Annotated in this window: 173 protein-coding genes, 4 tRNA genes, 3 rRNA genes, 20 pseudogenes and 1 other annotated feature (1 of these 201 cut by a window edge); of the genes and pseudogenes, 127 read left to right on the top strand and 73 right to left on the bottom strand. The window is 59.4% G+C overall.

Going from position 1 to position 230,686, the window contains the following annotated elements:
* The 4 genes from GH665_RS36900 to GH665_RS36885 all read left to right on the top strand — a co-directional run.
* On the top strand, positions 1-2,438 hold the 3' portion of the coding sequence (locus tag GH665_RS36900) for a DUF6531 domain-containing protein (protein ID WP_246216501.1). Its footprint begins 28 nt before the window's first position; the window shows 2,438 of its 2,466 coding nt (coding positions 29-2,466); its start codon lies beyond the left edge, outside the window; its stop codon occupies positions 2,436-2,438.
* Positions 2,435-2,950 (top strand): hypothetical protein, encoded by a 516-nt coding sequence (locus GH665_RS36895; RefSeq protein ID WP_153141937.1) that lies wholly within the window; start codon positions 2,435-2,437, stop codon positions 2,948-2,950. The genes GH665_RS36900 and GH665_RS36895 overlap by 4 nt, the downstream gene beginning before the upstream one ends.
* Before the next feature lie 57 nt (positions 2,951-3,007).
* Complete coding sequence (locus GH665_RS36890; RefSeq protein WP_153141936.1) at positions 3,008-3,523, top strand: hypothetical protein; 516 nt, start codon at positions 3,008-3,010, stop codon at positions 3,521-3,523.
* Between the two features lie 169 nt (positions 3,524-3,692).
* Positions 3,693-4,271: a hypothetical protein gene (locus GH665_RS36885; protein ID WP_246216500.1), complete on the top strand. Its 579-nt coding sequence runs from the start codon at positions 3,693-3,695 to the stop codon at positions 4,269-4,271.
* A 222-nt stretch (positions 4,272-4,493) separates the two neighbouring features.
* Here GH665_RS36885 and GH665_RS36880 read toward each other — a convergent pair whose 3' ends face one another.
* Positions 4,494-5,306, bottom strand: a complete 813-nt coding sequence (locus tag GH665_RS36880) for a 2OG-Fe(II) oxygenase (RefSeq protein ID WP_153141935.1) — start codon at positions 5,304-5,306, stop codon at positions 4,494-4,496.
* 179 nt (positions 5,307-5,485) lie between these two features.
* On the opposite strand from GH665_RS36880, the gene GH665_RS36875 reads away from it, so the two are divergent.
* The 11 genes from GH665_RS36875 to GH665_RS36825 all read left to right on the top strand — a co-directional run bounded on the left by GH665_RS36875 (position 5,486) and on the right by GH665_RS36825 (position 22,044).
* Complete coding sequence (locus GH665_RS36875) at positions 5,486-6,331, top strand: HTD2 family dehydratase (RefSeq protein WP_153141934.1); 846 nt, start codon at positions 5,486-5,488, stop codon at positions 6,329-6,331.
* A 234-nt stretch (positions 6,332-6,565) separates the two neighbouring features.
* Positions 6,566-8,065: an L-piperidine-6-carboxylate dehydrogenase gene (gene amaB / locus GH665_RS36870; RefSeq protein WP_153141933.1), complete on the top strand. Its 1,500-nt coding sequence runs from the start codon at positions 6,566-6,568 to the stop codon at positions 8,063-8,065.
* A 31-nt stretch (positions 8,066-8,096) separates the two neighbouring features.
* Positions 8,097-9,269: an NAD(P)/FAD-dependent oxidoreductase gene (locus GH665_RS36865; RefSeq protein WP_153141932.1), complete on the top strand. Its 1,173-nt coding sequence runs from the start codon at positions 8,097-8,099 to the stop codon at positions 9,267-9,269.
* A gap of 133 nt (positions 9,270-9,402) precedes the next feature.
* Entirely contained in the window at positions 9,403-10,599 is a 1,197-nt protein-coding gene (locus GH665_RS36860) for an aminotransferase-like domain-containing protein (protein WP_153141931.1), read from the top strand.
* 155 nt (positions 10,600-10,754) lie between these two features.
* Positions 10,755-11,015 carry a hypothetical protein gene (locus GH665_RS36855; RefSeq protein ID WP_153141930.1) on the top strand — a complete coding sequence of 87 codons (261 nt, stop codon included), beginning with the start codon at positions 10,755-10,757 and terminating at the stop codon, positions 11,013-11,015.
* A gap of 63 nt (positions 11,016-11,078) precedes the next feature.
* The gene (locus tag GH665_RS36850; protein ID WP_153141929.1) at positions 11,079-12,869 is read left to right on the top strand and encodes a DUF2138 domain-containing protein; all 1,791 of its coding nucleotides are present in this window, start codon (positions 11,079-11,081) and stop codon (positions 12,867-12,869) included.
* Positions 12,870-13,658, top strand: coding sequence for a DUF1175 domain-containing protein (locus tag GH665_RS36845; protein ID WP_246216499.1), 789 nt, complete (start codon positions 12,870-12,872; stop codon positions 13,656-13,658).
* The gene (locus tag GH665_RS36840; protein WP_153141928.1) at positions 13,655-18,439 is read left to right on the top strand and encodes an alpha-2-macroglobulin family protein; all 4,785 of its coding nucleotides are present in this window, start codon (positions 13,655-13,657) and stop codon (positions 18,437-18,439) included. The genes GH665_RS36845 and GH665_RS36840 overlap by 4 nt, the downstream gene beginning before the upstream one ends.
* An 11-nt stretch (positions 18,440-18,450) precedes the next feature.
* Positions 18,451-20,247, top strand: a complete 1,797-nt coding sequence (locus GH665_RS36835; protein WP_153141927.1) for a DUF2300 domain-containing protein — start codon at positions 18,451-18,453, stop codon at positions 20,245-20,247.
* 197 nt (positions 20,248-20,444) lie between these two features.
* Positions 20,445-21,224, top strand: coding sequence for a YfaP family protein (locus tag GH665_RS36830; protein WP_153142485.1), 780 nt, complete (start codon positions 20,445-20,447; stop codon positions 21,222-21,224).
* Between the two features lie 22 nt (positions 21,225-21,246).
* Positions 21,247-22,044: a YfaP family protein gene (locus GH665_RS36825; RefSeq protein WP_153141926.1), complete on the top strand. Its 798-nt coding sequence runs from the start codon at positions 21,247-21,249 to the stop codon at positions 22,042-22,044.
* 68 nt (positions 22,045-22,112) lie between these two features.
* Here GH665_RS36825 and rpoD read toward each other — a convergent pair whose 3' ends face one another.
* The gene (gene rpoD / locus GH665_RS36820) at positions 22,113-24,110 is read right to left on the bottom strand and encodes an RNA polymerase sigma factor RpoD (protein WP_153141925.1); all 1,998 of its coding nucleotides are present in this window, start codon (positions 24,108-24,110) and stop codon (positions 22,113-22,115) included.
* An 808-nt stretch (positions 24,111-24,918) separates the two neighbouring features.
* Between rpoD and GH665_RS36815 the strand changes: the two genes are divergently transcribed.
* The 5 genes from GH665_RS36815 to rrf all read left to right on the top strand — a co-directional run bounded on the left by GH665_RS36815 (position 24,919) and on the right by rrf (position 30,352).
* Positions 24,919-26,449: ribosomal RNA gene (locus GH665_RS36815) — 16S ribosomal RNA — on the top strand.
* Positions 26,450-26,525: 76 nt separating this feature from the next.
* Positions 26,526-26,602, top strand: a tRNA-Ile gene (locus tag GH665_RS36810).
* A gap of 67 nt (positions 26,603-26,669) precedes the next feature.
* Positions 26,670-26,745, top strand: a tRNA-Ala gene (locus tag GH665_RS36805).
* 397 nt (positions 26,746-27,142) lie between these two features.
* A 23S ribosomal RNA gene (locus GH665_RS36800) occupies positions 27,143-30,022 on the top strand.
* Positions 30,023-30,239: 217 nt separating this feature from the next.
* Positions 30,240-30,352 (top strand): 5S ribosomal RNA (rrf, locus tag GH665_RS36795).
* The 16S, 23S and 5S rRNA genes sit together here with 2 tRNA genes alongside, the layout of an rRNA operon.
* 220 nt (positions 30,353-30,572) lie before the next feature.
* Here the strand turns inward: rrf and GH665_RS36790 are convergent.
* Both GH665_RS36790 and GH665_RS39365 read right to left on the bottom strand, forming a co-directional pair.
* On the bottom strand, positions 30,573-31,037 hold the full coding sequence (locus GH665_RS36790; protein WP_025496076.1) for a hypothetical protein: 465 nt from the start codon (positions 31,035-31,037) through the stop codon (positions 30,573-30,575).
* Between the two features lie 179 nt (positions 31,038-31,216).
* Positions 31,217-31,552: pseudogene (locus GH665_RS39365) on the bottom strand (GntR family transcriptional regulator); the annotation flags it as partial.
* A gap of 204 nt (positions 31,553-31,756) precedes the next feature.
* On the opposite strand from GH665_RS39365, the pseudogene GH665_RS36785 reads away from it, so the two are divergent.
* The 4 genes and pseudogenes from GH665_RS36785 to dhaK form a co-directional block, all read left to right on the top strand.
* Positions 31,757-32,020, top strand: a pseudogene (locus GH665_RS36785) (M20/M25/M40 family metallo-hydrolase); the annotation flags it as partial.
* Positions 32,017-33,507, top strand: a complete 1,491-nt coding sequence (locus GH665_RS36780; protein ID WP_153141924.1) for a M81 family metallopeptidase — start codon at positions 32,017-32,019, stop codon at positions 33,505-33,507. The pseudogene GH665_RS36785 and the gene GH665_RS36780, both read left to right, overlap by 4 nt.
* Before the next feature lie 111 nt (positions 33,508-33,618).
* Positions 33,619-33,695, top strand: a tRNA-Val gene (locus tag GH665_RS36775).
* A 276-nt stretch (positions 33,696-33,971) separates the two neighbouring features.
* Positions 33,972-35,681, top strand: a complete 1,710-nt coding sequence (gene dhaK, locus GH665_RS36770; protein ID WP_153141923.1) for a dihydroxyacetone kinase subunit DhaK — start codon at positions 33,972-33,974, stop codon at positions 35,679-35,681.
* A gap of 102 nt (positions 35,682-35,783) precedes the next feature.
* Here dhaK and GH665_RS36765 read toward each other — a convergent pair whose 3' ends face one another.
* From GH665_RS36765 to GH665_RS36735, 7 genes are all read right to left on the bottom strand, one after another.
* Positions 35,784-36,080: a YciI family protein gene (locus GH665_RS36765; RefSeq protein ID WP_025496071.1), complete on the bottom strand. Its 297-nt coding sequence runs from the start codon at positions 36,078-36,080 to the stop codon at positions 35,784-35,786.
* A gap of 11 nt (positions 36,081-36,091) precedes the next feature.
* Positions 36,092-36,376 carry a muconolactone Delta-isomerase gene (gene catC, locus GH665_RS36760; protein ID WP_028194375.1) on the bottom strand — a complete coding sequence of 95 codons (285 nt, stop codon included), beginning with the start codon at positions 36,374-36,376 and terminating at the stop codon, positions 36,092-36,094.
* A gap of 52 nt (positions 36,377-36,428) precedes the next feature.
* Positions 36,429-37,757, bottom strand: coding sequence for a short-chain fatty acid transporter (locus tag GH665_RS36755; protein ID WP_028194374.1), 1,329 nt, complete (start codon positions 37,755-37,757; stop codon positions 36,429-36,431).
* Between the two features lie 68 nt (positions 37,758-37,825).
* Positions 37,826-38,785 (bottom strand): 3-hydroxyacyl-CoA dehydrogenase, encoded by a 960-nt coding sequence (locus GH665_RS36750; protein ID WP_153141922.1) that lies wholly within the window; start codon positions 38,783-38,785, stop codon positions 37,826-37,828.
* Positions 38,786-38,787: 2 nt separating this feature from the next.
* Positions 38,788-39,489 carry an SDR family oxidoreductase gene (locus GH665_RS36745; RefSeq protein ID WP_153141921.1) on the bottom strand — a complete coding sequence of 234 codons (702 nt, stop codon included), beginning with the start codon at positions 39,487-39,489 and terminating at the stop codon, positions 38,788-38,790.
* A gap of 32 nt (positions 39,490-39,521) precedes the next feature.
* On the bottom strand, positions 39,522-40,574 hold the full coding sequence (locus GH665_RS36740) for a cyclase family protein (RefSeq protein WP_153141920.1): 1,053 nt from the start codon (positions 40,572-40,574) through the stop codon (positions 39,522-39,524).
* Between the two features lie 74 nt (positions 40,575-40,648).
* Entirely contained in the window at positions 40,649-41,392 is a 744-nt protein-coding gene (locus GH665_RS36735; RefSeq protein ID WP_153141919.1) for an IclR family transcriptional regulator, read from the bottom strand.
* A gap of 241 nt (positions 41,393-41,633) precedes the next feature.
* On the opposite strand from GH665_RS36735, the gene GH665_RS36730 reads away from it, so the two are divergent.
* Positions 41,634-42,956, top strand: a complete 1,323-nt coding sequence (locus GH665_RS36730) for an MFS transporter (RefSeq protein ID WP_153141918.1) — start codon at positions 41,634-41,636, stop codon at positions 42,954-42,956.
* 104 nt (positions 42,957-43,060) lie between these two features.
* Here the strand turns inward: GH665_RS36730 and GH665_RS36725 are convergent, their stop codons facing one another.
* Together GH665_RS36725 and GH665_RS36720 are read right to left on the bottom strand one after the other, a co-directional pair.
* Positions 43,061-43,948, bottom strand: coding sequence for an amidohydrolase family protein (locus GH665_RS36725; protein WP_153141917.1), 888 nt, complete (start codon positions 43,946-43,948; stop codon positions 43,061-43,063).
* Positions 43,949-43,950: 2 nt separating this feature from the next.
* Entirely contained in the window at positions 43,951-45,249 is a 1,299-nt protein-coding gene (locus tag GH665_RS36720) for an MFS transporter (protein ID WP_153141916.1), read from the bottom strand.
* A 155-nt stretch (positions 45,250-45,404) separates the two neighbouring features.
* Between GH665_RS36720 and GH665_RS36715 the strand changes: the two genes are divergently transcribed.
* Both GH665_RS36715 and GH665_RS36710 read left to right on the top strand, forming a co-directional pair.
* Positions 45,405-46,148, top strand: coding sequence for a GntR family transcriptional regulator (locus tag GH665_RS36715; protein ID WP_153142484.1), 744 nt, complete (start codon positions 45,405-45,407; stop codon positions 46,146-46,148).
* A gap of 193 nt (positions 46,149-46,341) precedes the next feature.
* The gene (locus tag GH665_RS36710) at positions 46,342-47,652 is read left to right on the top strand and encodes an MFS transporter (protein ID WP_153141915.1); all 1,311 of its coding nucleotides are present in this window, start codon (positions 46,342-46,344) and stop codon (positions 47,650-47,652) included.
* Positions 47,653-47,708: 56 nt separating this feature from the next.
* On the opposite strand, the gene GH665_RS39520 is transcribed toward GH665_RS36710, so the two are convergent.
* The 4 genes from GH665_RS39520 to selD all read right to left on the bottom strand — a co-directional run bounded on the left by GH665_RS39520 (position 47,709) and on the right by selD (position 51,190).
* The gene (locus GH665_RS39520) at positions 47,709-47,843 is read right to left on the bottom strand and encodes a hypothetical protein (protein WP_281357381.1); all 135 of its coding nucleotides are present in this window, start codon (positions 47,841-47,843) and stop codon (positions 47,709-47,711) included.
* A gap of 3 nt (positions 47,844-47,846) precedes the next feature.
* Entirely contained in the window at positions 47,847-48,902 is a 1,056-nt protein-coding gene (locus tag GH665_RS36705) for a permease (protein ID WP_153141914.1), read from the bottom strand.
* 26 nt (positions 48,903-48,928) lie between these two features.
* Positions 48,929-49,996 (bottom strand): tRNA 2-selenouridine(34) synthase MnmH, encoded by a 1,068-nt coding sequence (mnmH, locus tag GH665_RS36700; protein WP_153141913.1) that lies wholly within the window; start codon positions 49,994-49,996, stop codon positions 48,929-48,931.
* 129 nt (positions 49,997-50,125) lie between these two features.
* Complete coding sequence (gene selD, locus GH665_RS36695; RefSeq protein WP_153141912.1) at positions 50,126-51,190, bottom strand: selenide, water dikinase SelD; 1,065 nt, start codon at positions 51,188-51,190, stop codon at positions 50,126-50,128.
* 218 nt (positions 51,191-51,408) lie between these two features.
* On the opposite strand from selD, the gene fdnG reads away from it, so the two are divergent.
* The 8 genes from fdnG (at position 51,409) to GH665_RS36655 (ending at position 62,118) form a co-directional block, all read left to right on the top strand.
* Positions 51,409-54,477, top strand: coding sequence for a formate dehydrogenase-N subunit alpha (gene fdnG / locus GH665_RS36690; RefSeq protein WP_153141911.1), 3,069 nt, complete (start codon positions 51,409-51,411; stop codon positions 54,475-54,477).
* Positions 54,478-54,486: 9 nt separating this feature from the next.
* The gene (fdxH, locus tag GH665_RS36685) at positions 54,487-55,419 is read left to right on the top strand and encodes a formate dehydrogenase subunit beta (RefSeq protein WP_153141910.1); all 933 of its coding nucleotides are present in this window, start codon (positions 54,487-54,489) and stop codon (positions 55,417-55,419) included.
* Complete coding sequence (locus GH665_RS36680; protein ID WP_153141909.1) at positions 55,406-56,071, top strand: formate dehydrogenase subunit gamma; 666 nt, start codon at positions 55,406-55,408, stop codon at positions 56,069-56,071. The genes fdxH and GH665_RS36680 overlap by 14 nt, the downstream gene beginning before the upstream one ends.
* A 102-nt stretch (positions 56,072-56,173) precedes the next feature.
* Complete coding sequence (gene fdhE, locus GH665_RS36675; protein ID WP_153141908.1) at positions 56,174-57,169, top strand: formate dehydrogenase accessory protein FdhE; 996 nt, start codon at positions 56,174-56,176, stop codon at positions 57,167-57,169.
* A 39-nt stretch (positions 57,170-57,208) separates the two neighbouring features.
* Positions 57,209-58,639, top strand: coding sequence for an L-seryl-tRNA(Sec) selenium transferase (gene selA, locus GH665_RS36670; protein ID WP_153141907.1), 1,431 nt, complete (start codon positions 57,209-57,211; stop codon positions 58,637-58,639).
* A complete protein-coding gene (gene selB / locus GH665_RS36665; RefSeq protein ID WP_153141906.1) occupies positions 58,636-60,549 on the top strand; it encodes a selenocysteine-specific translation elongation factor in 1,914 nt (637 codons plus the stop codon). Before selA ends, selB begins: the two co-directional genes overlap by 4 nt.
* 48 nt (positions 60,550-60,597) lie before the next feature.
* Positions 60,598-60,693 (top strand) — tRNA-Sec (locus GH665_RS36660).
* A gap of 171 nt (positions 60,694-60,864) precedes the next feature.
* Positions 60,865-62,118, top strand: a complete 1,254-nt coding sequence (locus GH665_RS36655) for a tyrosine-type recombinase/integrase (protein ID WP_153141905.1) — start codon at positions 60,865-60,867, stop codon at positions 62,116-62,118.
* Between the two features lie 1,170 nt (positions 62,119-63,288).
* On the opposite strand, the gene GH665_RS36650 is transcribed toward GH665_RS36655, so the two are convergent.
* Entirely contained in the window at positions 63,289-64,203 is a 915-nt protein-coding gene (locus GH665_RS36650; protein ID WP_167531057.1) for a LysR family transcriptional regulator, read from the bottom strand.
* Positions 64,204-64,462: 259 nt separating this feature from the next.
* Between GH665_RS36650 and GH665_RS36645 the strand changes: the two genes are divergently transcribed.
* The 23 genes and pseudogenes from GH665_RS36645 to GH665_RS36535 all read left to right on the top strand — a co-directional run bounded on the left by GH665_RS36645 (position 64,463) and on the right by GH665_RS36535 (position 90,041).
* Positions 64,463-65,701 (top strand): MFS transporter, encoded by a 1,239-nt coding sequence (locus GH665_RS36645; protein ID WP_153141903.1) that lies wholly within the window; start codon positions 64,463-64,465, stop codon positions 65,699-65,701.
* The gene (locus GH665_RS36640) at positions 65,694-69,158 is read left to right on the top strand and encodes a molybdopterin-dependent oxidoreductase (RefSeq protein ID WP_246216498.1); all 3,465 of its coding nucleotides are present in this window, start codon (positions 65,694-65,696) and stop codon (positions 69,156-69,158) included. The genes GH665_RS36645 and GH665_RS36640 overlap by 8 nt, the downstream gene beginning before the upstream one ends.
* A 250-nt stretch (positions 69,159-69,408) precedes the next feature.
* Positions 69,409-70,501: pseudogene (locus GH665_RS36635) on the top strand (porin).
* A 522-nt stretch (positions 70,502-71,023) separates the two neighbouring features.
* Complete coding sequence (locus tag GH665_RS36630; protein WP_246216497.1) at positions 71,024-71,524, top strand: hypothetical protein; 501 nt, start codon at positions 71,024-71,026, stop codon at positions 71,522-71,524.
* A 115-nt stretch (positions 71,525-71,639) separates the two neighbouring features.
* A complete protein-coding gene (locus GH665_RS36625) occupies positions 71,640-71,873 on the top strand; it encodes a helix-turn-helix transcriptional regulator (protein WP_153141901.1) in 234 nt (77 codons plus the stop codon).
* Complete coding sequence (locus GH665_RS36620; RefSeq protein ID WP_153141900.1) at positions 71,866-72,150, top strand: hypothetical protein; 285 nt, start codon at positions 71,866-71,868, stop codon at positions 72,148-72,150. Before GH665_RS36625 ends, GH665_RS36620 begins: the two co-directional genes overlap by 8 nt.
* Positions 72,151-72,501: 351 nt before the next feature.
* Positions 72,502-73,059, top strand: coding sequence for a hypothetical protein (locus GH665_RS36615; RefSeq protein ID WP_246216542.1), 558 nt, complete (start codon positions 72,502-72,504; stop codon positions 73,057-73,059).
* Positions 73,059-73,712, top strand: a complete 654-nt coding sequence (locus GH665_RS36610) for a lytic transglycosylase domain-containing protein (protein WP_153141898.1) — start codon at positions 73,059-73,061, stop codon at positions 73,710-73,712. Before GH665_RS36615 ends, GH665_RS36610 begins: the two co-directional genes overlap by 1 nt.
* Before the next feature lie 51 nt (positions 73,713-73,763).
* On the top strand, positions 73,764-74,105 hold the full coding sequence (locus GH665_RS36605; protein ID WP_153142482.1) for a TrbC/VirB2 family protein: 342 nt from the start codon (positions 73,764-73,766) through the stop codon (positions 74,103-74,105).
* A gap of 28 nt (positions 74,106-74,133) precedes the next feature.
* Positions 74,134-74,466: a VirB3 family type IV secretion system protein gene (locus GH665_RS36600; RefSeq protein WP_246216496.1), complete on the top strand. Its 333-nt coding sequence runs from the start codon at positions 74,134-74,136 to the stop codon at positions 74,464-74,466.
* A gap of 1 nt (position 74,467) precedes the next feature.
* Entirely contained in the window at positions 74,468-76,906 is a 2,439-nt protein-coding gene (locus GH665_RS36595) for a VirB4 family type IV secretion/conjugal transfer ATPase (protein ID WP_153141897.1), read from the top strand.
* Entirely contained in the window at positions 76,903-78,063 is a 1,161-nt protein-coding gene (locus GH665_RS36590; protein WP_153141896.1) for a TrbL/VirB6 family protein, read from the top strand. The genes GH665_RS36595 and GH665_RS36590 overlap by 4 nt, the downstream gene beginning before the upstream one ends.
* Before the next feature lie 16 nt (positions 78,064-78,079).
* Positions 78,080-78,775, top strand: coding sequence for a P-type DNA transfer protein VirB5 (gene virB5 / locus GH665_RS36585; RefSeq protein ID WP_153141895.1), 696 nt, complete (start codon positions 78,080-78,082; stop codon positions 78,773-78,775).
* Between the two features lie 197 nt (positions 78,776-78,972).
* Complete coding sequence (locus GH665_RS36580; RefSeq protein WP_153141894.1) at positions 78,973-79,677, top strand: VirB8 family type IV secretion system protein; 705 nt, start codon at positions 78,973-78,975, stop codon at positions 79,675-79,677.
* Positions 79,674-80,504 (top strand): TrbG/VirB9 family P-type conjugative transfer protein, encoded by an 831-nt coding sequence (locus GH665_RS36575; RefSeq protein WP_153141893.1) that lies wholly within the window; start codon positions 79,674-79,676, stop codon positions 80,502-80,504. The genes GH665_RS36580 and GH665_RS36575 overlap by 4 nt, the downstream gene beginning before the upstream one ends.
* A complete protein-coding gene (gene virB10, locus GH665_RS36570) occupies positions 80,497-81,756 on the top strand; it encodes a type IV secretion system protein VirB10 (protein ID WP_153141892.1) in 1,260 nt (419 codons plus the stop codon). Before GH665_RS36575 ends, virB10 begins: the two co-directional genes overlap by 8 nt.
* Positions 81,753-82,871, top strand: coding sequence for a P-type DNA transfer ATPase VirB11 (gene virB11, locus GH665_RS36565; RefSeq protein ID WP_153141891.1), 1,119 nt, complete (start codon positions 81,753-81,755; stop codon positions 82,869-82,871). Before virB10 ends, virB11 begins: the two co-directional genes overlap by 4 nt.
* 67 nt (positions 82,872-82,938) lie before the next feature.
* A complete protein-coding gene (locus tag GH665_RS36560) occupies positions 82,939-83,280 on the top strand; it encodes a hypothetical protein (RefSeq protein WP_246216495.1) in 342 nt (113 codons plus the stop codon).
* Positions 83,277-85,013 (top strand): type IV secretory system conjugative DNA transfer family protein, encoded by a 1,737-nt coding sequence (locus GH665_RS36555; RefSeq protein ID WP_153141889.1) that lies wholly within the window; start codon positions 83,277-83,279, stop codon positions 85,011-85,013. The genes GH665_RS36560 and GH665_RS36555 overlap by 4 nt, the downstream gene beginning before the upstream one ends.
* Positions 85,010-86,887 (top strand): PriCT-2 domain-containing protein, encoded by a 1,878-nt coding sequence (locus GH665_RS36550; protein WP_153141888.1) that lies wholly within the window; start codon positions 85,010-85,012, stop codon positions 86,885-86,887. Before GH665_RS36555 ends, GH665_RS36550 begins: the two co-directional genes overlap by 4 nt.
* A 58-nt stretch (positions 86,888-86,945) precedes the next feature.
* On the top strand, positions 86,946-88,460 hold the full coding sequence (locus GH665_RS36545; protein WP_153141887.1) for an LPD7 domain-containing protein: 1,515 nt from the start codon (positions 86,946-86,948) through the stop codon (positions 88,458-88,460).
* Between the two features lie 59 nt (positions 88,461-88,519).
* The gene (locus tag GH665_RS36540) at positions 88,520-89,023 is read left to right on the top strand and encodes a plasmid stabilization protein (RefSeq protein ID WP_153141886.1); all 504 of its coding nucleotides are present in this window, start codon (positions 88,520-88,522) and stop codon (positions 89,021-89,023) included.
* 1 nt (position 89,024) lies between these two features.
* On the top strand, positions 89,025-90,041 hold the full coding sequence (locus GH665_RS36535) for a relaxase/mobilization nuclease domain-containing protein (RefSeq protein ID WP_153141885.1): 1,017 nt from the start codon (positions 89,025-89,027) through the stop codon (positions 90,039-90,041).
* A gap of 107 nt (positions 90,042-90,148) precedes the next feature.
* Here the strand turns inward: GH665_RS36535 and GH665_RS36530 are convergent, their stop codons facing one another.
* A complete protein-coding gene (locus GH665_RS36530) occupies positions 90,149-90,577 on the bottom strand; it encodes a hypothetical protein (RefSeq protein WP_153141884.1) in 429 nt (142 codons plus the stop codon).
* Between the two features lie 201 nt (positions 90,578-90,778).
* Complete coding sequence (locus tag GH665_RS36525; RefSeq protein WP_153141883.1) at positions 90,779-91,264, bottom strand: hypothetical protein; 486 nt, start codon at positions 91,262-91,264, stop codon at positions 90,779-90,781.
* Between the two features lie 219 nt (positions 91,265-91,483).
* Here GH665_RS36525 and GH665_RS36520 point away from each other — a divergent pair, with 219 nt between their 5' ends.
* From GH665_RS36520 to GH665_RS36495, 6 genes and pseudogenes are all read left to right on the top strand, one after another.
* Complete coding sequence (locus GH665_RS36520) at positions 91,484-91,831, top strand: helix-turn-helix domain-containing protein (protein ID WP_153141882.1); 348 nt, start codon at positions 91,484-91,486, stop codon at positions 91,829-91,831.
* Positions 91,832-92,866: 1,035 nt separating this feature from the next.
* Complete coding sequence (locus tag GH665_RS36515) at positions 92,867-94,414, top strand: Mu transposase C-terminal domain-containing protein (protein WP_246216494.1); 1,548 nt, start codon at positions 92,867-92,869, stop codon at positions 94,412-94,414.
* A 9-nt stretch (positions 94,415-94,423) separates the two neighbouring features.
* Entirely contained in the window at positions 94,424-95,242 is an 819-nt protein-coding gene (locus GH665_RS36510; protein ID WP_246216493.1) for a TniB family NTP-binding protein, read from the top strand.
* Between the two features lie 44 nt (positions 95,243-95,286).
* Positions 95,287-95,799, top strand: coding sequence for a TniQ family protein (locus GH665_RS36505; protein ID WP_153141880.1), 513 nt, complete (start codon positions 95,287-95,289; stop codon positions 95,797-95,799).
* A 151-nt stretch (positions 95,800-95,950) separates the two neighbouring features.
* The gene (locus tag GH665_RS39595) at positions 95,951-96,250 is read left to right on the top strand and encodes a group II intron maturase-specific domain-containing protein (RefSeq protein WP_217361937.1); all 300 of its coding nucleotides are present in this window, start codon (positions 95,951-95,953) and stop codon (positions 96,248-96,250) included.
* 77 nt (positions 96,251-96,327) lie between these two features.
* Positions 96,328-96,816, top strand: a pseudogene (locus GH665_RS36495) (DDE-type integrase/transposase/recombinase); the annotation flags it as partial.
* Positions 96,817-96,869: 53 nt separating this feature from the next.
* Here GH665_RS36495 and GH665_RS36490 read toward each other — a convergent pair.
* Together GH665_RS36490 and GH665_RS36485 are read right to left on the bottom strand one after the other, a co-directional pair.
* Positions 96,870-97,106, bottom strand: a pseudogene (locus GH665_RS36490) (IS6 family transposase); the annotation flags it as partial.
* A 61-nt stretch (positions 97,107-97,167) separates the two neighbouring features.
* Positions 97,168-97,329: pseudogene (locus GH665_RS36485) on the bottom strand (DDE-type integrase/transposase/recombinase); the annotation flags it as partial.
* 16 nt (positions 97,330-97,345) lie between these two features.
* On the opposite strand from GH665_RS36485, the pseudogene GH665_RS36480 reads away from it, so the two are divergent.
* Positions 97,346-97,570, top strand: a pseudogene (locus GH665_RS36480) (DDE-type integrase/transposase/recombinase); the annotation flags it as partial.
* Between the two features lie 150 nt (positions 97,571-97,720).
* Here GH665_RS36480 and GH665_RS36475 read toward each other — a convergent pair.
* Positions 97,721-99,190 (bottom strand): amidase, encoded by a 1,470-nt coding sequence (locus GH665_RS36475; protein WP_153141879.1) that lies wholly within the window; start codon positions 99,188-99,190, stop codon positions 97,721-97,723.
* A 111-nt stretch (positions 99,191-99,301) separates the two neighbouring features.
* Here GH665_RS36475 and GH665_RS36470 point away from each other — a divergent pair, with 111 nt between their 5' ends.
* Positions 99,302-99,928 carry a TetR/AcrR family transcriptional regulator gene (locus GH665_RS36470; protein ID WP_153141878.1) on the top strand — a complete coding sequence of 209 codons (627 nt, stop codon included), beginning with the start codon at positions 99,302-99,304 and terminating at the stop codon, positions 99,926-99,928.
* A 118-nt stretch (positions 99,929-100,046) separates the two neighbouring features.
* On the opposite strand, the pseudogene GH665_RS36465 reads toward GH665_RS36470, so the two are convergent.
* The 3 pseudogenes from GH665_RS36465 to GH665_RS36455 form a co-directional block, all read right to left on the bottom strand.
* Positions 100,047-100,511 (bottom strand): annotated as a pseudogene (locus GH665_RS36465) (DDE-type integrase/transposase/recombinase); the annotation flags it as partial.
* A 54-nt stretch (positions 100,512-100,565) separates the two neighbouring features.
* Positions 100,566-101,269, bottom strand: a pseudogene (locus tag GH665_RS36460) (IS6 family transposase).
* A gap of 109 nt (positions 101,270-101,378) precedes the next feature.
* Positions 101,379-101,783: pseudogene (locus GH665_RS36455) on the bottom strand (LysR substrate-binding domain-containing protein); the annotation flags it as partial.
* A gap of 134 nt (positions 101,784-101,917) precedes the next feature.
* Between GH665_RS36455 and GH665_RS36450 the strand changes: the two are divergent.
* The 3 genes from GH665_RS36450 to GH665_RS36440 all read left to right on the top strand — a co-directional run bounded on the left by GH665_RS36450 (position 101,918) and on the right by GH665_RS36440 (position 103,958).
* Entirely contained in the window at positions 101,918-102,256 is a 339-nt protein-coding gene (locus tag GH665_RS36450) for a hypothetical protein (protein WP_153141876.1), read from the top strand.
* A 258-nt stretch (positions 102,257-102,514) separates the two neighbouring features.
* Positions 102,515-103,438 (top strand): hypothetical protein, encoded by a 924-nt coding sequence (locus tag GH665_RS36445; RefSeq protein WP_153141875.1) that lies wholly within the window; start codon positions 102,515-102,517, stop codon positions 103,436-103,438.
* Positions 103,439-103,751: 313 nt separating this feature from the next.
* The gene (locus GH665_RS36440; RefSeq protein ID WP_153141874.1) at positions 103,752-103,958 is read left to right on the top strand and encodes a hypothetical protein; all 207 of its coding nucleotides are present in this window, start codon (positions 103,752-103,754) and stop codon (positions 103,956-103,958) included.
* A gap of 159 nt (positions 103,959-104,117) precedes the next feature.
* Here GH665_RS36440 and GH665_RS39360 read toward each other — a convergent pair whose 3' ends face one another.
* The 3 genes and pseudogenes from GH665_RS39360 to GH665_RS36425 form a co-directional block, all read right to left on the bottom strand.
* On the bottom strand, positions 104,118-104,366 hold the full coding sequence (locus GH665_RS39360; protein ID WP_425496075.1) for a DUF2471 family protein: 249 nt from the start codon (positions 104,364-104,366) through the stop codon (positions 104,118-104,120).
* A 70-nt stretch (positions 104,367-104,436) separates the two neighbouring features.
* A pseudogene (locus tag GH665_RS36430) lies at positions 104,437-105,225 on the bottom strand (helix-hairpin-helix domain-containing protein); the annotation flags it as partial.
* A gap of 219 nt (positions 105,226-105,444) precedes the next feature.
* Positions 105,445-106,323 (bottom strand): annotated as a pseudogene (locus tag GH665_RS36425) (error-prone DNA polymerase); the annotation flags it as partial.
* A gap of 1 nt (position 106,324) precedes the next feature.
* On the opposite strand from GH665_RS36425, the pseudogene GH665_RS36420 reads away from it, so the two are divergent.
* Positions 106,325-106,884 (top strand): annotated as a pseudogene (locus GH665_RS36420) (helix-turn-helix domain-containing protein); the annotation flags it as partial.
* A 198-nt stretch (positions 106,885-107,082) separates the two neighbouring features.
* On the opposite strand, the gene GH665_RS36415 reads toward GH665_RS36420, so the two are convergent.
* The 9 genes from GH665_RS36415 to GH665_RS36375 all read right to left on the bottom strand — a co-directional run bounded on the left by GH665_RS36415 (position 107,083) and on the right by GH665_RS36375 (position 117,227).
* Positions 107,083-108,234 (bottom strand): acyl-CoA dehydrogenase family protein, encoded by a 1,152-nt coding sequence (locus GH665_RS36415; protein WP_153141873.1) that lies wholly within the window; start codon positions 108,232-108,234, stop codon positions 107,083-107,085.
* A gap of 3 nt (positions 108,235-108,237) precedes the next feature.
* Positions 108,238-109,068, bottom strand: coding sequence for an SDR family NAD(P)-dependent oxidoreductase (locus tag GH665_RS36410; RefSeq protein ID WP_153141872.1), 831 nt, complete (start codon positions 109,066-109,068; stop codon positions 108,238-108,240).
* Positions 109,069-109,091: 23 nt separating this feature from the next.
* Positions 109,092-109,511, bottom strand: coding sequence for a MaoC family dehydratase (locus tag GH665_RS36405; RefSeq protein ID WP_153141871.1), 420 nt, complete (start codon positions 109,509-109,511; stop codon positions 109,092-109,094).
* Between the two features lie 12 nt (positions 109,512-109,523).
* Entirely contained in the window at positions 109,524-109,964 is a 441-nt protein-coding gene (locus GH665_RS36400) for a MaoC family dehydratase N-terminal domain-containing protein (protein ID WP_153141870.1), read from the bottom strand.
* Positions 109,961-111,151 (bottom strand): lipid-transfer protein, encoded by a 1,191-nt coding sequence (locus GH665_RS36395; protein ID WP_153141869.1) that lies wholly within the window; start codon positions 111,149-111,151, stop codon positions 109,961-109,963. The genes GH665_RS36400 and GH665_RS36395 overlap by 4 nt, the downstream gene beginning before the upstream one ends.
* Positions 111,152-111,764: 613 nt before the next feature.
* Positions 111,765-112,748, bottom strand: coding sequence for an AraC family transcriptional regulator (locus GH665_RS36390; protein WP_246216541.1), 984 nt, complete (start codon positions 112,746-112,748; stop codon positions 111,765-111,767).
* Positions 112,749-112,903: 155 nt separating this feature from the next.
* Complete coding sequence (locus tag GH665_RS36385; protein ID WP_246216491.1) at positions 112,904-114,535, bottom strand: AMP-binding protein; 1,632 nt, start codon at positions 114,533-114,535, stop codon at positions 112,904-112,906.
* A 205-nt stretch (positions 114,536-114,740) separates the two neighbouring features.
* On the bottom strand, positions 114,741-115,757 hold the full coding sequence (locus GH665_RS36380) for a serine hydrolase domain-containing protein (protein WP_153141866.1): 1,017 nt from the start codon (positions 115,755-115,757) through the stop codon (positions 114,741-114,743).
* A gap of 99 nt (positions 115,758-115,856) precedes the next feature.
* The gene (locus GH665_RS36375; protein WP_153141865.1) at positions 115,857-117,227 is read right to left on the bottom strand and encodes an MFS transporter; all 1,371 of its coding nucleotides are present in this window, start codon (positions 117,225-117,227) and stop codon (positions 115,857-115,859) included.
* 402 nt (positions 117,228-117,629) lie between these two features.
* Here GH665_RS36375 and GH665_RS36370 point away from each other — a divergent pair, with 402 nt between their 5' ends.
* Positions 117,630-119,003 carry an amidase gene (locus tag GH665_RS36370; protein ID WP_167531056.1) on the top strand — a complete coding sequence of 458 codons (1,374 nt, stop codon included), beginning with the start codon at positions 117,630-117,632 and terminating at the stop codon, positions 119,001-119,003.
* 213 nt (positions 119,004-119,216) lie between these two features.
* Positions 119,217-120,116 carry an alpha/beta hydrolase gene (locus GH665_RS36365; protein WP_153141863.1) on the top strand — a complete coding sequence of 300 codons (900 nt, stop codon included), beginning with the start codon at positions 119,217-119,219 and terminating at the stop codon, positions 120,114-120,116.
* Positions 120,117-120,402: 286 nt separating this feature from the next.
* Here GH665_RS36365 and GH665_RS36360 read toward each other — a convergent pair whose 3' ends face one another.
* Positions 120,403-121,071 carry a TetR/AcrR family transcriptional regulator gene (locus GH665_RS36360; protein ID WP_153141862.1) on the bottom strand — a complete coding sequence of 223 codons (669 nt, stop codon included), beginning with the start codon at positions 121,069-121,071 and terminating at the stop codon, positions 120,403-120,405.
* A gap of 630 nt (positions 121,072-121,701) precedes the next feature.
* On the opposite strand from GH665_RS36360, the gene GH665_RS36355 reads away from it, so the two are divergent.
* From GH665_RS36355 to GH665_RS39350, 11 genes and pseudogenes are all read left to right on the top strand, one after another.
* On the top strand, positions 121,702-124,017 hold the full coding sequence (locus GH665_RS36355; RefSeq protein WP_246216490.1) for a TonB-dependent receptor: 2,316 nt from the start codon (positions 121,702-121,704) through the stop codon (positions 124,015-124,017).
* A gap of 189 nt (positions 124,018-124,206) precedes the next feature.
* The gene (locus tag GH665_RS36350; protein ID WP_153141861.1) at positions 124,207-125,682 is read left to right on the top strand and encodes a M81 family metallopeptidase; all 1,476 of its coding nucleotides are present in this window, start codon (positions 124,207-124,209) and stop codon (positions 125,680-125,682) included.
* 45 nt (positions 125,683-125,727) lie between these two features.
* Entirely contained in the window at positions 125,728-126,414 is a 687-nt protein-coding gene (locus GH665_RS36345; RefSeq protein ID WP_246216489.1) for an energy transducer TonB, read from the top strand.
* A 75-nt stretch (positions 126,415-126,489) separates the two neighbouring features.
* Positions 126,490-127,407, top strand: a complete 918-nt coding sequence (locus GH665_RS36340; RefSeq protein WP_153141859.1) for a MotA/TolQ/ExbB proton channel family protein — start codon at positions 126,490-126,492, stop codon at positions 127,405-127,407.
* Positions 127,408-127,410: 3 nt separating this feature from the next.
* Positions 127,411-127,833 (top strand): ExbD/TolR family protein, encoded by a 423-nt coding sequence (locus tag GH665_RS36335; protein WP_153141858.1) that lies wholly within the window; start codon positions 127,411-127,413, stop codon positions 127,831-127,833.
* Between the two features lie 58 nt (positions 127,834-127,891).
* Complete coding sequence (locus GH665_RS36330) at positions 127,892-128,320, top strand: ExbD/TolR family protein (protein ID WP_153141857.1); 429 nt, start codon at positions 127,892-127,894, stop codon at positions 128,318-128,320.
* Positions 128,321-128,336: 16 nt separating this feature from the next.
* Positions 128,337-129,521, top strand: a complete 1,185-nt coding sequence (locus GH665_RS36325) for a tetratricopeptide repeat protein (protein ID WP_153141856.1) — start codon at positions 128,337-128,339, stop codon at positions 129,519-129,521.
* A gap of 60 nt (positions 129,522-129,581) precedes the next feature.
* A pseudogene (locus GH665_RS39355) lies at positions 129,582-129,761 on the top strand (IS6 family transposase); the annotation flags it as partial.
* A 67-nt stretch (positions 129,762-129,828) separates the two neighbouring features.
* On the top strand, positions 129,829-130,185 hold the full coding sequence (locus tag GH665_RS36320) for a transposase (RefSeq protein ID WP_281357374.1): 357 nt from the start codon (positions 129,829-129,831) through the stop codon (positions 130,183-130,185).
* Between the two features lie 115 nt (positions 130,186-130,300).
* The gene (tnpB, locus tag GH665_RS36315) at positions 130,301-130,516 is read left to right on the top strand and encodes an IS66 family insertion sequence element accessory protein TnpB (RefSeq protein WP_281357414.1); all 216 of its coding nucleotides are present in this window, start codon (positions 130,301-130,303) and stop codon (positions 130,514-130,516) included.
* A gap of 63 nt (positions 130,517-130,579) precedes the next feature.
* Positions 130,580-130,836 (top strand): annotated as a pseudogene (locus tag GH665_RS39350) (transposase domain-containing protein); the annotation flags it as partial.
* Between the two features lie 66 nt (positions 130,837-130,902).
* Here the strand turns inward: GH665_RS39350 and GH665_RS39755 are convergent.
* From GH665_RS39755 to GH665_RS36295, 3 pseudogenes are all read right to left on the bottom strand, one after another.
* Positions 130,903-131,316, bottom strand: a pseudogene (locus GH665_RS39755) (reverse transcriptase domain-containing protein); the annotation flags it as partial.
* Between the two features lie 844 nt (positions 131,317-132,160).
* Positions 132,161-132,825: pseudogene (locus GH665_RS36300) on the bottom strand (IS3 family transposase); the annotation flags it as partial.
* Positions 132,506-132,622 (bottom strand) — a sequence feature (AL1L pseudoknot). It overlaps the preceding pseudogene by 117 nt.
* Before the next feature lie 375 nt (positions 132,826-133,200).
* Positions 133,201-133,521, bottom strand: a pseudogene (locus GH665_RS36295) (helix-turn-helix domain-containing protein); the annotation flags it as partial.
* A gap of 1,428 nt (positions 133,522-134,949) precedes the next feature.
* Here GH665_RS36295 and GH665_RS36290 point away from each other — a divergent pair.
* From GH665_RS36290 to GH665_RS36280, 3 genes are read left to right on the top strand one after another with little or no spacing between them, the layout of a single operon-like run.
* A complete protein-coding gene (locus tag GH665_RS36290) occupies positions 134,950-135,411 on the top strand; it encodes a hypothetical protein (RefSeq protein WP_153141852.1) in 462 nt (153 codons plus the stop codon).
* Positions 135,412-135,420: 9 nt separating this feature from the next.
* Positions 135,421-136,113, top strand: coding sequence for a nucleotide-binding protein (locus GH665_RS36285; RefSeq protein WP_153141851.1), 693 nt, complete (start codon positions 135,421-135,423; stop codon positions 136,111-136,113).
* Positions 136,106-136,879: a hypothetical protein gene (locus GH665_RS36280; RefSeq protein ID WP_153141850.1), complete on the top strand. Its 774-nt coding sequence runs from the start codon at positions 136,106-136,108 to the stop codon at positions 136,877-136,879. The genes GH665_RS36285 and GH665_RS36280 overlap by 8 nt, the downstream gene beginning before the upstream one ends.
* Before the next feature lie 124 nt (positions 136,880-137,003).
* Here the strand turns inward: GH665_RS36280 and GH665_RS36275 are convergent, their stop codons facing one another.
* The gene (locus GH665_RS36275) at positions 137,004-139,286 is read right to left on the bottom strand and encodes a ParB/RepB/Spo0J family partition protein (protein ID WP_167531055.1); all 2,283 of its coding nucleotides are present in this window, start codon (positions 139,284-139,286) and stop codon (positions 137,004-137,006) included.
* A gap of 131 nt (positions 139,287-139,417) precedes the next feature.
* Complete coding sequence (locus GH665_RS36270) at positions 139,418-140,251, bottom strand: DUF932 domain-containing protein (RefSeq protein ID WP_153141849.1); 834 nt, start codon at positions 140,249-140,251, stop codon at positions 139,418-139,420.
* A 729-nt stretch (positions 140,252-140,980) separates the two neighbouring features.
* On the opposite strand from GH665_RS36270, the gene GH665_RS36265 reads away from it, so the two are divergent.
* The 9 genes from GH665_RS36265 (at position 140,981) to GH665_RS36225 (ending at position 159,475) form a co-directional block, all read left to right on the top strand.
* Positions 140,981-141,229: a hypothetical protein gene (locus GH665_RS36265; protein ID WP_153141848.1), complete on the top strand. Its 249-nt coding sequence runs from the start codon at positions 140,981-140,983 to the stop codon at positions 141,227-141,229.
* Between the two features lie 1,679 nt (positions 141,230-142,908).
* Positions 142,909-144,474 (top strand): HsdM family class I SAM-dependent methyltransferase, encoded by a 1,566-nt coding sequence (locus GH665_RS36260; RefSeq protein WP_246216487.1) that lies wholly within the window; start codon positions 142,909-142,911, stop codon positions 144,472-144,474.
* 276 nt (positions 144,475-144,750) lie between these two features.
* Positions 144,751-147,306, top strand: a complete 2,556-nt coding sequence (locus tag GH665_RS36255; RefSeq protein WP_153141846.1) for a hypothetical protein — start codon at positions 144,751-144,753, stop codon at positions 147,304-147,306.
* Positions 147,293-151,459, top strand: coding sequence for a DEAD/DEAH box helicase family protein (locus GH665_RS36250; RefSeq protein ID WP_153141845.1), 4,167 nt, complete (start codon positions 147,293-147,295; stop codon positions 151,457-151,459). Before GH665_RS36255 ends, GH665_RS36250 begins: the two co-directional genes overlap by 14 nt.
* 1 nt (position 151,460) lies before the next feature.
* Complete coding sequence (locus GH665_RS36245; RefSeq protein WP_153141844.1) at positions 151,461-153,683, top strand: hypothetical protein; 2,223 nt, start codon at positions 151,461-151,463, stop codon at positions 153,681-153,683.
* Positions 153,664-154,530 carry a phospholipase D-like domain-containing protein gene (locus GH665_RS36240; protein WP_153141843.1) on the top strand — a complete coding sequence of 289 codons (867 nt, stop codon included), beginning with the start codon at positions 153,664-153,666 and terminating at the stop codon, positions 154,528-154,530. Before GH665_RS36245 ends, GH665_RS36240 begins: the two co-directional genes overlap by 20 nt.
* A gap of 1,535 nt (positions 154,531-156,065) precedes the next feature.
* On the top strand, positions 156,066-157,133 hold the full coding sequence (gene ltrA / locus GH665_RS36235; RefSeq protein WP_153141842.1) for a group II intron reverse transcriptase/maturase: 1,068 nt from the start codon (positions 156,066-156,068) through the stop codon (positions 157,131-157,133).
* A 615-nt stretch (positions 157,134-157,748) separates the two neighbouring features.
* Entirely contained in the window at positions 157,749-158,798 is a 1,050-nt protein-coding gene (locus GH665_RS36230) for a helix-turn-helix domain-containing protein (protein WP_153141841.1), read from the top strand.
* Positions 158,799-158,845: 47 nt separating this feature from the next.
* Positions 158,846-159,475 (top strand): helix-turn-helix domain-containing protein, encoded by a 630-nt coding sequence (locus GH665_RS36225; RefSeq protein ID WP_153141840.1) that lies wholly within the window; start codon positions 158,846-158,848, stop codon positions 159,473-159,475.
* A 127-nt stretch (positions 159,476-159,602) separates the two neighbouring features.
* Here GH665_RS36225 and GH665_RS39750 read toward each other — a convergent pair.
* Both GH665_RS39750 and GH665_RS36215 read right to left on the bottom strand, forming a co-directional pair.
* A pseudogene (locus GH665_RS39750) lies at positions 159,603-159,680 on the bottom strand (BrnA antitoxin family protein); the annotation flags it as partial.
* 165 nt (positions 159,681-159,845) lie between these two features.
* Complete coding sequence (locus tag GH665_RS36215) at positions 159,846-160,199, bottom strand: hypothetical protein (protein WP_153141839.1); 354 nt, start codon at positions 160,197-160,199, stop codon at positions 159,846-159,848.
* A gap of 178 nt (positions 160,200-160,377) precedes the next feature.
* On the opposite strand from GH665_RS36215, the gene GH665_RS36210 reads away from it, so the two are divergent.
* Genes GH665_RS36210 through GH665_RS36200 form a run of 3 tightly spaced genes read left to right on the top strand, consistent with a single transcriptional unit; the run spans position 160,378 to position 162,922 of the window.
* Positions 160,378-162,027, top strand: a complete 1,650-nt coding sequence (locus GH665_RS36210; protein WP_246216486.1) for a recombinase family protein — start codon at positions 160,378-160,380, stop codon at positions 162,025-162,027.
* Complete coding sequence (locus GH665_RS36205) at positions 162,024-162,341, top strand: hypothetical protein (RefSeq protein ID WP_153141838.1); 318 nt, start codon at positions 162,024-162,026, stop codon at positions 162,339-162,341. Before GH665_RS36210 ends, GH665_RS36205 begins: the two co-directional genes overlap by 4 nt.
* Entirely contained in the window at positions 162,338-162,922 is a 585-nt protein-coding gene (locus GH665_RS36200) for a plasmid partitioning protein RepB C-terminal domain-containing protein (protein WP_153141837.1), read from the top strand. The genes GH665_RS36205 and GH665_RS36200 overlap by 4 nt, the downstream gene beginning before the upstream one ends.
* Positions 162,923-163,169: 247 nt before the next feature.
* On the opposite strand, the gene GH665_RS36195 is transcribed toward GH665_RS36200, so the two are convergent.
* A complete protein-coding gene (locus GH665_RS36195; protein ID WP_153141836.1) occupies positions 163,170-164,129 on the bottom strand; it encodes a LysR family transcriptional regulator in 960 nt (319 codons plus the stop codon).
* A 130-nt stretch (positions 164,130-164,259) separates the two neighbouring features.
* Here GH665_RS36195 and GH665_RS36190 point away from each other — a divergent pair, with 130 nt between their 5' ends.
* A complete protein-coding gene (locus tag GH665_RS36190) occupies positions 164,260-165,426 on the top strand; it encodes a mandelate racemase/muconate lactonizing enzyme family protein (protein WP_153141835.1) in 1,167 nt (388 codons plus the stop codon).
* 203 nt (positions 165,427-165,629) lie between these two features.
* On the opposite strand, the gene GH665_RS36185 is transcribed toward GH665_RS36190, so the two are convergent.
* The 7 genes from GH665_RS36185 to gabT all read right to left on the bottom strand — a co-directional run bounded on the left by GH665_RS36185 (position 165,630) and on the right by gabT (position 174,091).
* The gene (locus GH665_RS36185; protein WP_153142477.1) at positions 165,630-166,349 is read right to left on the bottom strand and encodes an IS6 family transposase; all 720 of its coding nucleotides are present in this window, start codon (positions 166,347-166,349) and stop codon (positions 165,630-165,632) included.
* Between the two features lie 333 nt (positions 166,350-166,682).
* Entirely contained in the window at positions 166,683-168,293 is a 1,611-nt protein-coding gene (locus GH665_RS36180) for a methyl-accepting chemotaxis protein (RefSeq protein ID WP_167531054.1), read from the bottom strand.
* 10 nt (positions 168,294-168,303) lie between these two features.
* The gene (locus GH665_RS36175; protein WP_153141833.1) at positions 168,304-169,296 is read right to left on the bottom strand and encodes a GTP-binding protein; all 993 of its coding nucleotides are present in this window, start codon (positions 169,294-169,296) and stop codon (positions 168,304-168,306) included.
* The gene (locus GH665_RS36170; RefSeq protein ID WP_153141832.1) at positions 169,296-170,909 is read right to left on the bottom strand and encodes an amidohydrolase family protein; all 1,614 of its coding nucleotides are present in this window, start codon (positions 170,907-170,909) and stop codon (positions 169,296-169,298) included. The genes GH665_RS36175 and GH665_RS36170 overlap by 1 nt, the downstream gene beginning before the upstream one ends.
* Positions 170,910-170,979: 70 nt before the next feature.
* Positions 170,980-171,318 carry a tRNA-binding protein gene (locus GH665_RS36165; protein WP_153141831.1) on the bottom strand — a complete coding sequence of 113 codons (339 nt, stop codon included), beginning with the start codon at positions 171,316-171,318 and terminating at the stop codon, positions 170,980-170,982.
* A gap of 12 nt (positions 171,319-171,330) precedes the next feature.
* A complete protein-coding gene (locus GH665_RS36160) occupies positions 171,331-172,791 on the bottom strand; it encodes an aldehyde dehydrogenase family protein (RefSeq protein WP_153141830.1) in 1,461 nt (486 codons plus the stop codon).
* Position 172,792: 1 nt separating this feature from the next.
* Positions 172,793-174,091 (bottom strand): 4-aminobutyrate--2-oxoglutarate transaminase, encoded by a 1,299-nt coding sequence (gene gabT, locus GH665_RS36155; protein ID WP_153141829.1) that lies wholly within the window; start codon positions 174,089-174,091, stop codon positions 172,793-172,795.
* A 258-nt stretch (positions 174,092-174,349) separates the two neighbouring features.
* Between gabT and GH665_RS36150 the strand changes: the two genes are divergently transcribed.
* From GH665_RS36150 to GH665_RS36125, 6 genes are all read left to right on the top strand, one after another.
* A complete protein-coding gene (locus tag GH665_RS36150; RefSeq protein ID WP_153141828.1) occupies positions 174,350-175,636 on the top strand; it encodes an MFS transporter in 1,287 nt (428 codons plus the stop codon).
* Between the two features lie 48 nt (positions 175,637-175,684).
* Positions 175,685-177,247 (top strand): PucR family transcriptional regulator, encoded by a 1,563-nt coding sequence (locus tag GH665_RS36145; RefSeq protein ID WP_153141827.1) that lies wholly within the window; start codon positions 175,685-175,687, stop codon positions 177,245-177,247.
* A 138-nt stretch (positions 177,248-177,385) separates the two neighbouring features.
* A complete protein-coding gene (locus GH665_RS36140) occupies positions 177,386-180,358 on the top strand; it encodes an FAD-binding and (Fe-S)-binding domain-containing protein (protein ID WP_153141826.1) in 2,973 nt (990 codons plus the stop codon).
* On the top strand, positions 180,355-180,960 hold the full coding sequence (locus GH665_RS36135; protein ID WP_153141825.1) for a hypothetical protein: 606 nt from the start codon (positions 180,355-180,357) through the stop codon (positions 180,958-180,960). The genes GH665_RS36140 and GH665_RS36135 overlap by 4 nt, the downstream gene beginning before the upstream one ends.
* Positions 180,961-181,093: 133 nt before the next feature.
* Positions 181,094-182,476 (top strand): aspartate aminotransferase family protein, encoded by a 1,383-nt coding sequence (locus GH665_RS36130; RefSeq protein ID WP_153141824.1) that lies wholly within the window; start codon positions 181,094-181,096, stop codon positions 182,474-182,476.
* A gap of 58 nt (positions 182,477-182,534) precedes the next feature.
* Positions 182,535-184,007, top strand: coding sequence for an NAD-dependent succinate-semialdehyde dehydrogenase (locus GH665_RS36125; protein ID WP_153141823.1), 1,473 nt, complete (start codon positions 182,535-182,537; stop codon positions 184,005-184,007).
* 61 nt (positions 184,008-184,068) lie between these two features.
* On the opposite strand, the gene GH665_RS36120 is transcribed toward GH665_RS36125, so the two are convergent.
* From GH665_RS36120 to GH665_RS36105, 4 genes are all read right to left on the bottom strand, one after another.
* Positions 184,069-185,205 (bottom strand): porin, encoded by a 1,137-nt coding sequence (locus GH665_RS36120; RefSeq protein ID WP_153141822.1) that lies wholly within the window; start codon positions 185,203-185,205, stop codon positions 184,069-184,071.
* A gap of 603 nt (positions 185,206-185,808) precedes the next feature.
* Positions 185,809-186,297 carry an Lrp/AsnC family transcriptional regulator gene (locus tag GH665_RS36115; RefSeq protein ID WP_153141821.1) on the bottom strand — a complete coding sequence of 163 codons (489 nt, stop codon included), beginning with the start codon at positions 186,295-186,297 and terminating at the stop codon, positions 185,809-185,811.
* Between the two features lie 47 nt (positions 186,298-186,344).
* Positions 186,345-187,070: a haloacid dehalogenase type II gene (locus GH665_RS36110; protein ID WP_153141820.1), complete on the bottom strand. Its 726-nt coding sequence runs from the start codon at positions 187,068-187,070 to the stop codon at positions 186,345-186,347.
* A 115-nt stretch (positions 187,071-187,185) separates the two neighbouring features.
* Positions 187,186-187,911, bottom strand: coding sequence for a haloacid dehalogenase type II (locus GH665_RS36105; RefSeq protein WP_153141819.1), 726 nt, complete (start codon positions 187,909-187,911; stop codon positions 187,186-187,188).
* Between the two features lie 946 nt (positions 187,912-188,857).
* Between GH665_RS36105 and GH665_RS36100 the strand changes: the two genes are divergently transcribed.
* Both GH665_RS36100 and GH665_RS36095 read left to right on the top strand, forming a co-directional pair.
* On the top strand, positions 188,858-189,781 hold the full coding sequence (locus tag GH665_RS36100) for a dihydrodipicolinate synthase family protein (protein ID WP_153141818.1): 924 nt from the start codon (positions 188,858-188,860) through the stop codon (positions 189,779-189,781).
* A gap of 291 nt (positions 189,782-190,072) precedes the next feature.
* The gene (locus tag GH665_RS36095; RefSeq protein ID WP_425496074.1) at positions 190,073-191,467 is read left to right on the top strand and encodes an MFS transporter; all 1,395 of its coding nucleotides are present in this window, start codon (positions 190,073-190,075) and stop codon (positions 191,465-191,467) included.
* Positions 191,468-191,704: 237 nt separating this feature from the next.
* Here the strand turns inward: GH665_RS36095 and GH665_RS36090 are convergent, their stop codons facing one another.
* Positions 191,705-192,772, bottom strand: coding sequence for a porin (locus tag GH665_RS36090; protein ID WP_153141816.1), 1,068 nt, complete (start codon positions 192,770-192,772; stop codon positions 191,705-191,707).
* Between the two features lie 370 nt (positions 192,773-193,142).
* Here GH665_RS36090 and GH665_RS36085 point away from each other — a divergent pair, with 370 nt between their 5' ends.
* Positions 193,143-194,165, top strand: coding sequence for a LysR family transcriptional regulator (locus tag GH665_RS36085; protein ID WP_153141815.1), 1,023 nt, complete (start codon positions 193,143-193,145; stop codon positions 194,163-194,165).
* Between the two features lie 505 nt (positions 194,166-194,670).
* Here the strand turns inward: GH665_RS36085 and GH665_RS36080 are convergent.
* Complete coding sequence (locus GH665_RS36080; protein ID WP_153141814.1) at positions 194,671-195,237, bottom strand: helix-turn-helix domain-containing protein; 567 nt, start codon at positions 195,235-195,237, stop codon at positions 194,671-194,673.
* A 77-nt stretch (positions 195,238-195,314) separates the two neighbouring features.
* A complete protein-coding gene (locus GH665_RS36075; protein ID WP_153141813.1) occupies positions 195,315-195,830 on the bottom strand; it encodes a lipocalin-like domain-containing protein in 516 nt (171 codons plus the stop codon).
* A gap of 187 nt (positions 195,831-196,017) precedes the next feature.
* Here GH665_RS36075 and GH665_RS36070 point away from each other — a divergent pair, with 187 nt between their 5' ends.
* Entirely contained in the window at positions 196,018-196,908 is an 891-nt protein-coding gene (locus GH665_RS36070) for a LysR substrate-binding domain-containing protein (protein WP_246216485.1), read from the top strand.
* Between the two features lie 46 nt (positions 196,909-196,954).
* Here the strand turns inward: GH665_RS36070 and GH665_RS39745 are convergent, their stop codons facing one another.
* From GH665_RS39745 to GH665_RS36060, 3 genes are all read right to left on the bottom strand, one after another.
* Positions 196,955-197,227, bottom strand: coding sequence for a hypothetical protein (locus tag GH665_RS39745; RefSeq protein WP_279228449.1), 273 nt, complete (start codon positions 197,225-197,227; stop codon positions 196,955-196,957).
* 10 nt (positions 197,228-197,237) lie between these two features.
* A complete protein-coding gene (locus tag GH665_RS39740) occupies positions 197,238-197,513 on the bottom strand; it encodes an IncC plasmid conjugative DNA transfer DtrJ family protein (RefSeq protein ID WP_281357373.1) in 276 nt (91 codons plus the stop codon).
* Positions 197,514-197,665: 152 nt separating this feature from the next.
* Positions 197,666-198,685, bottom strand: a complete 1,020-nt coding sequence (locus GH665_RS36060) for a helix-turn-helix domain-containing protein (RefSeq protein WP_153141812.1) — start codon at positions 198,683-198,685, stop codon at positions 197,666-197,668.
* A gap of 798 nt (positions 198,686-199,483) precedes the next feature.
* Between GH665_RS36060 and GH665_RS36055 the strand changes: the two genes are divergently transcribed.
* A complete protein-coding gene (locus GH665_RS36055; RefSeq protein WP_153141811.1) occupies positions 199,484-200,995 on the top strand; it encodes a hypothetical protein in 1,512 nt (503 codons plus the stop codon).
* 101 nt (positions 200,996-201,096) lie between these two features.
* Positions 201,097-201,414 (top strand): hypothetical protein, encoded by a 318-nt coding sequence (locus GH665_RS36050; protein ID WP_153141810.1) that lies wholly within the window; start codon positions 201,097-201,099, stop codon positions 201,412-201,414.
* Between the two features lie 508 nt (positions 201,415-201,922).
* On the opposite strand, the gene GH665_RS36045 is transcribed toward GH665_RS36050, so the two are convergent.
* Both GH665_RS36045 and GH665_RS36040 read right to left on the bottom strand, forming a co-directional pair.
* A complete protein-coding gene (locus GH665_RS36045; protein ID WP_153141809.1) occupies positions 201,923-202,279 on the bottom strand; it encodes a hypothetical protein in 357 nt (118 codons plus the stop codon).
* Between the two features lie 210 nt (positions 202,280-202,489).
* A complete protein-coding gene (locus GH665_RS36040) occupies positions 202,490-203,467 on the bottom strand; it encodes a helix-turn-helix domain-containing protein (RefSeq protein WP_153141808.1) in 978 nt (325 codons plus the stop codon).
* A 1,334-nt stretch (positions 203,468-204,801) separates the two neighbouring features.
* On the opposite strand from GH665_RS36040, the gene GH665_RS36035 reads away from it, so the two are divergent.
* The 5 genes from GH665_RS36035 to GH665_RS36015 all read left to right on the top strand — a co-directional run bounded on the left by GH665_RS36035 (position 204,802) and on the right by GH665_RS36015 (position 209,355).
* Positions 204,802-206,304 (top strand): hypothetical protein, encoded by a 1,503-nt coding sequence (locus tag GH665_RS36035; protein ID WP_153141807.1) that lies wholly within the window; start codon positions 204,802-204,804, stop codon positions 206,302-206,304.
* A 139-nt stretch (positions 206,305-206,443) separates the two neighbouring features.
* Entirely contained in the window at positions 206,444-206,683 is a 240-nt protein-coding gene (locus tag GH665_RS36030) for a hypothetical protein (protein ID WP_246216484.1), read from the top strand.
* Positions 206,684-206,899: 216 nt separating this feature from the next.
* Positions 206,900-207,928, top strand: a complete 1,029-nt coding sequence (locus tag GH665_RS36025; protein WP_167531053.1) for a helix-turn-helix domain-containing protein — start codon at positions 206,900-206,902, stop codon at positions 207,926-207,928.
* Positions 207,929-208,000: 72 nt separating this feature from the next.
* Positions 208,001-208,504, top strand: a complete 504-nt coding sequence (locus GH665_RS36020) for a hypothetical protein (RefSeq protein WP_153141804.1) — start codon at positions 208,001-208,003, stop codon at positions 208,502-208,504.
* Between the two features lie 224 nt (positions 208,505-208,728).
* On the top strand, positions 208,729-209,355 hold the full coding sequence (locus GH665_RS36015; RefSeq protein ID WP_153141803.1) for a hypothetical protein: 627 nt from the start codon (positions 208,729-208,731) through the stop codon (positions 209,353-209,355).
* 372 nt (positions 209,356-209,727) lie between these two features.
* Here the strand turns inward: GH665_RS36015 and GH665_RS36010 are convergent.
* From GH665_RS36010 to GH665_RS35995, 4 genes and pseudogenes are all read right to left on the bottom strand, one after another.
* Positions 209,728-210,003 (bottom strand): annotated as a pseudogene (locus GH665_RS36010) (transposase); the annotation flags it as partial.
* A gap of 176 nt (positions 210,004-210,179) precedes the next feature.
* On the bottom strand, positions 210,180-210,911 hold the full coding sequence (locus tag GH665_RS36005; protein WP_246216483.1) for a hypothetical protein: 732 nt from the start codon (positions 210,909-210,911) through the stop codon (positions 210,180-210,182).
* 231 nt (positions 210,912-211,142) lie between these two features.
* On the bottom strand, positions 211,143-212,009 hold the full coding sequence (locus tag GH665_RS36000) for a DMT family transporter (protein WP_153141802.1): 867 nt from the start codon (positions 212,007-212,009) through the stop codon (positions 211,143-211,145).
* A 126-nt stretch (positions 212,010-212,135) separates the two neighbouring features.
* Positions 212,136-212,474, bottom strand: coding sequence for a DMT family transporter (locus tag GH665_RS35995; protein WP_153141801.1), 339 nt, complete (start codon positions 212,472-212,474; stop codon positions 212,136-212,138).
* A gap of 268 nt (positions 212,475-212,742) precedes the next feature.
* Here GH665_RS35995 and GH665_RS35990 point away from each other — a divergent pair, with 268 nt between their 5' ends.
* Positions 212,743-213,258 (top strand): hypothetical protein, encoded by a 516-nt coding sequence (locus tag GH665_RS35990; protein ID WP_153141800.1) that lies wholly within the window; start codon positions 212,743-212,745, stop codon positions 213,256-213,258.
* Between the two features lie 1,064 nt (positions 213,259-214,322).
* Here GH665_RS35990 and GH665_RS35985 read toward each other — a convergent pair.
* Positions 214,323-214,478, bottom strand: coding sequence for a hypothetical protein (locus GH665_RS35985; protein ID WP_153141799.1), 156 nt, complete (start codon positions 214,476-214,478; stop codon positions 214,323-214,325).
* Between the two features lie 465 nt (positions 214,479-214,943).
* Between GH665_RS35985 and GH665_RS35980 the strand changes: the two genes are divergently transcribed.
* From GH665_RS35980 to GH665_RS35965, 4 genes are all read left to right on the top strand, one after another.
* Positions 214,944-215,372 (top strand): antitoxin Xre/MbcA/ParS toxin-binding domain-containing protein, encoded by a 429-nt coding sequence (locus tag GH665_RS35980; protein ID WP_046565320.1) that lies wholly within the window; start codon positions 214,944-214,946, stop codon positions 215,370-215,372.
* Positions 215,369-215,842 carry an RES family NAD+ phosphorylase gene (locus tag GH665_RS35975; RefSeq protein WP_153141798.1) on the top strand — a complete coding sequence of 158 codons (474 nt, stop codon included), beginning with the start codon at positions 215,369-215,371 and terminating at the stop codon, positions 215,840-215,842. Before GH665_RS35980 ends, GH665_RS35975 begins: the two co-directional genes overlap by 4 nt.
* 1,236 nt (positions 215,843-217,078) lie before the next feature.
* A complete protein-coding gene (locus tag GH665_RS35970) occupies positions 217,079-217,828 on the top strand; it encodes an electron transfer flavoprotein subunit beta/FixA family protein (protein WP_153141797.1) in 750 nt (249 codons plus the stop codon).
* A gap of 13 nt (positions 217,829-217,841) precedes the next feature.
* Entirely contained in the window at positions 217,842-218,777 is a 936-nt protein-coding gene (locus tag GH665_RS35965) for an electron transfer flavoprotein subunit alpha/FixB family protein (RefSeq protein WP_153141796.1), read from the top strand.
* Between the two features lie 111 nt (positions 218,778-218,888).
* Here the strand turns inward: GH665_RS35965 and GH665_RS35960 are convergent, their stop codons facing one another.
* Positions 218,889-220,232, bottom strand: a complete 1,344-nt coding sequence (locus GH665_RS35960; protein ID WP_153141795.1) for an APC family permease — start codon at positions 220,230-220,232, stop codon at positions 218,889-218,891.
* 327 nt (positions 220,233-220,559) lie between these two features.
* Between GH665_RS35960 and GH665_RS35955 the strand changes: the two genes are divergently transcribed.
* The 6 genes from GH665_RS35955 (at position 220,560) to pruA (ending at position 229,520) form a co-directional block, all read left to right on the top strand.
* A complete protein-coding gene (locus GH665_RS35955; protein ID WP_167531052.1) occupies positions 220,560-221,423 on the top strand; it encodes an N-formylglutamate amidohydrolase in 864 nt (287 codons plus the stop codon).
* Positions 221,424-221,446: 23 nt separating this feature from the next.
* Entirely contained in the window at positions 221,447-223,507 is a 2,061-nt protein-coding gene (locus GH665_RS35950; RefSeq protein WP_153141793.1) for an oxidoreductase, read from the top strand.
* 140 nt (positions 223,508-223,647) lie between these two features.
* Entirely contained in the window at positions 223,648-224,958 is a 1,311-nt protein-coding gene (locus GH665_RS35945) for a type I glutamate--ammonia ligase (protein ID WP_153141792.1), read from the top strand.
* Positions 224,959-224,967: 9 nt separating this feature from the next.
* On the top strand, positions 224,968-226,137 hold the full coding sequence (locus tag GH665_RS35940; RefSeq protein ID WP_153141791.1) for an amidohydrolase family protein: 1,170 nt from the start codon (positions 224,968-224,970) through the stop codon (positions 226,135-226,137).
* Positions 226,138-226,161: 24 nt separating this feature from the next.
* Complete coding sequence (locus GH665_RS35935) at positions 226,162-227,853, top strand: electron transfer flavoprotein-ubiquinone oxidoreductase (protein ID WP_217361935.1); 1,692 nt, start codon at positions 226,162-226,164, stop codon at positions 227,851-227,853.
* 47 nt (positions 227,854-227,900) lie between these two features.
* Positions 227,901-229,520 (top strand): L-glutamate gamma-semialdehyde dehydrogenase, encoded by a 1,620-nt coding sequence (gene pruA, locus GH665_RS35930; protein ID WP_153141790.1) that lies wholly within the window; start codon positions 227,901-227,903, stop codon positions 229,518-229,520.
* Between the two features lie 33 nt (positions 229,521-229,553).
* On the opposite strand, the gene GH665_RS35925 is transcribed toward pruA, so the two are convergent.
* Positions 229,554-230,429 (bottom strand): MurR/RpiR family transcriptional regulator, encoded by an 876-nt coding sequence (locus GH665_RS35925; RefSeq protein ID WP_153141789.1) that lies wholly within the window; start codon positions 230,427-230,429, stop codon positions 229,554-229,556.
* Positions 230,430-230,686: the final 257 nt, after the last annotated feature.

Genomic DNA, 230,686 nt, shown 5'->3' with positions numbered 1-230,686 from the left:
ATAGCCCGTTGGGCGTGGCGGCTCGCCTGATGGCGGCCTTTATGTTGCTTATGGTCGCGTTTGGTGCCAACGCGGCTGATTGCAACGCGGTGTGGGCCGCAACCGGCGCAAAACCGGGCTCGCCCACCTGCCGGTGGGATGCATACGCCGGCGTGCCTGGCGGCATGCAGTACTACAACTGCATCAGTTTGCCGCTTATCGACGCGTGGTGCGCGACACCCACTGCCGAAGAGCCGGAAGCGAGCTGTCCCGTCGCTGACCCTGTATACCCGGGCAATGGCGCTGTCACCTTGACTGAAGCGGACTTTGTCAGTGGCGACGACATTCCGATGCTGTTCACGCGGACCTACCGATCCAGGTCACTGGGCAATTCCGCCACAGCTATGGGCCCGGTCTGGTTCCATAGCTGGCAACGCAACCTGGGACTCGCGAACGCCAACAACGGCAGCGCGTCCAAGGTGCTTGCGTATCGCGAGAACGGTGAACCCGTCACGTTCAACTGGTCAGCCGGCACGTGGCGCACAGCGGGTTTTACCGGCCTTGCGCTGGCACAGAATGGCCCCGGATGGACACTTACTGATCTCAAGACTGACACCGTCGAATCGTATTCGGCTCAAGGCGTATTGCTTTCGGAGAGTACGAAGACAGGGTTTGTCCGAACGCTGACCTACGGCAGCTCAGGGTTGCTGACCACGATCACGCAGCACGCTGCAGGCACGGACGCGAACAATGACGTCACGCTTCGCCTTGACTACGACGACAGGAACCGTCTTTCACGCCTGAACGACCCGTTGGGCCGCATGACGCAGTACGGGTATGACGCGAATGGCAATCTCGTTTCGGTCACCTGGCCTGATGGTTATGCGCACCGGTATGTCTACGACGACGCACGCTTCAAGAATTCGTTGACGGGCGAGGTTGACGAAGCGGGTAATCGCATTGCGACGTGGAGCTATGACGCGCAGGGTCGCGCGGTGGCAGTCAGCCACCCCAACGCCGCGCAAAACGCGCAGTTCGCCTACAACACGGGCTCCACCGTCATCACCGGCAGAAAAGGTGCGACCACGCTGAGCATGTCGTCGATTGGTGGGGTGCTGCGACCAACCGGGACCACATCCGCTGCGGGCAATAGCAACTCCGCATGGGATGCGTCGGGCAATCTGCTGAAGGATGTCGACGCGAATGGCGGCTCTACGGAGTACAGCTACGACGACACCGGACGGCCCGTTCGGGCGACGGTGAAAAACGCGTCGGGCACGTCGATCTCCACGATCCGCTACGCCGACACAACGAGTCTGCGCCCGTCGATGATTGCCTCGCCGAAGCTGATGCAATCCTTCGTATACGACGCGAACGGCAATACGACCGGGGTTAGTGAGACACCGACCGACGACCCGACGGGCGCCCGCGCCTTCGATGCAGGCAAGGCGGACGGCGTGACGACGGCATACGGGATGACCTACGACGCAATGAACCGGCTCGCGTTCGTTCAGCAGACGGCGAATGGGAAAGTCACAGGGCAGTGGAGAGTCACGCGCGACGCAACGGGAAATGCGTTTGCAATTATCACTTTGGGAAGTGACCAGGACGTGACGGAGATTCTCTCGCGAGATGCCGCTCATCGTGTTCTGTACGGCTATAACCCGACCGGTGACTTCTATCTTCGTTACGACCAACGCGCTCGCATTGAGCGCTTCAAATTCAATGAGTATGAGAGCCCGGCGAACGGTGGCATCCGGCGCGTGTTCAAGGTCAGGTTCGGCTATTCACCGGACGGCCGTGTCGTGTCACGAACCGGCACCGTTGCAAAGAACGGCAACGTTCTTGATCTCAATGACGGAACGGATATTCCGATCAGCAGCGATGAAATCAACCAGTGGATCGATAACTACAACTACGGCGACTCCCCGGTAGGGCCACCCGCCAATCTGCAAGGCGCGAGTCGGCTGCTGGGGGACAACTTTCTCGGAACGTCGACCGTGTGCAGTGGCTGCCATTTCTCGGCAGGGCTGATTGACGGTGGTCTACGCGTTCTTGTCTATCGGCTTCTGCAGAACCCGGTCGTTAGATATGGCATTGGCCAGGGGGCGAGGAAGGTCGCTGAAAACTGGGAGCGCATCAAGGAGATGTGCAAGCCCGCTGCGGAGACGGAGGTTGATGGGATTCCGCCGGGACGGATCACATCCGAATACACTGATATCACAACGGGGGGGAGTGTTCGAAACATCCGAACCGACGTTGGCAAAGCGGAGTTTGAGGCAAATCTAGTAGAGAGCGGCTATGTGCAGTCTCTTAGCAAGGATGGCAGAGCGGATATCTTTTCAAAGGACGGAGCGCGTTACACCGTCAGAGAAGATTCAAACGCAGGGTATCCTACCGCCGAGTATGTACCCGCTGGCGCACCACGCGGCACAATTAAGATACGGCTTCCAAAATGAGTGAAATAGATTTTATTCGTGATTCCATGACCTTCTTGCCGCTTTGGGAGCGTGCGAGTGCAGGTGTGAAAGAACTGGCCAATATTCCGTCTGCGGATCTGCTTTATTTTGATTCGATTGATATATCGACTCAAAAATTCTTCGATCTCATTCGAGCCATGCTGGCGTTCAAGGGAGCAAGGGACTTTGCCTCGCTAGTTCTCAAGCCGGACCCGTTCAGTTATTTTCATTTTCATTTCGGAAAGTATCCTGGGTTTGTACATCGTGCTGAACACAGCGATGACGACTTCTTTGAGTCTTGGCAAAAGGACCCGGGAGACAGTCCAGCGGACTGCCTTTGGGCTAACTCAGAACGATATGCAGTCTTGCCGATCCCAGGAGATTGGTTCGTATATGCCGACAGAAAATGGGAGATGGGAGTGTTATCGGGCCCTCCGGATATTATTTCATTTGCCTCCAGCTTCTATCCATTTTTTCTCGATCCTGGAGAAAATTTCAAGATTGTTAGCTAAATTGAGCTGGCCACTGGTGCCCTGACAGATCCGCCTGACAGTAAACTTCCGAAAACCATGAGCATGATCGACTTCATACACGAACGGCGCGAGTTCATGCCGCTTTGGGAACGTGCCACCGCAGGCGTCCGGATGCTTCGTGACAGATTGCCAACGGAGCTGCTCTATTTCGATACCATCGATCTCCAGACTCAAAAGTTCTTTGAACTTATTCAAACGCTGCTAGTTTTCAAGGATGCGACTGACTTCGCTACTTTGGTCTTGAAGCCTGATCCGTTCAATTATTTTAATTTTCATTTTGGAAAATATCCGGGCTTCATCCATCAGGCAGGGAATACGGACGACGAATTCTTCGAATTTTTGTTGAAGGACCCAGGTGGTAGCCTTGCCGATTCCCTAGGAACCAACTCTGAACACTATGTTGTGATGCCGGTGCCGGGTGAGTGGATCGTCTTTGGTGACAGGTCATGGGGCACGGGGGTGCTGTACGGACCGCCGGATATCATGGAATGCGCAAGGAGCTTTTACCCATTCTTCCTCACACCTCCGAATGGCTTCCGGATTGAGCCTTAGTGTCAGGTTTATTGGCCATGCAAAGTTGAAACACGTTTTCGAGCGATACGGAAAGAGCGCAACTGACAGCGTCCTTTCCGTCTATCCGACAAGTGCTCTGTTTCAGCGTGTGGATCGTCGCAGCCGCACCGTGAGCAGCAATCAACGCAGTTGATTCACGATGGGCACAGTGCGAACCACTTCCTTGCCTGATCGCATCGGCACGTCTCCAGATTTTGTTAGCTTCACGATGAGTAACATTGACTTTATCCACGACCGCGAAACTTTCACGTTGTTTTGGCAGCGGGCGCGTGAGTGCGCGGAAAAACTCGCGGTGATTCCAGCCTCGGACTTGCTCCACTTTGATTCGTCAAACATTGGCACGCAGATTTTTCGTGACCTTATCCGAGGTATCGCGAATTTCAAGGGAACGGGTGAATTCGCTGTAATCGTTTTGAATCCTGATCCGTTCAGCTACTTCTATTTTCATTTTGGAAAATATCCCGGATTCATCGTTAAGGCGCACCACAGCGACAATGACTTCTTTGAAATACTCATGATGGACCCAGCAGACAGTCCAGCCGATGCGATCGGTTTCTATTCGGAGCAGTATGTTGTCTTGCCGGTTTCGGGTGAATGGTTCATATACGCAGATCGGGCATGGGGTGGAGGTACGGGTTTCCTGACAGGTCCGCCTGATGTGATGACATTTGCCAGGGAGTCTTTCGCGTTCTACGAAAATCCAGACCAGCGCTCCGGGCCGGCCTGAACGCGGTTCAGGTCGCTTTACAACTTCGGCTGGCGCCGGGTGCCATGCGAGCTGACAAGAGCACCTTGCAGAAAGGTATTCATATCAATACCTTGGCGCCTTTGTGGAGGCGTTATCCACAGCCTTGCGAACATTTTCTGTGGACAAGTGCACAACAGCAACAGTCAATCCTCCAGCACCGCAGACAAACGCAACCCAAACCCATCGTCACATTCAATCCAATCAAGTCGCGTCATGAAAAATCACTCCAAGCGTATGGCGATGACCTGAGCGCAAACGGCTCACGCCGTGCCGCAGATTCACGCGGTAGACGCCACGCGTGCCCTGCACCGGCCGGTGATGAACCGCAAACACCACCGCGTCGCCCTTGCCGAGCGGCACGACTTCCGTGCGCGACTGCATCCGCGGACGCTGCTCCGTCATCACGAATTCCCCGCCCGTGAAATCCTTGCCTGGCTCGGACAGCAGAATCGCGACCTGAAGCGGAAAGACATGTTCGCCGTAGAGATCCTGATGCAGGCAGTTATAGTCGTCGGTAGCGTATTGAAGGATCAGCGGCGTCGGGCGCATCTGGCCGGCCGCGTGGCAACGCTCGATGAATTCGTCGTGCGCGGCCGGATAGCGCACATCGATACCCATCACCTCATTCCAACGATTCGCAACCGGCGCGAGGTGCGGATAGAGCGCGGCGCGCAGCTCCGCCACCGGATGCGGCAGCGGGTAAGCAAAGTACTTGTATTCACCACGACCGAAGCCATGCTGCGCCATCACAACGCGGCTGCGATACAGGTCGTCGCGTGGATAGAGCGCGACCAGCGCGTCGCATTCCTGCGCACTGAGCAGCCTGGGCAGCATCGCGCAGCCATGACCATTTAATTCTTCTTCGAGATCGAACCAGTCGAGCGCGCCGACGCGCTGTGCAAGCGGGCCGGTGGCGATGCCTGACTCCAGCGCGTCCGCGTGTTTCAGTTTCGGCTCGAATCCAAAATCGAGTTCTAACGCTGGCGAGCGCGGGTTCTTCGCGATCGTATTCATGGGCATTCTCCGTAAGACGATCCATCAGCGATAACCGAGTGTAAGCGCATGCCCAAGGCAACGCCCCCCGACTCTTGCTCTTCAATTCCCGTATCGTTATGAGAGTGCCTCGCGAACTTGCCGCAAGGTTCGTAGTAAAACCCTATCTAACCTCACCCGCGTATCCGGAGACTTTGCCCATGTCTGCCTCCCCAGAGAAGCTCGACGACTGGCTCGACAAAGAGTCGGTGACTGAAGACGACATCACCGCTTTTCCGCTGACGGCAATGGCCGCGACCCTGGAGCGCGAAGAACGTGGCGGTACGGTGCCACCGCTCTGGCACTGGCTGTACTTCTTGCCGATCTCGCCACTGTCCGAGGGCAGTCCTGACGGTCATCCGAAACGCGGTGGTTTTCTGCCGCCGGTGCCGTTGCCACGCCGTATGTGGGCCGGCGGACGCGTAACGTTCCACGCGCCGCTCAAAGTCGGTGAGCATGCGAAACGCACGTCGACCATCGCCAATATCGAAGACAAGACCGGCCGCTCGGGCCGTCTCGTGTTCGTGACGGCGCAGCATACGATTGAAGTCGATGGTGAACTGATGCTCGAGGAAGAGCACGACATCGTCTACCGCGACGCGCCGCAAGAGGGCGCCCGCCCGCCGCAAGCGGCGCTGGCGCCGGAAGGCGAAACGTGGCGCCGCACCGTCGACGCGGACGCCGTGATGCTGTTCCGCTACTCCGCGCTGACCTTCAACAGCCATCGCATCCACTACGACTATCCGTATGTAACGGAGGTGGAGGGCTATCCCGGCCTGATCGTGCACGGTCCGTTGATCGCGACACTCCTCGTCGATCTGGTGCGCCGTGAACTACCGGACGCTACGTTGCAAAGCTTCGCGTACAAGGCGGTGCGGCCTATCTTCGCGGGTCAGCCTTTCACGGTGTGCGGCCGACCTTATGCCGACGGCAAGACGGTCGACTTGTGGGCCAAAGACCACGAAGGCTATCTGAGCATGCGTGCTACGGCGGCGGTGGATGTGTAGAAAATATTTCCAATAAGAAACGAATCGCTGGCTGCCGGCACGCCACCGGCCGACCAGTGGCCACGCGCCATCCGGCCTGCGCCACTCAGCCTTCATAGGCCAAGATCAGCCATTGCAGGCCCGTTCAGACGCCCGGACAAGCCGCTCCGGGCAAATCCGCTTGCCGCCATAAAATCCCGCGTGTATAGTTTCCGAACTTACTCTTGTTTCGCATCGGAAATTAAAGGGATCCTCATGAACGCTTCCACCATCCTCGCCGACCTCGGCATCGCCCACGCGGCGCAAGCTGGCGACATCGCGGTTCACTCGCCGATTACCGGCGAACTCATCGGTCGTGTGGCCAGCAATACGGTGGCGGAAGTCGACGCGGCTCTCGCCCAGGCGAAAGAGGCATACGCGGCCTGGCGCAACGTCCCGGCGCCGCGCCGCGGCGAACTGGTACGTTTGCTCGGCAACCGTCTGCGTGAAAAGAAGCAGGCGCTCGGCAGCATCATCACGCTCGAAACCGGCAAGATCCTGCAGGAAGGCTTGGGCGAGGTGCAGGAAATGATCGACATCTGTGACTTCGCGGTCGGTCTGTCGCGCCAGTTGTACGGTCTGACGATCGCCTCGGAACGCCCGGGCCATCGCATGGCTGAGACGTGGCATCCAATGGGCACCTGCGTCGTTATCTCGGCGTTCAACTTCCCGGCGGCGGTGTGGTCGTGGAATGCCGCGCTGGCGCTGGTGTGCGGCAACGCTGTGATCTGGAAGCCGTCGGAAAAGACACCGTTGACCGCACTCGCCGTCAACCAGATTCTCAGCGAAGCATTGAAGGAATTCGGCGACGCGCCGGCCGGCCTGACCGCGCTGATCAACGGCGGCCGCGACGTGGGCGCGAAGCTGGTGGCCGACCCGCGCGCATCGATTGTCAGCGCGACGGGCAGCACGGAAATGGGCCGCACGGTCGGTGTTGAAGTGGCGAAGCGCTTTGGCCGCTCGCTGCTCGAACTCGGCGGCAACAACGCGGGTATCGTCGCGCAAACGGCGGATCACGAGCTCGCCATGCGCGGCATCCTGTTCTCGGCAGTCGGTACGGCGGGGCAGCGTTGCACGTCGCTGCGGCGCCTGTTCGTGCACGAGAGCGTGTACGACAAGACCATCGAGCGCCTGAAGCAGTTGTACAGCAAGGTGCCGATCGGCAATCCGCTCGAAAAGGGCACGCTGATGGGGCCGCTGATCGACAAGCAATCGTACGCCCGCATGCAGGAAGCGTTGCAGCAGGCCACGGCCGAAGGCGGCAAGGTGTTCGGCGGCGAGCGCGTCGAGGTGAAGGGCCATGAAGGCGGTTACTACGTGCGTCCGGCCATCGTCGAAATGCCGTCGCAAACGGCGGTCGTGCTGAAGGAAACCTTCGCCCCGATTCTCTACGTGCTGCGCTATTCGGATTTCGCCGACGCGGTGGAGGCGAACAATGCGGCGGTGCACGGTTTGTCGTCGTGCGTGTTCACAACCGATTTGCGCGAAGCCGAACGCTTCCTGTCCGACTCGGGCAGCGACTGCGGTATCGCTAACGTGAACATCGGACCGAGCGGCGCGGAAATCGGCGGCGCGTTCGGCGGCGAAAAGGAAACGGGCGGTGGTCGCGAGTCGGGTTCGGATGCGTGGAAGGCGTACATGCGCCGCGCGACCAACACGGTCAACTATTCGTCGGCGTTGCCGCTCGCACAGGGCATCGATTTCAATATCGGCTGATAACGCGGCTGCGCTACTCGTGGAGTAAGACGTGAGTTCCAAAGTCGTGATCGTCGGCGGTGGGGTGATCGGCAGCTCGATTGCGTATTTTCTGCGGCTAGCCGATCCGTCGGTCAGTGTCACGGTGATCGAACGCGATCCGACGTATGCGCGTTCGTCGTCGGCATTGTCGGCGGCATCCATTCGCCAGCAGTTCTCTACGCCGCTTTCCATCCAGATGTCGCTGTTCGGCATCGAGTTTCTGCGCTCGATCGGCGAGCGGCTCCAGATCGACGGTGCGAAACCGTCGATCGATCTGCATGAAGGCGGCTATCTGTTTCTCGCCACGGCCGCCGGCGAGGCGACGCTGCGTGAGAATCACGCGCTGCAAACGAGTTTCGGCGCCGATATCAGCCTGCTCGCTAAAGACGCGTTGCAAGCGCGCTTTCCCTGGCTCAATACCGAAGACCTCGTTGCCGGCTGTTACGGCGAAAGCGGTGAGGGCTGGTTCGACGGTTATGGCCTCGTACAGGGGCTGCGCAAGAAAGCGCAGGCGCTCGGCGCACGCTATATCGCCGCCGACGTCGTTGCGCTGCATCGCGACGGCCAGCATGTCACACGAGTTCAAACCACCAATGGCGAGGCCTACCCCTGCGACTTCGTCGTGAATGCCGCGGGCGCATGGTCGCGCAAAGTGGCGCAGATGGCGGGCATCGACCTTCCGGTGTTCGCGCGGCGCCGCAGTATTTTCAATGTCAAATCGCCCGCGCGGCTCGACCATTGTCCTTTGCTGATCGATCCGAGCGGGGTGTATTTCCGGCCCGAGGGCACTTCGTTTATTTGCGGCACGTCGCCGTCGGCAGATAACGATCCCGACGATTTGCCGCTCGATGAGGTCGACCACGCACTCTTCGACGACGTGATCTGGCCGACGCTCGCGCATCGCGTGCCGCAATTCGAAGCGCTGCGGGTGCAGAACTGCTGGTCGGGCTACTACGAATACAACGTACTCGATCAGAACGCGATCATCGGCTTCCACCCGGATGTCGATAACTGCATTTTTGCCAATGGTTTTAGCGGGCACGGCTTGCAGCAGGGCCCGGCAACCGGCCGCGGCATTAGCGAATTGATTCTGCACGGCCGCTACACGACGCTCGATCTGAGCTCGCTGAGCTTCACCCGCGTGCTCGAAAACCGCCCGATCGTGGAGAAGAACGTGGTTTAAAGGGCAGCGCCGAGAGTGTTCGAGGTGATGCGAAAAACGCAATAGGTAGTGCGTAGATATCGTTTGCCGCCCACCCGGACGATGCCCACAATCGACGCCGATCTTCCTTCAAAAAGATAAACGGCCCGTCACCATGTTCACCTTCAATCCCGCATTCGAAGCGCCAACCGGGTCGCCGATCCGCGAGTTGTTCAAGTATCTGGCACAGCCCGGCATGATTTCGTTTGCCGGCGGTTATCCGGCGAGCGATCTGTTCGATCGCGAAGGTCTCGATGCGGCCGCGGCGCGTGCGTCGCAGCAGCCTACGCTGTGCCTGCAATACGGTCCGACGGATGGCCTCGCCGTCCTCAAGGAGCAACTCGCCCATTTGATGACGCGGCGCGGTACGTCTTGCACCCCGCAGGAATTGCTCGTCACGACCGGTTCGCAGCAAGGCTTTGATCTGTTGCTGCGCGTGATGGTGGCGCCGGGCGACGTGGTGCTGGTCGAACAGCCCGCGTATCCGGCGACCTTGCAGGCGTTGAAGCTGCAAGCGGCCGACGTGGTGACCGTGCCGGTCGATCGGGACGGGCTCGATGTCGCCGCGCTCGCCGCAGTGCTCGAGGCGGGCACATTGGCGCGGCCGCCGAAGCTGCTCTACACCGTTCCGACCTTTGCGAATCCAACCGGCGCGACTTTGTCGCTCGAGCGTCGCATGGCGTTGTTGAAGCTGGCGGCGCGTCACCATTTTCTGATCGTCGAAGACGATCCCTATGGCGACCTGCGTTTCAGCGGCACGGCTTTGCCGTCGCTGCTGGCGTTGAGCGATCAGGTACCGGGTTCACGCGACTGGGTTGTGCATTTTTCGAGTCTGTCGAAAATCGTCGCACCGGGTTTGCGGGTCGGCTGGATGGTCGCGCATGCGGAAATCTTGCGCCGCTGTCTGGTCGCCAAGCAGACCGTCGATCTATGCAGCTCGCCGTGGACCCAGGCGATTGCCGCCGAATACCTTGCCAGCGGAGCGTTGGAGCGCCATTTGCCACGGATCGTCGACGCCTACGCCATGAAGTGCCGCACGCTGTGCGATGCGCTCGACCAGCATCTAGGTGGCGCCATCGCGTTTCATCGTCCTGCCGGCGGCATGTTCGTGTGGGCACGATTGACGGGTGGCCAGAATGCGTCCGACACGCTGCGGGCGTGTATCGAGCGCAACGTCATGTTCGTGCCGGGTGTTGCCTTCTATAAAGACAATATCGATCTGGCGGCACTGCGCCTGTCATTTGCAGCGCCCGGCATCGCCGAAATCGAAACCGGCGTGCAGAGAATGAAGCAGGCGCTCACACTCGTTTGATGACGGCTAAGGCGACTAACGCGGTATTGGTGGAAAAGCAGTAAGCGCAATGCCTGAAATAACCCGGTGGGCACGCGGTGCTCAGCCGGTTTTTTTATGTCAACGCTAAATCCTCGCGATTTAGCATAGACCGGTCGATCCGGTAAAGCGGCGTTATGTCACGCGCGACCGGACTCCTCCCGCTGCTCCGCTCAAGGCCGCAGGTAGATGTGCTGCGTCCTTTGTACGCCGTCAGCTTCTTTGCGTGCCGTTTTAACTCAAACGGCCGTTTCGATTGCGATGCGTCTTCTAATGGTTTAATCCCGCCGGCTCCGTATTTCCGTCAAACTCCTGAAACATGGCTGATTGTTAAATGGAGCGTGGCGCTGGTTTTTAACTATAAATATCGGTTATCATCGCTGGCCTTCGGCGAATGATTTCGATGAATTAATTCATCGGCATCCACGTTAATACCGTCGCATCGAACCAGAAAAAATCAGATGAAGATGTCGCGTAAAAAGATTGCAATCCTGGTAGCCGGTCTTCTGGTCGTGGCCGGCGTGGTCATTCAGGCGGTGTGGCGTCCATTTGCGCATCGCAAAGTCGCCGAGAACAGCGAAATCGTGCTCGATATTCATCACCCGGATGCGGTGATCGACAGCGAAGCGCTCTCGCGTTTGCCGCGCGACATTTTGCGTGTGCCGCTGTTGCACGACGTGCTGACCCAGGACTTCGTCGACTATTACGAATCGAATGACACGCGGCTGTCCACGGAAGGCGCACTGCGGCGGCTTGCATTCGAACATCAACTGGACTGGCGTGATGAACTGATCCGCCGCGTATTCGACGAACCGGCGCACGTGCTGCTATGGCGCTCGCCGGACGGCCGCCTCGGTTACTGGGTGATGTCGATACACCGCAACGGCCTGGCGAAGCTGCTGCAAGGCTTCGGCAATGTTGCCGCGAGCGATTCGCAGTTGAGCCAGGTGGCCAGGCTTTCCGGCGACGTGCCGGTCTACGCGTTGAAGCTGGCGGTGGGCCGCACGATTCTGTTCGCAACGAAAGACGACCGCCTCGTGGTGATATCCGCCCCCGGCGTGCTGCTCGACCCGAAAGGCGGCTTGCTGGGCGAGCGGGCCGACGCTGTGTCAGAGATGCTGTCGTCCGGCCGCGACGATGCGGCGAGCGCCTATCGACTCGACGCCCCCGGCGACGCGCCGAAGGGGCACCGGCTAGTGGTGTCGGCGAATTATTTGTCGTTTGGCTATCAGGCGTTTTTCTCCGGCATCGACGCGCTGCGATTCGATTTTTCGACCAACGGCAATGCCGCGGCGAACTGGCAGACTTCCGCGCTGATCGAGCCGGGCAAGTTGCCCCAGGAGTGGAATAGCGCCGACTTGTGGCGCGCGTTGCCGGCTAATCCGGCGGCGTGCACGAGCTTGCCGGCCGACTGGAAAGAGGCGTCGGGCCTGTTGGGCAAGGTGGCCGATGTCGGCGCGGAGGGGGCTGCCGCGATCGGCGATCAGCTCACCGGTCCCGCGGCCGTCTGCTGGTACGCGAAGTCCGCGCTGGTCGCACCGGTGTTCGTCGCGCGCGTGAAGACACAGGACGCGGCGAGCATCGCTGCGCTGAAGGCGTCGCTCGGCAAGACCTTTGGCGACGTGATCGGCGCATACGAGGCAAAGGCTGCCCAATCCGGTGACGCCGGTTCGGGCTATCGCCGCCTGCCGGTCACGCAGCACGACCAGGGCGCGGGCGTCACGGTGTGGCAACGGCCGGTCAGTGCGCGCTCGGGTACGGCTTTGTCCAGCAAGGCGTCGTTCGCATCGCAGTTGTCGGCGGAGCGTTATTTCCCGGTGACACTCGCTTTGGCGCACGGTTACCTGATCTTCTCCCCCGATTCACGTCTGGTCGACGACACGCTCGCCGTGCTCGACAAGCGCTATCCGGCGCTCGCGGACACGCTCGCGCCGCAACGTCTGCCGCGCACGATTCTGACGCTGACGCCTTCGTCCGCGGCTGCGTTGATCGAACGCGAAGCGGGCGCGGCGCTGCCGGCGGATCAGGAGGCGGTGTTCCGCAATGCATCGCGCACGCATCTCGTGCCGAAGCTGCATGCGCTCGCCCACTACCCGCCGGTTTCGTTGACGCTGCCGCAGAACCTGCCGGGTTCGACGGGCTGGGTTCCGGTTGAGTGGTGGTTCGATCGCGCACAGGCGGGTGCAAGTAGTGCTGCGGACGCCGGTGCGGCTGATGCGCCTGCTGATCAACCCGGCACTGAGGGCGATTGAATGCGCCGCCTTCACGTCGGTGACGTGGCATCCGCGACGGATGCATGCGTAGCGGCGCAAGCGCCCGCAGCGCATGCAATCGCGTACGTGCACGGCTCGCGGGCCGCCGCGCGCCGCACGTGGCTCGCGCGCGCTGCGTCGGCGCTCGTCATGGCGAGTCTTTCGCCCTATGCAACCGCCCTCACCACCAGCACCGCATCGCCCGACCCCGACGCGCTCTCGCCGCAGCAATCCGCCGCGTTTCGCGCCTGGTTTGCGCGTATCGTCGACCAGCAAATGCGTCGCGGCCCCACGCCGCGCTGGACTCAACGCGATTGCGCGGGGCTTGTGCGGTTTGCCGTCGGCGAAACACTCAAGCCGCATGACAGTAAATGGCTGCGCGCCAACGGCATGACCAGTCTCGCGGACGCCAGCAGCATGCCGCCCGAACTGCAACTGTCCGCATCGCAACGCGCAATCGCCAATCGCTGGACCCGGATCGACGGTTCCACCGGCGCGTACGCGTCGGCGATCGCGCTGATTCAACGCAACAGCCGGTTTGTTTCGAAGGACGTGAATCAGGCGCTGCCCGGCGACCTGCTGTTCTTCGACCAGGGCGACGACCAGCATCTGATGATCTGGCTGGATCGCTATATCGCTTATCACACAGGCACCGTTACGCCGACCGATACCGGTTTGCGCGCCGTGGCCGTCTCCGACCTGATGCAATGGAAAGATTCCCGCTGGCAGCCGCTCGACGGCAATCCGAATTTCGTTGGCGTGTTTCGTTTGGACTTTCTGACACCATGACCCGAATGCAATCCGTCACTGCGTCGCGCGCCTGGCTCGGCAACTTGCAACGTCGCGCGGGCGTTGCGCTGGTCGCGCTTTTTGCGGCCATGACACTCGTCATCGCACCGCCGGCCCATGCCGACGACGATGCTTCGAACACCGCCGCCGATACCAATATCGCCGCGAATCCGACGCTGCAATCCGCACCGTCGAGCAACTTCGCTTCGCAGAAAGTCGACGGACAACCGTTCTTCCTGCTCTCGGATGCGAGCTTCGGCAGCGATCAGTTGGCACAGGTGCGGCTTGAGGCGCCCGGCCGCGAGTTTAAGGACGCGTTGCAGGCGTACGGCGGCGCGGACATCGTCGTATATCGCGTACCGAAGCCGTTGGACTTTTTGAAGGCGCAGAAGAATCTGCATCGTCTGAACGTCGCGCCGAATTATCAGGGCGAAGGTCTGGCGAATACGCTGGCTTATCTGTGGGACCGCTGGTTCACCGAAGCACGCCGCGCCTGGCAGCGCGTGCTCTCGTTCGCGACACGCAGCAAAGTGACCCAGGCCGAGCCGCAATTCAAGCTCGGTGAGGAGACCGGCAAGCAGACACAATTCCATCAGAACTCGCAGTTCGCGCCGCTGAAAGGCTATGACATGGTCGCGCGCTTTCGCTATCCGATCTGGGACGCGAAGGTGATCGAGCCGCCGAAGGGCGTGAATCTCGAGGGCAGCAGCAGTAATTTTATTGAAGCAAGTTCGGGCAACGTAATGATTCCGGTCGGCAAGCTGCCGCCGGGGCTGTACATCGTCGAGGCGGTGATCGGCAACTATCGCGCGCATACCTTGCTGTTCGTGTCGGACACGGTCGCGGTCGTGAAAGCGGCGTCGAGCGGCATGCTGGTGTGGACCGCACGGCGCGACAACGGCAAGCCGGTGCCGAATACCGACGTGAGCTGGACCGATGGCGTCGGCGTGCTGCAAAGCGGCGCGACCGGTAACGACGGCGCGCTGGTGCTGCAACACGTGAGCCCTGAGCGCAGCTACGTGCTTGGCACCGATCCGCAAGGCGGCGTGTTCGTCTCGGAGAATTTCTATTACGACAGCGAGATCTACAACACCAAGATCTACGCGGTGACCGACCGCCCGATGTACCGGCCGGGCGACGCGGTGCATGTGAAGTTCATCGGCCGCACGTTCCAGAACGCAACGCAATCCACCGCGCCTGCCGAGGCCGATATCAAGCTCGACGTGCTCGATCCGAACGGTTCGCCGGTGGCCAGCAGCAAGACGCATTTTGCTTCCGACACGGGCGCGGACGTGTCCTTCACGCTGCCCGCCGATGCCACTGCGGGCGGCTATACGCTGCGCTTCGACTACAACGGCGATGTCTACGGCAGCGCATTTCGCGTCGCCGAATATGTGAAGCCGCATTTCGACGTCAACCTGTCGATGGATAAAGCCGACTATGCGACGGGCGAGCAACTGAAGGGCAAGATCCAGTTGCGCTATCCGGACGGCAAACCCGTGCGCGACAGCAAGGTGTCGGTCACGCTGCGGGCTCAGAAAGTGACGATCGTCGACGGTGAACTGCGCTATGCCGGATTGTTCCCGGTCAAGCTGGAACAGCAGGAACTCACAACCGATAGCGACGGCAACGCGAGCCTCACGCTGCCCGCCGCCAAAGAACCAAGCCGTTATGCGTTGACGCTGTTCGCACAGGACGGCGCGGCCTATAAGGTGCGTGTCACGCGTGAAGTGCTGATCGCGCGCGGCGCGACGCCTTATCGTCTGTCGACGGCCAAGTCGTTCTCGCAGCCGAAGGAAGCGGTCAATTTCGATCTGCAAGCGCTGGGTACGATCGATCCGTCGTCGCATGCGCCGGCCAAATGGGAATGGACGCGCCTCGAATCGCAGACACATGGCGAAGGCGCACTCAAGGGCGCAACGGCAGGCGGCAAGTTGTCGTTCCCGGTGCAATTCGATGAGCCGGGCTCGTACATGCTGTCCGTCAAGGACGACACGGGCAATCTGCTCGCGGCCACGAGCCATTGGGTGGCGGGTGATGGTCTGAAGGCGATTCCGGGCAGCGTCGAGATCGTGTTCGATCGCGACAAGTACAAGATCGGCGATACCGCCGAAGCACTGATTACCTTCCCGATGCCGGTCGACGATGCACTCCTGACGCTCGAGCGCGACAACGTCGAACACCGTGCGTTGCTGACAGCGGGCGGCGACTGGTTGCAACTGCAACGCGTGGCGCCCTCGCAATGGAAGGCGCGTATCAAGGTCGGCGAAGAATTCGCGCCGAATATGACGTTCTCGGTGTTGTACGTGCATGCCGGCGAATACGTGTTCCAGAACGCGGGCATCGTGGTCGCGCAACCGCAGATCGAACTGAACGTGAAGAGCGACAAGCCGGTGTACGGTCCGGGCGATACGGTCACGCTGAATTTCGACAGCACGCTGAACGGCAAACCGGAAGCAGCGAACCTGACGGTGAGCGTGGTCGATGAAATGGTCTACGTATTGCAGCCGGAAATCGCGCCGAATATCGTCGACTTTTTCTATCATCCGCGGCGTAACAACGTGCGGACCTCGTCGAGCCTGTCGTTCATTACGTACGACCTTGCACGCTCGCCGTTGAAGGGCGCGCCGGGTGGCCCGCAACGCGCGAACTACAACGAGCGCGGCGTGAAGGTGCTCGAACGGCCGCGTCGTGACGATCAGGACACGGCAGCGTGGGAAGGCACGCTGAAGACCGACGCGAACGGTCATGCCAGCATGACGTTCAAGATGCCGGACTCGCTGGCCCGCTGGCGCGTTACCGTGCGCGCGGCGGCGCCGGACGGCATGGTCGGCCAACGCACCGCTTACGTGCGTTCGGATAAGGCGCTGTATCTCAAGTGGAGCGGACCGTCGCATTTCCGCGTCAACGATCAGCCGGCCATCGACATGATCGCCTTCAATCAGACCGACGCGGATGTGGACGCCGAGTGGGTGGTCAACGGCGGCGGACTCTCGTTGAACCAGAAGGTCACGCTTAAGCGCGGCGCCAACTATCTGCGTCTGCCTACAGGGGCGTTGAAGGCCGGTTTGGTTGACGCGAGCTTGCGCCGTGCCGGTAAAGATGTAGATCGCTTGCAGACCACTATCGTGCTCGATGCGAGCGGCTGGCTCGATCTGCATCAGAACACGGTGGCGCTCGACGGTTCGAACAAGCCGCTCAATTTGCCGCCGGATGCACAGGACGTCAGCGTGCGTTTCATCGGCAGTGCAGCGAGCCAGTTCGCGCGCGTCGCCGACGATCTGATCAACTATCCGTACGGTTGCGCCGAGCAGACCTCGAGCCGCCTGATTCCTTTGGCGCTTGCTCACGATGCGATTGGCCGTGGCGACAATGCAAGTTCGACGCAGGGGCTCGAAGCGCTATTGCGCAATCAGCGTCAACGTCTGGCGATGCTGGCGGGTGTCGGCGGCACGTTCGGCTGGTGGGGCGATACGACCGGCGGCAGTTCGCTGATTACCGCTTACGCGTACTACGCGGACTGGCTCGCGAGCCGCAGCCTCGGCATTACGCTGCCTGCCGACAACTGGCAGCACGCGATGGACGTCTATCGCGACGCCGGCGCCAAAGAGCCGCTGTTGCATCGCGCGCTGGCGCTGTGGTTCATGCAGCAGATGGGCCTGCCGGTCGCCACGCCGGTTTCGGGCGTCGCGGCGGATTTGACGAGCGATGCAGCGGCCACCGGCAAAGCTCCGTTGGCTAACGTCGCCTATGGCGCGTCGGACAGCATCGTGTTCGCCCAGGCCGATTCGCCGCGCGGCAAGCAGATGGCGACGCTGCTGATCGCCAACCTGGCGCGCAGTTCGAATGCTCAACTGCCCGATGGCTTCGATGCCGCGGCGAGTGCTGCGCGTACGGCTCTCGCTAACGATCCTGCGCCGCTCGTGCAGAGCCTGCTTTACATGACCGGCGGCGACGGCGGCGCGGCGATCGATGCATCGGCCTTGCTCGCGAAGAGCAGCGCCGATTACCCGACGCTCGATCGCGCGTTGACCTTGCTGTGGGTGCGTAAAGCGCTCGGCGGCGACACGGCGCCGGCTTCACTGTCGTCGCTGCAAGGCGCGGGCTGGACACGCGCTGTGACGTCGACCGGCACGCCCCTCTGGAAGTGGAATGGCGCGGCACTGCCTACCGCGCTCGATGCGGGCGGCGCGCGCACCGATGTGAACGCACTGGTTTCGTTCCGCAGCCATGCGAGCGAGGACAGTCGCCTGAACATCACGGTCGAACGCCGTTTCTACAAGCTCGAACCGCTCGAAGTGAAGGTCGATCCGAAGAAGGGAGACGCCGGGAGTCAAATGGGCCGCTCGGCATTTACCGCGCGTCTGGTGAAGTCAGGCGATGCGATCGACAGCAATGCGCTGTACGTCGACGAAGTCACGCTCACGCCGCGTTCGGGCAACGCTTACCACTACGGTCTGCTCGACGTGCCGCTGCCGCCGGGTGGCGATGTCGAGGCGACAAGCTGGGGCGTGTCGATCGACGGATTGCCGGGCGCAAAGGACGGCGCAAGCGGTCCACAGCCGTTCGCGCGTGCTGCGTCGTACGAGATGGGTGAGCTCGCGTATCACCAGCCGGTGCCCTTGCTCGATCGTCCGGTGACGCTGCGGCAACTGGTTCGCTTCGCCTTGCCGGGCACGTTCGCGTTGCCGCCGGCTCGCTACTTCCGCATGTATCAGCCGGACGCCAAGGCGTTCGAAGGCGGCAAGAGCGATCGCGTGACAAGCCTGCGTATTCAGTAAGCGAAACCGCCATGTTCTCCGCTCTTTGGCATTCGCGCGATCGTCTGGCAGTTACGCTGCGGGTTGCGTTCGTGGTGGGAGCGGGGTGCGTTTTTAGTGGTGCGAGTGCGAGTGCGGCTGCGGCGAGTACATTGCCGAGCGCATCGCCGACCGTCTCCGCTGAGCAAATGCTGCGCTTTGCCTGGTTGCGCGACGGTCAATCGCAGCTTTGGCAATTCAACGCCGCTGCCGCCACGACTGCCGCCGCGGACGGTCTCACGCCGCAGTCCGCACGTCCGTTGCCGGCGACGCTGGAAACGCCGCTTGGCAGCGTGTGGAAGCTGTTCGTCTATGGTTATCTGGTCGATCGCAATATCGCCACGCCGGACTACGTCTGCAACGGCGGCGATCCTGAAGAAGTGTACTGCTGCATGACAGGCGGTCACGTCGACCGTGAACATGCACTGGTGCAATCGTGCGGACGTTTTTTCGAACCCGCGCGCCTGCAACTCGATTCGGCCGATTGGCGCAAGTACTGGACGGCCGCGCATGCACCCGTCTGGCTGCGCGACCTCCACGCGATGACCCCCACCCGTCGCGTGCCGGTGACCGAGCTGCTCGCCGCATTGCAGGCGATGCCGGCAAGGTCACGCGAAGCGGCGTCGAGCACGCTGGTGTCGGTGCTGACGAGTGGGCGCGGTGAGGGCACCGTGTCGCTCTACGGCAGCGTGTTGCGCGCCAAGACCTGGACCATGCCGGACCCGGCGCGGCCCGGTGCTTCGATCGGCGGTGCGGCAGGCTGGCTCGCCGATGGCACGCCGGTGTGGCTGGGCGGCGCCGGCGGTAGCGCACGGGTGCTGGCGGCCGCTGCGCCGCGCATCGCGCCGTTGTTCACGCAAATCACCGTGCCCGACGACAACGCGTGCGTGCTGGTCGACTTCTTCAGCCGTTATCCGATTCGTGAGGTGCTCGGCGATAAAGGGCCGGCGGCGGTGCCCGAGGGTCCGTTGCGCGGCGATTTCCGGGTCGGCTTCGTCAACGGCAACTGGGCGCGGGTGGAAAGCCAGGGCGAACTGCGGCTGGATCGCGACGCTGCCGGTGCGCCGCAGATAGTGGGCCGCTTCGGCATGAACGACTACGTCGCGCGGGTGGTCGAGCGGGAAGGCGACACGAGCCAGCCGGAAGCGGCGAAGGCTTTGGCGGTGGCGGCGCGCTCCTACGTCGTGCAACATGGCAATCACGACCACGGCTGCTTTCGTATCGACGACAGCAGTAGCACGCAGCGCGTCCTGCCGCGCGTGCCGACCGCTGCGGCGCGCCGTGCAGCCGATCTGACCGACGCGCTGGTGCTCACCGGCGTGCCGGTTCAGTATCACCACGACAAGGCCGCCCCCGGTCAGATGAGCTGGCTTGCCGCGAAGGCGTCCGCGCAAACCGGTCTCACTTTCGACGCGATTTTGTCGCGCACCTGGCCGCAAGCAACCTTGACGTCGTTCGAGAGTCCGCTGTCCGGTGATTGCATCCAGGTGGCGGGGGCCCAGCAATGGTTGCAGCGCAACGCGCCGTTGTGGGCACGGCGCATGGACGGCGCAGCCGGTTACGAGACCCCCGATCTGCCCGCGGTGTGCGAGGTGCGCGAAGGACGGCCCTATGCGGACGCGCAGCGCAATCGCGTGTACGTATATCGTCTGCAGACCGAAGAGGACCGTATCGCGCTGACGCATGAATATATTCACCTCGCGTTCCAGCATCATCCGCGCGGCCTCGATGAAGCGTTTGTCGAACGTACCGCTCGCACGCTGATCCGTACGGACAATCCCATCCAATGAATACCCTCTCGCGCTCGCTTTCCGCTATGTTCCGCGCGCTTCCTGTGACGCGCCACGTTCGAATTCCCGCGACCGTTGCCTTGGCGTTTCTCACGCGGGGCGTTCGAGTTCGCGTGGCTGTCACCTCATCACATCTTGTGCGCGGTGTTCGAGTTCACATGGCAGTTGCGGTGGCCTCGGCTGTGCTGGCGGCGAGTATGACGACGAATGTGCAAGCCGCCGGCGCGGACGGTAATGGCGGTGCGCTCGCCGATCTGACCGGCGCATTCGGTGGTTGGCGCCACAGCGGGTTGACGAACGAAGGCGAGCACTTCGTGGCGGCCTATCCCCGTCCGCCGGTCGACCGTGGTGCGCAACGCTATCGCACGCTGATCGAAGGGCGCCTGAAGCACATCGACAAACACGCGCGTAAGCCGCCCACATTGGTCGTCAACGGCAATCCGACGCCGCTCTATACCGACGACGAAGGCGCGTTCGCGCGCCCGTGGGCATTCGGGGCGGGTTCGAACAGCATCGAATTGATTTCCGCCGACGGCAAACAGCACCAGCGCATGCAGTTCTACGAAGCCGATCACAGCAAGCCGCAGGCGAAATTGCGCGCGATCGTCACGTGGGATGACCCGAAAGCGCAGGTGGATTTGCACGTGATCACACCCGGCGGCCTGCATGCGTTCTTCGCCAATCCCACGCTCGAAGACGGCAGCGGCTTCGACGTCGATTCGGTGGACGGTGCGGGGCCGGGCATATTTTCATCGGCGGCGCCCGAGCATGGTACGTGGCTGTTCTTTCTGAACTACTGGGGCAATTTCGATTCGACCGGCTACAACTTCGACGCCGCCGCGCACGAGCGCGACGTGATTACCGCGACGTTGACGCTGGTTTTCAATGAAAACACGCCGAACGAGCGGCGTGAAACAATGGTCGTGCCGCTGCGCAAGATCGGCGACCTGCTGCTCGTGAAAAGCGAGCGACTCTGAGGGTGGGATGGGAGCAGTGACGATGAAGGTCAAGACAACGGGTTGGGCGATGGCTGGCCGGATGATGCTTGTCGTCGCCTGTTTGCAGGTTGCGACGGTAGCGCACGCGAGCGATATCGACTTCGGCGCGCCGTTGAACGGCTGGCGCAACACGAGCGGCGACACCCAGCGCTATACGCAGGACGTGCACTATCCGGCAGTGACGGTGACGACGCCGGAAGGCCAGTCGAAGTTCGCACTGATCGAAGGGCAGATCCGTAACACGCCGAAGAAGAAAGGCACCACGGTGGGCACGTTGGTGGTCGACGGTACGCCGTTGCCGCAGCGTATCGAGGAAGACGGCAAGTTCTCGCGGCCTTACGCGTTTCCGTCCGGCAGCAATGGCGTTGAACTGCGGGCACCGGATGGTTCACGCAAGCGCGTGCAGTTTTACGACGCGTACAGCGGTAAAACCCAACCGAAATTGCGCGTGGTGCTCGCATGGGACACCGATGGCACCGATCTTGACTTGCATGTGGTCTCGCCGGACGGCGTGCACACCTGGTACGGCGACCGTGTCGCGCCGAATGGCGGCTCGCTCGACGTGGACGTGACGACCGGCTATGGGCCGGAGATCTACTCGTCGGCGGCGCCGTTGAAGGGGACCTATCTGGTCTACGTGAATTACTTCGGCAATGGGAATAGCGGCAGCGATATGACCGTCGCGCAGGTGACGATCATCACGAACGAGAATACGCCAAATGAGAAGAGCGAAACGATTCGGGTGCCGATGCGCAAGCCAGGCGAGCTGACGCTGGTGAAGACGTTTGTGATGCCCTAGGAGAATGCTGGGCGATGTGCACGGCATGCGCTTGCCGTGCATGACGCACGACAAGCGCAACTGCTTGCTTAACGGTCGAGGAACGACTTCAGGCGATCTGCGCGGCTCGGATGCATCAGCTTACGCATGGCCTTGCTTTCGATCTGACGAATCCGCTCACGCGTGACGTCGAACTGCTTGCCGACTTCTTCGAGCGTGTGGTCCGACTTCGTGTTAATGCCGTAGCGCATGCGCAGCACCTTCGCTTCGCGCGGCGACAGCGAGTCGAGCGCGTCGTCGATGGCGGCGCGCAAGTCGGCCTGCATCGCTGCATCAGCCGGCGAGGACGCTGCCGAATCTTCGATCATGTCGCCGAGCGTGGCGTCGCCGTCGTCACCCACCGGCGTTTCCATCGACACCGGCTGCTTGGCGATCTTCAGAATGCCGCGCACTTTCTCTTCCGACAGTTCCATGCGTTCTGCCAGCACCGACGGATGGGCTTCCTGACCGGTCTGTTGCAGGATCTCGCGCGAAATGCGGTTGAGCTTGTTGATCGTTTCGATCATGTGCACCGGCACGCGGATCGTGCGAGCCTGATCGGCGAGCGAACGCGTCACAGCCTGACGAACCCACCAGGTGGCATACGTCGAGAACTTCCAGCCACGGCGGTATTCGAACTTGTCCACGGCCTTCATCAAACCGATGTTGCCTTCCTGGATCAGATCGAGGAACAGCATGCCGCGGTTGACGTACTTCTTTGCGATCGAGATCACCAGGCGCAGATTCGCCTCGATCATCTCGCTCTTGGCCTTGCGCATCTTCGACTCGGCCGCAACCATCTGACGGTTGATCTCTTTCAGATGCTTGAGCGGCAGCGAAACGGTTGCCTCGATGTCGATCAGCTTCTGCTGTTCCGACTGGATTGCCGGCAGATGACGCTCCAGCGCCGCGCCGAACGACGACGATCCGCGTGCGGCACGCTCGGTCCAGCCGAGATCGGCTTCGTGACCCTTGAACGATTCGATGAACTGCTCGCGCGGCATGCCGCTCTTCGTCACGACGATTTGCAGAATGTTGCGTTCGATCGCGCGAACCTGGGCGACCTGGCTTTGCACGTCGCCGCACAGGCGGTCGATCGTGCGGGCCGTAAAGCGAATCTTCGCGAGGTGCTGCTGGATCTCTTCGCGGGCACGCAGGTAAGCCTTCGAGCTGACGTCGCCGCGCGTGTGCGAGGCGTTCATCTGATCGGACAGGATGCCGACCTGGGCGAAGATTTCGAGGCAATCGCTCGTGAGTTGCTTCAGACGTGCTTCGTCTGCTGCCGAGGAGTCGGCCGGGCCGGCGTCGTCTTCTTCTTCTTCATCGCTGTCGACATCGTCGGTCGCGTCGGCGTCGACGTCCGCTGCGGCGTCTGCAGTGGTGTCTTCCGCGGCGGCGGTGTCTTCATTCAGGCCGTCGACCAGTTCGTCGATCCGCAGTTCGCCGTCCGCGACCTGTTGGGCGCTCGCCAGAATGGCGGAGATCGCGAGCGGGCAAGCGGCGATCGCCTGCACCATTTCGTGCAGACCGTCTTCAATGCGCTTCGCAATCGCGATTTCGCCCGCGCGGGTCAGCAGCTCGGTTGCGCCCATTTCGCGCATATACATGCGCACGGGGTCGGTCGTACGGCCGAACTCGGAATCGACGGTCGACAACGCGACTTCGGTTTCCTCATCTGCCTGATCGTCCGACACCACGGCGGGGGCGTTCGAGTTGAGCAGCAGGGTTTCCGCATCCGGAGCCTGCTCGTAGACCTGCACGCCCATGTCGTTGAAGGCGCTGACGATGCTGTCGATCGCCGCGGTTTGCGCGAAGTTGTCGGGCAGGTGGTCGTTGATCTGCGCGTGGGTCAGGTAGCCTTGCTCCTTGCCCAGCTGGATCAGCGCGCGCATCTGGCGCTGACGCTCTTCAGCCTGTTGCGGCGGCAGTTCGGCCGCTACGGGGATCGCTTTGCCAGCGCCTTTGCCCTTGGCTGTACGGCCAGCGGGCGCTTTGGCGGTGTATCCGGCAGTTTCGTGTTGCGAATCTTCGCGATCAAAAGGGTTCACGTATTCTCCTCTAGAGGCTTCGCTATGAGACGCAAGACGCTACCGTCAGGCGTTTCGAGCATGGCTCAACATCACCTGAGTGACTCAACGCGGTTGTTTGGCTGTGCTCTGGGGAGCAAAAAAGATGAGCCCGCACTAAGCGGGCCGATAGAAATGTGCGAAATTCGCGCGGCTCGCATTATATACGACCTTGCGCCTTCGCGCTCATTGTGCGTACACCTTTTGTCATGCGCTCTTGCCACAGGCCTGTTCGCGTGCCGTTGGTCGTTGGGCGGATGCTCGTCATGGGCGGCGCGCCGACAGGTCGTCGCGCTTAAGAACAGCCTTCCTACTATAGATGAAGTCGCACGCCCTCACACGGTGTCCCCACATTTTGTGGCCTCGCTATATATAGGGGCGCCATGGAAGGATGCAAGTTCTGGTGTTGATTCGTGCTTACTCAAAAGAAAATTCGCAGAAGGGGGTTGACGACGGGGCAGTCGATCTCCATAATCTCGTTTCTCTGCTGCTGATGCAGCGACGCAGAACGAAGCGGTACCGGTGGTTGCGCAGGTGGGCGACACGGTGCGGATTCGGTGGTGAATGCGTATTTGATCTTTAAAAATTAACAGCCGATAAGTGTGGGCGCTTGATGCGCGACGCGCGGTGGACTCTTCGGGGTCTGCCGGAAGCGAAAGTATCAAGTCTCACACGAGTATTAAAGGAAGGTTTTCCTGTCGGGGTGGATTCACGCCGGCAGGTTAATCATTCGTCAGTACGTTGAGTGAGCGACCGGTTTCGAAAGAGACCGAAAAACAGTAACAGGTTTGAACTGAAGAGTTTGATCCTGGCTCAGATTGAACGCTGGCGGCATGCCTTACACATGCAAGTCGAACGGCAGCACGGGGGCAACCCTGGTGGCGAGTGGCGAACGGGTGAGTAATACATCGGAACGTGTCCTGTAGTGGGGGATAGCCCGGCGAAAGCCGGATTAATACCGCATACGCTCTACGGAGGAAAGGGGGGGATCTTAGGACCTCTCGCTACAGGGGCGGCCGATGGCAGATTAGCTAGTTGGTGGGGTAAAGGCCTACCAAGGCGACGATCTGTAGCTGGTCTGAGAGGACGACCAGCCACACTGGGACTGAGACACGGCCCAGACTCCTACGGGAGGCAGCAGTGGGGAATTTTGGACAATGGGGGCAACCCTGATCCAGCAATGCCGCGTGTGTGAAGAAGGCCTTCGGGTTGTAAAGCACTTTTGTCCGGAAAGAAAACGCTCTGGTTAATACCCGGGGCGGATGACGGTACCGGAAGAATAAGCACCGGCTAACTACGTGCCAGCAGCCGCGGTAATACGTAGGGTGCAAGCGTTAATCGGAATTACTGGGCGTAAAGCGTGCGCAGGCGGTCCGCTAAGACAGATGTGAAATCCCCGGGCTTAACCTGGGAACTGCATTTGTGACTGGCGGGCTAGAGTATGGCAGAGGGGGGTAGAATTCCACGTGTAGCAGTGAAATGCGTAGAGATGTGGAGGAATACCGATGGCGAAGGCAGCCCCCTGGGCCAATACTGACGCTCATGCACGAAAGCGTGGGGAGCAAACAGGATTAGATACCCTGGTAGTCCACGCCCTAAACGATGTCAACTAGTTGTCGGGTCTTCATTGACTTGGTAACGTAGCTAACGCGTGAAGTTGACCGCCTGGGGAGTACGGTCGCAAGATTAAAACTCAAAGGAATTGACGGGGACCCGCACAAGCGGTGGATGATGTGGATTAATTCGATGCAACGCGAAAAACCTTACCTACCCTTGACATGTATGGAATCCTGCTGAGAGGTGGGAGTGCCCGAAAGGGAGCCATAACACAGGTGCTGCATGGCTGTCGTCAGCTCGTGTCGTGAGATGTTGGGTTAAGTCCCGCAACGAGCGCAACCCTTGTCCCTAGTTGCTACGCAAGAGCACTCTAGGGAGACTGCCGGTGACAAACCGGAGGAAGGTGGGGATGACGTCAAGTCCTCATGGCCCTTATGGGTAGGGCTTCACACGTCATACAATGGTCGGAACAGAGGGTCGCCAACCCGCGAGGGGGAGCCAATCCCAGAAAACCGATCGTAGTCCGGATCGCACTCTGCAACTCGAGTGCGTGAAGCTGGAATCGCTAGTAATCGCGGATCAGCATGCCGCGGTGAATACGTTCCCGGGTCTTGTACACACCGCCCGTCACACCATGGGAGTGGGTTTTACCAGAAGTGGCTAGTCTAACCGCAAGGAGGACGGTCACCACGGTAGGATTCATGACTGGGGTGAAGTCGTAACAAGGTAGCCGTATCGGAAGGTGCGGCTGGATCACCTCCTTTCTCGAGCTAACGTGTCGAACGTTGAGCGCTCACGCTTATCGGCTGTGAAATTAGACAGTAAGTCAGACAGACTGAGGGGTCTGTAGCTCAGTCGGTTAGAGCACCGTCTTGATAAGGCGGGGGTCGATGGTTCGAATCCATCCAGACCCACCATTGTCTTGTCTGCGATGGCTGCGCTAGTCGATGAACCCCGAGGTGTGATGATGGTCTGTGCATGACTGGGGGATTAGCTCAGCTGGGAGAGCACCTGCTTTGCAAGCAGGGGGTCGTCGGTTCGATCCCGTCATCCTCCACCAATCTTCAATGCCGGTTTTACTGCGGCAAACCTTGAAAGGGGTTTGCGGTGTAGTGAAACAGGCATTGGCGATTGAGCCAGTCAGAGTGATACGCGGTTATAGCAACTGCGATATCGGCTGTCGTTCTTTAACAATCAGGAAGAAGTAGTAAAGAGATTCACGAAAGCGTGTCTAGAGATGGGCATGTGAGTAGGTGAATCAGGGTTGTGATTGTATCAATGTATGAAAAGGTGATCGAAAGATTGCTTTGGAATACGGCGCAACACGAATACTCAACCTGTAACGATGTGACTGAGGTCCAGGCATTCCCTGTGAATGTCCCTGTCCCCTTCGGGGATGGGACCAGAGTAAGCGCTAAAGCGCTAACTCTGGGTCGACAGAGACACACCCGTTATAGGGTCAAGCGAACAAGTGCATGTGGTGGATGCCTTGGCGATCACAGGCGATGAAGGACGCGGTAGCCTGCGAAAAGCTACGGGGAGCTGGCAAACGAGCTTTGATCCGTAGATGTCCGAATGGGGAAACCCGGCCCGTATGGGTCATCCGTAACTGAATACATAGGTTACGAGAAGCGAACGCGGTGAACTGAAACATCTAAGTAACCGCAGGAAAAGAAATCAACCGAGATTCCCAGAGTAGTGGCGAGCGAAATGGGACCAGCCTGTACTCTTTATCTTCATTGTTAGTCGAAGGCTCTGGAAAGTGCTGCCATAGCAGGTGATAGCCCTGTAGACGAAAACAGCGAGGAAGAACTAGGTGTACGGAAAGTAGGGCGGGACACGTGAAATCCTGTCTGAAGATGGGGGGACCATCCTCCAAGGCTAAATACTCGTGATCGACCGATAGTGAACCAGTACCGTGAGGGAAAGGCGAAAAGAACCCCGGGAGGGGAGTGAAATAGATCCTGAAACCGCATGCATACAAACAGTCGGAGCCTCGCGAGGGGTGACGGCGTACCTTTTGTATAATGGGTCAGCGACTTACATTCAGTGGCAAGCTTAACCGATTAGGGCAGGCGTAGCGAAAGCGAGTCCGAACAGGGCGATTCAGTCGCTGGGTGTAGACCCGAAACCAGGTGATCTATCCATGGCCAGGATGAAGGTGCGGTAACACGTACTGGAGGTCCGAACCCACTAACGTTGAAAAGTTAGGGGATGAGCTGTGGATAGGGGTGAAAGGCTAAACAAACCTGGAAATAGCTGGTTCTCTCCGAAAACTATTTAGGTAGTGCCTCGTGTATCACCTTCGGGGGTAGAGCACTGTCATGGTTGTGGGGTCCATTGCGGATTACTACGCCATAGCAAACTCCGAATACCGAAGAGTGCAATCACGGGAGACAGACATCGGGTGCTAACGTCCGGTGTCAAGAGGGAAACAACCCAGACCGCCAGCTAAGGTCCCCAAATATTGCTAAGTGGGAAACGAAGTGGGAAGGCTAAAACAGTCAGGAGGTTGGCTTAGAAGCAGCCATCCTTTAAAGAAAGCGTAATAGCTCACTGATCGAGTCGTCCTGCGCGGAAGATGTAACGGGGCTAAGCAATATACCGAAGCTGCGGATGCACATTTATGTGCATGGTAGGAGAGCGTTCCGTAAGCCTGCGAAGGTGCATTGAAAAGTGCGCTGGAGGTATCGGAAGTGCGAATGCTGACATGAGTAGCGATAAAGGGGGTGAAAGGCCCCCTCGCCGTAAGCCCAAGGTTTCCTACGCAACGTTCATCGGCGTAGGGTGAGTCGGCCCCTAAGGCGAGGCAGAAATGCGTAGCTGATGGGAAGCAGGTTAATATTCCTGCACCATTGTTAAATGCGATGGGGGGACGGATCGCGGAAGGTTGTCCGGGTGTTGGAAGTCCCGGTCCTTGCATTGGAGAAGGCGCTTAGGCAAATCCGGGCGCGGAATTCAAGGGTGCGAGGCCATTCACCTAGGTGAAGAAGCAATCGGAAGTGGTTCCAAGAAAAGCCTCTAAGCTTCAGTTTAACAAGACCGTACCGCAAACCGACACAGGTGGGCGAGATGAGTATTCTAAGGCGCTTGAGAGAACTCGGGAGAAGGAACTCGGCAAATTGGTACCGTAACTTCGGGATAAGGTACGCCCCTGTAGCCTGACTGGCCTGCGCCAGGAGGGTGAAGGGGTTGCAATAAACTGGTGGCTGCGACTGTTTAATAAAAACACAGCACTCTGCAAACACGAAAGTGGACGTATAGGGTGTGACGCCTGCCCGGTGCCGGAAGATTAAATGATGGGGTGCAAGCTCTTGATTGAAGTCCCGGTAAACGGCGGCCGTAACTATAACGGTCCTAAGGTAGCGAAATTCCTTGTCGGGTAAGTTCCGACCTGCACGAATGGCGTAACGATGGCCACACTGTCTCCTCCCGAGACTCAGCGAAGTTGAAGTGTTTGTGATGATGCAATCTCCCCGCGGCTAGACGGAAAGACCCCATGAACCTTTACTGTAGCTTTGCATTGGACTTTGAACCGATCTGTGTAGGATAGGTGGGAGGCTATGAAGCGTGGACGCCAGTCTGCGTGGAGCCGTCCTTGAAATACCACCCTGGTTTGTTTGAGGTTCTAACCTTGGTCCGTTATCCGGACTGGGGACAGTGCATGGTAGGCAGTTTGACTGGGGCGGTCTCCTCCCAAAGTGTAACGGAGGAGTACGAAGGTACGCTAGGTACGGTCGGAAATCGTGCTGATAGTGCAATGGCATAAGCGTGCTTAACTGCGAGACCGACAAGTCGAGCAGGTGCGAAAGCAGGTCATAGTGATCCGGTGGTTCTGTATGGAAGGGCCATCGCTCAACGGATAAAAGGTACTCTGGGGATAACAGGCTGATACCGCCCAAGAGTTCATATCGACGGCGGTGTTTGGCACCTCGATGTCGGCTCATCTCATCCTGGGGCTGTAGCCGGTCCCAAGGGTATGGCTGTTCGCCATTTAAAGAGGTACGTGAGCTGGGTTTAAAACGTCGTGAGACAGTTTGGTCCCTATCTGCCGTGGGCGCTGGATATTTGAAGGGGGCTGCTCCTAGTACGAGAGGACCGGAGTGGACGAACCTCTGGTGTACCGGTTGTCACGCCAGTGGCATCGCCGGGTAGCTATGTTCGGAAGAGATAACCGCTGAAAGCATCTAAGCGGGAAACTCGCCTTAAGATGAGATATCCCCGGGGCTTCGAGCCCCTTGAAGGGTCGTTCAAGACCAGGACGTTGATAGGTCAGGTGTGGAAGCGCAGTAATGCGTTAAGCTAACTGATACTAATTGCCCGTAAGGCTTGATCCTATAACAGGTGTGTGTCGGCAGCCGTGAGTGCTTCAGCACTTATGGATGCCCCACCCTGCGCCACGCGCAGGGTCTTATGCAGACCACACACAGGTTGAGATCAGTGTTGTGCCAGAAACAACACAACCCCCGAATCTCCCTCTGGTGAGCATCACCAGAAACTACTTCTTCCAGATTGGTTGTGCCGCCCCCCAGGGCGACACGACAACAAGTCATGCCTGATGACCATAGCGAGTCGGTCCCACCCCTTCCCATCCCGAACAGGACCGTGAAACGACTCCACGCCGATGATAGTGCGGATTCCCGTGTGAAAGTAGGTAATCGTCAGGCTCCCCAGCAGCAACAGAAACCCCGCCCCATAAAGGTGGGGTTTCTGCGTTTACGCACCCCGGAAATCCCCTCAGTACGGCCTCAACACCCTCTCTCCAGGGAATGCGCGTCCGTTTCTACCGCGTCGATTAGGACTGTGCTCGCGCAACCCTTCTAGTTCCCCGCAGCCATACCCGGTGATTTACGCTGTCATTTGACAGCCCCAAATCACCATGGCCCACTAAGCCCGTTTCCGCACTGGCGCCTGATACGACACCCCTGCGGTAAAACGGTCCAGCCGTTCGCTGGCATCGGTGATCGCCCAAAGGGGCGCGCTGTGCAGTTGCCGATCGTAATTCGTTGCGATTTCGGAGAAAAGCGCGAAACCTGTGCTGTCCAATTTCCACTCGCCGGTTTCACGGCCGATATCGAAAACCGCCGATACCGCGCGCTCAGCGGCACCGAGTTGCGCGCTGTTCATCGAACCGAAACCGGACTCCGCCAGGAAACCCGTCAACAGCATGACCTGCGTGAGCGTTTGCGCATCGCTCGTGCCGCCAGCGCCGCGGCGCAAGGCGTCGAGGGCCAGATGTACGCGCAAGGCAAGGTCGTCGGCGATCTTCCGGGCGATCGGCAACAGCATCGCTTTGTCGTGCCGGGCACGTGCAGCGCCGGTGTTGCGGGAAAACGGGATAGGTTGTGCCATGACGGTCCAGTGTTATGCCTGTGCAGATGCAATAACGGCGCGGGCCGTAAAAGGTTGAGCCCTCACGGGGTCACTGAAACCTAATTGACAGTTTGAGGTAGTTGAGACGGCGGGGCGCAAACTAACCGCAACCGATCGGCGGCTACGTCGGTGCTTTCATCCTCCCGTCGAGGTCATTCCTAACCAGGCTCATCAGCCGGTGCGACGCTAAGCGGCCTCACGCGCCAGCGAATCTCTGAATCGAGAATCGGCGCGACCGCGCTGCCTGCTTTTCATGCGCTTCACATAACGTGGCGCTTCCGTCATTTGAACGACCATCCACTCAGGCACTTTCTCCACGTCGTGTTCGCGTACCGCTTCTGTGATCGCTTCGTGGTTCTCGCGTTGGCCTGACTGAAACGCTCTTGTGTTCTGCTTGCGGTGTATCGTTACAAAACTCGATCAGTTGCCGGATCATTTACTTGATCAGTTTGCAATTGAAGTCGCAGAAACGGATTCGGATTCGTCGTCCACAACTCGAGTTGATTCGTGAAACGGGCGTCGTCGTCTGACGCGCACTCTGTCTTCACTATGAGGACCCATCGATGCAAGCTCATAAATCAACAACCGGCGGGACGCTCGCTGATCTGCGTATCGACGGTGCGCGGCGCTGGGACAGTTTCACGCAACTTGCGCAAATCGACGCGACGGACAAAGGCGCTTGCGCCGGCTCGTGTTGGTTTGCCGCTGACTTGCTCGCCGAGGTTCAGCGGGGCGCGGGCACGCCCGGTTTTTCGTCAATGGACGTGATCAGCGGTGCTGGGCACGACACCGTCTATCGCGCGCGCGTGGTGCCGGCAGCCATGATCTTTACGCCGTGTAAGGGCGGCATCAGCCACAACGAAATCGAGGACGCGCGCGCGGATCACCTGGAAGCCGGTTGCAACGTCCTGTTGCAGGCCATGCTGAACGCCGCGCAAACGGCGGGGAGCGCCGAAGCATGAAGATCCTGATTGCAAGGATGAATCACGAGACCAACACGTTCTCGCCGGTGGCCACGCCGCTGGCAGCGTTCGGCCGTAACGGCCCGAGCTACGGCGAGGACGCGTTCAACGAAAACAAGGGCATGCAGACGGCCATGGCCGCGTTCATCGACGCAGCCGAGCGCGAGCACGCCGGAATCGTGACGCCTATTTCCGCGTCGGCGAATCCGAGCGGCCGGGTCGAGGCCGCCGCTTACGACGCGATCTGCGATGCGATCGTTACGGCAGCAGCAGGTTGCGACGCGGTGATGCTCGACCTGCACGGCGCGATGGTCGCCGAGAATTCGAATGATGGCGAAGGCGATCTGCTCGAACGCGTACGCGCCGCATTGCCCCACGCGCCGATTGCGGTTGCACTCGATCTGCATGGCAACGTGACGCAGAAGATGGTCGATAACGCCGACGTGATTGTCAGCTTCAAAACCTATCCGCACGTCGATATGTATGAGACGGGTGCGCATGCGGCGCGTCTCATGTTCGATCTTATCCATGGCAACGCGAAGCCGGTGATTGCATGGCGCAAGCCGCCGTTGCTCACGCATACGCTGCGCAGCGCGACGGCCGAAGGCGCGATGAAACGCGCCGTGGATGCCGCGCGTGCAGCAGAGGCCGATGGCATGCTGGCGGTGTCGGTCCTGTCAGGCTTCTCGCTCTCCGATATCGAGGCGCCATGTATCAGCGTCGTGGTGGTGGCGAACGGCGAGCGCGAACAGGCGGAAGCGGTGGCGGAGCGCATCGCGCGGCAGATATGGAACGAGCGTGAGGATTTCGTTTATCGCAGCGCGCCGCTGACGGAGTCGGTGGCGCAGGCCGCAGCGCTCGCGCAGGGCGCGGACAAACCGGTGTTGTTGCTCGATCACGGTGACAACTGCATGTCGGGCGGCACGTGCGACACGATGGATCTGCTTGAAGAGGCGCTCAAACAGAATCTCGGCGGGATCGTAAGCGGGCCGTTGTGCGATCCGCAAGCCGTCGCGGCGCTGATGGCAGTGGGCGTCGGCAGCACGGTGACGGTGACGATCGGCAACAAGATCGCAAGCGATGCTGTGACGCCACGGCCGCCGGTTGCGGTGACCGGCGTAGTGCGTGCGCTGACTGATGGCGAATACGTAATCAGTGGCCCAACCTATACCGGTCAGCGTGCGTTCATGGGCCGCGCGGCAGTGCTCGACACCGGCACGGTCAAGCTCGTGATGACCGAGCGCACGCACGAACCATGGGACCTCGGCGTATTCGAGAGCGTCGGCATCGATCCGCGACGCGCGCGTTTCCTGTTGCTTAAATCCCGCATGTACTGCCGCCCGGTCTTTGTGCCGATCGCCGCGGCGCTGGTGGAGTGCGATAGCCGCGGTGTGACGAGTTCGGACTACGGGTTGTTCAGGTTCAAACACCTGAAGCGGCCGGTTTTTCCGCTGGATACGCAGACCGGGTGGGCGTCGGCGAACTGAGGCAGGTTCAACAGCGAACCGCACGACGAACCGATGGACACATGCTCGTGCAGATACTTGCCGTGCGGACTTGTGCGACGCGCCCGGACTCTCTATAATTCGCGCCTCTAAAGGCTCGTAGCTCAGTTGGTTAGAGCACCACCTTGACATGGTGGGGGTCGTTGGTTCGAATCCAATCGAGCCTACCAACGCACAGGTGACGTAGACGAAAGCGGCTCCGCTTTCGTCTACTGTCATTTTCCAGTATTACATCGGCGCGCATCGTCATCGTGCGGCGGTCCTGTCAGTTTCTCCCTTCCGCATTGCCTCTATCTCGCCACAGCCTGGCTCGTTCACCGATGCGTTTACCGTTCCACATCGCATTGTCCTGATGCGCGGTACAGTTGAGTCTTCAGGTCTCGCAACTACATAGACTGCCGTGAGCTCGCGACACAGGGCCGGCGGCTCGAAAGGAAGCTGACGAAATGAAGAAGCTCATCAACGACGTCTCCGCGGTCGTGCCGGACATGCTCGACGGACTCGCAGCGCTCAATCCTAATCTCTCGTTATTGCAGGGCGGCACGATCGTCGTGCGCGCCGACGCCGAGGCTGTTGCCGCGCGCGGAGAAGTCGCGCTGATCTCGGGTGGTGGCTCAGGCCACGAACCGGCTCATGGCGGCTACGTCGGTCATGGCATGCTGAGCGCCGCGGTAGCGGGCGAGGTATTCACTTCGCCCTCCACGGATGCCGTGCTCGACGCGATCCGCGCCGTAGCCGGCACCGCAGGTGTCCTGCTGATCGTGAAGAACTATACGGGCGATCGCTTCAATTTCGGCCTCGCCGCCGAGATTGCGCGTGCCGAAGGTATCCCCACGGAAATGGTCATCGTCGCCGACGACGTCGCACTGGCAGCGAGCGGCGATCATGCGGGCCGTCGCGGGCTCGCAGGGACGGTGCTGGTGCATAAGATTGCCGGCGCGGCTGCCGCAGTGGGCCGACCGTTGGCCGAGGTTGCGCGGATTGCGCGTGAGGTTGCCGCTTCGCTCGGCACGATGGGCGTCGCGCTCACGCCATGCACGGTGCCGGCCGCAGGCAAGCCGGGATTCGAACTGGCCGATGGCGAAATCGAATGGGGCCTCGGCATTCACGGCGAACCCGGGGTTGAACGCGGTGCGATAGAGCCGGCCGACGCGATTGTCGAAAGGCTGCTTGCGAAGATTGTCGGCGACCTGTCGTTGCAACCGGGCGCGCGGGTGGCTTTGCTGGTGAACAACCTCGGCGGCACGCCTGCGAGCGAACTGAGCATCGTAGCCGGGTCCGCGCTTCGTTATCTGGCAACAAACAGCATCCATGTGGAACGCGCGTGGGCCGGCACGTTTCTGAGCGCGCTCGAGATGGCGGGCGTCTCGCTGACACTGCTGCGCGTGGACGACGAGCGGCTCGGCTGGCTCGACGCTGCCGCGCATACCAGCGCATGGCCCGCGTTGAGCGGTCGCGTTGCGCAGGTTTCCGTGCGGCCCGCACCCGCTACGCCAGATCGAACAACCGGCGCAACGCTCACACGCGAGGCGACGCTGCGCCGCGTGATCGAGGCCGTTTGTGCGTGCCTGCTTGAAGCCGAGCCGATCTTGACCGATATGGATCAACGCGTCGGCGATGGCGACCTCGGTATCAGCCTGTCGCGTGGCGCGCGCGGCATTCTCGCCGAACTCGATTCCTATCCTGCGGAAACGACGCCGGGCGCCGTCTTGCGTAGCCTGTCTGCAACGATTCGGCGTGTGGTGGGCGGTACCTCCGGCCCGCTCTACGCGGTGATGTTGTTGCGCAGTGCGGTTACGCTCGAACAGACCGGGGGCTCGTCGGCGAAGGCGTGGTCGGCGGCGTTCAGTGAGGGTGTTGCCGGATTGATGGCGTTGGGCGGTGCGCATCCGGGCGATCGCACCATGGTCGACGCGCTGAAACCTGCCGCCGATGCGTTGCATGCCGCGCTCGCCAAGTCAGAGGACGGACTCGACGCGGCTTTGAAAGCCGCGGCCGATGCAGCAACCGAAGGCGCGGCGCAAACTGCGTCGATGCATCCGCGGCGCGGGCGCTCGAGTTATGTCGGCGATCGCGCGCTCGGTTATGCGGACCCCGGCGCACATGCCGTGGCGTTGTGGCTCGCCGCGATTCGCGGGGCGCTGGCTACCGGCTGATTGAGTGGGTTAGCTTGTGAACCGGGAACAGCAGGGGACGAGCATCGCCCGAGCCCGTACGACTGACAGCGAGTCCGGGCTCGTGCGCATACCTTATTTAGCTCAAAGACAGCACTCGCCATCAAAATACGCCTTGCGCCAGCGCGTGATCGTCACGCGCTCGAACAAGTCGACCTGAGAAAATGGATCGGCCGCAATAAACTTTTCGGCTTCCTCGCGTGTTTCCAGATCGACAACATACACGCCGCCGCCGGCACCGCTGCCGTCGTCGTTCAACTTCGCGCCGCAGGCAAGCAGCAACGCCTTGTTCTCTTCCAGAAACGCGAGGTGCGTCTCGCGCTCGCGGATGCGGACGTCGGCGTGACCGGGCTTGTCGAACGTTTCGATGATATAGGGCATGCGTGCTCCTTTCAGTTCGGCGCGATAGCGGACGGATGCTGCGCGAGCGGCGTTACGTCGATAACCAGATACGGAAACAGCGGCAACGAACTGAGCAGCGTATGCAGCTCGTCGTTCGACTCGACATCGAATACGCTGTAATTCGCGTACTGACCGGCCACTCGCCACAGATGGCGCCACTTGCCCTCGTGCTGCAGCTTCTGCGAAAACGCTTTCTCCTCGGCCTTCAGGCGATCGACGAGTGCCTTGTCGGCATCGGCAGGAATCTGAACCTGCATATGAACCAGATACAACATTCGAACTTCTCCATCGAATGAACAGGCCGCTTTGTAGCGGCCGGACGTTTGCTCAACCCCAAGCGAGAATCGCCACCGTGTACACGATGCCGATCCAGAACATCATGATGACCGTATAGCCCATGATGTCCTTCAGTTTCAGCTTCGACAACGCGAGCGCCGGCAGAATCCAGAACGGCTGTACCAGATCGTTCCATGCGTTGCCGAGCATCACGGCGGTCGCGGTGTGCCCTACCGATGCGCCAATCGACTTGGCCGCCTCGATCATGAACGGCCCCTGAATCACCCAGTGACCGCCGCCCGACGGGGCGAAAAAGTTGATGAAGAACGAACTGATCAAACCCCAGAACGGCAGCGTGGCAGGCGTCGCGATCTTGACGAAGAAATGCGAGAACGTGTTGACCAGCCCCGACGACGCCATGATCGCCATAATCCCCGCATAGAACGGGTACTGCAGAATGATGCCGCTGATCGTGCGAATACCTTCGTTCAGCTTCTCGACATAGCGAATCGGCGTACCGAGCAGAATGATGCCGAGGAATAGAATAATGAAGTTGATCAGGTTCAAGTCCATCGAGCCGCCGCCGTGGAAGTACAGCGCCACGTAAACCACGCCAATTGCGCCGATCAGATAGCTCAGCAGGCGGCTATTGTTCAGGCGATGGGCAATGGTGTTGCTTTCGTCGATATCCAATACGGGCGCCGCGGCTTTGGGTGCGTCGTTCAGCGCGCGGTCGATCTCCGTAACCGGCTGGCCCGGCTTCGGATGCAGCCAGGCATTCAACAGCGGCAAAGTGATGATGACAACTAGACTCGTGATCAGCATTGCCGGCGAAAAAATCGTTTCCGACAGCGGAATCACGCCCATCTGCGCTTCCATCGGGTGACCCTTGGTGGAGATCAGCACCGGAATACTGGCCGACAGACCGAGACCGTACATCGTAAAGCCGCTATAGGCCGACGCGATGATCAACGGGTAATGCACACCCTTGATGCTCAGCGCCAGCTTGCGCGCCACGATCCCGCCGATCACCAGGCCGAAGCCCCAGTTCAGATAGCTGCCAATCCCGCCGACCAGCGTCGCGACGATCACCGCCATGCGCGGATCGTGCACTCGCGCGACGAGCCGATCGAGAAAGCGCTCGGTGAGGGGGGCGGTCGCGAGCACATAGCCCGCCGCGAGAATCACCGCCATTTGAGTCGTGAACGCGAGCAGCGCCCAGAAGCCTTTCCCCCAACTCAGGGTGAGCGCGCTCACCGCCTGGCCTTGAACCAGCACGGCGAGAATCATCGTGAGCAGGGTGAGGCCGATGGCGAAGACGAATGGATCGGGCAGATACTTGCGCATCAGCTCCGTAAAGAAAGCGGTGATTTTCTGCATGTGACTGTCTCTGGCGGTGGTCGAATAATATTTATCGGGTCATGCTAGGCGAGTACGGCGTGTGCTGCTTACGAATCGTTTTGCGCGGAATCCTTGCGGTAGCGGGTCAGTCGCATCAATGCGCGGTCGCGCCACGCCACGCGTTCTTCCCACTGTTCGAGCGGCAAAGTGCTGCGGCGCGCTGCTTCAACATCGGCGACGAGTTCAGGTGTCCATGGATCGTTCTGACCGCGTTCCGCGCCCATGCGCGCATACGACGGTCCCATCTTCTGCGCATGCGAAGCGATGCCGCCACGCGTATTCAGATCGACGGTCTCGAACGGTCCGATTACCGACCAGCGCAATCCGAGCCCTTCGCGTACGACGGTATCGACATCGTCCACAGAAGCCACACCGTCGCGCACGAGGCAATACGCTTCGCGCAATAGCGCGCCCTGCAGCCGGTTGAAGATGAACCCTTCTACTTCTTTTGCGACGCGCACCGGTTTCAGACCAGCCTCGGTGAAGAGCGTGATTGCACGTGCCACGGCGTCATCCGCGGTAAAGGGGGCGGGCACGATTTCGACGACCGGGATCAGATACGGCGGATTGCCTGGATGCGCGACAAGGCACCGGCCGCGTCCCGGCAGCGTTTCATCGACAAAGCGCGACGCTGCGAGAAACGACGACGCGCTTGCCAGAATCGCGTGCGGTGGCGCCGCGCGATCGAGTGCGATGAACAGTTCGCGTTTGATCTCTTCACGCTCCGGTGCACATTCCTGCACGAGATCGGCGTCGGCCGCGGCCGTTTCCAGCGCCGCTACAATTTCGACGCGTGCGGCCACGTCGTCAGGGGATTCGTCGAGCAGGCCGAAGCGGGTCAATTCTTCGAGACGCTGCATGATTTCCGTTGGCGCAAGCGCGCGCCGTTCAGCAGCCGGATCGAACAGGCGCACGCGCCAACCGGCTCGCGCGAACACCACGGCGAAGGCAATGCCGATACTTCCGCCGCCGACAATCCCCGCACGCCGTATCGCCTGTGCGTTCATGTTCACACTCCCGCGACGCCGACGGTCATGCCGCCGCACACGTACAACACCTGGCCGGTCACGAAACCGCTGCGCGCGTCGAGCAGATACGACGCGGCGTGTGCGACGTCATCCGGCGTGCCCACACGCTTGACCGGCACGCTCTCAATGATTGCGCGCGTGCGCGGCGCATCCGGCGGATTTGCGCGATCGAACAACTCCGTGCGGATCGGGCCCGGACCGATCGCATTGGCGGTTACGCCAAACGCGCCGAGTTCGAGCGCCCATACGCGTGTCATGCCGATCAGCGCGGCCTTGGTTGCCGAATAGGCGGTGCGCAATTCCTTGCCGAGCGCCGCGCGCGACGACATGTTCACGATCCGGCCGAAACCGGCCGCCTTCATACCGGGCAGCAACGCTTGCATGCATTGAAGCGAACAGCGCACGTTGAGCGCCCAGGCGCGTTCGAGTTCTTCGAGCGATTGCGCTTCCGCGCTCGCCGGCACAACCACGCCGACGTTGTTGACGAGACGTGTGATCGGACCGTCTTCGAGTGCACGTTCGAGCGCCGCCGCGGTTGCCTGCGGGTCCGACAGATCGGCGATCAGTCCATTGCCGACGCGATCGATCACGACCACGTCGTAACCGTCCGCCTTGCAACGCTCAGCACACGCGGCGCCGATGCCGGCAGCGCCGCCGGTAATCAAAACTCGTTCTTTAGTCATGCTTCGGATTCGGTGTAGTAAAAGAGGAAGACTTAGACAGTGGCGATCGGTGTGACCGGCGAACCCATCGCGCCGGGCAACCGGAGCGGCGGCGCCGTCAGCATGAAATGCGAGCGGCCGTTCGCACGCAGCCACGCGGCGAGGTCGTGCAGGTACCAGAGTTCGCCTAGCGGTAAGCCGAGCTTGAACAGGCAATGGTGATGCAGCGGCAACAACGGATGCTCGCCCGGCGTGGTTGGCGCGCGCGCCGGAAAGCGTTCCACCGCGTAGTTGTCCGCAGCGAGCGCGGCGATGCCGGAGTCGGTGATCCATTGCAGCAGACGTTCGTCGCGCCCATCGAGTGCGCAGCAATGAGCGTTGAGCACTGACTCGTCGGGCTGGCGGTTCATCTCCAGCACCATCTCGGCGAAACCGGTACGCAGCACCAGCATGTCGCCAGGCTCGATCTCGACACGATCGGCTTCGATCGCGAACATCAGATCGTCGTAGCCGACCGTTCGATATTCGCGTGCATAGTGCGCCACCAGATCGACCAGTACGCCACGCCCCTGCATGCCCTTCACGGCAAGATTCTCGATGCCGAGCACGTCGGCGTGGCTGTGTTCGCCGCCGCAGGCATGCGGCGCGAAGCCTTCATCCGCCCGATACTCGATCGGACCGACGATATCCGCATTGGCACGGTAGCCGTTGTAGTAGACGCTCTCGGGTACACCGTCGCCGTTTGCGTCGAAACGAGCGCCCACGTGCGCGAGCGAATCCCATTGTGTCGAGTACTGCAGGCTCAGCAGCACCTGATCGTCGCTGAGCACGTCGGTGGCGCCCGCTTCGTTGCGCGCAAGCGGGAAGTTGACGTAGGGCAGATCGTCCCTGAAGGTCGGGCGCAGCACGGGCGGATGACGGCGCACGTTCAGCTTGTTGTCGCCGGGAAAGTCGAGTGGCAGCGAAAGGCAGAAGCTCAACCCCGCGCGGATTTCACGCGCGCCTTTGAGCACCTGTTCCGTGCCGATCAGATTCGGCCGGCCGAGTTGGTCGTCGGGGCCGAAGTCGCCCCAGTTGGATCCTTCGGGTTTGTTCTTCCAGCGCATTTCAGCTTCCTCTACCGATCTGGCCTAAGCGCTGCACTGCCCGCACACGCGGCGCCGAGCCGTGCAGCACATCCTCACGCCAGCAGGGCAGGCGGGATCTGGCCGTAAATTTCAAGCAGCGCTTCGATCGCGCGGGGTTCGTTCTTCAGGAGCCGGGCTTTCGGGCCGCCGATCACAAGTGCGAACGCCTCGCCGTGAATCAGGAAGCCACGCGCCAACCCGGCCACGTCTTCGACGTTTTCACCCGTCGAGCGATGCCAGCCGTTTTTCACGCCTTGCTCGACTTCGATCTCCAGTGTTTTGCGATCGATCACCGTGCCATCGGTCGACGCGCTCCACGGCTCGCAACTGTCGAGCAGCTTGCGGCGCGCATCCGCCGAGAGGGCACCGAGCAACGCCTTGCCCGCCGCGCTGGCATGCACGTACATGAAGCCGCCGGGTTCGTCGCTATAGCGGATCTTCTGGCGCGACTCCATCACGTCGAGGTAGACGACGCGGTTGCCGGCCAGCGTGGCGAGCGCCGCGGTCTCACCAGTGGCGTCGCGCAGGGACGTGAGCAGCGGCTGGAACAACAGCGTCAGCGGGTCTTCGCTGCAAATGTCGCGCGCCACGTGCAGTAGCCGTTGCGTGGGGTAATAGCCGGCCTTCACGCCCGGCGCGTAGAGGTAGCCCTTGGCGACCATGGTTTGCAAAAGCGCGTGGCAACTCGACAGCGGGATCTCGGTTCGACGCGCGATTTCGCTGTAGATCATGGGTTGCCGCACTTCGGCAAAGAGGTTTATCACGTCGAAGACGCGCACTGCAGTTTTCACATCCATGAGAATATTATCGACATTTCGATAACTGGATGGCAATAGGGAAGGGGTATACACCTAGTTCGCCCGAGGTCTTATCCTGAGGTGACTGCGGGTAATCCCTTAATTGACGCCCGTTGCGAGCGATCCCTATAGTCGCGCTTCTTGTTCGCTAATGGAAAGTAAGTTCATTAATCGAACAAATGCGGTGAATGGAGATTGAATCCACCCCGTGCATTCGCGACACAAACGGAGACGTATCACGATGGCGCTCACGCTCGAAACGCAACACCGGAATGCCCGCAAAGCGGGTATCGCATCATTCGTTGGGACAACGATCGAATGGTATGACTTCTATGCGTACAGCACGGCGGCGGCGCTAGTGCTCGGCAAGATCTTCTTCCCGACCACCTCCGCGCTGGCCGGTACGCTGGCGGCGTTCGCGACTTTCTGGGTAGGTTTTCTGGCGCGGCCGATCGGCGGGATCATCTTTGGGCACCTGGGCGACAAGGTCGGCCGCAAGAAAACGCTGATCATCACGCTAATGCTGATGGGGTGCTGCACGACCGGCATGGGTTTGTTGCCCACCTACAACCAGGTCGGGCTGCTGGCTCCCGCGCTGCTGATTCTGTTCCGCCTGATGCAGGGTGTGGCGATGGGGGGTGAATGGGGTGGCGCTGTGGTGCTGTCGTCGGAACATGCGCCGAAGGGCAAGGAAATTCTCTATTCCGCTTTCGCGCAACAAGGCTCGCCCGCCGGCAATTTGCTGGCAACGGTGGCCTTTCTGCTGACCTCGATGCTGCCGGATCATCAGTTCATGACATGGGGTTGGCGCATTCCGTTCCTGTTCTCGGCGTTGCTGGTGGTGGTCGGCATGTTTATCCGCATGAGCGTCGAAGAGTCGCCGGCCATGCAGGAGTTGAAGGACAAGAACAAGGTCGCGAAACTGCCGATCGGCGAAGTGTTGCGCAACCATAAAGGTCTGGTGGCAATGGGCGTGGGCGCTTGTGTGATCGGCCTGTCGGCGACTTACTTCAAGACGACGTTTGCATTGTCGTGGGCCGTTACGAGCATCGGTTTCGATCGCACGCAGTTTCTCACGGTGATTACCGGTGCGATCATCGTGCAACTCATCGTGCAGCCGTTCGGCGCGGTGCTCGCCACAAAAATGGACCTGAAAAAAGCGGTCATTTACATGCTGGTGCCGGAGATCGTCGCGTTGCCGCTGATGTTCTCACTGATCGCCACCGGCTCGACCAAGCTCGCGATGCTGGGCATGGCGCTCGCCTCGATTCCGCACTCGCTGTATTACGCGGCGATGGCCGGCATTCTGGCGAAGTCGTTTCCGGTTCAGGTGCGCTACACCGGTATTTCGCTTTCCTATCAGATTTGCGGCATGGTGTTCGCCGGCACCACGCCGATTCTCGGACAGTACCTGCTGGGCGCAACCGGTTCGATTCTTTCCGTCGTCGCATTGGGGATCCTGCACGTGCTGATTACGCTGTTCTGCGCGCTGGGATTGATCACGCGCATGCATCAGGAGGGCGCGCGCGACGCTGCACGTTCGGCCGCGATGGCGCAGAGCTGATCGCTATTGAGCAGAACGGGCGTTGCCACTAGCGCCTGAAGAAGCCGTCCGCCGTTGCCGATGAGGCTCGGCGGACTTTGGCGTCTTTGGCGTGGCGGCTTCGCTCAGGAAGCGCGTTGAAGTAGCGTTGTTGTCGACGCGTCGCCTTTCCCGGCCTTCTGTTCGAAGCCGTAGAACGACGCGGGGGTTGTACATAGAATCGCGTTGATCGCCGTTGCATCCAGGCCGGGTTCCAGCAGCGTCGATAACGACTTGCCGTAGTTCATCACCTGTTCGTGCTGAGTGTGAGGCCAGTCGCTGCCCCACATCAGCCGCGCGGCGCCGAAGTGTTCGACGAGCTGACCGGTAGCCTCACGCACAAAATCGGAACCCGGCGCCGCGCATCGGTAGGCGCCCGAAACCTTGATCCACACGCGCCCCGTTTTGCCATACCCGAGCAAGGTTCTGAAGCCGGGGTCGCGAATGCCTTTCTGAGGGTCGGGACGTCCAAAATGATCGACGACCACAGGTACTCCGGCCTCCAGCAGCCGGTCGAGCATTGGTGCCAGGTCTTGCGAATTGCGGTGTAATTCGACGTGCCAGCCCAGTTCCGACAATCGTTCGAGCAATGGGGGCCATGAACTCGCTGCCAGATCGGGTAACGCCTGCCCGATCAGATTGAGCCGTATGCCGGTTACGCCTTGCGCGTGCAGCGCGGCCAACTCTTTTTCGGACACGTCGGGCGTGACCACCGCTACGCCCCTCAAGCAACGCCTGTCTCGCGAGAGTGCTTGCAGCAGGTAGCGATTGTCCGTCCCGAGAAAGCTCGGCTGCACCAGAACCGCACGCTCGATGCCGTGCGCGTTCAGTAGCTGCAAATAGGTGTCGAGCGTCGCGTCGTAGTCCGGCGCGTAGCGCCGGCCATCCGTGAGCGGTAAGCCTTTTTCGAAGACGTGCGCGTGAGTGTCGACTCGACAACCGCGGGACTGGGTGAGCAATGCAGGGTCACTCATGATCAGTTCCGCGGCGTGTCCAGGTTCAGGCGCGCAGAGTCGACGGCATCGGCTGCCGATTCAGCGACCGCGCCACGCAGACGCTTACCGCGGGTCTCGGGAAGCAGCAACACCGCGACCATCGCGAGGCCGTAAGCAATGGCAGCATCGATGCCGATTGCCATGCCCAGAGACATCGAATGACTCATATAGCCGACGAGGACAGGGAAGCCCGCTGAGGCGATCCGTCCGAAGTTGTAGCAGAATCCGACGCCCGTGCCACGCATGTCGGCCGGATACAGTTCGTTGAAAAGCGGACCGAGGCTGGCAGGAATGCCGGCGGCGAACAAGCCGAGCGGGAAGCCGAGCACGAGCATTTGCGTGTTGGTCAGCGGCAGCATTACGTAAGCGAGAACCGTGACGATGCAGCAGAACGCGAAGAGGGCGATATTGCGCCGGCGCCCAATGCGATCCAGCAGATAGGCGCTCGCCATGCAGCCGCACCAGAACGCTACGATGACCACCGCCAGATAGCCGCCGGTGTTCAGAACCGACAGGTGCCGCTCTTTGGCAAGGAAGGTGGGCAGCCAGCTCATGATCGCGTAGTACCCGCCATGCGCGCCGGTGCCGAGCACGGCGCCGATCACGGTGGTTTTGAGCACACGCGGCTGAAAAACCTGGGTGATCTGCCCGAGCACGGAGGTGCTAGGTGCAGTGCTTACCGGCGCGACGCGCGCCGGCTCCTTCAGATTGCGCCGTACGAATAGAACCAGGCCGGCCGGCACCAGGCCGACGGCGAACATCACGCGCCATGCGGTGTCCGACGGTAACCACGAGAACGCCACGGCATACACCAGCACGGCTGCCCCCCAGCCAACCGCCCAGGCGCTTTGCACGGCGCCCATGGCCTTGCCGCGATGTTCGGTACGAATGGTTTCCGCCATCAATACCGCGCCTGCTGCCCACTCGCCGCCGAACCCGAATCCTTGGAGCGCTTTGAGAACCAGCAGCTGGGGGAAGTTTTGCGCGAACGCGCAGAGGAACGTGAAGCCGGCAAACCAGAGGATCGTTATTTGCAAGGTCCGGACGCGGCCAAGGCGGTCCGACAATGCCCCCGCGATCCAACCGCCAAGCGCTGAAGATATCAGCGTCACGCTGCTGATCGCGCCGGCCTGCGTGTGATCGATGCCATACGCGGCAATGATCGCAGGAATGGCCAGGGTGAACATCTGCACGTCGAGCGCGTCGAGTCCCCAACCCGCAAAGCATCCCCAAAATGTGTTGCGTTCCAGGGGCGTGCCCTGCTTGTACCACGTGAACATAGCCGTCTCCGTTATGCCATTCATGTAGTCATATATATGACTACATGAATGATGGCCGTAACGCCGTGGAAAGTCATTGAGTATTAACCCTTGCTCACGTCGTTGTCGCGCGATGTTGTACAGTAGTTACTCCTCTGAACAACTATATGAGCACCATGCAAGCGGCCTCTTTTGTGACCAAGCCGGACGATCGGCTGCCCCGTTATCAGCAATTGCGTGACGATCTGGTTGGCCGCATTGCTGCAGGCGAATGGGCGCTCGAGGAAGCCATTGCCACAGAGGCGGAGTTGGGGCAGTTCTATAACGTCTCCACTGGAACGGTTCGCAAGGCGATTGATCTGCTTGTTGCCGACGGCGTGCTCACGCGCAGCCAGGGCAAGGGCACCTTCATCCGGCGGCCGCGTTTCGATTCGTCGCTGTTTCGCTTCTTTCGCTTTAAGTCGCGCGACGGCAAACCGGTGCGGCCGACAGCGCGCGTGCTCAAGCGCGAAATCGTGAAGCCTCGCGAAGAAATTCGCGCTGCTCTGGGAATGAAAGCCGCCGAGAAAGCGATCCATTTGTCGCGTGTGCGCCTGATCGAAGGTCAGGCGGTTCTGTCGGAAGAAATCTGGTTGCCGCGTGCGCGTTTCGAACCCTTGGCCACGCTACCGCTCGGCGATTTCGAAGACCTGCTGTACCCGTTGTACGAACGTCTGTGCCGGCAGATCGTGGCGTCCGCCACGGAAATTCTAAATGTAGAACAGGCCACGGCCGAAGATGCTTTGCTTCTCGATGTAGCGTCCGGCAGTCCCGTCATTCAGGTTCAGCGTGTCGCGTCGGACTTCGCCGGCACGCCGTTCGAATGGCGCAGCACTCGCGGCGCTGCCGCGACGTTTCAGTACCAGGTGGAAATCCGCTAAGCCAGCGACCCGCTGGAATCTCGCAGACCGTATGCGCCTATTGGGGTATCACCCCATGGCGCTCGAGGCCGGTTCATATAAACATATATATGACTACATCATATCTGGCCGTTCCCTCACTTTCCCTAGACGTAGCGGCTGACCTGCCGCCTGACGAGCGTCGACGGCGGCCGGCGAGAAAATCGGAGCGGACATGTCTACGCAGGCAGGATTTGAGCAGCAGGTAATGAAGAAGATGGCGTGGCGGCTGATGCCGCTGCTGATCGTCATGTTTCTGATTTCGTTTATCGACCGCCAGAACGTCGGTTTCGCCAAGCTGGAGATGGTGCATGCCCTTGGCATGACGGAAGCTTCATACGGGCTGGGGGCTTCGCTTTTCTTCATCGGCTACCTCATTTTCGAGGTGCCCAGCACGCTGGCGCTGCATCGTTTCGGCGCGCGGACCTGGCTCGCCCGCATCATGATGACCTGGGGCGTGGTCACGGTACTGATGGCATTCGCGCGTTCGCTGCCCGTCTTCTATTCGTTTCGCTTCGCACTGGGTGTGGCCGAAGCCGGTTTTTATCCCGGCGTCATCTACTACCTGACGCAGTGGTTCCCACAAAGCTATCGCACCAAAGTGCTGGGCTTCTTCACGCTGGGCAGTTCGCTCGCCAACATGCTGGGCTCGCTGGTGGGCGGTCTTCTGCTGACGTTGGGCGGTACATGGGGCTTTGCGGGTTGGCAGTGGGTGTTTATCGCCACCGGTATTCCCGCCATTCTGATTGCGTTTGTCGCGCTCAAGTTCTTGCCGAATTCAGTGCAGGACGCGCCGTTTCTCTCGCAGCAGGAGAAGGATGTCGTCGTCGCCGCGCTGAAGCGGGAAGCGTCGGAGGACGCCAAATCGAGCCGGCCTTGGGGTGCGCTGCTCGATCCGAAGGTTCTCATGTTCGCGCTGACATACATGTTGATGTCGACGTCGTTGTACGGCGTGACTTACTGGATGCCGACGCTGCTGAAAAGCGATGGCGTATCGTCGTCGCTTAACGGTGTGTTGAACATGATTCCGTGGGCGCTCGCGACACTGCTTCTGCTGTGGCTGCCCGGTAAGCTCAAACGTGAGCGCGTCGTGCTGAAGGCGATGAGCGGGGTGGCCGGCATCGGCGTTGTTTGCTTCGCGTCGAGCCTCGTGTTGCCGACCGCGTCGTTGCGCTTTGCCGCGCTATGTCTGGGCGGGGCGTGCATTCCGTTGCTCTATCCATGTTTCTGGTCGTTGCCCCCGCGCTTCTTTTCTGGCGCAAGAGCCGCGGCGAGCGTGGCGGCGATCAACGCGATCGGCAATCTGGGCGGCTTTGCCGGACAGAATCTGATGCCTTACGTCGGCAAGGTGGCGCACAGTCAGGTCGCGCCGATGCTGGTGCCTACGGCGTGCCTGTTCGCGTTGGGGATTGGCACCGCGCTCGCCGCGCTGATCGGTGCGCGGCGCAGGATGGTGCTCGAGTCGGCGGCGATTCGTTCAACGTAGGTTGCGTGTCGGCGCGGCGCCGAAGAATCCGGCTGGCCACACGAACGTATCGCGCTTTACGGCCGGAACAGATCGAAGCCGGCCAGCGCGACCACCCCGCTGACCACGATCAGCGCTACCGAATGCTGTCCGAAGTAAAGAAGGGCCGCGGCTGACCAGCTCGTCGCGGCGAATGCTGCAATGCGTTTCATGCCTTAAAACCCCAATGCGATAGCCAGCAAGCCGCTGACCACTCCGCAAACCACAACCGCGAGTGCGACCACCGTCAGCACGCGCTTCGGAAATGAGCGGCCGAGCATCGCCATGGACGGCACGCTGATCAGCGGCAACGTCATCAGCAACGCGCCGGCCGGGCCGGCGGCCATGCCGAACGACAGCATGGCCTGGATGATCGGCACTTCGCCCGCGGTCGGGATCACGAACAAGGTGCCGGCAATCGACAAAGCGACGATCCACAGCAGGCTGTTGTCGATGCCAGGTCCAATGTGCGGAAACAGCCATGCCCGCGCCGCGCCGAGAATCAGCACCAGCACGATGTATTCAGGAATCAGCCGCAGCGTCATGGTGCCGAGGATTTTCACCCAGCGTGTGAACGCGGTGCCCGGATTGTCGGTGGTGACGAGTTGCGCCATCGCTTCGCGCGAGGCTTCGGCTTCTTTCGGCGTCACCATCCGGTTCACCAGATAGCCGAGCCCGAACACCGTCACGAGGCCCAGGGCGAGCCGCAAGCCCATCCATTGCCAGCCGAGCACGAAACCCATGAAGATCAGCGTGGCCGGGTTGAGAGCGGTGTTACCGAGCCAGAACGCGATCGCCGCGCCCGGCGCCGCCTGGCGGGCGCGCAAACCGGCCACGACCGGCGCCGCGCAGCACGTGCACATCATGCCCGGCAACGACATCAGGCCACCCTTCACCACGCTGCTGAAGTCGGTCCGGCCGAGCGCACGCGCGACCCACTGCGGCGGAATCAGCGCCTGCACCGCCGAGCCCAGCAGAAGGCCAAGCACCATGGCTTGCCAGATCGCCTTACCGTAGGCCAGCGCGTAATCGATGGCCGCCTGCCACGATGCCGCCGGGGCGCTCGAGGACGTGCCCATCAGGATCGACTTGCCGATGGAGTGCTGGCTCGCGGCAACGAAGGCGCGGTTGTAGTACGGGAACCACTTCACGTAGAAGAGGCCGACGACGGCGATCAGCAGAAACACGATCCAGCCAAGGGCGACGCGGGGCTGTCGAAGGGTTGATTGCATGATGGTCTTAGCGTTAGTTTTTTTGATCAGCTCACAGCGAGCGCGCTGTGATCGAGTTGCGCAAGCAGTGCTTTGGCCTGTTCAACGACATCGGCATCATTGGGCCGGAAATGAATTGGCAGCGCGTCCGGCAGGCAGACGAAATGTTGATGGCTGCTGCGCGCGTAGGCCGGATCGTAGTGCCGTTCGATCAACTCGCGAGCAAGCTCCACGCGGCCATTTTCGTCGACGAGCCGTTGCCAGCCCATGACACGTTCGCGGCTATGCAAACCGATCATCTTCTGCAGTTGCGCTTTCAATGCTTCGGGGTCGTCGAACAGATGCGCATAGTCGTGCAGCAGGAACGCCGCGCGGTCTTCGTGGCTCGACAGCACGTCGACGCAGGCGGCCTGGTGAAACGTGTCGAGCAGCGCGAGCGGCAGCATAATCGAACCGATCCGCCGGCTCTCCGCTTCGACGAAAACCGGCCGCTTGGGATCGAAGCCGCGCAGGGCGCACACCAGCAACGTGTCGAAGCGCTTTTGCGACGGCTGTGCGACACCCGCCCATGCGCCCAGCAGCGAGCCGCGATGCGCCGCCAATGCTTCGAGGTCCAGCGTTTGCGCGCCCGCCTGATGCAGCGCTTCGAGCAGACGCGTCTTGCCGCTGCCCGTCGGGCCGACCAGTGCGATATACCTGAACTGTTTCGGCAACGCGTCGAGCGTGTCCAGCGTCGCGCGCCGGTAGGTTTTATAACCGCCGTCCAGTTGGCGAGCCGGCCAGCCGATCATATTGAAGAGCGTCGTGACCGAACCCGAGCGCTTTCCGCCGCGCCAGCAGTAGATCAGCGGCCGCCAGTTGCGCGGCCGGTCGGCAAACGTCGTTTCCAGATGGTGCGCGATGTTGCGCGCCACCAGCGCCGCGCCGATCCGCGTGCCTTCGAACGGCGAAACCTGCTTGTAGGTCGTGCCGACCAGGACACGCTCTTCGTTGCTCAGCACAGGCGCATTCAGCGCGCCGGGAATGTGATCTTCGGCGAATTCGAGAGGCGTGCGCACGTCGATGATTTCATCGAAATCACCGGCTTGATCGAGGCTGACGAGTAGGTTTTTCAAGGGGTTACGGGCGAAACAGACCGGCTGGAGAAGCGAAATTATCGCATGCGCCGTGAATGCGGGCTGGCGGGCCGCCCAGCCGGGCCTTCGGGCGCTGAGGTTCAGCTCGTCCGTTAGCCGGCCTGCTCCTTAGAGCACTTCGACTCGCCCTTCTCCGCTGACCATGTCGCCGATCACGCGCGCGTCGGCGAAACCGTCGGCGCGGAACAGGGCGAGCACCTCGTCGACCGCGTCCGGTGCGCACGAAACCAGCAAGCCGCCCGAGGTTTGCGGATCGGTGAGCAGGGTGCGGGCCGTCGACGGCAGTGAGGCCGGCAACACGATGTCTTTACCGTATGCGTCCCAGTTGCGTCCCGAAGCGCCGGTAAAAATGCCGGCTTCAGCAAAGTCGACCACGTCCGGCAACCAAGGCAAATCCGCATAGCGCACGCGGGCAGTCAGATTCGAACCGCGGGCCAATTCCAGCGTATGGCCCAGCAAGCCAAAACCGGTGATGTCCGTGAGTGCATGCACGCCGTCGAGCGCGGATAGTGCCGCGCCCGGCCGGTTGAGTTTGGTTGTGGCCGCGATCATCGCGGCATAACCGTTTGAATCGAGCCGGTCTTTTTTCAATGCCGCCGACAGCACACCCACGCCCAGCGGCTTGCCGAGGATCAGCACGTCGCCTGGCCGCGCGCCGACATTGCGTTTGACACGCCGCGGATCGACCACGCCGATCGCGACCAGGCCATAAATCGGCTCCACCGAGTCAATCGAATGGCCGCCGGCGAGGGGAATGCCGGCTTCCGCGCAGACCGACTCGCCGCCCTTCAGCACCGCCGCGATCACCTCGTGCGGCAGCACGTTGATCGGCATGCCGACGATCGCCAGCGCCATGATCGGCTTGCCGCCCATCGCGTAGACGTCCGACAGCGCATTGGTGGCGGCGATCCGGCCGAAGTCGAACGGATCGTCGACGATCGGCATGAAGAAGTCGGTGGTGGCGACGATCGCCTGCTCGTCGTTGAGCCGGTAGACGGCGGCGTCGTCGGCGGTATCGTTGCCGACCAGCAGGTCGGGAAAGAACGGCAGCGGCGCGCTGCGCTTGAGCAGATCGGCGAGCAGGCCAGGGGCGATCTTGCAACCGCAGCCGCCGCCGTGCGACAGGCTGGTCAGGCGGGGCGAAGGGTTGGCGGTGGGGGCGGTGTCGGTCATATGCGGTGCGGATTTCGGGCTTCGGATGATCGCATTATGGCGGTTGTTCGTACGAGGCGCAGAACAATGGGCAGGACCGAGGCGTTGCATGGCTCGGCGAAAACCGGCTGTCACACTTCATATTTAACAATGCTAATTAGATGTGCGGTCTGGCTGCAGGACTTCATATCGGCCTCTATAATCGTTATTAGTATCCTAAAAAGAGCCGAGGCCATTACATGACCCACATGTCCCGGCGACAGTTTCTGAAGGTCTCCGCTACCACGCTCGCCGGATCAAGTTTGGCCCTCATGGGCTTTTCTCCGGCACCGGCGCTAGCCGAAGTCCGTCAGTACAAACTGTTGCGCACAACTGAAACCCGCAACACCTGCCCGTACTGCTCGGTGGGCTGCGGCATCCTGATGTACGGACTGGGCGACAACGCCAAGAATGCAAAGTCCAGCATCATCCACATCGAAGGCGATCCCGATCATCCGGTTAATCGCGGCACCTTGTGCCCGAAGGGCGCGAGCCTGATCGACTTCATTCACAGTCCGAGCCGCCTGAAGTATCCGGAGTACCGTGCGGCGGGATCGAATGAATGGAAGCGGATTTCGTGGGACGACGCGCTCGATCGCATTGCCGCGTTGATGAAGGAAGACCGTGATGCCAACTTCGTCGAGACGACGGAAGACGGCAAGAAGGTCAACCGCTGGCTGACCACCGGCATGCTCGCTGCATCGGCCGGCAGCAATGAAGTAGGGTATTTGACGCACAAGACTGTCCGCAGTCTTGGCATGCTCGCATTCGATAATCAGGCGCGTGTCTGACATGGCCCGACGGTGGCAGGTCTTGCCCCGACGTTTGGCCGTGGAGCGATGACGAACCATTGGGTCGACATCAAGAACGCGGACGTGATTCTGGTAATGGGCGGTAATGCAGCCGAGGCGCACCCGTGCGGTTTCAAGTGGGTCACGGAGGCGAAGGCGCACCGCAAGGCGAGATTGATCGTGGTCGATCCGCGCTTTACGCGGACGGCATCGGTTGCGGATTATTACGCGCAGATCCGGACCGGCTCGGACATCGTGTTCCTGGGCGGGGTGATCAACTATTTGCTCACCAACGACAAGATTCAGCACGAGTACGTCAAGAACTACACGGACATGCCGTTCATCGTTCGTGAGGACTTTTCGTTTACCGACGGTCTGTATTCCGGCTACGACGCGGACAAGCGCAACTACGACAAGAGTTCGTGGGACTACGAGCGCGGCGCCGACGGCTTCGCCAAGGTCGATCCGACGCTGCAGGACCCGCGCTGCGTCTATCAGCTGATGAAGCAGCACTACTCGCGCTATACGCCCGAGCAGGTCGAAAAAATCTGCGGCACGCCGAAGGAGAAATTCCTTAAGGTATGCGAGATGCTGGCGTCGACGGCCGTCCCTGGGCGCGCCGGCACGATCCTGTATGCGCTCGGCTGGACCCATCATTCGGTCGGCTCGCAGATCATCCGCACCGGTGCGATGGTGCAATTGCTGCTGGGCAACATCGGCATTGCCGGCGGCGGCATGAATGCGCTGCGCGGCCACTCGAACATCCAGGGCTTGACCGACCTCGGCCTGATGTCGAACCTGCTGCCGGGCTATATGACCTTGCCGATGGAAGCCGAACAGGACTTCGACGCCTACATCGCCAAGCGTGCAACCCAGCCGTTGCGGCCGAACCAGCTCAGCTACTGGCGCAACTATCGCGCCTTCCACGTCAGCTTCATGAAGTCGTGGTGGGGCGATAACGCGACCGCCGCGAACAACTTCGGCTACGAGTATCTGCCGAAGCTCGATAAGTCATACGACATGCTGCAGGTCTTCGAGCTGATGAATCAAGGCAAGATGACCGGCTACATCGCGCAGGGCTTCAACCCGCTTGCCGCGGCGCCGAACAAGGCGAAGATCGGCGCGAGTCTGGCCAGGCTGAAGTGGCTCGTCATCATGGATCCGCTCGCCACTGAAACCTCCGAGTTCTGGAAGAACTTCGGCGAGTTCAACGACGTCGATCCTGCTTCGATTCAAACGGAAGTTTTCCGCTTGCCGACCACGTGTTTCGCGGAAGAGCGTGGTTCGCTGGTCAGCTCCAGCCGCGTGTTGCAGTGGCACTGGCAGGGCGCGGATGGCCCCGGTGAAGCGAAGAGCGATCTGGAGATCATGTCCGGGCTCTGGCTGCGCATGCGTAAGGCTTATCAGGAGAAGGGCGGCAAATATCCCGATCCGATTCTCAACATGAGTTGGCCGTATGCAAATCCTGAAAGCCCGACGCCTGAAGAAATCGCCATGGAATTCAATGGCAAGGCACTGGCCGACGTGACCGATCCCGCCGACAAAACCAAGGTGCTCGCAAGAAAGGGCGAGCAGCTGGCGGGCTTCGCGCAGCTTCGGGACGACGGCAGCACGGCCAGCGGTTGCTGGATTTTCTGCGGCGCGTGGACCCAGGCGGGCAACCAGATGGGCCGCCGCGACAACTCCGACCCAACCGGTATCGGCAATACGCTGAACTGGGCGTGGGCGTGGCCCGCGAACCGGCGGATTCTGTACAACCGCGCCTCGTGCGACGTCAGCGGCAAGCCGTTCGACCCCACGCGCAAGCTGATTGCGTGGAACGGCAAGACGTGGAGCGGTGCGGATATCCCTGACTTCAAGGTCGACGAACCGCCTGAAAACGGCATGAATCCGTTCATCATGAATCCGGAGGGCGTGGCGCGCTTCTTCGCGCGTGATGGACTGGTGGAAGGCCCATTCCCCGAGCACTACGAACCGTTTGAAACGCCGCTTGGTTACAACCCGCTGCATCCGGACAACAAGGCGGTTGTCAGCAATCCGGCGGCGCGCGTGTTCCCGGACGATCGGGCCGCATTCGGCACACATGAGAATTTCCCGCATACGGCGACCACCTATCGGCTGACCGAACATTTCCACTACTGGACCAAGCACGCGCGTTTGAACGCGATCGTGCAGCCGCAACAGTTCGTGGAGATCGGCGAGGATCTGGCGAAAGAAGTGGGCGTGGTCGCGGGGGACCGCGTGAAGGTGTCGTCCAATCGCGGATACATGATTGCCGTGGCGCTCGTCACCAAGCGGATCAAACCGCTGATGATCGAAGGGAAAAAAGTCCAGACGGTCGGGTTGCCGCTGCATTGGGGTTTCAAGGGGCTCGCGAAACCGGGCTATCTCGTCAATACGCTGACGCCCTCCGTGGGCGACGGGAATTCGCAAACACCGGAATTCAAGTCGTTCCTCGTCAAGGTCGAAAAGGCATAAGGAAAAGAGATGGCACTGCAATCACTGGATATCAAACGCCTCTCGGCCACGACCTTGCCCGAACCGCAAGTGCGCGAGCCGGTGACGGGCACGGTCGCCAAGCTTATCGATGTGTCGAAATGCATCGGCTGCAAGGCGTGCCAGACCGCCTGTATGGAGTGGAACGATCTGCGCGACGAGATCGGCACGACAACCGGCATCTACGACAACCCGCGCGATCTGACGGAGCATTCGTGGACCGTCATGCGGTTTTCGGAGTACGAGAACACCGAGGGCGATCTCGAGTGGCTGATCCGTAAGGACGGCTGCATGCACTGCGAGGATCCGGGCTGCCTGAAGGCATGTCCTTCGCCGGGCGCGATCGTGCAGTACACGAACGGCATCGTGGACTTTCACGAGGAGAACTGCATTGGCTGCGGCTACTGCATCACCGGTTGCCCGTTCAACGTGCCGCGCATTTCGAAGAAGGACAACCGCGCCTACAAGTGCACGCTATGTTCGGACCGCGTGGCCGTGGGGCAGGAGCCTGCGTGCGTGAAGACCTGTCCGACCGGCGCGATCATGTTCGGCACCAAGGAGGACATGAAGCAGCAGGCGGCGGACCGGATCGAAGATCTGAAGGATCGCGGCTTCCAGAACGCTGGTTTGTATGATCCTGCCGGCGTGGGCGGCACGCATGTGATGTACGTGCTGCATCATGCCGACAAGCCCACGCTGTACCATGGCTTGCCGCAGAATCCAAAGATCAGCGCGATGGTTTATCTGTGGAAGGGGTTGGCGAAACCGTTGGCGCTGGCAGGTATCGCGTTCGCGGCCGTGGCCGGTTTCTTTCACTACACGCGGGTTGGTCCGAACGAGGTGACGGAGGCGGACGAAGCCGAAGCACAGCATGAAGCCGACGAAGCACGCCGTTCGCGGGAGGCATCCGATGAAGCACGCTGACAACCATCGGCACGTTGTGCTGAAAGACGCGAGGGGCAACAGTCTGATCGAGCGCTACACGCCGAACGAGCGGACGAATCACTGGATCACGGCGATCACGTTCGTGCTGCTGGCGCTGTCCGGACTCGCCATGTTCCATCCGGCGATGTCGTGGCTGTACGCAATCTTCGGCGGGGGGCAATGGACGCGGATTCTGCATCCGTTTGTTGGCTGCGTGATGTTCCTGTCGTTTCTGATTCTTGCGTTGCGCTTCTGGCATCACAACCTTCTCGACCGCGCCGACATTCAGTGGATGAGGCAGATCGACGACGTACTGAACAATCGCGAGGACAAGCTCCCCGCGATTGGGAAGTACAACGCCGGTCAAAAGCTGCTATTTTTCACTATGGTAGTTTGCCTGCTCCTGTTGCTGGCGAGCGGCATCGTGATCTGGCGGCGCTATTTCTCGTTCTACTTCCCGATCGAGATTGTCCGCCTCGCGGCATTGGTTCATGCCGCGGCAGCGTTCGTGCTGATTGTCGGTATCGTCGTGCATATTTACGCGGCCTTGTGGGTCAAGGGTTCGATCGGTGCGATGACACGCGGTACCGTGACCTACGGGTGGGCGAGAAAGCATCATCGGAACTGGTTCAAGGAAATAGTCGACAAGTAGGATCGGCAAGACGCGCGGCGCGACTTGCCGCGCACCGTACCCCGAGCCGCCGCCTTTGTTCGACGAACTGCGGCGGCTCTTCAGTTTTCAGAGGTCGATACTTTGGTTCAACGCATTCTTGAAGCCGGCGACATCGAGTCGCTCGATCACACGGCGATTCCCCGCATCCGTACGCCGGAACGGCTGGCGGTCTTTTCGGCACGTGCCGCGCGGCTGCGTCAACTGGCGGCGCTCAGCAATCCGATTGCCGGTTATTTGCGCCTGATGGCCGTGCTGGCGGACGCGCAGCAAGCCGTGATCGCCGGCTTCAAGGCTCAGCCGCCGGGCGCAGAGCTGATCGCGAGCGCGCAACAGCATTCCATGCCACTGATTCCGGCGCTCTCCGGTGTGCGCGATCCGGCGTGGCACGATGTTTTGCTGCAACTGGTCGACAAGGTGCAAGCCGCCGGCCCGCTCACGCCGCCGCTCGAAGCGCTCTTCGCCAGACTGCGGACACTCGGTCAAGCCGCGCTCGAAGCGCAGGCCGACGCGATCTTCGCGCAGCGTTTCGACGAAGTCGATCCGGCCTGCGCGCCCTTCATCATGGCTGCGCTGCAAGTAGTCTGGACCGATCTTGCCGCCGACGTCGACAGACGCGACGTGCCGTACCTCGAGACACCCGGCCTGTGTCCGGTATGCGGATCGCATCCGGTAGCGAGCCTGGTGCGCGTGGGCGGCGCGTATGACAATTACCGTTACCTGCAATGCGGTTTGTGTGCCACGGAGTGGCATATGGTCCGTGCGAAATGTTCGAACTGCGATTCGACCAAAGGCATTGCCTATCACGCTGTCGGCTCACAGGGCGCGGACGAAGCCGCCCGGGAAGCCGATTCCAGGAATGCTGCCTTGAAGGCGGAGTCGTGTGACGAATGCCATACTTACCGGAAGATCGGCACTCAGTCGAAGGATTACGATTTCGAGCCGTTCGCGGACGATCTCGCCAGTCTCACGCTGGATCTGCTGATGGGCGCGGAAGGTTATCGGCGTGCGTCGCCGCATCCGTGGCTGTGGCCGGAGCAGGGTAGCACCGCCGCTGAGTCTTCCGGCGCATCGGACTGAAGTGCCACTGAAACTCGACCGAAGAAAGAGGATTGCCTTGTGAGCGATGTAACCGGCTCTGAATTGCGCGCGCTGATGGCGCGTGTGCCTTCGGTGGAAAAGGTGCTGGCGTCGGCGGAGTTTGCGGCTTTGCTGACTGAGTTCGGCCGCACGCAGGTGTTGAATGCCTTGCGTCACGCGCTCGACACCTGGCGCGCCAGTGCGCAGTCTGGCGATGCGCCGGTGAGCGCGCTCGATGTCGTGCAACTGCGGGGTTCGGTCGAGGCCGCGCTGCGCCGGCGTAACGCGGCTCGCTTGCGCAGTGTCTTCAATCTGACCGGCACCGTGCTGCATACCAATCTTGGCCGCGCTTTGCTGCCGGACGAGGCGGTACAAGCCGTCATGAAGGCGCTCACACAGCCGGCCAATCTCGAGTTCGATCTTGGCACGGGCAAGCGCGGTGATCGCGACGACCTGATCGACGAACTCATTTGCGAACTGACCGGCGCCGAAGCCGCGACCGTGGTCAATAACAACGCCGCCGCCGTATTGCTTACGTTGTCCGCATTGGCGTCGAAGAAGGAAGTGATCGTGTCGCGTGGCGAGCTGGTTGAGATCGGCGGCGCGTTTCGCATTCCCGACATCATGAACCGCGCGGGCGCGAAGCTGCGCGAAGTCGGCACCACCAATCGCACGCATCTAAAGGACTACGACGAAGCCATTGGACCGCAAACGGCGCTGCTGATGAAAGTCCACGCGAGCAACTATGCGATCAGTGGCTTCACCAAGGAGGTTGGCGTCGATGCCATCGCGCCGCTCGCCCACGCGCGCGGTATCGCCGTTGCCGTTGACCTCGGCAGCGGCACGCTGGTTGATCTGACGCAATGGGGCTTGCCACGCGAGACGACGGTGCGCGAAACCATCGAAGCCGGCGCCGATCTTGTTACGTTCAGCGGTGACAAGTTGCTGGGCGGCCCGCAGGCCGGATTGATCGTCGGCCGGCGCGATCTGATCGCCAGGATCAAGAAGCATCCCCTCAAGCGCGCGCTGCGAGTCGGCAAGCTGACGCTCGCAGCACTGGAACCCGTGCTGCAGATGTACCGCGCGCCGGAGAAGCTCACGGAACGGCTGACCACGCTGCGTTTGCTCACGCGGCCGAGCGACGATATCCGGCTCGCCGCGCAGCGGGTACAACCCGAGTTGCAGCGCGCGGTTGGCGAACGCTACGCGGTAGTGGCCGAGCCAATGTTCAGCCAGATCGGCAGCGGCGCGTTGCCGGTCGACGTGCTGCCGAGCTACGGACTCGTCGTCAGGACGGCCGATGGCAAGCGCGGCGGCCGTCAATTGCTGGCGCTCGAGAAGCGCTTGCGCGAGATGGCGCGCCCGATCATCGGCCGTATCGCGGACGACGCTTTGCGTCTCGATCTGCGCTGTCTTGAAGCCGCCGATGAAGCGCAGTTGATCGAGCAACTGAAGGGCGTGCACGCATGATCGTAGGTACGGCCGGTCATATCGACCACGGCAAAACGAGCCTGGTGAGAGCGCTGTCGGGCGTCGACACGGATCGTCTCAAGGAAGAAAAGGCACGCGGCATTTCGATCGAACTGGGCTATGCATACGTGCCGCTCGACAACGGCGACGTGCTCGGTCTGATCGACGTGCCGGGCCACGAAAAGCTAGTCCATACGATGACCGCGGGCGCAAGCGGGATCGATTTCGCCTTGCTCGTGATCGCTGCCGACGACGGCGTGATGCCGCAAACGCGGGAACATCTGGCGATTGTGGAACTGCTCGGCATCAAGCGCGGTGCGGTAGCGCTGACCAAGATAGATCGCGTTGACGCTGTGCGGCTGAAGGAAGTCCATGACGAGGTCACAGCGTTCCTGAGCGGCAGCGTGCTGCAGGATGCGCCGGTGTTTGAGACTAACGCCCTGCATAACGATGACCCTGGCGTAGCCGCGTTGAAGGCGCATCTGCACGCAGCGGCAGCGGAGTGGCGCATGAAGCGCGACGACGGCCTGTTCCGTCTCGCGGTCGACCGGGTCTTTACGCTCACGGGCCAGGGCACGATCGTGACAGGGACGGTGGCGTCGGGACGTGTGACGGTGGGCGACACGATGCTGCTCGCGCCGAAGAATCAACCTGTACGCGTGCGCAGCATCCATGCGCAGAATCGTCCGGCCGGGAGCGGGCGGGCAGGCGAGCGCTGCGCGTTGAACCTTGCGGGTATCGAGAAGAGCGCAATCGACCGCGGTGACTGGATTGTCGATCCGCGTCTGTCGCAAGCCTCGGAACGTATCGACGTCATGCTCACGTTGCTTGCCGATGCTCCGTTGACGCTGGAGCATTGGGCGCCGTTGCACGTTCATCTGGGTACGCAGCATCAGGTGGCGCACGTCGCGTTGCTCGACGGCGAGACACTTGGCGCGGGTCAGTCGGCACGCGCGCAACTCGTCTTTGAGCGGCCGGTGTGCGCGCTGCCGGGCGACCGCTTTGTGGTGCGCAATGCGCAGGCTGATCGCACGGTTGGCGGCGGTCATGTGCTTGATCCGTTTGCGCCTTCTCGCAAGCGTCGCTCGGCTGAACGACTGGCGTGGCTCGATGCGATCCAGGCCATGCTCGATACCGGCGAACTGGATTCGCTTCTGGCAAAGGCTCCGTTCGGCTTGTCCCGTTCACTGCTGGAACGGTTGACCGGCATGCCGGTGGCCGTGCTTGCGTTGCCGTCTGATACGCGGGTTGTGGAGCTTGCGGGCCATGACGCGTTGTTGATTGCCGATGCGTCGTGGCGGGCGTTGAATGCGCGGCTGACGACGATGCTAAAGCAGTACCACGAGCGTTCACCGGACGAACTCGGCCCGGATGGTTCGCGCTTGCGGCGGATGGCTGCGCCTCTCGTCGACGACGCGTTATGGCGTGCGCTGGTCGACGAAGCGGCGGCACGCGGTGAGATTGTCAGACGCGGGCCGTGGTTGCATCTGCCGGACCACGCTGTGACGCTCGACGAAGCCGATCGTGCGCTCGCGGTGACGTTACTGCGGGCGCTGAAAGAAGGACGTTTCGATCCACCCTGGGTGCGTGATCTGGCAAACGCACATGGCGTGCCCGAAGATCGCGTGCGGCAGTTGCTGCGCAAACTCGCGCGGCAAGGCGAGCTTTTTCAGATCGTGCGTGACCTGTTTTATCACCATGAGGTGATTCGCGAATTGGCCTCGATTGCAAGTTCCGAAGCGCAAAAGAATGCGGGTACGGTAGCGGCGGCGCCGTTTCGTGATGTCACCGGTCTTGGTCGAAAACGCGCGATTCAGCTTTTGGAATTCTTCGATCGTGTTGGGTATACTCGTTTCCACCGTGGCCTACATTTGATGCGTACGGATACGCGGTGGCTCGATCTGCCTTGATCGAGCGTTCGAGTTGCAAGGCATCGTTTGAGTAGTTCAATCACCGTAGGAAGGCATTCGTATCCGGTGGTGCGGCTGGATTTCAAATCCAGTTGAGGGCGTCAGACGCTCTCAGGTCGGTTCGACTCCGGCTGCCTTCCGCCAGTCAATGCTTCCCGGGCATTCCGGCAAGTTCCGAAAACGTCCTCTAGATCGCTGATTTCAAAGTGGTTTATGGGTAACGACGTGCTTGCTGCTTCCATCAAGGTCCCGCACAATTTCCGCACGAAGTATGGGTAGCGGCATGGGTTTTGTGGGTAGGAAGGAGAGGGCAACATGGCAGGACGACAGTTGCATCGGTTGACCGCGTTGCGGGTCGCGAAGGAGGTGACTCCGGGTCATTATGCTGACGGCGGTGGCCTCTATATGCAGATCGCTGACAGCGGTGCGCGTTCATGGGTGTTTCGGTTCAGGCTTGGTGGGCGCGTGCGGGAGATGGGTCTCGGACCGCTTTCGCGCGTCTCGCTTGGCGAGGCGCGGAAACTGGCCGCCGGATACCGTGACATGGTCAGAGACCTGATTGATCCCATCCTTGCGCGGCGTGAGCAGCAGCGTAGACAGTTGCTTGATATCTCTTCGGATACCAACGTAACTTTCCATGAGGCAGCCGAAGCGTTTATCCGCGTACAGGAACCTCAGTGGCGCAATCGTAAGCATGTCCAGCAGTGGGGCAACACGCTCAGGACGTACGCGTATCCGGTGATCGGCGAAGTCCGGGTGCGCGACATCGATACTGCGATGATCGTGCGGATTCTCCAGCCGATCTGGACGAAAAAGGCGGAGACCGCGCGCCGCGTGCGCGGCCGTATCAAGGCCATCCTCGACGCCGAGACTGTGCTGGGCCATCGCACCGGCAGCAACCCGGCACGGTACGTTGATCATTTGCAACTCGTCTTACCGCGGTCGAGGAAGCGGTCACAAGTGAGACATCATCCGGCGTTGCCTTGGGAAGATATCCCGGGTTTCGTGCGCGAACTGGAGCAACGTCCCCGGCGCGCAGCACGGATCCTCCACCTGCTTATCCTCACGGCAACCCGCACGAACGAGGTGCGCTTTGCGCGACCAGAGGAATTCGACTTGGACAACCGTGTGTGGTCAATTCCCGGCGACCGCACGAAAAGTGGTCGGCCGCTTCGCGTGCCGCTTTGTCAGCGAGCCCTCGAAATCGTGCGTAGTGCGCTTCCCAAGGCGAAATACGGGTACCTGTTTCCCGGCTGCAGGGAAGGGCACCCATTGTCGAACATGGCGATGCTGATTCTGCTGAGACGTATGTCGCGGCACGGGATCACCGTGCATGGTTTCCGGTCAACGTTCCGAGACTGGGTAGCCGAATGCACAGAATATCCGGATTCGCTAGCGGAAGAAGCGCTGGCCCACATCATCACTTCGCAGACGGTAGTGGCCTACCGGCGTCGCGACCAGTTGGAGCGACGGCGCGTGATGATGGAAGACTGGGGTGTGTACTGTGCCAGTCAGCAAATGCATACGGCGTCAGTGATATCGGCCGTGCCGCAGCCGTTTGCCGCGTAAGCTGATACCGCCGCTGTGTCGGCAACGGCGTGTAACACGACCTTGTTGAAAGGCCGGTCCGCTTTCTAGAAGCGTATCCGCCCAGTAGTTGTCTCGTCCACTCGTCGTCGGTGTCGCACGACGTTGGGTTAAGGAGAGGACTCGAATCGCTAGTGTAAATATATGAATAAAAATGAAAAAATTTAAATTTCCGCACGAAATATACGCATCTGTATACGCAAAACTCCGAATGTTCATATCCGTCAGAGATTGAACGGAAGTGACCCCAGCTCTATCCCCGTCGCTCCGGAAAGTTGGCTTTTCATACTTTCTATTTAAAAAAACGGGGTTATTGTCCGTTGCGATTTCCTGTGGCTCGGCTAGTCACGCCCCGACGTCTGTACCGCTGACGCGGCCGAGATCTTTCACTCGCCGACTGGAACATTGCGGGCCGTCGAGGAGATTAATTTGATGGGCGCTCGATTCGACGTTGGCCACGTTATTTGCACAGACGGAATTGACGCCACCGCGGCTTTGCTAGCTGCCCCGATCGCCGCATGACACAGAGCGCATCGTTACCCACTTGCCCGACTTCTTCAATTGGCTGGGTGAGATCCGTCCCGAAGCGTCGAAGGTCAATTCGCGATATGCCGGCGGCGCCCTCGATCGGTAGACCGATGAAGCCGCTTATGGTGCGTTTAAGACAGGGATGTCGTTCACTAGAGTCCGCTCTGGAGCGAGCCAACGTGGATTGGCTGCGGGAGCGCCAACAGCTCATTGCCATCCTTTCATTGAAGTGCAGGACGATGATCCACACAGAGGGCCTCGTGCTGACGCCGAACATGCACCGGGCCTTGGATCACGATCGCATAGTGCCCGGCCCGGATTTCAAATTGCACGTCGCATCACGACTAGACAGTCGCATAGCCTATCACAGGCCCTTACCCGAACTGGAAGGGAAGCAATGATCAAGCAGAGGGAGGCACGCAGCTGAGGGAAGACACTCACCCGCGGCGCAGAGGCCTATCGCCGGTCGAAGTTTCATGTTCTGGCTTCGTCATGAGCGCCTCGATCAGCATGATCCGCATCGCGCGGGTCTCTCCGATCGCTTTTTCGACCTCTCTCGCGAAGCGTTCCACTCGTCGTCCCAGGCCGCAACGGGGCCCATCAGGTGATGGCCTCAAGGTGCACTCAAGCCCGTCGGAGTCCACCTTCAGCACGTCTTCGAAGCTCAGCACTCGCAAAATTCAGAAAGACCTCAACCGCATGGGGAAGAACCCGCTGAGCCCTCGTGTATATACCGAGATTGGTTGCGGCGTTTGTCAAAGGAACGTGTACCAACTTCCCATCTTGTAGCTCCCTCTCAATTCCGAAGCTGTTGACCAACGCAATCCCTTGTCCTTGCACTGCCAGGCGACGGATGAGCTCGAGCGACCCAGTTCTAAGAGCTACCTTCAGGCTGTCGGGACTGACGCTGAGGAGTGGTGCAATCTCCTCAAATATCGATAGTTCCTCAGTGGGAAGAATCATTGGGTACGCCAAGCACTCTTCAAAGCTTACCGCTTTCCTATTTGAGAGTGGATGACCGGAGACTGCGGCGATTCCGAGGTCGAACCGTCCGACTACTAGCTGCTTCAGATCTTGTGTTCTGTGGCGTAAGAAACATATGGCGAGATCAGCAATTCCTTCGGCAACCATTGCTGCCGCCCTTGAGGACGTCGCCGTTCGCACCGTCAGTTCAACCGCCGGATATTGCAGCCTCATTTGCTGCAGAACGTACGGCATGAAGTCGGAAGTCAAAGACTCCACTGTTGCGATCTCAACCGATCCTTGGCTCACGCTGCGAAGCGAACCCAGTTCCCCCTCCATACGTTGGGCATCCTGGATCATCGTTATCACGTGTCGGGAAAGGACCTCCCCTTCAGGGGTTACCTTTAAACCGCCAGATAGACGTTCAAAAAGCGGCCGTCCGAACTCGGCCTCCAGTTCGAGCAACTGTCGATTCAGGGCCGATGACGAGAGGTGGAGGCGGCGGGCAGCCGCGCGAATGGATCCAGCACGACGAATTTCCTCGAAATTCCAGAGCGCGCGCGAGTGTAGGTGCATAGGATGTCCTTGTGCGTAGCGTAGAACACTGTTACGAGCTAGATCCGTCCTGTCAAGTGGCTCGCAATGTGCTGCAGGAATGGACTCGCTCCGAGCGAAATTTTGAGCTACCTCAAGCGAGCCCTGCAACATAGACTGGCCGGATCGGGCCTTTGATCCTTCGCGGACGAAGCCGTGGCCGTGCAGTTAAGCCGTTCGAGGATTGCGTTGCCACTGCCTGCTTATCGTAGCCCATCGGGGGCCATTGGAGACAAGTCGTATGAATAGATTGGTAGCTCAAGGAGCATTGGCCGAGAGAACTCAGATCAAGCCCTCAATCTTAATGATGTTCGGTGTGATCCTTCTGTCCTATGCAGTAAATGCCATGGATCGAATGGTTTTCCCGCTTCTCGCGTCGGACATTAGACAGGCGCACGGCTTCAGCGTCGCAGGCACCGGGCTTATAGCCACCATCTTTACCTTGGGCATGGCCTTGGCGGGCTGGCCAACCGGAATCCTGCTTTCCCGCTACTCGCGAAAGACGGTACTTCAGATCGGGGCGCTGATCTTCTCGGCCGGTACCGTGTCGATTGCGCTCGCACACGGATTTCTTGACATGCTCGTCTACCGCACGGCCACCGGCGTCGGCGAAGTCATGCAACAGATGGCCATAGCAACGATTGCAACGACGTACTTTGTGAGGGCGAGAGCACTCGCTGTCTCTATCACGCAAGTGGCCTTCGGACTCGGAAACTTCTCAGGGCCTCTGCTTGCCGCTGCAGCTGTATCGCTCTACGGGGGATGGCAGGGAGCGTTCTTTGTCTTTGGAGCCGCCGGTTTCGCGATGATGGCATTGATCGCAATTTTCGTCCGGCCCCACTTTACGGAGGTGAAGGCAGAGATAACTTCGTCCTTACGAATTGTCGGCGGAGCGGATCGACTATGGAATCGAAATACAGTCGTCTTGTCGATCATCGCCCTCCTGACCGGCCTGATTCTTTACGGCTACCTAGGCCTTTACTCGACGTTTCTTCGCGAGCACCTGCGTTTCGCGCCTAAAGAAGTCGCGGTGATCATGTGCATGTTTGGGCTTGGTGGCCTGCTCGCTCCGATCGGTGGCTGGCTCGGTGATCGATTGCCCCAACGTAACCTGTTGGCTATGGGATACATCGGTCTTTCGATCTTCGGCTATCTACTGTTCAACCAGGTCCACACGGTTGCTGCGCACTGCGTCCTCTCGCTCTGCTGGGGCTTTACCCACAGCGGCGTTGTCTACGTGAACCTCTGGGGAGCGCAGATAAAGGCCGTAAAGGCCTCGCTGAATGCGCGCGCGACGGGCCTGTTCATAACTTGTCTCTATACCACCTCCGCCTTCGGAGGCTATCTCATGGGATTTCTCGTGACCAAGGCAAGTTGGGGCATGGCGGCAATTTTGCAGCTCTCCTCTCTTGCGGCGTTATGCGCGGTGCTATGTCTTTTCATTCGTTCAGAACTCATGTCGAGGCCTCAGCATGACTAGCCAAAACTCTGCCGAGGGAAGCGAGATGGTGACAAAGAACGCTCAGGATCACCGCGGCTTCTGTTCTATATGTGTCTCGCGGTGCGGAGCAATCTATACAGTCGCGGATGACACCCTTTTGAAAGTGCGTGCTGATCCTGCGCACCCGAACGGCAAGGCCGTATGCATGAAAGGGAAAGCGGTTCCCGAGATCGCTCATCACCCAGATCGTCTTCAGTTTCCTATGCGAAGGACGACACCCAAGGGGGCAAGTTCACCGGGGTGGGAAAGGATCACATGGGACGAAGCTCTTTCCGAGATCGCAGAAAAGTTGCAGCGCTTCCGGAGCGAGAGTGGTGCGGAATCACTAGTCGTGGGATCTACAACCCCAAGCGGATCGATGTGCGACAGCTTTGAGTGGGTGAAGCGGCTGGCACAGAAGTTTGGTACCCCAAACTTCCTAGGCACCACGGAAGTGTGCAACTGGCACAAAGACGACGCCAATGTCTTCACTTTCGGTTGCCCGACTCCACCTGGAGATCATCGGAATGCTGAGGTGATACTTCTCTGGGGTAACAATCCAACCAGCACATGGCTCGCCCAAGCAGATGCCATCGGTCAGGGACGTAGAGACGGAGCCAAGCTAATCGTGGTCGACCCGCGACCAACGCAACTGGCTCTGCAAGCGGATGTCTGGCTTCGCGTACGACCAGGCACCGACGCAGCGCTGGCTATGGGTATCGCCAGAGAGATGCTGAGTGTCGGCAACTTCGATGTCGAGTTTGTCCGTCGGTGGACGAACGCCCCTCTACTGGTTCGATCAGACAACGGGAGATTCTTGCGCGAACAAGACTTCTCTCCTGCAGCGACCGAAAACCGACACGTTGTGTGGAACCTGGAGACAGGGGAGGCCGACTTTGCTAGTGCGGGACCTGGAATAGACGGGATTCAATCAGCGGTGGAGGGTACTTACACTTTCCTGCTCAGTAGTGCTGGCGGCGATGAAGTTGAATGCAAACCAGCCCTCATGCACTTCAAGGATGCGATTGCTGAGTATTCACCTGAGAAGGTCGAAGAAATCACTGGCGTTCCCGCCAGCGATTTGATCCGCGCCGCAGCGTTGTTGATGCCAGGTAAACGCATCTCTCACTACGCATGGTCGGGTGTGGGGCAGCATGCGGACGCGACCATGACAGCCCGTGCAATTGGAACGATGTACGCCTTAACTGGCGCTTTCGATAAAAGGGGGGCTAACTGGATCCTCGAGACACATCCCGTCAACCGGGTCGAAGATTACCGCGCGTACGTATCGGCGGAGCAGCGTAGCAAGGCTTTGGGACTTTCGACACGGCCATTGGGCCCGGCGTCCAAAGGTGTTGTTAGCATACCCAGTCTTTGTGACTCGCTACTTGGACATAGCGAGTACAAGGTGCGATGCCTTTTGAGCTTTGGCCTCACCGCTCATACTTCCAACGTAGATCCCCAGCGACTTAGTGCCGCTCTGCGTGAACTTGAGCTTTATGTTCATTGTGATCTGTTTGAAACCCCGGCGTCACGGTACGCCGATATGCTCCTCCCAGCATGCAGCCTTGCTGAGCGCGAGGCACTACGAGTTGGCTTCGAGATTAGTGAAGATGCGGTGGAACACATTCAGGTACGCCCAAGACTGATTTCGCCGCGGGGCGAAAGCAGGCCCGACTATCAGATCGCCTTGGACTTGGCTAGAGAGCTCGGACTAGGCAGTGAGTTCTTCGAGGGTGACATTGTCTCTGGCTGGAACTACATGCTCGAGCCTCTGGGGCTTGACGTCGCCGGACTGAGGCGTCACCCAGGAGGCCTCCGCATTCCAATTCAACAACGCGAGAAAAAATATGCCTTCCCCAAATCTGACGGTGGCCATCGAGGGTTTTCTACGCAGACCGGTCGAGTAGAGCTTTATTCCGAAAAGCTACTTCTTGCAGGGCAAAGTCCTCTTCCAAGCTATGCTGATGCGAGCCCTCGAACGCCTCTCGGTCGTGAGTATCGCGATCTCTTTCCCTATATTCTGACTTCTGCCAAAAGTGGCTACTACTGCCACAGCCAGCATCGCAACATTGCATCATTGCGCAAGCGCGCTCCCTACCCGATGGTTGAAATGGGTAGCGCACTCGCAGAAGCAAAGGGCGTGGAGGACGGAGACTGGGTGCGGCTCAGTACCGCAGAGGGTACCGCGCGATTTCGAGCCAAGGTGGTTGCTGAGATGGCTGCTGATGTTCTGGTGGCAGAGTTTGGCTGGTGGCAGGCATGCAACGATCTCGGTATGGCTGAGATTCCGATCGACGGCCCCCGCAGCTCGAACTTCAGCAACCTCGTGAGTGCTAGAAGGCTTGACCCGATTAGCGGCTCTTCACCATTGCGCTCTACTCGCTGCAATGTCGAGATCGATCAAACTGCGGGGCCGAGGGGATGGAAGGGATTCCGAGAGTTTCGTGTCCTCTCGCTGGATGAAGAGGCTGAGGGAGTTCGAACTGTCTGCATGCAGAGCTTGGATGGAGGCGCGGTCCCCGATTTTCTACCTGGGCAACACATAACGGTGCAATTCCCGAGCCTTGGAGAAGCAACAAGATCTTATTCGTTGGTGGGCTCAGCTCGGGTGTCCGAGAGGACAAGCTATGCAATCTCTGTTCGGCATGTGCGCGGCACCTCTAAGGCGGGGGAAGCGTTCGAAGGGAAGGTCTCGGCACATATTCATCGAGCGCTGGAGGTCGGGCATTCTGTATTCGTGAAAGCGCCGGGTGGAGTGTTTGTGATTCCGGAGCACACCCGGCAGCCAGTTGTTCTATTTGCCGGCGGTATCGGTATCACCCCATTTATCTCGTACCTTGAAACTCTTGTCGATGCGGATCAACCTCCAAGCGTCTATCTTTTTTACGCGAATCGAAGCCGGCATTCTCATGCGTACGCCGAGCGGATCGAGCAGCTGTCGGCGGTCCTCCCGACTCTTACCGTCTGCAACTTCTATGATGAAGCGCCTCAGGTGGGATCGCATGAGTTTCGCACTGGACGAATGACTGCCGATGTCGTGAGCGACGAACTCATCCGAGCCAGGGCGCGCTTCTACTTTTGTGGGCCGGAGCCGATGATGGCAAGTATCACCGATCAACTTGTATCAAGGGGGGTACCCCCGTTTGACATCTTCAAGGAGGCTTTCAGGTCTCCGTCTACCCCGAACTTGACGGACGATCGAAAGTTCTTAGTTCACTTCAAACGCTCTGGGAAAGTGGCGGAGTGGTCTGCTGCAAGTGGGAGCCTTCTCGCTCTCGGCGAGAGCAATCAAGTCCAGTTGGCTAGCGGTTGTCGAGTAGGGCAGTGCGAGAGTTGCGCAGTGCGAGTGATATCGGGCAGCGTGGCTCACATGGCAGGCGATGGACCCGAGGAGCCCGGAATGTGCTTCGCTTGCCAAGCCGTTCCGACGAGTGAAGTTGAGCTTGATGCATAGATGCTGCCCTGAAGGTCTGCTTTACGGCGGCCAATCTTCAGTTCTCAATGTTTCTTCCGTGACGACAAGGTAAGTTCGTGATGAGGCGGGCATTGCAAGTGGTGAGGAGCCGCCCATCTTCCGGACCTGGCAGCCGACTCGAGCCAATCACCGGCGCATTGACTACCTTCGTTGGTTACCGGTGCGAGACTGGGATGTTTTCGCTGCGTGTATTGTGATATCGCGACATCTGCAGCGGCGAGTGGCATAGATGCGATTGTCCGGCGGGGTGTATTTTCATTGCAGCACTACGCTATACGGCATTCTGGACACGGGGATTACGTATGTGAACAATGCCGGCGGCGCACATCAACACAAATTCGACTATGGCATCTCTTACGGTAACAGAATCGGCTTCAAAGGCGTCGAGGATTTCGGCGGCGGATTGCAGGCGGTGTTCGTGCTCGAATCGAGTTTCCGCTTGGGTAACGGCTAATATGCATTCGGCGGTGCGGAATTTGGACGGCCGAATTATGTCGGGGTGAAAAGCAGCCAATTGGGTACGGTCACGCTGGGGAACCAGCTCGACATGAAAAATGAATTCGTCTCGGTCTGCAACATCTTTGCCTCGGCAAGCGGATATACGATCCATCGGGGGGGCGACTGGATGAATGGTGACCGGCCGCCGAACTCGATCAAGCACATGTCGAACGATTTTTCGGGTTTTTCGTTCGGCGGTATGCATTCGTTCGGTAACACCGTGGGCGACTTCCATCAGAAGAGCGCGTGGGATGTGGGCGCGCGCTATGAACAAGTGGCATTCAAAATGGGGGCGGCTTATACCAAATTGAACAATCCCTACGTTGTCAATGCGTTCGATCCTTACGCGATGATCGGCATCACAACATTCCTCGGACAGCCGACCGATGCCGTCGATCCGGCAGCCAGCGCGGTGACCGACCTGTACAAAGAGTCGTCTTTTCCCGTCGACAAGCAAGGTACTTTCGCGATGGACGCGGCTTATACGATTTGCAACCTCTTGCGAAGCGGCGACTTCACCTACACGACCATCAAGGGCCTCGAGCAGACGGTCGCATATGCACGTCTATGAAGCAGAGGCGTCGTAAGGTCGCGCCCGCAGGCATGCTGTAAGGCAGCTACCAACATACGAGCTTCGAAGGAAATCGCTGGAATCAGGGTTCGCTTGGTTTACATTACCTGTCATTCAAACGCTCCGACCTTGATATCTCAGGCGACTATCTACGGGCGGCGAATGGTGTGAATGCGGTGATCGGTTATGGCTTCACGCCGTCGACTTCGAATACGCAATCGAACTTACGGGTCGGATGAGGCATTCGTTCTGAGCAGTCAATCAATCGACGCGCATTATTTTCCGCTCTCTCTGGTTATTGAAAAAGTACTCAGAGTTAGTTATCAGGACTCCACCTAATTTCGGCATTGCTTTCGCTTGGGTTGGGGAATAGTGTCTACTGCGACGGCCAGTTGTCTGATCGGATCGAATGGGAGTGCGCAACCCCGCCAACAGTCGTTGCGTTTTGCTTGCCCGTTGGAGACAGTGGATTTGTCACGAGGATACCCTGATATGAACAGTGCAGGAAGATGCGTGTAAGCGTTGCATTAGACAGATAAATTCTCTGTGCTTCGGTGAATCTTTATGGAACTGGGGGGTGAACCTTCCTTCGGGGCTAAGTGTCGGATGGATTAGGAAAAATTAGCTAGGTCGAGATATGTCATGAGGATAACAAACTAAGACCATCCGACCGACCTGTATCGAGGGCTAACTCCGCGTCGACATCGGGGGTCACACGCGGAGATGATGGGTAAGCTACATGTGCGAATCGACTGACGACAATTCGGACCAACCATTGTACGAAACTGATGCGCAGCAGGAGCTGGAACACTGGCGACGACGAACCGAAGAATCACAGGCGTTGATTGCTCGCCTGACGGCACGGCTGAGAGGACGCGATCGACGTATCCAGTTGCTGGAACTCGCGATTGCCAGAACAGCGGTCATGCATCATGTGTGGTCTTCACACCTTGAGCGAAAACTGGAGAGGTCGCCTATGACCGATACCACGAGTTCGGCCGGGGAACCAGTGCTTGCCTCCGCGCACGAGAGCGGCGCAACCGTCCGTCTTCCTCACCTGACGCGGACACTCGAGGCTTTATTCGACGTGATGCGGGAGCATTGGTCGGTATGGGATCCGGAGCGTCCGCCAAAGTCTTCTACAGTTGCACGCGCCATCGACGAGAAGCTTGGCCTTAAAGGGCAGGCTAACGGTGAAGCCTCTCGAAGCGGCCAGACCTTTGCGGCCGCACTGCGGCCGGATTCGGTAAACGAGACAGACGGTCGTCATCGCTGAGTTCATCTCCCGACGGGACATTCCGACGACATGACGGAATTGTCCGTCAGTTCAATCTGCTGATTAGATGGGACCTGTGCAGCAAATCATTCAGGCAGAGCGGCGGGAGGTTGGTGTGACAGTTCAATTGCGAGGGACCGGGGCGATATTGCGACGCAGCCAGGTCGAACGGGAAGTCGGCCTGAAGCGCTCGACCATCTATCAACGGATGCAGGAAGGAACCTTCCCGCGCCCGATCCGTCTCGGTGAGCGCGCTGTTGGCTGGCGCGCGTCGGATATCGAACTATTTCTCCAGAACCCCGCTGGCTATCGCGTTCCGTGTCTTGATGACGAGGCACGCGATGCCTGAGCAGCGGACACAGCCTTCGCTCGACGCCAGGCTCGACAACTGGGCGAATGCGACGCGGGGCTCCTATGACGCGATTGATGCCGGTCGCATCGAACGGGCGTGGCAGAGACTTGCGGCGCATCAACGGGACCTGCTGCGCATGGTGTATCTATGGCGCGCGGGGCGTGAAGTCGTCTGTCGTCGGCTCAAGATTCCAAGGAATCCTTGGTGCAGGTACGAGGTTGAACTTGCCTCGGCCAAGCAGGCATTGGCGAGTGTGCTGGCGAAGATGCCGTAAGGTATAGCAATGGAATGAGTCGCTGGAAAGCGGGCCGATCACGCGTGCAATTCACCGCGCGTGTCGACGTTGATGCTTCGCCCGTTAGTTTGACAATCTGTTCCGGTCAACGTGCCGATTTACGAATGGGCACGACCGAGTACGCGTAAGCGGCCCCGACGTATTGATGGATGCGTGCATGGAGCCCGTGTCACTACCTTAGGCTGCGTTGGCAGCCTTTGTATTTTCGACTGATCCCCCTTGAGCCCGCGGTCAGCCTCCCGGCGCCGCGGGTTCCTTTTTCGCACGTCCTCTTCCATACGTCGGTGTGGCATGGATAAAAGGAAGCGAATCATGAAGCGGTTTTGGTTGATGGCAGACGCGTGGTGGCCGCGAACGACGGATGGCTGCGTGCGCCGGTGGTCGTTAGCTTTGGCGCTGTTCGCCGGTACCTCGATTCTCGCGCCCGGTATGGCCCATGCAGATGACTGGGGCTGCAAGGTGCTTCTGTGTCTCTCCAATCCGGGAGGCCCCGAACAGTACAGCGCGTGTGTGCCGCCGATCGAGAAGTTATGGAGCGCACTGCGTCACGGCGATCCTTTCCCGACCTGTGATTTCGGTGCGGGCGGCTCGCAAGGGACGTTTGGATCCAACACATTTGCGAGCAGCGGTTACTGTCGGGAGGATCTGCTGTACTGGGGTGGTCCCGAGCAGAGCGAGCTGCTATGCCGCTCCGCCGGGGCAATCAGTCTTGATATCGACAACCAGCTCTATACGCGTGTCTGGTGGGACGTAGGCGGAGCAGGGCCGACGATCACCGAATTCTATGCTGCTGGCAGTACACAGGTGCCTTACGATCCGTCGCAATCTGCCACGCTGTTTCTGCAGAAGGCCGGACAGCAAAACAGTTTCGGCGGCGGAGGGCAGTGATGATGCCACTGGACTTCATTGCGCTGGCGCAGCAGTGCGCACCTCATGTCTCACCGGTCACGATGGCGGCGATCGTACGGACAGAGTCTGGCTTCAATCCGTACGCGATCGGCGTTATGAATGGTCGGCTCGTGCGGCAGCCGGCGAGCCTGAACGAAGCGGTGGCGACAGCGCATGCACTCTCTTCCGCTGGCTGGAACTTTAGCGTCGGGCTCGCACAGGTGAACCTTGAGAACTGGTACGCGTACGGGCTGAACGAGCGGAGTGCGTTCGATCCTTGCCGAAACCTGGCCGCGGGCGCCGCGATTCTGCAGGGGTGTTTCGAGTCAGCGCGACGCGCGCAGACCGATACCGGGGCCAACTCACAGTCTGCGCTGCACGCGAGCCTGTCCTGCTATGCGAGCGGAAATTTCTCTAGGGGGTATCGAACCGGCTATGTGCAGCGCGTGGTGAATAACGCCCGGATTTCTGCGCTGCCGTCAGCACCTGTCGTCGTGCCGCCCATTACGCCAATTGCTGTCGTTCCAATAGATTCTAAGGAATCGTCATCGCCGGTTCGACCGCGAACGACCGGAGATCCGATAGCACAACCGGGGGAGATCTTGCCTGGTAGACGGGACACCGATTCAGCCGGTAGTGCGGTGGTGTTCTAGCCCGTCGCGACAGGCAAAGCAGAGTCTTCCAAATAGGAAATGGAGTTTTTCATGAAATCAGGACTACAGATAAAAGTTCGGCGTCGATCGAATCCTCCAGATTGGGATTGTGTCTGCGAGCGGGCGGCACGGCGGGCGGTTGTCACATGCGTGGCATTGCTGGTTACGTCTCCCGCCTGGGCGCAGCTCTCGCAGGTCAACACGCTCCTGAGCACGATCCAGACGACCCTGCTCGGCGTAGGTGGCGTGATCTGCTCGATCTCCATCATCTGGGCAGGCTTCCGGATGATGTTCCAGCACGCCCGGTTTGGTGACATCGCAAATGTGTTCATCGGCGGGTTATTCGTTGGATGTGCGACGGTGATTGCCGGCATGCTTATTCCGACTGCCTGAGCCGGCGCAAGCAAGCATGAACCCGGTCATGAATCCGCTTATTAACCCACTCAGGGATCCCGTCTTCAAGGGGTGCACGCGTCCTGCGATGCTGTGGGGCGTGCCTCTGGTGCCGTTCGTTATGGTTGGTGGTGCCATGCTGATCCCGGGCATCTGGACGCTGCTCGCGAGTCCACCGCTTGGCGTCGGACTGCTGTTTCTGATGATTCCGGTGTTCGTTGCGATGCGCGTCATCACGCGCCGTGACGATCAGCGCCTTGCGCAATACGCGCTCCGCCTGCGTCTGGTGGTCCGCCAGGGCAATCGCCGCTTCTGGGGAGTCCATGCCTATGTGCCTGTCCGCCTCAAGAGGAGGGCGTGACATGCAGATCAACCCGAAACATGGTGTCGTTGCAAACCGTGAAGTCGCACTGGCAGACACCATTCCCTACTCGACGCATATGACGGATCACGTGATAAAGACACACGAAGGCGACTACCTGCGGATATGGAAACTCGCGGGCATTGCCTTCGAGGCTGCCGATCCGGTCGACATCCTTGTACGCCACGACGGATTCAACCAGCTGGTACGCGGTCTGCCCGGAGGGCACACGGCGCTCTGGTCGCATCGTCTTCGCCGGCAGATGTCTGATCACTTTGCCACGCCCTACGGTAACCGCTTCTGCCAGGAGCTGGCCACTCGCTACTACGCGAGCTTCGCCGGTTACCGGATGATGGCCAATGAACTCTACCTGACGCTTGTCTACCGGCCCAATCGCACGAGAATCGGGCGAGTCTTCGGCCGCGCCGCGCGTCGTACGAGAGACGATATCAGGCGCGCCCAGCAGGAGGCCCTCAAGGTCATGGACGAACTCGCCGCTCAGGTCGAGTCGAGCCTGAAACCCTATGATCCCGTCGCGCTCGGGGTCTATCGAAAGGCGAGCCCGCACACGAAGCGGTCTCGCCGGTATTCGTCGACGCTGGAACTGCTCGGCTATCTCGTCAACGGCGTCTGGGAGCCGGAGCCGGTTCCCTCAGGAGCTATCCGTGAAGCGCTGCCGACGTCACGCCTGTTTGTGGGTGTCGAAAAGGTTGAGATCCGTATGCCAGCCGTCACTCGGCACGCGGCGCTGCTCGACCTGAAGGATTATCCCGAGCAGACCGAACCGGGCATGTTGAACGGCCTGCTGTACGGCGACTTCGAATATATTGAAACGCAAAGCTTCACGATTCTCGACAAGCCTGACGCGAAGGAAGCGCTCGAGCGGCAGCGCAACCAGCTCATTGCCGGCGAGGATGTGGCGGTCTCGCAGGTCGAGGCCATGGATCAGGCGCTCAACGACCTGATTAACGGCGATTTCGTGCTTGGCGAATATCACTATTCGCTCGCGCTCCTTGGCGATACACCGGAGAAAGTGTCGAAGGCTGTCGCGAAGGCGCGGACGCAACTCTCGGATGCCGGGTTCCAGACGGCACTGATCGATTTGGTGGCAGACGCGGCGTGGTTCGCCCAGCTGCCCGGCAACTGGCGCTACCGGCCACGCGAGACCAGGCTCACGTCCCGTAATTTCTGCGGGCTATCCAGTCTGCACAATTTCGCGACGGGCAAGCGCGACGGCAATCCATGGGGCGAGGCAATCACGATCGTCAAGACGCCGAGCGGCCAGCCGTTGTATCTGAACTTCCACGTGACGCCGGAGAAGCAGGATTCGGCCGACGAGAAGGCGCTGGCCAACACCCAGATCATCGGCCAGGCGGGGGCGGGCAAGACGGTGCTGGAGCTGTTCCTGCTCGCGATGGCGATGAAGTTCGGTCTGACCGCCGTGCTGTACGACAAGGATCGTGGTACCGAGATCGCGATCCGGGCTATGGGCGGGATCTATACGGTGTTTCGCCGCGGTGAGCCCACCGGGCTCAATCCGTTCCAGATGACGCCCAATGAATCCGTACTCGACTTCTGGGAGCGACTCGTGCGCAAGCTCGTTGATACGGGTATGCCACTTTCCGCCAGGGATGAGCTCGACATCTCGCGCGCAGTGCGCGAGGTAGCCCGTATGGATAAATCGCTGCGGCGTCTCTCGATGGTGCGGCAACTGCTGCCGAATGTGGGCGAGAACAGCCTGCATGCGCGGCTGGCCAAATGGTGCGCGGGCGGTCGTCTCGGATGGGTGCTCGACAATCCCGCGGATTGCGTCGATCTCACGCGCGCGAGTCTGTTTGGCTTCGACGACACCGAACTGCTCGACGACGCAGAAGTTTCAACGCCCGTCACCATGTACCTGCTGCATCTGACGGAAAGTCTGATTGACGGGCGACGCTTCATCTACGTGATGACGGAGTTCTGGAAGCGTCTTGCTGACCCCGTCTTCACCGATTTCGCAAAGAACAAGCAGAAGACGATCCGCAAGCAGAACGGCCTGGGGATATTCGACACCCAGTCGCCGGCCGACGTGCTGCACAGCGATATCGCGCGGGCACTGATCGAGCAGAGCGCAACGTTCTTCTTCCTGCCGAACCCACGGGCCGACTACGACGATTACGTGCACGGATTCAAGCTCACCGAGGCCGAGTTCAATATCGTTCGCAATCTCGGCGAAAGCAGTCGCATGTTTCTCGTGAAGCAGGGCCATCGCTCGGCCATCGGCGAGCTCGATCTCGCGGGGCTGGGTGACGTACTCGACGTGCTGTCCGGCACGACCGACAACGTGGAACTGCTCGACTCGATCCGCGTTCAGGTTGGAGACGATCCCGACGTGTGGCTGCCGCTTTTCCACGCCGAGCTTGCGAAGCGCCGCGCAGCGCAGAAGGGAGGTACGCGATGAGTGGCCTCTTTACCGCGATCGGCGGCACGCTCGAGAACGGCATGTCGACCTACGTCACGAGCGTCTCGTCGGCACTCTCCAGTGCACTCGTTCCTGTCGTGACCACGGGCATCACGGTCTGGGTCATTGCCTATGGTCTGGCTATCGTGCGGGGAGAGGCGCACGAAGCGGTACCGGCCTTTGCATGGCGTGGGCTCAAGGTTGCCGCGATCCTGGCGTTTGCTCTCGGCTCAGGTATCTATCAGCAGCAGGTTGTGGCGGCGATCAGCGGGGCCACGTCGGGTCTCGCCCAGACGATCCAGAACGCAGCGAACACGACAGGGGGCGGCAATCCCGGATGCGGCACGGTCAGCGGCAGCACCGTGACGACGGCGAGCGATACCAGTATTTACCAGACGCTCGACTGTTACGACCAGCAGATCGATCTTGTGCTGGACGCCTATTCCGAGAAGGCGACGCATGAGGGGTTCAGCCCCAGCGGGATCGCCGCTGCGATTGGCGACACTGTGTGCGGTTTTGTCGCTGCCATTGGCGGCTCGATTTTCCTGATTGTGCTCGCGTTCGAGGTCGTGATGGGTCGCATGCTGCTCGACCTTGTGCTCGGTCTCGGTCCGATCTTCATTGCCTGCGCCGCGTTCGCGCCGACCGCCCGTTTCTTCGAGGCGTGGACTGCGAAGGTCGCGAACTATGCGCTTCTGCAGGTGCTGGTGGCGGCCTTTCTGGGCATGGCCCTGACGGCTTTTTCGACTGAGCTCGCGCCGTTCCAGGTGACGACGTCATCGCCTGGTGCCAATGCCTCTTCACTTGTCGCGGCCGGGCAGGCGGCACTGGAAGCGTCCGCAGCGTGGGGCGCGGCACTCGGCATGTTTGCGACCGCGATTTTCCTGGCGATGGTCGGCTGGCAATTGCCGTCCGTCGCCTCCGGACTGTCGGGCGGTGCCACCGTATCCGGGGTTGGCGCGTTCGTGGCGGGTGTTGCATCGCGCCGCATCGCCGCAGCGATTGGACAGGCACTGACCCGTGGCGCAAGCGCTCCGCGTTCCGGCGGCAGGATTCGCGGCGGGACCGGCTCGGGAGGCGGTGGGACAGTTTCAGGGAATGGCGCGTTACCCGCTTACCAACGGGCCGCACGCGCCAATCTGGGACAGGATAGTTGAGTGTGAGGTAACGATCATGACGGGACGATTCAAGACAACCGGTACGGCAATCGTGTGGGCGGCGCTGTCCTCCGTGGGTTACGCGCAGGGCATTCCGGTATTCGACGCGCAGAACGTCGCTCAGGCGATTGCGCAGGTGATCCAGCTTGAGCAGCAGGTTCAGCAGGAGGTCCAGATTTATCAGTCCACGGTCGGCACGCGCGGGTTCGGTGCGCTGCTGGGCAATCCAGTGGTCGCCAATTCCCTGCCGTCGAACTGGCAGAGCGTCTACACGGCGGTCCAGAACGGAGGCTACGCCGGGCTCACGGGCAGTGCGCAGGCGCTACGCTCGGCGAGCGAGATCTACAACTGTGCGGATCAGTCCGGCATCGACCAGCAGGTGTGCCAGCGAGCGCTGAACAAGCCATTCCAGGACAAGGCGTTCGGTCTGCAGGCGTATCAGACCGAATTGCAGGAGCTTAACCAGATCCAGAGCCTGATGCAGCAGATCGACGTCACGCAGGACCCGAAAGGCGTGGCGGAACTGCAGGCGCGCATCCAGAGCGAGTCGGCAACGGTCGGTAACGAGATGACGAAACTGCAGCTTTTCCGGATGCTGGCCGAGACGGAAGACAAGCTCGTCGCGGAGCAGCAGAGCGAACTGGTGCTGAGCCGGGCGGGAAATACCACCCGTTTGCAGGACCAGATGGTACCGGCCTCGTTCGGTAACTGAGAGACGATCATGCGCAAATTTCTGGCTGGATTCCTCGTCATTAAATTAGTAATACTTATTAATGGGTGTTCTTCTGAACGGCCGAGACCCGTGCTGCCGGATGGATCGCATCGCGTGCCCGTCAACCGCGTACCCCCGGATGCAGCATCGTCTGTTCCGTCAGTACCGCCTGCATCCTCGGTCGAAGGAGGTGGGCGATGACCGGCCCCGAGGATTACGGGCGCGTGCTCGATATTGAAGCGTCGCTTACGCTCCTTCAGGAACGCTCCGAACAGCGTGCCTGGATCGTTGCCTATGGCGCGCTCGCCGTGGCGGTGCTCAGCGTGGTGGCGCTAGCGGTGATGGTCCCGTTCTACCGGGTCGTGCCGCTTCCGATCGAGGTTGACCGGCTGACGGGCGAATCCCAGGTGATCGATGTGCTCGACGCACGTCACGTCGATACGAAGGAGATCCAGGACAAGCACTGGGTCGAGGCGTATGTGCGTGCCCGTGAACGGTACGACTGGGGCCTTCTGCAGATGGACTACGACAGTGTGCTGACCATGAGCGATGACGTCGTGGCCCGGGATTTTCGCGGCGTCTACAGCGGTCCGGACGCGCTGGACCGGCAGCTCGGCCCGAACACCGAGCGGCGCGTGCGGATTCTCTCGACGACGTTGCCGCCCGACGAGCCGGGCCATGCTGTGGTCCATATCGAGCGTACGACATTCAAAAACGGCCTCGCGAATTCGGAGCCCCCGCAGCGCTTCGTGATCACGCTCGCCTATACCTATCGCCCACCGGTCTTTACCCGCGAAAGCATTGCCGTTGCAAACCCGTTCGGCTTCAAGGTCACGGCCTATAGTCGCGATTCCGAATATACGCCGCCCGCTTCGTCCGCGGCTGCGGGAGGCACGCCATGAAGCCGATTGCTCTCATGGTGCCCTGGCTCGTCGGGCTGATGGTTCTGAGCCAGGTCGCCCGGGCCTATGACCTGCCAGGCTGGTCCGACGATTCGCGGGTTCGCCAGATCGTGTATGCGCCCGATGCGGTGGTGCGTATCCAGGCGCAGCGTGGCTTTGCTACCCATATTGCGCTCGATCCGCACGAGCAGATCCAGGTCGTGGCGCCAGGAGACCGCGACGGCTGGCAGGTCGTCGCGAACCGGGGCGACCACGACGTTTACCTGAAGCCACAACTGGCCGCCCACGATTCGAATCTCGAAATACGGACCGACAAACGCAGCTACAGCTTTGATCTCCTGGTGCTGCCCCTCAAGGCGAAGTTTGGCAACGATGACGAGATGTATCGAGTCACCTTCGTCTACCCGGAGGAGGCGAAAGCGCAAGCGCACACCGAAACGGACGCGGAGCTCGTCGCGCAGCGCCTGGGCCAGCGACCCGTGGTGCGCAACACCCGATATTCGATGCAGGTGATGCCGCATTCCGACGACATCGCGCCGACGGCGGCGTGGGACGACGGGCGATTTACCTATATCCGCATCCCTAACAACCGGCGCATTCCCGCGATCTTCAGGGTGGCGGATGACGGCACCGAAAGCGTGGTTGACCGGCACATGGAGAATGACACGATCGTGGTCCACGAGGTGGCGAAGCGCTTCGTGCTGCGTCTGGGTGACGAGGTGGTCGGTATCTGGAACGACGCGTATGACATGGACGGCATGCCGCCCCATGACGGTACGACGGTTCCGGGCGTGAAGCGTGCCCTGCGGAGTCGCGGCGATGAATGACGAAACGCGAAACTCTATCGAGCCCGATGAATCCGACGGTCGTAGTCAGGCAGGCCACGACCGGGATTCCGCTGGTACCTCTGAAGTGTCCACCGATCGTGGCATGCCGGCACTTGGACAGTACCGGAGGGCACGCCCGCGGGCCTGGTGGCTGACGCCTCTGATCGTTGTCCTGGTAGCGGGCGGCGGTGCGGTCTGGACGATTCATGCGTTCCTCGCCCGTCACGATGCGCAAGCCAAAGCGCGTCGCGATGCGATAGCGGAGACATCGGCACAGGGCCGGGTGTTCAGGGACGGCCCGGTCGCTGCGAGTGCCGCATCCGCACCGGTTGCCGCGAGCGTACCCGTCCCGCCGTTGGAGCCAGGGCAGATGCACGTCGCGGCCCGACCACCTGCAGCGGCTGCCCATCCAGTGTCTGCGCGCAGCTATTATGACGCGCCGCTGCTTGTGACGGCTAACACGTCCGGAGCGGTTGGCCAGACGGGAGGCGTTCCAATCGGGCCCGGCGCACTGGCAGCGGAAGGGGCTCTGGATGGTGTCGCCGGAGCAGCCTCGTCCGTGGCGGAAGTCGCACCCGGCCGGACCGTCAGCGCACCCAGGCAAGGTGGGACGGGAGCACTCGCCCAGGCGCTGACGCCGACTGCCACGCCGCGCGTTCTGGCGAACACGCTTGGTAATCGCAGTCTGGTCCTGGCGCAGGGCGCCAAGATTGACTGCGCGGGAGACACCGCTTTCGATTCGACCGAGGCGGGACTGTCTACCTGCACCGTGACGAAGAATGTCTATTCCGACGACGGCCGGGTGGTGCTGATCGAACGGGGCTCGCAGATCAACAGCCAGTACCGGTCGAACCTGTCACCGGGGCAGAAGCGGGCCTTCATTCTTGCGGCCCGTATCGAAACGCCGCACGGCGTGACCGTCGAGATCGATTCACCGGCGGCCGACGCGCTCGGCCGCATGGGAATCGAAGGCTATGTCAACAATCACTGGGGCGAGCGTATCGGTGCGGCGATGCTGCTCGGTCTGACGCAGGACGCCATCGGGTATCTGGCCACACGTGGCGGCAACGGCTCCGTCGTCTACGAGAACACCCAGCAGCAGGGCAACGATATGGCCACACGGGTACTCGACAGTACGATCAACATCCCACCGACGCTGACGCAGAACCAGGGCGCGGAGTTCACGATCGTGGTTGCCCGGGATCTGGATTTCGGATCGGTCTATGCGCTGCAGCCGGAGGGCACACGATGATCGCCCGTACTGACATGCAGGATCATTCCGCGGACACAGTGATGGCGCGGCTTCCCGACGATGCATCCGTGCGGGAACTGATGCGGCCGTTCGCGCGGTTGCTGGATGACGTCAGCGTTACGGAACTGGTCATCAACCGGCCACAGCGCGTGCTGACGGAATCGCATCGTGGGTGGCACGGTTACGACTATGCCGATCTCGATTACGAGCGCCTGATGTCCTTCGCGGTGGCGGTCGCCACGCTCACGAACCAGGAGGTCTCGGCACAGCATCCGGTCCTGTCCGCATTGCTGCCGGGCGATGCCCGCATCCAGATCGTGGTACCACCGGCCGTGCCGCCGCGCACCGTTTCGGTCACGATCCGCCGACCGTCCGCGCGCGAGAAATCGCTCGACGCATACCGGGAGGAAGGACTCTTCGACGATACGGTCTGGCACCGTCCGGACGGCCTCGACACGGCATTGCCCATGCTTCGGCCCGCTGAACGGAGGCTTGTCCAGTGCCTGGAGGTGCGGGATTGGGGCGCGTTCTTCGAACTGGCTGTCACCGGGTGCCTGAACATCGTGATCGTCGGCAATACGGGTTCAGGCAAGACCAGTTTCATGAAGACCCTGTGCCGCTCGATCCCATCGACCGAGCGGATCGTGACGATCGAGGATGTGCGTGAACTGTTTATCCGCCACATCGAGAACTGTGTTCATCTGCTGTACAGCAAGGGTGGTCACGGCCAGGCACGTGTGACGCCGGCCGACCTCATCGCGAGCACGATGCGTATGCGGCCTGACCGGGTACTGCTTGCCGAACTGCGTGGCGCTGAAGCCTACGACTTCCTGAAACTCCTGACAACGGGACACTCGGGTTCGATCACGAGCTATCACGCGTCGAGTGCCGCGGTCGCGATCGAACGCTTTGCACTGATGGCGAAAGAACACCCCGAAGCCGCGGCCTACGACGATGCGGCGTTAAAGCGTCTGCTGTTCCTGACCATCGACGTGGTGGCGCACATGGAAGCGCATGCCCTCTACAACGAAGCGGGTGAACAGACGGCCAGGCGCTGGAGCATGACGGAAGTCTGGTTCAATCCGGTGCGCAAGGCGCGCACCACACTCGCGTGAGGCCGGTGTGGACAAAAACCGTCGATCCCGGATTGATCCCGCCGCCGCTAACGTCTTGGCGCGTCACGTGCGGCCGACCGCCATTACGGTTGCTGCGCTGGTGCTTCTCACCGGCGCCCTGCTAGCGTCGCTGTGGCTTGCGTCCTTCTTCCTGTATGCCAGCCTGCGGGTCAATCCCTTGCATGCCGGACTGTGGGGCTGGCCAGATGCGTTGCTCGCCTGGCACGATGGCCGGATGCCGAACGGTGGCCGACGTCTGGCGGCTGCGGCACTACTTGGTGTCCTCTTCGCCGCCGGCGGCCCCGTAATGGGGCTGTACGCGGTATGGGAGCGCACCGGGCGGCGCCGCCTCTACGGTAGTGCCCGGTTTGCCAGCGAAGCGGAAATCCGCGCAGCGGGGTTGCTATGAACGCGCGACTGAACATGGACGCCCCATCCATTGTCGTGGGTGTCTGGCGAGGTCGTTATCTACGTTTCGCCGGACAGCAGTTCGTGCTGCTCGCGGCACCCGCGCGATCCGGCAAGGGCGTTGGCATCGTGATACCGAACCTGTTGAGCTATCCCGACTCCGTTGTGGTGCTCGACATCAAGCGCGAAAACTATGCGCTCACCGCAGGATTCCGGCGCACACACGGGCAGGACGTGTATCTGTTCGATCCGTTTGCGGAGGACGGTCGCACGCATCGTTACAACCCGTTGTCGGCAATCTCGGATGGACTGTTCCGTGTGGGGGATATTCTCGCGATTGGTTATGCCCTGTATCCGCTGGGCGGCCACGATGACTTCTGGAAGGACCAGGCGCGCAACCTGTTTCTCGGCATCGTACTGTTGCTCTGTGAGTGGCGTGATGCAAAGCGGGCAGGCAGTAGCGCATCCATTCCTGACTATCCGGTTACGATGGGCGAGGTACTGCGGCAGTCGTCCGGCAACGGCATGCCGGTCAAGGCGTACCTGCAGCGTGCGCTCGTCCAGCATCGCGATCTATTGACCGGGCCGTGTATCGACGCCCTGAACCGTTTCCTGTCGAACGATGACAAGGTGCTCGCGAGCATCCTTGCGACATTCCATGCGCCGCTGACGATCTGGGCCAACCCAATTGTCGATGCAGCAACGAGTGGCAACGACTTCGATCTGCGCGATGTGCGTCGGCGCCGCATGTCGGTCTATATCGGGATCACACCGGATCATCTGTCCGAGGCAGCGCTGCTCGTGAATCTGGTGTTCTCACAACTCGTCAATCTCAACACAAAGCAGTTGCCCGAGGCGGATCCCACGCTCCGCTTCCAGTGCCTGCTACTGCTCGATGAAATGACAGCGATCGGCAAGATCCACATCATCGCTCGCGCAGTCGCGTACATGGCGGGCTACAACCTGCGGCTACTGTCGGTTGTCCAGTCGGTGGCGCAGCTCGAATCCGTGTACGGCCGGGCGGACGCCCGAACGTTCCTCACGAACCACGCGATGCAGATTCTCTATGCGCCACGCGAGCAGAAAGACGCGAACGAGTATTCCGAGATGCTTGGTACCTTCACCGATCATTCGCGTAGCGTAAGCCGGTCGAGCGCAATCTTCGGCGGCCGGGGTGGATCGAGCGAAAGCACGTCGGAGCAACGCCGGGCTTTGCTGTTGCCGCAGGAGCTGAAGGAGCTCGGTCGCGACAAGGAAATCATCCTGCTGGAGAACACAAAGCCCATTCTGGCTGACCGGATCTGCTACTGGCGCGATCCCGTGTTTGCTTCGCGTGTATCGGCGGCACCTCCAGTACCGGCGATGAATCTCGCACGCTTCCGTGCCCAGGCCGAACGACGATTGCGGGAGGTACAGCCAGAGGAGATTGACCCTGAAGGCGAGGGCCCCATCCAGGTACCGGCTGATTATCTGGAAGTCTTGCAGGCCTGGGATCCACGCGATCTCCCGCAACGGCTTTCTGACCTGAGCGAGGACGAGGCTGTGGCGTATGTCGAGCGGCATTTCATGTTGCTGGGTGTCCCCGCCGCGCGCGTCGCGTGTGCGACACGTCGGCTGACCGTGGCGGATCTTGATGTGGCCGACCTCGCGCCGGCAAAACCTGTGCGCGCGAGGCGTGGAGGCGTACCCGCCGACAGATCGAATGTCCCGGCGAGCCAGGGAGCACGGCAATGAGCACGGCCTGGGTGGATGAGACCACGCGTGTGCGGGCCGCACTGGCCGTCATTCCTGCGGATGACTACGGCACATGGGTCGACATGGCATTTGCGCTCAAGCACGGCTTCGGCGATGCCGGCTTCGACATCTGGGACGAATGGAGCCGTACGGCCACCAATTACAACGAGCGTTCGGCACGCACCACGTGGCGTTCGGCAAGGGAGTCCGGTGGCAAGACGCTCGCATCCCTTTTCTGGCTCGCGCGGCAGCACGGCTTCGATCTGAAGCGAACTCACTATCCCGACCGGATGGCAACAGCGCTCGCGCCACAACCGGATGTGCTTGAGCGCAGGGCTCGCGATGAGGCCCGGCAGCAGGCCCGGCACGCGGCGGTGGCTCGCGAGGCACAGGAAATCTGGCAATGGGCGCGACCCGTGGGCCCGCAACACCCCTATCTCGTTCGCAAACAACTCGAACCGACGCGCTCACTGCGCGAACTGGAGGCGCCCGAACTGCATGCATTGCTGGGGTACGTCGCGGCGAGCGACGAGCAACTGCTCAAGGGACGTGTGCTGGTGGTGCCGTTCTGGATCGGAAAGGCGATCTCGACACTTGAGCTGATTGATGAACAGGGCCGCAAGTCATCGCTGGCCGGAGGCGTCAAGCGAGGTGGGTACTGGATCGCCGGACCCGCACCGGCAGAGCGTGAACTCACCACACCGATCCTGATTGGCGAAGGCATGGCAACGGTGCTATCCGCGCACAGGGCGACGGGCTGGGTGGCACTTGCGACCTTGTCGAGCGGCACGCTACCTGAGGTCGCCGGCGCGTTGCGCGAACGATATCCCGATGCTGATCTGGTTGTACTCGGAGAGATCGGGCCCGGAGAAACCAAGGCCCGGCAGGCAGCCGGGGAGTCGCGGGCACGTCTGGCACTGCCTGCATTCGCTGACGACGCACAGCTGGATGGCAAACCCCCGACTGATTTCAATGACATGGCAGTGCTGTTTGGGGAGGCGCGCGTCGGGGACCGTTTGCGCGAAATCGCATTCAGAAGCGTTGGACTGGCAGTCGATGGCATGGAACCGGATGTGGCTAGCGTAACCGACGCGGCCGACGCAAAGACGGACGAACCAAAGGAGGAAGTGATGAGCCGTGTGAAAGCAACCCTGGTGAACGACGCAGAGGGAAGTTCGCGTCGCTGGCCGTCTAAACGCGGTGCCCAGAGAAAGTCCGATGCGCCGGAGGCTCACGTTCAGGCGAGCGCAGCGGCCGAGGTGAATGGGGCTGGGAAGGGGACGGCGGTCGAGCAGCCCGCATTGCCGCTGGCGGCTGATTCTCAGGCAGCCGGGACGACGCGTTTTGTGCCGGCCCGCCCGCCTGTTGGTGAACCGCTGTTCGGTGTGGGGGACGTGCCCAACGAGGTCCGGGCGCTTGCCGAGCACCGCTTCGGCACACCGCTCCGCATGGGCACACCGCGCGAGAACGGAGGTCCCTACCGAGGAGAGGTGTTCAACACTGAGCAATACCTGATTCAGGAGGTCGCAACGCGCAGCGTCGTGTTCCATCCGAAAGGTCAGATGGAGTTTGCGTCGGATCGGCTCCGGTGGATGGATGAGAACGCCCGCCTGAACGGGTCGGAGCTTCAGATCGGATACGACGGGGAGAGGCCGAAAGTCTATCCGTGGGATCGCGCGCGGGATCTGCTCGAGCGCACGGTCGGCTCGCTGAAGAAGTCGGCACGCGAACTGAACTTCAGTCCGAATCTGGAAGGGATGCTGGACCAGTTGCAGGCTCGGTCGTGGGCGCGCGTGCGTGAGGCTCGCGCGGCGGCGCTGGAGCAGTCGAAGGAGCGGGCGGCATCGCAGGACCCTTCAGGACCTGACCGGTGAACCATCTCATGCGTCGCCGGCTGCGACGAGTCATACCCGATCTGTAAGAGGTTCCTCCATGACTGAAACATCATTGCCTGCCGAGCCGGTCATCAACGTGATCGAGCAGGATATTCATGGCTTACCTGGCGCCGTAGAACAATCCGGCAGCGCAGGTCGTACCCAACAGCTGGACGCGGCGGCTATGGATGCTGTGTCAGCCCGGCGCCGACGTGAGTTCGATGCGGCCCGCTCGCGCCTGCGCGATCAGGTGGCCCGCGACAATGCCGAAGTGATCCGGCAGTCAGATGCGAGTCCTGGTATCAGTGCGCCGTCGCGGGGCAATGCTTCTGCGCGTGCACCGCTCGATCAGCCACCCGAGCGTGTGCGCAAGCGTTACCTGCGTGCGGGCAATCAGTACTTCCTCAAGGATGCACCGTATCAGCTCGCGTTTGAGGATCTGGGGCCGTACCTCGTCACCGAGCATAACCGGCCGGACGTGGTCGAGTCGATGGTTGAAATTGCCTCGGCCAAATCGTGGACGCGGATTCGCGTATCTGGGCATGAGGCATTCCGCAGCGAAGTGTGGCTGCAAGGGACACTGCTTGGCATCGAGGTGAGTGGGTATGAGCCGAAGGCCGCTGATCTCGCGCGTCTGGCGGATGCCCGGCAGGCACGTCCGCAGAACCGGATGGAGGCTGACGCATCGATGCCTCCTGCCGGAACGCAATCGCCGCCGGACGACAACAGTGCACTGGCGAAGGCGTCCACATCCGCGACGGAAACACCCAACCCCGCAGGCGGCATGGCTCGGCCGGTGCCTGCACGCTCCGAAGATCAGCACCGACTCAACCGGGCGGAACCACAGGTGGTTAGTGACGAACCCGAGACCCCACGGCAGTATGCCGGCGAACTGCTCGAGCACGGCCGTGCGCCGTACCTGCATAACCCGGCACGAAGCGACTCCTACTACGTGGCATTCCGCGACGCGAGGGGTACCGGGCGCGTTGTCTGGGGAATAGATCTGGAACGCGCCATGCTCGCATCACGCGCTGAACTAGGGGACCACATCACACTGGAAAACCTGGGTCGACGCATCGTCCCCGTCAAGATGCCGATTCTTGATGACAACGGCGCGGTGGTCGGCGAGAAAGAGAGGGACGTTCACCGGAATTCCTGGCAGGTCGATGTGACGCGCCGTGAAAGATCGATTGCCGGGTTCGTAGATCGATCCGAAGGCGCATCCGGTGTGTCGACGGCCTCTGTGGACGCGTCAGCGCGCGAGGGCCGGCAGGCGCATCGACCATTCACGGTAACTGATGAGGACAAGGTTCTGAACCTGGCGGTACTGGCCGGAGCCATGCGGGAACAGGGATTCAGCGCGCGTTCGATCGCACGCGTGCGGCAACGCGCGGAGGAGATGCTGGATGCGTTTGGCCGGGAGGGGATTCCGGTGCCGCGACCGAGAGTCTTCGATCCGAAAGCCCAGTCGGAACGGGATCGATGGGCACGGCCCGCGGCCGGGTGTATACCTGCACGGGAAATCGAGCGCGAGTTTGTGCGCACGCCAGTCGACCCTTCGCCAGCACGCTAGGCGGAAACATGCGCGTGGCTACACGTTTGCGAGAGCGCCTGTGCGTCGAGCTCAGGGGGATGCGACCGGACTGGGATCGCTGGTGTACGCGCCGCGGCCTGACATCTGCTGAGGGCGCCCGGCAAGTCATTGCGGTGGCGTTGGGAGCAGATGCCAACCCGGACGCCGACGAGACTGGGGTCGAAGCGGGAGTGCAATGGATCAGTATCGACGAGCCTCGGACACGGATCGAGATCAGGCTGACGCACACAGAACTGGAATCGGTGGAACAGCGGGCCGCAGCGTTCGGTATGACCAGCAACCGCTGGATTGTGGCGCTGATTCGCGCGCAACTGAAACGGGAACCACAGTTCGGAGCGCAGGAAATGCGACTATTGTCAGATTCGAACCAGCAGCTTGCCGCGATTAGCCGATGGTTGGGGCAGCTTGCGCGGGAAGGCCCTGCGTTCGATACGGAACCCAACGGGAACAACCAGGTTGGAGTCATTCGGAACCAGATCGACGTGCATCTGCGTGCAGTGACTGCGCTCGTTCGAGCGAACCTTGATCGATGGAGCCGGTGACATGGCTTACCCGAAGGCATACATCGACGCGATGCTCCTGAACTGGGGTGACCGCCTGTTTCAGGAGCCGTTCAGGCATGTCGGCGCACCGCGGCTTTCGCGTGCGACCATGCGAGATGCAGCCACTCGTATGCGGGACCAGTTGGTCCGGACGCTCAGACGTACGCCGGAGGTGATGGTCAAGATCACCAACAAGGCATCGAGTGCCCAGGGTATGGGTGCAGTACGCCGACATCTCCGTTATATCTCGCGTAACGGGCAGGTCGAACTGGAAGACCAGAACGGCGACAGGATTTCGGGACCTGAAGCCGTGCGTGACCTTGCAAGAACCTGGCAGCTCGGAGGCTGGGGAATACCGGAGGCGAGTCATCGTCGAGAGGTATTCAATGTGCTGCTTTCCATGCCACCGGGTACGAACCGGCAGGCAGTGCGCGATGCCGCACGAGACTTTGCGGCGATCGAGTTTGGTGATGGGCGCGCATATGTTTTTGCAGCACATGACGACGAAGCTCACCCACACGTCCACCTGAGCGTACAGGTACGGGGACCCGATGGTCGACGTCTCAATCCGCGCAGGCAGGATCTTCGGCAGTGGCGCGAGCGATTCGCCGAGCAGCTACGCGTGCATGGCGTCGAGGCCAATGCAACACCCCGGAGGGCGCGGGGTGTCACACGACGTTATCCGAAACAGGGCGTCGCGCATATGCTGGCTCGGGGCGAGGTGCCGATGTACTGGCAGGCCGTAGCAAACGCGGAGCAGCGCCGGGCTGGATCGCAGTCTTATGACGGCGTGCTCTCCGCGTGGTGGGAGTTGGCACGGGTAATCGCAGCGTCGCCTGCGAGGCAGGATCGTGCGATGGCGGTCGGTATTGCGGACTTCGTGCGGACGATGCCAGTGCTACGGGACGTGCCAACGGCCGCTAATAGTCTTCAGCAGAAAGGCCCGCCGCAACTGGAACGCACGCCACCAAAGCGGGACAATCGGCCGAACGATCCAGGTCTGTATATCGATCGCTGACACGGGGGATCGGGCCGTGTCGGTAGCAACCGGAGACCGGGAGATCAGAATCCTGGGGCGTTGATCGGGCGTATGGCGTGACGCCCGATGTCTTCATGTCGATGTCGTTATGGATCGACAAACCATGCGGGCGCGCCCTTGTATGACGCAAAGAGCAGGAAGAGCATCGCGATCAAGAGAAGCGGAAAACCGTAGACGGCTACCGGGGAAAACAGCACGAGCTGCAGAGACGATCCGCCGATGCCATGCAGGAGGTCGGTATCCCGAACATTCTCGTATATCAGCCAGGCAGCAGCACCAATGCCCATTGCCATGAGGAGAAGTCCACCAGATGGCGGCGCGTGGCGCAACTGAGCGGTCGTCCAGAAATAGTATCCCCACCAGAGGAAATTGATAGCGATTGCCGACAGCCAGAAACCGCGCGCCGTGAAGAAGCTGCGACCAAACCGGTGCCGACAATGGCGACTGAATAACTGGATTCCCCTGGCAACCCCGCACAGGATCGCTAAGTTGATAGCGAGGTTCAGGATGCTCATGCTCCGTTCTCCTTCGATGCGAGATGTGTGGTGTAGATGTCGGATCAGCGGACAAAACCAGTTTAATTTCTTTTACAAAAATATAGTCGGTCATCCGGCGAATGCAACGAGTCCTTGGCAGCGCGATCAAGGACGGCACCGTCGGTTGGCGGACCGGTACATCACTACATCACTCACCGCATTTTTACGCAGAGATAACGTTCACCAGGAGCGTAATTGTTGTTCGATGAGCGCCACGTCGATGCACAGTGCTCCGATGCTCAACAGTTTGGCTGTATCCCGTTGCAGAACCCGTTCGTACAGGTGCAGCAGGAGTGCGTTCCAGTCGCTGTGGCGTTGAGCGAGGTCGGACCCAGTACGCGGGGCTGGATGGCTTGAGTTTTTTTCGACACTGGTCGCGGGCAGGATAGGGATATCAATTCGCGCGAGGATATTATCGTGCTCCGGAAGAAAGGCGGGATGGTCATCCCGTATCAGAAACAACACAGTACCGATCAGACTCACATCTTCATCCAGTTTCCCGTTGTTGTTACGGCGTGATTGCGCGGCAGCAAGACTGTATGCCGTCACCATGTCACGACTACGTCGATATATCCATTGTTCTGCCCGTTCGATCTGTTCATTGAGAGCGGCCAGGCCGTCGTATTCCTGCTTGCTCAGGTTCGCGAACGCGTGCACTGATGTCATTGCAATTGTCCTAGATCAGGCCAAGTCTCGTCCAGACGACTCGTAAGTTCGCGAACCCGCTCGGATCACATCGCTCGCTGGCCCGCTCGGTAGAGAACGAAACTCGTCAGTTGGTGAAAAAGTTCAGATGAAATCAACTTTATAAGGTGAATATCAACTGAAAAAGCCCTTCATGTCAATGAGTTGGTCATCAACCATTCGGGGTGACAGGGAGGGGGTATGACGAGTGCGGACCTGAGCCGATTGGCAGGGATGGTGGGACGGGCGATAGCGAGAAACCGCATTGCGGCGGATCTGACGCAGGAGCAGGTTGCTGAACAACTGGGAATAGGTAATGAGGCGGTGTCGCGCATCGAGCGAGGACTCGTCATGCCCAATGTTGCGCGGCTGATGCAACTGGCCGACGTCTTTGACTGCGATATTGCTGACCTGCTGACCGAAGCAAGTAGTCGCCCGAGCGATCAGGCTAAGCACCTTGCACGCGTACTTACTGGGGTTTCCAGCAAGGATCGGGAGATGATCGTAGAGATCGTCGAGCGGTTGACTGCGAGATTTGCCCGACGCTGAGGAACGGCGGTACATTTGCTGGCGGCCTCTTCGCGATTACCACCGTCGGCGATGGGGATCGTCTTAGTAGAGTGGTCGGCGCTGGTGGCGATCCGTACTGAACATCCTATCGAAAATCCGGAGCACGGGAAGACACGCATATCGAGCAGTAAGGCGAGTTTTGATTAATCTGCTGCTCGAAATGACCGCGCAAATCATCTTTGTGTCTTGCACTGCTGCTGACGACACAGCGCCCTAAGGCGCCGAGATTGGTCGAGGCGTACCGTCGCGGTCTATCAGACATGGTCGCTCGCACTGAGGCCGCTCCAGGGATGTCGTGAGGAGGGCAGATCCGCGCAGAGACTATTTGAATCGCGCTTGGGCCCACGGCCGCAAAATACAGACTCGCGGCATTGCCGTATTGCAAGGCATTAAGGGCATTTTAGATGGGAGTCTGGTCCGGCCGTCTAACACCGCTCGTTGTATGGGGCTGCATCTCGTTTGTAGGTTGCGGCTTCACTGCGACGCGGGTTATTGCCGCGCAGATACAGCATTAAACGCAATGCTGATACTACGACTTATCAGCATTGAAACGACCGGAAAGCGCCGGAATGAATGACGCGCAGCCGTTCTCACAGCCGGCAGTGAACTGAGAGGGGTAGATAATCCGGGCTATCTCCCCCTTCATTTGCCGACACCGGCCCTTACAGGAACCGGATGACGTCGCCGGATCGCCCCTGGCGTGCCTGCGCGGTGCACCGGCTGTTGGTGCTCACAATTGCCGCTAGCCGTGTCAACGAAACTGCTAGCGCCGAATTTGTCGAAAAACGTCATACATACCGACCGAAAAGTGGAAAATCCAACGATTTTGCGTTGTTGTAGCGATACAACGACTGAGTGACACGTTGTCCACTAACGTTGCTAGCGTCGATTTCATGTTCTTTAATGCGGCTAGCGCGTCCTTCCTACCTATTGGGGGTAGACATGGCTTCCTCAGAAGAGACTGAAGCTCGGGCAGCGAAGATAGCGTCAGTGCTTAGACCGCTTGGAAACGGCGTGCTTTCCCGGGAGCAGGCGAAACGAGCGGCGCAATTGCTCAACGTTCACTGGGCGACTGTCTATCGCTTGCGTCGCCGCTTTCTCGCGAATCCTGTGACGAGCACTTTGCAGCCGTCGCCTTGCGGTCGCATACCAGGCGGCCGACTGGATGCCGCGGTTGAGACTGTCATCGACGATGTCGTGCATGAGTGGTTACCCGCGCAACGGCAACTAGCCCATCCAGCAACCGATCTGGTGCTTGAAATAAAACGTCGATGTGCGGTTGTGGGCCTGGATTCTCCCAGTCGGTCTACGGTGGCTCGCCGATGGACAGCATATCGCCAGCAGGACGCATTGGCACGAGCTGCACTTCCCGAATCGATGGTTGCACCCGGTACGTTCGGGGTCCGGTATCCGCTTGACATCGTCCAGATCGATCATACGCAAGCCGACATACTGCTGGTGAGCGAGTTGGACGGGCAGGTCATTGGCCGACCTTGGCTGTCCCTCGCACTTGACGTTGCGTCGAGGTGCGTGCTGGGTTTCTACTTAGGAATGGAGCGGCCCGGTGCGGCCACGGTTGGCTTGCTTCTCACGCGGGTGGCGTTGCCGAAAGCGTCATGGCTTGCCAAGATAGGCGTAGAAGCAGACTGGCCCATGCGAGGCATTCCGCGTGTCCTGCATCTCGATAACGCAGCTGAGTTCAAGAGCAGGGCGCTCCGCAGCGGGTGCCGTGAATATGGCATTGACCTCATGTATCGTCCAGTCGGTAAGCCTCATTTTGGTGGCCATATTGAACGGTTGAACCGGACGTTGATGGAGCGCGTGCGTGGGTTGCCAGGGGCGACGGGATCGTCCGCAAAAGGACACAAGGCTCGCCAAGCGGAGAAAACCGCCAGCCTGACATTAAGGGACTTCGAACAATGGATGACGATCGAAATCGGAAGACGATATCACCAAAGCCCTCATCGCGGCTTGTCTGAGCTTCCTCCTGCCGAAAAGTGGCGCGAGCTTTCCAGTTCGGCCGAGGCCCGATATCTGCCGAATGCACCGGATGCAGAACTTCAATTTTTGATAAGGTTTCTGCCAGTCGAGCTACGAACAATTCAGGCGGACGGCCTCAACTTATTTCGGATCCGGTACTGGCATCCGTTGTTCGCCGCGTGGCGGGAGACACGCCGAGCTGTGACTGTTCGTTACCATCCCGAAGACCTGTCGCGGGTATTCGTAAGTGCGGGAAAGAAGAGCTACATAGAGGTGCGCTACGCGGACTTGCGACGGCCTCCCATCTCGCTCTTCGAACAGCGGGCAGCCTTGAAAGCGATCAGGGCGAGAGGACAGCGAACGATCTCGGAAAGGGAAATTTTTGAGACGGTCATGCAGCAGCGAAGCGTGATCGTGAATGCGACGCGTGCCACACGGAGGCGTCGGCGTTCGAGACTACAAAGCATTCCTTCTGTAGGGATGCTCGACCGTCAAGGCACCCAGCAGCAACTCGAACAACGGGACGCGGAACAGGTGAACTATGACTCGCCTGTGACGGCGTACGATGTCGAACAGTGGTAGGGAGCCAACATGAAGCACGATGAGCTGGCGCACTTACTTCCAGCTGCCAGAGAGCAGGCGCAGTTGGGAAACGAAGAGCGTGTAAAAAGTCTCCTTCGTGATCGCTGGATCGATTATCCACGAGCGACGGAAGCATTACAGGTGCTTCAAAGGCTCTATGAAACACCTCCACGCGACCGGATGCCATGCCTTTTACTCCACGGCGATTCGAACATTGGGAAAACCAAGATTACTGCGAAGTTCAGGCGCGCCCATCCCAACGAATTTGATGAGAGACGAGGTGTAGAGCGGTGTCCCGTTGTTACCGTCCAGATGCCTCCGACTCCGGATCAGCATAGGTTTTATTCTGGGTTGCTATTTGAGCTCGGTGCTCCCCATAACGCTGCCGCTGGTTTGGCTTCTCTCGAACGGCTGGCGCGGGACATCCTGAAAACAATGTCGCCGCAGATGCTGATCGTGGACGAGGTCCATCACCTGCTCGCGGGAACGTATCGCGAGCAGCGTGCTTCTCTGAATCTGCTGAAATACCTCGCAAATGACCTGAAGATCAGCATGGTCCTTGTGGGCACCCGCGACGCAGTGCTCGCGCTTCAAACCGATCCGCAGATGGTGAGCCGTTACAGGCCGTTCGAGATACCCCGGTGGAGGGAAAGCGATAACCTCCGTCGACTTCTCGCCGCGTTCGAAAAGGTTCTGCCGCTCAGGAAACCATCGGATCTCTCACGACGCGAGATCGTCCAGTACGTGCTGGAATTGAGCGGTGGTCTGACGGGCGCCATTTCGACGATCCTGAACGACGCAGCCGAACTGTCGATCAGAAAACGGTGACGAGTTCATCGGTATCTCACACCTCGAACGGGTCGCTCGCGAACATGCGTGATCCTGTCACGCCATGGCCAGTTGCTCCTCGGCCGTTTTTCGAAGAGGCGTTTGGCAGCTGGCTGGGTCGAGTCGCGACGCGTTACCAGATCAGCGTGGGCATGCTTTGGGAGACAAGCACAGGGCTGGACCTGCCGAACCTTGGCAAAGCGGGGTGGATATTGTTTCCTCCAGTCGCCGCATCGCCGCTAGATCGACTCTCGAAGTTGGCCCGTGTGAGCGACGGGAGATTGGCAGCAATCCAGACGCCGCCTGAATGGATGGTCGACCAGCGTAACCTTGTATATTGCTTCAGATGCCTCGTGGTCAACGAAGTCGACGTTTCGGCACCGCGGTGGAAGAGGGAATGGCTCGATCCGGCAGCTGAATATTGCGGAACGCACCATAGTCTGCTGGAAACGGTCCCCGCATCGGTTTTTCGAAAAGCTGCCAACTTCGGCGCAGCGCTTCGGGCAATATCGCGCTATCGAACCCCCCGGTTTCCACGAAGCAGACGGCTACGCTAGCGGCGTTACTGAACTTGCTAGCGCTCCTGTGAACACGGCTAGCATCAATTGTGAACGCCAACACCTGTTTCGTCCGCGAAGGGTGATAACCAGGTCTGGGCAGCTCTCAACGAGCTTTCTGCCCGGCGTAAGTCGTGATGCCCTGAAACGGATGAGACAGGCAGTGCGGGGGTGGCGGCTACCTCGTCAGACGTTCAGGTCACTGGTCGAACTGGCCGATCAATGCAATCCCACGATACGTGGCTGGTGGAACTATTACGGGGCTTTCTATCGGACGGCCATGCAGGGGCTCGGTCGGTATCTTGACCGCAAGCTGGCACGCTGGGCCAGGTGCAAGTACAAGACACTACGACGGCATAAACGGCGTAGCGACGAGTGGTTGCACAAGATGAGGAAGGCGTACCCGCGACAGTTTGTATACTGGCTGTTTCTGGGAGTAAAGGTTGGATAACGGGAGCCGTGTAAATCGAGAGGTTTACGCACGGTTCTGCGAGAGGCTCGGGGGTGAAATCCCCCGGGCCTACTTACCTGTTCGTGACGCTGCGCGGTGAGCCGTACCTGTTGTGGCGGGCGGTCGACGAGCACGGCGCCGAACTCGATGTGCTGGTGCAAAAGCGTCGCGACAAGGCCGCGGCAAAGCGCTTCTTTCGGCGGGTGCTGCGTTCAAACCCGGTGCCGCGCAAAATCGTTACCGACCAACTACGCAGTTATCCGGCGGCGAAGGCTGATATTCCTGAGCTCGCTCAGGTAAAGCACGTTTTCGTCAAAGCGGTCGCACGCGTAAACAACCGCGCTGAGAACAGTCACCAGCCAACCCGTAGGCGGGAACGCCAGATGTACGGCTTTCGCGACGCGCGTCGCACGCAGGCGTTTCTCTCATGCTTCGGCCCGATCCGTCAGCACTTCGCGCTTCCCAGACATCAGATGAACGCCGCACGTCATCGCGCCATACTAAAAGAACGCCTCGGCACATGGCATAGTTGGAGTGTCTCAGCCGCAATCGAGAAAGTTATCTGATAAGGATAACTACTATTGTGCTGCGCAGTTGGCCTACAGCCGCCAACTTGACAACGCCCAACAGGGCGCTTGTGATGCCGGAACGCCTTCTCCAGCACCGGAAGCAGTTTGATGGCCCAACGATGCACGGTCGAATGATCGACCTGGATGCCACGCTCGGTCATCATCTCTTCCAGATTTCGCACACTCAGCCCGTACGCCACGTACCAGCGCACGCACATCAACATGACATCAAGGGGATAGTGCAGGCGTTTGAGCACGCGGGCGACGGCTGGATTCAGCAATTTCATCAAACTCTCAGGCCTTCAGGTTGTCCCGAACATCATAGCGCATGCTTATTGCGACACAACCAACGATTTTGCGCGGCACCGGGTTTGATCGCAGCACCCGCCCGAAGAAGCGCTTGGCCGCGGTTTTGTCGCGCCGCTTTTGCACCAGCACGTCCAGTTCAGCACCATGCTCGTCGACCGCGCGCCACAACAGATAAGGCTCACCGCGCAGCGTCACGAACATACCCCCACGAACGAAATTGCGATCCTCGAAGTACCTGAACAATCTGATTGAGCAGGATCACCGCCACATCAAATCGCGGGTGAACGTCATGCTCGGGTTCAAGCGGTTCCGCAGCGCCGCCATTATCCTCTCCGGCATCGAGCTGATCCATCGCATTCGCAAAGGCCAGTTCGATCTCACCAGCATGCACCTCAAAGATACCACTTCGCCTTCGATCTGGATGGCGGTTCTTTCAGCTTGATGAGGTATGCGAAACATGGGCAATTTCTCGCCCGCCTACCGAGTTTGCACCACAACCGTTTGGCGCGGCCTTTGATGTGCGGTTGTCAGATGCTTATAAGCTCGCGAATGCATGAGGCGCATCGCGCGCCTCGTCAAGTTTCGCCGCGCTTCAATTGTTTATATCTCGCAGAGAGCCCGCCCACTCTTTCGGGGTGCGTTTTGCCCACGGCAATTCTCGTTCCAACTGACCCGCAATCCGGAAAAGCAGATCTTCCCTGCCTGCTGGCGCCACGAACTGCATTCCAACCGGCAAATTACTGTTAGGTTCGTTGTAAAGCGGGACCGACATGGCAGGCATCCCAGCAGCATTAAAAACCGGTGTAAACGGCGATCGATTAAACACGCAGTTGGTCCAATCATGGCCGTCAAAACCTTCAGCGGCTAGCCCATACGTCCCGATGACTGGTGCAACATCGGGCAAGCTTGGCGTCAGCAGCAGATCATAGTGGGAGAAAAATTCTGCGACGCTGCGAGTTACGGCGTTACGCACATCAAGCGCGCGAATGAGTTCGGCGCCAGTTACGCCTAGACCAGTTCTGTGAACCGCTAGCGTTTGCGGTTCTAGGGTCGTCAAGTCAATATTGCGCCCCGTCACTGCAGCCATGTCTTCAATCCAAGCTGCGATGTTCACAGACCAAAGTACAGAACTTGCATGCACGAAGGCCTCCCAGCTCATACCCAAGGAGATGTTTGCTTCTTCAACTTCGTGGCCTAGCGTGCAGCAAAGTCGAGCAGTTGCGGTCAAGCTTTGAAGTATGCCGTCGCTCGTGCGCTGCCCACCCCAAGCCTGCGACATCATACCGATTCGCAACTTTCCAGGTGCCATATTGACCTGATCAAGATAGCGCCCGGACGGTGGCGCAATGGAGAAAGGCTCTCCTAGTGACGCGCCGTGGACCGCGTCGAGAAGCGCGGCGCTGTCACGCACCGAGCGACTGACGCCTAACTGCGCCGCTAAGCCGTTGATTGCCTCATCAAGCGCGGGCCCGTTCGAAACTCGGCCGCGCGTCGGCTTTAGGCCAAAGACGCCGGACGCGGATGCTGGGATTCTTATTGAGCCAGCTGCATCTGTAGCATGAGCCAGCGGCACAACGCCCGCCGCAACCGCTGCCGCTGCGCCTCCACTTGACCCGCCCGCTCCGTGCGCAATATTCCACGGATTGCGGGTCGCACCACACAGCACCGACTCCGTCGTCCCGCTCCACGCGAACTCTGGCGTTGTCGTGCGTCCGAGAGTGACAAGTCCTGCGGAGCGAAACCGCTGCATCAGGATCGAGTCGGCTGCGGGCGTAAAACCTTGCGACAAACGGCTACCGAACTCCAGCTTCCTGCCGGCCATCGTCACTCCGACATCCTTGATCAGGAACGGTACGCCAGCGAGAGGAGAGTTGCCCTTCAATGCAGCCGCAACGTTTTCCAGTTCAGGCTGCCAGCTTTCGATCAGCGCGTTGACGCGCGGGTTAAGCCGCTCACACGCCCGAAGAGCCGTATCGGCGAGTTCTCGCGCGCTGACGTCGCCGCGCGCGACCAGTTCACCGAGGCCCACGGCGTCGTAGCTTGCATACTCGGACAGTTTCATTCTGATGGTTCTCCGCTCGCGATGGGGGTTGACGACAACCACTTACATGATACCGAACGGTATCATCGATAGCGGTATAATGATACCGTTTGGTCTCACTGTCAAGGCATCGTGAAAAAACTTCAGACTCTTCAGGCGAATGCAGGGCGTCCGCTCCCGCCGCGCGAGCGTGTGTTAGCTGCAGCAGCGGATCTGTTTTACAACGGAGGCATCCGAGCGACCGGCGTCGAAGCGATCGCTGCTCATGCGGGCACCACGAAGATGGCCCTGTATCGACACTACCAATCCAAAGACGCTCTCGTGGTGGAGTGGCTACGCCAAGTGACAGGCGAATACTGGGCGGCATTTGACGCCATCGAGTCCGCCCATACCGACAATCCTCGTGCGCAAATTCTCGGCTGGGCGGATTTAGTCGCCGTGCAGGTGGCCGCGTGGTCGCACCGCGGCTGTCCTTTCATTAACTCAATAGCGGAGCTGCCGAATCGGGATCATCCTGCGCGTCGCCTGATCGAGGAACACAAAGCGCGCCAGTGGAAACGCCTCGTAGGCTTGAGCAAGGCCGCAGGCCTCGTGGCGCCCGAGGACACTGCGAGCGAAATCATGTTTGTTTTAGAAGGTGCGCAGATCGCCGCGCAGAACATGTCGATTGGTCACATCGGCTCCCGGTTGCGGCGTGTTGTTGAGGGTATTGTTGTCCGTCAGTCCACCCGATCAAGCACGCGAATCGAAAGCCAATGAAGAAGTACGCATGCCTATCGGTGAGATGACAGCTCTCATATGACTGTACGGCTCTGTCAGGTTGGCCGATGCAGTCGGTCTTTGTGGCATACGAGTGGTTATCCTTGGCGCCGGCTGCAGTGACAGTCCAGCCATGCCACGTCGCGAAACGTTTCTGGAGCGCGGTACGATGACATGCCGCGTTCATGTGGTGTCTGGGCAACGCGAAGTGCTGCCGGATCGGGCCGAAGCATGAGAGAAACGCCTGCGTGCGACGCGCTTCGCGAAATCCGCACATCTGGCGCTCCCGCCTGCGGGTCGGCTGGTGGCTGTTCTCGGCACGGTTGTTCATGCGTGCAGCCGCTTTGACGAAGATGTGCTTCACATGCACGAGCTAGGGAATGTCAGCCTTCGCCGCCGCATAGCTGCGCAGCCGGTCGGTGACGATCTTGCGGGGCACCAGGTTTGAACGCAGCACCCTGAGAAAGAAGCACTTTGCCGCTGCCTTGTCGCGCCGCTTTTGCACCAGCACGTCCAGTTCGGGAGCATGCTCATCGACGGCTCGCCACAACAGATACGGCTCGCTGCGTAGCGTCACGAACAGGTTCTGTCGCGGTAAGGCGATTTGGGCGAACGATAGCGATATGACGAGGATTGCTTACATCGCCAGCGAGTAGAACTGCCGGGCGGCCGATGGCTTGAGTTTGCCTGCGTCTTCCATCTGCCCCTTGGCGATCATATGCATGAGTTTAATGCCGCTCAACAAGATGCGAGCACAATGAAATTCCTTGAATCCCAAGATGGGTCGGGTACGGCGCTTGATCGCCCGATGGTTTTGTTCCACGATATTGTTGAGATACTTGGCCTGGCGGATCTTGATGGGCGTCTCACGCTCGGCGTTCACGGCGCGCAGCCCGGACAGATTGGCACCACTCTTGACGATGGTTACCGTTTCGGGCACGCCATTCTGGTCGATGGCCTTCTCGAAGTACCGTCGGGCCGCCTCCTTGTCCCGCTTGGCGCGCAGCAGGAAGTCAACCGTGTTGCCGCCCTTGTCGACGGCGAGGTAGATATACTTCCATGTAACCCCGGACCTTCACATAGGTTTCGTCCATCCGCCAGCTCTCGCCGACCGGGCGTTTGCAGCGGCGGAACGCTTTTTCAAGCACCGGCAGAAGCTTGATGGCCCACCGGTGCACGGCCGAATGATCGACCGCGATCCAGCGTTCGGACATCATCTCCCTCGAGATTGCGCAAGCTCAGCGGGTAGGCCACGTACCAACGCACGCACACCAACATTGTCTCGAACGGATAGTGCAACCGTTTCAGCACTTTGGCTACCGCCGGACTCAGCGCTTTCATTGTCGTTCACATCATTCTGTAAGGTCCCGCAGCATACCCGCCTCCGCTATTGCAACAGAACCCTTCGAATCTGTGCTACGCGTTTCCACACAACCTCGACCCGCAGCGGTCAGTCGGCCTCCTCGACAACGGACACTCCCGAGCGGGACTCCTCGGTTTCCTTGAGCACATCTATGAACGCCCGCAGGCCAGCGGGTACGTGGCGATGCCCTGGATAGTACAGGCACAGTCCTGGGATGAACGGGCACCAGTCTTCCAGCACCATTTGCATTTGACCATCATCCAGCCATTCGCGGGCCGCGGACTCCGGTACGTATGCAAAGCCCAACCCATCGGACGCGGCCTCAACCATGAGTCCGATGCGATCCAGCGTGAGTGCGCCGGGAACGTCGAGCACGATTTCCTGCCCGTGCTTACGGAACTCCCAACGATAGCGCTTGTCGCTCGGTAACCGTTGGCGAATGCAGTCGTGGCCACGAAGATCGTCGGGCACTTGGGGAGATACTCGCCCCGCAAGATAAGACGGTCACGGGGTGCAGCAAGCCACTCGGACCGCCGTTGCCGCCGAACTCGCGGCGTCTATTGTGGATCGGGCGCGTCGCCTTCGTTGAATCGGAAAAGCGCACGCGTAGATCGCAAGGCCATACCGTGAACTCTATCCGCGATGTAACTCATGCGCTGCGTGGGTTCCGTTCGGCGCGGTCACCGCATGTGGAAGGCGAGAAAATTGGAGAAAATCCGATGAATAAAAAGCAGCAGACAGAACTGATGGCAACGCATCGCGCGCTGATCGAGATTCGCCAGCTGGCGGCCACGATGATGAGGTCAAATGTCGCCGACGAAGAAGTCAAACGCATTTATGCAATCGCGGACGCTTTTCACGCCGTGCCCGGTGAGATCGCGCGGGGAGCGGACTTGGACCCGTCTTTGTTTGTTCAGTGTTCGGCGTCTGCGGGCATCTTCGTGCCGCCTGATTACCCTGCGTAATGAGATAGGCAAAGCGCGCGCATCGCCTGTGGTGAGCAGGCAAACAGCGGAGGAGTGGCTGTGTGCGGAAGGTTGATGGTCGCGCTGCACCTCGCCGATTTTTGTCGGGTACTCGGTGCCATTTTTACGCTGGGCGCACAGCTTCGGTGGTAACGCGTAGACGGAAACGTAAGCTATGGAAGAATTTCCTTTGGTCGCGCTAGCGCAGACACTTCTCCCTCCGAGCCCCTCGGTACAGTACCCTTTCGCTGAGAAGAGATGAGTAACGTAACGTCGCCGAACAACTTTTGGCGGAAGCTGATTGGCTTTATGCGCCCCAAGGCCGCCGCCGCGAAAGCAGGCATCGAGCGCAATCCTGTTGCTACGGTGCCTGAAACTGGCGCCCGCCAGATCATCCCCATCGCCGCAGCTGACGCGCCGGCTGTCAGTGGCTTCGCTTGCCCGCCGTCCTGCTGGGGAACGTGTTGCGACGACGCAGTGTTCCTCGAGGCGAGAGATGTCGCGGCGATCCATCAGTTCGCCGATCGTCACTTCGACCGGTTCGCGAACCATTTCGCCATGAGGTTCGTGCTGGCGGGAGTTGACGAAGAAAAACTGGTCGTGACGCCGGCGCTTGTCACCTGTGACGGCGTTTCGCGCTTTCACTTCTTCAGGAATGCGGCGACGAGCGAGTTTCTTGGCAAGAAGCCGCAGAGCACGCGCTGGTCGGTGGCCACGGGCCAGCCGCTCTATCACACGACGCTCCAGTTCGACCGGCAGGCCGAGGAAGTAGGCGGCTGCGTTTTCCTTACGGAACGCCGCACGTGTTTTCTCGAGGAAGTTGCCGTCGACGCTAGCGAGCACCGATGGACCGCCAAACCTCAAGGCTGTGTGCTGTTCCCTCTTGTGCCAATGTCCGACGGGACAGTGAAAACCCTCGCTTCACCCGAGAATGAGCAGCCAGACGCTCCGAATCATGGCCTGCTGAAGAAGTTCCGCGAGCGGGCGTGCTGTACGCGCGTAACCCCGCAAAACGCTGCCCATGAGATGTCTGCTGCGCTGGCCTTCGTAGAGCAGTCGCAGAAGTTGCGCGAGCGCGCTTTCGAGCACCTGCTCAGGACAAAGGCTGTGCAGATCCGGAGCGGTTTCCTGCAGATCTTTGACAGGCCTGCCACAGGTTCATCCGGCGCCGGGCGTCAGTAGCTCGCGGCTAATATTATGATGCAGTGGCGAGCACAGTTGCCGCGGCCGTATTATTGGCAATCGCAGCGAACCCGCGTGCATAGTCATTTTTGGTGCGGATGCGTCGTCGCGAGGACCGTCTCGAGTCGCTGCGTGCCGACACAGCGTTCTAGAAGCGCGTGGCGACCAAGGCACACGTTGATCGCTCGCGTGAGCGATTGAGGATCGCATCGACCCGCCGATCTTCGGAGACTTCGACCAGGCTGAACGCTTGCTCAGGAAGCACGAGTATTGAATCGAAAAAGCGGTTCCGGCCGCACAAGGAAAATCCCGCATGAAGCAACTCGTATACAGGCTATGCAAGGACCGGCACGGTGCGCCGCTCGTCACGCTCGACTCTGCTACGGGGAACGGGCAAGACATTTATCCTGCGAATCTCCGGGCGCTGGCGAACGCTTTGTTGCGGGTCGCGGACGCGGCGGAGCAGACGCAGCTCGGCAAGCACGAGCACTGGAAGTCGGGCGTTATCGAGCTGGAATAGCAAGAACATGCGAAAACTTTTCATCGCTGTGAGCGCGCCCATCACAAGTTCAAGCAGCCTGTCTGGTTCTCCATAGCACACGACGTCCTCCCGGCGATGGCATGTGTGCCGCAGCAAGACGGATTCCCGCAGGCTCCTGGCAGTCGCCGGAAGATCGCCCTAGTGAACCTGCCGCCATGCACGTTCCAGTGCGCCGAACACGATCGGGACGAAGTCATGCCCCTCGAACGACGCAGGCCGATCGTCATTCGGATATTCCAGCACCGCCGGCGCGCAGATCATCTGCAGCAATCGGTCGCTGAACCTGCCACCAGCCGTTACCTCGGCCAGCACTTCCTCTTCCATCTGATGAAGCAGCTTCCACGTCAGAATGCCCTTCGAGCGATGACGCTCGACAACGCGCGGTATGACTTCCTCAGCGGCCGCCTACGCGTCAAACAGGACGTTGTAGTTCGCCATCGTGTCTTTCCTCGTTGTTTCAGTGAAAATTGCGGCTCGCCGTCGGCAGTTCGCCAAGGAGATGCGACACGTCGACGAGCCGTTGTGCGACAAGGTGCGTCACGTCGCCTTCGCGCTGCCACACGCCATACACAGCGAGCAGCGATGCTCCGAGCGCCTCGCGCCGTTGCCGCTCGAGCACCGACTGCCAGACGATGACGTTGACCGACCCCGTCTCGTCCTCAAGCGTCATGAACACCACGCCGTTCGCGGTGCCGGGGCGCTGCCGCACGGTCACAATCCCGCATCCCCGCGCGAGCTGTCCACTGCGGTAGCGCATCAGCGCTTCGGCGGGCATCAGCCGCATGGACAGCAGCTTTTCGCGCAGCAGTGCAAGCGGATGACGGCCGAGAGTGAGCCCAGTCGAGCGGTAGTCCGCTATCAGGTCCTGTCCTTCCGTCGGAGCCGTGAGTGCCGGCGCCTCTTCCTCGCGTGTCGTTGCGCGCAACAGATCCTTGTCGGGCACCGCGGCGACTGCCGCCCACAGTGCCTGCCTGCGGTCCCCGGAAAGCGGCTTGAGCGCGTTCGCTGCCGCCAGCACCTGCAGGTCGTGGCGGTCGAGTTGCGCGCGGTTGGCAAGATCGGCGACGTAGCGAAACGGCCTGACTGCGCGTGCCGCCTCAATGCGCCTGGCAGTTTCCTCGCGCATGCCGCGAACAACGGACATGCCGAGCCGCACGGGCGCCATACTGTTATCGCCTTCCATGGCCGGATCCCAACCGCTGATGGCCACGTCAACCGGCAGCACGCCAACGCCGTGGCGCTTCGCGTGTTGTCGGCGGCGTAAAAGCGACACTAAACGGCGGCGAAAATCCGCTCCCATGTCCCAGCATATCGCCCCTTCGCGACGTCAAGGGTTCGCTTCGCCAAGCTCCGCTTGCCCTTGACCCCGCTACGAGGCTTGCCGCCAAACAGCGCTAAGCAACAAGCGTGCTCAAAAAACACGCGCCGCCGTTTAGTGTCGGATTTCGACCGCCGTTCACATCGCGTCCTGTACAAGCTGCGAAGGCGAGTAAAAGCCCATCGGCTGGCTGTTCAGCATCGCGCAGAGGAACGCTGCGGGTTCATGGCGCTTGAGCCAGCAGCTTGCGTAGACGAGAAGGGCGAAGCTTGCCGCGTGACTTTCGGGAAAGCCGTACTCGCCGAAGCCCTGGATCTGGGCAAAGATGGACTCGGCGAATTCACGGTCGTAGCCGCGCTGACGCATGCCTTCGACGATCCGGTCATGATAGTGCTGCAGGCCACCCTTGCGCTTCCATGCCGCCACAGCGCGGCGCAGCTGATCAGCTTCGCCGGCGCTGAAACCTGCCGCGAGCATCGCAACCTGCATAACCTGCTCCTGAAAGATCGGCACGCCGAGCGTGCGTTTCAGTGCCTGCTCGACTTCGGGGCTCGGGTAGGAGACGGGCTCGATGCCCTGACGCCGCCGCAGATACGGATGCACCATGCCGCCCTGAACCGGGCCCGGCCGCACGATCGCGACTTCGATCACGAGATCGTAAAACTCGCGCGGTTTCAATCGCGGCAGCATGCTCATCTGGGCACGCGACTCGATCTGGAATACGCCAACCGTGTCGGCCGCGCAGATCATGTCGTAAGTCGCTCCGTCCTCGGGCGGGATGTCCTGCATTTCGAACGGCTCGCCGCGCTGCTGCGCTACGAGCTCGAGGGCGCGGCGGATCGCCGACAGCATGCCAAGTGCGAGGACATCGATCTTCAGCAGGCCGAGCGCTTCCAGATCGTCCTTGTCCCACTGGATCACGGTGCGACCCGGCATTGACGCATTCTCAACCGGCACGAGACGGGACAACTTGCCGCGCGCGATCACGAAGCCGCCTGTGTGCTGCGACAGATGACGTGGAAAGCCACCCGAGACTCCACGAGGAATCTATTCCACCCAACTAAACGATCGGCTGTCGAAGACCATGCTTCGTCTTTTAGAGGCGCTTGGCTCTCCGTTGGAGGCCCGGATCGCCGCGCCGTTGGTGGTGCGCGAAATATTCTTCCTGGTGCTTACCGGCGAGCAAGGCGATGCAATGCGTGCGTCGCTCACGGCCACCGGTCATTTCTCCCAGATCGCGCGGGCGCTCCGCCGCATCCACACCGATTACGACAAGCGTATCGACGTGGATACCTTGTGCAGCGAAAGCGGCATGAGTGTCCCGACATTTCACCGCCATTTCAAAGCTGTGACCCACACGACGCCGATTCAATATCTTAAGTCGACGCGGCTGCACCAGGCGCGCCTGCTGATGATCCGCACGGGCTGACGGCAGCCGCTGCCTCGGCAACGGTCGGCTATGAATGCCCGTCGCAATTCAGTCGAGAATTCAAGCGCGTGTTCGGCCGGTCGCCGACGGAAGAGGCCGAGCAGATGACGGCGGCGTTCGCTTGGTCCGAGTCAACGCTCAAAACTGGACCTCAATAACAGCATCTGCGTTTGCACAAACTAACCGCAGCGGGATACGGGGCGATTGATCGCATAGGACCATGCCGGAATCGATCAACCAAATTATTGCGGTCGGCCAGCACAACGATTCGGCCGAAGGAGCCGCTGGGGCCTGTTTCCGTGCAGTCGAACGGCTCCTGTCGGAACTTGGCAATGCGAATAGGATTTACGGTGGTTTCATGGTGATAATCCGCGCGCAATGAGTTCTTTCACGATCTCATTCGCCCCGCCGTAAATACGCTGGACTCTGGAGTCAGCGTAAAGTCTTGCGATAGGGTACTCGACCATATAGCCGTATCCTCCGAATAACTGCAGACATTCGTCGGTCACCTTGCACTGTTGTTCGGTGCACCACCATTTGGCCATGTATGCCGCCGTATCGTCGAGTGTGCCGTCGAGCAGGCGTTGGATGCAGTCGTTGACGAAGGTGCGTACGACATGCGCGAGCGTAGCGCACTCCGCAAGCTTGAAACGCGTGTTCTGGAATCCATACAAGGGTTGTCCGAACGCGTTGCGCTGCTGAGTATATTCAAGCGTGAGCTCTAACGCGTACTCGATCACGGCGGCGGCGGACACGGCGAGTAGCAGACGCTCATACGGAAGTTGGCTCATCAACTGGGCGAAGCCACCACCTTCGGCTCCGCCCAGAAGATGATCAACCGGGATACGCACGTTTTCGAAGGACAGCTCCACGGTATCGGAGGCATGTTGTCCCAGCTTCTTCAGCCGACGTCCAACGTGGAATCCCGTCAGGTTCTCCGTTTCCAGCACGACTAGCGAGACGCCGCGACTGCCTGCGTCGCTGGTACGGACCGCTACCACAAGCAGATTCGCCGTAAATCCGTTGGTGATGAAGGTTTTGGCACCGTCAATCAGATACTCATCACCTTCACGCCGCGCCCGCGTTCGCAGGGCCTTAAGATCCGAGCCGCAACCGGGCTCAGTTAACGCGATGCCCGCCAGCATTTCACCGCTGGCAAGCTTCGGTAACCATCGCTGTTTCTGCGCTTCAGTGCCGTAGTCGATGATGTAGTGCGCGGCGATCGAGTGCACAGCACTGTTTGCGGGAATCTCTGCCTTGGCCAATTCGTCCTGAACGACGAGCTGATAGGCCAGCGTGGCGCCGGCACCTCCATACTTCTCGTCCAGTTCCGGCAGCAGAAAGCCCATTTCCCCGAACGGCCTCCACACCTCGCGTGGAATGTATCCCTGACGGCGCCAGCATTCAAGATGAGGGACCAGTTCGCCAGCGATGTAGCGGCGAGCTTGCTCCCGGAAAGCGTCAATCTCGTCGTCCATCCATCGATGGCGGTACAGTGGCGGCAACATGGTCTAGATCCCTGTGAGGCCGCCGCTACACATTAGCGTCTGGCCACTTACATAGTCCGACTCCGGAACACAGAGCACGTATACCGCGCCCGCTGCTTCCTCCGGTGTTCCGGCACGGCCTAAGGGGATACCTTTTTCCAGCATAGCCAGTAGATCCGGGTTCACTCCGACCTTAATTTCCCGTCCATCGATGTTTGCTGTAGCGCCACTGCCTGCCACGGTAGTAAGGCGCGTGTTGATCATCCCGTACGCGACGCAATTAACAGTCACCTTTATGCGGCCCCATTCCTTTGCGAGCGTCTGCGTCATGCCGACAATGCCGGCTTTGGCGGCCGCGTAATTCATCTGCCCCGCGTTGCCGAACAGGCCCGCGACTGACGAGATGTTTACTACCTTGCGCACCACGGATGTACCCGCTTCGGTTTCTGATTTGTTGAGTGCCCGGATCACCGGTTGCGCTGCGCGCAGAATCCGGAATGGCGCTGTCATATGGCAGTCGATCATCGCGTACCACTGTTCGTCAGTCATCTTCTGGATGACGTTGTCCCAGGTGTATCCGGCGTTATTGACGATGATATCCAACCCCTTATAGTTGCTGAGCGCTGTACCGACAAAACGCTCGGCAAAATCCGGCGCGGCGACGCTGCCGATGCAAGCCACAGCCTGACCACCGGCATCACGGATCACCTGCACAACTTCCCGTGCCGGTTCATCGTCAAGATCGTTGACAACAATACGTGCGCCTTCACTGGCAAGTTTTAGCGCAATCGATCGACCGATGCCTCGACCTGATCCGGTTATCAGTGCAACTTTTCCGTCGAGTTTCTGAGTCATAAAATAAATAATCCTAAATATATTTAAGGGAGCGCTACCAGCGCTTCCCCAGCGAGTTTTAATTGGCCAAACTGGTTCACGCTTTGCACTTCGACACGCACACGGCGCTCACCGTTGACATCCAGTTTCTCGACGACCCGGCCGCTGCATTGGATGACGTTGCCGATGTGCGTAATGCCTTGAAACCTTACGTCGAAGCGGCGCAATTGCATTTGCGGCGTCCAATCGGTCAGCAGCTTGCCGAGCCAGGCCATACCTAGCATGCCATGTGCGAAAACGTCCGGCATGCCGGCCCGTCGCGCGAAGTCAAGGTCGATGTGGATGGGGTTGTGATCTCCTGATGCACCGGCGAAAAGAGCGAGCGTACGTCGATCCAGGGGAGGCAACTGCAACACGGGCAGTTCGTCGCCGAGCTGAACAGTATCAAAATTCAGCGTAGTCATATCGGTAATCTCTCAGTTGCGGATGATGGTCACCGAGCGCATCCGGGCCACGAGGTCGCCGCGATCGCTGACAACATTTGATGCGACTTCGATGAATTCGAGCGCGCCTCCCTTCTTTTCGTAGATGTCCTTGATCTGAGACGTGACCGTTACCGTGTCGCTGGCGACGACTGGCCCAAAAAACTCGAAATTTTGCTCGCCGTGCAGCAGTCGTTCGAGCGGCACCCCCATCAGATCAAAAAGATGGAACGTGGCGCCAGAATCGAGTTCTGCAGCAAACAGGAATGTGGGCGGGGCCGGAATATCGGTATAACCCGCAGCGCGGGCCACGGTTTCGTCGGTGTAGATAGGATTGGTCTCGCCTATTGATTTCGCAAAGAATTTCAGCCGCCCCGCTTCGATGTGGAATGTGGAACTGCCGATCTCGTAGCCGATCCATTTTTTGTCGATCATGCTGTGACCCGTTCGTACAGGGTAACGACACAAGCGCCGCCGAGGCCGAGGTTGTGCTGCAGCGCCAGTCGCGCGCCTTCGACCTGCCGTGCTTCAGCACGACCACGCAGTTGGGCGACCAGTTCAGCGCATTGCGCCAATCCTGTGGCGCCCAAGGGATGTCCCTTTGAGAGCAGGCCGCCAGACGGATTGGTGACGACTTTGCCGCCATATGTGTTGTTCCCGTCGACTACGAACTTCTCTGCACCGCCCAACGGGCAAAGACCGAGTCCTTCATAGGTAATCAGTTCGTTGTGAGCAAAGCAGTCATGCAGTTCAACCACGCTGAGATCCTCGGGACCGATGCCTGCTGCTTCATACACCTGTTGGGCCGCATTGCGCGTCATGCTGAAACCCACCACTTCGCGCATGTCCCGCGCGTCAAAGGCAACTGGCGTGTCGGTTGTCATGCTCTGGGCCCGGATTCGCACTGATGCATCGAGACCATGCTTCTTCGCGAATGCCTCCGACACCACGATCGCTGCAGCCGCGCCACATGTCGGCGGACAGGCCATCAACCGCGTCATCACGCCAGGCCAGATCATCGGCGAGTCCATCACCTCTTCCTCGGTCAATACCTGCCGGAAAACGGCCATTGGATTTCTGGCTGCGTGACGACTTGCCTTCGCACGAATCTTTGCGAACGTTTCGACTTTTGTGCCGAATTCCTTCATGTGAGCGAGACCCGCGCCACCAAAGTAGCGCAGCGCGAATGGTATATCGGCGATGTCGACGAGTTCGGCTGTCAAAGCATCGAAACGCTCGAAGGGGCTAGGACGATCGGCAAACTTCACGCCCAGTGCGCCGGGCGTCATCTGTTCGAAACCGAATGCGAGCGCACACTCAATCGTCCCGCTCGCCACTGCTTGACGCGCAAGGTACAGGGCAGTCGAGCCGGTCGAGCAATTGTTGTTAACGTTGACAACCGGGATTCCGGTCATACCGACCTCATACAGTGCGCGTTGGCCGGCAGTCGAATCGCCGTACACATAACCTGCGTAGGCTTGCTGCACCTTGGTATAGTCGATTCCGGCGTCGGCCAGTGCGGCGAGGACCGCTGTTGCCACCATCGCCGGATATGGCTCATTGGCTCCGGGTTTTGTGAAAGGGATCATGCCGACACCGGCAACAACCACAGACGAAGTCATAGCACCTCTTAATTATCAATTAGTGATCAAGGTTCTCACCGCGTCTTCCACCAGGGCTTTTCCCTAGTGCCGGAGAGGGGCGAGATGTTGCGAAGTTCGACACCACTTGGGGATTTATACCTGGTAATCAACATTCTGCAGTGTGGGAAACGGTGTCCACTCTTAACTAATGCGGCTGGCCTGCGCACAACGATTGCGCGCGAGCGCTGCGTCCCTGTATGTTTGAAATACGTATCGTAGAAGCCCCCAGTCCGGGGGCAATTGCAAGTCGGATCAATCGAATTGCAAAAGACCTAGATTCACAAACCCCCATGGAAGAACGCTGGAGCGTACAAACCGAGCCTCGGCGGTCATAGGTTGGAAAGTGGTTGAAGTCGGTGCTCGATGGCCCTCGACGCGGACGATCAGTCTCATCGGACTGGGCCGTGGAGTGAGCTCCGAAAGCTGGATAGCGAAAGAGCGGTCTTGAACAGACCATTGGTCCGTGGCAGGCGCCTAAGGAGACGCACCCTGCGGTATTGAAGCAAGATTCGCATAGGCGGACACCGGTAGCGGGAGTCTGCCAGAAGGCCTGCGGGTATGCGCCCTTCGTGCGTCGATGGCAACGCGCCTTTCAATCGTCTGGCTGGACCGTCGGAATAGCGGACTGCAGCCTATTTTTCCAATAGGTTCCGGGCGCGATTCCCGTCCATCCCTTGAAGGCTCGCTGAAAAACAGCGCTATCTGAAAACCCCAATTCGTTTGCTATCTTCGACATTGGAACGGTCGGAGAAACCAGCCGTATTATGGCAAGATCGCGCCGCAGTGTGTCTTTGACCGTCCGGAATGACGTGCCTTCGTCGGCCAGCTGCCTCTGAAGCGTGCTTGCCGGCCTTTTCAGCGCGTCGGCCGTTCGCCGCAGATCTGGCCATAGCGGATTTGTACGCAGGAGGTGGTCACGGACCTGTTCTTCCACGAGGTAGTCGCTACGTTTCGGTATCACGATGTATCGGTAAAACCCCTCAAGAAAGCGGCTCGTTGCCGCATCGTCGCGATATATCGGAGTGAGAAGATCGAGGGAATTCATCCACATCGCAGTAACGTGCTGATTGAAGCGTATTTCACCGGGAAATAGCTTGATGTATTCGCCGCCGTGGTCTGGAAACGGGTGGGCGAAATCAAACCGCACGATCGTGAGTCGTCTGCCTTTTAACCAGTCAAACAGGCGAAAAAGCGCTCGAGTCAGATACTCTGGCAAGAAGAGGCGGTCAGGATAGAACTCGGGTGGCACGTCAATGCATATGCCAGTGAGACTCCCATCCCTGACAACGCGCATTCGAATGTCCTGCTGCAGTACTTCGAATCCGCGACACAGTCGTCGCATCGCGACTTCTAGCGTCGGCGACGTAAGAATGCTGCGCAGCAACAACGCAATACTCCCGTTAGGTAATTGACGGGAGAAGAACCCAAGTCCGTCGTCGTTTCGGTCTTCCGCTACGCGCTGAAAAAGCATGACGTACTGCTCCGCTGTCACGCGTGCACCTTTCTGATTCAGGAGCTCGGGGGGTATCCCCACTCGCCACAACCAGTCATCGCAGGGTATGCGCAGTACCTTCATGCCCGAGAGCATGCCCCGCACAAATGCGGCGGAAACGGTAATAGGTTGTGGAAGCATACGATGCATTGGCTTCGGTTAATGAAATCGAGACTGTATGCGGGCAAAGCTGGTGCGTACGTATTTACCCCTTCTGGTGAAACCAGACCCTGCGCGACCTACCTATGCCGGAGCTCGCGACGCAGCATCTTGCCCACCGTCGATTTCGGAAGTGTCTCGACGAACGTGACGGTCCTCGGTACCTTGTAAGCGGCGAGCCCATGCCGGCAGTGTTCGACGATCTGATTCTCCGTCAGGGCAGAACTGGGGACTCGGACGACAAAGAGTCGTACCGCTTCTCCCGTTTTCTCATCCGGCTCGCCGATGCATGCACATTCAGCCACGCCTGCACAGGCGGCTGCTACGGCCTCGACCTCGTTCGGATAGACGTTGAATCCGGAGACGATGATCATGTCCTTAACGCGGTCGACGATCCTGAGGAATCCCTTTTCGTCGAAGACGCCGATGTCTCCAGTGAGAAAATAGCCGTCGGCAGTAAAGGCCGCGTGGTTCGCCTCCGGCTGATTCCAGTAGCCGCGCATTATCTGTGGCCCCTTCGCGCAGATTTCCCCCGATTGGCCCTGCGCCGCCCGTTGGCCGTCGGCGGTCAGCAACTGGATATCGGTGGAAGGCAGTGGCAGGCCCGCGGTCCCGTTGAACGTCTCGATATAGTGCGGATTGAACGTCAGGACTGGGCCAGTCTCTGACAATCCGTAGCCCTCACGAATGAAGGTGCCTGTGACCTGCTGCCAGCGGGTCGATGTCGCCGGGATGATCGCAGCGCCGCCACCGCCAGCGAGACGCAGATTGGAGAAATCCACGTCCTTAAGGCCGGGGTGAGTCGCAAGTGCTGTGTACAGCGTATTGACACCCATGAAGCTGGTCGGCTTCGATGCGCGCAGGATATCGATGAGCGCATCCGTATCGCGCGGATCGGTAACCAGCCAGTTGTCCGCGCCGATCGAGAAATAGGTGATGAAATTCACCATCAGCGCGAAGATGTGATAGAGCGGTAATGCCGTGACGATCACTTCCTGCCCGGGGCGAGTGGCGGTCGGTGTGAATGCCTTGAACTGCTCGGTATTCGCCACCAGATTGCGATGGGTGAGCGCTGCCCCCTTGGATAGCCCGGTCGTTCCCCCTGTGTATTGCAGGAGCAGCAGATCATCTCCTGTCAGGTCGACCTGCTCGAACTGCAGCTTGGCACCCATGGCGAGTGCTTCGCGAAAAGAAACGGTGGCGTGCAGCCGTGGATCGATTGGGGCTGCGGGCAGATCGACCGAGGTACCATCGCCAGGGCAGATCGTGATGACGTGCGTGAGCGCGACTTTCTGCGCGACCTCGGCCACAACGCCCGTGCTTCCGCTGTACGCGAGGATGACACCTACGTTCGAGTCTCTGAGCTGATGCTCCAGTTCGCGCGGCGTATAGAAGGGATTGACGCTCACCTGTACCGCGCCCGCGCGGATGATGCCGAGAAAGGCAATCGGAAACGCGAGTAGATTCGGGCTCATCACGGCGACCCGGTCACCTTTCGCAATCCCAAGCGTCTGCTGCAGATATGCCGCGAAGTCGCGCGACAGGCGATCGATATCCGCATAGGTCAACGTTTGACCGAAGGAGCGGAAGGCCGGCCGATCTGCGAACGTGCGCATGGCATGTTCGAGCATGTGCGTGACAGAGCGATGCGCGTCGGCATCGATCTCCAGCGGAATGTCACCATAGCTGGGTGCCCAGAGTCTTGCGTCCAAACGTCTCTCCTAATGTTGTCGATTCCGATTCATGCCTGTGCGGCATACATCGGTTTTCCCGGTGCCTCAGCGCAGTAATAGATGATGCGCACAGATTGCTGGCTTTCGCGCCTCGATTGACTTACCGGCGATTGCTGTGGCCGATATGCGTTCCTCCGTTGGCGCATGTAAATTCATGCATGCCGATTGAGAAATGACCGGACGCTCAGCTAGCCAGCTTGCGCTTGAACGTGAGACCTCGTGTGCGCATCGAGTTGAGCTGGAACTCAGTTATTTGCCCGTCCTGCCCGGAAAAACTCAACGAGGTATAACCGCCCCACAGAGGGTATGCGCCACGCGCAACTGTCTCACCTAGGCAAATCAGCTCACTCTCGATCTGCCCATATGGGTCGTCGCATCGGAGCATGAGATTTTTGCCGTCCTTTATGATTACGGCCGTGCACTCTGCATCGCCACTGTAGTACTGGCCGGCGGATGCAGTCGCGAAGACCTCAACGTCGGCAGTATCCTTCGACACCTTGCCGTAGACCGTCGATTGGCCGCCGAACCTGACCGTTAATCCCTTACCCTGCACAGCTTCGTCCAGCCCGATCGCGATTTCACCGAGGATCGTGCCCGGCACGATGATGCTGTCGCTCGGAATGGGCGCGGTGTCGACCATGCCAACAGGACCGAATAGCCGCTGCTTTAACTGCTCTTCAAACGGCGCGCGGTTTGCCCGTTCGATGGCGATCGACACCAGGTGATAGCCGCTGTTGTTGTATATCATCGCCCGACCTGGTGCGAAGTTGCGGCTCGTCTGGCGCACCTGCATGGCCAGCGCGTTTCCCCTGGATGCTATAGCGAGACCGTGAGCGAGGAAGCCGACATCGACATGGCAACGCGAGCCGCCACGGTGCTGGAGGAGTTGCCTGAGCGTAGGCTCACCGCTGGGTCCGGTGAGTTCGGGAATATAGCGGCGAGTCGGAGCGTCAAGATCGAGTTTGCCGTCCTCGGCCAGCAGCAGGGCCAGCAGGCTGGTGAAGTGCTTGCTGGTCGAGCCGATTCGAAATCGGGTGGTCGGCATATTTGCTTCCGCGTGCTCCAGACTCGCGAGCCCGAAGCCCCGCCGGTACAACAGCTTACCGTGCTGGGCAATGCCAACCGTCAGACCGGGCGCATCGCTGCGATTGAAGGGCAAAAATAATTCGTCGAATGCACTGACTAGTTCTGAAACCGCCATTACTCGTCTCCACCGGAAACTGAACGCACCGCCATTCTGTTGAAAACCTATATCTGCCTCTTCACCCCCCAGCTCGCTGGTTGTGGCAGTCCGGGGTGTTTACATGATCTTGACGTGGGGCTCCGCCTGAGCGGCGGTTGCTTGCTTGCGGGGTGCATAGGCCCCGTGTAACAGCATGGCAAGACAAGCGATGAGTAGGGGCGTCAGAGGGCCGACCAGGCCTGCCAGGGCGATGCCTTGCCGTAGCGCGGGATCGGCCGGAGCATCCGGGTGATAGCCGATGAGCGATAACAGGCCGCCTGAGAACACGCCTCCGAGCGACATGCCAAGTTTCTGCGCCGACAGGAACATGCCGAGATACAGGCCGACAGAGGGACCGCCCTGAAACGATTTGGCCGTATCGAGCGCGGCGGCAGGCAGGGCTACAGAGATGACCGAATTGAACACACCGAACAGTGCTCCACAGCCAACGATCATGGGTATCGACGCGTAAAGGAGGCCGGACCAGTAAAAGACGAACACCGACGCGAGCGCAAGGAGGCCGAAACTCAGCGTGCTGATGTTACCGAAGCGGCGTAATAGGGGAGCGGCAAGCGGCAGACCCGCCAGGCCGCCGACGAATATCGGCCCTATGAGCAGGAACAGGGCCTCGGGAGGGCGTCCAAGCAGATACCGGTTTTCATAGGCAAGCAGTGCACTCAGGCAGCCACTGGCTGTGCCAATCCCGATGACCACGACAACGATTGCAACGAAGGTCCGGTTGCGCAAGATTGCGCCGACGCCTTCACGCAACGACATTTCCGCGCGGGTTTCTGATAACGCGGTGGGGTGTGCGGGGACACCGCGAACGGCACCGTAAAAACAGGCGAACATAAAGGTCATGACCAGCGCGACCATGACGGTCATATTGAAGTAGCCCTGTTCTCCGCCGCCACCAATTCTGATCATGAATGGCACGCAAACGATTAGGGCAATCGTCGCGAGGTTGCCGCCGAGCATGGATGAGGTGAGCAGCCTGTTACGCTGGACCTCATCTGCCACGAGATCACCGGTGAGCGCCAGATAAGTGACCCCGAAAACGGTATAGGCGGTGGCCTGCAGGATCTGGATTGCCACGTAGAACGCGGCAAGCAGTGGCTTCGAGGTGAGCGCGGGATGAAAGAAGGTCAGGGGTAGAAGCACGGCGAGCGCTAGCGCGCTCCACATACCGACGCGCATGCGGCCGTGCGCGCGCAGGGCGAGCTGATCCGAATAGCGTCCGATCGGCATGTCGACCAACACGTCCCATAGCTTGGGCAGCGCCAGTACCAACCCCGCCATCCACGGCTCGAGGTGGATGAATTCAGTGAGGAAATACAGCAGCAGCATGGAAGCGGGGATCGCGGCGAGCAAGTTGCCGAAGTTCCCCGCGCCAAACCCACAAAGACGCAGGGGACCGATACCGCTGCGGGTATTCAAAGGAGATGACATGTCGCCTCTCTTGGAGGTATGCGGATGGATGTTCTATGTTTTCTATTTTCCATCTAACATATAATAAAGTCAACCTGCTTTTATATCGTAAGATGAGGGACTTCTTTCGCCACAACAAATAGAGCGGTGTCATGACTCTTCTATTTGACAATAAAGTCAACTTACTTGTATATTTCGCGGCGGCCACGGTTCAGTTGCCCGAAGTGCCATCCGGAATATTAGTGACGGGGCCCGGGCGGCAACACCGTGGCAAAGCTTAGTCGATGGCTCCGGAGGCCAACGAACGACCGGGGCCGGTCAAAAAAAATGGCTAAGGACCCGAGCAACAAAGCATCCACTCTCCAGACGAGGCTCATGAGGATGACCCTAGCAACTGAAGGAATGCCTGCCGATGCAACGAGCATGCGTGAAGCGCTCGCCAAAGGTGTCACCACCCCTGAGGCACTCGTGGACCGCGCCATTGAGCGCGCCACGGTCGTCAATTCCCAACTCAACTTCATGGCCTGGCCAGCTTTCGAGCGCGCGCGCAAACAGGCGCTCGAGCCACACCCGGGGCCACTCGCCGGGATTCCGACGCTGATCAAGGACATGATCAACGAAAAAGGGCTGCCATCAAGCTGGGGCGCGGCTGCGCTACGGCATTACATTCCGACCGAGGATGCTCCCTACACTCGGGCGATCGCCAATGCGGGGCTGATTTCAATCGCCCGCTCGACGATGCCCGAACTGGGACTCAATGTGGTGACCGAATCGCCGCTTGTCGGAGTGACGCGCAATCCATGGAGCCTCGATCACGCGCCCGGCGGCTCATCGGGCGGCGCATCGGCTGCGGTGGCCGCAGGTGTGACGCCGATCGCACATGCGAGTGACGGCTTGGGCTCGATCCGTCACGGCGCCGCGCCGTGCGGACTAGTCGGCCTGAAGCCGTCCCGTGGGCGCAATTTCGGCGATGAGGAGATGCGCGCCATTTCCGACCTGGCCGTGAATGGTTGCGTCAGCCGCACTGTACGCGATACGGCCGCTTGGCTGGAAGCAACCCAGATACGCGCCCCGGGCGCCGCCTTCGCGCCCGTTTCGCTCGTCACAGCGCCGATCGACCGCACGCTTCGCATTCAGGCCTACAGCACAGTCATGCGTACTGGCGAAGCGCCGGACGCCAGCGTCGGGCGAGTCTTCGCGGGCACGATCGATCTGCTTGGGCGCCTCGGCCATTGCGTCACGGATGGCCGTCTGCCGTTCGACGGTCCCACCGCGATCGAGATGCTGCTCGATATCACCGAGGGTTCGTTTGTCCGCCGGCTGGGCGCGCTTTCAGAGCAAATCGGCATCCACATTGCACCGACTGATCTTGAACATCGCTCGGCGACCCTGGTGGATGTCGGCAAGCGGATTGACGACGAGCGCTTCGCCTCGGCGTGGCGGTGGATGGAGGGCGCGGTGGGGAGCTATCTCGAGCGGCTGAACGAAGTCGACGTCTGGATGACACCGACATTCAGCACCGAGATCGTCCGTATCGGAGTCATGGGCCCCGACTTGGCGTGGCTCGACCAGAGAGAACACCTTGTCGACTATGCCGGCTATTGCTGGATCGACAATTTCGCCGGTACACCCTCCATCAGCCTTCCCATGGGCTTCAGCGATAACGGGTTGCCGGTCGGTATCCAGTTCGCCACCCACCCGGGCGGCGAGGCCGTTCTGCTCGCGCTTGCCTATCAGCTCGAAGGCGCCACGGAGTGGTGGCGGCACACGCCGCCGATCTGGGTCGGCGACGACTGAGTTCCACCGAGGAACATCTGATCAACCCGAGCTAGAATTCCGGTTGCCTGTTTCCAACCTTGTTCCGAAACCATTAAAGGCCCTCTCGGGGATAAGCGACTGAGTCATCATCGCAACCCTTCCGTGACACTTTCACGGCGTCCGAACTCAGAATTAGCGTAATAGGAGTGCTCTCATATGGCACGCGTATGCTAAGTAACGGAGAAAGCGCAGATGAGCAATAACAACGTTTACATGTCCGATACCCCTATATCCGCCATTCCCGGAGTCGAGAGCTTCGTCGTCGCGCCGGACGGTCTGGGGGCCAGTTTGCGCATCTCGATCGCGCGGCCGTCAACTCACGCGATGGGTGCGACTGTTGGTGCGGCTTCGGTAATCTACGTGACCGACGCTGACTACAGCTTCGGCACCGTCGTCGAAGCGGCGCGCATGGGGTGTTATGCGGGCGAGCTCGGTCCGGCGGTGGTCGTCGGTATCGGCTACGCGGAGGAGCGCGGCGACTATGCGTTCGTTGGGCGTCGGCGCGGCCTCGATTTCTATCGAGGACCGCGGCGCTCGCTGGACATTCCAGGTTTCGGGGCGCTCGAACTGGGCGGCGCGGATACTTTTCTGACGGCACTGCTCGATGTGGTCGTACCGGAGGTCAATCGTCGGCTGCCCGAGACGGCGGGCGCGCGGCGCATACTGTTCGGAATGTCGGCCGGCGGCCATTTCGCCGCGCATGTACTGACGCAACGCCCGGACGCCTTCCAGGGCTACGCTATGCTAAGCCCGGCACTGGTCGATTTCCCGCCGGCACCGGGCGATGAACACATGGTCGACGTGGTGCGCGCTTTGCCGGCCGGCGCCATCCCAACCGGCACAGCCGTGTTCCTGTCGGCTGGTGCGCGGGAGGAGGAGCCGGGCGAGGCGCTCGCCGCCGCCTCGATCATCAGTAATGCCTATCGAATGCGCGCAGCACTCGCCGCGCATGGCGTATCGACTGAACTCGCGCTGTTCGACGACGAAACGCACACATCGGTGCTCGGCGTGGCCGTCACACGGGCGCTACGTTTCCTTGTGCCATCACAAGGCGCGCCGGCTTCGCAAGTTGCCGGGGCCCCAAGGGATTGAGGCAGAGAAGGGATGCCTCGGACATCGTTGCGGGCGAGCCTGCAGCGATGCTCTTGAACATTCAGGTCTCGACCGTGGAGTAGGGACGATGACCTACCGTTCCCTTGATGTCTCCGCGAGAGCAAACCCGATCGACAGCGAAAGGGCGTGGGGCGATGTGATAGCAGCAAATGGTCGGTCGGCTCGCTCCGCAATGGGCGCCGAAGGGAATCGGTGTACCGCAGCGAGATCCTTTTCGGCAAACGTTGGCTGTCGTGGCTTCCCACGACAACGCGATGACGGTCCCTTAGGACAACTTTTCGTCCAGGCGATCCGTGCCGCCGAAACACATGTCCAGTATTTGTGCTTTCCAGATTCGCACACAACGCTCGATCACAGGATTGTCGGGATTCTGAATGAACTCCACCGTCAGTCCGCGCGTCATGGAATTATTGAGCATCTGGAGGCATTGCTGCTGGGTCTCGTCGAAATCTACCCCGGCCGCACGGAGAATTCGATATATCCACGAGCGCACGCGTCGGTCAAAACGCCGCACGCTCGGTGTCACTTCCCGGTCCAGTTCGGGGTCGTTCCGTCGGGCCAGGCTAATTTCTAGCAAGGCGGCCATCTCTGGACGGTTGAGCCTATCGAAATTGGCGTCGAGCAGATTTTCCATCGATTCCTTTGGCGTTCTTCCTCGTCGGATGGCTTCGGCGAACGTCCTGGCTACAGAGGCAGATATCTCAGCCGTAAGGGCCGCCATGACATTCGCCTTGGTAGGAAACTGATGCTGAATGGCCCCGAGACTCATTCCCGCGGCGTCGCGGATCGTATACATCGTGGCGCCCGAGTAACCCTGCGCGCACAAGACATCGCGGGCGGCCGCAATAATCCTGGCGCGACTCTCCGCGCTGCGATCAGCCTGGCTGCGGCGATGCTTCGTTTGCTTCGTGGTTACGTCGAGAGTGTCGGACATGGGCACGGATCTAATCGATTCGATGATGATTTCACTATGGATTTCCGTCTGAGATTGCAGCGTTCGCTCTGCGTCAGGCCTCGCCGGAGGTAGCGGCCAACGGTGGCGCTCCGCTAAATTGCAACTGTATCAAAAACGTACGCCGGACCATACGCGGACGGCTTTCGTCTGCCCGATCATGCCTCACGGCGGCGGTGTGGTTGTACTCGTGCCGCAGCTATCCGTCACGACAGTGCACTTCCCGATGCCTGACGGCCATCTCCCCCGTTTTCCAACGATGATCGGCAAAACTTCCCCAAGTACGCCTCATTATTTTCCCGATGTTCCTCTTTAATTGCAATAAAGTCAACTTGCTTTTTTATTTTGTTGATGCGAAGCTTGTATCACTGCGCCTTACAGAAGCGCAGCGAAGAGCAAGGAAATCGACTGGAGTTTCCACGGAAAGGCCCGCTGGCAGTTCGACAGATGAGCGCGCTCTGAGAAGAGGAAAGTGACAGGGGAAGAGGGAAGTCAACCACTCGGATTTAGCACAACTACATTAGCCAGTCGAGCGATGTGTCCCACAACGCAAGAAAAAAAGGAGGCCCTATCGTGGGTGTCAAGAGCAATTGGAGGAGTTCCCGTCGGGGAATGCATCGCAACGGTGCCGATATGGTGCGGCCGGCGAGCGGGCGCTATGTATCGCTGATCGTCGGGTCCGCGTTTGGACTCACGGTGCCGTGCGCGCACGCGCAAACGGAACCCGCCACCCCGCCAGTTGCGGCGAGCGCTGCCGACATGCCCGTTCCCGCCACAACGAAGGTTGGCGGCAGGAGCAAAGCGGTTTCGGATACCACCACACTGAACACGGTGGAAATCACTGCGAACCGGCGGCGAGAGCCGGCGCGTGAAGTGCCGATGCAGGTAAATGCAATCAGCGCGCAGGAGCTGCAACGCAAGGGAAATCAGTCGGTGCGTGACTACCTGAAAGAGGAGCCCGGCGTGTCGCTCGTCACAGGAGCCGCCGGTGCCGGTAGTGACCAGATCAGCATCCGCGGGGTCACAACTGGCAACCTGGACATCGGACCGACAGTCGGCGTCTATGTGGACGACGTGCCGTTTGGTTCCAGTACGAACTATGGGGGCGGTGCAAACTACGCCCTGGACATGGGCCTGCTGGACCTGAACCACATTGAGTTGTTACGGGGGCCACAGGGCACGCTGTATGGCGCGGGTGCAATGGGTGGCCTGATGAAATACATCACCAATGAGCCGGACACCCAGGGTGGGCTATTTGGACATGCGGGGGTCGTCTTCTCCGGCACCGAGCATGGCGGCCTCAATCACACACAAGACGCGGTGGTGAATGTGCCGATCAAGGAGGGCGTCGCCGCCTTTCGAGTGAGCGCTTTCAATCAGCAGAACGGCGGATACGTCAATCGAGTTGGCAACGATCCGGAGAACGGGGTTGACGGCGCTACCACGCGCGGTGGCCGGGCATCCTTGATCGTAACGCCGACCAAGGACCTGACGATACGTCTGACGGCGACCACGCAGCAGATCAAGAGTGATGGCACGGGGCAGGTCGACTACAACTTCACGACCCGACAACCCCTCTACGGTGACCTTACGCAGGGGCGCCAGCTCAACGAACCGTATGACCAGCTGATCGAACTGTACTCGGCGAACATTGAATATGATTTCGGATGGGCACGCCTGAACGCGATCTCGGCCTATCAGACCATACGCACCTCTCTGATGGCCGATTATTCACTAGGCTATGTCCCTGCGCTGAACGCCCAGTTTGGCCCATCGACCTTTACGTCGGCCGGCTATCAGCAGGCCCTTTCCACGGATAAATTTACGCAGGAATTGCGCCTGACCTCTGCCGCCAATCGCCAGATCGAGTGGATTGCTGGACTTTTTTATACACAGGAACGGACTACTAACAATCAATTCGCTACTGCCTCGGGACCTGGCGCTTCTCTCATTCTGCTCAATGCACAGCTTCCCTCGACCTACCAGGAATATGCAGCCTATGGCGATCTGACCTATCACGTCACAAGCCGCCTCGCCGCAACCGCAGGTTTGCGAATCGCTCACAACAATCAGACCTATAGCCAGGATGTGACGGGTGCACTTTCCGGAGGAGCAACCAACAAAACGGCCCAGTCCAATGATACGAGCAAGACCTATCTCTTCACGCTAAATTATCTGCTGACCGGCAACAGCAGTGTCTATGCGCGCGTTGCCACCGGCTACCGCCCTGGCGGCCCGGAAATCAGCGTGCTTGATTCTGCCACCGGGAAAATGACACAGTCAAAATTCGATCCCGACACGCTCACTAGCTATGAAGTGGGTTATAAGGCTGACTTCCTTGAGAAGCACGCCTCAGTGTCACTGTCCTTATTCGATATCCAGTGGAAAGACGTTCAACTACTGACTCAGATTGACGGCCTTGGTCTCATATCCAACGGAGGCACCGCTCGGTCGAGGGGTGTTGAGTTCTTTGGCTCTCTGAACCCAACTCCCCATTGGCGACTGAGCACCGGTCTTACCTATACCGATGCACGGCTGACCGAAAACGTGCCCGGCATCGGGGCGATGTCCGGCGACCGCCTGCCGAATACGGCACCGTTCTCGGCTACTGCGAATCTCGACTACCTCTTCAACGTCGGCTCGTATCGAGCATACGCGGGGGCAACCGAGACCTACGTCGGACCGCGAAATTCAGGCTATGGCGGTAGCGTGTCTACGCCGAACTTCAGGCTGCCGGGGTACTTCGCGACAGACCTGCGTGCGGGTATCGACCTGCGCGTGGCGAACGTATCCCTCTTTGTTCACAATCTGTTCAACAGGCGTGGCATGCAAAGCGCGAGCAATATGTTAGTCCCGCTCGGCGGCCCTACCGAGGTCTCGTTCATTCAGCCGTTGACAGTCGGCATGCAAGTCGATGTGCCGTTCTAACTGAGTGCTGGAGGACGTGGCCACTGTGCCATCTGCGCGATCCGCTTAGCCTGATGATCGGCATCGCGCAGCGCGGCAGGTTACCAATAATCAGCGCGAAGCCTGTTCGTTGCAAGACCTCTGGTGAACCCACTGCGTCTGGGGTCTGCACTTCGTACGAATTGACGCAATGCAAATCAGGAGCATGTAGTGAAGATTTTTACGGCAACACTGGTCACCGAAACGAATACGTTTGCGCCGAGCCCGACCGGGTTTGGCGGCTATGCCTCGTTTGGCATCTTTCACGGAGATGCCAGCAAGGTCGATCCTGACGGCCCGCTTGGAGACGGAGCGGTGGAGTTGCACCGGCTCGCCGTCGCACAAGGCCATGAAGTGGTGGAAAGTCTGTCGGCCATGGCGCAACCATCGGGCCGAACGGTGCAGGCGGTGTACGAAGGTTTTCGCGACGAAATTCTCGCGGACCTACGCGCAGCGCTTCCGGTCGGTGCCGTGGTCCTGATACTGCATGGCGCAATGGTCGCGGAGCGATGCGACGATTGTGAAGGAGAGCTGATTGAGGAAATTAGAAGAATTGTTGGCGAGACTGTGCCCATTGGTGTGGAGCTCGATCTGCATTGCCACTTCACCGAGCAGATGAAGCGCAATGCGGACGTCATTGTCTGTTTCAAGGAATATCCTCACACGGACGCGATCGATCGCCTGCGGGAGGTTTACGCGCTGACTGTGGCGACTGCGGAAGGTCGTATCCGTCCCGTGACCGCGATGCACGATTGCCGTATGGTGGGAATATGGCATACCACCCGCGAACCGATGATCGGATTCGTCAAGCGCATGCAGTCACTGGAAGGGAAAGACGGTGTGTTGTCGGTATCGTTTGGTCATGGGTTTCCATGGGGCGACGTAGCCGAAACGGGTGCGAGGATCTGGGTGATTACGGACAACGACGAAGTTAAAGCTCAGCGTATCGCCGCGCAACTGGCTAGCGAGCTGTGGGACATGCGTGAAGCGGCCCGGCCGACAGCATTGCTGATCGACGCGGCGCTCGATCGTGCGCTGGCGGTCGACGGCGGACTCGTGGTGCTTGCCGACGTTGCAGACAATCCGGGCGGTGGGGCGCCATGCGACAGTACTTTCATTTTGTCGCGGATCGTCGAGCGTGGCATCTCCAATGTGGCGCTTGGCTGCATTTACGACATTGGCGCAGTGCAGGCTTGCAAGGAAGCGGGGGTTGGCACGCGGCTAACGCTTCGGATCGGTGGCAAATCCGGGGTGAGTTCCGGTACGCCGCTGGATTTGAAGGTAACCGTACGCGCGCTTGCGGACGACCACCGTCAAACCATGGGCGGCACGATTTCCCGGCTGGGATCGGCGGCGTGGGTGTCGACGGACGACGATGTCGATATCGTATTGATGACGCTGCGAGAACAAACGTTTTCGCCAAGTGCTTTTACCGGTCTCGGAATCGATCTTGCGGGAAAACGCATCGTCGTGGTCAAGTCCACACAACATTTCCACGCGGAATTTGCGCCGATTGCGGAAGAAGTGCTTTATGTATCGGCGCCGGGTGCTCTAACAGCGGATTTCGTCAATATCCCGTACCGCGTTCGCCCGCCCAACTTCTGGCCGCGTGTCGACAATCCGTTTCAGGACATAAGCCATGCTTAACCGCATGCAAGATCAAATGTTCCGTAGGTTTTAAGGATGACTAATATGTTAACCGATGGAGTGTTTCGGTCAAATGACGCGAGAGGCCCGCGCGAGTTCGGGAAAAAGCAGCAGAACCCTGTACGCCGCTTTGGCGGTATTGTCGCCGTTCTTCTTCTGCATGTGGTGCTGATCTATGCCTTGCTCAATGGTCTTGCCACCAAGGTGGTGGAGGTCATTCAACACCCGATCGAAACAAAGATCATTGAGCAGGTGAAACCCCCACCACCGTTGCCGTTGCCGACCGTGCAGTTGCCGCCGCCGAAGTTCGCACCGCCTCCGCCGCCGTTCGTGCCGCCGCCGGAAGTGCCGGTGCAGGCTCCGCCTCAGGCAACGATCATGCACCAGACCGCCCCGGTCGTGGCCCAGCCTGCACCGCCGCCGGCACCTCCCGCAGCGCCGACGCCGACCAAGGCGCCGAGCACTGAAGTGGGCGTGGTTTGCCCGAACTCCGATCAGGTCCGCTCATCTGTGGTCTATCCGAGAGAGGCACGGGAAAACAACGTCACGGGCAATGCGCTCATTGAATTCGTAGTCGATCCGCAGGGCCATATTACGAATGAACACGTCGCGAAGTCATCCGAGGATTCATCACTGGATCGCGCGGCGTTCAACGCGGTAAAACAGTTTAGTTGCGTTTCCCAAGGCCAACCTGTGCGTGTCCAGGTCCCGTTCACGTTTAACCTGAACTGAACCCACGAACCGAGCGGTACAGGTAGCGATTTATTAGTCACGTTGTACAAGTTCAATGGATGGACTGGAGCAGACATGAAGACGCATTCTCTCGCCGCGCTGTCGGCCAGCATGGTGTTCGCCGTAGCCACGGCGACGACCCTCGTTGCACCGCAAACTGCCTGCGCGCAGGCTAGTGGGGTAACCGTAGCCGTATCGGCCGCCACGGCGCCGACGGCAGCACCTGCAGCAGCACCTGCGGATCAGGCCGTGCCGCCACCGGCACCTGCGACATCTGAAATGGTCAGCAACCCGTATGGTCTCGGTGCGCTGTGGAAAGGTGGTGACTTTGTTGCCCGTTTCGTGCTGATCCTGCTGGTGATCATGTCGATGGGCAGCTGGTACATCATGATCACCAAGTTCTTCGAACAGTATCGTGCGAACCGCCGTGCGAAGAGTGCTGACGAACAGCTGTGGAGCGCGCCGTCGCTCGCAGAAGGCGCGAAGCTGCTGGACGAGTCGTCGCCGTTCCGCTTTATCGCCGAAACGGCAATCGAAGCCGGCGAGCACCACGATGAAGCCCTGCTCGAAGCGGTCGATCGCAACACCTGGATCGACGTGTCGGTCGAGCGCGCCATCACCAATGTGTCGAACCGTCTGCAGGACGGCCTGGCCTTCCTGGGTACGGTTGGCTCCACGGCGCCGTTCGTTGGTCTGTTTGGTACGGTGTGGGGTATCTATCACGCACTAACGGCCATTGGTATCGCCGGCCAGGCATCGATCGACAAGGTCGCAGGCCCGGTCGGTGAAGCGCTGATCATGACGGCAATCGGTCTGGCCGTGGCAGTTCCGGCGGTGCTCGGCTACAACTTCCTGGTTCGCCGCAACAAGTCGGTGATGGAACGGGTGCGCGGCTTCGGTGCACAACTGCACACGGTGCTGCTGGCTGGCGGCCGTCGCTCGAAGCGCGGCATGGCCGGTCAGACGGCGACGCTGGTCGAGCGGGCGGGGTAAGCCATGGCCATGAGCGTTGGGCAGGATGGGGACGACGAAGTCATCTCCGCCATCAACACCACGCCGCTGGTCGATGTGATGCTGGTGCTGCTGATAATCTTCCTGATCACGATTCCGGTTGTTACGCACACGGTGCCGGTGAAGTTGCCGAATGAGACGATCCAACCGTTGCAGACCACGCCCAAAAGCATCGTGATCGCGGTGAATCGCGAAGGCGACTTCTTCTGGAACGAGAAGCACGTGGATGCAGCGACGCTGCTGACGGAACTCAAGGCCTTGTCGGTGATGACGCCGCAACCTGAAGTCGACGTGCGCGGTGACCAGAACACGCGTTATGAGTTTATCGGTCGGGTGATTACGGCGTGCGAGCGGGCAGGTATCGCGAAGGTGTCGTTCATTACGGAACCGCCGCCGCGCGGAGGCTAGCTTTGCATGGGATCGGAGTAAGCGCTAAAGCGCTAACTCCGGTCGACAGGAGACGATAATGGGAATGAACGTAGCTTCGGGCGGTGGCAGCGAACCAGACGTGATGGTGGACATCAACACCACGCCTCTGATCGACGTGATGCTGGTGTTGCTGATCATGCTGATCATCACGATTCCGATCCAGACGCACGCCATCAAGATGAATCTGCCGGTGGGCAACCCGCCGCCTCAGGCGGTCCAGCCGGAAGTCGTGCAGATCGATATCGACTTCGACGGCACGATGATGTGGAATGGCCAGGTGTTACCCGACCGCGCGGCGCTCGAATCGCATCTGCGGCAGGTGGCGGGCGAGCCCGTGCAGGCGGAGATTCATCTGCTGCCGAACAAGTTGGTGCCGTATAAGGATGTTGCCGCCGTGCTGGCTTCGGCGCAACGCATCGGCGCGACGAAGATTGGACTGATCGGCAACGAGCAGTACATGCAATAGGGAAGTGGGAGTGCTCATGATCCATCAACGATTCAGGCGCATTGTGCTGCTGCTCGCGCTCGCCGTGCTGCCCGGCGCGTCAGATGCTGTCGACACGCTGCGCCCGGAAATCGCCCGGCCGCTGAACGTGGCGCAGGATGCTTACCGGGCGCACAAATATCAGGACGCGCTGGCGAAGATCGCCCAGGCGACGGCCGTGCCGAACAAGACACCATATGAAAGCTATATGGTCGAAGAGATGCGCGGCGCCGCGGCGGCCGCCGCAGGGGATAATGCGCTTGCCGCGCAGGCGTACGAAACCCTGCTGGCCTCCGGCCGGCTGACGGGCGCTGACGAGCAACGCACTGCCGCCGCGCTCGCGGGGATCTACTTCCAGGTGAAGAATTACCCGCTGACAATCAGGACGGCACAGCGCTACATCAAGGCCGGGGGCACCAACCTGGACATGCGGATACTGCTGATCCAGTCTTACTACCTGTCGAATGACTGTGCCAGCGTGGTGAGTCTGCTCAAACCCACGGTGGATGCCCAAGCGCGTGCCGGCCGTGTGCCGGATGAGTCGCAGCTGCAGTTGCTGGGCACGTGTGCGCAACGCGCCAACGATCCGGGCACCTATCGTAGTGCGCTGGAGAAGCTGGTGGCGTTTCACCCGAAGCAGGCGTACTGGGACAATCTGCTCGCAGCGATCCGGGGCAAGGCGGGTTACTCGTCCAGTCTGGATATCGACACCTATCGCCTGCGCCGTGCTACCGGTGCGCTGTCGACGGCTGACGACTATATGCAGATGACGCAACTGGCGATCATTGCGGGCACGCCGATAGAAGGCCGACAGGTGATCGATCAGGGCTTTTCCTCTGGCGTGCTCGGTCACGACGCCGGGGCGGATCGCGAGAAGCGCCTGCAGGCACTGGCGGCAAAGCGTGCGCAGAGCACGGTCGACAGTAACGGTGTGCCGATTCCAGCGTTCGACGCGGCCTTCAATCAGGTGTTCGCGGGGCAGGCGCAGCAGGGTCTGGCGACGATGGAAGCGCTGATTGCGAAAGGCGGCATGACGCACCCGGATCAGGCGCAACTGCGTCTTGGTGAAGCGTATTTCATCGCCGGGCAGAAGGCTAGGGCAGTTCAGGCGTTTCGTGCGGTCAGGGGCGACGATGGTTCGGCGGACCTTGCACGCCTGTGGTTACTGATCGCTGCCAGCTAGCTCTATTTAACTGGCGACAAGGCGAGAATCGGGCTGGCACAATTTCAGGCGATAGCTTTCGGCTTTCGCTATCCCAAACGCACACAGAAATTCCTCTCGTGCTTCGGTCCGATCCGGCCACATTTCGCGCTCAAGCGCCATCTGCTGCGAGCTTCACTTTATCGCAAGCAACTCGCGGCACGGTTCGGTGCCTGGCTTGAATTCACCGAACTCGCCCGAAATCCGTTCTACTCATTCTGAGGCATGCGCTTCCTGCCGCTTTTTTGTGACCCAGTCTCGATAAGTTGACAATGCCATTCCGAAGGCTGTGCCACCGATTCGTCGGCGGCGGCATAGCAAAGAGTTCAAGGAACAGGCGATCCGGGCGGCGATGCAGCAGAACGTATCGATTACGGCGGTCGCGCTGCGCCACCGCCTGAATGCCAATATGTTGCGAAGCTGGGTGGCAGCGCAGGAAGAGCGGGATGCAGCCGAAATGGCCTGCAAATCGATGAGCGCGCCGTCCGCAGAGTTTGTGCCGTTGCAGCTCGAAGCATCCGCGGTCCCAGCCGGCACAGGCGATATCCAGATTGAGGTGTTGCGGGGCGCAGCAACTGTGACAGTACGCTGGCCGTTGTCAGCGGCAAGTGATTGTGCAGCGTGGCTACAGGGATGGCTGCGTTGATCCGCGTCGACGCGATCTGGCTGGCGACTGAGCCGGTCGATATGCGTGCCGGCGCTGAACTCTCCTGGCACGGGTAGTGAAGGTGTTCGGTGCGGCTTGACCGCATCACGCATATCTGTTTGCCAATCGGCATTCGACTCGCATGACGGTACTGGTCCACGATGGATTGGGGATCTGGCTGGCCATGCGGCGCTTGAACAAGGGGCGATTCATCTGGACGGATGGCGAGCATGCGGTCGCGGTTTCGCTCAAGGCGGAGCAGCTTCGCGCGCTGGTCACTGGTTTGCCGTGGCGAACGCTGACGCCCGATCATGCGATCACGGTGATATGAGACGAGCCGGGACGTAAACGGTTGTGACACCGTGGAGGCGCGGGTTCTGGCAGACTGAACTGCATGGACCTGCCCACAGATCTCGATGCACTGAGCCGGGGACAGCTGCGCGCGTTGGCCGCGCAACTGATCGTGCAGGTCACCGAGCAGGACCGTGAGGCTGGCGAGAAGTGCAGTATCGGCAAACGCGTATTGACCCGCTGACGCACGAACTGTCGGTGCTCAGCTCAAGTGCCTGCAGTTCGGCAAGCGCAGCGAACAACTTGATACCTGAACAGATGAGCCTGCTCGACGAGGCGATCGATGCGGATCTGGCTGCTGAGAACGCCTTCACTCGCGGCACGGAATAGATCGCGATCGACGCACCCGGCCTTGATGAACTTCCACAGCAGGGCAAGGAAGCGCTGATCGGCAATCCGCTTGCGGATTCCCTTCAGAAGAAGACGATGATGAACGGTGTCGAAGTAACTGGCGAGGTCGCCCTCGATAACCCAGCGACCTGAGACACTGTGTTCGCCACCGTCTTGTAGCTGAAGCTTCACCGTGCGAATCGCGTGATGAACACTACGAGCCGGTCTGAAGCCATACGAAGCCGGATGGAAATCGCTCTCCCATATAGGCTCCATCGCCATCAGCATGGCCCGTTGCACGATCCGATCCCGCAGGCTCGGAATGCCGAGAGGCCTGAGCTTGCCATTCGCTTTGGGTATATACACGCGTCGCGCGGGCAGCGGACTATACGAGCCCGCCAACAGTTCGTCGCGTATCGTCGCCAGTTCATGCTGGAGATTCGCCTCCATCATGCGCCTGTCAACACCGTCCACTCCTGGTGTGCGGGCTCCGCTGGATGCCAGCGTAATGCGAGCCGCTTCGCTCAGCCAATCCCTGTCAGCAATCAGTCTCAGGAGTCGATCAAACTTGCGTTCTTTGTTCTCCGTCGACCATATCGCCAGTTTGCTTTGCATTTCACTGATTATCAAAGGTCTTCACCTCACTATGGTCAGCTAATCAACCAAGCAAACCACTTCAACTGCCTCCCTTCGCCATGTAGCCGGCTTTCCCGACCTCGGACTACTACGGAGGCTCCGCCAGCCTGCACGTCATCGGGGGCTCACTCCCTTGGCATCCGTGCAGACCTTCCCCAGTTCACATGCTGGACTCAACGCATGAGCGAGGTTGCCTGTCGCAGTCTTTATCCTTGCTTGCCGCAAGTCGTCGCGAACACCACGGTCTAGCTGCGCGCTCCCCGTGATTCCTTGCAGACGGGCTACATATCCAGTCAGCAATCGTGCTGCCGGGCCATACGTGTAACCGGCAACAGCTCGCGTCCTGCCCATAAAGCGGTGTGGGCAGGGGTGACACTTCAACCCTCAGATGCGGTTTAACAGGTTCGTGTTCCTCAACCGTCCCATGCTCAGCCTGGAGGCTCATCTTGGCGTAACCGCTTCGCCGCAAGCCCCGTTTCCCACGGACTACGTCACCTTGCCAGTGTCGGCAAGTCACCGCCGCTTCGGCTCACTTCCTCTCGCAGCAGAGAAAGGGCATGCCCCGGAACTGCAACGTCAACTTCTCCGGGTACTGCATTCCAGACATGCTCAAGCAGCTTCACCCCCATGCGGGCGGGCTACGCTGGCTGGGCGTACCGTACGTGAAATCCGACACCCAGAGCTGGTTTGGCCGGTCTGCCCTGAACTGCCGGTTGACCCGATCCAGCGGGCGCGCGGCCACCACATCGGCAATGGTCGTGCGAACACGTTTGCCTCGCATCACGCCACGCAAACCCAGTTGCTTCATCAGCCGTTCGACAGTGCAGCGAGCCACCGCGATACGCTCCCGGTTCATCTGCTTCCAGACTTTATCCGCTCCGTAGACCCGCATGTTGGCTTGCCAGACACGCTGGATCTCCGGCCGCAGGCGTTCATCGCGTATCGCACGAGCGCAGCGGCGCGACGGATCGCGAAGCTGTGCAGCATGGCGCCGGTAGCCCGACGGGGCAATCCGCAAGACCTTGCAGATCGGCTCGACCCCGAAGGTGTCGCGATGCTGATCGATGAAGGCCTTCAGGACTTCAGGCGGCGGTCGAGCTCCGCCTGGGCGAAAAACGCACTCGCCAGTTTCAGAATCTCGTTGGCGCGGCGTAGTTCCTTGACTTCGCGCTCCAGCGCCTTAAGACGTTCGCGTTCCGCCGTGCTCACGCCTTCACGCTCACCGCTATCGACTTCCTCTCGCTTGACCCATCCCAGCAGCGTCTGGCTCGTGCAGCCGATCTTGGGGGCGATGGATTCGATCGCCGCCCACTGTGACGGATACCTTCAAAGCAGATACCCGGAGTCGGTGTTTCCTGCTCCGAACATCTCGTGCTCGAAATGGCATCGCGGATCGGTGTGTCGACGGTCGGTTCGGTCATCCATCAGAGTTCACTGTCGGCTGCCGGCCGGGGCGGGCGTGCTGCGGCGGCCGCATGGTTGGGGGGAATTCTGCCACACCGCGAACGTATCTTTCTGTCCTTATTCGCCGGTTCCTTGAGTCATGCAAACGAACATCAACCAGTGAGTGCCTCCCGGAAGAGCTCACCGTTACACGTCTTTCTCAATTCCATCAATGCAACTAACCGTCTTGCACGAAACCGTAACCCCACAAACGTCAAACCCGGTCTGCAGAGGGCCGGGGCGATGGCCTGCCGTCCGGATGCCGTGGCATTCCCAAAGCTTCTCGCAGGCCAGCGTCGGTCCAAAATCGGCGTAGCGTTCACGAATGATCGCCAGCGCCTGCTGAGCCAGTCCTTCGTCCAGCTTCCGGTTGCCGGAACGGCCACGTCTGCGCGAGGCCAGTCCCGCCGCATCGGATTCCTGATAGCGGATCACCAGGCGCTCAACCTGACGTACGGTCAAGCCCAAGCGTTCGGCCGCGCGACCAGGCTTGAGGCCCATGTCGACAATGGCCTGGATGACCTTCAGACGGTCGAGTTCGCGCATGTTCAATGTCACCAGTGCAGCTGCATGCATGGCCGGCTCCATAGTCCCGCAGGGAACCGGCAAGCATACCGAGGCCAAAACACGACATTTCTAAATGGCTAGAACACGACATTTCTATAAAGCTACTCCAGTTCAAATGTTGATCATTTCTTTTATGCAAAATCCCAAAATTGCGGGATAGTGCCCACTCCCCGGTGCCACCGCGGCGCTCGGGGCAAGTGAATCTGCAGGTCGGGACGGCGAAAGCACACGTTGAAGGAAACCGCTGACACGGAAACTATGTGTCGCGAACGCATCGGCTGGCGATTGTCGGGCTTGCGGTCCTATCGTTCTTTGCAGTTCTTTGAGGCCCGACCGACGCAGCGAGAGGGGCGCTTTTCGGTACGGCGACCGCTTCACGACGAGCTAACAATGATCGCAATGGCCGGGCCGCCGATCGCGACGACGCCTCTGACAGCTCGCTGGTTTTTGCAAGTAGCCCCTTGGCGCGACATCGTTGCCGACCGGCTGAAGTAGCGCGCGTTCAGACTCTTAACGCCGCTGCAGAAGGCAAGCTATTTCGGCGGCTACGAATACAGTTTTCGACGTTCGCGCTGAGCTGATCAAGCAGATTCCCGAAATGGGCAGCAGGATACTGGTCGACGCGAGAGCGCTTGCTTCTTAACAAGCGCAGGTTTACTGAGGCCGCGACCATGCTTATCTACTGGATAGTGTGTCGTACATGGTGCCAAAAACCGGCGGTAGCCTATCCTGCCATCCCTTGCTTTTCCGTTGTTCATGTTGTCGTCCGCGGATCCCGTGAGCGGGGTAGCCGCTGCCGCGCAAGAAGAACGATTGTCTAGCGCAAGAAGAGCGATCTTCTGCCGCAGAAAAACCATCTAGAGCACACAACAAATTGAGCGACTCGCGAGGGAAGGCGCGTGGCATCGTACGGGTAGATTCTCTACTCGCGCAAATTGACTGACGAGGTTGGCGAAAGAAATCGTAGGTGCTGGCGCAATATGGAGAACGCAGGGCTCAGTGCTTCGCGCAGCAAAGTTCAAATGACCTGTTGGATTCCTACGCGAGAAGGCAGCCCCTTCTGCAACTTGAAGATGCCGGGTGTTGACGAGCAGCGCAGGAAAGACCTGTATAGCGAAGCGGATTAAATCGAATCCTGCGATTGCTCGGCGCAACGTGCGCGACCGGGATTTCCTACGGTGAGCAATGTCCTGTCAGTCAAACCTGTATCGACGCGTACCATTGATTGCTACCACGGGTTGGCCTGGACGGTTTTGCCTTCTCGCGCGAATCCCTGCGCGTTGCCCGTGCACAACGACGCAAAAAAATTTCCTGTTCCGGTCAGTTCCTCTGTATTCCGCCGTGTACCCGCGCCTTGCTTCAGGCCCGATTCGGGGTATTGACGATCACCGGGGATCGTTTGCAAGATGGCATGCAGGCCGTACACCGGAGCGAATCATGCCGATGGTGAAGAGCTTTACCCAGGCGCAATGGGACGCTGCCTCGCGCCGTCTCGATACGCTGCCTGCAAAGCCTGCGCATGAGCATCGCGTCAATGTCCGGGATGCAATCAGGTCGATGCAGGCCCAGATCAGCAGCGCCCAGAAAAAGGGGTACACGCTGGAGGAAATCGTGCAGCAGCTTGCCCAGGATGGCGTCGAGATCAGCGCAAGCACGTTGAGATACGCCATGCAGCGCGCGGCGAAAGAGAATCGACCTGTGCAGACAGAAGCGACCGCAGTGCGGGGAACGACAACGGCAACGCGCGCGAAGAAGGGTAGTCAGGAACGGTTATCAGATGTGGGCAGCAAGCCTGCCGGGAAAATGCAGGATGGGGGAAGGGCAGTCAGTCAGCAGGGGTCAATGGTGATTCGGGACGCGTTCTCGTTCGAGATCACGCCCGATGTTGAAAACTTGTAGAGGGCTCAAATGGACACGACGATTCCCCCCATTTATCTGGTTGGTGGCAGCAAGGGCGGTGTGGGTAAGAGCTTTGTATCGCTTGCGCTGGCCGATTATCTCCAGCGTCAGGATATCCATGCCGCGCTGGTGGAAACCGATACCTCAAATCCGGACGTCATGAAGGCGGTTCAGGACGAGATACATTGCGTGGCCTATAGTCTGGACGATGCAGACGGCTGGATTGGCCTCGTCAATTTCTGCGACGGACACCGGGACGCGGCAGTAATCGTCAATACGGCGGCGCGTAATCAGACGGGTGTTGCGCGATTTGGTGCGATGCTGGCCGGTACCTTGGGCGAGCTTCAGCGCCGACTAGTCATCCTGTGGGTGATTAACCGGCAGCGCGACAGTCTGGAACTGCTGCATGGTTTCAGCCGGACCTTCCCCGATGCGCTATCACACGTTGTACGCAACGGGTACTTCGGCACGCCGGACAAGTTCACGCTGTATCAGACGTCGGAGCTTCGCAAAATCATCGAGAAGAAGGGCAAGTCGCTTGATTTTCCCGAACTCGCGGATCGGGTTGCCGACGAACTTCGTGGTCAGCGTCTGTCGATACGCAAGGCTGTGGAGACGATGCATATCGGCGAACGGGCGGAGCTGCTGCGATGGCGCGCGCTGTGCGGAACGATGTTTGACAGGGTGACGGTCGATGGGTAACAGGCGGGGCAGGCCGCCGGATGAACTTGCCCGCCTGTTTCTCGACGTCACGGGCGAATTACCCGACGACGCCAGTATCTTGCGGATGCGGCGGGTGTCGGGGGCACTGAACCTGCGCGATAACGATGCGCTGTGGTCTGTGCTGGTCATGCTCGAATACTACGGGCAGCTCTATGAGGCGATGCCGGAACGCATCCGGCAGGCGGGCGCAGGGAGTCTCGATGCGGTACGGGCCGAGACGGGCACGGCGGTGGATGCGCTGATGGCGCAGCATCGCGACGCGCTCGCGCGCTGCAAGGCGACGATTGAACTGGCGGAGCAGATGATCAGCGAGCACGAAACGCGCTATCGGGCCGCGCTCGCGGAACTGAACAGCGAGGCGTTGACGTTGCTGTCGGAACGGGCCGCGAACCGGATTGCCCATGCAGCAGGCAACCGGCTCGTGGGTGCGATGGCTGTCGCGGCACGCGATCAGCGGCAACGGCTCGATGCAGCAGTGGCGTCTTATGAACGGGTTGCCGCACGGCGGTTCGTGAGGGTGTGTTACGGGCTGGCAATCGGCGGGCTGGTTGTGATGATGCTGGCGGGTGGCTTTGGAGGGCTGGCAGGTTGGTGGGCGAGCGGCCATTCTGTGCGGGCGGACGATTCACCGTCCGCCCGCACAGCCTACGCTCCATCGGTCTCGCCTTCCATGAACGCGGTGGCGTGGCGGAGCATGTCTGCTGCCGCGTCGTTCTGGTCGAAGGTAATCATCGGTGGACGGTAGCCTTCATCTTCGGCGCGGGCGAGCGCCATGTCGTAGTGCTGCCCCTCGTTGTATTGCAGGTCGGTCACCTCGACGAACGTCAGGTAGAGGTCGGACGATCCTTCGGCATTGGTGGCGAGCACGGTCAGGCCGCGCGCGGGCCAGATTGCGTGCCGTTCATGCCATCCGCAGTGGGGAAGGGCCACGGCGTCAGCGGACTGCTGGCGCCGAGAGCGGCTTCCGCGTCGGCAGGTGTGTTGTTGATGCGTTCCGTGCCGGTCCCGGCATCCGGTTCCGTGTCGCCGTCCTCAGCTTCCGGCGTGTCGTTCCCTCCGTCCCCGGTATTGGCATCGTCGCTGTCGTCCTCATCCTCGTCGTCGTGGCTTTCCCACGAAGGCGTGGCCGGGACTTCGCGATCGGTGAGGATTTCCGGGAGCCATGAGGCTTTCACGAGCCGCAGTTCAGCGGCGGCTGCCGCGTCGGCCTTCTTCATCTTGCCGAGGTCGGCGGCCACCTTCGGCGACACGGCGCTGGCGACGACCTCCGTGATGCGCGCCTTGCTGACGTGATCGAAATACGAGGCGCGCGTGGGCGTCCAGTACCGCGTCATATCGAGGTTCAGTGCACTCGCGAGCGCATTGATGGAATGAGGCATTTCGTCGCCCGCGATACCGTCAAGCAACGCGCCGGTGCAGAAGGCGAGCAGGTCGAGCAGGGTCGTGCCGGGGTCCTGTTCGATCAGCCACGGCAGCAGGTCCGCACGCCGCGCCGGGAGTTCTCGGCCCCACCGCTCGCGCTGCGCCTCGATGAGGTTCCACGCGGTGCTGGTGGCTAGGTCATCCGCCGCGCCGAGCAGACTGTCGTGGTTGCTGTTGCAGGACAGTTTAAGCGCGTGTGAGACGAACGAGACGCCGTACCGTTCCGGAAAGACTTCCGGAATCAGGCGTTGCAGGACGGCGGCGAGGGCGATGGTTGGCTGCGCGATCAGTTCCGCGTGAACAGCGGCGGCGCGGTGCGCAGTGAGGCGCTGGCACAGCTTCGCGCTGTGAACGGGCTTCTCTGTCGCTTCGGGTTTCTCTTTCTCGCCGGATGCGCGTTCAGTTTCCGGCGTGCCGGTCACGGTCGCGCCCACCGCATCCAGTGCAGCGCTGTTCTCACGGCGCACCAGACCCCGCTCGATGATCAGTTCGCCCTGCGGGCCGACCATCACAAATGCGCCCGCTTCGGCCATCTGCTGCACGTCCCATGTTTCCGCGCGGCTTTCCAGCGCGAAAATGGCCGCGTTCACCCTGTCGATTTCGGTTTCGAGCCGTTCGGTTTCCTCGTACGCGTTTTCATCGTCCTCAGACAATGATTCGAACTTTTCGGCCAGTTCATCCTGCTGCGCGGTGAGCGCGTCCATTTCCCGCTGTTCGTCGTCGGTGAAGGGGTGCTGCACCGGTTGCAGCCTGCCGCAGCGGTTCAGTTCGAACACGTCGCGCTCGATGCGCTGTTCGGTCCAGCCCCAACCTTCGACGCGGACTTCTTCGGCGGCGGCGTCGAGCTTCGCGGCGGCGAGACGTTGCAGCAGTTCGGGGTCGGCAATGTAGCCCGCGTTCTCGTCGTCGCTGAAGAGGTCACGTCTCACGTAACCGCCCGCTGCTTCATAGGCATCCAGCCCCACAAAGCGCACCAGACGGCTGCGTCTCGCGTCAATCTCGGTGCGCGTGATCGACTGCCGCAGATAGTTGGGCTGACGTTGCCACTCGTTTGCTTCGAACCAGATGTGCTCCTGCGTTTCGTGGTCATCGGTGAGCACGAGCGCCGAAAGCTGGTCGAGCGTGATGGCGTCCTCGCGCAGCAGGGCAAGCAGCTTTGGGGAGGCGTTGGCGAGCTTCATGCGTCGTTTGATCGTGATCGGTGCGGCCGAGAAAAGCGCGGCCACGTAATCGATGCTGCGACCTTCCTCAGCGAGCATCCGGTAGGCGCGCAGCACGTCGAACGGATCAAGTCCCTCGCGTTCGCTGTTCTCGATCAGCGAAATGGCAAGGGCTTCGCCCTCGCTGACGATGCGCACCGGCACCGGATAATCGGCGGCGATGTGTTTCTGCTCGAACAGCAGGTCGAGTGCGGCCTGTCTGCGCTGACCGGCACAGACGCCAAGCTTGCGATGTTTGCCGCGCGAGCCCTTCATTTCGTGAACAATCAAGTTTTGCAACAGCCCTTTTGCCCTGATGTTCGTGGCGAGCGAGTCAATGCCAGATAGCGGTTTGGTACGGGCATTGAGCGGCGAGCGCCGCAGGGCGGAATACGGCACGGACACGACCGGCTGCTCGTTGCCGAAACTGGTTTCGAGCAGCGGCTCAGCGTTGGCCGTCGCGTCTGTGAGGGTATGGGCTTCGGCGGCGTTTGCGATATCGTTCATTTGCGTGTTGACTTCGGCTTGCATGATTTGCTCCAGATAGAGAAAGGAAGGTTCCGGGTCACGGTGCTGCGGCTTGCCATCAGGATTGACCCGGATAGGACTCCTGATGGTATGAGCCGGAGTTGGGCGGCAATGGGCCGCCGCCCGTGCCGTGCTTATGCCTTCATCTGGCGCATCGCGTCCGCGAGCATCCACAGCGCGCGGTTCAGTTTCACGTTCTGGTCGATGCCGGTGACGGGGCGGGTGGACATGGAGCGTCCGCTACGCGAGCGCCCGTGCAGGCCGCCCTTGGTCAACGACTCCTGAATGCGGTTAAAAACCGTCCATAGGTCATCACGGCGGTCTTCGAAGCGGCGCACGTTCAGAAGCTGACTTTCAGTGATCGGCGCGGGCGCTTCCGCAGCGGTCGGGTCGTACCGCAGGGCGAGGGCCGAGCGGGCGAACGCGTGCTGTTCGTCATGGGTGAGCGTGACGGCGCGCATGCCGTCCTTCTGTTCGCGGATCAGATCAAAGCCGTCGAGCACGTCGAACGCGCCGTTGATGACGTTCTGCACGATGTTGCCCCTGTGAGGGACGCGGACCTCGCCCACGGTTTCGCCCGCAACCATGCCGTTCTGGCAGACGAAGCGATAGACGCCACCGAGTAGCTGGAATCCGCTGCTTCCGTCGTGCGAATTGAGGAGGATGATTTCGTTGACGTCCTCGCCGGTAATGTCGCTTGCAGGGCGCATGCGGATCAGATGCTTGGTGAATTCGCGCTTGTCCTGATCGCGTACGCGGGTCTGGCAGACCATGAAGGGCTGGAAACCTTCATTGCGCAGACCGCGCAGCACGTCGATGGTCGGGATGTAGGTGTAACGCTCCGAGCGGCTTTCATGCTTGTCGTCCGCGAAGATGGACGGGGCAACGCGGCGGATCTGGTCATCCGGCAGGGGCGAGTCGGAGCGGAGCATCGGGGAGCCGTAACGGAAGGAGGAAGCGAGTTGCATGACAGTCTCCAGAGCAAAGGGTTGAGGACCTGAACCGGGCGGCGGGATGTGTCTTGCTGTTAGCGCTGGACACCTCCCGGTGGAACCCGGGGTTGGCTTTGCTGCCGCCAGGCTCCCGGGTTTCCGCCCGTGCGACTCAAGTAGCCGATAGCGGGTGGGGGTCAAGGAAAAAGGCGAGGGAGGGGTGCGGGCAACACGGTCCCTCGCCCCTTGATGCCCACCCGCTATCGGCTACGGTCGCGGGGTCTGGGCGGGAACTTCGGAGCCGGGTGCATGCCATGCCTCGGGGTTGACCGGACAGGGACGCCGCGCGGTAGGCGCGGCTGCGTGGCCGTCGGCCACGCCTGGATAGACTGTGAAAGGGTTATCTGCTGCGCCAGGGATTGACGCCCGAAGGGGCGAGACGCGGGATGCGGCTCGATGCGCAGCGCGAAAGCCCGGTCCCGGCGCGTAAGCGTCGGGAGGCGTCCGGATGGCACAGGGGCAGGTTGCGCAACTCCTGCGTCACAGGGCAGAACGGCGGCGGGGATGCACGTCTCACCGAAACGTGGTGCCTCCGGGTTTGCTCACGGCAGGTGCATTTGAGTAGGTAACCTTTCAGCGGATCAACCGATAAAATGCGGGAAATCGTCGAATGGAGTCGAGACTGATGGACGAGTATCTGCGGTCACTCGCGCTGCTTGCACAACTACCGAATGTCGATGTCGCGTCATCTGCGCTGGACGCGTCATGAACGGGCACGATCTGTTCACGCCAGACAAGGTTGCCGGACCGACGGTGCGCAGACGGACGAGCACGCGGGTCGGTTCGCGCATCGTATGCCATGACGCGGAGCTTGAGGTGATTGCAATCGGTCCGTTTGCTCGCGAAGGTGCCTCAGCCCGTGTCGTCTTTCTGGCGAAGCGAATCGACGGTGCGAGGTTTGCAATCGGAGCGATTCTCGATACGCCATGGGGTATCTGCGAGATCGTTGGCTGACCACTGTCGACAAGCTTCATAAAAAAGTCAATTTATCGACGTCACGAAAGTCGAAACGCATGGCTTGAGCATCGAAGGGTGTTCATCGCAGCGGCTCTGTTCGACTTAAAGGCTTTTAGGCTTTACTGCCAAAAGGAAAGGTTCACAGAGGACAGCCTCCCGGCATTGAAGAGTCGCTACTGCTCCGCCTGAATATTTTCATATTCGTCGAGGAGGATGACATGATTGCAAATCACCGTATCAACGTTACCCTACGGAGGAGAGCACTGCGACGATTGAGCGACGGCATTCGCCCCAATAGAAAGAAGTGCGATCAACGACAATATGAATGTAACGCCGGCACACGCTTGCATGATTTGTTCTTGATCCTTGAGGCTACGCAAATCATAGTGTTGAAAGATTTTCCTTATTGCCCGATCTGTGGGCATGACGTGCTTCATTTCAGCCATTTGCTTGACTGTATGTCGAGCTATCGTGATGGGTGATTGCGGACATAGCCCTCCGGCCGTCTCGAAGACTGGTCCGTAGCGGCGGCCCGTTCGACAACGTTCAGTCGGCGACGCCACGACTGTCTGATTGGGCGATCCCTTGCCGGCCAACGTGACCCGGTGGATGGTCGTCGTACCTTGAAATTTGCCCTCGAGGCGGGGTTCGTTCGAGTGGCGGCATTGAGTGACGCTGATCGCAATCTTGCGAGGTTCAGCTCGCGAATGCCTGACGCGCAAGGCGGTGCCTGGTCAAGCGTCCTTTGGCTGCGGCAAGACGAAGGACTGCTCGTAGGTTTAATGCGGCCGTTTAGGTACGGAGTCTGACAGCGTCATCGGAAGCAAAAGAATTTGTAATAATGTAGTAATGTTTGCGTCGGTACCAGCTCGTCACGGTGGCGTCGACCAAGAACGTCGAATCCGGACTTCTTATGCGCGATGCTAGCGCTGAGTTGTGACGTGGGCCGTGCAAACTATTTCAGAAGATGTCAGTGGGTTGGACGGAACTCTGTGCCATAGTGCCGCACAACCGCGACGAATTTGTCGCGATGCTGCCCAAAAGCACTGAACTTCGGTGATACAAACGCGAATAGCGCGCGAATATTAAAAAGCTAGCTCGAGAGGCCACCAATTGCAAAGCCGCAGAACGAAGGCAACTGCCGCCTATAGCGCGCAGCCCATTAGTGATACTCAAGGAGTGTCGGCAGACCCCACGCCGTGTTGCGCGATCGCGAACGTCCAAGAGCTGTCCCAGACGACATGGATTCGTCAGTCCGCTATGTTGAACGTCATGGGTCTGGGGGCAGGATTGAGCCGCGTCTATCTGACAAGCGTGCGCCTCCGAGAGTTCGGCACCGTAATCGTGAGCTACGGTCGTGCCATCGCAATTCCCAAAGCTCGGCACGCCATTGATTATATGCGTTGCTCGATCGGGCATATCGACACCAGTAACACTCAGAAGCTCGGTCCGAGTCCGAGACGACAGACTAAAGCTCTCGCCTAAGACCTATGAAGCCGAAGTCCAAACTCAGCATCTTCCGCAGCATTAATGATCTGCGGAGGCTGCTGCTCAGGTTGAAAATACCGTCTAATCAGTTTGTCGGCACCGTACTTTCGCTTTGGTGCAGCCACGACTATCCGGGTTTGGGCTCACACGGACTTCCATCGTCGAAGAGTCTACGTGAGGAGCCTCAAGTGGTTCGCTTCGTCGAATTTTTGCGTGATGCAGATTTCTTGGAGTCGACCTATTGGCTGAGCTCCGCATACGCCATGCTCGCTGACGAAAAACAGCGCAAGCAGTTGGCGATGTTCTTTACGCCGCCCTCGCTCGTTCGAGGCCTGCTCGATGACCTTGCTACGCAAGGGGCTGACTTCGCGGTCCATACGTTCTTTGATCCGGCCTGCGGCGGCGCCGCGTTTCTGGCACCCATTGCCCTCCGAATGCGAGAGGCTTTACTTGCACAGGGAAAGACCACTAGGCAGGTGCTTCTCCACATCGAAGAACACCTCAATGGCATCGACCTTGAGCCGACCCTATGCAGTCTGTCGAGACACTTCCTGCGGATGGCGCTGCATCCCGAGATTCGCGAGGGGGGGTACAAGCCACGGTTTAACGTGCGCGTGGGTGATTCCCTTCTCGACCCAATTGACTCGTCGGCGGCACATCGGGTTGTGGTTTGCAACCCCCCGTACAGAAAAATGACCGCCGAAGAGCTTGGGCCACTGCGCGAGTCATTTGACCACATCATTGAAGCGCAGCCAAACATCTATGCACTCTTCATCGCACGGTGCGTTGAGCTTGCTGGTGACAGTGGCCTGGTTGGGCTCGTTACCCCGACCAGTTTTCTTTCGGGACAGTATTTCCGCAAGCTGCGGACGTACCTCATGGCGAATACGTTTCTTGCCCACATCGGCATGGTCAGTTCCAGACTTGGCGTGTTCATCGACGTGGAGCAAGAGACAGCGCTCTGCATACTGCGGAAGCATGCCGCGGTGCATCCGCTCCCGACCAACGTCAAGGTCTCCGTTGTATCGGGCGAAGGCATTTATACGGGCGTTGGGGAGTGCGCGCTTCCGAACTCTGGAGCAGCTTGGCCAATTCCGCGCGCCCCAGAAGATATTCAACTCTTGACTCTGGCCAGCCGTCTGAAGTTCCGACTCGCTGACTATGGCTATCGTGTGCGTATTGGACTCTTCGTCTGGAACCGCGACGAACGACCTTCTTATCCTTCAAAGAAAAAAGCAAACAAGGCCAGGGCACGAAGCGCACTGCCGCTGATTTGGTCGAAGGACATCGTCCTGACTCAGCGCGGAGCGAGGGTGGATTTCCAGCCCGATGAGAGCAATCCGGACAAGCATTCGTTCGTAGACTTAGGAAGCACAAGGCAACCTGGCGTCATCACCCGCCCAAGTGTTGTTCTGCAACGGGTTACGTCGAACGATCAACCACTGCGGCTGGTGGCAGCCCCTGTGCCAGTCACGTTAATGACTAAGTACAGGGGCTTCGTCGGCGAGAATCATATTGTGATTCTTGAGCAGAATGTTGACCGTCCTGCCGTGACGCCGAAGCAACTAGCAGCGCTCCTGAGGAGTCGACCAGTCGACAGGTACTTTCGGTGCATATCCGGTGCGACCAACGTTTCGGCGTTCGAGTTGAACCAACTGGTTCTGCCAGACCCCGAAGTGCTGAAGCAAGAGTTAAGTAAAGGCGGACTCGTTGACGACATTGTCATGCGGGCATTCGGTATAACCACCTCCTGATTTCCGTGCAGAGGCTGAATTTCGATTTGATCTATGGCGCAATTCAAAACACTTGCAGACAGACAGGCTGATCGAGCTAAAGCAATCGAGAAGAAGGCGGCCCAGGCACGCTTGCTCATAAGTCGTCCAGCACGGACTGCACCTGCGTCCCCGACATTCTCCACGCCGATAGCGCCGGCGCCAAAGCCGGTGAGCAAACCACAGACCCTGCAAGTGCAAAGCCGGTTCGGGCGCGCTTGCGTAGGCCTCTTTAGAGAGGACGAGGAGCTTCCAAGCGTGCCCGCTGCCGCGCTAAAGAAACTGGTTGACCTGTACTTGCATGCAGCAGCGCACCGCAGCCGCCACATTGCAATGTTGTGGCCCGCTAGCCCACGAACTCTTGTCCTGGTGCATGCACTGGCGACGCTGGAGCGCTGGGCCGAAGGAGATAAGCAGGGAATCCGGGGGTTGACTTTTCCGGTCAAGACCAATGTTTTTTTCCCGCTCAATCACTTGCACTTGGAGCGCGTCGCCGTGCTCAGACACGCGATTTCCTTGGAGGAGACCTCGAAGAACGAGAAGGTCAAACGCACGTACCCAGCGAAGGATGCGTACTTGACTTCGCTCGCAAACAACTCAATCAAGACGCTGAATCTTCAACCAACGGTTGGAGAGATTCTTCCGCACTTCCTCGCGACTCCGGGCTTCCGAATGTGGGAAAGTTGTGAGGACCAACTTTTGTCGCACATCGGCGCCAAGCTTTCGCGACGAGCTCATGCGAAGGCCTTACGGAACAACTGTGCCGAGATTGGAAATCCAGCAACGGCCCCGGACGCGCTGTTTGCGCTGGACGGTCGAGTCTCCGACATCGAACGGATGCGTGCGCTTGAACTTCTGAAGAAGAATGGTGCCCCGGAAGTTGTCATCGTGAACGCCACGCGCGAGATACGCCTCAAGACAAAAGGCTGGAAGGGCCTTCTAGCCAAGTTCTGCGTGCTGCTTGAACGGATCTTCGGTGACCAGACTCCTGGTGTTATCGTGGTCACCGACGAGCCACACGCCGCCTATCGGATCAAGAAAGAGCTCTGGGACCTCAATGAAAAGCGTCCACCTTCGGCGCGCTGGCAGCCTGGTACTGGCTACGACATTGTTGGAATTCCGAGCTCGACTCGATATGACGGCTTGCTCCCTCCTGGAGCGTCAGAACCTGCACTTCCTGTTCCTCGTGAACTAGACACTCAAATCGTTGACGCGGAGGCCGCCAAGGTCATCAACAAGCTGTATCGCATCGCGGCAGACGCTCCAGGTGGTCGAGAGGCTGCCAAGCCGGTGGTTGATGCTGCAGTCTATTTAACTCAACTTGCGTCCCTGCCGTGCGGCGTGGACACCCTTATGGAGTGGCTAGTGGCGGCAGAGACCGCCGAGCGCACACGAGCAGCTTTCAGCTGGTCGACGCAGTACGCAGCACTCGCGCAGTTCGAACGGTCGGGTGGCGCTGGAGGAAACCGAGAGGCACTTAGTGAGTGCATGCGGGTCGGCGAAAAGCTGTACAACAACTACTCGACATCAACCCCATTTGCTCTGCTGCTTGCCAAGTACGTTTACGCTATTGCCGGCCATAAGAAGCAGCGACTGCTCGTCGTATTCACAAGCGCGCTTTACCGACGGCTTGCTCAGCGCTTCCTTGAAGGATTCAAAGACTTTGAAAATGGCGTCACCTTCGACCAATTCAAGGAGCGAGTCCGCCTGGTCCCTTCTGCGCGGCTCGAGGACAACCTGATCGACTTGGAACACACCCAAGTCGTCTTCGCGGGACTCGACGATGAGGGCTTGCGGGTGTTGATGAGCGACAATCGCATCCCGGGCCATACGGCGCTCCTGATGACCCAAAGAGGCGGACAGTACCTGCGCGCGGTTCTGCGGCCTCTTGTGGACGAGCGGTTTCCCGACTTCAAGGCTTACAAGCCAAGGATGGAATCCATCCTGCGCAAGCTTGCGCATCTTCCCGAGGACTCCGGCATTCTGACGACAAGTGACTTGGTCCTTCCGACGTTTCGTACTGAACTCCACAGCCAAGTCACAGACGTAGAAGCGAGCGACGCCCCAGATGCCTGGATTATTAGGTTGGATACGGGCGCATTGCTCTACCGGCGTCCAACCCATCGTGTATACGTTTATGACCCGTCCAGCGCGGAGGCCTCTGAGCGCGGCTTCCGCAGTTGTGAGGTGAAGTCGCTGCAGGCCGGCGACCAGCTCTTTGTCATGGCCGCAGAGCTGCGGGAAATGGTTGAAGCAGTCCTTGAGGATGCAGGCATCCCCATCGAGCACGACAAGACTTTCGAGAGCGCACTGCGGGATTATCACAAGCACGTTCTTGCCAAGCTCAGCGAGACGTGGCCAAGCGGTGCACTCTCAGACAAAGTGCGTTCACTTCGAGCTGCAATCCTTACGGCACATCCCAGTTGGAGAGAGGACTTTCCCGCTGAGCAGGCCGTTCGGCAGTGGGTAAACCTCGGTCAGTCTGAAGGAACGTCCTTCGACAAGCTCAAGCCGCAGGCTCCCATGAAAGAGGCCAATTTCGCAGCCTTTGCCGAAGCTCTCGGCCTGTCCAAGCTTGAGGCGGCCTACTATTGGCAGCGAGTCATCATGCCAATCAGAAATGCACGGCGCTTGGACGGGCGGCAGGTGTCTGACATATATACCCACATGCTGCTGCAACCCGAGTCAGTGATGGTGCACTCGGGCGTCAAGAGGCAGACCATGAAGATGTTATTTGACAAGGCCAGAGAGAACCTCGCAGCCGTCGAGGAAGTCGTCCCTACCGCCGGAGGGCAAGCAAATGCCGAAAAGTGAGGTCAATCGCGTTGACCCTGTCACGCTGCCTACTTCCATGAAGGAGGCGGTGGTCGACTCAATAGTCAATCTCGTCTATGCGCACGTCTCGGGTGCTGGGTCAGTCGGCAAGTTCCTCTTCGGCGCTCGCCCCAGGACCGTGCTCAACTCCGGGTTCATATTGCCTCAGCAGTCTCCTGGTGGTGATGACGAGGTGACGTCCCCTATTTGGATTTCCTCGCACGGAGTCCAACTTCAGATTGAACGAGGCGTCGCCGGTGTCATCCAGGCACAGCCACGGCTGAGCGTCTACGTGCGAGTCCTACCGACGGCAGATGACCTCAAGCGGCCCAATTGCACGGCCGCGTTCCGGCTTCGGAGTGCCGTCGCGGGTGAGGTCAAGGCGGAACGCGACGCTCGCCTCGATGAAGAATGGGCGAAGGTCAAGGGTGCCTTCACGTCACGAGCGCGCCACCCGGGCTGGAAGGAAATACGTGAGCGTATCGTTGCAGAAGTGTATGCCTCCAAGGGCATCCCAACTAGCCTGACAACACTCGATTTTGAGGAGCCGGCTGTCGAAGATGGCGAATCCGGCGACTCCGCAGCCTCTCCGCTTACCGGCATCACGACAACCGGTGATGCTATCCCACCTGTTCAGGACGTGCACTTTGAGCCCATGACGGTCCCTCACAAGTGGCTACGGTTGGACATAGAAGTGCCTTCGCTGTTACTGGACACGGGCAAGTCTCATGCCGACATGCAGGCTGCCGTTCGAGAACACGCGGTCCAGGTGAAAACTGCGATCGACGGCACGCTCAAGGCATGGCGCGAAAGCAGCGACCCGGAGACCGGGGGGCAGCTCTGGGGCTATCGCCGAGGTCTGCGAATTCCTGCGAGCAAGTACCGCAAGTGGTCGGATTATTTGGAAGAGGTCAGGAATTCAAATCTGGTGATTGCATCGCCGAATATCGACGTTAAGTGGAATTTACACATCGCAGATGATTGGCTCGACAGCACGAAGACTAGCCTGCTCCTGGCACTCGAGAACCGGAGTGCGTCGCCTCACCAGCACAAGGACGAGACTGACGAGGCCGTCTTTCAAGTCTCAATCACAGCTCAAGTACCTACTGTGCTCCACCGCCCACTGCATCTGGAACGAATTGATCCATCGTACAGATATAACCAGTACCTAAGCTACGCAGCAATGGGTCACAATTGTGGCGTCAATTCTTCACAGGGGGAGGACCACGTCGAACTCCGGACGACTTGGATACCGCGCTACGTTCAACCACGCATCGTGCCGACGGCGGTCAAGGGTGTTGTGAGCAGCATACAAGCGCTAAGCGAGCCGAACAGCCTCGATGGCCTTTTCCCCTTGCTGCCCGCGTTGGAGGCTTGGCTTGCGGATTTACCAAAGCACATCGACCCTTCGAAAGGGTTGAGAGCTGACGATGTTGAAGGTAGGGAACGTGAGGAGAATGCATTCGCGCGAGACAAACAAAAGTGGACTGGCGAGTACTTAGCTATCAAGGCAGGGCTCGACATTCTCAGCGAGTCGAAGCAGGCTTGGAAGGCGCGTGGCCCTCAGGGCGACCCGAAGGCAACAGTCTTTGAAGCCTGGCTCGCTATGAATGAAGCGATGGCTAGCTTTATGAAGGTTCGCTTCAAACGGGACGACAGCGCCTGGCGCCTTTTCCAGCTTGCATTCATCGTAGCCAACGTGCCAACGCTAGCCTCACGCATCCCGGAATTCAAACACCACTACCAGGAGCTCCGGGACGATTGTGTCACGCTGCTCTATTTCGCGACGGGAGGCGGAAAGTCAGAGGCGTTCTTCGGCCTGCTGCTATTCAACTTGATGCTGGACCGGCTACGCGGCAAGGGTTTTGGGGTCACTGCGATGCTGCGGTATCCACTGCGTCTACTGACTATTCAGCAAGCGCAGCGCTGTTCCCGAGTCCTGGCGCATGCTGAGCTCGTCAGGCGAGACCGCGGCTACGGCGGCCAACCGTTTTCGCTCGGATTTTGGGTAGGTAGCACTGGCTCACCTAACCACCATCGAGCCCCTGGGGTTAAAAGCATCCCCGACATTGCCGACGCGCCGGCGGACCCGTCCTCCGAGAAGAAGCTTCAGGACGACGACCAGCGGTACATGGCAGCCTGGCGTGCTTGGAACAAGATTCCCAAATGCCCGTTCTGCGGAGCGGGGACGGCGCTGCGGCTGTTCAGTGCCTTGGGGGGCACCATCGCCCACGTGTGTACGGACATCAAGTGCCGCTCCAATGTTGATACTTGGACCCCGTTGCCTTTCTTCATTTGCGATGCCGACATCTATGATCTTGCGCCCTCCGTGCTCCTAGGCACGGTCGACAAGCTTGCCTTGATAGGTCACTCCCCGAACACCATCAGACGCATCTACGGCATGTTCGGCTGTGCCCCCTGGCTGGACAAGTCCACGGGGCGCCTCGTAGTGCCCATACCACCAGACATGAAGGATGGGCCGGCGGTCAAGGGTATGGACGGACTCTTTCCGGCATATCCGAAGGGAAAAAAACTCTTCCATGACCCGTTCCCGAGCCTGCTCATCCAGGACGAGGCGCACTTGCTCGACGAGTCGCTCGGGGCATTCGCCGGACTATTCGAGTCCACGCTTGACGCTGTTTTCGAGCACCTGTCGAAGTCGTTGGGCACGGTGGTTGCCCGTGACCTCGAAGGGAAGCGGCGGCGTGCCAAGGTGATTGCGGCTTCGGCTACGGTGTCAGAACCGGAGCGACAACTCGAGCATCTCTATCAACGTGCAATCCCGGCGGTGCAGTTTCCGCACCCCGGTCCAACCCTCTATGAGTCCTTCTATGCGGAGCCAAGGCTTGCCGACGAGGCCGCCCGAAAGGAATGGCAAGATATTGAACTCGCCGCTGAGCAAGCACGCCTTTACTGCGCGTTTATGACGAACGGCAAGCCTCACACCGCGACCAGCGTGGCAGTCCTCTCGAACTTCCATCTGTGCATCTCTCGGCTGTTCCAAGACCTCATAAGCCAGGATGCCGCCCGCATTGCCAAGTCGCGAGGTTTGCTGGAGGAGTTTGTAGGTGCTGGGCCCCTCTCCGACATCCACCGTCAAGCATTGATTTCAGCTAGCGAGGCGGATCTCGCCACAGCGATAGACCTCCACAGGATTGCCCTGACTTACGTCACCAACAAGAAGGGTGGCGACCAAATCATGGCAGCGGAGTCCGAGGAGACCCGTAAACGGCACATCAACGCGTTTGTGGACCTAGAGAGCTTGGACACGCGTTTGATTACTGGTTCAGTTGAGCAAGGGGAGATTCAAGCCGTGGTTCAGTCAGCACAAACCCGCGACGAACCCGGCAAGCCCTTTACGCCTCTTTCGAAGGTCCTGCGCTCGGTCATCGCGACGTCGGCCATCTCCCACGGAGTGGACGTTGAAGAGCTGAATTCGATGTTCTTCGCCGGCATGCCCTCTGACATCGCAGAGTATATCCAGGCCTCGTCACGCGTGGGTCGCACGCACGTCGGATTTGTCATCCTCGTGCCAACACCTCAGCGGCGCCGAGACAGGCACATCATCGAGATATTCGACATCTTCCATCGTTTCTTAGAGCGCATGTTGTCACCCGCTGCAATCGACCGATGGGCAGAGCGTGCGGTTGAGCGGGTCTATCCTAGCCTCTTCCAAGCGTTCCTCACGGGCGTCGTGCCGACCCGTAAGGTCATGGACCTAGACGAGACCGAGAAGCATCATGCCGTGGCGTATTCCTACATCCCGGACATCCGCAGGGAGTACCGCGACAGAGGAGGCGCGCTCATCAATGAAATCAACGCATTCGTTGAACTCGCAATTGGCTTGAAAGATGGTTTTGCACCTGAAGGAGCCGACCATTACCGAAAGATGATTGACGCCAAGACACATTGGTTTCTCGACACTTGGGCGTCCAGCAAGATGTGGGGTGACGGCCCTCTCCGCGACTACTTCGACGGCCAGTCCGACCCCATGAAGAAGCCAATGACCTCGCTACGTGACGTCGACCAAGGAGGGCTCATACACATGTCGTATCGGGACCCGTTCGGACACAAGCAGAGCAGCGCCGACATCCTGCAGGTGATGGACATCGTTCGCGACGGCGTAGCCGACAACTCGGACTCAGGGGCCTGACATGGCGAAAAAAACTTATCAGCGCAACGATGATGACGAGAAGAGCCTCAGTTCGCCCACCATGAGCCGGTCTCGCAACCAACTTGCGGCGGCCTATGCCCCTGGTGCATTCTTCACTTTCGAGGGTGGACTGGGCTCATGCATCGCCGTACCTGACCAGTCCGATGTCGTTGACCAAGCTGCGATCCAAGAACCTACAAAGGAGCAAATCGTTCTCCGCCTGCGAGAAGTCTGGCAGAGTTGGTTTACAAGGGCCTACAGTCTGAACGGAGGCGGGCGCGAAATTGACCCGAGACAGTGCATTGATGAGATGCTGCTGCGTGGCTCCGTCGTGCACCCGCTGTCTGGCAGTGGCCTAGAGTTTGTGAATCCAGTCAAGATGGGGTATGCGCCGGCTCCGCTAACGTTCGTCTGTAACTCTTGCGGTCTCTTCAAAGCGTTTGACTCTGCGCACGATGCTGCCAAGGCCTCTGACTTCTTCCGTTCGTCAAAGTGCCAGAGCCCGAAGGGAAAAGGCAAGTGTCAGTGGAGGCAACTCGATGTCGTCTTCGTTCACTGGTCTGGTGAGTGGCAGGCTGCGACACCCGGCATGTGGGAGTGGTCAAGCCGCGACAAGAAGATGCGGCTCTTTGGTGAGGTCTGCACGCTTTGCCACGGTGACAAGTTCCTCCTAAAGACAGAGTCGCCTCGAATAGGCGAGTGGTACTTTCAGTGCGCAAATCCCACGTGCAATGATCGGCGGCGTACCTGGCTCCAAAACGATCCCTTCACTACGGAGGTCTTCCAGGACAAAGGTAGCAAACGAGTGGGCGAGCGACGTATGGAGCCTGTGTCGTATCGGGCTTCGTCTGCCTTCTATGCCCATCACGAGCAGTTCGTGATGTTCTCAGAGAAGGATCAGGGATTGCTCAAATACCTGGAAGAAGGTCAAGAGAAGGAACTAGGCAACTTCATCGCGGGGCTATTTGGCTTTGCCGGAGCGGCGCCCACCATTGAAGAGATGAAAGCGGTGCTTCTCAATGGCGGCCACGACGCCGAATGGGAGTCCTACGAGAGGCAACAAAAGATGCTTGCCATGGCGCAGAAGTTCAAAGACGCCGGATTGGCTACCGAAGTTGAAGCTGAGCTGAAGAAACTGACGAATCGCTGGCTCTACTCGGAAGCGCCTCTGATACCCGTTTCTGCGGACCTCCCCGCGTCCATAAAAGCACAGATTCTCCGGCGCCCCGAGTTCTCTAGCCGGTACGATCCGTTCGGCCTGGCGGTTGAGCATGAGGCGCTCAAACGTAGCAAGCTCTCAAAGACCAGCCAGAGCGGCGAGCGAGCGCCATTCGTTAGGTTCCGTCGCCTAGACAAGGACCTGGCACCGCAGGACGAAACTGCACAGGCGAAGCAAGAGGCAAAGACAGCCGACTTGATGCGGCGCCTTGGATTCGCTGAGTTCGGCCTTATTCGTGATTTTGAACTGTGCCGCTTTACCCATGGTTACACCCGTGTCTTCTCGGCCCCGTTCGAGGAGAAGCGCAACCAGAATATCCCGGTCCGACTGAGGCTCTTCGAGCCGCTCAAGAACGGACGACGCCCCATTTACGTCGTCACTCAAGCGAACGAGGCCCTCTACATCCAGCTTGACCCGACCAAGGTGTTCGCATGGCTGAGTGCAGTTGGCGTCCGAGATCTGCCGAGCTGGTCCGTGGAGAGTCCGGTTCGATTCGGAGGCAATCTGCTGGAACGCGCCGAGCCATTCGGTCGGTACTTCTCGCTGCTTCAGCGTGCGGACGCCTCCACCTATCGGTACGTCTACACCCTGCTGCACACCTACTCGCATCTCTTCATGAAAGCGATTGCCGAGTTTTCGGGTCTGGACGTCGGGTCGCTTGGTGAATACCTGTTCCCGGCAGACCTTGCCTTCGTCGTCTACCGCAACGGCACCACTATGGACTTGGGCAACTTGTCATCTCTATGGCGAAACGAGAACAACCGCTTCTTGACGCACCTGCTACGGCCGGCGACGCATAGTTGCAATTCTGGAAGCCTCTGCGATCTGAACGGCGGCGCATGCCCTGACTGCATCATGGTGCCCGAGACATCCTGCGTGGCCCAGAACCGCCTACTCTCCAGAGCGGTGCTTCAGGGTGGACCAGCGCCACGCGAAGACTTGACGCACGAGGACAAGCGCATCCCCGGATTCCTCGAGATAACGAATGCGAACGATCCCGTTTGAGGTCAGAGAGGCATTCAAGCTTCTCGCGCCTCACGGCGAGGTGGCCGCGGCCGTGTGCGCTGCCGTAGTTGAAGGACGAATCTCGGGGGCTACTAACCTCAGAGCAATCTGCACGGCCTCGGGAATTGCGCAGGCACGGGGCGCAGAGTTGGAGGCGTTCCTGTTGGCTGCTGAACCACTCCGCATGTTCGAGCGTAGCAACTCGGATTGGCGCCCCGACCGTCATAGTCTACACGACCAGCTTACCCCGCTGCTCGTGGGTGCAGCCCTGTACCGTGCGGAGGTTCACCAGGACGCAGATCTCGTTCAGGTGGTCATGACACTACCACCTTTCCCAAGCGCGGTTGCACAGGAGCTCAAGAGTCTGGCGTCGGGTCTGTGGGGCTTGGTCGACACAAAGGAAGTGCTGCCGGTGCTCGCCGAGCGCGCGAGGCATCGCTTCTGCGTAATGACACCCTTCATTGATGAAGTCGGCATGCCCGTTGTGATGAACTTGTTCGAGCGCAGCCGGAAGTGCTCGTTGAAGTCGCTCATTATCAGGGCATCCTCTGACGGAGGATTGCCATCCGCGGTACAGGGCGTTCTGGGTGAACTCGACGCCATGAGCGTGCAAATTCGAAGTTTGCGAATCGACCGGACCGCGGTCCCTGGCTATGAGACCTTCCATGCGAAGGTCTTGCTCGCGGACGACGATGAGGCCTATGTTGGCTCGGCCAACATGACTAGGTGGTCATTTGAGCAGTCGCTTGAGCTCGGGGTGCTAGTCAAGGGCCGTGCAGCGAGGGCGATTGCAAGGGTTGTTGACGCGGTCGAATCGGTCTCGACTGACGCGCGGGAGCGAGGCTGACAACCGCCTTCCTGAAGCGAAGGCGAGCTGGTTAGGTCGATCGATGTTAGCGGGTCGCGTCCACCTAGGACTGGCAGCAGTCGCTACGGAGTTGCCGTGCAGGACGTGTGAAGTGTAGACCTAGTGTAGACCGGATTCCGGTGAACACGAAAAGGGGTTACGCCAGAAGACGTGACCCCTTGATTCTTTGGTAGGCCGTACGGGATTCGAACCTGTGACCAACGGATTAAAAGTCCGTGGCTGTGAAAGCGGACGCCCAGATCGCTCGTACTAGCACTTTGCGGATCAACCACGCCGCGATCGAGTCGGGCCACGCGAACGGCCATTGCACGTCGGAACTTCCATGAAGGTGATGGCGAGTCGACCGGCAGAATTGGGTCGGCTGCGGCAGTCCGCCCATCAGGATGATGCCTTGTGTATATCTTTCGATGGATTTCCGCATTCGGCCATGAAGGATAGCTTGGGGTTGACGCGAGAATCGTCAGCAATCGAAAGAAAAGCAACTTGAGCGTAGCTTTTTCGGCACACGAGAAATTCGAAGATAACTTGATTATGGCGGGGGGCGCCCGCAACCGCAGTTCATCTTCGCGATATCGTTAGCAGATTTATGCGTATGCGAATTCGCACGGGTAGAAGATCGAGAATCCGGCAGACGAGGGTGGCGTCGCGTCGATCACCACGTTTGTGCCTAAGGGCTGGGTGCACGTTGGAAATACGCGACTTCGAAATTTGCGGCATCTGGTGGCTTTGAGCGGGTCGCGTCGGAACTGGCCTGACGGTGCTCGTGACGGTATCACCTTTGCCCACTGCTCTGACGTGCCCTTTCCCCAAGGGCGATGGGAGAAAAAGAGGCGTTGTTTCCCATTGCATTCGACTGGAAGCCGGGAAGTGCTAGCTGGATTTTTCGGTACCGCTGGCGGTATCGTTGCCATGCCAACCTGCGGAAAGGCCGTCTACGCAAGGCTCCAGCCCGATGGTTGACAATCGAGTGGGGTGTGCCAAGAACGCGAGCGTCAGATGACCGATGCATGCGGTGCTTTACCAGAGATGAAGGAAGGCCCTTCGGAGCCGGCCTGCAGGGGCAGGCTCCAAACCACCACGAGCTGCGCGGGTAAAGAGTCCGCGTGGTGAGCGTCGATGGAAAAGGCAGAGTTCGACTCTGTCAGGTAAGGATCGAAGAGACGAACGCGAGTGAACCGCTGAAGACGTGTCGAAACTGTCCCAGAAGATGTCGAAACCGGAGAGCCCACTTGCTCCGGGACAAGATCGGGCGATGCCTGCTGACGGCCCGATCGGCATCCGGCACATAGACGGCGTGACTTCGATTCAGGCCTTGGTAAGGAACTTGGGAACTTGTCGTCCCGATGTGAAGGGAGAAATTCAAGTGGAAGGACTCCACAAGGATGAGAGTACCGATGCGGGGCGCAGGGGCGGAGATGCTTGTAGTAGGGTTGAAGGTCCTGTAATTGGACTGGACCGAAGGGGCGTCATCGTCTGGCTTTATGCTGCGGGCAACCCGCAAGGGGAGGACCTGCGTGGATAAAGCAAAGCCGTTTAGTATTTCCAAACGTGAGGTATGGGAAGCATATAAACAGGTGAAGGCCAACCGTGGGGCGGCGGGCGTGGATGAACAGTCGATGCAGGAATTCGAGGCGGATCTGAAGAATAGGCTGTACCGAATCTGGAATCGGATGTCGTCCGGCAGTTACATGCCGCCACCGGTACTGCGGGTTGACATACCGAAAGCTGGAGGTACGGGGACGAGGCCGTTGGGTATACCCACGATCTCTGATCGCATCGCACAGACGGTGGTCAAGCGATATCTGGAACCGCTTGTGGAGCCTGTGTTCCACGACGATTCATATGGGTATCGTCCTGGGCGGTCTGCGCATCGGGCGCTCGACTTGGCCCGGCAGCGATGCTGGAACTACGCTTGGGCGCTAGACCTCGACATCAAGAATTTCTTCGGTAGCATCGACTGGGAACTCATGATGCGAGCGGTGCGCCGCCACACGGATTGCGCATGGGTGCTGCTGTACGTCGAGCGCTGGCTCAAGGCACCCGTGCAAATGCCGGATGGGACCGTGATGCAACCGGACAAGGGCACCCCGCAAGGCGGTGTCGTTAGTCCAGTGCTGGCCAATCTGTTTCTCCATTATGCTCTCGACCGATGGATGCAAAAGCATCACCCCGATGTTCCATTCGAGCGTTACGCGGACGATGCCATCTATCATTGCCAGAGCGAAGCGCAGGCTCGGCTGCTCCGGCAGGAACTGGAGGCGCGTCTCGCGGAGTGCAAGTTGGCTCTGCATCCAGACAAAACCAAAATCGTGTACTGCAAGCAGGCCAATCGGCCTGTGGACTATCCAACCTGCCAGTTCGACTTTCTGGGCTATACGTTCCGGCCGCGGAGCGTTATGAATCGGATGGGCAAACTGTCTGTCGGCTTTACTCCGGCGGTGCCCCGCCATCATGAGCCTTTGGTAACCCGGCGAAAATGGCTGCAGCCCAGTAGACGACGGTCACGCTTACCGAGTTTGTCGAACATCACTAATTCATCCTGGCAAAAGACGGGAACAGGCGTTGGCACGATGGTTAACTGAAAAGACCATCGACGATTTTGTGCAGCGCTATATCCGCCCATCAGGGCGCAGGCCTCTGGCGTCATGGCACACGGACAGCGTACCCTTGCGAGTTTTTATTCAGCCGGTATCCGTCATGAATGGCTCGGAGGGAATCGCCCGGAGTTTGCGTGGTCCTATTACTGGCGTGGCGGCCCTGTTCCTGCGTTCGTATGTCTGAGGCATAGGCGGTCTGATTCGCGCGGCGTGCGTCGAACGGGGAAATCGCAGGGCAAGGGGCCGGATATTCCGTCGGAGCACCAGCCAAGTGGTGATAATGAATAGACGTGGCGCGCAAAAAAACCGGCACGAGGCCAGCTTGAAACATCTAGCGTCCGAGTGAGCTTGAACCTGTGAGGAAGTGAAACACTGCCACGAGCATCGGAGCGGAGCTGAGCGCGTCTTGACGATCGGGTGCGAATCGAAGTGCGCACGCTATCTGAAAATTGGCAGAACAGGCTTAAGGAAAACTGAAGGACCAATTGCACAGCGCCTGGCGAAGTAGGGGGGGCATGGCACGAAAGACGTCGAAAATCGTGTATAAATAATGCCATTGCCAGAGCAAAATAACCGTCAAGTTCCCGCTGAAAAATTACGATGAGTACACACCTGGACGATGCTCCGCTCGCGCGCCGTCGGGCTCTCGCTGCCGAACTTCTGTCAAATGGTGAAGGTATCAGTGAAGTATCGAGGAAGGCCGGGCTGAGTCTTCCGACCGTGAGCAAATACAAGCAACTGATAGAGCGGGGTGGACCGGAGGCGCTGGCGAAGCTCCGTTTCAATGGAAACGTTCCACGCCTGGATGATGCTTCGGAAAGCTGGCTTGTCAGTGCAATCAAGCACTCACCTGGCCTCCACGGCTATCCAGGACCGTGCTGGACCATCGGGCAGCTGCGCGAACTGATCTTTCAACGCCTCGGTGTCCAGTTTTCGACTTCGCATGTCGGCCACCTTGTTCGGGGCTACGGCCTGGCTTACCGACTGACCTATTCAACGCTGGAAAAGGCGTTGCCCATAACTGCTGAACAATCGCAGCGTGACGCCTACGCAGCGCGTCGAAAAATTGCGGCGAAGATGCTGTTAAATGGAGAGAGCGTCAAACACGTTTCGGAAACGCTCAACATCAGCGTGCGAACCATTGAAAAATATAGGGCAATGGTAAGGGCTGACGGCGTTGAGGCTGTCGAACAGATCAAGTCATCCGGGCGCAAAGCCACACTTGGCCCCGAAGCCCTTAAATGGTTACAGGTGGCATTGGAAAGAAGCCCTTCGGCCTATGGCTATGAAACTGAACTCTGGAGAAACGGAGATATTCAGGCGCTGATCAAGGAGCGGTTCGGTATTTACCACTCCAATGGCCACGTAAGGACTCTGGTCAGCAAGCTCGGGCTGGAGCACCGGATGCACCCCGCCAAAGCGCGCACGGAGAAAAAGCGCGTGACGATGAACGATCGAACGCTGGCATGGGTCGCCGCTACGCTCAAGGAGTCGCCACGAGCACACGGCATCGACGCCGATCACTGGACGAATGCGCGCTTGCGTATCGTGCTTCATCGTCGGCTGGGCGTTGAGTATTCTCGACGTTATGCCTGGGAAATTGCCACTCGGGCCGGCGTGGCAGACCTACTGACAAGGCTCCGTAGCTGAGCAACGGTTCTGTGCAAAAATATGCCATCAAAACTTCCGCAGACCTCATGAGTTCGACCTCCGGGCTGAAGCCAATCGCTGCAAAGCGCCTTCAGGCAGCAAAACTACTCGAGAGAGGCTGGCCTGTTGAGAGCGTCGCCGAGACCGTGGGGATGAACGTTCGAACGGTCAAGGACTACAAAGCCATGCTGGATGCAGGAGGCATCGAAAAAATAGAAAGCATCAGCATGGGCGGACGAAAATCATCGCTGGACGACAAGGCTAGAGCCTGGATCGTCAGGACGGTAAAGGGGTCGCCCCGATTGCACGGTTTTGAAACGGATCGCTGGTCAAATCCAAAATTGCTGACTGTTATCGAGCGCGAATTTGGCCTCCGGTTTTCCGACGTGTACATCCGGAAACTCACCATTGATCTCGGGTTGCTTGACCGGATGCAACCGCGCAAGGCGCCGATCCGACGAGTACCTGGAACCATCGACGCGGCGGCGCTTGCCTGGATCGCGTCAGCGTTACGGCAGTCTCCCCGGGAGCAGGGCATTGATGCTGACCATTGGTCGAATGGGCGCCTTAGAGCGGCCGTCGAGACGAAGTTCGGTGTGCGCTACTCGCGTATCTATATCTGGCATCTCGCAACAGGATTGGGCTTGTCGCATGTGCTGATCAATATGCGAAAGTAATCTTCGGGCAACACGCGAAATAAGTTGCCGCGCAACGATCCGGCTCGATCCGGTGCCGCGTTTCCGGGAGCAACAACCGTCCCAACCGGAGACTACGAAACAAAAAACCCGGCGAAGCGGGCCTACATTACATCATGCCGTGCGACTTGGTGTGGTCGCCTAGGGCGTCGTTCATCCGCGTCTGCCAGCCCTCGCCAGCCGACCGCCCAGAAGATTATCGCCGCCGGACATGCACCGCTCACGGAGCAAACAGCTGCACACCGGTTCGATCCCGGTCGATTCCGGTACTGTGCTATGGGCGGCTGTTCGATTCAACGGGTGCGACAGCTTCGTCGTAGTTAAAGAGCTGAAAGGAACCGCGACCCGCAGGTCATGCTTGCCCGTTCAGTTCGGCCACACAGGTTGCGTGGATCGCGCGTACAACAGACGATCGATAGTCCGGTCTCCAGCCGTCGGTGAACAGCCTGGCGAGGTACTGCGCATCGTTGAAATCCGGCAGACCCGCGAGGCCGAGTGCGATCCTTTCTGAGAGCGCGCCAAGCCGTACCCGCTCCCGCCAGCCCGCGTTCGCGCCGTTTGCCGCAAGCCAGATGCGCGTCGACTCCACAAGGTGATCGGTGCGTAGCCAGTCACCGCCGCGCGCCCTCGCAACAAGCTGGGCTATTGCAAGGTAGCAAAGCAGCTCCGCGCGTGCTTCGTCGTCAAGTCCATCAGGTTCGATCATCGGCTCTATCGCATACGGTGAGCATGGTGCCGCGGGTTCGCGCGTTCGTAACCTTGCGAATTGCTGGTCCGGGGGGATGGCAGGTATCGCGTTGCAGTGAATACCGCCGATCCCGGACTGGGACGGGGCGCGGGGGAGTGATTCTGGTCCGCTTTCCCGGCAGACACTGACGCCGAGCTTGACTTCACAGCGACAAACACTAGCACTGAAGCTTACCGTCAGTCGAGCGTCCATGCCCTCCGCCCCGACGCGTTCCACCCGCCTGGCTGCGCCGCCCCGGGCCGCGCAGTACATTCGCATGTCTACCGACCATCAGGAATATTCTCCGCTCTTCCAGCGCGAAGCGATTGCCCGCTATGCCGCCGCACACAACATACGGATCGTGCGCGATTACGAAGACGCAGGCATCAGCGGTCTCACGTTGCGCGATCGCCCGGCGCTGATCCAGCTGCTGCTCGATGTGGAAAATCCTGCCCGGAGGTTTTCCAGCGTTCTTGTGTACGACGTCAGCCGCTGGGGCCGTTTCCAGGATGTCGATGAGAGCGCCTTCTATGAATACACCTGCCGTCGGGCTGGCGTGAGCGTGGTCTATATCGCCGAGCCCTTCGAGAACGACGGCAGTCCACTCTCATCGGTAATGAAAGCGATGAAGCGGGCAATGGCCGGTGAATTCAGCCGGGAGATGTCGCGCAAGGTATTTCTTGGCCACTGTCTGAACGTGCAGCGTGGGTACCACACTGCGGGGCCTGTGGGATACGGCCTGCGGCGTGTGCTCGTCAATGCCCGCGCGGAGGCTCGACAGCCGCTTGCCCGTCATGAATACAAGAGTGTGCAGACCGACCGTGTCATCGTGGTCCCGGACACCACGGGCGAAGCAGCGATCGTGCGCAGGATGTTCGAGTGGTATGCGACGCAAGCGGTGACGGCGGCCGGGATTGCACGGCGTCTGAATGACTTCGGGATCGTCAATGGCGACGGGCGTCCGTGGCAGGGGCAGAACGTATTGCAGATTCTGCGCAACGAAAAATATATCGGCACCAATGTCTACAGCCGCACGACCTCAAAACTCGATGGTCCATGGCAGCAACTGCCACCTGATGAATGGATCAGGGTGACCGGTGCATTTGCCCCCGTAGTCGACAGACAGCTCTTTGCGACTGTTCAGGCGAAGCTTGCGGAAAGCAGGCGCCGACCGACGCGCGACGAAATCGTCGAGGGCATGCGCAAGGTAATAAGCCGAACAGGCAGGCTCAACCAGAAGTTGCTGAAGCGCTACCGGAGCGCCCCGTCAGCGGAGCAGGTGGCGCACGAGTTTGGCAGTCTCAACGAGGCGTACAAGGTCATCGGCTATGCACCGAACCTCGATCCCGCGCGCTCCGAAAACCGCAGTGTCGAGCGGCGTATGGAACAGCGCGTCGCCGATGGCGTCACTACAATGTTGCGTGAACTCGGACATGACGTCCGGTATGAAAAGCACACCGGCACGCTGTGCATTGACGGCGCGCTGCGCATGCAACTGGTCGTGCGTCGTCCATGGATGATCCAGGGGCATCTGCCGTACTGGGTCGCCCGCTGGCCAGACTGCTTCGCGATCGACTTTCTGGTGTACGGACGCATTGAGCGCGACGGCACCGAACTGTCTGATTTCCACATCCTGCCGCGTGGCAGTCTTCGCGCAGGTGAATACACCGTGGTGTTCCGTCATGGCCAGTCCCATTTCGAAGCGTACCGGCACGCTGATCTGAAAGCGCTGCTCGCGCTGGCGGAGACGGTTCCGCTTGACGTGCTGCCAGCGGCTCCTAATTCGGGGACGAGGTCAATGCCATGAAACGCGCGAATCCGGTTAGCCCTGATCTGGCTGTCCCTGCGGACGAAGCTCGGGCCTCGTTGCGAGACGATCGGTGCCCCGCGAACCGGAAATCAACGCCCGAAGCGAAAGCGCGAAAGGTTTTAAGGCTCGAACGCGCCCGGCAGCAGACGCTTCTCCGACGGATCGAATCGGTTCGGGCGGAGATGACCATTCTGGAAAACGTACTGCGCGAACTGTTGTCCGATCCCGCGTTTGTCGCGCTGCTCAGAGGCCAGGGGTTTGTGACGATGCCACGTCTGCTTCGGGACCGGCTGGACGGAGGGGATTCATGACAACCTGCCGACCCGCCAGATTCGTCGCCCGCGCCGCAGACTCCGCGGACGGGCAGGCCGCTCCGGCAGGCATCTGTCCGGAGGCGCTCGCCGTGCTGGCCGGGTACCGGCTACCGGAGCGCACCACGTCAGCGCTCAGGCGCATGAAAGGTCCCCGTCAACTGGCCGCAGCGCGCGTGATGGCTGGCGCGGACAACTGTTCGGGCGATCTTGCGCGTGCGTTGCTTGCGGCCACGCCCGCATCACAACGCGCCGACGATCCGCGCGGTAGGCAGTCTGACCGCCATGGCGTAAAACTGCTCTCCGGGTTGGAAAAGGGTCTTACGCATATGCAGGAGACAGTGCAGTTCCTGACTCCCGGTTATCACGATGACCTTTACTGTCTCGCTCTGGCCGCGAGCTTCGTCAGGGGCTGGATGCAGGATGATGTCGTCACGGCGTGGCTACTGGCACACGCTCCGGGCGCTGCCGCGGCACTTGGCGATCTTGTATCGGTGTCGGAGAAGGCGAGCGCGCCACGGCGAACGATGAAATTGCCTTATGCGCGTGCAGTTCAGGCAACGCCGACGAGGCGGAACTGAACGGAATCCGGTGTGAGACTTCGGGGAATTTGCTTGTTGCTGTGAACCAGCCGGCAGCGTTCCAAAAACAACGGGGGCCCATATTTGATGGCACTTCTTTTGCACTTCAGCCGCAAAGGGCAGTTCAAGTTAATCGGGGAAGATATCTGAACTGCCGCAGTCGGCCAACAAGAGTCAGTTGATAATTTGACGCGAATAGGCGCTGACGTGCGTAAAACGGACGGTCAATATAGAGGCCTTCAATTGCTCAGGCCTTCTGTGACGCCCGCTTTTTTTGGGCGTAAATCAAAGCTCCTGTTTCAACCGGGACGAACGGCGCCTTGAAATGGTCAACCAGGAAATCAATGAACGCTCTGGCGCGTGCAGTCTGATTTCGTTGACTCGGGTAATACACGAACAAGTCGGCAGACGGCAGCGTGGTGTCGGGCAACAGCAGGTTTAGCCGACCGCTCTGAACATATTTCGCGAGATCCCATTCGGAACGGATCAATATTCCGTGCCCGTCCAGTGCCCACCGTAAGACGATATCGCCGTCATTACTCGAAAGCGCTCCTTTGACTTTCAGCGCTTCCAGGTGATCGTCCCGTATGTACCTCCACACACCATATGCGTCGTCATTCTGGCGATGGATGATGCAACGATGTTCAACCAGATCCTCCACGCGCTCCGGCGTCCCAAAACGCTCCAGATACTTCGGCGAAGCGCAAAGGAAGCGACGATTGCTCATGATGCGCCGGGCGCTGAGGCGGCTGTCAGGGAGTTCGCCAAAGCGAATTGCCATATCAAACGCATCCGCCACCAGATCAATGGGCCGGTCGGTCACCTCGAACTGGATTTCCACTTTGGGAAAGCGCTTCGCGAAATCAGACACCAACGGCGCGATCGTTGTGCGCCCGAAACCAAGTGTCGCGTTGACCCGCAGAAGACCGTGGGGATCGGATCGAGTGCCAGTTATCTCCTCCTCCATCTGCCGAACTTGCCCAACGATCTGCGTCGCGTAGCGCAGGTAAGTCTGGCCTTCAGGTGTCAGGCTCACGTTCCGGGTTGTCCTGTTGACCAGTCGAACTCCCAGTTTCTGCTCAATTAACCCCAGTCGTTTTGTTGCGGCTGGCGGGGTCAGATCGAGGGCCCGCGCGGCTCCCGACATGCTTTTCAGTCGGGCGAGAAGGATAAAAAAATCGAAATCGGATGCGATGTCGGTTGCCATTTCCGTAATTCACCTACGGTAAACAATGAAATGAAATTAGGCGAAGTATAGCGCGTGTTTTCGCGGATAAGCTACGTTCCATTGCAGCTCGAAGCGTGCAATACGTGCCGAAAACTCAGGAGACAGTGCCATGAAAATCGTTGAAATCCGCGAAAAGACCATTCCGATCAGCTCCCCCATCCGGAATGCCTACATTGACTTCAGCAAGATGACGCTGAGCCTCGTCGCCGTGGTGACGGATGTCATCCGGGACGGGAAACCGGTTGTAGGCTACGGCTTCAATTCCAACGGCCGCTACGGGCAGGGCAAGTTGATGCGTGAGCGCTTCATTCCGCGCATTCTCGAAGCTGATCCTGCCACGCTCGTCAACGATGCAGGCGACAACCTCGATCCACACAAGATCTGGGCGACGATGTTCACGAACGAAAAACCGGGCGGCCACGGCGAGCGGTCGGTCGCGATCGGCACGATCGACATGGCAGTCTGGGATGCTGTTGCAAAGATCGAAGGGAAGCCACTGTTCCAGTTGCTGGCAGACCGTTACGGCAATGGCCAGCCCAACCGCCAGATTTTCGTGTACGCAGCGGGCGGCTACTACTACCCGGGGCAGGATCACGAGAAGCTGAAAGACGAGATGCGCAGCTACATCGACCGGGGCTATACGGTGGTGAAGAAAAAGATCGGCGGCGCTTCGCTCAATGAGGATCTGCGCCGCATCGACTCAATCCTGAGAGTGCTGGGCGACGGCCAGAAACTTGCCGTCGACGCCAACGGCCGCTTCGACCTCGACACAGCGATCCAGTACGCGAAGGCGCTCTCGCAATACGACCTGTTCTGGTACGAAGAACCGGGCGACCCGCTCGACTACGAATTGCAGGCAACGCTTCGCAACTATTACGACAAACCGATGGCGACGGGCGAAGACCTGTTCTCGATGCAGGATGCCCGCAACCTGATCCGTTACGGCGGCATGCGTCCGGATCGCGACTGGTTGCAGTTCGACTGCGCCTTGAGTTACGGCCTCGTCGAGTATCTCCGTACGCTTGACATGCTGCACCAACACGGCTGGTTGCCCAGTCGCTGCATTCCGCACGGTGGCCACCAGATGTCGCTGAATATCGCAGCCGGCCTTGGTCTGGGCGGCAACGAATCCTATCCGGACCTGTTCCAGCCGTTCGGCGGATTCCCCGACGGCGTAAAGGTAGAAAACGGCTACATCACCATGCCCGATCTGCCCGGCATCGGCTTCGAAGGAAAAGCCGATCTCTTCGCCGAGATGCAAAAGCTGTCCGCATAAGCCGTCAACCGGCGAAACGCGCCGACAAAAGCGTCGGCGCAGCGTTCATAAAAATAGACAAAGGGAACGCAGGAGAAATCGGGCCGTGCTCACCGCAGCGGTTGACCCCGTTGCGGGTGCTCGACCTGACTTTCATTAAAAGATGCGGTTGTGTCGCGTTAACGACGATGCAACGATCAGTCCCCTGATATGAAGAGGATTGCTTATATCACGAGAGAATAGAATTGTTCGGCAGCAGTCGATGCAACACCATCGTCACACATCTGTCCCTTACGGATCATGTGCGCGATCACTATGCCAGACAGGATGATGCGCGCACACCGGAAATCCTTGAACCCCATCATCGGGTTGATGATACGTTTGATGGCCCGGTGATCCTGCTCGACGACGTTGTTCAGGTATTTGTTTTGCCGGACCTTGATCGGCGTTAAACGCTCGGCATTGAGCACTTCAAGTGCAGCCAGATTCGCGCCGCTCTTGTCCACGGTAATTGTCTCGGGCTCACCGTTCTGTTCAATCGCCTTCTCGAAGTAGCGGCGAGCAGCGGCCTTATCACGATGGGCGCGCAGCAGGAAATCCACCGTGTTGCCCGCCTTGTCGACGGCACGGTACAAGTATTTCCATTGGCCTTTGACCTTGACGTAGGTCTCATCAACGCGCCAGCTCTTGCCGACAGGCCGTTTGCGTTTGCGGAATGCTTTTTCAAACACCGGCAGCAGCTTGATAACCCACCGGTGCACGCTCGAATGATCCACCTCGATACCCCGCTCGGCCATCATTTCCTCGAGGTTACGTAGGCTCAGCGAGTACGCCACGTACCACCGGACGCACAGGAGAATCACGTCCAGCGGGTAGTGCAGCCGCTTCAGTACCTTGCCAATGCCAGCGGGCAGCGTCTTGCGCGGCGACTTCGTCTTTGCCATCATGCTTGTCATGCGTTGCGGTAGACGAATTTTACTTGACCACGTTAATGCGACAAAACCTTCGAGAGCTGCCCCTCGAAGGCGGCCGCTATGCAGAGAGCGGTACTGTCACCATGGGCGGCAAGTATATCGAAGCGTCAGGCATTCTAGGCGTTGTGGACTCCCAGTCGGCAGCAGAGCAAATTGGCCTGCAATGGGCACGCGCTTGGGTCGATAACCACGTTTGACGCAGCGAAACCATACAGCGCTGACGCCGAGGCGTGTCAATAAGTCACCCCGGAACGGTCGCGGAACACCCAAATCCGTGCTCCGGACCGTAGGACTGCACGGCCACTATGCCGTCAGGAAGTGCGACACCTCAGCATATAGGCGTGACGCCTGCTCGTGCAACGCGCCCGCCGCGGCGGCCGCTTCCTCCACCAGCGCAGCATTGTGCTGGGTCACCGCGTCAATTTGTGAAACTGCGCGGTTCACCTCGTCGATACCCGAGCTCTGCTCGCTTGCTGCACTCGCGATTTCATGAACGATGCGGACGACCCCAGCGATTGACGCTTCCACTTCTTTCATCGTGTGTCCAGCTTGCTCCACCGTATTCGAGCCTGCAGAAATCCGAGCCGATATATCGCTGATGAGGTCTCGAATTTCATTCGCAGCCGTAGCGCTCCGCTGCGCGAGCGTTCTCACTTCACCGGCGACAACAGCGAAACCACGTCCACTCCCGCCCGCTCGTGCGGCCTCGACTGCTGCGTTGAGCGCAAGGATGTTCGTCTGAAAAGCAATTCCTTCAATCGTGCCGATAATCTCTACCATCTCGGATGACCGGCTAGAGATATTCGCCATGCCAGTCACAACCTCCGTTACCAACGTGCCACCCGTGTGTGTGATAGCAGATGCGTATTCGGCCATTTTCGTTGCTTTGGCGACGTTGTCCGCGGTTTGCCGGACCATCGTCGTCATCTCCTCCATACTTGAGGCCGTCTCCTGAACCGACGCAGCCTGGTTCTCGGTGCGGGCCGACAAATCCAGATTGCCAGCCGAAATTTGTTGCGCGGCTGACGACACCCCTTGAGCTGTGTCCTTAATTGCGACGATGGTTGTTACCAGTCTTGACCTCATGCTCTCAAGAGCGAACATGAGGCTCTCATTATCTCCATGTCTTACACCTATCGTCCCCGACAGTTCACCGCGAGACATCCGCTGAACTGCCTTTGCCGCGTCTTCTGGGTCGCCCCCGAGCGTGTTCCGGATACTCCGGTTGCACATTGCCATGAGAAGAATCAGAACGCTGCCAATCGTCGCCACAACCAATGCAGAATGAAGGAGTGACGCCTTGAATTCAGCGTTGATGTAGTCGATGTAGGCACCAGTAGTGACAATCCAGTCCCAGGGTTCGAAGCGTCGCACAAAGGCCACCTTCGGGACTGGCACCGACTGTCCCGTATGCGGCCACACATAATTGATGAAACTCCCATTCTGGAATTGACCTGCACTCACAATCTTCTCGTATATCAGAACGCCATTCGAGTCCTTTACCCCGGCCATGCTCTTGCCGTTAGACTCAGGCTTGGTTGGGTTCATCACGCCAACCTGGTTCGAATCGGTGATTGTGAAGTACCCGTCGCCGCCATAGCGCAGAGCCTGGAGGCGTTCGAGCGCCTGACGCCTTGCTGTGGCTTCGTCCAGCATTCCACGCTGTGAAAGTGAGTAATAGTCCTTGACGATGCTCATCGCGACGTCCGTCACGCGCTCCAACTGCTCCTGTCGTAATGCAAGCTGAAGCTGGCGAACGTGGTAGGCATCAAACGCGGATAGTGCAAACAGCGCGACGAGACTGGCAATAAGCGGAAGTGCCAGTTTCTGCGAAAAGTTAAGCCTACGCATAAGTATCCCCGATATGCGTGTCCGCGGGTCGCTCATCGCGCGCCTCGCGGATTCGATTTTCATCTGTTTAATTTTACAAAGACGTCCAGCGCACATCACATTCTGTTGGGATGGCCTCCAGCTCTTCCATGCTGCAATCCCGAACAATAAAGACCGCGGACATGTCCGGCAGGTCCGATCCCGTTATTCGCCGTGGCGCGGCGAAGGTACTGCCGACACTCTGCAGCAGCACCCGGTCCTTTAGCCATGGGTCAGCAATAATGGACTTCATGCGCAGCAGCCGGTCGCCCATCGCGCCAGCAATATTCTCGAACCAGTCGAGTGCATGCTCCCAATCGGGCGTCTCAAGAAAGCGGGCTCGAAATACGCCAACGCGTGGGTGGAACAGAGCGCGTGCTGTTCCTTGGCGGCTCTCCGAAGCAGGAACAGTTACGTCTCGAAGGTTTTCAGTGGGCCGAAACGCAGCCCGCGCCCGAATCGTCAACGTGGTTTCGTTGACTATGTTCGCGAGCGGATTTAGCCCCCTTGCGCGCTCAACCGACATGACCCGCATCTCTGCACTCACGAGGTCCACTTTGGTAAGCACCACGCTGTGGGCCGCGGTTAGCTGCGCGACGGCGTCGTCGAAGTCGTCGTCGCTGAGCGGTGGGCGGCTGCAATCGTAGGTCGCCACAATCTGCACCCGTAGACCCAGCTGCGATAGCTGGGCGAGCGAGCCCATCACCTGACCTGGACGTGAAAGTCCACTGCACTCCAATATGATTCGTTCGAACGGTGGAGCGCTTTGCTCTTCGCGTGAGGCGACAAGGTCCTCTACCGTCGTGACAAGGTCATTCGTCAACGAGCAGCAGACACAGCCATTGCTCAGCGTAGCTATTGAAATGCCACGAGCGGATTGCGAAAGCACGGCACCATCGATATTCACGGCGCCGACTTCGTTGACGATGATGCCAGTTGTCGAGGTAGCGTCGCTGGATTCCAAGAGCGCTTCAAGTAACGATGTTTTGCCGCTGCCCAGTTTCCCGGCAAGGATGACGAACTGTGTGGGCGACCGTTGCGTCGACATTATCTGGCCTCATTTCTGAACGGAGATTGTCCCTCTGGCCAGGTCTCGGCGACCATCGAACGCACATCGTTGAGCAGTTCCGAAACATCGAACACAACCCCTGCTTTTACGGTAAGTTCGAGCGAACGTTGCTGTTCCAAACTCCGAATCTCGTCATTCAGGCGCAAAGCCCCTGTTCCGTAGAGCAGTTTGAAATCGGAAAGAGGGTTCTGATTGTGGACCAGCAAATCTGCGCGAAGACCAACCTCCAGCAGGCCCGCTTCGCCTTCGATGCCCAAAAGCTCTGCTCCGTGCAGCGTCGCAGCACGGAGAACCTCCATTGGCAGAAAACCGGCTTCCTGAAAGAGTTCGAGTTCCCGCACAAAGCCAAATCCGTAGATTTGAAACATGAATCCAGAATCGCTTCCAGGGCACACACGTCCGCCGCGGTTCTTGTAGTCGTTGATGAACTGCATCCATATGCGAAAACTATCTCGCCACTCGACCTCGTTCTTCACGGACCACCGATAGAAATACGCACCATGTCCCCCGCGCTGAGGCTGAAAATACTTCCACGTGGTGTTGTCCGTGTACGACTCATGCCACTCGGCGCGGCGCGCACGCATTAGGTCCCGATTGCTGTCGTAGACGTTCATCGTCGGGACAAACGTGTGCCCAGACTCAAGAAAAGCATCGAGTACATCGTTCCACGTCTGCGACCCTGGCCGCGCAGCCTGAAGGAAGGTCTGGCCTGCAGTTGCAAACCGCAGATATTCGTCGTTGTAGTTGTAGCTGTCGTCGATGCGCTGCAACGTTGGGCCGTCGAAAAGAGCCTCTGGCAGCCCATACGAATGTTCGGTGCTTGTGAGGCCCCACCGTGCCGTTTTCAGTGCGTTCATCCGACCGACGGAGAGTTGTGCGTGATGACAGCAGGTACGAAGTCCAAGCTGCTTACACTCATCGAGCGCAGCCTCCATGATTGCAGGCGGTGCGCCGAAGAACTTCACCCCCTCGGCACCCTTGTCCCGCACCTTCCGGAGCCATTCACGGCCTTCAGCCGGCGTATAAATCGTTTTGAGGTAGTCGTTGACTGCGGGAAAGTAAACGTAGGGGTAGAGATGCGGCGCAGCAATGCGGTTCGAGTCGGCCGCCGCTTTCTGTTCACACGTCCATGCGAGACCGTTCATGCAGCCGGCCTCGCGCACGGAAGTCACGCCGTGAGCAAGCCAAAGCTTGTAGATGTAATCGGCTGGCAACATCTCGCCGTTTTCCGCGTGAAAGGGCGTTCCGATGTGAGCATGACTGTCGACAAAGCCGGGAGTTATGAACTTGCCGGTGCAGTCGATTTCGCGGTCGCCCGCAGAGGGGCGACGGGCTGAATCGATTGGAAGACCAGGCACTCCGACCGCGGCGATTTCGACGATGCGGTCGCCTTCGATAGCAACGTCCGCAGGGCCCCACGGCGGCGCACCGGTCCCATCAATGACCATCGCGCTCCGGAGTACGAGGCGGCGGAAAGGGCCGTCCCCCCGGTCGCGATTATCTGCCGGCCGAATCTGTCCGAGGCCTTTCTTGGCAAAGCCGGCCACCATTTCTTCACCGACTTCGATTGCAGGTTTGGTTGTTTCAGCCATGTTCCCTCCCGGGGTTCTATCCTGAAGGCAGGAGGAAGTTCCATCTTCCCCTGCGGAATCTCGTCGTCCGTTAGAAAACCTTTGTCCCGGGTGATACTGGGCGCTCGGGCTTCAAATAGACTACAGCTCCATCTTTCCGCGCAACCCCAAGCATCAGAACCTCCGATTTGAACCCGGCAATGCGCCGAGCCCCGAGATTTGTCGCGCAAACTACGGTTTCGCCAATCAACTGGTCGAGTTGGTAGAGCGTGGTGTATTGCGCGCTGGTGCCCAATACTCCGAGCTCGCCGAAGTCAATCCAGATTTTGTATGCGGGCTTCTTCGCCTCCGCGTTTATTTCGACACGCTCAATCCTTCCGGCCCGGATATCAATGAGGTTGAATGCTTCGTACGGCGATACTTCATTCATCTTTGCGTCCCGTTAGTTCAATCGACCCAGATAACCGAATGTGTGGTGGGTCGCCTTCAGGTAGGGTGAATTCTCGAATGCTTGCAGCCACGGGGACCCTCGACCAAACATCAGGCCGGTGTGGTCGAGCATCGCGTGTCCCACGTCGTTTATCCAGACGCGGTCATAGCTGAGCTCCTCTGCCACCTCTGCTGCTTGTGCGAGGTCGGCACTCCATACCCAGGCCGTCGTTCCTTTGGTCGCAGCAATCGGGGAGACAAGGAACCTCTCCCGGTCAGCGAAACGAATCGTCGGCAGAACGGGGCCGCGGTGCTCACCCGTCGCGACGGCCATTTCCGGGCGCACCCTGTCCAAGATTGCTGGGACGATGCGGAGCCCTTCGCCCTTGCCTCCACCGACGACGAGTTGCGCACCACTGTCGACGGCATCTTCAATTTGCTCTCGCAGCAACGTCAGCGCGACGCTGTCGACAAGGGGCCCCATCTGGACCTCAGGGTCCCGTGGGTCGCCTTGGCGCAGTCTTTGAACCTTGGCCCTAAGCATGCCCAGAAGTCGTTCGGCGACGTCCTCATGGACGAACAACGTATTCGCACTCGTGCAATCTTGCCCCGAATTCCGCAAGAAGCTGCAAGAGATAATTGCGTCCGCCGCTCTCGTCAAATCGGCGTCCGGCAAAACGACGATTGGCCGAAGTCCGTCGACGTCCCTGATAATTGCCGTCCCGGTTTCGATGCACTGCCTGGCGAGATGTTGGCCGACTTCATTGCTACCAGTGAACGCCAGCAGCCTGATTCGCGGGTCTCGCAAGCACGTTCCAACGACCGTGAGCGGGTCCTCGGATGGCAACACCTGGAACGTCCCCATGGGGCCGCCCGCTTCCGACCACAAATCTGCGAGCATCAACGCAGCCAGAGGCGCGCGCGATGAAGGTTTGACGATTAGTTGGCAGCCGGAGGCCAGCGCTAGGGCTGCTCGACGAACAATGTTGAGTACGGGCTGGCACCATGTCGTGACCGCGAGGACGGTACCAATACCCTCAACGCGACTGAAAGTCTGCGGGCCGCCAAGCTGTCCGGTGCATGTCACAGTGTCGGCGAAGCGCGATACTTCTGAGCAGCGCCCTGCGTATGCAATGGCTTCCGAGACTTCAGCCCGAGCCTCCCTCAGAGGCTTTCCCGTTTCAAGGGTCACGGTTGAACTCAGCAACTCCGCGTCACGAGAAATCAGGTCGCCCCAGCGTTGCAGAATGGACGTCCTGCGACCCGAGTCGATACGCCGCCAATGGTGCGAAGCCAAACAGGCTCCCTCGATAGCGAGAAGGACCTGCTCACGTCCACACGAGACAACATTGGCGACGACGTGCCCGGTCACAGGACTGGAAACAGAGAAAGACCGCTTGCTGCTATGCAGCGCTCCAGCGACACGAGCATCCCACAGCTTCACGGTTTCTGTTCCCTGTTGGCTAGTCTCCATCCTAGCCGGCCCGCTTCGCAGACTCCACAGCGCGACCGAACATTTGGAGTGCGTCGGATACGTCTTGGTCAGACACGGTTAGCGGCGCGAGGAAACGAACGACGTTACGCTCGACCCCGCACTTGATGATGAGCAAGCCTTCTTCGCGCGCCGCATCAAGGATGCGCTGAACGAGAGCGCCGTCCGGCGTCTTGGCTTGAGCGTCGGAGACGAACTCTACTGCCACCATCGCGCCGGTCTGACGGATTTCGCCCATCTCCGAATGCGTGGACTTGAGTTCCTCGAGGCCGACTCGGAGTTGCTCACCAATCATGACACTCCGCTCCAGCAAATTTTCTTGCTCGAAGATGTCGAGCACGGCGTTGGCCGCTGCACAGCCAAGGGGGTTGCCGCCATACGTGCCACCGAGTCCACCCGGCTGCGGTGCATCGACGATTTCGGGGCGACCGACCACGCCAGAGATGGGCAAACCGCCCGCGAGGCTCTTCGCGACCGTGACGAGGTCAGGCTGGATGCGCGAGTGCTGGAAGCCGAACATCTTGCCGGTCCGCCCGAAGCCGGTCTGGATTTCGTCACAAATCAGGACGATGCCGTGCTTGGAAGTCAACTCGCGCAGTGCCTGCATAAACTCGGCCGGTGCCGCGAGGAACCCGCCGTCGCCCTGGACGGGCTCGAGAATGATTGCGGCCACGCGGTCAGCCTGAATTTGCGTGCTGAAGATGGTCTGCAATGCTTTCAGCGCGTCGTCAGCGTTGATGCCATGGTATGCGTTCGGATACGGTGCATGGTAGACATCGGGAGCGAACGGTCCGAAGTTTTGCTTGTAGGGAGCGCTCATGCCCGTCAGCGACATGCCCAACAGCGTGCGGCCATGAAAACCGCCGCGGAAGGCAATCACACCGGGGCGGTTAGTGTAGCCGCGGGCAATCTTGATTGCATTCTCAACCGCCTCGGCGCCGGTGGTCAGAAAGACCGACTTATAACCTTTGCCGGGAGCAACCAGTTCGGACAAGCGAGAGGCAAGTCGAATGTAGGGCTCGTATCCGACGACCTGAAAGCAAACGTGCGAGAACGATTCAAGCTGTTGCTGAACGGCTGCGACGACAGCCGGATGATTGTGGCCGACATTCAGAACACCAATACCGCCGACAAAGTCGAGGTACTTACGGCCGCTGTCATCCCACAGATACGCCCCTGCAGCGCGGGTCGCGACGATGGGATGTGCAGTCGCCACTCCACGTGCAACGTAGGTCTGCCGAAGCGCAGCGGCGCTCTGGTTCTTGTCGAGTTCCTTGTTCATCAAAACACCTCCTGAAGGATGGAGGCAATAGTAGGAATCCAGAAAATCCGCGAATACCTACTAAACATAGTAATTTGGCGGGATAAATTCATTTTTTATAGCGCAATTTGTACTTTGTGTACTAATCTGAAGGCTGTCGTTCCTACAAAACGTGGGTAGTTATGCGATTTCTGGCTGAGTTCAATGGGATACGGCTGGTTCCTGAGCGGGGCCAAACCGACCATTGAAAGGGCCATAAGGCACGTATCGGGAGCGGAGATGAACACAGTGAATCTGGCAGGAAATTACATAGACGATAAAGCAGTACGCCGGCGCGCCATCGTGGCAACCGTCCTGGGCAACGGCTTTGAGTGGTTCGACTTCATGGTGTATGGGTTCTTCGCCATCACCATCGGAAAGCTGTTCTTCCCGACGGGAAATGACCTGACATCGTTGATGCTCTCGGTTGCGACATTCGGTGTAGGTTTCCTGGTACGCCCCTTCGGCGGCATTCTCATCGGCATCTATTCCGACCGCGCTGGCCGCAAGGCGGCGTTGTCACTGACCATTCTGTTGATGTGCGCTGGTACGGCACTCATCGGGCTCGCTCCGACCTATTCTCAGATTGGCATGGCTGCACCCTGTCTGATTGTTCTTGCCCGCCTGTTGCAGGGCTTCTCCGCTGGCGGCGAAATGGGAACGGCGACGGCGTTCCTGACTGAACACGCTCCCAAAGGTAAGAAGGCGTATTACTCGAGCTGGATTCAAACCAGCATCGGTTTCGCCGTGCTGCTCGGTGCTTGCTTCGGTACCGGCATTACGCTGGGTCTGTCGACTGCGGACATGGAAAGTTGGGGCTGGCGTATTCCTTTCCTGTCGGGATTGCTCATCGGACCCATTGGCTTCTTCATTCGTCGCAACCTGGACGAAACGCCGGTGTTCCTCCATTCCGAAAAGTCGAAGACCCCGCTGACTGACGTTCTTCGTCACTATCCCTGGCAAGCGTTCGCAAGTTTTGCGATGGTCGTCCTCTGGACGGTATGTATCTATGTGATTCTGTTCTATATGCCGACTTTCTCGGTGAAAGTCTTGAAGCTGCCCCAGTCCGCGTCGTTCATTGCAGCGATGGTAGGTGGTGGCGTCATCACCGTCTGCTCCCCATTCACTGGCTGGTATTCGGACAAGGTTGGCCGTAAGTGGCTCTTGGGTGGTGCGTCGGCCGCAATGCTTGTTCTGGCCTGGCCGCTGTTTGCAATGATTGTTAAGTCGCCGTCAGTCGCGACGCTGTGCGTGTTTCAAGGCGTGTTTGGCGTGCTTATCGCAATCTACACCGGTCCCATCCTCGCCGCGCTTTCGGAGACGTTTCCCACGAAGGTGCTTTCGACGGGTCTGTCAGTTGCCTACAATCTCGCGGTCATGACGTTCGGCGGCTTCGCATCGCTCATCCTGACGTGGCTCATCAGCACGACTGGAACACCCATGGCACCGGCGCTTTACGTCATCTTCGCCGCAGCGTTCAGCTTGCTCGGCGTCCTGTTCGGCTATCGCCAGCCCAAAGAGGTTTAATCGCAGCCGCGGTGTCTAGCAGATGCCGCGGCGAAACTATTCGCCGCTATGAAGCTTGACACCGCCATTCGAGAAACTGTTTTACGCCAAGCAGCAGTAGTTGCTGGAGAAGAAAACCTGCGGCGCGATATCACGTGGGTTCATATGGTGGACCACCCGGATATCGTCAACTGGGTCAAGCCAGGTGAACTGTTGCTCACGACCGGCTATAACTGGCCCAATGACGCGGAAGAGTCACGGCGGTTAGTCCGCGACCTGAATAAAGTGGGCCTCGCCGGCGTCGTGTTGGCCGTTCCTCACTTTCGAGACCACTTTCCAGCAGAAGCAATCGAGGAGGCGCGCAGTGTTGGCTTTCCTCTTCTCGAGTTGCCCTGGGATGTGCAATTCAGTGAGGTTACTCACGAGATACTCGCAAAGATTATCTATCTTCAGGCAGAGATTATTGAGCGCTCGGAGCAATTGCATCGTGCGTTGACCAATGCTGTCGTCACCGCGACAAGCTTGAACGACATCGCAAGCACGCTACGCAAGCTCGTTGGTCGCGAGGTAACGTTCACGAATCTTTCCGGTGAGATTCTAGGCACCTCCGCCGACGAAGCAGTCGTTCAATCTCTGGAAAACCAGTTCGTCGGCTCGCTGTCGGGTTCGCCCGTCGACGCCGCTGCTTCCCAGCGACCGACGCGCATAAGATTTGTTTACCCGGGCCAAGACGGCTATCGCCTCCGTATATCCGTCCGTCTCCACGATTCTTTGGTTGCTGTCCTTTGGCTTGACCTTGAGGGGGCAGAGGTTGATGAACTCGACGTTCGAGCCATGGAGCATGCAAGCGTCGTCGCGGCTCTTCACCTTATGCATCAGCAGCAGTTAGCTCAGCAAGAAGACCGCTTGGGCTATGCACTTGTGGCCGGCTTACTGGATGGTGAATTCTCGGCCACGCCAAGCGCTCTGGAGCGCGCACGGGTGTGTGGGTGGAGTCAGACCAATCAGTATCACATCTGTCTGGTGCTTCTCGATGAGCCAATACCACTCACGCCTGAGGGGCTGGACCGTCGCGAACGCTGGGTCCAGTCGCTGAAGCATCAGCTGCGAAGCACTGGGCACCCCGAATTGCTCGCGATATGGTTAAACCAAATCAGAATCATCCTCCCTGCGGAAGCGTCGCCTGAGGCACTGTGGGAAAAAGTCACTGACCAGCGCGCAGCGATGGCAATCAGTCGCATCCACTCCGGCATTGAAGGTATGGCGACCGGCTCGAAGGATGTCGACGCGTTGCTCCCAACCCTACGACCAGGAAGACTGCACAGATTCGACGAGATTCTGTTTCCTCGCGCTCTTCTTGGTGACGCGAACGCGCGTGACATGCTCATTGAGCGTTTGGTTACGCCGCTAGTGTCACGACCACGCGGCGAGTCGCTACTGGAGACGCTCTGCGCTCTCGCCGACGAGGGATTTCAGTTAGTCAATGCGGCTCGCTCACTGGGCATACATATCAGCACGATGCGTTATCGCCTCGAGCGAATCGAGCAATTCCTGAACGTCAACCTAGAAGACCCGAAAATCCGGTTCCAGGTTCAGGTCGCGATGGCACTGTACCGGCTTCGCGAAGATTGACCCGCTTCTTCCTACTTTAAGTAGGAAGACTTCAGCATTCTGTCGCGTTGTAATTTGGAATGACCCGAGGCTTCTTGGCAACCGCGCGGGTCCGCGCGGACCTGCCGCCTCGTCGCTTTTTCCAGTTTTCGCGACCCCATGACTTCGAACTCGTCCCCCGCACGCCCAGACCTCAACTTACTTCTCGCTCTGCAGCGCCAGCTCGCTGATACGACAGATGCAGAGGTCCGGTTCGATGCGGGCTCTCGAGCGGCTTACGCTTCCGAAGCGTCCAATTATCGGCAGGTTCCGATTGGCGTCGTCCTTCCGCGAACAGTCGAAGACATCGTCAACATCATGCGTGCATGTCATGAGGCGGATGTACCGGTGTTGACGCGTGGCGCAGGTACGTCGATGTGCGGACAGTCCGTAAATGTCGCGGTGATTATCGATACTTCTCGCCATCTGACTCGAATCGAGCAGCTCGACGCCGAGAAGCGCACGGCCCTGGTTCAGCCGGGTGTCATCTGTGACCAGCTGAAGAGCACCGCGGCTTTACAAGGGCTCACGTTTGGTCCGGACCCTGCCACGCATAGCCGATGCACGATTGGTGGTATGGTAGGCAACAACTCGTGCGGCGCACACTCGGTGATGGCTGGAAAGACAGCCGAAAACATCGAGGCAATGGAAATCCTGACGTACGATGGGGAACGGTTCTGGGTTGGGCCGACCGACGAAGAAACGTATCTCGCTCATCTGGCCGCAGGCGGTAGACGCGCCGAGATTGTTCAAGCGCTCCGCGACTTGGTGGACCGCCACGCTGACGATATTCGAGCTGGTTTTCCCAAGCTCAAACGGCGCGTCTCGGGCTATAGCCTCGACCAACTATTGCCAGAAAACGGCTTCAACATTGCACGCGCGCTCGTTGGTTCCGAGGGCACCTGCGTCTCCGTCTTGAGAGCAACGACGACCCTCGTTCGTAACCCTACTGCACGAGTCGTCACCGTCTTCGGCTTTCCAACCATCTTTGATGCGGCCGACTGCGTTCCGCAGCTACTTCCCCTTGAGCCCATCGCAATGGAAGGGCTCGACACCGGCATCGTCGGGGGTTTGCGCGAGCGCGGGCTGGCGCTTGATGACATCGCCGAATTGCCGGATGGCAATGCGTGGCTCATGGTTGAGTTCGGCACCGACAATCTCGAATCGTCATTGAAGCGGGCGCAAGCGGCTGCAGACCTGGCCGACTCGTTGCCCGGTCGCCCGAATGCACGAGTGGTTTCGGATGCGGCAATGATGAAGCGTCTATGGTCCATTCGGGAAACCGGTGCGTCAGCTACCTCCATCGGCGACGACCCATCGAAGCCGGACCCCGTTGTCGGCTGGGAAGACGCGGCCGTCGAACCTCGCCTACTAGGCGCATATTTGCGTGAGTTCTCCGCGCTGGTCGAGCGCTATGGGTACACGACCAACATGTACGGTCACTTCGGAGATGGCTGCATTCACTCGCGCATCAACTTCGACCTTCGCAATAGCCAAGGCATTCACACATGGCGCAACTTCCTTGAGGAAGCTGCAAAGCTCGTCGTCAAGTATGAAGGCTCGCTCTCGGGTGAGCACGGCGATGGACAGGCCAAGGGCGAAATGCTCTCGTTGATGTACTCGCCGGAACTCATGAACGCGTTTCGTGAGTTCAAGACCATCTGGGACTCAAAGAACCGCATGAATCCCGGCAAGCTCATCGACGCGATGCCTGTCGATGAGAATCTCCGCCTTGGACCGACGTACCGGCGAGTAGAGGTGCCCAGCCATTTCTCGTTCGGCAACCTGCAGAGTCCCGATACGTTTTCTCGTGCCACTGAACGATGCATCGGCATGGGCAAGTGCCGGTCTTTGGAGGGTGGAACAATGTGCCCGAGCTATCGCGCGACGCGCGAAGAGAAGTATTCGACGCGCGGACGCAGTCGCCTGCTCTTCGAAATGCTCAAGGGCGAGGTCATCACTGACGGTTGGGACAATAAGGACGTCAAGGATTCACTCGACAACTGTTTGGCATGCAAGGGCTGCCGCAGCGACTGCCCAACCCACGTTGACCTGGCCAAGTACAAAAGTCAGTTCTTGTACGAGCACTATCAGAAGGCGAACCGCCCGCTGATGGACACAATGATTGGTCACATTGGGACATGGCTGCCAATCGCCACTCGAGTCAGCGGATTGGTCAACACCGCGATGAAAATGCGGCCGTTCCGAGCGGTTGCCGAGAAGTTCGGACTGGCGTCGCACGTGAAGTTTCCAGCTGTTGCCGCAACAGCGTTTCGCAACGGTGAAACCTGCAAGGGCCTGTTGAGCGCAAGCAAGCTGGATGCTAACTATGCTCAATCAAAAACCGTCCTGCTCTGGACCGACACCTTCAACAGTGGGTTCTCACCTGACGTTCTCGAAGCCTCCGTCCGTGTCCTGCAGTCTTACGGCGTCGAAGTAAGTCTCATGAGCAAGCAGATTTGCTGCGGACGCCCTTACTACGACGCCGGGATGCTTGACCACGCCAAGCGCAACCTTGTGGACATCATGGCGCAGCTTAAGGACGTCATCGCCTTGGGACTACCCGTGGTTGTGCTCGAGCCGAGTTGTCTCTCCGTATTCCGGGACGAACTCCGCTCACTGTTCCCGAGCGACGACAAGGCGGCGGCACTAGCCGCGTCGGTAAAGACACTAGCCGAATACCTAGAATCTGAAGGCTTTGACGTACCGAAGCTGGATGAAAGCGTCTACGTCCACGGGCACTGTCATCAAAAAGCCTGCGGGGGAATTCAAGCAGAGTCACGACTGGTAGGCAAGGCAGCTCAATCGGGAGCGGTACTGCAAACAGGCTGTTGCGGTATGGCCGGAGCCTTCGGCTATCACACGAAAACTGCGGGAGTTGCACGCTCGGTCGCTGAGTCTGAGCTTGTCCCCAAGATTCAGCCGCTCGATGAGAACGCAGTGCTGGTGAGCGACGGGTTCAGTTGTCGCTCACAGATTCGGAACACCACGGGACGCTCTGCGATTCACCTCGCGCAGTGGCTCGATGGCAGAGCAAAGAGAAATCCGGCATCTCGCCGGACCAAAACATCCAAACAGGAGGAAACCGTATGAATCGTAGAGATTTCGCCAGTCTTGCCGCTGTCGGCGCTTCCACATTGTTCCTTTCTCGAACCAGCAATGCTGCAACGAGTGCGAATGTCAGTGACTCGGCGCCAACGCTTGTCCGAGGTCAGACCGCGATTCGTCAGGGCACCTCCCGAGACGAAGCGATTCGGGCATGGCTCGAGGTCATCAAGCCGAAACTCCCATTTGTGCAAGCGACTGCGCTGGTCTCCCGTCCGAAGCCGGAGGCCCCGAAGGAGCTCGGTGCCGTTCGGCGCATTTACTCGACGGTGCCAAGCTCGTACCCGGTTGGCGGCTGGAAGCAGCTGTCAGGCTCGGATTGGGCACGAAAAGTACTTGAACGTGGTGAAGTCCTCGTTGCGAACAGTGACGCCGACCTCGAGCACTACTTCCCGGACCAAAAGCTGCTCAAATCTCTCGGTACGACAACACTCGTCAATATCCCCGTTGTTGTCTGCAAGCGCACCGTCGGCGCTTTTGCATTCATGTGCGCGGAAGTCGTTCCCGAAAGCGCCATCACCGAGGAAATTCGACTGTTGACCGCGCTGACCGCACCGCTGTTCTCCGACGACCTGGTCCCGACGGCCTAGCGTCACAGCAGAAAATGCCGCGCTGAGTTCCAACTCGGTCGGATAAGCCATCACCGGAGCATGCTGAGCAAAACCATATGCCGCATGCTCCGGATACTCTAAGGATAGGCAAAACCCTATCGAGGATTGTGAAATGTCTCTAGCATCGCTTATTGATTCCGACCGCAAACATCTCATCCACCCTGTCGCCAACTACCGTGCACACGAAAAGCGCGGGGCAACGGTACTGGAGCGCGGCAAGGGAGCATGGCTTTACGACGCGCAGGGCAACGAACTGCTGGATGCGTTCGCGGGGCTCTGGTGCGTGAATACCGGCTACGGGCACGAAAGCATCGTAAAGGTCGCGGCAGAGCAGATGGCAAAGTTGCCTTATGCAACCGGCTACTTCCACTTCGGCTCCCAACCTGCTATTGAACTCGCGGAACGGCTTGTTGAACTCTCGCCGAAAAACCTGCAGCACGTCTACTTCTCGTTGGGCGGTTCGGACGCTGTCGATTCCGCACTGCGCTTCATCACGCATTACTACAACGCCATTGGTCGGCCGAGCAAGAAGCACTTCATTGCTCTGGAACGTGGCTATCACGGCTCGTCATCTGTTGGCTCTGGCCTGACTGCTATCGCGAGCTTTCACCGCAATTTCGATGTGCCGCTTCCGACACAGCATCACATCCCTTCGCCGTATCCCTATCGGAGCGAGACGCCCAACGATGCGCAGGCCATCATTGCGAATTCGGTGAAAGCACTTGAGGACAAGGTCGCCACGCTTGGTGCCGACAACGTCGCTGCATTCTTCTGCGAGCCTGTTCAAGGTTCGGGCGGCGTCATCGTGCCGCCGAAGGGATGGCTGAGGGCGATGCGTGACGCGTGCCGACGTCTCGATATTTTGTTCGTCGCCGACGAGGTGATTACTGCCTTTGGCCGAACGGGCCCCATGTTCGCATGCGAAGCCGAGGCGGTAGAGCCGGACCTCATGACCATTGCGAAAGGATTGACTGCAGGCTACGCCCCCATGGGTGCCGTGCTGATGTCTGACGCTGTCTATCAAGGCATCGCTGATGGCAGCAAGGCTGGAGAAGCGGTTGGCCACGGCCAAACATACTCCGCGCACCCGGTAAGCGCAGCTGTCGGTCTCGAAGTGCTGCGCCTTTACACGGAGGGCGGCCTTCTGGCGAATGGCCAAGCTCAGGCACCAAAGTTCGCACAAGGTCTGGACAGCTTGCTCGACCATCCGCTAGTCGGCGACTCAAGACACGTTGGCCTTTTAGGCGCAGTGGAACTGGTGGCAGATAAATCCACGCGAGCTCGCTTCGACCCGGCACTGCATCTCGCAGACAGAATCTTCGACGCGGCCGCTCGCAATAAAATTATTTTCCGCGCATTTGGCGACAACATCCTCGGCTTTGCTCCGGCGCTCTGCTACACAAGCGAGGAGGTCAGCATGATGGTGGAGCGTGTTCGTAAAACGCTCGATGACGTACTCGAAAGCGCTGATGTGCGCGGCGCGATTAAAGGTTAAGGCCGTCCCGGTCAGATTGGACAGGGAACGACAAACGCATCTTTCGAAGGTATTAAGCATGGAACTGAAACTGAAACGTGAAGAGCTTCTGCGCCGGCAGAATCTGATTGGTGGCGAATGGGCCGAAGCCGTGAACGGAGCGCACTACTCAGTCGCTAACCCCGCCACCGGCGGCATCATCGCTGAAGTCGCGAACAGCAGCAAAGCGGACGCGCGCGCTGCAACCGATGCGGCAGCGAGAGCGGCGGATGCATGGCGTGACCGTCTGCCTCGCGAGCGCGCGGAAATACTTAAACGCTGGCATGCACTGATTCTCGCGAATACTGATGACCTCGCGACAATCATGTCGATGGAGCAAGGTAAGCCTTTGGCTGAAGCCAAAGGCGAAGTCGCTTACGGGGCGTCATACGTCGCATGGTTCGCCGATGAGGCGACTCGCATCTACGGCGACCTGATTCCGCAGCAGCAACGGGGCAAGCAGATGCGTGCCATCAAAGAGCCGGTGGGCATCGTTGCAGCAATCACCCCATGGAACTTCCCGCTCGCGATGATTGCGCGAAAAATAGCTCCGGCATTGGCCGCCGGATGCACGGTGGTCGGCAAGCCGGCGGAAGACACGCCGCTGACGGCGCTCGCGCTCGCGGCGCTTGCCCAGGAGGCCGGCGTTCCCCCCGGCGTACTTAATATGCTAAGTGCCTCCCGTGAGCAAGGTATCGAAGCCGTCGGCGACTGGCTTGCTGACGACCGGGTCCGCAAAATTACTTTCACCGGCTCCACGGCTGTCGGCAAATATTTGGCCCGCGAGTCGGCCGGTACATTGAAGAAGCTCTCGCTCGAGTTGGGCGGCAACGCTCCATTCATCGTCTTCGACGATGCCGACCTGGACGCCGCAGTGGTCGGTCTCATGGCCGCGAAATTCCGCAATGGCGGCCAGACCTGTGTTTGTCCGAACCGCGTTTACGTGCAGGCCGGCGTGTTCGACAAGTTCGCGGAACTGCTTGCTGCACGAGTGGGCGCATTGAAAGTTGCTCCCGCCACCGACCCGCAAGCGCAAATCGGGCCAATGATTAACGCGAAGGCCATCGACAAGATTGACCGCCATGTCAATGATGCGGTGTCGAAAGGGGCGAAGGTCCTGACCGGCGGCAAGCGCCTGACGGAAATGGGCCCAAATTACTATGCTCCGACTGTGCTCGCGCATGCGACTAACGAGATGCTCGTCACATGCGAAGAGACCTTCGGCCCTGTAGCGCCGTTGTATCGCTTCGAGTCTGAAGACGACGCTATTCGCCTGTCCAACGACACGCCGTTCGGCCTTGCAGCGTATTTCTACACGCAGAATATGCGACGCGCCGAACGTGTGTCACGCGCCCTGCAAGCCGGCGTGGTCGGGTTGAACGAAGGAGCGGTTGCAAGTGAAGCCGCACCGTTCGGGGGTGTGAAGGAATCGGGCTACGGCCGAGAAGGTTCGAAGTATGGCCTCGAGGACTACCTTTCCATCAAATACATCTGCCAGGGTGGTCTCGACTAAGTCTTAATGTCAATGCAGAGAGGCCATCGTCCTCACCGGATGATGGCCTCTTTTCTTCGGCTTAGAACGAGTGGCGGATGCCGACCCGTACAACAACCTGATTGTCGGTGCTCGATGGCGTCACAAATGCTAGCGCAGCAACTGCGGGCTTCCCGGTCGAGTCCGTTCCGATGGCGTGTTCCCACGCCGCGATGGTATAGAGCACGGTCCGCTTTGACAGGTCATACTCCGCACCGAGGTTCACCTGACTATATTTCGCCGACTCTGCCTTCGTATAGTTGTAGGCTGCGCCGACCATAACCGCGGGTGTGATTCTGTAGGTAGCATTGGCCTCGATGCTGTTGAATGTGGCTGTACCGGAGAAGGGCGTGGAACTGGTAGGCACCACATCCTCGAAGCGTGTGTTCGTGTAGAGCACGCCTAAGACTGCGTTACCAACTGAAACGTTCGCACCGCCGCCCGCAATCTGTAGAGTGTGTGCCGACACGTAACCGCTGAAAGTCGGGTTCGTAATCGGATTCGTGAACGTCGTGCCCGCAACCGGGGTCGCCGTCGTGTCGTAGAGCGAGGTCGCCGGATTATTCAGTCGAAGCAAAGCCGCTGCCGCCGTAACTGGACCGCCTGTGTAGGTCAGGCTCAACCCCTCGCCGCGGCCCTGCGAGAAGTTTCCGGCCACACCCCCAAGGCTCAAAAGAGCGCCGAATTTTAAGCCTGCGAATACAGGCGTGTAGTACTTGATGGTGTTACTGACCGAGTAATCCCCCCAAACGTTGTCTACGTCTCCCGCCCGAGTCGTGAGGACGCCGCCGAACTGCAGGGAGGAAGCAAGCGGCATAAGGGAGTCGGCGATGAGGTCATACTGGCGCCCCAGCCGGATGCTGCCGAATGGACCGTTTAACGCTACGTAAGATTGACGTCCAAACAGGCGTCCGCCATTTCCAAACTTTCCCGTGTTGATATCAAACCCGTTTTCGAGCACCGCTACCGCGCTCAATCCGCCGCCCAGGTCCTCAACTGTTCGAAAGCCCCATTTACTGCTTCCTCGTCCGCCATTAACCATCTGGTAGTTGTGCGTTCCTGCCTGGTTGTTCGTGAATGAAAAGCTATCATCGACCACGCCATAAAGTGTCGTTGAGCTTTGAGCCATACTATTCGCAGTACAAAACAGTACTGCTAAACCAAAAACTTCCTTTTTCATTTGTCCCCTCTGACCGGCTGAAGAATGTGCGCGCCGCGATGGAATGTATCGTCGAAAGCTGCAAGCAACCTGGGCTGTCGCAAGGGACCGATACGAATTCCTTCTGCATTGGCAGAGGTCAGTATTCACCCAAGTATTTTTGGCACCAATCGACGAAACGTAGGAAAGCACGTTCCATCGATTGGAGGTTTCGTACGGAGGGGAAAAGAAGCAAGCGCCTCAGGTGGCAATTCCAAATACGCGCGGTTGTGGCAACTGGGCGTGAAACCTGGCTCAGTGACGCAACCCGTCTAGGGATGAGGCGCACCAGTTCCTGAAAGCCGTTGTCCGCCCAAAGTCTACGTGGTAACCCAAGGACATCACGGCCCTGTGATTCAACAGGCACCGGTCATCGCCGGACCATCGTAAGTCTTTGTCAGCGTTGATATCGCGGGTAACACCAACTTGCCACAAGAGCTTTGCCGCTCGCTCGGACTTGATGCCAAACAGATGAGCAACATGATTCACGTCGAACCAGACCGCATCTTCGTCGAGCTTACCGACAAGCGTGCGACCGGTCGTCGTGCATACATACCGTACGGTCGTCATTCGTCGTCTGCTCCGTTAGTCGTCTTCGGATAACAGCTTGTCGAGCGGCACCGATTGCTTGACGAAGGGTGAACGGATGACGATGTAGCTGAAGTACTTCTCGATTCCGATATTCCGGTCAACGAGTTTTTCGATGACTTCCTGGTAATGCCCTATGTTTCTGACAATCGATTTCAGCAAGTAATCATATCCACCGCTGACCAGATGGCACTCCGTGATTTCTTCAAAGTCGCGCAGATTTGCTTCGAAGCGCGTGAAGTCCTCGCGACGGTGGTCATGGAGCATGATTTCGGTAAAAACCGTCACCGTGCTAGTCAGCTTTGCTAGATTCAGATGGGCTCCGTAGCCCGAAATGATGCCGGCCGCTTCGAGGCGCTTCACGCGCTGCAAGCATGGACTCGCAGACAAACCGACAGAAGTTGCGAGATTTGCGTTCGTCATGTTGCCGTTCTTCTGCAGTTCGGCAAGGATTTTGATGTCGGTCCGGTCAAGCTTTTGTCGCATATCGTGCGTCTTCGAATTGGCTGGAATGTCAATCGAAAGCGGCTGTACTAGCCGCGAGCCAGGTCTTCGTGGTGCGCCTTTACCAGCTGCGCCATGCTAGTAAACTTGTAGTCAACCGGTGGCTCGACAGAGTATTTCATGTTCGCACCAGACCCGCGCTGTTCATAACGTCGTTGAATCCAGCATGAGCGGAGATGCATTTCACTTGCTGGTTCATGGTCGTGATAAACGCTATCCGCAACATGCAGTGTATCGTCCTTCGCGATGCCCATCGCCGACAGCGTCGCAAACAGATACTCGAAGTTGTTCCGCGACGGCTTGTATGAGCCAACATCTTCCGCTGTCACGATGGCGTCGAAGTCGACAGCGAGCTTTTCGTTGGTCGCTCGAAAGCTGCGGTTGTCCACATTCGACACGACAATCAGTCTGAAATATTTCTTCAGATATTGCAGCGTGCTGGCAGAGTCCGGGAAAGCGGGCCAGTCGCCGATTGATGCACCGTACGCCACTGCTTCGTCCCACTTGTAAGACGCGTTCCACTCTTCGGCAAGCCGCTTGAAGACGACTTGAAGCAGCCGGTCGTACGGCATAGATGGCGTAACCATCTGCTGATGCGCTTCATGGCGAGCGTGGGCCTCAAGGATTTCATCCCGTGCGAGCGGTACTGTCGCTCGAGAAGCCAGCTCCGACAAACCCGATGCTATGCCGGACTCCCAGTCAATGAGAGTTCCGTAGCAATCGAACGTGAATGCCTTGAAATCCGTCAAAGCCACAGCGCCCCCTATGTTCCAGTCACTTGATACTCAAATTCCACCGAGACCAATGGTCTCGCCCGCACTGCCGGTTCGGTATTGACGAAGCGGCCACCACCGACGAGACGACATTGTCTTACTTTTCCGCCAGCGCTTCTTGATGCGCCTTGGCGAGGTCCATCATGCTGTTGAAGCGGAAGTCGATGTTGGGTTGCGAGCCCGGATTCATCGTCGCGCCGAAGCCCGGTTGTGAGTGTCGACGATAAATCCAGCACGATGCCAAGCCGTGTTCGTTCGCCGGCTTGTGGTCGTGGAAGAGGCTTTCGGCAGTGTGAAGGATGTTTTCCTTCTTGATGCCGCGGTCGCCAAGCTTTTCGAGCATGTATTCGAAGTTACGCGCCGACGGTTTGTAGGAGCCCACGTCTTCCGCGGTGATGATAGCGTCGAACTCAACCTTCAGCTTTGCGTTGCTGTAGGTGAAGCTGTCGTTGTCGATGTTCGACAGGATGACAAGCTTGAAATGCTTCTTCAAATATTGCAGGGCTTCGGCGCTGTCTTCGAATGCCGGCCAGTTCTGCACCGAGCGGCCGTACGCCACGCACTCTTCGTGGGTGAAGGACAGGCCCCATTCTTCCGCCAGACGCTTGTAGACGATGGGCAGCAGTTCCTGATAACGCTTCGCCGGCGTGTACTTCTGTTGCGACGACTCGTGGCGAGCGTGCGCCTCGAGTACCTGGTCACGCGTAATCGGCGTCTTTGCGCGGTCGAGCAAAGGCTTCAGCCCTTGGAAGATGCCAGTTTCCCAGTCAATCAAGGTGCCGTAGCAGTCAAAGGTGAGGGTATTAAAGTCAGTCAGTTTCACGGTAGCTCCTCTGAGATGGTGTAGATGAAGAACACAGTGTAGTGAGCATGTGCGGCACCCAGAACTTTTCCCGGGCTGCTAGACAGCAGCTTTTACCGTGCCATCAAGCCGTCGCAGCAGGTTCTGCCGCCCGCGCCCGCCGCCTCCCTTTTCCTAGGGGTTTCTCCGGATTTCGCAAGGCATCTATCGCTAGTGGACCTTTACTCCAAATAGCGGGCGAGCCGGCCATCCGGCAAATTTGTCTCGTCGTGTTACTCGTTACGAAAGTGCGAACTGTTAGCCATGTACTTCTATCTCTCGCAGGAAGACAGTCAATGGTCGGTTCCGGAACATCTAAGGATTTGGGGGACATCGGATGGCCGTGCTTGGCGTTGCACTGACGGTTCTAATGTGGAGCACTCTCGCAACGAGCTTAAACCTTCTGCACGGGACACCAACCTTGTTTGTTAATGGAGTAGCGTTGACGCTGGGAGGCTTGCTCGGCCTGCCTTGGGCAAAAAATTGGAAGTTGCCAATGAGTCTCTTGCTAGTGGGCAGCGGTCTGCTGTTCATTTACCACGTCATTTACTTCTTCGCGCTTCATCTCGGGGACCCGCGCAAACGAGGTTCTGAGAACAAAACCATCGGAGACCGGCCCTTGACATCACCGCCCAATTAAAGAAGCGGTCGTCTGCCTCGAACGCTCCACGGTCGTTCGAGGGGCTGCTTTCACGAGCTTGCAGGACAGTATGTGCTGGAAATCTGCGCCGATTTACATCTCAAATTAGAGATATCTGAAATGCAGTTCCATGCCTTTCTCGATATTACGTTGATGTCTACACTGGCCTCCATACCCGCTGCGTGACGCGCAGGCAAGACAGCCAAGCCCCGTGGCGAGTTGACCGTGGTATGGGCCCCGAACAGGGGTACGTCCTGACACGTAACTTTTTTGCACCTCGGAGACAGCATGAAAAGCATCGACCTCAAGGGGCTGGTTCCCGCTCCCGTTACTCCCTTCACTCGCGACGGCGCCGTGGACCATGCCGCCATCCAGCGACTGGGTTCGTGGCTCGGGAGTATAGAAGGCGTCAAAGGCCTGACCGTTCTGGGTCACGCTGGCGAAGGTACGTTCATGACGCCGGACGAACAGCAGAAGGTCATCGAAAGCTTCGTCAAGTCGGTCGACAACAAGATCCCGGTCATCGCCGGCATCACCCTGGAGGGGACGCAAGTCGCAGCGCTCGAAGCGAAGCGTGCAGTCGAGGCCGGCGCGTCAGCCGGCCTCGTGTATCCGTCGCACGGCTGGCTGCGCTTTGGATACCAGAATGGCGCGCCGCAGGACCGTTATCGTGCAATCCACGAAGAAAGCGGCCTGCCGCTGATTCTGTTCCAGTACCCCGACGCGACGAAGGCGACGTACAACCTCGAAACACAGCTTGAGATTGCAGCACAGCCGGGCGTGTTCGCGATGAAGAATGGCGTGCGGAACATGCGCCGCTGGGACACGGAAATCCCCGTCATCCGCCGCGAGCGTCCGGAACTGCAAATCCTGACGTGCCACGATGAATATCTGCTGCATACGATGTTTGACGTCGACGGCGCCTTGGTCGGTTACGGTAGCCTCGCACCGGAGCCGCTCGTCGACCTCATCAAAGCAGGGAAGGCGAGGGACTACAAGGCGGCGCGCGCGATCCACGACCGCCTGCTGCCCATCACGCGCTCGGTATACCACCGCGGCTCGCACATGGAAGGTACGGTCGCGCTAAAGCATGGTCTGGTCGCCCGCGGCATTCTCGAGCATGCAACGGTTCGTTCGCCGCTGCTGCCGCTGCCGGAAGGTGCTGATGTCGAAATCTCGCAGGCACTGCGTTTCGCCGGCCTCGTCGACTAATTGACGATTCTGACTCAACACGTACGGGAGTACGTGTTTCGCGGTGTGGGCTGAGTCCGTCACGACTCAGCCCGCACTGCGAGGCATAAAGGTTCGCCTGCTGTTTCATGTGATAACAACAAAACTATAGTCCCATGATGGGAACTGTCTCGACGTACAGTACCGGAATGCAGTACTGGGAGCGTCGTGACAGTCGCTAAGAAGCGGGCCGGAGCAGACGCCGCCTTCGATGGACTGGATGGAGACACAATGAGCAAGATACTGGCAAGCGCCGCGGTCAATTTTGACCATATGGCGAGTCATAAGTCTGAACCTGTAATACGCGCTGAACAACTGCTTTTCCGCATCGAGAACGTTCCATTTAGCCGGTGGCACACGAAGGCCCGTATCACTATGGGCAGTGCCACATTCTTCGATGCGTTCGATGCACTCTCGCTTGCATTCGCGTTGCCCGTTCTAGTCGGGCTGTGGCATCTCTCGCCGCTGCAGATCGGCGTTCTCATCGCTGCTGGGTATTTGGGGCAGTTTGTCGGAGCGCTAACCTTTGGCTGGATTGCAGAGCGATTCGGTCGCGTGCCGAGTGCGACGATAACGGTCGGCGTTATGTCGATCATGGGCGTTGCCTGTGCGTTCACTGGGAATTTCCAGCTTCTCTTTCTTGCTCGTTTTCTCCAGGGTATCGGCGTTGGCGGCGAGGTGCCTGTCGCAGCCACCTATATCAGCGAGCTGTCTCAGGCGCAGGGGCGCGGCCGTTTTTTTCTTCTCTACGAGCTAATTTTCCCGTTAGGGCTACTAGGCGCAGCGCAGGTTGGCGCATTCGTCGTCCCGCGCTACGGTTGGGAATGTATGTTCCTGGTTGGCGCAATTCCGGGTCTTATCGTCACGTTTTTCATTGCCCGGCTGTCAGAGTCGCCTCGCTGGCTCATCTCGAAGGGTCGGTACGATGAGGCCGAGCGCGTCATTGAAAAGATTGAGGCCAGCACAACGCGCCGTAACCTGGACGTTGAGCGCGACTGGGTCGAAGTAGAGCGGCGGCTTTCACGGATTCGCAACGCGAGCCAGTCGCGGAACAGGGCATCATGGAGAGAATTGTTCTCGGAGGCCTATCGCGGCCGCACGTTGATTGTGTGGGTGCTGTGGGCCAGTTCTTACTTCGTGGCCAATGGCATCAACAACTGGCTACCGAGTCTTTATCACACCGTGTATCACCTGCCTCTGCAAGAATCTTTGCGTATGGCTTCGCTATCGAACGTGCTCAGTGCTTGCGCGGTATTACTCTGTGCCTTCCTGGTCGACCGTACGGGACGCCGCCGTTGGGCGATGGCCACGTTTGTGATCAGCGGCGTGTTGCTTCTGGTACTCGCCACGGTCGCAAAGGGCAGTCCCTGGTCAGTGATGTTGCTGGGCTCATCAGCGTACGCGGTGATGGGAACGACGACGGTCATGCTCTACCTGTACACGCCTGAAATCTATCCCACCCGGATGCGCGCAATCGGAACCGGACTTGCGACGTCATGGCTGCGGGTCGCCTCAGCCGCCGCGCCAGCGATCGTCGGAGTCGTGCTTTCGGGTTACGGGATTTCGGCGGTATTCCTGGTGTTCGCTGCTACAACGATTATAGGGTTGCTGGCGTCGCGGGCAATGATTGAGACGACCAACCGCGCACTCGAAGAAATCTCGCCTTGATGGTCCCTTGCGGAATCGTGGCACCGAATGAAGTTCGTCTCGCAACATGAGTTCCTGAGCCATCGCCGCGCGTTGTTAAGACGTGCGGCGATGTTCTTTTGTTGGGACCAGAAGAAGAATCAGGGCGCAGCGTGAGACCAGTGGCTCGCTTGTAAGGCGAAGTTTGAAGGGGCCGAAAGCAGGCCGACACGAACCTCTCAGTTCATGCCGGCACGGTGAAGGAATTTGGGGCAAGTTTTAGAAAGTGTGTCTCATGCCCACGCCGTACGAGCTTCCGGAAGGCTTTGCGCTTAGCTTGTCGTAGGAATAGACGGCGTAGACGTCGGTGCGTTTCGAGAGGTAATAGTCGTAGCCGATCGATGCCGTGTTTCGAATCGAGTCCTGGTCTTTTGGTGCAGACCGTCTCGTCATCGCCCACTCGACGAGCACGGCGGAGGTGGGCGTAGCCGGAATCGAGAGGCCAAGCTCGTACGTATGAGAGCCGACCTCCGTCGTCGTTGTATTGGTGGTCTGCACGGCCGCGTAGAACTTGGCAAAGTTGGCGTTGTACGTGGCGCCAGCGAGGTAGAGATACTGCTGCACGTTCGGCATGTTGACCGCGACGCGGACTCGCTGTGCGGACAGGGCAACCTGCAGCGGGCCATTCTCATAGTTGAGGTTCAAGCCGAGGTTGTCTTTCCCCTGTTGTCCGGCTGTTCCGCTGACGCCATACTGCACGGTGCCGGTGAGGCCCATATACGCAGCGGACTCGTAACTTGCGACGTTAGACCAGACCGTGTCGCCCACAACGGTGTTGTTGTACGCCGTGGTGTACGACTGGACGACCAGAGGGGAGAACACAACCGAAGAGCCGAACGGGTTTAGCAAAATCTGATTGAGGTAGGTGCGCGTTGTCTGCTCGCCAAACCGGAAGATGCCGTACGGTGTCGTGAAACCCACGTAGGCATTGCGTGAGAATAATCCGTCCGTAGAGTTTCTTCCCATCTGGCCGGTGTTTGGCCGGAAGAAGCTTTCGAGGGTGAAGATAGCCGCGTATCCACCGCCCAGATCTTCTCTACCGCGCAGCCCCCAGAATGACGTCGTCAGACCGCCACCGCCGAGCACGACGCTACCCTGAGGCGCGCCACTTACTTTTGATTGGGCGACATATGTGCCCACCAGACCATAAAGCTGAATCGGCGCAGCCAGGTCCGGTGAGGATGCCTGAGCATGCACGACGCCAGTCCAAATGGAAAGGGATGCAACTGCGAGGTAACCTGGCACTAATCTGCGGCCAATAACGTGCACGCTCCGTTCGATTCTCATCTGTGGTGTCTCCTTTAAGTATCTGTGTGGCACAACATTGCCCGCCGGGAGCGTTGGGAGAACTCTCGGGACGGGGAATTCGGTTTGGTATTCGCGGCCTGAAGGTCGAACTGACCCACGATGAGGACGCGTACGGGATCACGCTGACGTGCTTACCTGACGTTCGAGTTGATGGAGGTGTTGCGTACCGCTCATCTCGTTCTGGCGGATGTCCGCATATGGCTGTCTCCTGCGCTGGCCAGTTGTGCAAGTCACGCTGGGGCCAGCAATTTCGTCATCGTTTCAGGCAGTCTATGCAATGAAAATTCATGCCGATAGGCGCATCGGTGTGATTTCAGATATGCTTTAAAAGAGATGGCCGGAGATAGCAATGGAACGGGAAGCCTTCAAGTTATTTATCGAGGTGGCGGAGCTGGGAAGCATCAGTCGGGTAGCCGCGCTCCGACAGACCGTCCAGTCCAACGTCAGCCGGCAGATTGCCGAGTTTGAACGCGAATGCGGGGGCCGTCTGTTCGAGCGGACTGGACGCGGGGTGAAGTTGACCGGGTTCGGGGAGCGGATTATCCCGCGGGTCCGCGCCTGGATTGCGGACACAGACCAGTTCTTCAACGACATACGCACCTCGTCGGGTGCACCGTTCGGGGAGGTGCGAATCGGTATCTTGCCGTCGACTGCCCATCCGCTGATGACCGCGCTATGCGAGCGCATCAATTCGTCCTATCCGGACATTCGTCTAAATGTTCGCGAGAGTCAGTTGGGTGAAGTTGAGACGTGGCTGGATAGCGGACGCGTGGACCTCGCTATCCTTTTCCATGCAGAGCGTTCCATGACGACGGAGCGGCTCGCGACGCTCGCGACAATCGAAACCTATCTTGTAGGCGCGCCAGACTCGCCTGTGCTGCAGCGGGAAACCGTCGAATTCCGGCGTCTTGAGGGTTTGCCACTGATACTGCCGGGACGTCCCAACCGTCTGCGAAATTTGATGGATGACGAGGCTCGACGGGCCGGCATTGAGCTTCGGACTGTACTGGAAGCAGACTCGCTTGCCGTCCAGCGAGAGGTTGCGGCCAGTGGCCGAGGATATGCTGTCCTCGGACCATGGGCCATCGCCCCCGACGTGCGCTCCGGGCGCCTGCGCGCGGCAAAAATCATCAAGCCCAACATCACTCGCTTCGTGACGCTCGCCAGTGCAAGCCAGGGCGCGATGACACCGGCAATCCGGATTGTGATTGCGACGTTGAAGGAAATCGCTTCAGCCTTATCCGAGTCCGGGGTGTATGACGGACTCGCTACCCAGTATGTCGAAAGGCATGAGCGCACTGCGCCGACGCCGGTCGCTGTAGCAAAGCCGACCTCTTCTGAGCGCTTAGCTGCCAAGGGCAGAAAGAAGTAGCGCGGTCGACGTGCTAGCAGATTGCACCTACTTTACGTTCAGGGTTGGCCACGCATGGTTCCAAGGCAGTTTTCCCTCCCGTATTGGCAGGCATACTGTGTGAGAGTGGTGCAATCGGTTTCCGGAAGCACTTCCCATACATAACCTGAACGTCCAATGAGCTTTGGCGGACGTGAGAGGCTCAGGACGAATATCTGACGGACGGGGGGCGGAGCATCGTGTCCGTCGCCGAGGCGATTGCCGCGGGACTGGATGTGGGACTGATTCCTTTATTCCTCGCCAAGGGGTGGAGTAACCTCATCCAGTTGTCCGACCCGCTGGATGAGTGCGAGACCCAGCTATGGCTGCTCTGGCATCCGGAGCGGGGCATATCTGCCGAATCTCAATGGTCTACTCGTATCTGGCCGAACAGCCTGCGCTGGCCTGGCGGCGCGCGAAGCCAAGCATCACTGCGCTATGGAACAACGCTGCGCGGGAATGGCAGTCGCATGCGTGTCCTGTCGCGCTACAGGAGCCGCGGGCTGCCCGCCCAGACGACCGTGGTTTCCACAGCGCTGCTGTTTGTCCAGTGATGCGCCTGGTTCGAAGGGTAATACGCTGCATCCCCGGCGCGCAGGACGAGGGTTCCGCTTTCCAGCGCAAGCGTGAGTTCACCGGCGGTCACGAACAGGGACTCTTCGATGGCATGGGTCGTGACGGCTGGCTGTTGCGACCCGACAGGCATCCGCACGAGGATGCTTTGCAACTGACCGTGTGGCAGAGGTGCCGTGAGGTGCGCAAACGAACAGGGCGAACCGGCAAGCCCGAAGAACTGTCGCTGCTCCGAACGCGATACCGATGCATCTGCGGTGTCGACGAAGTACTGCACCGGCATATTCAGCGCGTGGGCGATTTTGGCGAGTGACCGGACCGAAGGCGTGGCCAGATCCCGTTCGACCTGTGACAGGAACGAGGTTGAAAGACCGGCGGCCGTCGCGATCTGGTCCAGCGTAAGGTCGATGACACGTCGGCGCGTGCGAATCCGAGTGCCGAGGCCGGGTGTCAGCGACGCGGGGGAGAGCGGTGCATTCATACGGATGGCGATGCGTGGATGGCTTGGGGAGTACCGCCCGGACCGTGCCCGGTGGCGCGATATGCGATTGGGCTGCGTCAGTTGACGTGACGCCAGACCGACATCGGGACATCACCGTTGGGTCGTGCGGGAACGGTATAGCTCAGGGTGCCGTCCTTCAGCTCGTATATGCGTACCTGATCGGTGCCTTCCCAGTTCGGGTAGGACGCCTTGAGGATATGGAACGTCAACGCCTTGCGAAGCAGATCGGCACTGAGCGTGCCGAAATGCGTGCTGAGGCCAAGCGCGGCCGCCCGGTATTCCTCCGGTGTCGCTGTCTCCTTGTCGCCGGAAGCGAACGGCCTCCGTTCGCTGTTGAAGATCTGCAGTGAATAATGCCCTTGCGAATCAATGAAAAGCAAGCCTTTGGGCGCCGGACCGTAGTCGTGCGTGCGCGTACCGTCCCTGTGCTGCACATCAGCGCTCACTAATGTCCATGTGCCGACGAGGGGCGGGGCGATGGCATCCATCTCTGCGCGGGCCGGCAACGTTGCGATCGCTAGCAACGCGAGCGCGGTAGCGCCACCGATCTTGGAAAATCCCTGGATTTTCATGATAAGGATTGCTTTTTAATGTTGTGAGGATTGCTTCACTGAATAACGAATCCAAAGAGGCCTTGAATATTTGGGGGCAGTTTGGGTCCGGCATCGGAATAATGTTGTCCGCGCTCAGAAAATTACTCCAAGCAGACAAAGAATAAAATACAATAATTCCGTTCGCATATATCGGAATAACTGAACGATGGCAACCAATCTGGACATGGATGTCCTGAGGACCGTCGTCATCGCCCATCGGCTTGGTAGCTTTAACAAGGCCGCGGCACACATCGGGCGGTCACAATCGGCGGTTAGCCAGCAGATTCACAAGCTGGAAGAGCAGGTGGGGGTGCCGCTGTTCGTCAAGCAGGGACGCGCGCTGGCGTTGACCGAAGCTGGCGACGTCATGCTGGCGTACGCGCAGCGCATGCTCGATCTGAATGACGAGGTGGTGGCGACGATCCGCGGGCGAGCCGTTGCCGGCCGTGTACGCTTCGGCTTGCCGGCGGATTTTGCAGAAGCCTGGCTGCCGGCGGCGCTTGGACGTTTCAAGAGGGCACATCCGTCGGTCCTGATCGACGTCGTGGTGGATGCCAACCGACGGCTCCTTGAGCGTCTCGACAACGAGGAACTCGACCTGGTCCTCGCGCTCGGAAGCGACAGCCGCAAGGACGCGGAAGTCGTTGCGGCGTTGCCGTTTGTCTGGGTTGGTCCTGCAGCGTCCACACCGATCTGGGAACCGGGGGAGCCCATTCCACTCGTCGCGTTCGAGGCACCCTGCTTCTTCCGCAAACGGGCACTCGATACGCTGGATCAGGCCGGATTTTCATGGCGCATCGCGTTCACCAGCCCGAGTCTTCACGGTTTATGGGCGGCTATCGAAGCTGGTTTGGGCGTCACGGTGCGTACGCCTTTGGGCCTGCCAGATCGACTTCGGATATGGGGTGAGGCGGGCGGTCTGCCGCAAATTGTGAGTGGACCACTCAGGGCGTGTCTGCATACACGACACCGGGCGATGGAACCGGCGTTGGCTCAGTTCAAAGCGGTCGTGCTGGAAACGATTACCGATCAGCGGGGCGACGCTCTGGCGGCCTGACGTACTGACCCAGTCACGGGCGGGCCGTTCCTGGCATGCCTTGAAACTACATCCCTTTGCCCTTGCGATTCAGCGAAGGATAAATGTCGAACCTTTGAAAGTCTGCAAACCGTGACCGAATGTCGTCGATTGTTGGCCTGTACGATGCCCGTCCGTAAGGCGGGCAGGTGGCGGCGCCTTTGAGATACTTCTTGAAGCTACCCGCGGCGATATCCATGGCCAGGCTCAGGGCCGCGGCGGTGGGGAGTAGTACAAGCAACGGAGTGATGCTGACCAGGAGCGCGAGATCGGTCGCCCCTGGCAGGATCGCCAGCGGCATCACACTGGCTCTAGCCCGGTGTTAGACAAAACCGGACTCGCCCCCGGCGCACTAGATCGTCAACCAGTCCGACGAACGCCGCCATCGCGAACAGCGACAAGGTCAGGCAGAGCAGCGCCAGCCGAACCAGGAGCACCAGAACGGCATAGGCGGCCGCGAACAGATCGGCCTGCAGATGCATAGCCGCCCTGCCGAGGTAGTAGCGAACATCCTTCTCATGGCGCTGACTGTCGGGCTGCGCACACGCCGGCGATTCCTGCAGGGGATACCGGCCTATCGGGGTCATGACCCGCCGCGGCAAGATTTGCCCTATCCGCCGGATGGGCGGCGGCACGGATGGAAGGGGAAATGTGCGTCGTGTTGAGTGGGCTATGTCCAGGGTCCGCTATCGCGTGGCTTGCTGGTTTGCTGACCAATGTCAGGCGGTGCGGACAGGACTCAACCATCCCTCATGCTGTTGTCTTCTGCGACCGAAGGATCGACGGCCCCGCTCAGGCACCGCCGACGCTCGAGCGTTTCCCCTGGCGTGTAACCGAAATGCGCCTTGAAAATCCGGATGAAGTATTTCTCGTCGGTGAAGCCGTGGCGCAATGCCACGTCGCGAATACGTTCCCAAGGACGGCCAGGCGTCGCCAGAATCTGGTGGACCCGATAAAGACGTCGTTGACGGATCTCCCGCATGATGCCGCCGGTGTGGTCGAACAATCGATAAAGCGTTGCGCGCGATATCCCGACGTCCCTGCATATCCGGTCGGCGGACAGATCGGGCCGCAGCAGATGGGTATCGATATAGCGCTGTACCCGATCCATGAGCGCATTCTGGATAGGCACCTCGGCGGCGATCAGGGCGTCGCGCCCAGGCCGCAGGGTCGCGGTCAACAGGTGGAGCGTTGCCTGGACCACGTGCGGTACGTCGTGCGCCGTGAGCCGGGGCAGGGTGTGGTACAGATGCGAAAGGTGGTGGCCGAAGAGCGAGGCCATCCCGCGCGTCAGGGAGCGGCCATGCCATGGAGCGGCATCGGCTGGGAGCAGGTCGCGAGGAACGGAGAGCGAGAGTTCGCTACCCGGTGTGATCGCACGCTCGAACACGCTCGCGAAATCCAGCACGTACAGCTCCCCCGGCGGCTTGATGCTGGCGATCGCATCGGAGCGCAGCGCGACCGATCCATTCAACTGCAGACTGAAGCTCAGGAAGTCGCGCTGATCGGCGCGGATGCGCGCCGCCGTGCGTTTCGCGTCGTAGGCGACCGACGGGTCCGGGTGTTGCCAGGTGCGACGTGCGAGGACAACGGGTCCCAGCAGAACATGTTCGCGGTGGGCGTCGAACGGGATGTCGGACGGATACGCGGTGACGAAATCGCAAAGAGTGCTGCTGGCGGCCCATGCGTCGAATCGTTCGTCGACAGGGGCATTGCGGGTCGAAAAACGGTGAACGGCCGGGGCAGAAAGTTCGTGCACGTCGCGGTTCCTTGCAGACGGGTATGCGTTATTAAAAGCGGGCGCGCGTGGTACGGCAGAAGAAACGTATTGATATTGTCACGGGATGGACGCCATTAAATAACCCGGGTTTATACGAATGGGGTGGCGCCATCTTGAATGGCGCGATTTAAAAAATTGAAGGGGATATTAAAAAAATTCAGCGATTCATCGCAGTCGTAAGAAGTGTCTGTTCATTTCGGTTATCTAAATATTCTAGTAATGAGTCGTCGCGCGCATTAATGCGGGTTGAAACAAAAGTCCACCCAATTTGAGACATCTCTATACCCACAATGCATTCGGATCAACTTAGAATTCGTCAACGATTAATCTGATAGCGATCCAAGGTCTTAAAGTCAACGCTTCCCAATATGCCCGTGTCGGGTGTATGCGTTCCGCAAACGGACGACTGCACCTATTCTTGGCACGGTATCGGCGTTGCCGATTGAGTGATTTTCATGGGTGCGACGACGATTATCGCGAGGCGTCCACTAAAAATCGGACATGACGGCGAATGCTTTGTTCGCGTATTCCGGTTCGGCATAAGTCTAGTTGCAGGATGCTGTGCCAGTTCTACCGGATCACCGTTTTATTCATCTCGTGCCAACCACGGCGCCGTCGCGCACCGGCATTGGTGCGTGTGGGCTTCCTTCACGCCGAAATGAATTCACGGTGCCCCGATGTAAACCGGATGCAAATGAATCCGATGGTGGGGAGGGAATGCGCTGCCATTCCCGTTTTTGTCAGCACAAGGACGTGACTTTTCTTCTGGGGATATGCATGAAATCTATCGCAGCGGTTGCGGCAGTTGCCCTCGCAACCAGTCTCGTGTTGTCGGCCTGTGGCGGCGACGATGTGTCGAAAACTTCCGGCAACGCATCGACAGGGTCGGGGGGCACGACCTCTAATCCCGGTAACCCGTCGAATCCGGGCGGCGGCACCAGCACCAAGGCGGGTTGGTCGACCGCAGGGACGATCGACGGCAAGGGACCTGAATTTTCTCCGTCAGTGACCATCGATGCGCAGGGCAATGCGCTCGCGTTGTGGATGACGAACGGCCCCAGCGGCAGCCTCGGCAACGAAATGTGGTCAAGCTGCTATGTTCCGGGCACCGGCTGGGTAAGCCCGACGCGCGTTGACACGTCCGACGGCACGAACGCCATGAATGCGCCCGGCACCAGCGCGCCGTTGCTGGTCGGCAGCGCCGATGGTCATGCGGTGGCGCTGTGGCAGCAGTTCCTTGCGGGTGCAGGGTACGGGCTGTGGGCGCGGCCCTACGATCCGGCGACCGGATGGGGTTCGGCCGTGGAGTTGTCCCCGAACGAGACCAGCTATGCATGGGACGCGGGGATCGACGCGAAGGGCAACGCAATCGTGGCCTGGCAGCAGAAGACCGATGTAGCCGATACGCGCGTTTTCACGAGTCGGTATACCGTCGGCGGCACGTGGTCGTCTCCCGAACAGATCCAACAACCTGCGCAGACGGGACCAGGCGCGGTCACCGGCATCGGCGGTCAGGGCATCAACAATGTCGAGGTGAATCTCGCGGTGACGCCGTCGGGCAATGCGGTACTCGCATGGCGGCAGACGGACAGCACGCATTCGGCGTTGTGGGCATCAACCTACGACCCGGCCCAGGGCTGGGCCAGTGCGAACCCGGTGGTGCTCGAGCCGAACGGCGCGGCAAGCAAGTCGATCTTTGCGCCGGCCGTCGGCATGGATGCGAAAGGCAACCTCATGCTGGTATGGGGCGAGGTCGACATTGACAGTAACGGGGCGCACACCACGACGATGTCCCAGCGCTACCTCGCCGGCTCGGGCTGGCAGGTGGAGCAACCGGTGGCCCCGTTCATCGACACGACAGACACCGGCTATTATCCGCAACTGGCCGTGAATGACCAGGGCATCGCGGCAGTGACATGGATCCGGCCGGACGGCACGCTGCAGGCCAGCGTGGCCAACGCCAGTGGTACCTGGGGGCCAACGCAACAGCTGACAGCGCATGTCGATGAGACGAACGGGCGTCAGCCACAGATTGCCGTCGACGCCGCGGGCGATGTGACAGTGGCATGGCAGGATGCGGGCACCTCGGGATCGCTCGATGTCGTCGCCAATCGCTATACGAACGGTGCTTGGGGCACGGGCGCGCTGTTCGGTCAGCATCCGCAGGATTCGAGTTGGCCCGCACTGGCTGTCAACGCATCGGGCATCACGGCGCTTGTCTGGCAGCTTTACAAGGACAACACCGTGGGCAACGTCTTGCAGTCGAGCTTCTATACCCCGGCTTCGTAACTGTTGTATCGCGACGCGGCGTGAGGCCGATCGTCGACGTGTCGGGTCTCTGTCGCTGGAGTGCGGCGGAGACCCAATGGATAAGAAAAGGGAAAGAAAAAATGGAAATTCACAAAGCAATAAGGACCGCTACAGGGTTCGCCGCCACTGGTCTGATCCTGTCGGCCTGCGGGACGACACAGCTGAACATGATCGATATCCAGAACTCCACCGCGAAGACGCTGGGACTCGGGTCATCGGACGAGATCACGATCGCCAATATCCAGTACGGGCAAAAGAATGCGCTTGGTGGCCAAACGGTCAGGTACGACGCAACGACTGGCAAAGGGCGGCGCTTTACGTGCACGTTTTTCATGATCCCCGGGCTAACGCCGATCAATCCGCCGACCTACAACGACTGGGAATGTCATCCCAAGTGATGACAGGGCAGGGAGATCACGGCAAACGTCCGATCAAGGTGGTTGGGTGAACGTCCGTCCCACCACCGGCTTTTCACTAACCGACGATTTCCCGCTCACCTGTTCAGCTAACTCGCGCCATCTCTTCGGAACGAACTATGAAAACGACAGCAAGCAAATGTATCTCGGCGATGTTCATCACGACCGTTTTGGCTGGGTGTACAGTTCCTGCGTAAAACCGGGGCGCGGTTGGGGCTGGATCCGATGCTTCGCTTTCCAGTGCTGACTGGGCCAAGGTCATCGACAATGACCGTGCGTCAGTGTCGAAGGAAGTGATCCAATACGATCTTCAAAAGAAAAATCCGATTCCTGAAGGTCAGGACATTCTGGCCTCTCACGACTAGGCAAGGGCACGCATCTGGTCGAAAAAAATGAATGCCATTGTGGAGGTGAGAAGCAAAGCCACGGAGAAGTTCGCGCCAGTCCTTGCCCTTCAGGGCCCGCCCGAGAAACCATGCCTCGCTGGAGATCACGAGACTGTCCTGCACCATCCTGCCTTCGACGGTGGATTTAAGTGCGAACAATGCGGATTCGCGCGACTGTGGTTCCCGGTATCCCTGGTCGGCGCCGTACAGTTTCTCGAGTTGCTCGGCGACAGCCCGGCTTCGTTCAGGTGGGCGTAGAGCGTGTGACTCCATGTACGCTTCTTCGGCAGGAACTGCTTCGCCACGAGGCTGTCGGGCGACCAGGCGGGGATGAGTTGTCCGACGGTCGTGTCGTGGAAGAACGAGGCGTAGGGCGTGTCGCGCTTCTTGGGCTTCGGGGCGGACTGGGGTTGCAGCAGTTCGGCAGCATGCCAGTACCGGACGACGTTTTCCTGACTCATCGTGTGATTTTCCCTGGAGACTTCCTATCATTGTTCACATGATATGGCCCAATGGCTTGACTGTGGCATCAAGTCGGCACGACACGTTGCGAGTCGACCAGGGCCAAACAGGGAGCCCTGGCTCCGCTACGTCTCCAACAGGATGGACGACCCGGGTGGTGTACACGGTTACAATCGCCGCGAAGTAATCATCGCGCGGCGCGCACATGACTACGATGAAGAGATGCTCGTTTGCTCGAACGTCTCGCTAGGCGAATAGCCGAACCGTGCCTTGAATATCCGGCTGAAGTACTTCTCGTCGGTGAAGCCAAAACGTTGCGCAATCGTGCGGATCTTCTCCCGACGGTCACGCGTAGTCGATAGTGCCTGGTGAGCCAGGTCGAGACGCCGTTGCCGTATCTCCCGCATCACCCCCCCGGCGCCCGCAAACAGTTCATACAGCTTCGCCCGGGAAAGACCCACGTCCTTGCATATGCGGTCGGGCGTCAGGTCGACCTGAAGCAGGTGCGTGTCCATGTAGCGGCGGACGCGGCGGGTCAACAGATCCTGAACGACACCGCTCGTCTCGGGTAATCCGTCTGGCTTGATCCGCACGCAGGCGATGAGCAATTGTGTGGTCGCGTCGACGACGTAGGGCATGTCGTCAGCCGTGAGCCGGGGCAGGTTCTCGCGGAGGGATAGCAGGTGGTCCCTCAACAACGCGGCCGGACCCTGAGTGAGTGAATGCCCGTGGTGTCTCTCAAGGGAAGGTGGCAGTAATGCGCGCGGCACCGCAAGCGCGATCTCATGTCCTGGCGCGACTTCGTACTCGAAGGGATTGCCATAGTCGAGAACATAAAGATCGCCGGCCTGTTTGATATGCGACGTGGACCGGGTTTGCAAGGCTAACGCGCCGCATACCTGAAGATTGAAGCAAACGTAATCGTGTTGATCCACGCGTATGTGCCTCGGTCTTCGCTCTGCACTGAAGTCGGCTGTCGAAGACGGATGGTGCCAGACGCGATTTTCCAGCACGAACGGCCCAAACGAGACGTGTTGGCATCGCATGTCAAAGGAGGTGCGTGCTCCTTCGCTGGGATCGAAATCGAAAAACGGGACGCCTGAGGTCCACGCTTCGAACTGTTCGCTTGGCGAGGCGTTGTCTGTAGCGAAACGCTCGACCTGCAGACGGGAGGGATCGCTGGTCATGGGGAATGGGTGTCTGTATCGTCGCTACTTGCTGCGCCAGAATGGGCCTCGGAAAACCAAGCAATCAGCGCCATTCGCCGGTGTCACGTCTTTCCTTCTTCGCGAAGGTGGAATTACGTCTACATTATGGCAATCAATCGGCCTGGTGGCATTGCGAAACCCCATGACCAGATACGGTCTTCTGGCGGGACTCAATTATTACCCTGCGGCATTTAAGGGATTTGACGTTGCCGTTTGCGCCGTACGGTAGGGGGGTCCGGTACAGATGCTCGTTCGGCCTCGATTCGACGGTAGATATTTTCACGATAGACTGGAACATTTATAGGAGCGCGAATACTCAGACGCCGCAGACTGCACGGTCGGGAGGCTTTCGATTGTCGATCTTCAGCAGTCCGTCATCGCAATCGCGAGTGTACGTCGCCCCGTCTGGATCTGACCGGATTTCCTTCTATTTTTGCTCGATCTGACTAGGGTTGACGCGGCAATCAGTGGCGGCTCAATAGGGATGATGCCCAGTGGCCTGAGAAATGAATGCGTGAAAGGTTTGAGAAGGGCTTGTGTAATGCGTTGCGCACCAGTTTGGTGTGAATGCGCGCTTAAGCTGCGAAAGGGAAGCATTTAACTTTGCAGATATAGTTTTATGCTTCCCGTACCACTCGCATCCGTGCCGCGACTCCTCCCTGCGCCGGACGCCACCGATCGCCGAGTGCCTGAGCCGAGAGCCGTGACTTTGTCTATGGAATCTCTCTGGAAAATTCCCCTCTACCGATGCGTTCGCCTGATTTGGAACGGCGTCGGCAAAATGCCGACATTCTTGAAAGAATTGCCAATTTCTTTCTGAATGTAATATTTAATTTGGGTCGAATAATCGTAGTTATATCAATAGGCAAGAACTTGTCGTCTGTTTGTTAAATCGATCGCGTTAATACGAAAATCCACCAACTGTAGACGCCGCTCCACCTCGCTGGTCGGGGTGTTAATTTACTATGCCGCAGTTACTCATGGGGAACATTTCGCGAGTCCTCGGCCGTTTGAGGGAGTTGAAGAAGGTAGGCATATCGTAAGACTCTGGATTGAGCGATGCTCCACTTGTGCGATGGATAGTCGAGTTCGTCTCGCCGTCCATATTTTATGGGCAGTGAGGTTTTTTATCTGAGCAAAGAAAAATAGATAGATGAAAGGCATGGCTTCCGAACATAGTGGAATAGTCATGTATTGAGTGCCTGTGTTTATGTTGTGGCAACGGATAAGCCCGGTGGCATTTCTGATTCCGGATAGTGGTTGTGTCAAAGGCAGGGATTTGCCGATTGGCAGTTAATCAAAAAGGGACTTTTATGAAGCCCATTGCATGGATGGCCATGGCCGCCTGTGTTGCACTGTCTGCATGTGGCGGTGGTAACGATGTATCCTCGACCAAAGGTTCGTCGTCGACGTCCACGACTCCGGGTTCGCCCTCTAACCCGTCGTCACCTGGGGGCGGTTCGACCAGCGGCTCGACGCACACGCAGGCCGGGTGGTCGGCGGTGGCAGCACTGGATGGCAACGTCGGCGAGAGTGAGCCTGCGGTGACCGTGGACGCGAAAGGCAACGCCGTTGCGACATGGCTGACCTTGGGCACGAGTGCGGTGGATACCAACGAGATCTGGGGCAGCCGCTATGTGCCCGGTCAGGGATGGGGGACTGCGACGCGGCTCGATACGACCGACGGTTCGGTCAACATGACAGGGCCGGGCGTAAGTCCGCCTCAGGTGGTCGGCAATGCGAATGGCCAGGCGCTGGCATTGTGGGTGCAATGGACGCCGGGTCCCAACGAATATGCGCTATGGGCCCGGCCTTACGATCCGGCATCGGGATGGGGCACACCGGCCCAGGTGACGCCGGACGTGACGAGCGCCGCCTATACCGCGGGTGTCGATGCGAACGGCAACGCGCTCGTCGCGTGGTCGCAAGGCACGACCTCGGGTGCATCGTCGATTGAGGCGACCCGATACACAACAGACGGCAAGTGGGCGCCAACCGTGACGATTCCGGAGCCGGCGCAGACCGGTCCGAACGCGGTGATCGGTCCCATCATCAGGAATATCGCGCCGAATATTGCAGTGACGCCGGCTGGCAACGCTGTCATCGCGTGGCAGCAGACCAATACGACGCAATCGGCGTTGTGGACGGCCACTTACGATCCGACCAACGGTTGGACCAATTCGAACCCCGCGGTTACCGAGGTCTATGCCGGACCCAAGTCGGTCTTTTCGCCGGCAGTCGGCATGGATTCGAAGGGCAATATCACGCTCGTGTGGGGTGAGGTTGATATCGACAGTGCTGGTGCGCACACCACGACGATGTCGCAGCGTTACGCCGCCGGATCGGGCTGGCAGGCCGGGCAGCCGGTCGCCCCGTTCATGAATATGGCGGATGTCGGTTACTACCCGGTGCTGAACGTCAACCCGGATGGGGTTGCACTGGTAGCGTGGTACGGTCCGGACGCGGCGCTGTACGCGAACGTATCGGATACGAACGGTAAATGGGGAACGACGCAGCAGTTGTCCCTGCATCCAGACCTGTTGCAGCAGCGTTTGCCGCAGCTCGCGCTCGACGATACCGGGAATGCGACGGTGGCTTGGGGGGACTCGGGCACGCCAGGATCGACCGATGTCCTTGCAAGCCGCTACTCGGGTGGCGCGTGGAGCGCACCGACCTTGTTTGGACAACACCCGCAAGGCACCGACTGGCCCGCATTGGGCGGCAGCTCGTCCGGCACCCTGGCACTCCTGTGGATCCTGGATGTATACAACGTCGGCACCGAAGTGCAGGCGAGCTTCTATACCCCGGGTTCGTAACAACGACGTACGCATTGTGAACGTAGTTCATTTGAGTTGACGGGGAAAGAGTATGCAACGGGGAAAGCGCAGTAGATCAAGGACGACTATCGCAACCGTAGTCTGTGGTCTGGTCATATCAGCTTGTGGAACGACGCAGATGAACATGATTGATGTTCAGACGTCTACCGCCCGGACACTGGGGCTGGCATCGTCTGATGAGGTTACGGTCGCGAATGTCCAGTACGGACAAAAGAACGCGCTCGGTGGCCAGCAGGTCAGCTACGACGCGACGACGGGCAAGGGGCGGCGGTTTTCGTGTACGGTCTTCATGATCCCCGGACTCACGCCGATCGATAGACCGACGTATAACGACTGGACATGCCACCCGCGTCAGTGATCGCACATGCGGGCGCGCAGTGCGCGCGATGGATGTTCGATCGCCACCTTGTGTAGTGGATGCAGGCGTCTACCGGTGTGTGCGATGCGTTTTCGGGGAGCGGAATTCTCATGTTCATACCATCATTTGGGCCGACTGCGATCAGGTCATTCCGGCTGCGCCAGTCGCGTTCTTCGTTCGCCGCGGTCGACCATGTCTAACGGGTCCCTCCTGGACATGTATCGATTCACGACCGTCGATGAGCCGGGGGCGCAACGGTTCGATGCATGGGCCGCAGCAATTTCGACATGTGAGTACGAACGGCCCGAGAATGCGGCCGTACCGTTCGATGCCGAATTTCACGCAACCCGATTCGGCCCGTTCGTGCTCGCTGGGCGCCGCTGGCTACTACCGGATCAGCAGGTTGTTTACCGGACGATACGAAGCGCAAGAAAGATTCGAAGTGATCAGATCGATCACTACCACCTGGTGCTGCAACTGACAGGGGGCGCGGTCGGCGAGTGGGCGCACTCGACGGGTTGTACACGTGCGGGCGGTCTCTACCTGTTCGACATGAACAAGCCGTTTGATTGCATGGTGACGACAGGGGACACTATTGGTTTGGTGATTCCTCGAGACTTATTTCAATCGCTTGATCTCAAGCGGTACGGTGAGGTCATCGATCCGGCGATTGGCGCCATTCTGAAAGATCATCTGCTCTCCCTGATGGGCAATATGGGGCAGTTGAATTCTGAAGCCATTCCGTATGTGACCCGTGCTACCAACAACCTATTGCGCGCGGCATTGATGCGCTCGCCTGAAACGTTAAGCGAGGCGGAATCGGAAATCAACATTGCACTGATCCGGCGTGCACGCCAGTTCATCGAGACGAATCTGATGCGATCGGAGTTGTCGCCAGATGTGATCAGCGCGGCCCTTGGCGTGTCTCGGGCGAGACTCTACAAGCTGTTTGCAGGCCACGGCGGGATCATGCGCCAGGTTCAGCAACAGCGCCTGGAGCGGGCGTACGACGTGCTTTCCGATCCGGATATGCCGAGGGAGCGTATTGCAGATGTGGCCTGGCGTCATGGATTTACTGACGAGAAGTATTTTAGCCGTCTGTTTCGTGCGCGATTTGGTTGTATGCCTCGGGAGGCCGTCGAGTTTGCACGGGTAAAAAGCACAACGGGTCTATCCGCTGCGACGCGCGAGCAGGTCGTCAGTCCTCTGCTCCCGGAATGGCTCGGGGCGCGCGGTGAAGGGTGACGGATGCTGAAGGGTTTTTGAGGTGTTTTTCTTATTAATTTTTACAAGATATGTTGATGAGGAAGGAAGGCAATGAGTGCCATGTTCAGATCGAGATTTTTCACCTTTGATATTTTCAGGAGAAGTACTATTTTGCGCGGTTTGACGATTGCCCTTGTAGGAGGGGGCTTTCTGATTTTATCCGGTTGCGCAGCAGATGGGCATTTGATCACGGTGCAGGAGGTTATCGCCAACAGTCGTTGGACCGGCCGCCCAATTAATGAGGCACTGGCAAAATGGGGCAAGCCTACCGGTGGGGTGAGGCATGCCGAAGATGGAACTACGGTCTACATATGGAATTTTGGGCAAAACTCCACCTATGGCCTGTTAACTGGCACCAATACTCAGTTGATGGCCGGCGGGGCCCCCGGCGGAACGTTGGTTACCACGAATGAGTATGAGCAGCATACTGACACCCTGGAATGTCTGATGTTAATTAATGCGGATTCCAAAGGCATCATCACTCATTTCGAAACAAAAGAGAATTTCCTGCAAGGCGGATGCAAAGGTTTTTATCATAGTGCCAAGGCTCCTTGACTGAGGAGGTAAAAAGGACATTTTGATGTTGAAGAATGAATGGATGTCCGCGTTCTCATTGTGCTCGCGGTAGATGGGGTGTTGAAGCGCACCGGGAATGCTGGATGCCGGAGGGGTTCAGGGCGGCTAACACAACCTGGCATGAGGTTGGGATCACCGTGTCGACGACTGCCAGGCCGCACAGGCCCTCGTCGAACCCTCTGCAGACTTTTATGGAGAGTGGAATGTATCAAAGTGCGACCGATCATCCGGCAAGAGAGCTTCGATTGCGGACATCTCAGAATACGGGCAGGATCGTTAGGGTCTCAGCCTTTCTGCTGGCGGCGACCATGTTGGCGGGTTGTGAAGATATGGCGCGAAATGGGCTTGTCTATTCGCACCGAGACAGTTTTGTGCATGAGAGTGATACTGACCCGACCGACAATATCTCCGACCCACTCTGGGCAAGAAGAATCAACAACGACAGGGCCGCGGTGAAGGATGGGTCGTCGCCCCAGAAAGTGGTCGATCTGGACATCGAGATGGCGAGGATGATGCCTGAAGCACAAGCTATCGTGGCCACGCAGGATCAGGCGAGAGCGCAGGCGTGGATACAGAGATACGGTGCACTGAATCATGAAATGCTGGACGCACAGATGCGTTCCAGTACAGCCGGTTTGGCCGCAGGTTCCTGGTCTAAAGGAGCGTGGGTTCAGAAGGGAGACTCGGACCCCTGTATTGCCCTCAATGGACAAAATCTCTGCCAACGTGGTGCCGCAAAGAACTACCAGGTCTCAGGTCCAAAAGCCCTTCAGGAAATGGCATCCATACTGGTAGACGAACAACGTCAGCGAGAGCGGATGCGCAAGTAGTCGTGAACTCTCCCTCGCCTTGATACGCTGCCCGCTGCGCTTCGATTGCATAGTTTTTTACTCGCGTTGTGTCGTTGAGCGACTACATGGACGTCATCCCGTAAAGCGATTCGGTATTGCTTGAACAGTCAATGACGTCGGACATGGAGCGACACTGATATGAGGGGCGATTGTCGCCTCAGAGCATTGCGGATGTGCCTAGATGCGGGAGAGCGTTGCTTCTTTGGACCGCCCGATCTTCCATACCCGGCCGAGCCTGTGTGGAAACTCAGTTTTGGCTTTGAGGGCGAGGTTGCCGGTCGGTCGATAAAGTTAGATGCGTCTCGCTTACGCTAATCAAACATCCGCGGGCGCAAGAAGCCCCTTGGGGCTTCAGCTTGCAGTCATCCTCATCGCCTTCATCATCCCGGCAACCCCAAGTATATTCATGACGCGCTTCAGGTTGTAGGCCAATACCTGAAGACTCATTTCCGTGCTCACGCGTCCCAGCGTCCGGGTCAGGAAGTGGGTGGCCCCCATCCAATGCTTCAGCGTGCCGAAGACGTGTTCGACAGTGCTTCTTCTGATAGTGATTGCATCAGGCTTCCGGTCGAGTCGACGCTGCATAACTTCCAGTACATGTTCGTGCTCCCATCGTCGGATGCGGCGATAGTCGCGACGCCGATTGAACAGGGCACTTGCTCCCGGCTATGTGCAAAATGGACTATTGTCGGGTGCTGTGCGCGAGGCGGACGTATGTCGAGGTCCCCGATCCGGACCGTCATCGCACTGACTCGACTTGTAACCGGTGCGCGAATCGGTCCGGAGCGATTTCGCCGGTAGGACTACGCAAGCACGTACGGATTATGTCCGAACTGAAGGTGCTGTTCGTTCGCGAGCTCGAACATCCTGATATCGGCGCCTGCGCGGAAGCTAGGGAGCGAATGCGCCAGGACGTTCACGTTGTGGACGATAGAAGACCTGGCCGCGGGCAGCGTGAGATTCAAGACAGCGTGATAGACCGGTTGGATGTCGCCGTCCGAAAGCTGCGTGAGCAGGGAGCCAGCGATGACGATGGCCTGATCTTTCGCAAGATCCACCAGGCACTCCTTGCCGTCCTGGTAGATGACCAGTCCAGGAGCGTTCGGTTTGATCACCGTGATCAGATGACCATCCTCGTGTTTGCCCTGCAGATATCGCTTCTTGCAAAGCCGCAGATCTTCCCGATAGTGATTGAACTGGAGGTATGAATCTTCCCGAGTCAAGACAGGCCGGGTGTACTCGTACCTCCTGCAAATTTCGTCGACAATCTTTTGGCCGTACACTGACACTTGCGCTTCGTAGCTCGCGATGCGCGAGTAAAAGTCTGTTTTGCAGAAGTCGTATTTTTGATGGTCTTCCTTGAACCTATGCCAATAGTTGAATATTTCGCACAGGTCGGAGTTTTCTTTCTCCTTGAGGAAGGAATAGCCAATCGGGAAATAATCGTCCGTTCGCTCGACAAAACTGAAGTTCTGCTTGTCCTTGAAACGAATACCTCCGGCCAGTACCTGGAGTCCCTCGAGGTCACTTTGCATGCCAGGCGATATGCTGACGATTGCAAAGCCAGTCTGTATTATCTGTTCGGCCCAGGCCGGCCACGGTGCGGCAGTGTCGACCTTTCTATCGATCAAAATCAGATCGCTCTCGGAAGCTTGTTTTACGAGTGTATCTTACATATTGCTCTCCAATTCACGGAAATGTCATCTGCACTACAAACGTCAACTCAATGACCAACAACAAGCTGCAGCATCGTCGCCCAAATGTTTCTAGCTCGACACGGCACGCATTCCTGGCTTGAACTCCGTCACGATCATGGCGATGATGATCAGGGCGGCTCCAGATAAATTGACGGCGCTCAGGCGATCGCCGCCTAGCAGGTAACCGAACAGTCCGCCGAAAACCGGCTCGAGAACCAGGATGAGTGCGATCCGGCTCGGGGGCGACTCCACCTGGGCCTTGGTTTGCACGAAATAGCCGATCGCTGTACCGCCAATACCTACTACGATGATTGTGGTCAAGGCTTGCGATGTATGTGGCGCAGAGAATTCTCCTGCCGCGATTGACCATACGAGCGACAACACGCCGACCACCATGACCTGAATGAACGCCAGGACTTCCGCGTCATGGTTCTTGCTGACCTTCGACAGGATGACGATATGCAGCGCCGTAAACACTGCGCAGCCGAGGACCAGAACGTCGCCTACGTGGACAGAGAGGTCACTTACGGTAAGAGGAGCCAATCCAACCGCTGCCATGACAGCGCCAAACGCCTGTTGCTTGTTCGGCTGCACCTTCAACAAGACCAGCGCGAATAGCGGTGTAAATACAACCGCCAGCCCAGTAATAAAACTCGCGTTCGACGCCGTTGTGTAGGCGATTCCGGTTGTCTGAAACGTAAATGCCACGAAGAGAGCGACACCCGCGAAGGCGCCGTCCTTCAGTTCGTCGAATCTGATCCGCCGTGGTTTGCGGGCCAGAAGAATCAGCATGACAATGCCGCCAACGAGAAAGCGGAATGCATTGAACGCAGTGGCGCTCAGGGTCGATAGGGATTCGTGGATGGCGACGAACGACCAGCCCCATAGGATCGTCACGCCAACCAGTGCAATTGCCCACATGTTTTCGGTCTTCATCGGTTCACCTTTACAGCGCGAGGTGCATCTGCCAGCCGGCAATGTATGCCGCGGCGCAAGGATCGTTTGACGCGATACCGCTCGAACGCGGTACGCATTTCGGTCTTACCGTTGGACGACTAGCCTCTATGGAGGGCTTTCGCTAAGGTTTAGCACGACGAGACTAATGACAGCCAGGGCGAGACCAAGCATTTTGAGTGTGGTGACGGATTCACCAAACCACGCGATACCGACAAAAGAAGTAAGGGCGGTGCTGGCTCCTGCCCACACGGCATAAGCCATACCGATCTCAATATGCTTGGTGGAAATCGCCATGAGCCAGACTGCGCCCGTATAGCAAGCGACGGTGAAAGCCGTCGGCAGGAGGTGCGTAAATCCAACGGAGATCTTGAGGCCGATGGTGCCGAGCACTTCAGCAGTGACACTGACACCGAGAAAAATCCATGCGAATTGAATCGCGGGCATACAAATCCTCGCCACCTCAACGTTTATACCGAACGTTGAGAAGAGGATGACAGCGGTACCCCGGATGCGATTAGATTAGTACAAGAGGCTAAGGATCGCAAGACAGCCGATATCTGTTTTTGTCATGTCAGTTGTCTCATACACGTGATTTACTTTTCGGCATTTGTGCGGACTGGGTAGTGTTCAGCCAGACATACGTTCCATGTCGCGAATCGACGTAACGGAGTCATCCTGCGGTCAACTTCGGCTTCATGTCACGGAGGCAGTGATGAGCATAACCGTGCAGAAGGATATCAGCATTAAGATAACTCGGCCTATGCGCGGTGATCTAGGCTTTGTGAAGACTGTCGCTGTGGAGAGCGACGCATTGCTGCGGACGAGCTGGCAAGTGGATGCGCTGGGACAATGGAGCCAAGCGGCCTCGATGGAACAGTCAATCGTTGCCGGATGGGAGACGAGAGCCCGTATCGACCCTGCGTTGGTGATGTGGTTCAGGGAACTGTTCTTAGAAAATCGATGTGGGGCGGATCGCGAACTGTTTGACGATCTGCTCGGCTACGTCGCGAAGGTCGAGCAGGGCAAGCAGCATGGCGCGTATCACATCCACGTTCTCTTTCTGTTCGACGCGAAGCGGGTGAAAAATTTGGATTGGATGATGGCCCTTGCCCAAGTGAGTGCTGACGATGGGCGGGCCACCCGCTTTTGCACAGCGTCGGAGTGTCAATCGAAAGAGGGGCTGCTTCGGTGCGAGTCTTATAGAAAGGGGTTGTGCCGCATTTGGTAATCCGCCCGCTTCGTGAACCTTAATGATCGATACTTCATCTTGCGCTCAGAGCGCATAGAGCCCAGTGAAATGATCCATACCTCTACACTGAGCAGACGATTGCATCGTGTTGCGAGTGGGTTGACGATTCATTACTATCGGAGTTATTCGAAACAGCGGCCGGCTGGGAAGTCGACGCGGCACACAGCGCGGTTTGAAAGTGCCGGACAACATTGAATACGGGCTTTGAGCAGGACAACGCGATGACCCAAAATATTGTATCCGGCTTTGCGAAGCCGATAATGGCTTGTCGCTCATTCTGTGGGCAAAAAAACCGAAAAGTCATGAGGTTTCTTTCGACGTTCACTGACGAAGAGCGCACGGCAATACCGCGGCGATCAACGCCAACCCGTCGTAGACCTGTGCGCATGACCTAAAAGCCTTACGCTGCAGCGTGGAGTATACGCACTACCGAGTCGCTACCGACCAACATGGCGCAACAGAAAGCTAGCAGCTGGACTCTCGTCGTGCGCGCCAAGAACAAACTTGCTTGCAAAACGGGAACAAAATTACTTGAACCGATGGCATCCCGCTCCCCCTCAAGCAGACGGTCCATCATTTCACATAATTAAAGTGATCGACGTTTAATTCGCAATCCTATGTTTACAAGGCCGAAGAGGCTTCAATTTGTGCAGGAGGCTGCTGCACAAATTCTGGATTCGCCCATGCCTTCAGGTTGCGCGGTGACAATTTGCGAGGGCGGGGAGTGCTGGCTTGCGCTGGATCAGTGTGGCGACACGCTCTTCGAGTTTCTGATAATCGAAACGTCGAAGGGGAAAGATTGCCTGTCTCACGAGGCCACGACGAAGCGTCTCGAATTGACGATTGTTGACTGGCCAAGGTGTTGGATGCCGTGGATATGGAGGCTGACTGGTCGCTGGAGGAGCCTGAGCAGGCGTCAACTCCGTTACCATCGCCTGGTATGTGAATCCGAAATCAGTAGCTCAAACCCGCCAGTTCTCTTCGGAGCCTGGCGGGTTTTTCTTTGCCTGCGGGGCGCGAGCTACATACGGCGGTGGAGTCGCTCAACCGTTCAGTTGCGATTCGACGTTCAGGACGATCCGTGCCACCGGGTTGTTGTCTGCGGATTGCGGCGCGAACTTGATCTGGGCGAAGGTAACAATACCGAGAGCGACGACCAGGAGTGCTCCAGACGCGGCGATGCGGGTAAGGTATTTCACAGGGACCTCATTTTGATGATGTAGACAGAAACTGGACGTAGCTGACAGGCGTGTCGACTCAACTTCAGCGGCATCTCGGTCCGCAACCCGGCAACGCCGGACGCGGCCGTCGGATCGCGCTTGCCGATCGGACGAAGTTTGTGCAGTGCAATATAACACAGCCATCGGATCGCATCTACCGATCGCACGGGCTTGTGCGATGCACTATAAATGGTATATCCGTATGTCCAGTGCGACATCCCGTCGCGAGCGGATGCTTAATTGCTTGAGCATGTCGTGTATGAAAGATTTCTGTAGGCCGTAACGGGCCGTCATGCGATGTGGGTGATTCTCGCAGCCATGGACGATGTCGAGGAAGCCGTCCCGGCAGTCTCCCCGATGGAGTCTGCTAGTTGAAGATGGGTTTGCTAGCGGTATCAATTGCGCTATGATTTGGTATCAACTGATACTTTAATCGGGGGTCCCATGTCACTGATTACGCCTGAGGCAGTGGCCGCAGTCATGGAACTGCGGCAGGTCCCGCACACGCTCGCGGAACTCGAAGCACTTGTCCGCGACGGACTGCCCAAGTCCGCGCTGCGCGCGGGCGTCGAACATGCGACGCAGGGTGCTGACGCCCGGCGTGCGCTACTTGCCCGCATCATCCCCGAAGCGACTTATAAGCGGCGTCGCGATCGGCTGACGCCAGACGAATCGGAAAAGACTGAGCGGCTGGCCAGGATCGTCGCGACGACGGCCTACGTCTGGAACGACGAAGAGGACGCGCGGGAATTCCTGTCGACGCCGCACCCGGAGCTCGAAGGGCGGGCGCCACTCGATGTTGCGCTGACCGAGCTCGGCGCGCGCCGGGTCGAAGAGCTGCTCTGGAAACTGTTTTATGGGTTGCCGGCGTGAAGTTGTTTCGAATCGCCGATACTCGACACACGGTCTGGAGTGGCACCGGCGCGATGCTGGTGGGCGGCCGCTTCAATAGCCCGGGGCGACCGGTCATCTACGCCGCGTCGACTTTCGCCGGTGCGATGCTCGAGGTTCTTGTTCATGCGCGCATCGGCAAGGTACCGAAGACACACGGATGGGTTGAAGCAGCGGTTCCCGACGATATTAGCGTCGAACTCCATTCGGCCGAATCGTTGCCAGGGGGATGGGATGCGCCATCACTGCAGGCGGCAAGGGAGTTCGGCGACGCCTGGCTGACCGAGTCGCGTACCGCGCTCCTGATGGTACCTTCCATTGTCGTCCGTGCAGAGTTCAACGTGCTGGTCAATCCCGCACACCCCGACGCGACGCGGATTGTTGTGACCGAGCCGCAACCCGTGGTGTGGGATGAACGCCTCTTTGTGATGCCGACGGTCGGACGCTCCTAGATACGATGGTGGTCGGCTAGCCTCGCCTCGACGCTTTGCTCCTCAACGGAAACGACTGGGACGTGGCTTCTAGTTTTTAGTTCGCAATCGCCACTCGCAATGGCCAGTGCAGCGTCTTCTTGTATTCTCCATGCCTGGTTGCCAAAGCCGACACGGCTGTCAGTTTCTGTTAAGCCGCTCGCGCTACGCCTGGCCAGATTCAAATGTCCGGTGCTCAGCCGCGAACATCGGTTATCGCTGCAACCTCACCGCTGTGTGGCGTCGCGGAAAAGAATTAGCTTTCGGGGAGTCTCGCGGCTACTGATTTTGCAGTATGGGTAGGATGATGGGTGGGCTGTGTTCAGGCAGTGCGGGGGCCAAACCTGGCGGCGCTTTGCGGACAACTGTTGGAGTCGGCTGCCTTCCGCCGGAACGCCTTGTGGGCGCTCCTTTAGGCTATCGTCGACGCTATGACTCTTTTGCCTTTTTCGGGTCGCAAGAGCAGCGAAGATGGGCGGACGCCGCGGCATTCGAACGGCAACTTTGCTTCGGTGAGCGTGCATTCGTCGCCAACGCTAGGCGTCCAGTTATCTCGTCTTTTAGACGTATGTGATCACCAGCAGCCCGTGATCATTATTCAGTGTCAATCGGCGACAGCGAGCTTCTTGAATCGGCTCACCTCGCGATTTCTTTAGCACCATCCTGAATGCCAGCCGTACAAATAAGTTAAAACTAACTAGCCGCCATCGCTCAACATGGCTCGTTGCCGAGAAGTCTTTTATCGCCGATGGCTCGATCGGCGACGCTCGCGACCGCAACACCCAATCGATGATTTCCGTCCAGCCGCAATGGCGCGTCAACGGCGGGCACGCGTCGCCGCGGTGGGCGACGGATGCAGCAGTAAAACAAGGACTTGCTCGATTGGAATGTCTTGACCTGCGCAATGAAGTGCCCTCAACAGGGCATTTACTGCCACAGGCACCTTCTTTTCCCGCTGATCCGGCGCTCGCGCGGCCTGCCGCCTTCTGGCTGGTAAGGCTGCACGCTGTACTTCTCTGCTCGGCGCTTTCTGCCGTCATGTTCCATCAAGCTTATTCTGGAAAGAGGAAAAACCGGTGAGTCAGGAAAGAAAAAAATAATTCATGTTATATAAAATGTGTGTTTGTGAAATAAAATACTCTATGGGTTGACCGCGTCGACATAGGTTGACGCGGTGTCTGCGAAGCAACTTTCCATGGGGCAGCGAGGCTTGAGAAGATGAAGATATTGGTGGCAGTCAAAAGAGTAATCGACGCGAACACAAGAGTGCGTGTCGATCCGAGGAAAATTGGCGTCGACATCGCGAACGTGAAGATGTCGATGAATCCGTTCGACGAAATCGCGGTTGAAGAAGCCGTGCGTCTGCGCGAAGCGGGCGTGGCGACCGAAGTGATTGCCGTGTCGGCGGGTGTGGCGCAAGCGCAGGAAACGCTGCGCACGGCGCTCGCGATCGGCGCGGACCGCGCGATCCTGATCGAGTCGAACGAAGAACTGCAGCCGCTGGCCGTGGCCAAGCTGCTCAAGGCGCTGGTCGACAAGGAACAGCTGCAACTGGTCATCCTCGGCAAGCAGGCGATCGACGACGATTCGAACCAGACCGGCCAGATGCTGGCTGCGCTGGCGAATCTGCCGCAAGCCACGTTCGCCTCGAAGGTTGTCGTGGCCGACGGTAAGGCGACGGTGTCGCGCGAAGTGGACGGCGGCGCGGAAACGCTGTCGCTGAGCCTGCCGGCCGTGATCACGACCGACCTGCGCCTGAACGAGCCGCGCTACGTGACGCTGCCGAACATCATGAAGGCGAAGAAGAAGCCGCTGGAAGTCATCAAGCCGGAAGACCTCGGCGTTGATGTGACGCCGCGCCTGAAGACGCTGAAAGTCGTTGAGCCGCCGAAGCGTTCCGCCGGTGTGAAGGTGCCGGATGTGAAGACGCTGGTCGAGAAGCTGAAGACCGAAGCCAAGGTGCTGTGAGGAGACGGACGAAATGACGAATCTGGTAATTGCAGAACACGATAACGCGTCGATCAAGGCCGCGACGCTGAACACAATCGCAGCCGCGCAGAAGATTGGTGGCGATATTCACGTGCTGGTGGCAGGCGAAAACGCGCAGGGCGCAGCGGATGCGGCTGCGAAAATTGCAGGCGTGAGCAAGGTGTTGCTGGCTGACGCGCCGCAACTCGCAGCGGGTCTGGCAGAAAACGTTGAAGCCACGGTGCTGAACATTGCGAAGGACTATTCGCACATCCTCACGCCGGCCACCGCTTACGGTAAAAACATCGCGCCGCGTATCGCCGCGAAGCTGGACGTCGCGCAGATCAGCGACATCACCGCAGTGGACAGCGCCGACACGTTCGAGCGCCCGATCTACGCCGGCAACGCGATCGCTACCGTTCAATCGGCTGACCCGATCAAGGTCATCACGGTCCGCACGACCGGTTTCGACCCCGTCGCGGCCGTTGGCGGCAGCGCAACGGTCGAGAAGATCGAAGCAGCCGCCGATAGCGGCCTGTCGCAATTCGTGAGCCGTGAAGTGACGAAGCTGGACCGTCCGGAACTGACCTCGGCGAAGATCATCGTCTCGGGTGGCCGCGGTCTGGGCAACGGCGAGAACTACACCAAGGTTCTGGAACCGCTGGCCGACAAGCTGAACGCAGCGCTGGGCGCCTCGCGTGCCGCAGTGGACGCGGGCTTCGTGCCGAACGACTATCAGGTCGGTCAGACCGGCAAGATCGTCGCGCCGCAACTGTACGTGGCGGTCGGCATCTCGGGTGCGATCCAGCATCTGGCCGGCATGAAGGACTCGAAGGTGATCGTGGCGATCAACAAGGATCCGGAAGCGCCGATTTTCAGCGTCGCCGATTACGGTCTGGTGGGCGATCTGTTCACGGTCGTGCCAGCCCTCACCGTTGACCTCTCATAGGCGCTGATCAGACTGCAATCGAAAGAAGGAAGACGAAGCTGGCGGTTCGCAGCTTCGTCTCGCTTCAATCTTTTCACAGCGGTTCCGGCGAGCGACAACGGCCCTCACGGGTCAAACATCGAGTTGAGCTGTGCGACCGAGTACCTTCGTCAGCGTGACGAGGTACACAACGCCGATTGCGAGCCAACTGAGTCCAAGGATCCACGTCTCGCGGCCCATCGAATAAAGCACGTAAGCGACGATGCCAAAGCCGATTGCCGGAAAAAGAATATGTCTCACGAAGTCTCGGGATTTCCTGCGGATAACGAAGTGATTGACCACGGAGACATGTAGTACCAGGAATCCCGTTAGCGCGCCGAAGTTGACGAACGTGGTTATCCGATCGAGTTGATCCACAAAACAGAGCGATACGATCAACGACACGGCCGCGACTAGAAGAACGCTGACATAGGGCACTTTGTAGTTGCGCGACACCTTGGCCAGCACGGCCGGGATTCTGCCGTCGCGTGCCATCGAATAGAGAATGCGGGCGATAGATGCTGTCGACACGAGCGAATTGGCGACACCCCATGCGATCACGGTCGACCATGACGTCAATTGGTATAACCATTTGCCGCCCGCCACCCCGGCCGTTTCGTAGAACGCCGTATCCACCGACGTGAATTTCATGCCGCGTGCAAGATCGGCGGCGATCCAGGTCTGCAGAATGAACAACGCGCCGACGATGATGAGCGACGCGACCGTCGCGCGGCCGACCAGTTTTCTGTCGTCGCCACTCACTTCCTCAGACATCGTCGAGATCGCATCGAAACCGAGGAACGACAGCGCGGCGATCGAAACGGCCGAGAAGACGACCTTGATGCTGAAGCTGTGCGGTTGCAAAAGCGGCGCCCAGGTTAGCCGTCCCGCGCCGATTCCCCTGAAGTAAAGGGCATGCAGGCCGACTGTGCAAAACACCAGCAGCACGGCTAGCTGTGCGTAAAGCATCGCCTTGCTGGCCTTCGCGGTGAATTCGACGCCTAGAAGATTGACACCCGCTCCCCACACCACGAACCCGACGACCCAGATCCACTTGGGCACGTCCGGGAACATCGGACCCAACGCGGCAGCACTGCCGATGTACAGCAGCGACGGGATGAGAACGTAGTCGAGCAGGATCAACCACCCGGCGAGAAAGCCGGCGGTCTCTCCGATCCCACGCTGCGCGTAGGTATAGACCGAACCTGCCAGCGGGAAGTCTTCCGACATTGCCTTGTAGCTCATTGCCGTGAAAAACATCGCAACGATGCCGACCAGATACGCAAGAGCCACCATGCCGTGAGCGGCGTCGGAGACGTAACCGTAGATGCCGAACGGCGCGACCGGAATCATCCAGAGCAGGCCGTAGACGATCAGGTCGCGAAAAGTCAGGCTGCGGCGCAACTCCTGGGTGTATCCGAATTCCTCTACGTTCATCTTGCTCCTCACTTATCGAGTGCCTCGCGCTGCAGGCGCGATGACGTTTTTGAGCTGGGATCGAGGCAGCGGCGGCGCGCGGACCAGCGCGATTCGTACCGGATGGCGACGTGCCGATGCCCTCGGCCAGGCTATTTGGGAGCGCATGTTACGGTCGAGAGAAAAACGACGCAACGGGGTAAACGGCATGATATGAAAAATATTTTTCATATCCGACTGCTGGTAAAAATGAAAAAAACGTTACATAATCTAAAAAAATACGACGCATGAGATTATCTTTCCATCGAGGAGAGAGGTGCGGCGAGGCACTTTCTGGAGGCGGCACCCTTGAACACGATCCACTCACGCAGTTCCCTGTCCGCAAACGCTACGTTGCTGTCGGAAGAGGATCCTTCACCGGTCGCGCTGTATCGCGGCGGGAATCTCGACTGGCTGGTGGTATCGGATCACGCATCCGCACGCGTGCCGGCTGCGCTTGGCGAACTCGGGCTAAGCGACGCGGACAGATTCACGCACATCGGCTGGGACATCGGCACGCAGGCTATCGGCAGAAGAATCGCGCAGCGCCTGCGCTGCACGCTGATCGAGTGCGGCTATTCGCGGCTGGTGATCGACTGCAACCGCTATCCGGCCGATACTGCATCGATACCGGCGGTGTCCGGGGGCGTGCGGATTCCAGGTAACGCCGGGCTGACCGATGCAGACCGTCAGGCCCGCGTCGATGAAATCTTCAGGCCTTATCAGCAAGCGATCGCAAACGAGTTGGGCAGCATGCAAGCGCGAGGCGGTTTGCCCGTTTTCATTTCGCTTCACTCGTGCGCGGCGCAGTGGGGAGGGCGGACGCGTCCATGGGGAATCGGCATTAGCTGGTCGCACGACGCGCGTGTTGCCAGGCCGCTGCTCGCGCGACTCGGCACCAACCGCGAGTTGACCGTCGGCGACAACCTGCCGTATTCGCTCGACCTCGGCATCGATTTCACGACGCCCGAGCATGCGGGGCGGCGCGGCCTCGCGCATGTGCAGGTCGAGTTTCGCCAGGACCTGGTTGAAACGGAGGCGGACGCGATCAGATGGGCTGACATCTTCGTCGACGCACTGCTCGATTGTGAGTCGATCGACGAGTGGTATGCGGAGGATCGCAGCCTGCAGCAGGCGTTTTTGCCGGCGCCGTCGTCGTGGTTCGTTTCCTGATGGCGGACAGACTGGAGAACAGCATGCGCGATCCACGTTACGACATTCTTTTCGAACCGGTGCAAATCGGTCCCGTCCGCACGAAGAACCGCTTTTACCAGGTACCTCATTGCAACGGCATGGGTCATGCCCATCCGTCCGCGATGGCCGGTATGCGCGGCGTCAAAGCCGAAGGCGGCTGGGGCGTCATCTGCACCGAGGAATGCGAGATCAGTCCGCTGAGCGAATTCTCGCCGTACGTCGAAGCCCGGTTGTGGGACGAACGGGACATTCCGGCGCTCCAGCGCATGACGCAGGCGGTCCACGAGCACGGCGCGCTGGCGGGCGTCGAGCTTGCTTTCAACGGCTATTCGGCACCGAACAGAACCAGTAGGGAGATACCTTGGGCGCCGTCTAACACGCCAGTTAGAGGTTACGACCCGATCCAGGCGAGGGCGATGACGCTTGCCGATATCAAGGCGCTCCGTGCGATCCATCGTGCCGCCGCGCTTCGTGCGCGCGATGCCGGCTTCGATGTCGTCTACGTCTACGCCGGACACGATCTCGGTTTGCCGTTTCATTTCCTGACGCGCCGTAACAACCGGCGCGACGACGAATACGGCGGCGTCCTGGAGAACCGCGTGCGGCTCCTGCGTGAGCTCATCGAAGACACCAGGGACGCGGTAGGCGACCGCTGTGCCGTTGCGGTTCGCCTCGCGATCGACGAGCAGACGGGACCGGTCGGTTTGTCCAAGGACTCCGAAGGAACGCGAATCCTGTCGCTGCTGGCCGAGTTGCCCGACCTGTGGGACGTCAACGTGGCCGATTGGTCCAACGACAGCGTCACGTCCCGCTTCGCCGGCGAAGCGTACCAGGAAGAAATCCTCACGGGCATCAAGTCGCTTACCAGCAAACCGGTCGTCGGTGTCGGCCGCTTTACTTCGCCGGACACGATGGTCTCGCAAGTCAGGCGTGGTGTAATCGATCTGATCGGCGCAGCGCGTCCGTCGATCGCCGACCCGTTCCTGCCGAAGAAGATCGAAGAGGGCAGGCTGGACGAGATTCGCGAGTGCATCGGCTGCAACATCTGCGTGACGGGCGATCACACCAGTACGCCGATTCGCTGCACGCAGAATCCGACGATGGGCGAAGAATGGCGACGTGGCTGGCATCCAGAACGCGTTCAGCCGCGTCAGAACGACGCCACTGCGCTGGTGGTCGGCGCCGGGCCGGCCGGACTTGAATGCGCGCGAGTGCTCGGTCTGCGAGGTTACGAGGTCGTACTGGTCGAAGCCACCCGCACGTTGGGCGGCCGGGTCGCGCGTGAAGCCAGGCTGCCGGGTCTCGCCACGTGGTCGCGGGTTATCGACTACAGGCTCGACGCGTTGAGCCGTCTGACGAATGTCGAGATTTATCGTGAAAGCGAAACCGGCGCTGACGAGATCGTCGAATTTGGCGCGCAGCACGTTTTCATCTCGACGGGTTCGGTCTGGCGGCGCGACGGGCTGGGCCGCGCGATTCGCGAACCGCTGGATGCGCCCGGCTCGTTGAAGGTGCTGACGCCGGACGACATTCTTGCCGGCGCAGAGGCGCCGTCGCCGCTGGTGCTGTTCGACGACGATCACTACTACATGGGCAGCGTGCTGGCCGAACTGCTGGTGGCGAAAGGCGTTGAAGTCATCTTCGTCACGCCGGCGCCGGACGTCGCGGCCTGGACGCACAACACGCTGGAGCAGGGGCGCATTCAACGGCGGCTCATCGAGGCGGGCGTTACCATTTTGCCGTCGTTGTCGGTCGCGGGTTTGCGCGCGGACGGTGTGGTTCTCAATTGCGTGTACACGGGCCGGACGAAGGTCGTCGAAGCGGCCGCCGTGCTGCTGGTTACGTCGCGGGAACCGGTCCAGAGCGTCCATGACTCGCTCAGTGGCGCACCCGAGCGGCTGCGGGACGCGGGCGTTCAGTCAGTTCGTCTGATCGGTGATTGCGATGCGCCCGGCACGATTGCCGCAGCGGTTTACTCGGGGCATCGGGCTGCGCGCGAACTGGGGGAGCCCGCCGCGCATCTCGCGATGCGTCGCGAAATCATCATGCTTGCCGAAGTCTGAGCAGTATCTGGGGCGAGTCCCAATTTTCGCCCTGAGCCCGTGGCTGTCGAGAGAACAGATTCGCTGATGCAGGCGATTGAACTAGTAGATTGAATACGTGCCAGGTCATTTGATTTGCAGTGGAACACGAAGGAGTTGAAATGAACGGAGACGTGGCGATGTTGAGTTGGTGCGATCTCACTGGTCTAGTCCGGTGCAGGTCGGTACTGCAGGACCAGCTCAGTGCTGCCGGCCGTTACGGGGTAGGCTGGCCTTCCGCCGGACAGGCGATTCTGCCTTTCGGCACGGTTGCGGACAATCCGTGGGGTCCGCTCGACGAGGTGCGGCAGGTGCCGGTCGGCGCCAATGCGATGCTGGCCGCGCGTGATGGGTGGCCCATGTTCAACATGGTGCTGACACGCTCGATCGATCGGGACGGCAGGCCTTGGGATTGTTGTCCGCGCTCGTTTTGCGAAGCTGCGTTGGGCGCGTTGCGCCAGGAAACCGGCTGGACCATGCTTAGCGCGTTCGAGTTCGAGTTCACGCGGCTCGGCGAACCGGAAGTCTCGGCACGGCCAGTGTACACGCTCGATGCATTCCGGACCTCAGCGAAATTTTTCGACGCGGCCGTGTTCGCGTTGCGGGAAGCCGGGCTGGATCCGCAGACAGTCGAACCGGAATTCGGCGCGGGGCAGCTCGAAATCGCTTGCGGGCCCGCCGCGGGCATGGCGGGCCCGGATCGCGCGGTGATGATTCGCGAAGTGCTGCGCGAAGTCGCACGCCGCCAGGACGTGAGGATCACGTTTGCGCCGAAGCCCGCACCGAATGAAGTCGGCAACGGTCAACACGTCCATTTCAGCTTCATCGATGCAGCCGGCAAGCCGGTTCTTTACGATCGCGACTCTCCCGCGCTGATTTCGCCGCTGGCCAGTTCATTCGTCGCGGGCATCATGCGGCACATGTCCGCCATTTGCGCGATCGCGGCGCCGGCACCCGTCTCGTATCTGCGCCTCGGTCCGCACCACTGGAGTTGCGGCTACGGCTCATTCGGCCTGCAAAACCGCGAGGCTGCGATTCGCGTTTGCCCGCCAGCGTCGCGCGACGAGACAGATCGCGCACGTGCGATTAATCTGGAATTCCGTCCGCCGGACGGTCTGTGCAATCCGTATCTGCTCATCGGCATGCTTGCCTACGCGGGCCTCAGCGGCATTCGCGACAAGCTTCCGCTGCCGCCGATGGTCGATCGCGACCCCGCCGATCTATCCGACGAGGAGCGCCGCTCGCTCAGTATCGCGCCGCTGCCCGCCAGCCTCCTCGAAGCGCTTGATGCACTGGCTAACGACACAGAAGCGCGCTCCTGGATGCCGCCTCTGCTGCACGACGCGTTCCAAAGCGTGAAGCGATCGGAGATCGCGGCCGTGCAGGATAAATCGCCGGAAGAACTCTGCGCCATTTACCGCAACATCTACTAGAGACATGCAATGATCGATCTCAATTTGCCACTCGTTGACCATCACTGCCACGGCACCATCAAGAGCGATCTCGACCGGAAAGGACTTGAGGGGCTGATGTCGGAAAGCTACCGGCCGCCCACGCCCGGCACCAGTCACTTCGACAAGCCCCTCGGATTGTTGATCCGCCGTCACTGCGCGCCGGTGCTGGACCTCGACCCGTTCGTCGACCCGGATGCGTACGTGGCCCGGCGTCTCGAGCTCGGCGCGGAAGAAGTGTCGCGGCGCCTGCTGCGCGCGTCTGGCATCGCCACGTATCTTGTGGACACCGGACACCGATCGGCTCGCCTCACGGACACCGTCGAGGTGGGTCGGCTCGGTGCGGCCGCGGCCCGCGAGGTGGTGCGCATCGAGGCGGTCATCGAAAGCGTGGCGCGCAACGGCGATGCCGCTGGTTTCGCGAGACGTTGCGAAGCGGAGTTGCGCAGCCGTGTCGTCAACGCGGTCGGTCTGAAGAGCGTGGTCGCCTATCGCGCCACATTCAAGATCGATCAGACGCGGCCATCGGCGCAGGAAGTCGAAGCCGCAGCAGGTCGGTGGCTTGCTTCGATGGGCGATGACGCCCCTCGTCTGATGGACCCGGTATTACTGCGCTTCGGTCTTTTTCTCGGCCTCGATATTTGCCAGGAGAAGCAGTTTCCGCTGCAATTGCATGTCGGATTCGGCGATCCCGACGTCTACATGCACGCATGCGATCCGACGCACTTCACAGACTTTCTGAAATTGACGGAGGAGGCCGGCGTGCCCGTGACGTTGTTGCACAACTATCCGTTCATTCGCGAAGCAGGGTGGCTCTCGGAAATTTTCCAGAACGTGTATTACGACGTTGGCGCGATCCTAAATTTTCTAGGTCCGTCGGCAACGACCGCGATGCGGCATGCGATGGAGATGGGGCCGTTCTCGAAGCAGCTGTTCAGTTCGGACGCATTCGGTCTGCCTGAATTGCATTTTCTTGGCGCGCTGCAGTTCCGCAAAACGCTCGGTATCGTGCTGGATGAGTGGGTCGCCGCTGGCGCGTGTACAACAAAGGACGCCGAGCAGATTGCGGCTTCTGTCGCCTTTCGCAATGCGCGGCGTATCTATCCGCTCGAAGGTGTAGACAGGTCCCTCGATCTTTCGCTGCCTGAACTGTGCTTGTGAGACCGAGAGTCGACAGGTGACATTATGGGTTTCGTAGGAAACGATAACTCGCGCGCTGCCGCCGATTCGGCGGTGATTCGCGAGTCGATGGAATACGACGTCGTGATCGTCGGCGGCGGCCCGGCTGGCCTGTCCGCGGCGATCCGCCTGAAGCAGCTGGCGGCTGAGAAAGGCGTCGAGATTGGCGTGTGCGTACTGGAAAAAGGCTCGGAGATCGGGGCTCATATCCTGTCGGGCGCGGTGATGGATCCGCGCGCGATCACCGAACTGATCCCTGACTGGAAAGAAAAAGGCGCGCCGCTGACGGTGGACGTGACCGAAGACAAATTCCTGTTCCTGACCGAAACCGGGTCTAAAAGCGTGCCGGTCTGGGCGCTGCCGGACAACTTCAAGAACCACGGCAACTACGTGGTGAGCCTCGCGAACGTCACGCGCTGGCTGGGTCAGCAGGCCGAGGCGCTCGGCGTCGAGATTTTCCCGGGCTTTCCCGCCGCCGAGATTCTGTATAACGACGACGGCTCGGTCAAAGGTGTCGCCACCGGCAATCTGGGCATCGGCAAGGATGGCGAGCCGACCGAGAACTTCCAGCTCGGCATGGAGTTGCACGCGAAGTACACGCTGTTCTGCGAAGGCGCGCGTGGGCACCTGGGCCGCCAGCTGAACGACAAGTTCAAGCTGCGCGAAGGCGTCGATCCGCAGGTCTACGGGATCGGCATCAAGGAGCTGTGGGAAATCGATCCGGTGAAGCACAAGCCGGGTCTGGTGATGCACACCGCCGGCTGGCCGCTGGAGAACGACACGTACGGCGGCTCGTTCCTCTATCACATGGACAACAACCAGGTGGTGGTGGGCTTCGTGGTCGGCCTCGGCTACACGAATCCGTACCTGTCGCCGTTCGAGGAATTCCAGCGCTACAAGACGCATCCGGCCATCCGGGCGATTCTGGAAGGCGGCAAGCGGGTGTCGTACGGCGCACGGGCCATCACCGCAGGCGGGCTGATGTCGTTGCCGAAGCTGGTGTTCCCGGGCGGCGCACTGGTCGGCGACGATGCGGGCTTCCTGAACGCATCGCGGATCAAGGGCTCGCATGCGGCGATCAAGACCGGCATGCTGGCCGCCGATGCCGCATTTGAGGCCGTGCAGGCTGGCCGCACCAGCGATGAATTGACGGCCTATCCGGAGTCGTTCAAGACTTCGTGGCTGCACACGGAACTGCATCGCGCGCGCAACTTCAAGCAGTGGATGAGCAAGGGCCTGTACCTCGGTACGCTGATGGTCGGCATCGAGCAGAAGCTGCTGGGCGGCAATGTGCCGTGGACGCTGCATCACCAGCATTCCGATCACGAGATGCTCAAACCCGCATCGCAGTGCAAGCAGATTGTCTATCCGAAGCCGGATGGCAAGCTGACGTTCGACCGGCTCTCGTCGGTGTTCATTTCGAACACGAATCATGAAGAGAACCAGCCGGATCACCTGACGCTGAAAGACCCTTCGGTGCCGGTGAATGTGAACTGGCAGACCTATGCCGGTCCGGAATCGCGCTACTGCCCGGCCGCAGTCTATGAGTTCGTGAAGAACGACGACGGCAGCGAGCGGCTCGTGATCAACGCGCAGAACTGCGTGCACTGCAAGACCTGCGATATCAAGGACCCGACCCAGAACATCGTCTGGGTGACGCCTGAAGGTGGTGGCGGTCCGAATTATCCGAATATGTAGCCGGTCTCCGGCACGTTTCTCGCGCATCCATCTTTTCTGGACATGATATGAACAACGAAATATTACCGGTCAATGAACCGGTTCTGACGTACCGTCCCGGTTCGGACGAACGCTCCATTCTGAGTGCCGAATTGAATACCCAGTTGTCCGCGGTCGTTGAAATTCCGGTGGTCGTCGGCGCGCGCCGCATTGTCTCGGGCGATACGGTAGCAGTCACGCGTCCCGATCAGCACGCTCATGTGCTCGCACAGGTAGCGCAGGCCGGTTTGCCGGAAGTCGGGCGCGCGATCGACGCCGCTGTCGAAGCTCAGTGCGATTGGTCTCGCTGGTCATTCGAGGACCGCGCGGCCGTGTTTCTGAAAGCAGCGGACCTGCTCGCGGGACCTTGGCGCCAACGTCTGAACGCGGCAACCATGCTCGGCCAGGGCAAGACGGTGCAACAAGCGGAGATCGACTCGGCTTGTGAATTGATCGATTTCTTGCGTTTCAATGTGAGCTTTGCACGTCAGATTCAGTCAATGCAACCGGTGTCGTCAAAAGGCGTCGGTAATTCGCTCGAATACCGGCCGCTCGAAGGCTTCGTCTACGCGGTAACGCCGTTCAACTTCACGGCGATCGGCGGCAACCTCGCGTGCGCCCCGGCGCTGATGGGCAACACAGTCGTATGGAAGCCGGCGGCGACTGCGGCGCTTAGCAACTACCTGTTCCTCCAATTGCTGGAAGAAGCCGGATTGCCGCCTGGCGTCATCAATTTCGTTCCTGGTGACGCGGCGACCGTCACGCAAGCCGTGCTGGCGTCGAGCGAATTCGCCGGGCTGCATTTCACGGGTTCCACGACGGTGTTCGATTCGCTGTGGCGCTCGGCATCGATCAACTTACCTCTGTACCGCGGTTATCCGCGTCTTGTCGGTGAAACTGGCGGGAAGGACTTCGTACTTGCGCACCGCTCCGCCGACGTCGACACGCTCAGCATCGCGTTGATCCGCGGTGCGTTCGAATACCAGGGACAGAAATGCAGCGCGGCGTCGCGCGCATACATCCCTTCGTCGCTTTGGCCGGCGGTCAAGGAGCGCCTCGTGGCGGCGGTTGCCGAAATCAGGGCGGGACGGGTGACGGATTTCGAGAATTTCATAAGCGCGGTGATCGATCGCAAAGCATTCTCGAGGATCAACGGTTATCTGGACGTGGCGAAGTCCGATGCCGTGACGCAAATTGTGGCTGGCGGATCGAGCGACGACGAGAGCGGATATTTCATCGAGCCGACGGTGATCGAAGCAAGCGATCCGCTGGCCGTGACGATGCGGGAAGAGATCTTCGGTCCGGTGCTGAGCGTGTATGTTTATCCGGACGCCAAATGGGACGAGGTGCTGCGTCTCGTCGACGAAACTAGTCCGTACGCGTTGACCGGCGCCGTGTTCGCGCAGGAGCGCAGTGCGCTCGCATCGGCGCGCGACGCGTTGCGCTTCTCCGCGGGCAATTTCTATATCAACGACAAGCCGACTGGCGCCGTGGTCGGACAGCAGCCGTTCGGTGGAGCGCGCCGCAGCGGCACCAACGACAAGGCGGGCTCGCCGCTTAACCTGCTGCGCTGGGTGTCGCCGCGGACCATCAAGGAGACGCGCATCGCCGACCGCTCATATGCCTATCCTCACATGGTCGCGCTCTAAGGGCGCAGCGGCGCGACGCCGACGTCGCGCCGCTCATTGCTTCAACACGTATTCAAGTCCGAATTCCTCTCGTACGCCTTCGAGTCGCGAGATCCGGTCGTGAACTTTTTCACCGCTCGTGACGAAGATCTGATGCATGAAGAAGTCGACGAGCGCCAGCGCACTGGTATAGCCGTCGAATGGGAAGCCGGTTTCTGTCTGGCAAATGAATGCCTGGCTGGCGTATTTGACGGCCGGCGACATGTACGGATCGGTAATCAGAACGATCTGTGCCTTACGCGCGGCTGCGGCTTGCACGAAATTCGCCGTGTCCTGCTGATAGCGGCGGAAATCGAACGCGACCAGCGTGGCGCGCGCATCGAGTTCCAGCAGCATGTCGATGGCGGCAGTGTCCACGGCGTCGATGAATACCGTGCGGCCGCGTAAGTTGTGCAGTAATTGATGGAAGTAGCGCGCGATCGATGTGCTTTGCCTGCCACCCAGAAAGTAGATCGTCCGCTTGGGGTCGGCGAGCTTTTCAACGAAGGAGCGGACCTCGTCCATGTTTAGCGAATCCATGGTCTGACTGATGAGTCGCGTAAACAGGCGCGTGGCTTTGGCCGGATCGCCCGCGTCCGGCGCAGGCTCCGGGAGCCTGTCGAATAGGGCACCGGGCGACGAGAAGCGGGCTACCACGTCGCCGTGCAACGCGCGCTGAAACTCGGGAAAGCTCGAAAAGCCGATCGTTTCCGCGAAGCGCGATACGGTCGCGGCGCTCACGCCCGCCGCGTTCGCAATCTCGACCACGGTCTTCAAGCCTGTGATCGGAAAATCCGCTATCAAGGTCATCGCTACCCGCTTCTCGGCAGGACTGAGGGCCTGGAGTGACGAACGTAAGCGGTCAAGCAGCGTCTGAGATGTTTTTTTCATGATCGACACGTTTTTACCTATTGAAAAATATTTTTCCTCTACTTAAGCTTGTTCCACGGTCACAGTCAAGTGGCCGCGTGACCTGATTGAAGGAAGAGGGTCTCGAAAGACGCATGTTAGCAAGGTACTGAGTATCGTTGAGCAGCGTTATGGAAGGAGCATCTGGAAATGTGCCAATCGACACACTTTGCTTAGTATTACTACAAAAAATTGACGTGACATTACGGCTCGATTCCGTCACCGGAGATTGCCGCGTA

This window comes from Paraburkholderia agricolaris, assembly GCF_009455635.1.
Classification (GTDB): Bacteria; Pseudomonadota; Gammaproteobacteria; order Burkholderiales; family Burkholderiaceae; genus Paraburkholderia; species Paraburkholderia agricolaris.
Note: the sequence above shows the minus strand (reverse complement) of the source record. Positions and strands in the feature narration are given on the sequence as shown.

Bases quoted from the DNA above. Each gene is read 5' to 3' on its own strand.
- GH665_RS36090 (WP_153141816.1), bottom strand. From the start codon at position 192,772: ATGAGAATCGAACGGAGCGTGCACGTTATTGGCCGCAGATTAGTGCCA.
- GH665_RS36170 (WP_153141832.1), bottom strand. From the start codon at position 170,909: ATGGCTGAAACAACCAAACCTGCAATCGAAGTCGGTGAAGAAATGGTG.
- GH665_RS36360 (WP_153141862.1), bottom strand. From the start codon at position 121,071: ATGTCCGACACTCTCGACGTAACCACGAAGCAAACGAAGCATCGCCGC.
- GH665_RS36280 (WP_153141850.1), top strand. From the start codon at position 136,106: ATGGGTAACAGGCGGGGCAGGCCGCCGGATGAACTTGCCCGCCTGTTT.
- GH665_RS36855 (WP_153141930.1), top strand. From the start codon at position 10,755: ATGTCACGCGCGACCGGACTCCTCCCGCTGCTCCGCTCAAGGCCGCAG.
- GH665_RS36115 (WP_153141821.1), bottom strand. From the start codon at position 186,297: ATGCGACAAAAGCTTGACCGGACCGACATCAAAATCCTTGCCGAACTG.
- GH665_RS36405 (WP_153141871.1), bottom strand. From the start codon at position 109,511: ATGACTACGCTGAATTTTGATACTGTTCAGCTCGGCGACGAACTGCCC.
- GH665_RS36120 (WP_153141822.1), bottom strand. From the start codon at position 185,205: ATGAAAAAGGAAGTTTTTGGTTTAGCAGTACTGTTTTGTACTGCGAAT.
- GH665_RS36160 (WP_153141830.1), bottom strand. From the start codon at position 172,791: ATGGAGACTAGCCAACAGGGAACAGAAACCGTGAAGCTGTGGGATGCT.
- GH665_RS36290 (WP_153141852.1), top strand. From the start codon at position 134,950: ATGCCGATGGTGAAGAGCTTTACCCAGGCGCAATGGGACGCTGCCTCG.
- GH665_RS36520 (WP_153141882.1), top strand. From the start codon at position 91,484: ATGACGAGTGCGGACCTGAGCCGATTGGCAGGGATGGTGGGACGGGCG.
- virB11 (WP_153141891.1), top strand. From the start codon at position 81,753: ATGATCGCCCGTACTGACATGCAGGATCATTCCGCGGACACAGTGATG.
- GH665_RS36830 (WP_153142485.1), top strand. From the start codon at position 20,445: ATGACGACGAATGTGCAAGCCGCCGGCGCGGACGGTAATGGCGGTGCG.
- GH665_RS36535 (WP_153141885.1), top strand. From the start codon at position 89,025: ATGGCTTACCCGAAGGCATACATCGACGCGATGCTCCTGAACTGGGGT.
- GH665_RS39520 (WP_281357381.1), bottom strand. From the start codon at position 47,843: ATGAAACGCATTGCAGCATTCGCCGCGACGAGCTGGTCAGCCGCGGCC.
- GH665_RS36735 (WP_153141919.1), bottom strand. From the start codon at position 41,392: ATGGATGTGAAAACTGCAGTGCGCGTCTTCGACGTGATAAACCTCTTT.
- GH665_RS36710 (WP_153141915.1), top strand. From the start codon at position 46,342: ATGTCTACGCAGGCAGGATTTGAGCAGCAGGTAATGAAGAAGATGGCG.
- GH665_RS36890 (WP_153141936.1), top strand. From the start codon at position 3,008: ATGAGCATGATCGACTTCATACACGAACGGCGCGAGTTCATGCCGCTT.
- GH665_RS36605 (WP_153142482.1), top strand. From the start codon at position 73,764: ATGAAATCAGGACTACAGATAAAAGTTCGGCGTCGATCGAATCCTCCA.
- GH665_RS36840 (WP_153141928.1), top strand. From the start codon at position 13,655: ATGACCCGAATGCAATCCGTCACTGCGTCGCGCGCCTGGCTCGGCAAC.
- GH665_RS36860 (WP_153141931.1), top strand. From the start codon at position 9,403: ATGTTCACCTTCAATCCCGCATTCGAAGCGCCAACCGGGTCGCCGATC.
- GH665_RS35925 (WP_153141789.1), bottom strand. From the start codon at position 230,429: ATGAAAAAAACATCTCAGACGCTGCTTGACCGCTTACGTTCGTCACTC.
- GH665_RS36270 (WP_153141849.1), bottom strand. From the start codon at position 140,251: ATGCAACTCGCTTCCTCCTTCCGTTACGGCTCCCCGATGCTCCGCTCC.
- GH665_RS36680 (WP_153141909.1), top strand. From the start codon at position 55,406: ATGAAGCACGCTGACAACCATCGGCACGTTGTGCTGAAAGACGCGAGG.
- GH665_RS36025 (WP_167531053.1), top strand. From the start codon at position 206,900: ATGTATCGATTCACGACCGTCGATGAGCCGGGGGCGCAACGGTTCGAT.
- GH665_RS36135 (WP_153141825.1), top strand. From the start codon at position 180,355: ATGAATCGTAGAGATTTCGCCAGTCTTGCCGCTGTCGGCGCTTCCACA.
- GH665_RS36000 (WP_153141802.1), bottom strand. From the start codon at position 212,009: ATGAAGACCGAAAACATGTGGGCAATTGCACTGGTTGGCGTGACGATC.
- GH665_RS36180 (WP_167531054.1), bottom strand. From the start codon at position 168,293: ATGAAAATCGAATCCGCGAGGCGCGCGATGAGCGACCCGCGGACACGC.
- GH665_RS36050 (WP_153141810.1), top strand. From the start codon at position 201,097: ATGGAAATTCACAAAGCAATAAGGACCGCTACAGGGTTCGCCGCCACT.
- GH665_RS36335 (WP_153141858.1), top strand. From the start codon at position 127,411: ATGGCCATGAGCGTTGGGCAGGATGGGGACGACGAAGTCATCTCCGCC.
- gabT (WP_153141829.1), bottom strand. From the start codon at position 174,091: ATGAACAAGGAACTCGACAAGAACCAGAGCGCCGCTGCGCTTCGGCAG.
- GH665_RS36400 (WP_153141870.1), bottom strand. From the start codon at position 109,964: ATGATCGACAAAAAATGGATCGGCTACGAGATCGGCAGTTCCACATTC.
- GH665_RS36340 (WP_153141859.1), top strand. From the start codon at position 126,490: ATGAAGACGCATTCTCTCGCCGCGCTGTCGGCCAGCATGGTGTTCGCC.
- GH665_RS35945 (WP_153141792.1), top strand. From the start codon at position 223,648: ATGAACGGAGACGTGGCGATGTTGAGTTGGTGCGATCTCACTGGTCTA.
- GH665_RS35965 (WP_153141796.1), top strand. From the start codon at position 217,842: ATGACGAATCTGGTAATTGCAGAACACGATAACGCGTCGATCAAGGCC.
- pruA (WP_153141790.1), top strand. From the start codon at position 227,901: ATGAACAACGAAATATTACCGGTCAATGAACCGGTTCTGACGTACCGT.
- GH665_RS36055 (WP_153141811.1), top strand. From the start codon at position 199,484: ATGAAATCTATCGCAGCGGTTGCGGCAGTTGCCCTCGCAACCAGTCTC.
- GH665_RS36395 (WP_153141869.1), bottom strand. From the start codon at position 111,151: ATGACTTCGTCTGTGGTTGTTGCCGGTGTCGGCATGATCCCTTTCACA.
- GH665_RS36755 (WP_028194374.1), bottom strand. From the start codon at position 37,757: ATGCAGAAAATCACCGCTTTCTTTACGGAGCTGATGCGCAAGTATCTG.
- GH665_RS36325 (WP_153141856.1), top strand. From the start codon at position 128,337: ATGATCCATCAACGATTCAGGCGCATTGTGCTGCTGCTCGCGCTCGCC.
- GH665_RS36510 (WP_246216493.1), top strand. From the start codon at position 94,424: ATGAAGCACGATGAGCTGGCGCACTTACTTCCAGCTGCCAGAGAGCAG.
- GH665_RS36100 (WP_153141818.1), top strand. From the start codon at position 188,858: ATGAAAAGCATCGACCTCAAGGGGCTGGTTCCCGCTCCCGTTACTCCC.
- GH665_RS36610 (WP_153141898.1), top strand. From the start codon at position 73,059: ATGATGCCACTGGACTTCATTGCGCTGGCGCAGCAGTGCGCACCTCAT.
- GH665_RS35950 (WP_153141793.1), top strand. From the start codon at position 221,447: ATGCGCGATCCACGTTACGACATTCTTTTCGAACCGGTGCAAATCGGT.
- selB (WP_153141906.1), top strand. From the start codon at position 58,636: ATGATCGTAGGTACGGCCGGTCATATCGACCACGGCAAAACGAGCCTG.
- GH665_RS36145 (WP_153141827.1), top strand. From the start codon at position 175,685: ATGAAGCTTGACACCGCCATTCGAGAAACTGTTTTACGCCAAGCAGCA.
- GH665_RS36190 (WP_153141835.1), top strand. From the start codon at position 164,260: ATGAAAATCGTTGAAATCCGCGAAAAGACCATTCCGATCAGCTCCCCC.
- GH665_RS36650 (WP_167531057.1), bottom strand. From the start codon at position 64,203: ATGCACCTACACTCGCGCGCGCTCTGGAATTTCGAGGAAATTCGTCGT.
- GH665_RS36390 (WP_246216541.1), bottom strand. From the start codon at position 112,748: ATGAAGGTACTGCGCATACCCTGCGATGACTGGTTGTGGCGAGTGGGG.
- GH665_RS36380 (WP_153141866.1), bottom strand. From the start codon at position 115,757: ATGGCGGTTTCAGAACTAGTCAGTGCATTCGACGAATTATTTTTGCCC.
- GH665_RS36740 (WP_153141920.1), bottom strand. From the start codon at position 40,574: ATGCGCTGGAAGAACAAACCCGAAGGATCCAACTGGGGCGACTTCGGC.
- GH665_RS36370 (WP_167531056.1), top strand. From the start codon at position 117,630: ATGCGTGAAGCGCTCGCCAAAGGTGTCACCACCCCTGAGGCACTCGTG.
- GH665_RS36765 (WP_025496071.1), bottom strand. From the start codon at position 36,080: ATGCCCTATATCATCGAAACGTTCGACAAGCCCGGTCACGCCGACGTC.
- GH665_RS36070 (WP_246216485.1), top strand. From the start codon at position 196,018: ATGGCAACCAATCTGGACATGGATGTCCTGAGGACCGTCGTCATCGCC.
- GH665_RS36185 (WP_153142477.1), bottom strand. From the start codon at position 166,349: ATGGCAAAGACGAAGTCGCCGCGCAAGACGCTGCCCGCTGGCATTGGC.
- GH665_RS36130 (WP_153141824.1), top strand. From the start codon at position 181,094: ATGTCTCTAGCATCGCTTATTGATTCCGACCGCAAACATCTCATCCAC.
- GH665_RS36545 (WP_153141887.1), top strand. From the start codon at position 86,946: ATGACTGAAACATCATTGCCTGCCGAGCCGGTCATCAACGTGATCGAG.
- GH665_RS35940 (WP_153141791.1), top strand. From the start codon at position 224,968: ATGATCGATCTCAATTTGCCACTCGTTGACCATCACTGCCACGGCACC.
- GH665_RS36250 (WP_153141845.1), top strand. From the start codon at position 147,293: ATGCCGAAAAGTGAGGTCAATCGCGTTGACCCTGTCACGCTGCCTACT.
- GH665_RS36275 (WP_167531055.1), bottom strand. From the start codon at position 139,286: ATGCAAGCCGAAGTCAACACGCAAATGAACGATATCGCAAACGCCGCC.
- GH665_RS36330 (WP_153141857.1), top strand. From the start codon at position 127,892: ATGGGAATGAACGTAGCTTCGGGCGGTGGCAGCGAACCAGACGTGATG.
- GH665_RS36550 (WP_153141888.1), top strand. From the start codon at position 85,010: ATGAGCACGGCCTGGGTGGATGAGACCACGCGTGTGCGGGCCGCACTG.
- GH665_RS36215 (WP_153141839.1), bottom strand. From the start codon at position 160,199: ATGATCGAACCTGATGGACTTGACGACGAAGCACGCGCGGAGCTGCTT.
- GH665_RS36040 (WP_153141808.1), bottom strand. From the start codon at position 203,467: ATGACCAGCGATCCCTCCCGTCTGCAGGTCGAGCGTTTCGCTACAGAC.
- GH665_RS36645 (WP_153141903.1), top strand. From the start codon at position 64,463: ATGAATAGATTGGTAGCTCAAGGAGCATTGGCCGAGAGAACTCAGATC.
- GH665_RS39740 (WP_281357373.1), bottom strand. From the start codon at position 197,513: ATGACCCCGATAGGCCGGTATCCCCTGCAGGAATCGCCGGCGTGTGCG.
- GH665_RS36085 (WP_153141815.1), top strand. From the start codon at position 193,143: ATGGAACGGGAAGCCTTCAAGTTATTTATCGAGGTGGCGGAGCTGGGA.
- GH665_RS36355 (WP_246216490.1), top strand. From the start codon at position 121,702: ATGCATCGCAACGGTGCCGATATGGTGCGGCCGGCGAGCGGGCGCTAT.
- GH665_RS36640 (WP_246216498.1), top strand. From the start codon at position 65,694: ATGACTAGCCAAAACTCTGCCGAGGGAAGCGAGATGGTGACAAAGAAC.
- GH665_RS36225 (WP_153141840.1), top strand. From the start codon at position 158,846: ATGAGTTCGACCTCCGGGCTGAAGCCAATCGCTGCAAAGCGCCTTCAG.
- GH665_RS36595 (WP_153141897.1), top strand. From the start codon at position 74,468: ATGCAGATCAACCCGAAACATGGTGTCGTTGCAAACCGTGAAGTCGCA.
- GH665_RS36175 (WP_153141833.1), bottom strand. From the start codon at position 169,296: ATGTCGACGCAACGGTCGCCCACACAGTTCGTCATCCTTGCCGGGAAA.
- GH665_RS36410 (WP_153141872.1), bottom strand. From the start codon at position 109,068: ATGACTCAGAAACTCGACGGAAAAGTTGCACTGATAACCGGATCAGGT.
- GH665_RS36075 (WP_153141813.1), bottom strand. From the start codon at position 195,830: ATGAAAATCCAGGGATTTTCCAAGATCGGTGGCGCTACCGCGCTCGCG.
- GH665_RS36230 (WP_153141841.1), top strand. From the start codon at position 157,749: ATGAGTACACACCTGGACGATGCTCCGCTCGCGCGCCGTCGGGCTCTC.
- GH665_RS36850 (WP_153141929.1), top strand. From the start codon at position 11,079: ATGAAGATGTCGCGTAAAAAGATTGCAATCCTGGTAGCCGGTCTTCTG.
- GH665_RS35980 (WP_046565320.1), top strand. From the start codon at position 214,944: ATGTCACTGATTACGCCTGAGGCAGTGGCCGCAGTCATGGAACTGCGG.
- GH665_RS36790 (WP_025496076.1), bottom strand. From the start codon at position 31,037: ATGGCACAACCTATCCCGTTTTCCCGCAACACCGGCGCTGCACGTGCC.
- GH665_RS36200 (WP_153141837.1), top strand. From the start codon at position 162,338: ATGACAACCTGCCGACCCGCCAGATTCGTCGCCCGCGCCGCAGACTCC.
- GH665_RS36415 (WP_153141873.1), bottom strand. From the start codon at position 108,234: ATGTTGCCGCCACTGTACCGCCATCGATGGATGGACGACGAGATTGAC.
- GH665_RS36365 (WP_153141863.1), top strand. From the start codon at position 119,217: ATGAGCAATAACAACGTTTACATGTCCGATACCCCTATATCCGCCATT.
- GH665_RS36835 (WP_153141927.1), top strand. From the start codon at position 18,451: ATGTTCTCCGCTCTTTGGCATTCGCGCGATCGTCTGGCAGTTACGCTG.
- GH665_RS36195 (WP_153141836.1), bottom strand. From the start codon at position 164,129: ATGGCAACCGACATCGCATCCGATTTCGATTTTTTTATCCTTCTCGCC.
- GH665_RS36440 (WP_153141874.1), top strand. From the start codon at position 103,752: ATGAAGCAACTCGTATACAGGCTATGCAAGGACCGGCACGGTGCGCCG.
- GH665_RS36540 (WP_153141886.1), top strand. From the start codon at position 88,520: ATGCGACCGGACTGGGATCGCTGGTGTACGCGCCGCGGCCTGACATCT.
- GH665_RS36720 (WP_153141916.1), bottom strand. From the start codon at position 45,249: ATGTTCACGTGGTACAAGCAGGGCACGCCCCTGGAACGCAACACATTT.
- GH665_RS36655 (WP_153141905.1), top strand. From the start codon at position 60,865: ATGGCAGGACGACAGTTGCATCGGTTGACCGCGTTGCGGGTCGCGAAG.
- GH665_RS36005 (WP_246216483.1), bottom strand. From the start codon at position 210,911: ATGCAAAGTGACCTCGAGGGACTCCAGGTACTGGCCGGAGGTATTCGT.
- GH665_RS35960 (WP_153141795.1), bottom strand. From the start codon at position 220,232: ATGAACGTAGAGGAATTCGGATACACCCAGGAGTTGCGCCGCAGCCTG.
- GH665_RS36140 (WP_153141826.1), top strand. From the start codon at position 177,386: ATGACTTCGAACTCGTCCCCCGCACGCCCAGACCTCAACTTACTTCTC.
- GH665_RS36095 (WP_425496074.1), top strand. From the start codon at position 190,073: ATGGCGAGTCATAAGTCTGAACCTGTAATACGCGCTGAACAACTGCTT.
- GH665_RS36505 (WP_153141880.1), top strand. From the start codon at position 95,287: ATGCGTGATCCTGTCACGCCATGGCCAGTTGCTCCTCGGCCGTTTTTC.
- GH665_RS36825 (WP_153141926.1), top strand. From the start codon at position 21,247: ATGAAGGTCAAGACAACGGGTTGGGCGATGGCTGGCCGGATGATGCTT.
- GH665_RS36730 (WP_153141918.1), top strand. From the start codon at position 41,634: ATGGCGCTCACGCTCGAAACGCAACACCGGAATGCCCGCAAAGCGGGT.
- GH665_RS36445 (WP_153141875.1), top strand. From the start codon at position 102,515: ATGAGTAACGTAACGTCGCCGAACAACTTTTGGCGGAAGCTGATTGGC.
- GH665_RS36150 (WP_153141828.1), top strand. From the start codon at position 174,350: ATGAACACAGTGAATCTGGCAGGAAATTACATAGACGATAAAGCAGTA.
- GH665_RS36345 (WP_246216489.1), top strand. From the start codon at position 125,728: ATGTTAACCGATGGAGTGTTTCGGTCAAATGACGCGAGAGGCCCGCGC.
- GH665_RS36575 (WP_153141893.1), top strand. From the start codon at position 79,674: ATGAAGCCGATTGCTCTCATGGTGCCCTGGCTCGTCGGGCTGATGGTT.
- GH665_RS36285 (WP_153141851.1), top strand. From the start codon at position 135,421: ATGGACACGACGATTCCCCCCATTTATCTGGTTGGTGGCAGCAAGGGC.
- GH665_RS36125 (WP_153141823.1), top strand. From the start codon at position 182,535: ATGGAACTGAAACTGAAACGTGAAGAGCTTCTGCGCCGGCAGAATCTG.
- GH665_RS35935 (WP_217361935.1), top strand. From the start codon at position 226,162: ATGGGTTTCGTAGGAAACGATAACTCGCGCGCTGCCGCCGATTCGGCG.
- GH665_RS36705 (WP_153141914.1), bottom strand. From the start codon at position 48,902: ATGCAATCAACCCTTCGACAGCCCCGCGTCGCCCTTGGCTGGATCGTG.
- GH665_RS36615 (WP_246216542.1), top strand. From the start codon at position 72,502: ATGGCAGACGCGTGGTGGCCGCGAACGACGGATGGCTGCGTGCGCCGG.
- GH665_RS35990 (WP_153141800.1), top strand. From the start codon at position 212,743: ATGAGCATAACCGTGCAGAAGGATATCAGCATTAAGATAACTCGGCCT.
- GH665_RS36780 (WP_153141924.1), top strand. From the start codon at position 32,017: ATGAAGATCCTGATTGCAAGGATGAATCACGAGACCAACACGTTCTCG.
- GH665_RS36525 (WP_153141883.1), bottom strand. From the start codon at position 91,264: ATGACATCAGTGCACGCGTTCGCGAACCTGAGCAAGCAGGAATACGAC.
- selD (WP_153141912.1), bottom strand. From the start codon at position 51,190: ATGACCGACACCGCCCCCACCGCCAACCCTTCGCCCCGCCTGACCAGC.
- GH665_RS39745 (WP_279228449.1), bottom strand. From the start codon at position 197,227: ATGCCGCTGGCGATCCTGCCAGGGGCGACCGATCTCGCGCTCCTGGTC.
- GH665_RS36750 (WP_153141922.1), bottom strand. From the start codon at position 38,785: ATGAACGCACAGGCGATACGGCGTGCGGGGATTGTCGGCGGCGGAAGT.
- GH665_RS36045 (WP_153141809.1), bottom strand. From the start codon at position 202,279: ATGAGTCAGGAAAACGTCGTCCGGTACTGGCATGCTGCCGAACTGCTG.
- GH665_RS36245 (WP_153141844.1), top strand. From the start codon at position 151,461: ATGGCGAAAAAAACTTATCAGCGCAACGATGATGACGAGAAGAGCCTC.
- GH665_RS36725 (WP_153141917.1), bottom strand. From the start codon at position 43,948: ATGAGTGACCCTGCATTGCTCACCCAGTCCCGCGGTTGTCGAGTCGAC.
- catC (WP_028194375.1), bottom strand. From the start codon at position 36,376: ATGTTGTATCTGGTTCATATGCAGGTTCAGATTCCTGCCGATGCCGAC.
- GH665_RS39595 (WP_217361937.1), top strand. From the start codon at position 95,951: ATGAGACAGGCAGTGCGGGGGTGGCGGCTACCTCGTCAGACGTTCAGG.
- virB10 (WP_153141892.1), top strand. From the start codon at position 80,497: ATGAATGACGAAACGCGAAACTCTATCGAGCCCGATGAATCCGACGGT.
- GH665_RS36020 (WP_153141804.1), top strand. From the start codon at position 208,001: ATGAGTGCCATGTTCAGATCGAGATTTTTCACCTTTGATATTTTCAGG.
- amaB (WP_153141933.1), top strand. From the start codon at position 6,566: ATGAACGCTTCCACCATCCTCGCCGACCTCGGCATCGCCCACGCGGCG.
- dhaK (WP_153141923.1), top strand. From the start codon at position 33,972: ATGAAGAAGCTCATCAACGACGTCTCCGCGGTCGTGCCGGACATGCTC.
- GH665_RS36580 (WP_153141894.1), top strand. From the start codon at position 78,973: ATGACCGGCCCCGAGGATTACGGGCGCGTGCTCGATATTGAAGCGTCG.
- GH665_RS35995 (WP_153141801.1), bottom strand. From the start codon at position 212,474: ATGCCCGCGATTCAATTCGCATGGATTTTTCTCGGTGTCAGTGTCACT.
- GH665_RS35970 (WP_153141797.1), top strand. From the start codon at position 217,079: ATGAAGATATTGGTGGCAGTCAAAAGAGTAATCGACGCGAACACAAGA.
- GH665_RS36895 (WP_153141937.1), top strand. From the start codon at position 2,435: ATGAGTGAAATAGATTTTATTCGTGATTCCATGACCTTCTTGCCGCTT.
- GH665_RS36875 (WP_153141934.1), top strand. From the start codon at position 5,486: ATGTCTGCCTCCCCAGAGAAGCTCGACGACTGGCTCGACAAAGAGTCG.
- GH665_RS36205 (WP_153141838.1), top strand. From the start codon at position 162,024: ATGAAACGCGCGAATCCGGTTAGCCCTGATCTGGCTGTCCCTGCGGAC.
- GH665_RS36240 (WP_153141843.1), top strand. From the start codon at position 153,664: ATGCGAACGATCCCGTTTGAGGTCAGAGAGGCATTCAAGCTTCTCGCG.
- virB5 (WP_153141895.1), top strand. From the start codon at position 78,080: ATGACGGGACGATTCAAGACAACCGGTACGGCAATCGTGTGGGCGGCG.
- GH665_RS36165 (WP_153141831.1), bottom strand. From the start codon at position 171,318: ATGAATGAAGTATCGCCGTACGAAGCATTCAACCTCATTGATATCCGG.
- GH665_RS36080 (WP_153141814.1), bottom strand. From the start codon at position 195,237: ATGAATGCACCGCTCTCCCCCGCGTCGCTGACACCCGGCCTCGGCACT.
- GH665_RS36600 (WP_246216496.1), top strand. From the start codon at position 74,134: ATGAATCCGCTTATTAACCCACTCAGGGATCCCGTCTTCAAGGGGTGC.
- fdxH (WP_153141910.1), top strand. From the start codon at position 54,487: ATGGCACTGCAATCACTGGATATCAAACGCCTCTCGGCCACGACCTTG.
- GH665_RS36265 (WP_153141848.1), top strand. From the start codon at position 140,981: ATGAACGGGCACGATCTGTTCACGCCAGACAAGGTTGCCGGACCGACG.
- GH665_RS36620 (WP_153141900.1), top strand. From the start codon at position 71,866: ATGCCTGAGCAGCGGACACAGCCTTCGCTCGACGCCAGGCTCGACAAC.
- GH665_RS36035 (WP_153141807.1), top strand. From the start codon at position 204,802: ATGAAGCCCATTGCATGGATGGCCATGGCCGCCTGTGTTGCACTGTCT.
- GH665_RS36880 (WP_153141935.1), bottom strand. From the start codon at position 5,306: ATGAATACGATCGCGAAGAACCCGCGCTCGCCAGCGTTAGAACTCGAT.
- GH665_RS36715 (WP_153142484.1), top strand. From the start codon at position 45,405: ATGCAAGCGGCCTCTTTTGTGACCAAGCCGGACGATCGGCTGCCCCGT.
- GH665_RS36030 (WP_246216484.1), top strand. From the start codon at position 206,444: ATGAACATGATTGATGTTCAGACGTCTACCGCCCGGACACTGGGGCTG.
- GH665_RS36745 (WP_153141921.1), bottom strand. From the start codon at position 39,489: ATGACTAAAGAACGAGTTTTGATTACCGGCGGCGCTGCCGGCATCGGC.
- GH665_RS36555 (WP_153141889.1), top strand. From the start codon at position 83,277: ATGAACGCGCGACTGAACATGGACGCCCCATCCATTGTCGTGGGTGTC.
- GH665_RS36845 (WP_246216499.1), top strand. From the start codon at position 12,870: ATGCGCCGCCTTCACGTCGGTGACGTGGCATCCGCGACGGATGCATGC.
- GH665_RS36375 (WP_153141865.1), bottom strand. From the start codon at position 117,227: ATGTCATCTCCTTTGAATACCCGCAGCGGTATCGGTCCCCTGCGTCTT.
- GH665_RS36475 (WP_153141879.1), bottom strand. From the start codon at position 99,190: ATGAAACTGTCCGAGTATGCAAGCTACGACGCCGTGGGCCTCGGTGAA.
- GH665_RS36590 (WP_153141896.1), top strand. From the start codon at position 76,903: ATGAGTGGCCTCTTTACCGCGATCGGCGGCACGCTCGAGAACGGCATG.
- GH665_RS36530 (WP_153141884.1), bottom strand. From the start codon at position 90,577: ATGAGCATCCTGAACCTCGCTATCAACTTAGCGATCCTGTGCGGGGTT.
- GH665_RS36015 (WP_153141803.1), top strand. From the start codon at position 208,729: ATGTATCAAAGTGCGACCGATCATCCGGCAAGAGAGCTTCGATTGCGG.